A 224662-nucleotide genomic window follows, 5' to 3' on the forward strand; every position below is an offset into this window, starting at 1 on the left:
GGGGGAAGGTGCCGGGCGAGACCAAGACCGGGGCTGGAGCCGAGACCGAGACCGGCGCTGGGATCGAGGTTGAGGTGGCGATGGCGGAGATCGTCGCCCTGGCGCGGGCGATCGATCTGGCCGAAGCCGCGATCGCCGCTCGCCTCCCGATAGCCGAAGCGGGTAAAGGCCACCATCTGTTCGGGCGGCGGTCGATCGGAGCGTGGCTGGCGGCAGCTACCGGGTCACGCACCGCCCGTGCCGGAGAACGCGTCACACTCTCCCGGCAACTCCCGCGCCTGCCGCACACCGCCGGTCTGTTCACCTCGGGCCGCCTGTCGTTCGGGTATGCGGCGACGATCGCGTCCGCCACCCGGCATCTGGACGACGCCGAAACCGAACTGGCCGAGCCGATCCTGGTGGAGTTGGCACAAGCGTCGGCGTCGACGGTGGAGGACGTGGCCCGCGCCGGTCAGACCATCATCGAGACGATCGACCCGGGCGGGAGGCTGGCGCGGGCGGCGGCCAAGACCGAACGCCAGCACCTGACGATCTCCGACACCACCGATGGGATGGGCCGCGTCAGCGGGCTGCTCGACCCAGAACTGAAGATGCAGCTGAAAACCTGGCTGGAGCCTTTGGCGGTCAAAACCGACAGCACCGACCTGCGCAGCCGCCCCCGCCGCATGGCCGACGCCCTCGCCATCCGCCTATCGCAGGGCGGCAGGCGCACCGTAATGCACGTGACGGTGACCGAGCAGACCCTGACCGGCCAATCGGAGGAGCCGGCCTTTCTGGAGGACGGCACCCCGATCCCCGCCCAGGACGCGCGCAGGATGGCCTACACCGCCGAACTCCGCAGGGTGCTCCGCGACTCGGACGGCATCATGAAGGACTTCGGACGGGCACGCCGGTTGGCCTCAGCCGACCAGCGGGAAGCGATCCTGGCCATGTACCGGAGCTGCTGCCGCGAAGGGTGTGACGTCCCCGCCTACCTGGCCGAGATCGACCACATCGAACCCTGGTACCCGACCGGCCGCACGAACTTGGACAACCTGGCGCCGTTGTGTGCAGCGGACAACAAATGGAAGTCCCGCCACCCCGACCGGGTAGAAGTGATCGATCAAGGGGACGGGACCGTCTCGATGCGGTTCCACCGGTACTCCAAGCTCCGCCCCCGACGCTGGACCGACAGACAGTGACCAACCACCACTGAACAGCCATCCGTGACCGGCGGTCAGTGATCCGCGGTCGGTGATCCGCGAACGGCAAGCCGCGAGCCGTGATCGGCGAGGTTGATCGCGGCGGCCACCCGATGATCAGGCCCCTCACGTGGGCCAGCCTCGGGAGACCTCGCTGATCCCGGACTCGGCGCCGAGGGCTTTGACCAGGTCGCGGTAGCCGTTGCGGTTCGTGGTTCGTGCTTCGGTGCGTTGGTGGGGTGCGGCGCCGATCCGCGCAGTGGCCTCGGCTTCGATGAGTGCCTGGAGCATGGCTTGTCCGCCGATGTCCGGCGCGTGAAGCGCCGGCACGTGGATTTCTGGCACGCACAGTTCGGCATGTTGTCGGGCCGTCAGGTGGGCGGGGCCTAATCACTGGTGATCGATCGCTGCGCTGGGCTTTTGCCTGTTCGCGCATTGTCTGGGGCGGCCCGGGGCCGACGCGGGCGGAGCTCCGGCACGCTGACATCCGACGCGTGCAGCTCTGGCGCGTGGAATCCCAGTACGTGGAAGGGGCACGTCCCCTCGGGTGGTGTAACTCCAAGCTGATAACGCAAGTCCCGGATATGGGACGAGCCATCGCGATAGGTCAGCGAGTTCCCGACCAAAGGTTCTCGCGAAGGACACCACACGATGGCTCTGGACCAGTCTGCCCTGCTCGACCTGTTGGAGTCTTTGAAAGCCGCCGACGCCGACGACGTCATCCGCCAAGCACTCACGGAGCTCCGCTCGCCCCCGCTCCAGGCGCCGCGTGGATAGAGGGTGATCCCGTCCACGCTGCTCTTGCCCATCCTCGGGCAAGACGGGCAGGCAAAGGCGACGCGGACGCTCGCAGGTCGCACGGGTGTGCTCGGGAGCGCACGGGTTCGCGGGTGCGCGGGCGCATGGGTTTGTGGAGTCGCGCGGGTTCGTGCGGGTTTGCCCAGGTTCATCCGTCGGGACGATCGTCGATCGTGCTCTACTGGTGCCCTTCGCATCCGCATTTGCCGCCCTCATCGGAGGCTGCCGTGGCCCGGCTCTGTATCTGTCCTGGCGTCAACCCGGACGAGCCGGACGTGCCCGTCGTGACGCTCGTCGTCGACCCCGATGGCACACGGGGTGAGCACGCCGTCGCCCGGCTCGGCGACTACTGCTATGAGGGGAACGGCGTGTTCTTCCTACTGCGGACGGACGGCTGGGCCGAGCACACACTCGACGACAACCGCCTGGTGGTCGATATCGCCGTGTACCCGTTTGCGCTGGGGCAGATAGGTGTGGACTCGGCGGAATTCCCCGGCCGGTCGGCGATAGACCCCGAGGCGGCACTGGTGCTACGCGCGGAGGGGGCGGTGGACCCGGATCTGTACGCGCGTGCGGCACCCGCAACCGCCGTGTTCGTCGCAAGTCCGGAGCGCACGCTCGACGAGGTGCTGACCTGTGAGGACGACTGGCCGGTGCTGCTCGCTCTCCCGCCCGAGCTGTAGCCTCCTGCCCGAAGGGCCGTCGTCAGCTTCCCGTCCGAAGGGGGAGATCGTCAGCTTCCCATCCGAGGGGTGGAGGTTGTCGCCCGAGGCGTGAACTCGGCATGCTTGGCGGAGGCCCTCGCCCGGCCCAACTGTCCGTCCGCCCCGGGCGTCCGTATGCCGAAGGCCTCGACCCGCTTCCGGGTCGTGGCCAGGACGTACGGCACCGGGATCTCCGCCCGCACTTCGCCGCTGAAGCGGGATGGGAGCACCTCCTGGCCCTCCTCCTCCACGCGCGTTGTGAACGTGGTGGCGTTGTGCGCGTCGCGAACGGGACCTCGTGCGGGTCGTGAACGCGACGTCGGAGCCGGTGCGGGCCGGGGCCAGCGAGGTCGCGCAGCCGATGCCGGCTCGTTCCGGTGGCCAGCGCCGTCGGACGGCCTTTCGGGGGTGCCGTTCGCGGGGGCCGGGTGGCCGGCGCCGTCGAGTTGCGCACCTCGTCCCCGGTCGCGGGCGGCTTTCCCCCGCATCGTGGGGCCCGTCCGTCGCGTCGGCGGGGGATCTCACTGAGCGGGAGGCCGGGGGCTTTCGTACGACGGCTCTGTCACCTTGGGGGCAGAGAAGAGCGTCCCGCGCGGACCGGAGAACTACCACGCCCCAGCGGGGCACCGGCAGATGGGATTGAGGACTGTGACGCAGATCCGAGGGCTGGGCTACCTCAAGGTCCAGACACGGGACATCACGCGCTGGCGCGAGCTGGTGATCGACGGCCTCGGGTTCGCCGAGGGGAGCGGGCCCGACCCCGACGGCCTGTATCTGCGGATGGACGAGCGCCGGGCGCGGCTGATCGTGCTGCCCGGCGAGTCCGACCGGGTGCTCGCCGTCGGCTGGGAGGTGCGCGACCAGTTCGCGCTCGCCGCCGTCGGACGCGCGGTGGAGGCCGCGGGTGTCGCCGTCAAGGTGCTGTCGGAGGCGGAGGCCGCCGAGCGGGCCGCCGAGCAGGTCATCGCCTTCGAGGACCCGGCCGGTACGCCGGTCGAGGTCTTCTTCGGCCCCGTGCTCGACCACAGCCCGGTGATCACCGGGCTGGGCCAGCGGTTCGTCACCGGCCCGCAGGGGATGGGCCACGCGGTCCTGCCGACCACCGCGATGCAGGAGACCTTCTCCTTCTACACGGAGGTGCTCGGCTTCCTGCCGCGCGGCGCCATGAAGGTCGGCGGCGGCCAGGGCGGCGTGCCGGTGATGCGCATCCGCTTCATGGGCGTCAACCAGCGTCACCACAGCCTCGCCGTCTGCCCCGCGCCGCACGGCGAGGAGCCCGGCCTGATCCACCTCATGGTCGAGGTCGACACCCTCGACGCGGTCGGAAGGGCCCTGGACAAGGTACGCAAGCTGGGCTTCTCCATCTCGTCCACGCTGGGCCGGCACACGAACGACAAGATGGTGTCGTTCTACGTCCGCGCCCCCGGAGGCTGGGACATCGAGTACGGCTGCGACGGGATGCTCGTGGACGAGACGTACTACACCGCCGAGGAGATCACCGCCGACAGCTACTGGGGGCACGACTGGTCCGGCTCCGAGCCGCTCGCCGCCTTCATCCCGCGTTCCTGAGAGGCGGCCGATGGGATCCCTCCCCCCGGTCGAACCGGTCAAGGCGTCGTCCGTCGCCCGGTTCGACCATGAATGCGAGGTACTCGTCGTCGGGTTCGGCTGCGCCGGCGCCTCCGCCGCCTTCGAGGCCGCCGCGGCGGGCGCCGACGTCCTCGTGCTGGAACGCGCGAGCGGGCCGGGCGGCTCGTCCGCGCTGTCCGGCGGCGAGTTGTATCTCGGCGGCGGAACGAGCGTGCAGAAGGCGTGCGGTTTCGAGGACGACGCGGACAACATGTTCGCCTACCTCGCGGCGGCCCTCGGCCCGCACGCCGACGAGGAGAAGCTGCGGCCGTACTGCGACGGCAGCGTCGAGCATTTCGAGTGGTTCCTCGCGCGTGGCGTCACTTTCAACGAGTCGCTGTTCGACGCCCCGTCCTGGATGCCGCTGACCGCGGACGGGCTGATGTGGCTGGGCGAGAACGCCTGGCCGTACAACACGATCGCCCGGCCGGTGCCGCGCGGCCACCGGCCCGCCACCGAGGGCTTCGGCGGTTGGCTGATCATGGAGAAGCTGGTCGAGGCGGCGAAGGGCGCGGGCGCGGCCTGCCACACCGACACCGTCGCCACCGCCCTGGTGGTCGGCGACGAGGGACGTGTCGTCGGCGTGACCGCCCGCCGGTACGGCGAGACCGTGACCTACCGCGCGCGCAAGGGCGTCGTGCTCACGACCGGCGGCTTCGTCGACTCCGAGGAGATGCTCCGGCAGCACGCGCCGGTGCTTCTCGGGCACGGGAAGGTCAGCGCCGGGCTCGACGACGGCGGCGGCATCCGCATGGCGGCGGCGCTCGGCGCGGCCACCCGCCGCATGGCGGAGGCGGAGATCGCGCTGACCGCCCTGCCCGCGATGGTCACCCGGGGGATGCTCGTCAACGGGATCGGCCGGCGGTTCGTCAACGAGGACGTGTACCCGGGGCTGTTCAGCGTCGCCGCGGTCCGGCACCAGCCCGGACCGTACTGGGTGATCATCGACGAGGAGGGGTACGAGGACATCCCCGAGCGCGACCGGTGGGGCGTACGTCCCGAGATCGCCGCGGAGACCCTCGCCGAGTTGGAGGAGACGCTCGGGATGCCCGCCGGCGCGCTGGAGACCACGATCGGCGTCTACAACCGGCACGCCGAGCGCGGCGAGGACCCCTACTTCCACAAGGACGCCAAGTGGCTCCGGCCGCTGAGGGCGCCCTTCGCCGCGATCGATCCGCGGCTCGGGTTCGTCCCCGGCGACGGGGACACCGCCGTCCGGGGCACCGGCGCGGCCGGCTTCACCCTCGGCGGCCTGCACACCGCCGTGGACGGCGCCGTACTCGACCAGTCGGGCCGCCCGATCCCCGGCCTGTACGCGGCGGGCCGGGCCAGTTCCGGCATCCACGGCGAGGGCTACATCAGCGGCACCTCGCTCGGCGACGGCACGTTCTTCGGCCGCCGGGCCGGGCGCGCGGCGGCGGGGGAGGCGTGACGGGCCGATGAGCGCGACGCGGCGGACGCTGGAGGAACGCGTCGCGGACCAGGAACGGATCGCGGCGATCATGGCGCTCAAGTACCGGTACTGGCGCGCCTGCGACTCGAAGGATCCGGAGGCGTTCCGGGACTGCTTCGTCCGCGAGGGCGCGTCCATCCGGTTCGGCCGGATGGGCGACTACGACGACGCGGCGGGGCTGGTGGCGACCTTCGAGAAGATCGCGCTCCGCACGGTGCACGGCAGGCACGTGATCCTCGACATGCACCACGGCATCCACCCCGACATCACGCTGGTCTCGGAGACCGAGGCCGTCGGCCGGTGGACGCTGCGCTTCCGCCAGGTCAACCTGGCCGACAACACCGAGAAGATCGCCACCGTGGAGTACGACGACGCGTACGTCGTCGAGGACGGCCGGTGGAAGAAGTCGAAGTGCCACGCGCGGGAGCTCTGGTCGATCACCCGGCCGCTCCCCGAGGGCACCGTCGTCACGGAGGATTTCTGAGATGGGCACGGGCAGCGGGCCGGGCGCGGGGAAGGTCGCCGTCGTCACCGGCGCGAGCCGCGGCGTCGGCAAGGGCGTCGCCCTCGCCCTCGGCGACGAGGGCTGGACGGTGTACGTCACCGGCCGCGGCCCGATCGAGGAGAACGACCGTCTGCGACGCTCGGCCGACGAGGTGACGTCCCGGGGCGGCGCCGGCGTCGCGGTGGCCTGCGATCACCGCGACGACGCGCAGATCGCCGCCCTCTTCGACCGGGTGGACGCGGAGCGGGGCCGGATCGACCTCCTCGTCAACAACGTCTGGGCCGGGCCGGCCTACGACCGCGCCGCCGAGCCGTTCTGGCGGCGCCCGCTCAGCGACTGGGACAGCCTCATCACGGTGGGGCTGCGCGCCCACTACGTGGCGAGCGTGGCCGCGACCGCCCGGATGGTACGGCGCGGCAGCGGGCTGATCGTGAACATCTCGTCCTTCGGCACCCGCCGCCACCTGCACTCGGTGCTGTACGGCATGTCCAAGGCGGCGATCGACAAGATGACCGCCGACATGGCGGTGGAGCTGGCGGGTCACGAGGTCACGGTCCTCTCGCTGTGGCTCGGCCTCGTGCGGACCGAGCGGGTCCTGGCGAAGGGTGTCGAGACCATCGCCGGGTTCCCGATCGCCGAGGCGGAGACCCCCGAGTTCGAGGGGCGGGTGATCGCCGCGCTCGCCGCCGACCCGAAGGTGCGCGCCCGCAGCGGGCAGACACTCATCTCGGCGGAGACGGCGGCCGAGTACGGCGTGACCGAGCGGGACGGCCGGGTCCCGGCCTCACACCGGGCCGCGTTCGGCGGCGGCCCGGTGTTCCCCGTTCCGTGACCGCTCCGGGGGAGCGGCCCAATGCTCTCGGTCCGCTCGTGCACATCCCGCTGCTCCTTCCCGGGAGCTTCACTGCCTTCCAGCTCAACGAGGACGAAGCGATGGGATGAGCGCGGCGATGGCGTCGAGGATGCGGTCGAGCCCCTGCCGGAAACGCTCCTCGGGGGTGAGATGGGCGGTGCGGGAGTCGAGAACCGACCGGCTGAACAGGGGGAAGGTGCCGGATTCGACGACCTGGCGGACGTACGGTCCCATGTAGTCCCGCTTCCAGCGCTCGGAGTCCAGGCCGGTGCGGCGCGCCTCCTCCAGCCAGCTGATCTCGCGACGGACCGCACTGTGCAGATAGTCGTTCAGCATTGCGACCAGGCCGGTGATGTCGTCGATGTGGAGCCCGAGCCCGTCGAAGGCGCCCAGCGCGAACTCGTGCACGCGCAGCAGGTGGGGGCCCAGTGTCGGCCGGCTGGTGAGCAGCGCGATCAGCCATGGATGGCGTAGGCCCGTGGCACGGAGCTGCCGGGCCAGCAGCGTCAGGTCGTCCCGCCAGTCACCGGACGGGCCGCCGGGGAGTTCGACCTCGGCCATCGCCAGGTCGATCATGAGGTCGAAGAGGTCGTCGCGCCGGGGCACGTAGCGGTAGAGCGACATGGCACCGGTTCCCAGCTCGCCCGCGATCCGCCGCATGGTGGCGGCCTCCACTCCTTCGGCGTCGGCGATCTGGACGGCCGTCCGGGTGATCTGCTCGCGGCTGTAGCCGGGGCGCCGCCCCGGCCCGGAGCGTTCCTGCCGCTCCGGTCGCATCCAAATGCTGGTCGGTTCCGCGTCGGCCACCGGGTCCCCTCTCCTTATTTGCGTACATGGTACCTGAATAGCTATGGTCCAATTCACGTACGAAGTACGCGAATAGGAGGACGCATGGACCGAACTCTTCGCATGGGCGTGACCGGCGTGATGCTGGGCATGATCACAGCCCCGCTGGACGGCATGATGCTCGGACCCGCGCTACCGGCGATCATGAAAGATCTCGGCGGTCTGGAGTACTTCTCCTGGGTGGCGACGGCCTATCTGATCTGCATGGCCGCCTCGACGCCGATCTGGGGAAAACTCGGCGACCTGTACGGCCGCAAGACGGTGTACATGGCCGCGATCGTGATCTTCCTGCTGGGGTCCGGGCTGTCGGGGGCCGCGCAGGACATGATTCAGCTCGTCGGCTTCCGGATGGTGCAGGGGTTGGGCGCGGGCGGCCTGATGACCGGGGCTCTAGCGCTGATCGGCGAGCTGGTGCCGCCCCGGCACAGCGGCAGGCTCATGGGGCTGTTCGGGGTCATGATGCCGATCGCCTTCATCGCCGGGCCGTTGCTCGGTGGCCTGTTCGCCGAGCAGCTGGGCTGGCGGTGGGCGTTCTTCGTCAACCTTCCCATCGGCGCGGCCGCCTTGCTGCTCATCGGTGCCGCCGTGCGGCTGGAGCGGCGCCGGACCCGGGCGCGGATCGACTATCTCGGGGCGCTGCTGCTGACGGTGGCGCTGGTGGCGCTGAGTCTGGTCGCCAGCTGGGGCGGCACCCAGTACGCCTGGGGCTCGGCTCCGATCCTCGTCTTGGGTCTGATCGGGCTGGCGGCGCTGGCCGTCCTGCTCCTCGTGGAACGGCGCGCGGCCGAGCCGATCGTCCCGCTGCGACTGTTCGCCGACCGCAACTTCACCCTCGCCCAGGTCATCCGCTTCCTGGGCGGCGTCGGCATGGTGGTGGCGGCCACCTTTCTGCCCCAGTACATGCAGCTGGTCCACGGTGTCTCGCCGGTCGCCAGCGGCCTGCTGATCCTGCCCTCGATGCTCGGGATGGTCGCCGTGCTGATCGGCACCGGCCGGCTCATCAGCCGCACCGGCCGCTACCGGATCTACCCGATCCTCGGCGGCGCCACCGTGGCGGCCGGCATGCTCGTGCTGCTCATGCTGCGGCCCGGCACCAACCTGCCGCTCGCCTCCGGGCTGACGCTGATCGGCGGGCTCGGAGTGGGCCTGCTGATGCAGTCCACCACGATCATCACCATCAACAGCGCCGAGCCGCGCGACATGGGGGCGGCCAGCGGATCGGTCACTCTCTGGCACACCATGGGCGCCTCGCTGGGCGTGGCCGCGCTCGGCGCCCTGTACACCGCCCGGCTGAGAGATACCCTCATCGACCGCCTCGGCGCGGCAACCGGCGCCCGGATCGCCTCCGGCCAGCTGACGCGCGGCGCGCTCACCCAGCTCCCGCCCGCCGCGCGGGAGGCGGTTCACCTCGCCGTCTCCCGCGGCATTCACGCCATGGCCCTCGGCGCGGCCGCGCTGGGCGTTCTCGCCTTCGCGCTGGCCTGGTTCATCCGCGAGGTCCCGTTGCGCGACCGGACCCCGTCGGCCGAGCCCGCCACTGCGGCCGCGTGAGGCAGGCACCCATGCCGCACAGCGTGAAAGCCCAGCTCGTGATGGACGTCATCTGCGCACACTCCTATCTCGGCTACACCCGCTTCGTCCGGGCCGCGGACCGGCGACTCCGCCACTCTTGCCCGGCTGGCCGCTGAGGTCGGCGTCACCACCGGCGTTGTGCCTGCCGCCGCGGTGCGTACCCGGCTGGAGCAAGTGCGCCGCCTCGGCGTCACCGGCGTACCGGTCTTCCTCATCGAGAACCTGCCCCCGCTCACCGGATCCCCGACCGAGACCACACTGCTGGCGGCCCTGCGCCAGGCCGCCACCACGAAGGGAGAACACCGTGACCAATGACCCGCTCCGGCTGGCCGTCATCGTCGGCAGTATCCGCGACGGCCGCCTCGGCCCCACCGTGGCCGCCTGGTTCGCCGGCCAGGCCGCGTCCCGCCCGGACCTCGACGTTGATGTGATTGATCTGGCCGACGTGCCGATCGGGGCGGCGGCTCCGTCGATGTCAGCGCCGGAGCCGGTGCTGAAGGCGCTGGGTGAGCTGACGCCACGGCTGGCGGCCGCGGACGCGTTCGTGGTGGTGACACCCGAGTACAACCACAGCTACCCGGCCGCGCTGAAGAACGCGATCGACTGGCACAACCAGCAGTTTCATGCCAAGCCGGTGGCGTTCGTGTCCTACGGCGGCATCTCCGGAGGGCTGCGGGCGGTGGAGCACCTGCGCGCGGTATTCGCCGAGCTGCACGCCGTCACCACCCGCGACACCGTCAGCTTTCATGGCGCCTGGGAGTGCTTCGACGGCAACGGGCAGCCGAAGGACCCCGCCGGCCCGGCCGCGGCCGCCAAGACCCTGCTGGACCAAGTGAGCTGGTGGGCGCGGGTTCTGCGCGACGCCAAGGCCGCCACCCCCTACACCGCATGAACCAGAAAGGCATGATCATGAGGAGATTGGCCGAAAAGACGGCGTTGGTGACCGGCGCGAGCCGGGGCATCGGCCGCGCGATCGCCACCCGGCTGGCCCGCGAAGGCGCCCGGGTCGCCGTGCACTACGGCAGCAACCACGTTGCCGCCAAGGACACCGTCGCCGCCATCGAGGCGGCCGGCGGGCGGGCCTTCGCCGTCCGGGCCGAGCTGGGCGCGCCCGGCGACGCCGAAGCCCTGTGGACCGCCTTCGACGCGCACGCCGACGGGCTGGACATCCTGGTCAACAACGCGGGCATCCTCGGCGGCCAGAGCGAGATCGACGGCGTCACCCGGGACGGCTTCGAGCGCCTGTTCGCGGTCAACACCACCGCCCCGTTCTTCATCACCCAGCTCGCCCTGCCACGACTGCGCGACGGCGGGCGGATCATCACCGTGGGCACCATGCTGACCCGGGGAGCGGCCATGCCCAGGGCGATCGACTACGCCATGTCCAAGGCCGCACTCGACGTCCTCACCACCGCCCTGGCCAAGCAACTCGGGCCGCGCGGCATCACGGTCAACACCGTGGCCCCCGGCGTCATCGACACCGACATGCACCAAGGACGCCTGGTCGGCGAGGCCCTGGCCTGGCTGTCGTCCCAGACGCCTGTCGGTCGGCTGGGTACGCCTGCCGACGTGGCCGATACCGTCGCCTTCCTGGCCTCTGACGACAGCCGCTACATCACCGGACACCGCCTCGACGTCTCAGGCGGGACGACCATGTCCTAGCGCCAAGCGACCGAGCCGCGCAGGTCGAGCCCGCCGCCGACTGGAGGGCCACCCTGCCCGACGCGGCCCGTCTACCGGCGAAGAAACGGAAATCGCCGCTCTTTTCAAGATCTGGGTGGAACACTCCCAGGCATCCGGACACGTACGGATGTGAAGGAGCACCTGGCGAGAGGGAGCACAGTGGGCGGTCCAGAGGCGGGACAGCGCTTCGAGGAGATCTACCTGGCGTGCTACGCCGACCTGCTCGCCTACATCCGGCGGCGCGTCGACTCGCACGACGACGCCGCCGACGCGCTCGCCGAGACCTTCGCCACCGCGTGGCGCCGGTTGCCCGACGTCCCGGACGGCCACGCCGCGCGGCTCTGGCTGTACGGCGTGGCCAGGCGCGTGCTCGCCAACGGCCGCAGGACGGCGACGCGCCGGAGCGCCCTGGTCGAGCGGATGGGCGCGCAACTCGCCGGCTGGGCCGAGAGCGCGGCCCCGCCCGACGACGACCTCGACGCGGTCCGGGCGGCCTTCGGGCGGCTGTACGCGGACGACCGCGAGGTGCTGGCGCTGGTGACCTGGGAGGGCCTGACCTCCGACGAGGCCGCCGTCGTCCTCGGCTGCTCGCCCGGCGCCGCCCGCTCCCGGCTGCATCGGGCCCGCAAGCGCCTGGCGCGGGAGCTGTCCCGCGCGGGCGTCGACGTCGCGCGATATGGCGTGCGCGCCCTCGCGCTGGCGGGGAGGAAGGCATGACCGACGCCCGGATCGACCGCCTCGTCGAGCGGATCGCCCCCGACCCCGGGCCGGGGCTGACGCCGCTGGCCCGCGAGCTGCTCGACGAGATCACCTCGACCCCTCCGGTCGCCGCCCGGTCGTCCCGGTGGCGTCCGCGTCTCGTGTGGAGCCGTGGAATCTGGAGCGGTGGGGTACGGCCCCGGCCGGCGGGGGTGGCCGGGGCGATCGCCGTCCTGCTGGCCGCCACGGCCTGGCTCGGCTCCGCGCCCGCCTCCGCCGCGCTCGACATCGAGCGCGAAGGCGACCAGTACGTCGTCACGGTCAAGGACATGTTCGCCGAGCCCGCGATGTACGAGCGCGAGCTGCGTATCCGAGGCCTGAAGATCGAGCTGCGGGTCGTCCCGGTCTCGGCGAGCATGGTGGGAGAGGTCCTGGTCCTCGACGGCACGCCCACCTTGAGCGGCGTCACCCGCATCAAGGCGCCGGGCGAGTGCCGCCACCCTTTCAGCTTCTGCTCGATCGGCCTGCGCATCCCGGTGAAGTATCGGAAGCAGGTGGCCGTCTTCCTCGGTCGGCCGACTCGCCTGGGCGAGCGCTACGGCCTGATGACCCCGATCGACGTGCCGGGCGAGCCGCTCCACTGCGTGGACTACGTCAACAAGACCGTCGCCGACGTCGAGCCGATGCTCCGGGCGCGCGGCCTGAAGGCGACGTTCACCGCGTACGGCGTGAAGGGGCCGGTTCCCCGCGACTGGTACGTCTACGATGGGGTGCTGACCGCGCCGGGCGAGGTGCTCATGGCGGTCAACCGGGTGCCCAACCCCACGCCACGGCCGAAGAATGCCTTCTGCCCCGACAGCCGCTGACCGCTCCCGCGCTTCGCTGACGAGCCCCTCGCGGGGCCGCTGACAGCCTCCCCGGAGTGCGGACGCTCGCGTCCGCACTCCGTCTCGCCGTGCCGCCCGTGCCGCGCGGACTTTCCCTGGTTCCGCCGACGATCGGATTCGCCATGCCCACCGAACTACGCGGCGCGCCCATGCCGGCGCCCGCCCGGCCCGCCGCCGCTCGCCGGATACGCCGCCTGGTACGGGTCGGTCCACGGCCGGGTCGCGCTGAGCGGTGCCGACGGGGTGGCGCTGTGGGCGCGCACGACGACCTTCGCCGACTGCGCGGTCGTCCAGCCGCCACCGGAGCTGGCCCCGCTCTGCCCGAACGGCGCCGTCCAGGACGCCGCCTCGGAGTACGTGTGGGACCCGAAGGCCTCCATCGACCTGCTGCCCGGCGGCCGGTTCGCGCACAACGAGCAGGCGCGCGAGTTCGCGTTGCGCGCCATCGCCGTACGGCCGCGCGAGGTTCAGTCAGCCGGGTCGGACAGGACGTGCCGGAGGTAGAAGTCCGGCCTGGCCAGGTAGCGGCGCCAGTGGTCGACGAGCTGCAACCCCTCCCACTCGGCCGTGCGGATGCCGTCGTCGTCGAGCTCCAGGATCTGCGCCCCGGGCAGACCGGCCAGGACCGGCGAGTGGGTGGCGCAGATGATCTGGCCGCCGTCGCGGGCCACCTGGTCCATGAGGCCGATCAGCCGCAGGCACGAGGTGAACGACAACGCGGCCTCCGGCTCGTCCATCAGGTACAGCCCCGGCCCGGACACCATCCGGTCCAGGACCGTGAAGAAGCCCTCGCCGTGCGACTGCTCGGTCAGGTCGTCCTCCCAGAAGCCGTACCGGCCGGAGACGTTCTGCCCGAGGGTGAACAGCGTTTCGGCGCGGAAGAAGAACGCCCGGCGCCGGAGCCGGGGGCCGTGGAGCAGCCGCAGCCCGGCCGCGGTCAGGTCGGCGTCGATGACCCGGCCGAGTGGGGTGGCGGGGCCATGGCTGGCGTACTTCGTGCCCGCCTTTCCGCCGTGCGCGTTGATGCCGCACACGTCGGCGATCGCCTCGACGATCGTGGACTTCCCCGAGCCGTTCTCACCGACGAGGAACGCCACGGGGGCGGTGAGCCGGACGCCGCGTCCGGCCAGGTGCCGTACGGCGGGGAGCGTGAACGGCCACTCCGCGGGCACCCGGCCGGGAACGCGCAGGCGGCTGAGCAGCACGGGAGACCTCCTCCACGCGGGTGTCGCGGCCGATCCGCGGGCCGCGGCCGGGGCCGTGCCCCCCGCGAGCGGCGCTCCCATATCGGCGGCCGCCGCGACGAGGGCGCCGTACGCCCGAGGCTAGCCGCACACCCCCGGCCGCCGCAGGACCCCGCGCCCGTGTATCCGCGCGGGATTTGTTGGAGCCGCCGCCCTCTGGCTCCCAGAAGAGAGGGGTCATAGGCTGTTCTATGCGGGCTCTACGCATGAGGATGAAGATGACGGGGTGTAGGGCCGTGTTTCAGTAGGAGGTTCACGTGCTGATCCGTTTCCGGCTGGCCAATCACCGCTCCATCCGGGACGAGCATGAGCTGTCCCTGATCGCCACCGAGTTCGACGAGGGAACGGGCCGCGAGACCGGCCTCCGGCATCGTGGGCGGGATGTTCTGGTCCAGCCGGTGGCGGGCGTGTTCGGGGCCAACGCGTCGGGCAAGTCCAATCTGCTCGGTGGGTTCAGGCTGATGAGGGAAGCGGTGCGGGACTCCTTCGCGGACTGGGCGAAGGAGCCGCGGACGGTTCCCCGTCAGCCGTTCAAGCTCGACGCCGCGTCCCGGGAGGAGACGAGCCTGTTCGAAGTCGATCTCGTGCTGGGTCAGGACCGTGTCCGCTACACGTATGGCTTCGAACTGTCGGACGAGCGGGTGGAGGCGGAATGGCTTCATGCGTATCCGCATGGGCGGCGGAATGTCTGGTTCGATCGGGAGGCGGGGCGCCCGGATTCGGAGGGTGGAGAGTTCATCTTCAGGGGCGAGGGCTTCAAGGGGGAGCGGGAGTCCCTGGTGAGGCTGACCCGTCCGAACGCGCTGTTCCTGTCAGTGGGAGCCACACTCAACGATCCCCAGTTGTCGGCGATACACCGCTGGTTCCTTGACAATCTGTGGCTGATGACATCGGAACGCGATCTCGGCGCCCGAGTAGAACAAACCGGACATCTTCTCGCGGAGCCGGGGCAAGCGGAGACCTACCGGCCACGCATCGTGCGACTGATGCGATCGGCCGACCTGGGGATCACCCGCCTGGACACCGACCCTGAGACCGGCGAGATCAGGCTGTGGCATCGCACGCCGGATGGCGGGGAGACACCGCTGGAATTCCGTACCGAGGAGTCACTCGGCACACACGCCTGGTTCGCCTTCCTGGGACCCATGCTCACCGTGCTTGACAGGGGAGCCGTCCTTCTCGTGGACGAGCTGGACTCGAGCCTGCACCCGACGCTGGCCGCGGAGGTCGTGCGGGTCTTTCAAGATTCCGCGTCGAATCCACGTGGCGCGCAGCTGATCTTCACCACGCACGATGCGACCTTGTTGGGCAGCGCGGTACTCGACCGTCCCCTGAGCCGTGACCAAGTGCGGATCACCGCGAAGAAACGCTCCGGGGAGACGGAGTTGTACTCGTTGACGGAGGCCAAGCCGCGCAAGGAGGAGAACCTCGAGCGTGGCTATCTGCGGGGTCGCTACGGTGGGGTGCCGCGGGTCACCGCAGGAGAGATCGCCCGCGAGCTGTCCTGGCAGGAGGCGAAGGCGACGGCATGAGCAGACAGGCGGGGAAGGGGCAGGAACGGCCACGGCGGAAAAGGCGCGGGCATATGGAGGACGAGCGGCCCCTGACACCGCGGGCCGGCTCCCGTCATCGTGGGGCGCGCGTGGTCTATGTCGCCTGCGAAGGCGAATCAACGGAGCCGGACTATCTCCGATATCTGAATGAGGAGTTCGGAGACGGTGACGGGGGGCTGAGACGGCCTTTCCGGGTCCAACCCGTCTATCGCAAGAACGGGATGACTCCTTCCGAGGTGGTCGCGGCAGTACAGGAAGCGGCCTCTGAGGACGAGGCATGGGCGCTGTTCGACCGCGACCAGTGGGATGACATCCCGCAGGCGGTCGCGGCAGCGGCCGCGTCGGGCGTCGAGCTCGCCTTCTCACACCCGTCGTTCGATCTCTGGCTGTTGTTGCACTTCCAGCCGTTCGGAGGAGCGCAGAGCGGCAGCAGCAAGCTTGTGATCGAGAAGTTGCGGCAGGCCAAGGGCGCGACCGCTTTCAGGACCTACGACAAGAGAGACGACAAGGGCCTCGGGGGCGCTCGGCGCGATGCCTTGAGAGGGCGGGAGGGGAACGCGGTGACCCATGCCCGACGTCTTGTCGCCGCCTGCGCTCATGGTCGCTGCACCCCGGGGCGTGCGTGGACGGAGCCGGTCGGCCGTGACATCGAACAGTGGTCTCCCCAGGCGTGGGCGTCACGCTCGGGGCACACCCCTGAGTGCCCGATCTTGCATCGTGATCCGTCCACGGATGTGTGGCGCCTGCTCGTCACCCTGGGCATCCAAGGAACTGCGAACTGACGCCGACGCGGCCCCGGTGGGGAGGAGGCGTTTGGCGGCAGTGCGTCGGGGACGAGCAAGCGGCGACCGTCAGGGCGTTTCCGGGACGGTCGCCACCGGGCCGTAGTGGTCGTCCGGCACGGGGACGTGGCCGTTGAGCGCGGCCCGCGCGATGGTCTCCCGCAGCGCCTCGCACGCGGTGAAACGGCCGCCGTCCGGGCCGGCGCGCCGTTCCAGGCAGGTGTCCATGGCCTCGGTGTCCCACTGGATGCTGGTCTGCTGCCAGCTCGACTTGCGCACCTGAACCCGGGCGCCGCACTGGCGGCACCCCACCGGCACCATCGGCGCGTCCAGCAGCCGGTTGTCCTGCCGGACCGTCATGCCGGCCGGCTCTCGGCGGCCCTGCGGGCGATGTTCTCCTCGACCTCCTTGCGCCACGCCTCGACCGGGCGTGCGGTGTCCAGCTCGTGCTCGAAGCGCTCGACCATCTCCGGCGTGACGTCGGCGACGTCCACGTAGAACTGTTCGTACCAGCGGCGGAGCTGGTAGACCGGGCCGTCCTCCTCGCACAGCAGCGGGTTGTCGATCCTGGTCTTGTTCTTCCAGATCTGGATGTCCTGGTCGAAACCCTTGAGGATGAAGTCGCTCATCTTGCGCGCCATCGCGTCGGCGGCCTCACCCGGAAGCGCGTCCGTGCGCTGCACGATGATGCCCGAGTGCAGCACGAACGAGTTCGCGTCGATCGGGTAGTGCGCGTTGATCAGCACCGACTTGATGTCCAGGCCCTCGTAGTGGTACGTCAGGTCGTCGATCATGAACGACGGCCCGTGGTAGGACGCCACCGAGGTGTTGCCCAGCAGCTGCGGCTCGCCGTTCCTCGCCGGCGGGCGGGTGTCCGGGCGGCCCATGCCCTTCATGATCTGGGTCGCCGTGTGCCCCTCGAAGATGTTCTTGAAGTACGTCGGGAACGAGTAGTGGACGTAGAAGAAGTGCGCCATGTCGACGACGTTGTCCACGACCTCGCGGCAGTTCGTGTTGACGATCGTCTCGGACCAGACCCAGTCGGTCCAGTCGTCGCGCGTCGCCCCTTCGATGACCGGGATCGTCACGTCCGGGGGCGGCGGGTTGCCCTCCGGGTCGTTCCAGAGGAACAGCAGGCCGTCCTGCCGCATGGTGATCCAGGCGGCGGTACGGGCGCGCAGCGGTACCCGGCGCGAGTACGGGATGCTCTTGCACTTGCCGTCGCCGCCCCAGCGCCAGTCGTGGAACGGGCAGGCGATCTCGTTGCCCTTGACGGTGCCCTGGGACAGGTCGCCGCCCATGTGCCGGCAGTACGCGTCGAGGACGTTCACCTTGCCGTCGCCGCTCTGGAAGACCACGAGCTTCTGGCCGAAGGCGTTGACGGTGTGCGGTTTCCCGTCCGCGAACGTGCTGGACAACCCCAGGCAGTGCCATCCGCGGGCGAACCGTGCCGGCGCGGCCTCGGCCTCGATCGCGCGCACGTCGTCGTGTCGGGAATCCACTGCGGTCACTGTTGACCCCACCCTTCGGAACGCGGGTTCTCTCCATGGGAAAGGTAGGTCGCCCGGACCGGCGGCGGACGGGGAGTCCCAGTGGGCGGGATGCCCCGGGTCGTGGTCGCGAACCCGGAAGGACCATCATGGAGGCACTCATCACGAACACCCCATTCGATGAAAGTGACACGGAGACGCCCCCATGAGCAACGAGGTCCTGGAGTCGGTTCGCACGCTGCTGCCGTCCATCGCGGGACGGGCCCCGTCCACCGACGAGAACGGACGCGTCCCGGCGGAGAGCATCCGGGAACTCGTCAAGGCCGGCGTCTTCCGGATGCTGCAGCCGCGCAGGTACGGCGGCGCCGAGTGCGACCCGGTGCGGTTCTACGAGGTCGTGCGCGAGATCTCCGGCGTGTGCGGCTCGACCGGCTGGGTGGCCGCGGTGCTCGGCGTCCACCCCTGGCAGCTCGGCCTGTTCGCCGAGGCCGCCCAGGACGACGTCTGGGGCGCGGACCCCGACACGCTGGTGGCCTCGTCGTACGCGCCGGTGGGGCGGCTGACCCCGGTCGAGGGCGGCTACGAGCTGTCCGGGCGGTGGAAGTTCTCCTCCGGCTGCGAGCACGCGTCGTGGGCGCTGATCGGCGGCCTGATCGTGGGTGCCGAGGGGCGGCCGGTCGACTTCATGACCGTGCTGGTCCCGCGCGCGGACTACCGGATCGAGGAGGTCTGGGACGTCATCGGTCTGCGCGGCACCGCCAGCAACGACATCGTCGTCGAGCGCGCGTTCGTCCCGGAGTACCGGACGATGCGCAACTACGAGCAGGCGCAGCTGCGCGGCCCCGGGCAGAAGGTGAACACCGGCCCGCTGTACCGGATGCCCTTCGCGACCGTCTTCACCTCCGCGATCACGGGCGCGGTCGTCGGCGCGGTCGCGGGCTGCTACGCGTCCTACATCGCCGCGATGCGCGACCGGGTCCGGCTCAGCCTCGGCGGCGGCCGGTTCGCCGAGGACCAGTTCGCCCAGGTGGCGGTGGCCCGGGCCGCCTCGGAGATCGACGCGGCGATCCTGCAGATGGACCGTAACGTCCGCGAGGTCTACCAGCACGCCGTGGACGGCGTGGAGATCCCGATGGAGCTGCGGCTGCGGGCCCGCCGGGACCAGGTGCGCGCCACCGAGCGGGTGCTGGAGGCGATCGACATCCTGTTCAAGACCGCCGGGGGGATCTCGCTCCAGCGCGGCAACCCCATCGAGCGCGCCTGGCGGGACGCGCACGCCGGCAGCGTCCACGTGGCCAACGACGTCGAGCGCGCCCTGGCCATGTACGGCAAGGCCGAGTTCGGCCTCGCCGTCGAGGACAACATGATCTGAGATCGGCCCCTGACCGGCCCCTGACCGGGCCGCGGTCTGGTCAGGGGGCCGTCGCGAACCAGTCGGCGAACCCGCTCGGGTCGTGGCGGCCCACGTTCGCGTGCTCGAACATGCCCCACCCGACCGCCCCGCCGCAGGTGGCCCGCGCGACGTGGTCCACGGTGGCGAACGGCAGCCGGGAGGTGATCGCCGGGTCGTCGAGGTGGTACTTCGAGGTGCTCGTCCAGTCGCGGCCCCGCCACTGGCCGTGCGTCCAGTCCGGGTCGCCGCCGTACCCGGCGCCGACGCTCAGGGCGACCGACGTGAGGGTCTCGACCTCGACCACCACCGGCTCCCCGCCGGGCGTCGTCAGGTGCAGGCGCGCGGACTCCGGGTGCCGGGTCCCGCTCGCGTACGCGATCTCCACGCGGGGCCAGCCGAGCTGCTCCACCCGGCCGTCCGGGAAGACGCGGGTGGCGTGGTTCAGGGTGCGGGTCCCGTCGGCGGACTCCTGCGCGATGACGAGCAGGCCGAAGTCGTCGAACCGCAGCGGCGCGTACACCCACCAGTGGCCGGCGAGGGGCTCGTCGGCGAGCCGTCCGGCGGGGTCGGCGTCGCCGACGGGGCGGATGCCCCACGACCGGTCGCGGCTGCCGACCCAGACCTCGGGATCGGCCCGCAGCTCCTCGCCGGCCACGCTCAGCGTGCCCGACCAGCCGCCGACCTGCGCGAACCGGGTGGCGTCGAGGATCGCCTTCGGCCCCGACATGAGCATGTGCCGGTCTTCGAGGACCGCCGGGAACGCGCCCTCCCAGGTGAGGTCGAAGCACACGGAGCCGTCCGCGGGCTCGCACACCACCCGGACGCGGCGCAGCGGCTCCACGACCTCCACCCGGTAGCCGCCCACCCGCGCCTCCAGCGAGCGCTCGTCGAGGGCGTCGGAGAAGCGCACCGCCCACTGCTCGCCGCCGCGCCGCACGGTCGCGAACGCGTCGGTCACACCGAGGTTCGGGTACACGCCGAGCCCGGTGACCAGGAACACCTCACCCGTGCGGTCGTGGGCGTTGAAGTAGCACCGGTCGTAGAAGTTGCGGTCGGTGGCCGCGACCTGGGCCATCGACAGCGGCGACTGGTGGATCGGGTACTCGTCCAGAGGGACCGGTCTCATCCATCACTCCCAGGCGTAGGTTCCGGCGACGAGGTCGCGCAGGGCGGCGTGGTGCATGACGTACTCGTCGGGGGTCGGCGGCGCGGTCTCCTCGCCGAACCGGATGGCCCGGCGTCTGATCTGCGACATGACGATCGCGTGCCGCAGCGCGGCGTACGTCAGATAGAAGTCGAGGTCGCGGACCCGGTGGCCGGTGCGCCGCTCGTACTCCTCGACCACGTCCGAACGGCGGCAGAAGCCGGGCAGGCCCGGCGCCTCCAGCACCTCGGCGATGTCCTGGAAGAACCGGTGGAGGAAGACGAACCACCCGAGGTCCGTCTCGCGCGGCCCCAGCGCGGCCATCTCCCAGTCGAGCACGGCGACGGGGCGGGTCCCGCCGTACACGATGTTGCCGACCCGGGCGTCGCCCCACAGCAGCACCGGCGGGCCGGGGTCGGCCGGCCAGTTCTCCTCCAGCCAGGCGAACGCGTCCTCGATCACCGGGATGCGCACGCCGTCGTCGCGGCGGGTCCACTCGTAGTAGGCGCGCTCCCGCTCGACGTGGCCGCGCAGCGCGTCCTCGCCCGCCTCGGCGGCCAGATCGGGAAGCAGGCCGGCGGCCCCCGCCAGCCCGTGCACCCCGGCCAGTACCGCGACGCCCGAGTCCTGGACCTCGCGCCTCTCCCGCGCGGTCGCGTCGCGTAACCACCCGTCGAAGACGTACGGCGGGTTGTCGACGGGCACCCGGCCGTCCGCGCGGCTCATCACGAGGAACGGCACGCCGAGGACGTCGCCGGACTCCTCCAGCCAGTGGACCTCGGGGACCGGGACCTCGGTGTGCCGGGCCACCGCCCGCATCACCTCGAACTGGCGGCGGATGTCGTAGCCGGGGAAGACCGGGAAGGTGCTCGGCCGGGGCGCCAGCCGGGCGACCAGGGACGTCCGCCGCTCCTCGCCGGCGACCGTCCACTCGGCGTCGAACAGGACCGAGACGCTCGACATGCCGGAGTGGGCCGGCCGGGTCAGCCCGCTCAGCCGTACCGGGCCGTCGGCGCCGAGCCGTTCGGCCAGCCAGCCGGCCAGGGCGGCGCGCACCGCGTCGAGGTCCGTCGGATCGACGGTGATGACCCGGCGGGCCGCCTCCGGCACGTCGCCGGACGGTTCCGGGGGTGCGGACGGCCGCATGTCATCGGCCACGTCACCGGCCGTGTTTCCTGCCGTGTTTCCGGCCAGGTCACCGGTCACGTCGCCGGCCGTGTTTTCGGCCATATTTTCGGCCATGTCCCGCGCGGCCCGATAGGCGAAGACCATCGCCGACCCGATCGGCACCCCCGGGCCGGGGTAGACCCGCCCCGAGAAGGACGCGCTGGTGTTGCCTGCGGCGTACAGCCCGGCGATCGGGCGGCCCGCGCCGTCCAGCGCGCGGCCCTCCGTGTCGGTGCGCAGGCCGCCCTTGGTGCCGAGGTCGCTGAGGACCAGGCGCGCCGCGAAGTACGGCGGGCGGTCCACCGGGACCAGGCAGGGGTTCGGGCCCGCCCCCTCGGAGCGGCCGGCGAAGAACTGGTCGTAGGGGTCCTCACCTCGATTGAAGTCGGCGTCCACGCCGTCCCGGGCGAAGCCGTTGAACCGCTCGACCGTGGCGGCCAGCGCGGAGGCGGGCAGGCCCAGCTTCTCCGCCAGCTCGTCCAGCGAGCCGGCCTCGATCCAGGCCGAGCGGGGGAGGGACGGGATCGAGATGGCCGGGAGCGCGTCCGCGTGCCGCGAGTCGAAGACCAGGTACGCGGGCACCCGCTCGGGCGCGGCGGCCATCTCCCGCCCCATCCGGTCGTAGGGGAGCGACTCGTTGGCGAACCGGCGGCCGGTCGAGTCGACCACCAGCCCGCCGCGGAAGCCGAGCGTGAAGCAGCCGCGGCCGTTCTCGTCCGCCACGCCGGGGCACCACCACGCCTGGTCCATCAGCTCGGTGGCGGCCCCGGCGGCGACGGCGGCCAGGATGGGGTCGCCGGTGTTCGCCCCGGCGGGCGCCATCGACCACTCGGCCGCGCCGGGGACGCCGTGCTCGGCCCGCATCGCGCCGTTTCCCTCGAAGCCGCCCGCAGCCAGCAGCACCCCGCGCGCCGCGCGGATCCGCGCCGGGCCATCCGCGGTGTCGACCTCCACACCGGTCACCCGGCCGTCCTCGACGACGAGGCGGCGGAACCGGACGCCGGTGCGCACGGTGGCCTTCCCCGTGTTCGTCAGTGCGAGCAGCAGCCGGCCGATGAGCGCCCGGCCCTGGGCGAGCGCGGGGCCGGCGTGGCCGCGTCCGGTCCGGTCGCGGTCCACCGGCGGGCGCACCAAGGAGGCGAGCTCGCCCAGGCGCTCGGCGGGCAGGTCCAGCGGGACGAACGAGCGCCCGGCGTCCATGCGGCCGGGGACCGCGTAGTAGTCGGGGAAGGGACGCCACTCGAACTCGATCGCCGGGTCGCGCTCCAGAAACTCGGCGACCTCGGGGGCGGTGGCCAGGAACGCCTCCCGCCGGCCGTCGGCGTCCTCGCCCAGCAGGGCGCGCAGGTAGGCGCGCGCCGACTCGGTCGAGTCGCCGATGCCCGCCCGCTCCTGGACCCGGGTCCCCGGCAGCCAGACGGCGGCCCCGGCGTACGCGGAGGTGCCGCCGAGCAAGGAGGTCTTCTCCAGCACCACCGTGCGCAGGCCGTGCGACGCGGCGGTGAGCGCCCCGGTCATCGCCCCGGCGCCGGAGCCCGCGACCACCACGTCGTACTCGTCGTCCCACACCCCGGTACCGGCCATGCCGTCCGTCCTTCCGTGACCATCTCGCGCTGTCCGCCCAGGGAACCCCAGCGCCGCCGCCGCGTCGCGATGGCATCCCACTCACCGGTATGGACCAATTCACGGAGCCCCCTGGAGCCGTGTGTAATGTCTTGTCGAAACACCTGGGGGGAAGACCGTGCCGAGAATCGCCGAAGTCAGGCCGCCGGCCGAGCCGAGCTCGCCCGAGCAGCGCGCCCGGCATCTGCGCATCCTCCGGGCGGCCGCGCACTTCGGCGCGGACAAGGGCCTGGAGCGGGTCCAGATGCATGAGGTGGCGAAGGCCGCGGGCGTCGCGATCGGCACGCTGTACCGCTACTTCCCGTCGAAGACCCACCTGTTCACCGCGGTGATGGCCGAGCAGATCGACCGGTTCAACGAGACCGTCACCCGGCCCAAGCCCGGCGTGAGCCCCGAGGACGCGGTCGGCGACCTGCTGGTGAGCGCGAGCAGGCAGTTGCTGAGCCGGCCCGCGCTGGCGACCGCGATGCTCAACTCCGCCAACGCCGCCACCGCCGCGGCGGTCCCCGACGCGGGCCGGATCGACAGCACGTTCCGCGACATCGTGCTGCGGGCCCTCGGCATCGACGACCCCACCGCCCAGGACGTCACGCTCGTCCGGCTGCTCATGCAGTGCTGGTACGGCGTGCTGCAGTCGAGCCTCAACGGCCGGGCCTCGATCCCGGACATGGAGAGCGACATCCGGCTCGCCTCCCGGCTGCTGCTCGCCCCCCGCTCCAACGCCGCCGACGCCTGAGGGGGCGCCGCAAGGGCCTGTGCGTCCAATTCCTGCAGTCCTCGATCGGGTTGAACCCGCGCGAGCGTCTGCGGATCCAAGAATTGGAGCGAAATGCCCTTTGGCGCGGCATTTTGATGGCTCTTCACAGTTGAGGGTGTGGTCGCTGGTTGGATGGTGGCTGGCGCGTCGGTCCCGGGGTAGGTGTGGAGGTCTTCCGAGGATGGAGGTTCCTACGCCGCCCATCTGGAAGACCTCAACGTGCCTGACGCTACCTTCGGCTGCCCTGACCTGACCACGTTCTGCCGCCTGGATGAGCTCGGCCTGGTCGTGGTCGGCCAGCGTCTGGAGCCCGATCGCGCGGTCCTGGCGTGCCGGGTCCTGGAGGCCGATGACGGCACCGAGGGCTGGTGCCGACGCTGCGGGTGTGCAGGAAGACCCCGGGACACCGTCACGCGGGAGCTGGCGCACGAGCCGCTGGGCCGGCGACCGACCACCCTGCTGGTGACGATCCGCCGATACCGGTGCACCGGGTGTGGGCATGTGTGGCGCCAGGACACCAGCCGCGCGGCCGAGCCGTGGGCCAGGCTGTCGCGTCGTGGACTGGCCTGGGCGCTGGAGGCGATCGTGTGTCAGCACTTGAGCATCGCTCGCGTCACCCAAGGGCTTGGCGTCGCGTGGAACACCGCCAACGACGCGGTCCTGGCCGAGGGCCGACGGGTGCTGATCAACGATCCCGGCCGGTTGAACGGTGTGAAGGTCATCGGGGTCGATGAGCACGTGTGGCGCCACACCCGCCGCGGGGACAAGTACGTCACCGTGATCATCGACCTCACGCCGGTGCGCGCCGGTACGCATCCAGCGAGGCTGCTGGACATAATCCCGGGCCGCTCCAAGGCCGCGTTCAAGGCCTGACTTACCCAGCGCCCCCAGGCGTGGCGCGAGGCCGTGGAGGTCGTCGCGATGGACGGGTTCACCGGCTTCAAGACCGCCGCCGCTGAGGAGATCCCCGCCGCGGTCGCGGTGACGGACCCCTTCCACGTGGTGCGCCTTGCCGACGACGCCCTCAACGACTGCCGCCGCCGCGTTCAGCAGACCACCCGCGGCCGCCGCGGCCGTAAGAACGACCCGCTCTACCGTGCCCGGCGAACCCTGCACACCGGTGCCGACCTGCTCACCGACAAGCAGGCCGCCCGACTCACCGCCCTGTTCGCCATCGATGAGCACGTCGAGGTCGAGGCCACCTGGGGCATCTGCCAGCGGATGATCGCCGCCTACCGGCACCCCGACCCAGCCGCGGGCCGCGAGCTGATGGTCAAGCTGATCGAGTCGCTCAGCGCCGGCGTCCCCAGGCCGCTGGTCGAGATCGCCAAGCTCGGCCGCACCCTGAGCAAGCGAGCCGCTGACGTACTGGCCTACTTCGACCGGCCCGGCACCAGCAACGGTCCAACCGAAGCGATCAACGGCCGCCTGGAGCACCTGCGCGGCTCCACCCTCGGCTTCCGCAACCTCACCAACTACATCGCCCGATCCCTAGACAGGCGGATTCAGACCCCGACTACACCCTGTATTGGTGAAAAGCCGCTCTTCCTGGGGGTCGGCCAAAGATACGACGGAAACCGGCAACCAGTGATCTTGAGTTGAACTTGCCGCAGGTGAGGTGCTGGGGCGGATCGGCGTCGGCTGCCCAACCAGGGGCAGCGATGCGCAAACGCAGCCGGAGGCCCGATCTTGTGTCACCGTTCGCAGTGGACTTCTTCGCGTACCCGCTCAGATCGGTCAACGGCGCACCTGATAGCGCAGGTGAAGCACCCGGTTGCCCTGAATCACCACCTCAGGATCCTCCAACATGTGCTGCGCGTGGACCGACCCGAAGTAGCGCTTGCCGGACCCGAACACGACGGGTACGACGTCCATGCGCACCTCGTCGATCAGGCCTGCGGCAAGCACCTGGCCACCGACGTCGCCGGCGGCGACCTCGACCATGCGGTCACCCGCAAGCTCCTGCGCCTTGGCCACGGCTGCCTCGACGCCGTCGACGAAGTGAAACGGCGCCTCGGGGTCCCAGCCCTCGGGCTCCGGCCGGTGCGTCACGACGACCACGTGATCGATCCCGCCCGGAGGCTTCCCGTCCCAGCCGTCCGTCATGTCGAAGACGTGGCGGCCGACGACTGTCGCCCCGATCTGGTCCCAGTACGGCCGGGTGTAGTCGTAGGAGGTCTGCGACACCTTCACCTCGCCGCTCTCGTCCAACGGGACGTCACCGCTGGACAACCAGTCGAACAGCGGTCCGGGCTGGTCATTCTCGTCCGCGACGAAGCCGTCCACCGACACCGAGCTGTACATGACCACCTTGCCCACGGGGCTCTCCTCTGCTTTGGGGTGCCCCCAAATTAGCGTGTCGTGAGCTGTCGCTTCTTGTAAGAAATCAATCGGCCGGCAGCGGCCAGCTGTCCAGCACGTGGCCGGGATGTTCGCGCAGGAACCGCCGCCGGACTTCGACGTACCGGGTCGGCGTGAGCCCGGTGAACGCCCGGAACTCGTGGCCGAAGTGGGCCTGGTCGAAGTAGCCTGCGCCACCGGCGAGGTCGCCCCAGTCGATCGGTCCGGCGGGGTTGATCGCGAAAACGATGGCGGCGAAGCGGTAGGTGCGGGCCAGCCGCTTCGGCGTGACGCCGATGAGCTCCTTGAACCGCTGTGCCAGATGAGTGCTGCTGACACCGGCTGCCACCCTCAGGTCGCCGATCGCCACCGCCCCGCTGGTCGCCGCGATGACACTGCTCGTATGGCGGACCAGCCCCAGGCCGGCGGTCTCGCACAGCCGTCGCATTAGCTCCTCCTCGAGCAGCGTCAGCATCTCGTGCGGTCCGTCCGCCGTGGCCAGCCGGTCTCGCAGCTCAGCAATGGCGGGCCGGCCCCAAACCTGCTCTACCGTCACCGGCCGGTCACACAGCTCGGCCGCGGGCATCGGCAGGAACGGCGCCAGCCCCCACGGCTTGAAGTGCACGCCGACGGACCGGGTCCGGAGTGGGTAGCCGAACTCCAACGCGCGGGTGGGCATGGTGACCACGCAGCCGTCGGCGTACTCGGCCGTCTCGATGTCGGTGCCGGCGCGGATGCGGAACGGCGCCCCGAGGTTGACGATGAGCAACGCCGACGGCATCGGCGGCAGCGTCAGCCGGGCGTACGGCGGCGCACCCTCCAGGTAGTAAAGGTCGTCGATCAGCCCGTCCAGCGGCGGTCGCGGCACTCTGGACACGTACTCCACGCCCACAGCATCGCCGCCACCGTGTTCGCGATCAACCCCGCCGGCATCGCGCGCCGGGATGGTCCAGCCGCGCTGCCGCCAGCATCGAGCCGACGCCGATCCCGGACGAGCGCCCGGCCGCGGACATTTGCGTGGGTTACGCGTGCTGCGTGAGCGGTGGAGGATTCTCGGCCCACCAGTTGTCGCCCTGCATGGGGGAGGCGCTAAACCAGGATATTCGCGGTTGCTGTAGTCAGTAATTCCCTTGCCGGTGATGAGCCCGGATCCGCTGGCGCTGCCGGTGCGGAGTGATGACGATCGCCCACCGTATGGGCGCGCCGACCATGGCCAAGCGGTTCTTCGTCGACGGCGGGGGAGGGGAGTCCGAGGACTGGGTGCTCGCGGTGGTGGTTGCGTGCCGCAGGCGGAGTCCTTCGACTGCCGTGGGCTCACCGTGCGCGCCTGTCGGGCGGTCGGGATCATCTTCTCCGACGGCTGAGCCGTTCCGGCCGTCCTGATGACCGGGATCCGCTGTCAGGCGGCCCGCCGTACGGCTATCGTCCGAGGCTACCGGGCACGACTCGGAAGGGGAGCGGACGAATGACACGGAAGATCGCCGTCAGTGGTTCAGCGTCGGGCATCGGCAGGGCACTGGCCGGACTGCTGCGCGAGCAGGGCGACCAGGTGATCGGGATCGATCTGAAGGACGCCGACGTGTGCGCGGACCTCGGCACCCGGGACGGGCGGGCGCTGGCCGTGGAGTCGGTGCTGCGGCTGGCCGGCGGCGCGCTCGACGGCGTGGTCGCCTGCGCGGGTGTCGCCGGGGGCACCCCGCTGACGGTGCGGGTGAACTACTTCGGCGTCGTCGCCCTGCTGGAGGGGCTGCGTCCGGTGCTCGCCGCCGCCCCCGCGCCGCGCGCCGCCGTGGTGTGCTCGATCGCCGGCGGCATCCAGCCGGTGGACCCGGACGTGGTGGCGGCCTGCCTGGAAGGCGACGAGGACGCCGCGGTCGCGCTGGCGGAGCGGGCGATCGAGCGCGGGGCGGGGGCGCTGCTCTACCCGTCGTCCAAGTCGGCGCTGGCGCGGTGGCTGCGCCGCGTCGCGGTCACGCCCGGGTGGGCGGGCACGGGCATCTCGCTCAACGCGATCGCCCCGGGCATCGTGCTCACGCCGATGACGGCGCCGCTCTTCGCGGACGAGGCGATGCGCGCGGTCATGGCGACCGCCGTCCCCATGCCCCTCAACGGGCACGCCCGGCCCGAGGCGATCGGCGAGGCGTTGCGTTGGCTGATCAGCCCGGCGAACACCCACATGGCGGGGCAGGTCGTGTACGTGGACGGCGGAGCCGAGGCCACCGTGCGCGGCCCGGACGTCTACTGATACGGCAGCTGTAGATCGAGATCGTGAGGATGTGGTGATCGCGGGGGTGCTCGCGACATGAGAACGGCCACCAGCATTGTGATCGTTTGTGAGAACAGATCCAGACACGGCGGCCGCAAAGATCACCGTGATGCATGAACGCTGGCCGGCCTGTTTCGAGGAGTTGATGGCCCGGCTCGCCGGCTGCTTCCCCGTCGGGAAACCGGACGACCTGCCGGAACATGATCGAAGCAATGATGGTGGTCGAGGAGACGGCCAACTGCTGGACCCTCGGTGAGGCGGTCGGCAGAAACTCCCTACGCTGCGGTTACTTCTTTGCCGCGGCGGCGTTCGGGATCCCGGTCATGTCGAGTTCGGCGACGCTGTAGGCCGCGAAGTTCCGGTATGGGCCGCGGCCGTCGAAGTAGGGCGTGAGCTGCGCGTCGAGTTCCTCGACCGAGAAGACGCCGTCGGCGGCGGTGAACTTCCGCTCGACCGTCGGGGCGGCCATGAGCGCGACCATGTCGCCGTACACCACGAACACCTGGCCGTTGATCTCGGCGGCGGCGGGGGAGGCGAGGTAGCCGACGAACGTGCCCACCCGCTCGGGCGCCAGGACGTCCAGGCCGCCGGGGGCGTTCCCGCCGTCGGCGAACACGTGCGCGGTCATGCCGGTGCGGGCGCGCGGGCAGATCGCGTTGGCGCGCACGCCGTACCTCGACAGGCCCTGGGCGGTCGAGAGGGTCAGCGCGACGATGCCCGCCTTGGCCGCCGAGTAGTTCGGCTGGCCCGCCGAGCCGAAGAGGAACGCCTCGGACGAGGTGTTGATCACGCGGCCATAGACCGGCCCGCCCGCGGCCTTGCTCGTCTCGCGCCAGTACGCGGCCGCGGCGCGGGACACCGCCGCGTGCCCCTTGAGGTGGACGCGGACGACGTCGTCCCAGTCGGACTCGGTCAGGTTGAAGAGCATCTTGTCGCGGAGCACGCCCGCGTTGTTGACCAGGATGTCGAGGCCGCCGAACGCGTCCACCGCGGTGCGGACCAGGCGGTCGCCCAGGGCCCACTCGCTCACGTCGCCGGTCACCGCGACGGCCTTCCGCCCGAGCGCCTCGATCTCGGCCACGACCTCGTCGGCGGCCGGTCCCATGTCGTTCACGACGACGTTCGCGCCGCACGCGGCGAGCGCGAGCGCCTCGCTGCGGCCGAGTCCGGCACCCGCGCCGGTGACGACGGCGGTCCTGCCCTCCAGGCTGACGTTCGGGCTCATGTCCCTGCTCCTGTCCGATCACGATATGAGGGCATAAAACTAGTACGTATTCTAATTTCGGCCGAGGTGGCGTCCCACTCAGTGGAGGGAGATTGCCGGCCCCGACCTGTGGTTGCCACTCACCGGGACACGAACATTGTGGCGAACAAGAATTGATTCTAGTGTCGCCGCCAGGCCTGCCTGAAAGGGCCGGCGTGGACGGGAAACCACTGAATCGAGGAGAACCCCATGGCTGAGGCCGTCATCGTCGACGCCGCCCGCACGCCGGTCGGCAAGCGCCGGGGCGCCCTGTCCGGTCTGCACCCCGCCGATCTGCTCGGGCGCGTCCACAAGGGCCTGCTCGACCGTACGGGCGTCGCGCCCGGCCAGATCGGACAGGTGATCGGCGGCTGCGTCACCCAGGCGGGCGAGCAGTCGAACAACGTCACCCGTCAGGCGTGGCTGCACGCCGGTCTGCCGTACCAGACGGCGTGCACGACGATCGACTGCGCCTGCGGGTCCTCTCAGCAGGCCGTGCATCTGGTCGCGGGCCTGATCGCCTCCGGCGCGATCGACGCGGGCATCGGCTGCGGCGTCGAGTCGATGAGCCGCGTCTTCCTCGGGCAGGCGCGCACCCCCGAGACCGGCAGCCCCTACCCGGAGGACTGGTCCCTCGACCTGCCCGACCAGTTCACCGCCGCCGAGCGGATCGCGCGCCGCCGCGGCATCACCCGCGCCGACGTGGACGCCTTCGGCCTGGAGTCGCAGCGGCGCGCCGCCGCCGCGTGGGCCGAGGGACGGTTCGACGGGCAGATCATCCCGATCGAGGCGCCCGTGACGGGCCCGGACGGACCGACGGGGGAGACCGCCCTCGTCGCCCGCGACCAGGGGCTGCGCGAGACCAGCCCCGAGGCGCTGGCCAAGCTCGCCCCCGTGATCCCCGACGGCGTCCACACGGCCGGGAACTCCTCACAGATCAGCGACGGCGCCGCCGCCGTGCTGCTGATGAGCGCGGAGAAGGCGGCGGCGCTCGGCCTGCGGCCGCGGGCCCGGATCGTCGCCTCCGGCATGGTCGGCTCCGACCCGCACTACCACCTCGACGGCCCGGTGGAGGCGACCGCGCACGTGCTGCGTACGGCCGGGATGACGCTCTCCGACATCGACCTGGTCGAGATCAACGAGGCGTTCGCGTCGGTCGTGCTGTCCTGGGCGCGGGTCCACGAGGCCGACATGGACAAGGTCAACGTGAACGGCGGCGCCATCGCCCTCGGGCACGCGGTCGGCTCCACCGGCGCCCGCCTGATCACCCAGGCGCTGCACGAGCTCGAACGGACCGGACGGTCCACCGCGCTGATCACCATGTGCGCGGGCGGCGCCCACGCCACGGCGACCGTCATCGAACGGATCTGAGAGCCCCATGCGCATCGGACTCACCGACGAGCACCGTGCCCCGCCCGCGACCCCGTGCCCGCGCCTGTTAAGGGCTGCCGCCCCCGGACGAAGGAAGACCTGACATGAGCGAGAGGACGTTCGTCATCGGCGTCGGGATGACGAAGTTCGAGAAGATCGAAACCCGTGAATGGGAGTACCCCGACATGGTCGGGGAGGCGGTCGGCGCGGCCCTGGCCGACGCCGGAATCGGTTACGAGGCGGTGGAGCGCGCCGCCGCCGGCTACGTGTTCGGCACCTCGACCGCCGGTCAGCGCGCCCTCTACGACGTCGGCCTGACCGGCATCCCGATCGTCAACGTCAACAACAACTGCGCCACCGGCTCCTCCGCGCTGATGCTGGCGCGGGAGTGGGTGCAGGCCGGCCTCGCCGACGTCGCCCTCGCAGTCGGCTTCGAGAAGATGACCCGGGACGCGCTGAACCCGTCCGGCGCGATGCCCAAGGTGACGACCGTGGACCGGCATCTGGAGGTGCTCGTCTCCACCTACGGCTGGGCCGCCGCGCCGATGACCGCGCAGTTCTTCGGCAACGCCGCGCGCGAGCACATGGAGCGGCACGGCACGACCGCCGCGCAGATCGCCTCCGTCGCGGTCAAGAACCACCGGCACTCGGTGCACAACCCGTACGCGCAGTTCCAGAGCGCGTACACGCTGGAGCAGGTGCTCGGTGACAAGCCGATCCACGAGCCGCTCACCCGCTCACAGTGCTCGCCGACCTCCGACGGCGCCGCCGCCGCGGTCGTCGTCGGCGAACGGTACGTACGCGAGCACGGGCTGGAGGGCCGGGCGGTCGAGATCCTCGCCCAGGCCATGACCACCGACACCGAGGAGGCGTTCGCCACGCGCTCCCACATCGACGTCGTCGGCGCCCCGATGACCCGCGCGGCCGCCCGCCGGGTCTTTGCCCGGTCCGGGCTCGGCATCGGCGACGTCGACGTGATCGAGCTGCACGACTGCTTCTCGATCAACGAGATCCTCACCTACGAGGCGCTTGGCATGTGCCCCGAGGGCGAGGGCGGCACGCTCGCCGAGTCCGGCGCCACGACGTACGGGGGCCGATGGGTGGTCAATCCGTCCGGTGGCCTCATCTCCAAGGGGCACCCGCTGGGCGCGACCGGCCTGGCGCAGTGCGCGGAGCTGACCTGGCAGCTCCGCGGCGAGGCCGGCGCCCGCCAGGTGGACGGCGCGCGGATCGGCCTGCAACACAATCTCGGGCTCGGCGGCGCCTGCGTCGTCACCCTGTACGGCGCGGGCACGCTGGACGGTTCCGTCGCGGGTCCCGGCACGAGCGAGGAGGACTGAACCATGCCGATCGACGTCGACGAGGCGCTCGGCGCGCCGCCCTCCGTGCGGGAGATCGCGTGGACCAGCCGTGACGTGCTGCTCTACCACCTCAGCCTGGGGGCGGGCCGCGGCGCGGACCCCGAGCTGTCCTACACCTACGAGCGGGGTCTGCGCGTGCTGCCGACGTTCGCGCTGGTCGCCGGCCAGGGCGTCTCGGCCGGGGAGCGCCGTCCCGCCGCGCTGCACCTGCCCGGCATGCACATCGACCTGCGCCGGATCCTGCACGCCGGGCAGGGCCTCACCGCCCACCGGCCGCTGCCCGCCTCGGGTGCCGCCACCGTCACCTCCCGCGTGGCCCGCATCTGGGACAAGGGCAAGGCCGCGGTGATCGTCCTGGAGCAGTCGGCGGTCGCCCCCGACGGGGCGCCCCTGTGGACCACCACCATGCAGATCTGGGCGCGGGGCGAGGGCGGCTTCGGCGGCGACCCCGGCCCGGAGACCCCGTGGGCGGCGCCCGAGCGCGCGCCCGACCATGTGCTCGACACCCCGACCGGCGCCGGCCAGGCCCTGCTGTACCGGCTCAACGGCGACCTCAACCCGCTGCACGCCGACCCCGAATTCGCGCGGACGGCCGGCTTCGACCGGCCGATCCTGCACGGGCTCGCGTCCTACGGCATCGTCGCCAAGACGCTGGTGGACGGCGTCCTCGGCGGCGACGTGACCCGGCTGACGGGCCTGTCGGTCCGATTCGCCGGGACGCTGTTCCCCGGCGAGACGATCCGTACCACGGTGTGGCGCGAGGGCGACCGGCTCGTGCTGACCTCGACCTGCCCGGAACGCGACGGCGCGCCCGTGCTCACCCACGCGACCGCGGAGGTGGGCGGGTGAACGAGGGCCGGTCGGAGCTGACCGCCAGCGCGAACAACAAGGGCGTGGACGCCGCCGTCGCCGCGGCCCGCCGGGTCATCGCCTCGCTGCTGCACGCGGGCGACGGGTCGGACGCCGAGATGTCCGAGGTGGCGGAGCGGCTGAACGCCGTCGCCGACTACCTCGACGAACACGCCCCCGCCGTGCGGGAACGGATGGTGGACATGTGGCGGGGCGAGGGTGTGACCCGGCACGACCCGGTGACCGGCCCGGAGAACGCCGTCGCGCCCCCACTCGCGCTCACCGGCCAGGAGGACGGTTCGATCGAGGGCGTCGTCGTCCTGGGCATGCCGTACCAGGGGCCGCCCGGGTTCGTGCACGGCGGGATCTCGGCGCTGCTTCTGGACCACACGCTCGGCGTGGCGAACGACTGGGGCGGGCCGTCCGGCATGACCGCCGAGCTGACCCTGCGTTATCACCGGCCGACGCCGCTGTTCGAGCCGCTGACGGTCACCGGGCGGCAGGTCGCGGTGGACGGCCGCAAGATCCGCGCCGTCGGCACGATCTCGGCCGGCGGCGAGGTGTGCGTCAGCGCGGAGGGCCTGTTCGTCGCCAAGCGCGTCCCGCGCCCCCGCTGACAGGGGACGCGCGTCGCGAGAGAGCCCGGTCCGGTGTCACCGACCTGGGCTCTCCTCGTCGTACGACCACGGCGAGAGCACCGGATGATCATGCGTTGTATTCTCGGGCGATCTTTGATCTTTGAAAGGTTTGCCCCCATGAGGAAAGCGCTGTTCGTCGTCGCGGCGAACGTACTGATGCTCACGTTGTGCGGTACGGCCCAGGCCGCCTCGGCCAAGAGGGCCGACACGTATCCCGACTTCCGGCAGCTCGCGGCCCACGAGGCCGAGGGGAAGGACTTCCGCCGCGTACAGCGGTTTCCAGGCGGGGCGCGGGTGGCGCACATCGCCATCCACGGCGGCGCGATCGAGGCGCCCACCACCCAGCTCGCCGACGCGGCCGCGGGGAGCAAATACGCCTTCTACTCCTTTGAGGGGCTCAAGCCGTCCGGCAACAGGCAGCTCCACATCACCGCCACCCATTTCGACGAGCCCAAGGCCCTCAAGCTGGTGGCGGCGGTCGACTACACCGTCTCCTGGCACGCCGCCGCGGGTGCAAACGCGACGACGTACGTCGGCGGCCGGGACAAGGGGCTTGTCCGCAAGGTCAGCGCCGAACTGCGTGCGGCGGGGTTCACCGTCGCGACCTCGGTGCCCGGCGAGATCGCGGGTGTGAGCCCGCGGAACATCGCCAACAAGAACCGCAGGGGCATGGGCCTGCAGCTGGAGATCAGCCGCGGCCAGCGAGAGCGGTTCTTCGCCGGAGGGAAGCTCGGCCGCGCCTGGGTCGAGAACCCGGCCCACCGCACCGAGGCCTTCAACCGGTACGTCGCCGCGGTCAACCGCGCGCTGTCCTGACCCGAGGCGGCGAGGTCATCGCGAGCCCGGCGGCGGAGCGACGCGTCGGCGTCGTTCACCAGCGCGACCCGCGCAGCGCGGCGGCCACCTGCCTGGCCACCGCGGGGGAGGGGTCACCGAGCAGGGTGACGAACTCGTTCATCGGCGCGCTGAGGCGATGCAACGTTCGGACGGCCTCGGCCCGGACCCGGGGGCGGGGGTCGGCCAGGTATGGCCGGACGAGATCGGCGTCGGCGCGGCCGCCGCAGTCGGCGAGGCCGGCGATCAGGTTACGGGCCTCCGTGCCCGGCCGCCCGGCCAGGAGCCGGCGGTAGATGTGCGCCGGGTCCCCGCCCGCTCGCCTGACCGCCCATTGCGCGGTCAGGCGGGTCATCGAGGACGCGTCGCCCAGGAAGCGCGACCCGTGCTCCGGGCGTCCCAGCCGGACCAGGCCGGTGAGCGCGACGGCCCGAACCCGGGACGAACGGGTGGCCAGCAGGCGCTCCAGCAGGTCGGGCCGGTCCATGCGGTCGATCGCCTCCGCGCACCGGATCCGGGAGACGACGTCCACCTCGCCGAGGGCGGCGGCCATCAGATCAGACTCGCGCAAACGGCCCGCATCAAGCGAAATCTCGTAGGCGAACCTGCGGGCCCGCGGATCGGCGCAGCCCCGCATCGTGGCCAGCGTCTCGTCGTCCGCGCCCAGCAGCGCCGCACGGACCGCGGCCAGCGCGGAGGCGCCGCGCCGCCGGTCGCCGAGCCGCACTGCCACCGGGACGAGGGCGAGCAGGTCCGAGGTCGCGACATCGGTGAGCGCAGGAGCCAGCGCCTCCAGCGCCGCCGCCCTGACCTCCTCGACCCAGTCGGTCGCGCGGATCAGCAACACGGGTAGGAGCCGAGGATCGGTCCGCATAGCGGCGTCACGTACGGCCCGCTCGCGCCGGCGGCCGTCAGGTGAGCAGGCCCGCAGCGCGACGGCGAGCGGGTTGGCGGGCTCCCGAACGGCGGGGACCCTACTGCGTGGCACCGGGCCGCTGTAGCCATACCAGGAGTGGCGCAGCATGAGGTCGAGATCCAGCCACAGCGTGGGGCGGCCGGACACCAACGCGTCGAGGGCGCGTTCGGCGAGTTCGTCGTGCGTGACCACGTTGACGAGAGCCGCGCACAGGTCCTGGACCGCGTGCCGGTGACCGGCTTCCACTCTCGCCACGAGTCCGGGGACGACGTCCGCGAACGGCTTCGCCCGAGTAGGCGGCCAGATCCGTCGCGTCCTGAAGCCCTTCACACCGGTCATGATCTCAGGGTTCGATGTCGCGGCGGATCACTTTTCCGGTGGCGTTGCGGGGGAGGGGCTCGGTGGTGATGCGCCAGCGGGACGGCACCTTGAAGTACGCCAGCTCGTCCGCGGTGTAGGCGCGCAGCTCCTCCTCACCGACGGGCCGCTCGCCGTTCGTGACGACCACGGCCATGACCTCCTGGCCGAGGTCGGGATGGGAGACGCCGATCACGGCACACTCCAGCACGGCGGGGTGCTCCGCCAGGACGTTCTCGATCTCGGCGGGGTAGACGTTCTCGCCGCCGCGCAGGATCAGGTCCGAGCGGCGGGCGGTGAGGCGCAGCCGCCCCTGCTCCATCACGCCGATATCGCCGGTGTGCAGCCACCGGCCGGCCCGGATGGTCTGCTCGGTGGCCACCGGGTCCTTCCAGTAGCCGAGCATGGTGAACGGGCTGCGGACGCAGATCTCGCCCTCCTCGCCCTCGGGGAGCGGCTCGCCCAGCGGGTCGCGGATCTCCACCTGCACTGTGAGGACGGGACGGCCCAGCGTGCCGGGCGCCTCGGCGAGGTCGGCGGGCGTCGCGGCGGACACGGCGGTCGAGGTCTCGGTCAGGCCGTAGCTGTCGACCAGGGCGTTCTTCGCCGGAGGGAAGGCCGCGCGCAGCCGCTCCTTGAACGCGGGCGAGGACGGCGCGGAGGCGAGCGCGAAGGCGGTCAGCGAGGAGAGGTCGTATTCCGACAGGTCGCCGTGCTCGATCAGGCGGTGCGCCATCGTCGGCACCGCGCCCCAGTTCGTGACCCGCTCCTTCTCGATGAGGCGCAGCACCCGGTCCACGTCGAAGGCCCCCTGGTGCATCACCACGGCGCTGCCGGTCGCCAGGCGGGGCACGACGAGGTTGTGCAGGCTCGCGATGTGGAACAGCGGCAGGGCGAGCAGGTAGCGCCGGTCGGCGGGATCGGCCAGGTCGCCGAACGCGGCGGCCAGGGCGTCGTTCATCCGGTGGTACTCGATGACCGACGTCAGGTTGCGGTGCGAATGGACGGCTCCCTTCGGCCGCCCGGACGTGCCGCTGGTGTAGAGGATGACCGCGGGGTCGTCCTCGGCGACGTCGGCGGCGGGCAGGACGGCGCCGGGGTGGCGGCGGGTGAGCCGGGAGACGTCGTCCTCGATGGTCAGGACGGTGCCGCCGTCCTCGACCAGGGCGGCCCGCTTCGCGTCCGCGACGATCAGCGCGGGCTCGGTGTGGCCGATCGCGTACGCGACCTCGCGGCGTGACCACCAGGCGTTGTAGCCGACGGCGACGGCGCCGATCGTGACGCTCGCCCAGAAGGAGAGGATCCAGCCGGGGGAGTTGGCCGCGCTGATTGCGACCCGGTCGCCGGGGCGTACGCCGTACTCGTCCCGGAGGGCGGTGGCGAGAGAGGCGACCTGGGTGGCGTGTTCGGCGAAGCTCAGCCGCCCGTCCGCGGTGACGATGTAGTCGCGGTCGCCGAACCGGACGGACCGGGCCAGCACCTCTCCCAGGGACCTGGCGCGGTTCTTGTAGCCCCGCATGCGCGCGCCGAGGACGTCCTCCTCGACCAGTTCGAAATCCCCGCCGGGGCCGGTCAGCCGGGCCATCACGGCGAGGGCCGCCGCTCTCGGATCCGTCGACGTCGACATCAGTTCCCTCCCGTGCCGCCGGAACTCCGTCTTCCTGGCCGCCAATATTCGCGATCGCGGGTGCCGCGGAACGCGTCTTCCCGGTCACCGGGACCGGCGGTCGTCCGGCTCAGCGGCCCGGCGGGTACGGCGGGCGCCGCGGCGCGGCCACGCGCACCGCGAGGTCGGCGCCGCGGCCTTCCCGTTCAGCGGGATTCACCGGAGCCGGGGGACCCTCCGCTGGCTAACGTCGGCCGTGCTCCCCGAGACGGAGTGCGGACGGAGGACCCCTTGACTCACACGACGCCCAGGGCCCGCGAGGCGCCGGACGTGCTCGCTCCGGCGAAGCTCGGCCCGGTGGCCCTGCGCAACCGCGTCATCAAGGCCGCGACCTACGAGGGGTTGAGCCGCAAGGGCCTCGTCACCGACGAACTCATCGACTTCCACGTGCGCCACGCGGCGGGCGGCGTCGGGATGACCACGGTGGCCTACTGCGCGGTCGCGCCCGAGGGCCGGACCGACCGGCGCCAGATCCTGTGGACTGCGGAGGCGCTGCCCGGCCTGCGCAAGCTGACCGAGGCGGTGCACGCCGAGGGCGCCGCGGTCGCCGCGCAGATCGGCCACGCGGGCCCGGTCGCCAACCCCAAGTCCAACCGCCTGCCCGCGCTCGCGCCCAGCAGGCACTTCCACGCCACCACCGTGAGCTTCACCAAGGAGGCGACCCGGGACGACCTGACCCGGATCGTCGCGGCCCACGGCCACGCCGCGTCCATGGCCGTCGAGGCCGGGTTCGACGCCGTCGAGATCCACCTCGGGCACAACTACCTCGCCAGCTCGTTCCTCAGCCCCAAGCTCAACCACCGCAAGGACGAGTACGGCGGAAGCCTGGAGAACCGCGCCCGCCTCTCCCGGGACATCGCCCGGGCCGTGCGCGACGCCGTCGGCGACCGGATCGCCATCACCGCCAAGCTCAACATGGACGACGGCGTACCCGGCGGGTTCTGGCTCGACGAGGCGATCACGGTCGCCCGGTGGCTGGAGCAGGATGGCTCGCTCGACGCCCTCGAACTCACCGCGGGCAGCTCCCTGCTCAACCCCATGTACCTGTTCAAGGGCGACGCGCCGCTGCGGGAGTTCGCGGCGGTGATGAAGCAGCCGGTCAAGCTGGGCGTCCAGCTCGTCGGCAAGCGCTTCCTGCGCGCCTACCCCTACCGGGACGCGTACCTGCTCGACGACGCGCGGCAGATCCGCGCCGCCGTCACGATGCCGCTCATCCTGCTCGGCGGCATCACGAACAAGACGGTCATGGACCAGGCGATGGCGGAGGGCTTCCAGTTCGTCGCGATGGCGCGGGCGCTGCTGCGCGAGCCGGACCTGATCAACCGGATCGCGGCCGACGAGAGCGTCCGCTCCCTGTGCATCCACTGCAACAAGTGCATGACGGCGATCTACGGCGGCACCCACTGCGTGCTCACCGGCCCCCTGATCGCACAGCCGCCGGTACGGAAGCCGCGGGCCTGAGGAGGAGGAGAACGGAGAACCGTGCACCGAGAGACGATCGCCGACCTGCTGCTCGACCGGGTGGGGGACGACCGCCCGGGCCTGCGCACCCGGGAGCGCACCTGGACCTGGGACGAGGTGGTCCGCGAGAGCGCCGCCCGGGCCTCCCTGTTGCGTGAGCTGCGGATCGACGGCCCCTTCCACGTCGGGGTCCTGCTCGGCAACGTGCCCGAGTACGTCTTCTGGCTCGGCGCGGCGGCGCTCAGCGGCGCCGTGATCGTGGGCATCAACTCGACCCGGCGCGGCGCGTACCTGGAGGAGGAGGTCAGGCACACCGACCTGCGGCTCGTCGTCACCGACGAGGCCGGGCTGAAGCTGCTCGACGGCCTCGACATCGGCGTGGAGCGCGACCGCTTCCTCCTCGTGGACGGCGAGGACTACGCGGCCCGGGTGGCCGCGCACGCCTGCGAGCCGGAGCGCGACCCCGGCGTCACCGCCGCGACCCGGATGCTGCTGCTGTTCACCTCCGGCACCACCGGCGCGTCCAAGGCGGCGATCTGCTCCCAGGGCCGGCTGGCCGCGCTCGGCTACGCCAACTGCGCCAAGTACGGCGTGGCCGGGGACGACGTCACGTACTGCTGCATGCCGCTGTTCCACGGCAACGCCGTCATGGGCCTGTGGGCGCCCTCGCTTGCCGCGGGCGCGACCGTCACGCTCGTGCCCGCGTTCTCCGCGTCCGCGTTCCTGCCCGATGTCCGGTTCTACGGTGTCACGTTCTTCACGTACGTCGGCAAGGCGATCGCGTACATCCTGGCCACGCCCGAGCGTCCGGACGACGCGGACAACACGCTCGACCACGCCTTCGGCACGGAGGCCTCGCCCGAGGACCAGGCCGAGTTCCGGCGCCGCTTCGGCTGCCGGCTGATCGAGAGCTACGGGTCGAGCGAAGGCTCCGGCATGGTCACGCTCGCGCCCGAGGGGCCCGCGAGCGCGCTGGGCCGCCCCGCCCACGCCGGTGTCGTCGTCGTCGATCCGGAGACCAGGGAGCGGCGGCCGCGCGCGGTGCTCGACGAGCACGGCCGGGTCGTCAACGCCGAGGAGGCGATCGGCGAGATCGTCAACACGGAGGGCGCGGCGAAGTTCGAGGGCTACTACAAGAACGATGCGGCCAACGCCGAACGGGTCCGGCACGGCTGGTACTGGACCGGCGACCTCGGCTACATCGACGAGGCCGGCTACATCTACTTCGCCGGCCGTTCCGGCGACTGGATCCGGGTGGACGGCGAGAACATCTCCGCGCTGCTGACCGAGCGCGTCCTGCGCCGCCACCCGCGCGTCGTCGCCGCAGCCGTCTTCGGCGTGCCCGACCCGCGCTCCGGCGACCAGGTGATGGCCGCGATCGAGATCCCCGAGGGGACGGCCTTCGAGGACCTCGACCTGCCCGCGTTCCTCGCCCGGCAGGCGGACCTCGGCACCAAGGGCGCGCCGCGTTACGTCCGGGTGTCCCACGCGCTGCCGGCCACCGGCTCCAACAAGCTCCGCAAGAAGGAGATGCAGCACGACGGCTGGCGGACCGAGGACGCCGTGTACCGCTGGGCCGGCCGCGGCGCGCCGCGCTACACCCCGATGACCGCCGAGGACAAGGCCGCGTTGCGCGCGGAGTTCCACGCCAACGGACGGCAGCGCTTCCTGCCGTAGCCCCAGTACGGCCCAGCAACCCGAGTAGGAGAGCGGAACATGGATCTGCGCGAGACCGCCGCGCAACAAGAGCTGCGCATGGAGCTGCGAAGGTACTTCGCCGGCCTCATGCCGGAGGCCGAACGCCGCCGCGTCGGCGAGCAGGGCGTCGGAGGCGACCGCTTCCGCGAGGTGGTCAAGCGCCTCGGGGCCGACGGCTGGCTCGGCATCGGGTGGCCGGTCGAGTACGGCGGCCAGGGCCGCTCGATCGAGGAGCAGTACGTCTTCTTCGACGAGGTCCAGCGGGCCGGGCTGCCGTTCCCGTTCGTCACCGTCAACACGGTCGGCCCGACCCTGATGAGCCAGGGGTCGGAGGAGCAGAAGAGGCGCTTCCTGCCCGGCATCCTGTCCGGCGACATCGTCTTCGCGATCGGCTACACCGAGCCGGACGCCGGCACCGACCTCGCGTCCCTGACGACCCGCGCGGTCCGCGACGGCGACGAGTTCGTCGTGGACGGCAGCAAGATCTTCACCAGCGGCGCGAACACCGCCGACTACGTGTGGCTGGCCTGCCGTACCGACCCGGACGCGCCGAAACACAAGGGCATCTCCATCCTGATCGTGCCGACGGACGCGCCCGGGTTCTCGTGGAGCCCGATCCAGACCGTGGGCGGCATGATCGTGGCCGCCACCTACTACAGCGGCGTACGGGTGCCCGCGACCGACGTCGTCGGCGAGGTGAACGGCGGCTGGCGGCTGATCACCCACCAGCTCAACCACGAGCGGATCGGGCTCGCCGCGCTCGGCGGCCGCATGATCAGGCTCTGGGAGGACGTCCTCGCCTGGGCCAGGGAGAACGGGACCATCGAGCTGCCGTGGGTCCAGCGGGACTTCGCCCGCACCTACGCCAAGCTGGAGGCGATGCGCCTGCTCAACTGGAAGATGACCGGCGCGGTGGCACGCGGCTCCCTGTCCGGCGCGGAGGCCGGGGCCGCCAAGGCGTACGGCACCGAGACCCACATCGACGTGCAGCGCACCCTCACCGGCATCATCGGCGCGGCCGGGCGGATCCGGCCCGATTCACCCGGCGCGGCGCTGGCCGGCCAGATCGAGCAGCTCTCCCGCCAGGGCATCGTGAACACCTTCGGCGGCGGTGTGAACGAGATCCTCAGGGACATGGTCGCCACCCAGGGGCTCGGCCTGCCCCGGCTGGGGCGGGGCGTATGAGCGCGGCGTACGAGGACCGGCTGCGCGCGTTCGTCGGCCGCGAGATCCACCCGCTGCGGCCGGGCCAGGACCCGGTCAACGTGCCGATGATCCGGCACTGGGTCGAGGCCATGGAGGACGACAACCCGATCTACCTCGACGAGGAGGCCGCCCGCGCCACCGGCAGGGACGGCGTCGTCGCGCCCGCGTCCATGGCGCAGGCGTGGGTGATGCGCGGGTACGCCGCGACGGCGGCGGCGAAGGGCGGCGGCGGCCCCGCCGACGAGCTGACCGACCTGCTCGCCGAGGGCGGGTACACCTCGGTGGTGGCGACCGACTCGGAGTTCGAGTTCCACCGCGAGCTGGTGCCCGGCGACCACGTCGCCGCGCGGGAGGTGGTCGAGTCCATCTCGCCGGAGAAGGCCACCGCGCTGGGCGCGGGCCGCTTCATCACGTCGCTGCGGACGTACCACGACCAGGACGGCGAGATCGTGGCCGTGCAGCGCTGGCGCATCCTGCGCTTCCGCCCCAAGCCGAAGCCACAGAAGCCGCGGGAGCCGGAGGAGCGGCCCGAAGGCACCGCGGCGGAACGGCCCGAGGAGCGGGCGCCCCGGCCGCAGCCGGCGATCAACAGGGACAACGCGTTCTGGTTCGAGGCGGCCCGCGAGCGCCGGCTGCTGATCCAGCGCTGCGCCGCCTGCCGGACGCTGCGCCACCCGCCCGGCCCCTGCTGCCCGGAGTGCGGCTCGTTCGAGTGGGACACCGTGCGGGCGTCCGGCGACGCGCACGTCTACAGCTTCGTGGTCAACCACCACCCCCGCCATCCGGCGTTCGACTACCCGTTGATCGTCGCGGTCGTCGAACTGGCGGAGGGCACCCGGCTGATCACCAACCTGGTCGGCGTCACCCCGGAGGAGGTCGAGATCGACATGCCGGTCGTCCTCGACTGGGTGGACGCGGGCCCCGAGTCGTCGCTTCCGGTGTTCCGGCCGGTCGCCCAGGAAGGTCAGTGATGGACTTCACCCTTGACGAAGAGCTCGAAGCGATCCGCGACCTGGCCCGGAAGATCTTCACCGACCGCGCCACCCCCGAGCGGGCGCGCGAGGTGGAGCGCTCGCCCGAGCGCGTGGACGAGAGCCTGTGGGCCGAGCTGGCCAAGGCGGGACTGCTCGGCGTCTGCGCGCCGGAGGAGGCCGGGGGAGCCGGTCTCGGGCTCGGCGCGCTGTGCGTCCTGCTGGAGGAGCAGGGCCGCGCCGTGGCGCCCGTCCCGCTGTGGCCGGCCTCCGTCGCCGCGCTCACGGTCGCCGCGCACGGCACCGCCGAGCAGCGTGCGCGCCTGCTGCCCGGCGCCGTGGACGGCTCGTCGCGGCTCACCCTCGCCCTGGAGGAGTTCGGCCCGGACGAACCGGGCGCGCCGCGCTGTGCGGCGGTGCGCGACGGCGGGTCCGGCGGCTGGCGGCTGACCGGGGTCAAGGCGGTCGTCCCGTCGCCCTTCGGCGCCGCGCACGTCCTGGTCGCCGCCCAGGCTGACAGCGGAACCGGGCTGTTCCTGGTCGACCGCGACGCGGACGGCGTGACCTGGGAGGCGGCCGAGACCACGAGCCGCGACCTCGGCGGCACCATGACCCTGGACGGCGCGCCCGCGCAGGAGATCGGGTTCCCCGGATCCGGCGTCCTCGACTGGACGATCGAGCGCGCCTCGGTGGCGCTGGCCGCCGTCCAGCTCGGGGTCGCCCAGGGGGCGCTGCGGCTCGCGGCCGGCTACCTCGGCGAGCGCCGGCAGTTCGGCCGCCCGCTGGCCACGTTCCAGGCGGTGCAACACCAGCTCGCCGACTGCTACATCGACATCGAGGCCATGGGAGTCACCATGTGGCAGGCCGTCACCTCGCTGGAGGCGGGCGAGCCCGCCGCGGCCGCCGTGCTCGTCGCCAAATGGTGGGCGGGCGAGGCCGGGCTGAACGTCGTCCACCGCACCCAGCACCTGCACGGCGGCATCGGCGTGGACGTCGACTATCCCGTGCACCGGCACTTCCTGTGGGGCAAACAGATCTCCGGCACGCTGGGCGGCGCGAGCGCGGATCTCGCCCGCCTCGGCGCGGTGCTGGCGGCGGGGCCGGTGGCGTCATGACCGAGACCATCGCGAACGCCGCCGTGAATCACACCGTCCGGCAACTCGGCGGGCCCGGCCGCATGTACGACGAGGTGGCGGTCGGCGACCGGCTGCCCGAGCTGTCCATCCCGCTGACCCGGACCCTGATCGTGGCGACCGCGATCGCCGGCCGCGACTACCAGGACGTGCACCACGACCCCGAGCTGGCGGTCGAGCGCGGGTCCAGGGACATCTTCATGAACATCCTGACCAGCAACGGCCTGGTCGAACGGTTCGTCACCCGCTGGGCGGGCCCGGCCGCGGTCGTCGCCGCGATCCGGATCAGGCTCGGCGCGCCCAACTACCCGGGCGACACCATGGTGCTCACCGGCGAGGTCACCGCGAAGGACGACGCGGAAGGCCGGGTCGAGGTCTCCGTGCGCGGCGAGAACGCCCTCGGCGCGCACGTGACCGGCACCGTCGTCGTACGGCTCCCGAAGGGAGAGAACGCGTGAACGTCGCCCGCCCCCTCTCCGGCGCCGCGGCGATCGCGGGCATCGGCGCCACCGAGTTCTCCAAGAACTCCGGGCGCAGCGAGCTGCGGCTCGCCTGCGAGGCGGTGCTCGCCGCGGTCGCCGACGCCGGGCTGAAGCCGTCCGACGTGGACGGCCTGGTCACCTTCACCGCCGACACCAACAGCGAGATCCACGTCGCACGCAGCACCGGCATCGGCGAGCTGACGTTCTTCTCCCGCGTCGGGTACGGCGGCGGCGCCGCCTGCGGCACGCTCCAGCAGGCGGCGATGGCCGTCGCGACCGGCGCCGCCGAGGTCGTCGTCTGCTACCGCGCGTTCAACGAGCGCTCCGGCGAGCGGTACGGCCTCGGCCAGGCGGAGCGGCCGATGGACACCAGTGCCGACCGGGCCGCCTACGCCTGGATGACGCCGTACGGGCTGAACACCCCGGCGCAGTGGGTCGCGATGTTCGCCCGCCGCTACATGCACGAGTACGGCGCGACCAGCGAGGACTTCGGCCGGGTCGCGGTCGTGGACCGCCGGCACGCGGCGGTCAACCCGGCCGCGTGGTTCTACGGGCGGCCGATCACCCTGGAGGAGCACCAGGCGTCGCGCTGGATCGCCGAGCCGCTGCACCTGCTCGACTGCTGCCAGGAGACCGACGGCGGCCAGGCGCTGGTCGTGGTCTCCGCCGAGCGGGCCCGCGACCTGCCGCACCCGCCCGCGGTCGTCCGGGCCGCCGCGCAGGGGTCCGGCGCGGACCAGCACATGATGACCAGCTACTACCGGCCCTCGATCTCCGGCATCCCCGAGATGGGCCTGGTCGGGCGCCAGCTCTACCGGCAGAGCGGTCTGGGGCCGGACGACGTCGACGCGGCGATCCTGTACGACCACTTCACGCCGCTGGTGCTCCCGCAGCTTGAGGAGCTGGGCTTCTGCGGGACGGGAGAGGCCAAGGACTTCATCGCGGACGGCCACCTCGAACTGGGCGGGCGGCTGCCGTTCAACACGCACGGCGGGCAGCTCGGCGAGGCGTACCTGCACGGCATGAACGGTGTCGCCGAGGCGGTCCGGCTGGTCCGGGGCACCTCGGTGAACCAGCCGGACGACGTGCGCAACGTGATCGTGACCGCGGGCACGGGCGTGCCCACCAGCGGCCTGCTGCTGGGAGCGGACGGATGAGCGGCGGGGGAGAGGTCCCCGCCACGGCGGATGCGGGGGACGACGTGCCTCATCCGACGACGGCGGAGCGGGACGCGGGCGCGTGGGCGGGCCACGACCTGGGCGAGTGCACGGTCGCCTACGACGAGCGGGACGTGATCCTCTACGCGCTCGCCGTCGGCGCGGAGGCGACCGACCTGGACCTGGTGTTCGAGGAGCGGCTGCGGGTGCTGCCGACGTTCGCGCTGACGCAGGCGCAGTGGGCCCCGGACGCGCTGGGCGCGCTCGGCGCGTTCGACATCGCCACCGCGGTGCACGGCTCGCAGCGCCTCGTGGTGCGCGCGCCGCTGCCCGCGTCCGGCGAGCTGACGATGCGGGCCCGGGTCGCGGCCGTGTGGGACAAGGGCAGCGCCGCCGTCTTCGACGTCGAGGTGGAGAGCGCGTGCTTCCGGGCCACCTGGTCGCTCTTCGCGCCGGGACGTGGCGGGTTCGGCGGCGAGCGCGGCGCCTCCCGCCCGAAGCCGCAGGAGACACCCGCCGACCACGAGCTGCGGGTCCGCACCTCGCCCAACCAGGCGGCGCTGTACCGGCTGCTGGGCGACCGGCACCGCATGCACATCGACCCGGAGGCGGCGAAGGCGGCCGGGATGCCCCGGCCGTTCATGCACGGCCTGTGCACGCTCGCGGCGGTGACCCTGCCGCTGGCCGCGGCCGTGGGCGCGCACCCCGCCGACCTGATCGAGCTGGAGGGCCGCTTCGCCGCCCCCGTCTTCCCCGGCGACCGGTTGGACACGCGCGCCTGGGCGGACGGGGGCGACGGGGCGGCGGTGCTGTTCGAGGCCGCCGCCGACGGCAGGACGGCGATCTCCGGTGGCCACGCCCGCTTCCGCGAACGTTAGTGCGGCGGCGTTATCCCGGCGATCGTGGGCCCCTCCTCGCCCTCGATGAGCACCAGCTTGAGCGGGCGCTCAGCTCAGGCGGTAGGGATGATTCCGAGCTGCTGAAGGACCTTCACACCGTCGTCGAGCCCGAGTTCCTCGACGATGAGACCGTCCTGGATCTTGAGCACCGTCGTGCCGGTGAAGCGGAGCGTCTTGCCGGACGCCGCCGGCGCGGAGCCGATGGGAAGGTCGTCGAAGATGATCGGCCCGGTGTGCGTGCCGCCGCCCTCCCACTGGCCGACGACGTAGTCGCCCTCGGCGATGAGGTCCGCGGTGCCCCAGAAGTTGAGGTCCGGGAACGCGGTGCGGAACTTGGTCGCGAACTCGCGCACCTCGTCGCGACCGCGCATGGGCTTGTGCAGCGAGTACTCGAACCGGATGTCCGGAGCGGCGAGTTCGTCGATGATGTCGGGGTTGAAGGGGTTGCCCCAGAACTCCGTAAACCATTGGCCGACAATGGCCTTGTTCTTCTCGAGCGACATGGGTTCGTCCTTTCCGTCGGTGGCCGCCACCGGTCCGCCAGCAGGCGTGGTGACATGTCGAAGACGCCGGTCGAAGCCGATACGTGAGATTGGCGGTGAAGATTCACGGGCGAGGCGCCCTGAGCGCACTGCCACGCCACGTCACGGAACTGATCGACCAGCACCTGGCCTCTCCATCGGGGCTTCAGTCTGCGGGGGCGGACCATTCCACCAGCGGCGGGCGGATCGCCGCGCACAACGGCTGGCCACGGGAATCCGTCAGCCCCAGCCGAGCCACCAGCAGCCCGTTGTCCACCGCAGCGTCCAGCACATCGGCAGGAATGCCGTCGAACCACAGCTTCGCCCGCCGGAACATCGAGAACACCCCGGCGTCATCAACCGTCCCCCACGACAAGTACACGAATCGGCCACCCGGCCGGCCCTGCACAAACGGGCCCCGAAGATCCCACCCGGTCTCCCGATGGGTCGCGGTCACCTCCAACTCCCAGACCGCTGACGGGGCGTCTCCGCGGTGCAGATTGAGCAGTTCGTCACGGCGCTCCCGTCGCTGCACACCGACATGGATATTGCGGTACCCGGGGAACCCAGGTGCCTGCCCACATTCCCGCCCTGGAAGGGCCAACGCCTCGATACGGATCAGCACGCCAACATCATCCCCCGGACTCATCGCCTTCGGTCGTGGCCAGGGGTGCCATGCATGGTGCCGGTGGTGGTCGACTACGCCCACTCCACCGACTCGCTGCAGAAGGTCCTCACACGATCCGCGGCTTCGCGCCGAAGCGGGTGATCACGGTCTTCGGCTGCGGCGGCGACCGGGATCCCACCAAACGGGCGCCGATGGGGGAGATCGCCGGACGGCACTCCGATCTCGTGATCGTCACGGGCGACAACCCGCGCAGCGAGGACCCCGAGGCGATCATCGACGAGATCTGGCCGGGCCTGGCCGGCACCCCGGGCGAGCGGATCTCCTACCTGCTCGGAGCCGACCCGCCCAGCTGCCGCGCGGCCAGGTAGCGTGCCGGGATCTCGCCGCCGCCGTGGACGGCGATGTCCGCGCCGGTCACGTAGGACGCCAGGTCGCTGGCCAGGTAGAGGCAGGTGTCCGCCACGTCGCCGGGCACCGCCATGCGGCCCATCGGGATGACCTCGGCGACGGAGGCGCCCTCGTCCGGGCCGTAGATGTGGGCGGCGGCCTCGGTGCGGATCAGCCCGGTCGTGATGTGGTTGACCCGCACTCTGGGGGACCATTCGAGCGCCAGCGCGCGGGTCAGCACGAGCAGGCCCGCCTTGGCGGCGGAGTAGGCGGCGGTGCCGGGCTGCGGGTCGTGTGCGGACACGCTGCCGATGTTGATGATCGACCCGCCGGTCTTCTGCTCGCGCATCACCTTGTTGGCCGGCTGCGCCACATAGAACGGCGCGAGCAGGTTCAGGTCCACGACGCGCCGGACGAACCGGGGCGAGACGGTGGCGGCGTCCGCGTCCGGCGAGCCCCCGGCGTTGTTCACCAGGACGTCGAGCCGTCCGAACTCGGCCACGACGTCCTCCACCAGGGCCGCGGCGGCCGCGGCGTCCCGGATGTCCGCCGGGAGGAACCGGGCGGTCCGGCCGGCCGCGCCGGGCAGGACGTTCGGCTCGTTGCGCCCGCACACGGCCACCTCGGCGCCCGCGGCCAGGAACCGCTCCGCGATCACGAAGCCGATGCCCTTGGTCCCCCCGGTCACGAGTACGGTACGGCCGCTGAAGTCGATGGTCGCGTTCAACGTGGTCCTCTCGTTCACGGTGGAACCGGCCCACCGGAGGCTACGGGCGCGCAGCGCCCGGCGGGGGCTCCGTACCGGCCACCGGGACAGCCCGGGCGGCGGGCGCCGTACGGACGGATCATGGGCGTCGCGGCGTGTCCCCGTCGCGGTGTCTCCCCCCGGAGCCCGAGAGGCTCCCACCGAAGGCAGGCAGGATGATCGACAACGACATACTGACGATTCCGTCCGTCCTGGAGCGTGCCGCGCGTGACTTCCCCGACGTCGAGGCCGTGGTGGACGGCCCCGACCGGGTGACGTACACGCGGTTGCGGGACGGGGTGCGCGAGGCGGCGCGGGCGTTCGTCGCGCTCGGTGTCGAGCGCGGCGACCGGATCGCGATCTGGGCGCCGAACAGCCTGAAGTGGATCGTGACCGCCCTGGGCGCGCTCGCCGCCGGAGCCGTCGTCGTGCCGGTCAACACGCGCTACAAGGGAGAGGAGGCCCGGTGGCTGCTCCAGCGGAGCCGGGCCCGGATGCTCTTCGCGCAGGACGGGTTCCTCGGTAACGGCTACCTGGACATGCTCGGCGTGCCCGGGGACGACGGCGGCGTCCCCGGGCTGGCCGGCCTCACCACCGTGGTCACGTACGACGACGAGCCGCGGCCCGGCGCGACCTCCTGGGACGCCTTCCTCGCCGAGGCGGGCGGCGTCACCGACGCGCGGGCGGCGGAGCGGGCGGCGTCGGTCGCCCCGGGCGACATCGCGGACATCCTGTTCACCTCGGGGACGACCGGCCGGTCCAAGGGCGCGATATGCACCCACGAGCAGAACGTCCGCACCTACCGGTCGTGGTGCGACCGGACCGGCGTCCGGCACGGCGACCGCTACCTCATCGTCAACCCGTTCTTCCACTCCTTCGGCTACAAGGCGGGCGTGATCGCCTGCCTGCTCCGGGGCGCGACGATGGTGCTCCAGCCGGTCTTCGAGGCCGGCGAGACGATGCGGCTGGTCGAGGCCGAGCGGATCACCGTCCTGCCCGGGGCGCCGACCGTCTATGTCTCGCTGCTGGACGCGCCGGGGCGGTCCCGGTTCGACCTCTCCTCGCTCCGCCTCGCGGTGACCGGCGCGGCGGTGGTGCCGGTCGCGCTCGTGCGGCGGATGCGGGCGGAGCTGTTCCCCGAGGTCGTCACCGCGTATGGGCTGACCGAGTCGTGCGGCACCGTCACCTCCTGCTCACTGGACGACGACGACGCGACCGTGGCGAACACCGCCGGTCGCGTGATCGACGGCGTGGAGCTGCGCATCGTGGACCCGGAGGGCCGCGACGTCCCGGCGGGGGAGGACGGCGAGGTCCTCGTCCGCGGCTACAACGTGATGCTCGGCTACCTCGACGACGAGGAGGCGACCGCCGGCGCGATCAGGGACGGCTGGCTGGTGACCGGAGACCGCGGACGCCTGGACGAGCGCGGCAACCTGACCATCACCGGCCGCTCCAAGGACATGTTCGTGGTCGGCGGCTTCAACGTCTACCCCGCCGAGATCGAGCAGGTGCTCGCCCGGCACGAGGGGGTCGCCGAGGCGGCCGTGGTCGGCGTCCCCGACCGGCGGATGGGCGAGGTCGGCCGGGCCTACGTCGTGCCGCGCCCCGGCGCCGACCTCGCCCCCGACGCGCTCGTGGAGTACTGCCGGGGCCTGCTCGCGAACTTCAAGGTGCCCCGCGAGGTCATGATCGTGGACGGCCTGCCCAAGAACGCCGCGGGGAAGGTGCAGAAGGCCGAGCTCTCCCGCGCCTGATCCGAGCCTCAGGCCGCCTGTACGAGCACGGTGCACCAGATCTCGTTGGAGTCGCCGATGCCGCAGTCGGCGATCTCCCCGTCCCTGATCTTCGTCCAGACTCCCTTCGTCCGCCAGTGCCAGGTGCCGACACGCGTGAATCGCTCGTGGTAGCCCTCGCTGTTGAACGTGAAGGCGTCGACGTCGACGCCGGTGCCGTTGCCGCCCTTCGTCCCGTTGCCGAAGGCCTGCTGGTCGCATCGGGCTTGCTTGGAGTTGCTCCCGGTGCCGCCGTCCCAGTTCCACACGTTGCAGAGGCCCGAGCCGGCGCCGAGGTTGAGCGTGATGTGCATTGTCCGGCCGGTCCTGTTCTTCACCGCGCCGCAGAAGCGACCGGTGCACGTGCTGGCGGAGGCGGCCGGCGCCCCCACGACGGCCACCCCGGACGCCATGAGGACAACGGCGGCGGCCGCGCCGGCCGCCCGGGTCAGGCGAGACTTCGTCTTGCGCATGGCGGTTCCATCTCCTTTGAAGGGCATCGGTCCCCCGACATTGAGATGATCAGGCACGAGCACGGAGTACGAGAACCTGGAAGCTTCAAGGGTCCGGAGACGACGGGTCTGATGCGGGACGTCTCCGGCGCCGGGCCCGGCGGGGTCCCAGCGGGCGCCCTTGTCGGTGGCCGGGCCGTGGCGGAAGCCCTCCATCACGCAGACGCGGCCGGCCGGAGCGCCTCGGCGGAGCCGGACAGCCGGTCGCCGGGGTGGAGTGTCAGGTGGGCGGGTGCGGCCGGGCCGCGTCGACGAGGCGGGTGCCGAGCGCGTGGATGTGCTCGACGAGTTCGGGCGGTTCGTGCACCTGGAACGGGACGCCGAGTTGCGCGATCCACATGGCCAGTTCGTCAAGGGAGTTCGAACCGGCGGTGAGCTCGCAGGTGCCGTCGTCGGCCGGCTCGACCGCCGCCATCGTCGGCGGCATCCGGGCGGCGATGACGTCGGCCGGGGCGTGCACCGTGAACCGGCCGCGGTAGCGGTACGGGTCGACGGAGATCCGCTCGGAGACGTAGCGGACGAGGTCGGCACTGGGCGGCTCGCGGGGCGTGAAGCGCGGCCCGTTCGGGGTGTGCAGGCGCAGCCGGTCGACGCGGAACGTGCGCCAGTCGCCCCGGCCGGTGTCCCACGCCACCAGGTACCAGCGGCGACCCGAGTTCACCAGCCGGTACGGCTCGGCGGTGCGGCGGTCCTCGGTGCCGTTGTGGGAGCGGTAGTCGAACCGCAGGCTTTCCCGGTGGCGGACGGCCGCGGCGATCGCGGTGAGCACGGCCGGATCCACGGCCGCGGCCCGGCCCGCCAGCGGGACCGTGACCGACCGCAGGTCGCCGACGCGGTGCCGGAGCCGGGACGGGAGGACCTGCTCAAGCTTGGCGAGGGCGCGAACCGAGGTCTCCTGGATGCCCGCCACACCGGAGACGGCGGCGGTGCCGAGTCCGATGGCGACCGCGACCGCCTCGTCGTCGTCCAGCAGCAGCGGCGGGAGTCCGGTGCCGGCGCCGAGCCGGTAGCCGGGTGTGCCCGCGGCGGCGTGCACGACGTAGCCGAGTTCGCGTAGCCGGTCGATGTCGCGGCGGATCGTGCGGTGCGAGACCCCGAGCCGGTCGGCCAGCTCGGCGCCCGGCCAGTCCCTGGGGGTCTGCAGCAGCGACAGCAGTCGCAGCAGTCGCGCGGAGGTCTCCAGCATGATGCCGATCCTAGGACCGAACCTGTCCTAACCGATATCTACCGTGGCAGACATGAACAACGACCTGCGAATCACCCCGTTCCGGATCGACATCCCGCAGGCGCAGCTGGACGACCTGCACGGTCGGCTGGCGGCGGCCCGCTGGCCGGACGAGCTGCCCGGTGTGGGCTGGTCCTACGGGGTCCCCGTCGGCTACGCGAAGAAACTGGCCGAGTACTGGCGCACCACTTTCGACTGGCGGGCCGCCGAGGCGCGACTGAACGCCTTCGCGCAGTTCACGACCCCCGTCGACGGGCAGAACATCCACTTCCTGCACGTCCGCTCGCCCGAACCCGACGCGCTGCCGCTGATCATCACGCACGGCTGGCCGGGCTCGGTCGCCGAGTTCTTGAAGGTCATCGGCCCGCTCACCGACCCGGCGGCGCACGGTGGCGACCCGGCCGACGCCTTCCACGTCGTCGCCCCGTCGATCCCCGGGTTCGGCTTCTCCGGTCCCACCACCGAGACCGGCTGGGACCTGCAGCGGGTCGCGCGGGCGTGGGCGGAGCTGATGGACCGGCTCGGCTACCGGCGGTACGGCGCGCAGGGCGGCGACAGCGGCGCGGTCATCGCGCCGATGCTCGGCCGCGCCGCGCCGCAGAACGTCGCCGGCGTGCACGTCAACGGCGCGCTCGGGTTCCCGACCGGCGACCCGGCCGACTTCGAGGGGCTCACCCATGCGGAGCTCGCCCGCCTCGGCCAGTACCAGGATCAGGACCGGGCCGGTTACGCGATCATCCAGGCGACCCGGCCGCAGACCCTCGCGTTCGGGCTGCACGACTCGCCCGCGGCGCAGCTGGCGTGGATCGTGGAGAAGTTCAAGGAGTGGACCGACCCGGCCCGCGAACTGCCCGAGGACGCGGTGGACCTCGACCAGATGCTCACCGACGTGAGCATCTACTGGTTCACCCAGACCGCCGCCTCGGCCGCCCGTCTCTACAAGGAAGGGCAGAAGGGCTGGGGAGCGGTGGCCGAGTACTCCGCGCTGCCGCACGGCGTGGCCGTCTTCCCCGGCGACGCCGGGGTCCGGCGGATCGCCGAGCGCGAACACAACGTCGTGCACTGGTCGGAGTTCGGCCGCGGCGGCCACTTCGCCGCGATGGAGGCCCCCGACCTGCTCGTCGAGGACGTCAGGGCCTTCTTCCGCCCCCTCCGATGAGCTCCTGCCCCCCGGCGGCCACCGCCGCCGGGGCCCACGTCGGATCGACGTCAGAAGGTGAGCGCCGAATATCGCACTAATTATTCTCTTTTGGGATTGAATCTCCCATTAACGGAAAAAAGCTGTCCTAGTGTGGCGATGTCATGGCCCCTGTGCGCATATGGCAGCGATGCTCCATCAGAACCCGCTTGACGGTGATGACGACCGCCGTCATGGCGCTGATCTGCACTGTCATCGCGGCGCTCATCCTGGTGAACGTACGGGACAATGTCCGGGAATACTCCTCGAAGGACCTCGTCGCCAAGGCCGTGCAGATCAGTCAGGAGGTACGCCAGAAGGGCACGGTCTCCCACCTCCCCAAGGATCCGGACACCGCGATCCAGGTGTTCGACCCCTCCGGCGCTCTCGTCGCGGCGACACCGAACGTGGCGAACGCGCCACCGATGACGATGCTGATCTACCGCGCCGACAACATCGCGACCAGTGACATCTGCACCCTGCGGGCCTTCCCGGGCGAGTGCAAGATCGGCGTCTATTTTCCCTTCCACGTGTCCGACGGGATCTGGCGGCTCCATATGGTCGTCTCCGACGTCCCCTGGTACATCAGCCCCCGTTTGCTGGGCCTGCTCATCGGGGGCTGGCTCCTGCTGGTCGGGGTCACCGCCCTGGCCGCCTACCGGGCCGTGAGCAGCACGCTCGCACCGGTGGACGCGATGACGTCCAAGCTGGCCGAGATCACCGGTGGCGACCTGAGCCAGCGGGTGCCGGTGCCCTGGTTCCACGACGAGCTGCGCCGGCTCGCGGAACGGGCGAATCAGACGTTGGACCGGGCGGAGCGCGCGGTGGAACAGCAGCGCCGTTTCGCCTCCGATACGTCCCATGATCTGCGCACCCCCTTGACCGCCATGCACACCGAGCTCGATGAGGCGCTCCTCCATCCTGAGGAGACCGACTGGCCGCGCACCGCGCGTACGGTGCTGGGCAGCCTGGAACGGCTGCAGGTCATGGTCGCCAGCCTGCTGGACATCGCGCGCCTGGACGCGGGCGCTCCCAGGCGACGCGAACCCGTCGACCTGGCCGAGCTGGTGAAGTCCGAGCTGGTACGGCGGGCACGCAAGGTCACGGTGACCGAGCAGCTCACCCCCGGCGTGGTGGTCGACGGCGACCCGCTGCACCTGTCCCGGCTCCTGGGCAACCTTCTCGACAACGCGGAGCGCCACGCCGAGCGCAACGTGACGGTCGAGGTCGCTCGCGATGACGGATCAGCGGTGCTCGAAGTGGTGGACGACGGCGACGGCATCCCGCCCGATCAACGAGAGATCGTCTTCCAGCGTTTCGCCCGGCTGGACGCCTCACGGAGAAAGGACGCCGGGGGCACCGGCCTCGGCCTGCCGATCGCCCGGCAGATCGCGGAGAGCCACGGCGGCACGCTCACGATCGGCGACTCCCCGCGCGGTGCCAGGTTCGTGCTCCGTCTGCCGTTGCGCTCATGAAGCGCACGGCAGGCCGACGGTCCGGTGCCCGGCCCCACGCCCCGGGGTCTCACTGAGTGGAATGCCTTGCCGCACGCGCTGTTCCGGGAATCGTGCCAGGCGTGGGATAGTTCAGGGGGTGAAGCAAGCGGGGCGGGGAGTCGTGGCGGAGATGCGAATCGAGTGGCCGGACCCAGAGGGCCAGGAGATCGTGGAGCGTCTGTTCGCCGTGGCGGTCGCCCTGCGCGTGCACTTCGAGGAGACCGCCGCCGATGTCGGGCTCACCGTCCCACAGGCTCACACGCTGATCCACCTCCAGGAGCCCCAGCGCATGGGGGAGGTGGCCGCATATCTGCGCTGCGAGCCCTCCCACGTGACCGCGATCGCCGACTCCCTTGAGCGGTGCGGCCTCCTGCGGCGGGAACCGGACCCGGAGGATCGTAGGGCCAAACGGCTTCTCCTCACAAGTAGCGGACAGCAGCTCAGGGATCGCCTCGTGGCCCGCCTGTTCGAAAGTGCGCCGATCATCTCGGTGCTCGATGCCGACCAACGGATCGAGTTGCTGTCGCTCCTGCGTACGGCGCAGTCAGCGGCCGGTTCCGACATCCGGCACTGAACCTCCGAGGGCGGCCGAAGCGGTTCGCCCTCTCTTCGTCCCGTTTCTGCCGGCTCGATGCCGTCGGCAGCGCCACCGGCGGCTGAGCGCTGCCTGACAGCCGTCGCCTCACCGGCCCTGCGCGTCGTGCGCGTATCGCCGCTGATCGTTCCCGGTGGGGCCCTGTTGGCGCCCGAAATAACTTCTGATAGAAAACAGTTCATTCACTGAAGTAATCTCTGTGAGGAGACCATCACCATGTTCATCGCCGCCGCCGCCGCCGTCCTGTCCGTCCTGCTGGCCCTCGCCTTTGCCGGAGCCGGCTTCCCGAAGGTCTCCGGCAAGGGCGACATGGCGGCTCAGCTCGGCAGACTCGGGGTGCCCGCCGGGCTCATGCGCGTCATCGGCGCACTGGAGATCCTCGGAGCCGTCGGCCTGGTCGTCGGGCTGTGGATCGGAGTGCTCGGCGTCGCGGCCGCGGCCGGTCTGGCGCTCCTGATGGCCGGCGCCGTCGCCACTCACATCAAGGCTCGCGACACCGCCAAGAGCAGCTTGCCGTCGCTGGTTCTGCTGGTGCTCAGCGCGGTCGCGGCCGCTCTCGGCCTGGCCGCCCTCTAAAGGGCGAAGTCGGTTCGGGCCTGGTACGAAGGCCGCAAGACCGGACGGTGGCGGGACGTCAGGCGCTCACCTGCGGCAGCTCGACGGCGATCGTGAGGCCGCCCTCCTCGCGGGGTTCGGCGGCCACGGTGCCGCCGTGCGCCTCGGCGACCACCCGGACGATGGACAGCCCGAGCCCGCTGCCCCGGTCGGAGCGCAGCCGGTCGCCGTGCAACCGCCGGAACGGTTCGAAGATCGTCTCGATCTCGTACGGCGGTACGGGCAGGCCGGTGTTGGACACGACCAGCTCCACCCGGTCGGTCCGCCGCCGGGTGGACACCCACACCTCGCCGCCCGTGTGGTTGTGCCGGATCGCGTTCTCCACCAGGTTCTGCACGAGCCGCTCGACCAGGACGGTCTCGCCCGCGGTGGGCGCGGGGTCGAGCAGCCGGTGGACGGTCACGCCCTGCTCCTTGGCCTCGCCGGCGGCCAGGTCGAGCACGTGCTCGGCCACGTCGGCGAGGTCGAACGGCCGCCGGTCGAGCACCTCCCGCTCGCCCTCGGCCAGGGCGAGGAGGCCGTTGATCAGCCGTTCGTGCCGGGTGTTGACCACGAGCAGGGACTCGCCGAGCCGCTTGACGTCCTCGCTCGCGTCGGACCGCCGGACCGCCACGTCCACCAGCGTGCGGTTGATGGTGAGCGGCGTGCGCAACTCGTGCGAGGCGTTGGCGATGAACCGCCGCTGACCGTCGAACGAGCGGGACAACCGGGCGAGGACGATGTCGATGGTGTCGGCCAGCTCCTTGACCTCGTCGTCCGGCCCCGTGTGGGAGATGCGTTCGGTGAGGTCGTGGCTCTGGGCGACGCGCACCGCGCGCGCCGTGACCGACCGCACGGGGAGCATCGTCCATCCGGCGGCCCGCCAACCGACCGCCGCCGCCAGCCCGCCGCCCGCGAGGACCGCGACGCCGCCCCAGACCAGCACGTTCTTGATCGCGTCGGCCTGGTAGACACGCCTGACCTGCGCGACCCGCTGCCCGGCGATGTAGTACTCGTCGGTGCCGGGCCAGATGGTGCGCCCCGCGGCGTTGATGTGCCCCGGCTGCCGGAGTCCGTCGCGCGGTTCCAGGCTCTGCCGTACGACGAAGGCGAGCACCGCGACCAGGATGAGGCCGACGAGGACGAAGACTCCGCCGCACGCGAGGGCGAACCGGAGCCGGACGCTGCTCTTCACGGGATTCGGTACCCCGCTCCGGTGACGGTCTCGATGACCGGCGGGTCGCCGATCTTGCGGCGCAGCTTCATCATCGTGGTGCGCACCGTGTTGGTGAACGGGTCGATGTGCTCGTCCCACACCTTCTCCAGCAACGTCTCGGCGGAGACCACCGCCCCGCGGGCGCGCAGCAGCTCGGCCAGCAGGCCGAACTCCTTGCGCGCCAGCGGCACGTAGCGCCCGTCCCGGAACGCCTGCCGGTGCGCCCAGTCGAGGCGGATGCCCGCCCGCTCCAGGATCGGCGGATCGGCCGCCCGGACCCGGCGGCCCAGCGCGTGGACCCGGGCCACCAGCTCCTCGAACGCGAACGGTTTGGGGAGGTAGTCGTCGGCCCCGAGGGAGAGGCCCGCCACCCGGGAGCGCACGTCGGCCGACGCGGTGAGCATGAGGATGCGCACGGGCACGGCGTCGGCCACCACGGCCCGGCACACCTCGTCGCCGTGCATGCCCGGCAGGTCCCGGTCCAGGATCAGCACGTCGTAGTCGTTGACGCGGACCCGTTCCAGCGCCGCCTCCCCGTCGTAGGCGACGTCCACGGCGAGCGCCTCCCCGCGCAGCCCCTCCGCGATCGAGTCGGCGAGCATCCGCTCGTCCTCGGCGACCAATACCCGCAACGTGCCCCCTATGTCATGCGATGCCGTCGAGCTGTTCGTCGAAATGCCGTCGAATCGCGCCACCATGCCATCCACGCCATAACGCGGACATAACCAGATCAGGTGACGCCGAGTTTAGCGATCATCGGTTTCAGTTCTCCTCTGATGCCGGGAACCGCCCGGCCCTGGATCAGGGGGACCATCCATGCTCACGTCACCGGGTGGCGTCCAGACAGAACAGACCGAACCCGTCACGGAGGGCGTCACGGAGGGCGTCACGGAAAGCGGTGGCGCGCGCCACCGCCTGCGCCGGGCGCTCAGCTCGGGTCACAGCCTGTTCGTCGTCGTGATCACCCTGGCGGCGGCGCTGCGCGCCGTCGTGATGCTCGGCTACACCACCGCCCAGCTCTACTGGTACGACTCGTTCACCTACCTGGACACGGCCGTCCATCTGAAGCCCGGCGGCGCGTTCCATCCCGCCGGCTACTCGTTCTTCCTGCGGCTGCTCTGGCCGTTCCACAGCGTCTCGCTCGTGGTCGGGCTGCAGCACGTCATGGGGCTCGGCATGGGCCTGATGATCTATCTCCTGCTGCGCCGCCGCTCACTGCCCGCGTGGGGCGCGACGCTGGCCACGGTGCCCGTGCTGTTCAACCCGTCGTTCCTGCGGCTCGAACACTCCGTGCTCTCCGACACCCAGGTCACGTTCCTCGTCATCGCCGCGCTGACGGTCCTCATGTGGCGGGCGAAGCCCTCGGTGCGGTCCGCCGCCGTGGCCGGGGTGCTGCTCGCGGTGGCCGGGCTCACCCGGACGGCCGCGGCGCCGCTGCTCGCCCTGTTCGTGCTCTACCTGGTCCTGCAGCGGGTCGGATGGCGGCACGTGGTCGCGCTGGCCATCGCGGGGACGCTGCCGCTCGCCGCCTACGCGGGCTGGTATCAGCAGCACCACGGGCGCTTCGCGCTCAGCGGCTCGGACGGAGTGGCGCTGTGGGCACGCACCATGACGTTCGCCGACTGCTCGAAGATCAAGCCGCCGGCCGAGGAGGCGCGGCTCTGCCCGAACGGCACCGTCGTCGACGCCGCCGGTGAGTACGTGTGGGCCGCGGACGCCTCGCTCAACCGGCTGCCCGGCGACCGCTTCTCCCACAACGACCTGGCCAGGTCCTTCGCGCTGCGCGCCATCGCCGCCCAGCCGCTCGACTACCTGCGCGAGGTCGTCTCCGACGCGTCGCTCGCCTTCGCGTGGACGCCCGTGAGCCACCCGAAGCGGGTCGTCCCGGCGCTGTCGCTTCCGGTCGGCTCGTGGCCGCTGCCCTCGTTCCCGCTCATCCACCAGGTCCGGGTGGAGTACGACCCCGCCATCCGCGGGATGGCGTCCGTCGCGCCCTACGACGCGTTCTTCGCGGCCTACCGTTTCCCGAACGTCCTGCACGGCCCGCTGTTCGGCGTGGTCCTGCTGCTCGGCGGCCTCGGCGCGATCGGGCGGCGGCGTCCGGCGCTGCTCCCGTGGACGGCGGCGATGTTCCTGTTCGTCGGGCCGATCGCCGCGCTCGACTTCGACCATCGCTACATGCTGCCCGCGGTCCCGATCGCGTGCATCGCCGCGGCGCTGGGCGCGGCGAGCCTGTGGCGTGCCCGCCGCGGCCGCCGCGCGACCGCTCGGTGAAGCGCCGGTGACCAGTACACCCACTGGCCACGGGCCGGCCGTGCCCGGTGGCTGTACCCGGCATTCGTAACGAATTCGTGGTCGCGGACGATTGTTCTGGATGAGCGGCCAGGTATCCGATTGTGCGGGACGACCGCGGGGCGGACCTGGAGGTGGCGTGCTCGTAAGCGACGTCATGACGGCGTTCCCGGCCTACATACGGCTCGGCGCGACCATCCGGCGGGCGGCTGAGTTGGTCAGCGTGTCGGAGGTCGGTCAGTTGATGGTCCTGGACCACGACGGCCGGTTCGCCGGGTCACTGTCCGAGGAGGACCTGGTGCGGGCCATGCTCCCCGGCTTCGACGACGTGACCGCCGCCGGCGGCACGCTCGCCGACGCGTTCCGGGTTTTCCTGGAGCGGGGCCGCGCCCTCGCCGACCGCGTCATCGACCCTCTCGTCGTGCGCGACGCGGCGACGGTCCGGTCGATCGACGAACTCGCCCGGGCGGCGATCGTGATGGTCGACCGCGGGATTCGACGGCTTCCCGTGGTCGACGACGGGACCCTCGTGGGCACGTTGTCCCGGGCCGATCTGTGCCGTGCGGTGATCTACCATTCCTGAACTCCGGCTGATTCTCACCGATCGGCACACCCGGGAGACCGGCGAGCGGGTGTGTGCGCTGCCGGCCACTCTCGGCCGGGACAGCGGTGCGGCGGCGGTGGTGCTGGACGACGGCGCCGTCTCCCGGCGCCACGCGCGGCTGGAGATCGTCGACGACCATCTGGTGATCACCGATCTCGGCAGCTCCAACGGAACCTACGTGAACGACACCCGGGTGACGCGCCGGGTGCTCGTCCCCGGGGATCGAATGCGCATCGGCCGATACGAGCTGACGTGGACGTTCCTCGATCCGGAGGCGACGGCGCTCGTCGATCCGGACCAGCTGACCGTGCTGCGGCCGGTCGCGCCGCCGCGCGTCGCCGCACGACGCGTGGTGGAGGCCGCCGAGGCGCACAACCGGCAGGTCGGGCACGAACTCGACGGCTTCCTGTCGCTTGCGCACGGATTCCTGCCGGCCGAGCTGCCATTGCCGGCCTTCCCGGAATCGCACCGAGCCTGGGACGAGATGACCGACCGGCTCCCCGGCCTGTTCCGCGGGCTGTCGCTGCGCCGGGCGTTCGACGCGATGCCGGTGCTCGACGCCCGGCCCGAGGCGTTGCCCGACCGATACCTGCTACGCGCCTCGACGCTGCTCGGCGTTTTCGCCCACGCCTATCAGTACATGGCGATCGATCCGCCGGCCGCTCTGCCCGCGTCGCTGCTGCGACCGTGGACCACGGTCTCGCGTCGGCTGGGTAAGAAGATCCCGGCCGTCTCCTACATCGATCTGTTCTTCTACAACTGGCGGCTGCGCGATCCCGCCGGGCCACGGGCGCTGGACAACATGGACCTGCTCGTGCCGACCTGGAACAACGCGGCGGAGCGGGTGTTCTACCTGGTCACCACCGAATTCGCGATGGGGCTCACACCCGTGCTGGGCGCCATGCTGGATGCGCAGGAGGCCGTCGTCGCGGACGATCCGGCCGCCTTGGAGAGCGCGCTCCTGGTGATCCTCGACCGGCTGCGGCACGTCACCCAGGCCATCTATCCGAAGATCGATCCCAACCCCCGCGGCCGCGATCCGCTCGACCAGGTGCTGTGGGCCAAGACGGTCGGCACCGCGGGCGTCCCGATCTTCGACGGCGCACCCAGTCCGAGCGGCACCGCGCAACCGCAGATCCACGCGCTGGACGCGTTTCTCGAGCGCCGCGATTACGGCTCGCTGGTCGGGCGACAGAGCGTCTACCTCGCCGGATTCTTCCCGCGGCACTGGCGGGAGCTGGTGGCCGCGTTACGCGAGGTGTCGGTGCGCCAGTACGTCGAGGACACCCGCAACAGCGCTTTGCGCGGCATCTACAACGCCATGCTCGACGCCTATGTGGGCGACCGCGGCTGGATGGGTCTGCATCGCATCAAGGCGTACGGCTTCCTGGAGGTGGCGTTCAAGGTCGGCCGGCAGGTGACGACCGGCGCCCGTTTCACCGGACTGTTCAAGGACCGGACCTGGGACAAGGTGGACGGCGAGCTGGCCGTCGTCCGCGACGAGCGCCGCCCCCCGGTGGGTCCTCCGGTGGTCTTCGGGACCGCTCGTCGGGGCCGTGTCGTCACCGGAGCGTCCGGCGCCTGGACCTGCTACCTGGAGATCGACGTCACCGGGCAGGGCGTGCACCACTTGCCCGGTGACCGGGTCGGCGTGCTGGCCGAGAACGACGACGAGCTGGTGCGCCGCACCGTCGTCGCCCTGCAGGCGACCGGCGATGAGCTGGTACGGCTCACCCCGGAGTGGCGAGCGGCGGTGGCCTGCCGGGCAGGCTACAGCGAGGCCGACGTGCTGCCGCTGCGGACATTGCTGCGCTTCGCCCGGCTCCGGCCGGTCGGACGGGAGGTGGCGAAACGGCTGGTGAAACTGACGGCCGTGGGTTCGTGGCAGCGAGTGGTGGACGCCCGTATGGAAGACCAATGGGAGCTGTGGGACGTCCTGAACTTGTTGTACGCGGGCGGATACGACGTCACCCGGCTGTGGAAGGCCGATCCGCGCGAGGACGACGCGTTCTGCGCGGTGATTCCACCCGAGCCGTTCCGGCTGTACTCGATCGCCTCGGCGCCGCCGCCCGGCGAACCGGCCACCACGCTGCAGTTGGTGGTCGCCGGCCTCGACTACACCTCCGCCCGGACGCCGTGGTCGTACCCGCGGGAACGGCAAGGCACGGCATCGCATTTCCTGCGCCGGGCGAGCGTCGAGGGCCGGCATCGGTTGTCGCTGCAGATCGTCCCCACGCCCCGGTTCCGGCTGCCGGCCGATCCGGCCCGGCCCGTCGTCATGTTCGCGGCCGGCTCCGGGATCGCCCCGTTCCTGGGGTTCGTCGCGGCGCGCACCGGGTCGGGCGAGAATCGGCTCTATCTGGGGATCCGGACGCCGGAGGAATTCGTCGAACGCACAGACGTGGACGCGGCGGCGGCCGCGGGCCGGCTGAGACTCTCCGTCGCGTTCTCCCGCGCCGACGCCGCGATCGGATTCGACGGCCGGCGCCATGTCGTCCACACCGGACAGCGGCGCCGGGTGGACGACGTGATCCGCGCCGAGGCGGACGCGCTCTGGGAGCTGTTGCGGTCCACCGACGACGGCGGTCGCGGCGCGTTCGTCTACGTCTGCGGCAGCGCGCGGTTCGCCGTCTCCGTGCTCCAGGCGCTGACCGACATCGTGCCCGGAGACGGACGCGAATTCCTCCGCCAACTGGTGGCCGACGGACGTCTGGGCCAGGACGTCTTCACCACCTATCTGGGTCACGCGCAGCAGGGGCCCCGCTTCGAGGTGTCGGATCTGGCGCAGCACAACACCGCCGAGGCGGGCTACTGGATGGCGATCGGCGGCGCGGTGTTCGACGTCAGCGAATTCCTGCACCTGCACATCGGCGGGCCGCACATCATCCGTAATCACGTCGGGCTCGACGCGACCGCGGCGTATCGAAAAGTGCTGCACCACGCGCACGCCGAGATCGACGCCCAACTCGCGATGTACCAGATCGGCCATCTGCGCCGGCTGCAGTTCGGCGCGCGGTGGGGCGTGGTGCTCACCGAGGACGGTCTGCGCGCGCTGCCGCTGGAAGAACTGTTCCGGACCTGGGTGCGGTTCGTGTACCTGCTGGCCGGCATGGAGAACGCGTTGACCGCCGACTACGGATTCACGACGTCGGTCACCACTTCGGGCGAAGATCCACGGGAGCTGACGCCCTTCAAGGCGCAGTACGTCCTCGAGGCGCACCGGCGGTTCCTGGTGAGCTATCTGGACGGACTGGTGCACGAGGATCTACGGACCCTGTGGCAACTCACCGTCGGCTTCTGCGACCCGCATCTGGACATCCGCTCCTTCGACACCGATCTCGCCGCCATGTCCGCGCGGCCGGATGCCGGGCTGGCCCGGCATTCCGTATCCGCCGTCAAGGAGCTCCTGCTCGCCGGGGACGACTTCCGGCGGGTAACGGCGCTGTGCCGCATCTACGCGCACGTCGACGTCCAACTGCTGCGCGACCTGAAAACCGCTGTGCTGGCAGGAATTCGGGCGTTCGAGATCCATGAGGCCGACGTCGTCGAGCAGGCGGGAGCCACGCTGCTGAACGCGGTGCGCGAGGCGCTCGCTGCGGTCTCGGCCTACTACGAGCGCATTGCCGAGCAGACCCGTGGCCAGGGCGTCACCGCCGACGACCCGGCCGAGGAGAGGATCCCGGCCGACCGGGGCCTGCCCGGCCACGGTGGTCCACTACCGCTTCCCGATTGACGCTCGATCGCGACAAGGGATCAGCGGCGCCGGTCCACGGGCCCGTGTATCGCCGGTACGGTGACCGGCGCGGCCGTCGACCGTGGTGTGATCGGACTGCCGATGGCTCCCGGCCTCGGCGCCACTACGACCGACCAGCACGGACTACGGAGACAACTGACATGCGACTGCGCTGTGCCGTCCTCGACGACTTCCAAAACGCCGCCCTGGACTCGGCCGACTGGAGTTCGCTCGAGGACCGCGTCGAGGTCGTCATCTTCCGCGAGCACATCGCCGACGAGGACGAACTCGCTGCCCGCCTGGCCGACTTCGACATCGTGGTCACCCTGCGCGAGCGGGTCCTGTTCCCGGCCACGCTGCTGGACCGGCTGCCCCGGCTCAAGCTGCTCATCGCCTCCGGCATGCGTAACTCGGTCATCGACTACGCGGCCGCCGAGCACAACGGGGTGACGGTGTGCGGCACCGCCAGCTCCTCCACCCCGCCGGTGGAGCTGACCTGGGCTTTGCTGCTCGGCCTGGCCCGCAACCTCGTCACCGAGAACAACGTGCTGCGCGCGGGCGGCCCCTGGCAGTCCACCGTCGGCGCCGACCTGTGCGGCCGCCGGCTCGGCCTGCTGGGACTGGGCAAGATCGGCAGCCGGGTGGCCCAGGTGGGCCTGGCATTCGGGATGCAGGTCAGCGCCTGGAGCCAGAACCTGATCAAGGAGCGGGCCGACGAGGTGGGCGTGGAGCTCGCCGCCTCCAAGGAGGAGTTGCTGGCCGGCAGCGACTTCGTCTCCATCCACCTCAAGCTCAGCGACCGCACCCGCGGCCTGGTCGGCGTGGCGGAACTCGCCCTCCTGAAGCCGACCGCCTACCTGATCAACACCTCGCGAGCGGCCATCGTCGACCAGGACGCGCTGCTCGACGCGCTGCGCGCGGGCCGGATCGCCGGCGCCGGCCTCGACGTCTTCGACACCGAGCCCCTGCCCACCGGCCACCCGCTGCGCTCCGCGCCCCGGCTGCTCGCCACCCCGCACCTCGGCTACGTCTCGCAGGCCAACTACGCGACGTACTACAGCCACGCCGTCGAGGACATCCAGGCGTTCCTCGTCGGCGAACCGGTGCGCCGCCTCGGCTGACCGGATGCCCCGGCCGGTGCCAGTGGTGGCAGGGCCGTCTGCGGCAGAAGCGCGTACGTGGCCGACAATCCAGCGATAGGTGCAGCCGCGAAAGGCCGGCGGCGGTGCCGGGTCCGGTGCCGCCAGGGGTCAGGCGCCGTAGACGGGCTCGGGGCGGGCGGCCTCCTTCAACAGGCCGCTGATCTCCGGGCCCAGCTCGGCGGGGTCCCAGCGGACGCCCTTGTCGGTGGCCGGGCCATGGCGGAATCCCTCCATCACGCAGATCCGGCCGCCCTCGACCTCGAAGACGCGGCCGGTCACGTCCCTGGACTCGGCCGAGCCGAGCCAGGCGACCAGCGGGGAGACGTTCTCCGGGGCCATCGCGTCGAAGGCGCCCTCCTCCGGCGCGGCCATCGTGGCGGCGAAGACCTCCTCGGTCATCCGGGTGCGCGCCGCCGGGGCGATGGCGTTGACGGTCACGCCGTACCGGCCGAGCTCGGCGGCGGCGACCAGGGTGAGGCCGACGATGCCCGCCTTGGCGGCGGAGTAGTTGCCCTGGCCCACGCTGCCGAGCAGGCCGGCGCCGGACGAGGTGTTGATCACCCGGGCGTCGGGCCGCCGGCCCGCCTTGGACTCCGCCCGCCAGTGCAGGCCGGCGTGCTTGAGCGGCAGGAAGTGGCCCTTCAGATGGACCCGCATGACCGCGTCCCACTCCTCCTCGGAGAGGTTGACCAGCATGCGGTCGCGCAGGAACCCGGCGTTGTTGACCAGCACGTCCAGCCGTCCGAAGCGCTCCAGGGCGGTGGCGACCAGCGCGCGCGCCCCGGCGTCGGTCGCGATGTCGGAGGTCTCGGCCACGGCCTCGCCGCCGAGCGCGCGGATCTCCTCGACCACCTGCCGCGCCGGGCCGTCCGAGCCGCCGTCGCCGGACCGGCTCACGCCCAGGTCGTTGACGACGACCTTGGCGCCCTGCCGGGCGAACTCCAGGGCGTGCGCGCGGCCGAGGCCGCGCCCGGCGCCGGTCACGATGACGACGCGGTCCTTGCAGATCATCCTCAGCTCTCCCTTTTTCTGCCTGTCGTCCGCCTGCTCGCGGCGACGCCCGGGACGGCGAGCCGTGTCCGGGGACGGTCCCTTCTGCTACTTTCATTTCTAACAAATGTTTGGTGGAAAGGTAGCGCATGGGAATCTCCACCAGGAACCATGGCAACGGCATCGCCGAGGTGGTCGTTGACGCGCCGCCCGTCAACGCGCTGACCGTGCGCGGCTGGTTCGACCTCGCCGACGCCGTACGGAAGGCCGGGCGGGAGCCGGAGACCCGCGTCGTCGTGCTGCGCGCCGAGGGCCGCGGGTTCAACGCCGGCGTGGACATCAAGGAGATGCAGGCGACCAGCGGGTTCGACGCCCTGGTCGGCGCCAACCGGGGCTGCTACGCCTCGTTCTCCGCGGTGTACGAGTGCGAGGTGCCGGTCATCGCGGCCGTGCACGGTTTCTGCCTGGGCGGCGGGGTCGGCCTGGTGGGCAACGCCGACATCGTGGTCGCGTCCGAGGACGCGTACTTCGGGCTGCCCGAGGTGGACCGCGGCGCGCTCGGCGCGGCCACGCACCTCGCCCGGCTGGTCCCGCAGCACCTGATGCGGGCGATGGTGTACACCTGCCGGACCGTCACGGCGGCCGAGCTGCACGCGCACGGCTCGGTGCTGGAAGTGGTGCCGCGCGACCGGCTCAGGGACGCGGCCTTCGCGGTCGCGGCCCAGATCGCCGGCAAGGACCCGTACGTGATCCGCCGGGCCAAGGAGTCGCTGAACGGCATCGACCCGGTCGACGTCCACCGCAGCTACCGGTTCGAGCAGGGCTTCACCTTCGAGCTCAACCTCATGGGCGCCGGCGACCGCCACCGTGACGACTTCGTCTCCGAGGGAGGAGCGGTGAGCGACCGGTGAATACCACCAAGATCATGACGATCGGGGAGATCGTCGGGTCGCTGGAGAGCGGCATGACGATCGGCATCGGTGGCTGGGGCTCGCGGCGCAAGCCGATGGCCCTGGTCCGCGCGATCTACCGCTCCTCCCTCAAGGACCTGACGATCGTGTCGCTGGGCGGGGCCGACGTGGGCCTGCTGTGCGCCGCCGGCAAGGTCCGCAGGGTGGTCGCCCCCTTCGTGACGCTGGACTCCGTGCCGCTCGAACCGCACTTCAGGGTGGCCAGGCAGAGCGGCGCGGTCGAGTTCGCCGAGTACGACGAGGGCATGTTCATGTTCGGCCTGCTCGCCGCCGCGCACCGGCTGCCGTTCCTGCCCACCCGGGCCGGGCTCGGCTCGGACGTCCCGCGGGTCAACCCTGACCTGCGCACCGTCCGCTCGCCGTACGACGACGGGGAGGAGCTCCTCGCGGTGCCCGCGCTGACGCTCGACGCGGCGCTGATCCACATGGATCGGGCCGACACGCGGGGCAACGGCCAGTACCTCGGCCCCGACCCGTACATGGACGACCTGTTCGCCAAGGCGGCGGGCCGCTGCTACGTGAGCTGCGAGCGGCTGGTCGGCCCCGGCGAGCTGGACGGGCCACCGCAGACGCTGCTCGTCAGCCGGATGCACACGGCCGGAGTGGTGGAGACCCCGAACGGCGGCCACTTCACCGACTGCGCCCCCGACCGCGCGAGGGACGAGGCGTTCCAGCGGCACTACGCGACGTCGGCGGCCGACCCGGAGGCGTGGGCGGCGTTCGCCGAGCGGTTCCTGAGCGGGGACGAGGCGGCCTACCAGGAGGCGGTCCGCCGCTGGCGCGAGGAGCAGGAGGAGAGGGCACGATGAGCGCGACCCGTGCGGAGATCTGCGTGGCCGCCTGCGCCGAGGCGTGGCGCGGCGACGGCGAGGTCCTGGCCGCGGCGATGGGCACCTGCTCGATCCTGGGCGCCCGGCTGGCCCGGCTCACCTTCGAGCCGGGGCTGCTGACCACCGACGGCGGGGCGATGCTCACCGCCGAGCCGGTCCCGTTCGGCGCGCCGGCCGGGCCCGCCGAGGGCTGGATGCCGTTCCGCGACCACCTGTGGCTGGTGCAGAACGGCCGCCGCCACGTGATGATGGGCGCCTCCCAGATCGACCGGTTCGGCAACACCAACATCTCGGCCGTCGGCGCCTGGGATCGGCCGAAATCCCAGCTCCTCGGGGTACGCGGCGCCCCCGGCAACACGATCTGCAACCCGACGAGCTACTGGATCCCCAAGCACTCCACCCGGGTGTTCGTCCCCAAGGTGGACATGGTCAGCGGCGTCGGCTACGACCGCGCGGCCGAGCTCGGCCCGGTGGCGTCCCGTTTCCACGGCCTGCGCCGGGTGGTCACCGACCTCGGCGTGTTCGACTTCGGCACGCCGGACGGCGCGATGCGGCTCGTCTCCACCCATCCCGGCGTCACGGTCGAGGAGGTCGCCGCCGCCACCGGGTTCGATCTCGTGATCGACGGCGACGTGCCGGAGACCCGGCAGCCGACGGACGAGGAACTGCGGCTGATCCGCGAGGTGCTCGACCCGAGAAGCCTGCGCGACCGGGAGGTCCGGACGTGATCGAGCAGGTCCTGGACACCCCGCTGACCCGGCTCACCGGGGTACGCCACCCCGTCGTGCAGACCGGTATGGGCTGGGTGGCGGGCCCGCGGCTGGTGTCGGCGGTGGCGGACGCGGGCGGCCTCGGCATCCTCGCCTCGGCCACCATGACGCTCGATCAGCTCGCCTCGGCCATCGCGGAGGTCCGCTCGCGCACCGACGCGCCCTTCGGCGTGAACCTGCGCGCGGACGCCGCGGACGCGGGTGACCGCGTCGACCTGTTGATCAAGCACCGGGTGACGGTCGCCTCGTTCGCGCTCGCCCCCCGCCAGGAGCTGATCGCCAGGCTGAAGGACGCCGGGATCGTGGTGATCCCCTCCGTCGGGGCGCGGCGGCACGCGGAGAAGGTCGCCGCCTGGGGCGCCGACGCCGTCCTGGTCCAGGGCGGCGAGGGCGGCGGCCACACCGGAGCGGTCGCCACCACCCTGCTGCTGCCCCAGGTCGTGGACGCGGTCGACATCCCGGTGATCGCCGCCGGCGGCTTCTTCGACGGGCGCGGCCTGGCCGCCGCCCTCGCGTACGGCGCGGCCGGCGTGGCCATGGGCACCCGCTTCCTGCTCACCCGGGACAGCTCCGTCCCGGACGCGGTCAAGCGGACCTACCTCGGCACGTCGGACACCGTGGTCACCCGGCAGGTGGACGGCATGCCGCATCGGGTGCTGCGCACGCCGCTCGTCGACGCGCTGGAGCGGTCGGGGCGGGTGAGCGGGCTGGTCCGCGCGGTGCGCAACGCCGCGAGGTTCCGCCGCGTCTCCGGGATGTCCTGGCCCGGGATGATCCGCGACGGGCTGGCCATGAAACACGGCAAGGAGCTGACCTGGTCCCAGGTGCTGATGGCGGCCAACACGCCCATGCTGCTCAAGGCGGCCATGGTGGACGGACGCCCCGACCTCGGCGTGATGGCCTCCGGCCAGGTGGTGGCGCTCATCGACGACCTGCCCTCCTGCGAGGAGCTGATCGACGGGATCGTCACCCAGGCCGCGGGGGTCCTGCGGGGCCTCGGCGCCAACCTGGCCGGCTGAGCCGCCGCCGGCGATGGCCGGTGCGCCCCTGGGGCGTACCGGCCATTCTCAGGCGTGCCGTCGGGTCAGTACGGCAGCTGCTGCAGCGTCCAGCCGTTGCCGTCCGGGTCGGAGAAGGCGGCGTAGGAGACGGTGGGCTTGCCGGGCGCGCTGAGGTCCTCCACTTCGGCGATGTCCACCCCGCGCTCGACGAGCAGGGCGCGGGCGGCGTGGATGTCCTTCACCACCAGGTGCAGGGCCTTGACCGACCCCGGCGGGGTGTCGATCATGCCGGCCCCGAACGAGATGGAGCAGGCCGACCCCGGAGGCGTCACCTGTACGACGCGGAACGCGCCGTTGCTGAAGTCCACGTCGCAGACGAACCCCAGCTTCTCCGTGTAGAACTCCTTCGCGCGGTCCACGTCCGAGACGGGGATCGGCACCAGTTCGAGCTTGAAGTCCACGGCACGCCTTCCTGACTTCGATGATCGCGGGCGATCCCACCCTTCCACGGAATCTCGGCCTGTGCTCCCGAGACGCGGTGATTCACCCCGGCGGGCGCATACTGTCCGATCGGTCAGAACTGTCCGATCGGTCAGCTAAGGTGATCGCATGACTCGCTCCGCCACCACCATGCGCGCGGACATCCTGGAGTCGGCGGCGCGGCTGTTCGCCACGGTCGGCTTCCGCGGCACGTCGCTCCAGGACATCGCCTCGGATGTGGGCTGCTCCAAGGCGTCCCTGCTGTACCACTTCACCAACAAGGACGCGATCCTCACCGAGCTGTTGTCGCCGGTGGGGCGAGAGCTGGCCGAGCTGGAGGAGCGGCTCGCCGGGCTGGACGGCGACGAGGCCGCGCACGCGGCGGTCGCCGGGCTCGTCGAGTCGTCCCTGCGCTTCCGGCGCGAGATCACGATCCTCATGCAGGACCTGGACGCCATGACCGCCCGTCCCGAGCTGCCCGACATCAACGCCGTCATCGAGCGGCTGGTGGACGCGCTGACCGGCCGTTCCGGTGACCCGCGGGCCCGGGTCTGGGGCTGGATGGCGCTGCTGGGTGTCGCCCTGACGGGCGCCGGCGACCTCGCGGTGCCCGAGGAGACGCTGCGCGCGGAGCTGACCCGGGGCGCGCTGCGTACGCTCGGCCGCTCCATCGACTGACCCTTCGACGAAAGAGATCCCGCTTCCGATGTCAACCTTGCTGTACCGGCTGGGCCGGTTCTCCTTCCGCAGACGGGGGCGCGTGGCCGCCGTGTGGCTGCTGTTGCTGGCGCTGCTGGTAGGGGCGGTCGCCGCCTTCAGCGGGTCCACCACCGACAAGTTCGTCATGCCCGGCACCGAGTCGCAGCGGGCGCTGGACGCGCTGGCCAGGGAGTTCCCCCAGGCCGGCGGGGCCACCGGCAGCATCGTCGTCGCCGCCCCGCAGGGGAAGAAGCTGGACCCGGCGGCCGTCGCCCCCGTCGTGAAGGAGGCGGCCGCCGTCCCCGGCGTGGTCGCCGCCCTCGACCCGTTCCAGGTCGGCGCGGTCTCCGCCGACGGCCGCCACGCCCTGGTCCAGGTCCAGTTCGACCGGGGGCTCAATGACGTCACCGCGGCCCAGCGCGACGCGTACCTCAAGGCCGGCTCCTCGGTGACCGGGCTGCGGGTGGAGCACGGCGGCGAGATCATGACCACCGCGCCCGAAGTGGGCGGCTCCGAAGGGGTCGGCGTTCTGATCGCCGCAGTCGTGCTGGTCATCACCTTCGGCTCGCTGGTGGCCGCCGGCATGACGCTGCTGAACGCGCTGATCGGCGTCGGCGTCGGCATGGCCGGGCTCTTCGCGCTCAGCGGCGTCGTCGAGCTGACCTCGGTCACGCCGGTGCTGGCGCTGATGCTGGGCCTGGCCGTCGGCATCGACTACTCGCTGTTCATCACGTCCCGCTACCGCCAGTTCCTCGCGGAGGGCATGGAGCGGGACGAGGCCGCCGGGCTGGCGACCGGCACCGCCGGCTCGGCGGTCGTGTTCGCCGGAGCCACCGTCGTGATCGCGCTCGCCGGTCTGTCGGTCGTCGGCATCCCCTTCCTCACCGTCATGGGCCTGGCCGCCGCCGGCACCGTGGGGGTCGCCGTCCTGGTCGCCCTCACGCTGCTGCCCGCCTTCCTGTCGTACGCCGGGACCCGCGTGCTGCCACGTGGGCAGCGCGCGGGCCAGGAAGCGAGCCCGGCCCGGGAGGGCTTCGGCTACGCCTGGGGGCGGATTGTCACCCGGCTGCGTGTGCCGATCCTGCTGGCCGGGATCGTCGGCCTGGGCGCGCTCGCGCTGCCCGCCCAGGACCTGCGCCTGGCCCTGCCGGACGCCGGCACCGCCGCCCCCGGCTCACCGGCCCGCGAGGCGTACGACCTGACCAGCGAAGGGTTCGGCGAGGGCTTCAACGCCCGGCTGATCGCCGTGGTCACCGCGGCCGACGCCAAGGCGACCACCGCGGCCGCCGGACAGGCCGCCGCGCTGATCCAGCAGACCGAGGGCGTCCTGGCCGTGGCCCCGCCCCAGACCAACGCCGCAGGCACCACAGCGCTGCTGACCATCATCCCGAAGGCCGGACCCACCGACGCGGCCACCGAGGACGCCGTCCACGCCATCCGCGCCAAGGTCGCCGACATCAAGGGCGCGGAGATCGCGGTGACCGGTGCCACCGCCGTGGGCATCGACGTCTCCGACAAGCTCGCCGACGCCATGCCGGTGTACCTGCTGCTGGTGATCGGCCTGTCGGTGCTGCTGCTGATGCTGGTCTTCCGCTCGATCCTGGTGCCGGTCAAGGCGGCGCTGGGCTTCCTGCTCACCGTCGGCTCGACCTTCGGCGTCACGGTCGCGATCTTCCAGCAGGGGCATCTGGCCGACCTGGTCGGGCTGGACGTGCCGGGACCGCTGGTCAGCTTCCTGCCGATCCTGCTGATCGGCATCCTGTTCGGGCTGGCCATGGATTACCAGGTGTTCCTGGTCTCGCGGATGCGCGAGGACTACGTGCACGGCGACACGCCGCGCCAGGCCACGATCAACGGCATGGGACACAACGCCCGCGTCGTCACCGCCGCCGCGCTGATCATGACGGCCGTGTTCGGCGGGTTCGTGTTCATGGACGATCCGATCATCAAGTCCATGGGCTTCGCGCTGGCCGTCGGCGTGCTGGTGGACGCCTTCGTGGTCCGCATGACGCTGGTCCCGGCCGTGATGTCCATGTTCGGCGCCGCCGCCTGGTGGCTGCCCCGCCCCCTGGACCGGGCGCTGCCCAACCTCGATGTCGAGGGCGAAAGCCTGCGTCACCACCTCGCCGCGGCCGTCCCGGAAACGGTCGGCGCCGGTCGCTGATCCCTGACCGGCGGCGCGCGCCGTTTCCGGACCGGGCGACGGCCACGGACCTGATCGAAAGCGCCCGGACGCGACGGGCCACCGATCGCCGCACGCGATCGGGGGCCCGTCGGCGGGGGAGGAGTCAGGCCAGGGTGGCGAGCACCCGGGCGCGGTCGCCGAAGGGGGAGCCCCCATGGCTTGCCCGGCAGTTCGTCCGCTTGAGGGAGTGGTCGGCCAAGGGTGCGTGCGCCGCCTGGGTGGAGGTGAAGCGCAGGTTGTCCGATGATCTCAAGTGTCATCGGAGGCGGCGAGGACGGATTCCGCGACGGAGGTGCGTGCGTACAGCACTGTGCGGCCGGCCCGGTGGGCGGTGACGAAGCCGGCATTGCGCAGTGCCGCCAGGTTCTGGGAGACCCCGGCCATCGAGATCCCGGTGCGCTGAGCCAGCTCTGTCGTGGTGGCCGGAGCCTCCAGTTCGGTGAGCAACAGGGTCCGCGAACGGCCGAGCACGGCGACGACCGCTGCGGAACCGGTGGCGGTGCGGCGTTCCCACAGCGTGCCGACGCCGCGCGCTCGGTAGGCGAGCTGCGGCGGGTCCGGCGGCGCAACCCGCGTGGACAGGCCCGGCCCCTTGAAAGCCGAGGGAATCAGGAGCAGCCCTGCGCCCGCGGTCTCCCGGGAGAGGGTCCGCTGCCGACGGACCACCCGCAGCACGTTGTCGTCCCAGCTGACCAATGGATGCAGCTCGTTGAGGAGGTGGCCGGCCCCGTGTTCGGCGACCTGCCGGGCCCGGTGGAAGACGTCGGCATCAAGCACTGCGCGGACTCGTGCCCAGTAAGGAGCGAGTGCCAGCTCCCAGTAGGTCCCGATCTCCGCCGCGACCCGCACCAGGCGGGCTTGCGGGTCGGCGTACAGGGATCGTAGACGGGGGCCGATGCTGCCCTGATGGTGCCTGAGGTGGTCGAGGTCCCGGCGGACACGGTCGGCCGGCGCGGCCGCGATCGCGGCCAGCTCCTCCGCCGGCGTGGGGGCCGGCCCGGTGGGTGCCGGGTTGAGGAAGTCCGGGGCGTAGCCCGAGGGCGGGATCAGTTCGGCGAGCCACCCGCTGTCCAACCCGGCAGCCGCGACCCGTGGCCGCACCTGCTCCAGCCAGCGCCGGTGCACAGGGTCCGCGGCACCGGCCTTCAGCAGCCGGAAGCTGGTCCCGACCTGCCACATCGGTGAGACCGCGAACCGCATCTGCGCCAGATCGCTCGCTGAGAATGCCAGTTCCGCCAGGACGGTCGCCCCCAGGATTCACCTATACCTGAATCGATGGCGGCTACCTTACCGGGGGGAGATCATTCCGCAATGACCGCAGAGACGATATCCGCCGCCGCGTCAGGCACCTGGAAGCTGGGAGACCTGACGGTCAATCGGATCGGCTTCGGGGCGATGCGCCTGCCGCAAACCGGCGAGGCGCTCGTGGCCGACGCCGTCCCGCGCGACCGCGACCAGGCGATCAGCGTGCTGCGCCGGGCGGTCGAGCTCGGTGTGAACCACATCGACACCGCGGCGTTCTACTTCTCCCCGCTGCGCTCGGCCAACGAGCTGATCAACCGCGCCCTGGCCCCCTACCCGGATGATCTGGTCATCACAACCAAGGTGGGGCAGCCGCGCGACCCATCGGGTGCGTGGCTGCCCCACGCCACACCAGAGCAGTTGCGTGGACTGGTCGAGGAGAACCTGCGCCAGCTCGGCCGTGACCACCTGGACGTGGTGAACCTGCGCATCGTCGGGACCGGTTCGATCGCCGAGCGCTTCGGTGCGTTGGCCGAGTTGCGCGAGGCCGGACTCATCCGTCACCTGGGCGTCTCCAACGTCCACCCCCATCACCTCGCCGAGGCCCAGGCCATCGCGCCGGTGGTGTGCGTGCAGAACATGTACGGCCTCGGAGTGCGGCCCGACCAGGACACGTTCGTCCGCACCTGCGGTGAGCAAGATGTCGCCTTCGTGCCGTTCTACGCGATCGCCGCCTCCGGGCGCCAAGCCGGTGCGAGCGACCGTGACCACCCGCGGATCCTGGCCGTCGCGCGGGCACACGGGGTCGGCCCCGCCCAGGTCCGGATCGCCTGGACGCTGCATCGCGGCCCGCATGTGCTGGCCATTCCCGGCACCGGCGACCCGGACCACCTGGCGTCCAACGTGGCCGCCGGCGCCCTCCGCCTCTCCGAGGAGGAGCTTGCCCTCCTTGACTCCGTTCACCACCACAGTCTCTGAGCGGGTCACCGGTTGACGGGAGCGGGTCAGGCAGTTCCCTGACCTGGCCACGACAGCGGTGCCAGATCCCTGGGTGAGACGTTCGTCGACCTGTTCCAGAAGGCGCAGACGTCGATCATCCGCTACCTGGAAGCGCAGGTGACCGAGCAGCCCATCCGGAGGCTCGTCGCCATCAACGGGCCGGGGCGGGGGCCGGGGCGGGGGCGCGGCCCGGCCACCACACGAGCTACACCCGCCGTATCGGTGGCCGGTAGAAGGACGGCGGCAGAGGCTGCTTCTACGCACGCTCTCCTGTCCGTAGAAGCAGCCGCAGGTCAGTTCGCCGTTGCATCAGTCCGTCGGGTGGTCCGTCGCGGGGTTCGCGTTGAGGCGCTGGCACTCCTCATAGACGGCGAGCGCCTCAGCGGAAGCCTTCTCGTGACTCCAGCCCTGACTGCGGAGGACGTTGTAGTTGTTGTTGTAGATCTGATAGCACTCGGCCTGGGTGGCAGCCTGGGCGGGAACGGTGGCGGGGGCTACCCACGCGGCGGCCAGTAACGAGGCGATGACGAGGCGACGTGCGTGACGCATGACGATCCTTCCTCTTACTTGGTTCCCCAGCCGGGCGAATGGCACGCGGGACCGTTCGGGCCGGTGGTGCAGGGCTCCGGGGGCCCGACCGCCAGGGCCGGGAGGGACAGTGCCCCCACGAAAGCCGCGGCCAACAGCGCGACGGTGAATGCGGGACGAAGACGGGTCACATGGACTCCTGCGGTGAGGTCGCGGCGTACGCGAGGTGCGGGCCCTGCATCTGTGGCGGCCACCGGATGCCCCGATAATCTCCGATGCCGCACTGCCGATTGTCGGCCAGTGACAGCGATCCGAACTCCTCTCGGAGGGTGATCCTCTGCGGCCTAAGGGAGGATTCGTCTCCGGCCTAAGGGAGGACGGCACGCGAGGGAGGACGGCACGCGCCGCGACGCCTACGCCGCCCGTCGCGTTGGTGCTGCCCGCGGGCCGGTGCTTCGGCCGAGACGCGGGAGTGGCGAGCGAGGCTCGCGACGTTGGTGTGCCCGGAGAATGCCAGCAGCGTGGAGGTGTTCGCGCCCTCCTCGGCGGCGTGGGTCAACGCGCGGTGTCGGAGCGGGTGCAGGGTCCAGGGTTCGCCAGGGGTCGGTGGCGTGTCTGTATTGGTGGGGTACGTGTCATTGCTGACGCCCATCAGCCGCTTCACACTTGATCCATGAACGGGGCTGAGGTGCTGGTGGTGGTTTACGACGGTGTCCAGCTGCTGGATGTCGCGGGGCCGCTGGAGGCGTTCGACGGAGCGACCAGGGCCGTGCCGGGTTCATATCGGGTGCGGTTGGCCTCGCTTGGCGGCCGGGATGTGGTGACATCGTCCGGCGCGCGTTTGGGTGTCGAGACCGATCTGGCCCGGGTGGAGGGCGGGCTGGACACGCTGCTCGTGGCGGGTGGCTGGGGTTACGCCGACGCGGTCAGCGACCACGAGCTGGTCGATCAGGTGCGGCGGTTGTCTGCAGTGGCCCGCCGAACCGTCTCGGTGTGCACGGGTGCTTTCGTGCTGGCCGAGGCCGGCATTCTGGCCGGGCGGCGGGCCACGACGCACTGGGCGTATTGCGCCGAGCTGGCCGAGACCTACCCGGCGGTGACCGTGGAGCCGGATGCGATCTTCGTCCGCGACGAGGGAGTCGGCACGGCGGCTGGGGTCACTGCGGGGCTGGATCTGGCGCTCGCGCTTCTCGAGGAGGATCACGGGGCGGAGCTGGCTCGCAAGGTGGCCAGGTGGCTGGTGGTGTTCCTGCAGAGGCCAGGTGGGCAGTCGCAGTTCAGCATGTGGTCTCGAGCCTGCCCGCCGGGCGATGAGACGCTACGTCGGCTACTCGGAGAGATCACCGCTGATCCGGGGGCTGATTACTCGGTTGCTGCGCTGGCCGAGCGGCTGTCGGTGAGCGAGCGCCACGTCAGCCGCGTGTTCGCGCGGCAGGTCGGCATGACCCCGGGCCGGTATGTGGAGCGGGCCCGCGTCGAGGCGGCTCGGCTCCTGCTGGAGACCGGCGGCGACGGAGTGGAGAGCATCGCCCGGCGATGCGGCTTCGGGACCGCCGAGAGTATGCGCCGGGCGTTCATCAGGGAGATCGGCGTGCCGCCGAGCGCCTACCGCGACCGCTTCACCGGCACCACCGCGGTCTGACCGCACCGCGTCTTCCAGAACACCCGTACTCAGACGCGCACCGTCACCGATAAGGAGAATTCGCGATGAATGCGACCTTCGTGCTTTATGACCAGATGACCGCGCTCGACATCATCGGCCCCTACGAAGCACTGGCCGGTCACCCACAGGTGAGGCCCTACTTCGCCGCCGCGCGGGCTGGCAGCGTGCGCTGTGACAACGGGCTCACACTCCAGGCTGACGTCGGGTTCGACGATCTGCCGAGGCCCGATCTCATCGTCGTTCCCGGTAGTTCTCGCTGGCGCCGGGCTTTGGAGGACGAGGCCCTCATCGCCTGGCTGGCCGCCACCTGTCCCACAGCCGCGTGCACCGTGTCGGTCTGTTCGGGTTCCACGCTGCTGGCCAAGGCCGGCATTCTGGCCGGACGCCCAGCGACCACCCATTGGGCGGTGCGGGACGTCCTCGCCGCACACGGCGCCATCGTCAGCACCGAACGTGTGGTCATCGACAAGGACGTGATCACCTGTGCCGGGGTATCGGCCGGTATCGACATGGCCCTGACCCTCGCCGCTCGTCTGTGGGGCGAGCCGGCGGCCAAGACGATCCAACTCGCTCTCGAATACGACCCCCAGCCGCCGTTCGACAGCGGCTCACCAGACAAGGCAGCGCCCGAAATCATCGCCGCCGTACGAACCCTGCTCACTGGCGCGTGAAACACGTTCGGGGCGCCGCCACGGCCAACAGGCCCGCGCCAGAAAGGTAATCATGAAAGAGAAGATGCGTGCGATCAGCCAACGGTCACTGGGAGGCCCCCACATGCTGACCGAGGTCGAAGTCGATCGCCCCAAGCCCCGGCCGGTGGAAGTCCTGGTCCGCGTGCACGCCGTCGGGGTCAACCCAGCGGACTGGGAGGCGCGGGCTCATGGCTGGGGTGGGTCCAAGATCGAGCAGGAGCGGCGCAAGGACAAGCGTGCGCAGCTCCACCGCAACCCGCACCCGACCGGACCATCGTTGAACCCTTCGTGAAGGGTCCTCCCGGCCCGAGCCCGGCACTCCGCGGCGGACGGCTTCGCCGCGGCCACCATCGAGCTCCCCTGGAGCGGTGACCGGCCCCGTTCCGCCGCCGCCGAGCAGGGCACACCGGCGTCCCGCAGTTCGCAGGGGACGCCGCGGCCCGGTTCTTCATCCGGCATCTGAGCTGGCCGCCGACCAGCCCGCCGTCAGGTCAGGGCGGCGAGTACCCGGGCGCGGTGCGCCGAGGGGGAGCCCCACGCGGAGTGGAGGGCCCGAGCCTTCCTGATCCACAGGCTCGGGTCGTACTCGTCGGTGTAGCCGATCGCGCCGTGCACCTGGAGCGCGATCTTGGCCGCCGCGTACGCCGCCTCCGACGCGGCGACCTTCGCGGCGGACACGTCGCGAGGGAAGTCCGGTGAGCCGTGGGCCAGGGCCGCGCCGTGGACCAGCGGCCGGGCGTACTCCAGGCCGACGAGCGCGTCCGCGAGGTGGTGCTTGACCGCCTGGAACTCGCCGATCGGCCGTCCGAACTGCCGCCGCGCCCGGGCGTACTCGACCGAGGCGTCCAGCAGCGCGCGGCCCACGCCGACGAGTTGGGCGGCGGTCGCCAGGGCGCCCATGTCGCGGGCGGCCTCGGCCGCGGCGCGCACCGAGGGGCCGCGGGCGAGGAGCTCGCCGCCCTCGACGGGGAAGAGCCGGCGGGCCGGATCCAGGGAGACGCGCGCCGCGCCGGGGAGCGCCGCGCGCAGCTCGTCGCCGTCCACCGCCAGCACGAGCCCCGCCGCGTCCGCGTCCAGCGCGTACGGCACGGCCGGGGGCAGGGCCGCCGTCGCCACCGTGTTCCCCTCGGCGATGCACGCGAGCCACGCGTCCACCGTCTCGGGCGCGACGACGAGATCCTCGGGGGCCAGCCGGTCGAGCAGCGCGGCGACGGCGACACTCTCGGCGAGCGGCCCCGGTGCGGCGTGCCGTCCCAGCTCGTGGAAGGCGGTGACCATCTCGACGGGGAGTGGTCCCGCGCCGCCCGCCGACTCGGGCACGGCGACGGCGAGGACGCCCGCGTCGGCGAGTGAGCGCCACAGGGCCAGGCCGGGCCCGTGCGATCCGGCCGCCCACGCGCGGATCGCGGCCGGCGTGCCCGCCTCGGCCAGGAGCTTGTGCAGGGTCTCGCCGAACAGCCGCTGCTCGGCGTCGAGGATGAACTTCACGGCCGCCTCCCGATGGTCGTCACGGCGCCGCGCCCGCGGCAGGTGCGGGCGCCCCGGCTGTTGAAGCAGTCACAAGCGCAGTCACGTGTGCTTTCACGTGTGCTGCCTTGGTCGTGTCCCACCGGTCACCGCCCCGACCTGGGCAGGCCGAGGACGCGCTCGGCGATCACGTTGCGCTGGATCTCGTTGGTCCCGGCGTAGATCGGGCCGGCGAGGGAGAAGACGTAGCCCTCCAGCCACTCGCCGTCGAGCTCGCCGTCCGGGCCGAGCAGGTCGAGCGCGGTCTCGTGCAGCGCCACGTCCAGGTCCGACCAGAAGATCTTGTTGACGCTGGACTCGGCCCCGATGTCCTCGGTGCGCGAGACGGTCTCGAAACCCTTCAGCCGGTACGCCCGGGATTTGATCCACGCGTCGGCCACCCGGTCGCGCAGTGCCGTGTCGGACGGGTCGCCGCGCTCCTTCCAAAGCTCCACCAGCCGGTCGGCGGCGGCGAGGAACCGCCCGGGACTGCGCAGGGTGAGCCCGCGCTCGTTGCCGGTGGTGCTCATCGCGACCCGCCAGCCCTCGCCCGGCGCGCCGATCACGTCCCGGTCGGGCACGAAGACGTCGTCGAAGAACAGCTCGGCGAAGGCCGGCTTGCCGTCGATGCGTCCGATCGGGCGGCGGGTCACGCCCTCGGCGTCCAGCGGGAACATGAGGTACGTCAGGCCGCGGTGCCGTTCGGCCTCCGGGTCGGAGCGGAACGGGCCGAAGCCCCGGTCGGCGAAGGCGGCGCGGGAGCTCCACGTCTTCTGGCCGTTGAGCAGCCAGCCGCCGTCCACCCGGGTCGCGGTGGCGCGCAGCGACGCCAGGTCGCTGCCGGCGCCCGGCTCCGACCACGCCTGGGCCCAGATCACCTCGCCCGACGCCATCGTGGGCAGGATCCGGTCGAGCTGTTCGGGCGTGCCGTGGTTGAAGAGGGTCGGGGCGAGGAGGTTGATGCCGTTCTGGCTGACCCGGCCCGGGGCCCCGGCCGCGTAGTACTCCTCCTCGAAGACCAGCCACTCCAGCGGCGTCGCGTCCCGGCCGCCGTACCGGCTGGGCCAGGAGACGACGGACAGCCGCGCCGCGTGCAGCTCGCGCTCCCACGCGCGGTGCGCGGCGAAGCCCTCCTCGACCTCCAGCGAGGGCAGGGGAGCGGCGGGGACGTGCGCGCGCAGCCACTCCCGGACCTCGGTCCGGAACGGTTCGACGGACGACAGGTCAAGATCCATCGGCGGCGGCCTTCATGCTCCTGGGGTCCATGCCGGCCAGGGAGTCGGCCGAGGTCTCGGCGTTGTGCGCGTGCGCGAGGTGGTGCAGGCCGAACACCGAATCCATCCCGGCGCGCATCCCCTGCAGGTCCTCGGCCTGGTTCACCGCCTTCTTCGTCAGCGCGAGCCCGAGGCGCGGCATGGCGGCGATCCGCTCGGCCAGCGCGAACGTCTCGGCCTCCAGCTCCTCGCGGGCGACGACCCGGTTGACCATGCCCACCTCGTACGCCCGGCGGGCGGGCATCCGGTCCCCGGTGAAGAGGAACTCCTTGGCGATCCGCGGCGGCATCGCCCACGGGTGGGCGAAGTACTCGACGCCGGGGATGCCCATGCGCACCACCGGGTCGGCGAAGAACGCGTCGTCCGAGGCGACGATCAGGTCGCACACCCAGGCGAGCATGAGCCCGCCCGCGATGCAGGCGCCCTGCACCATGGCGATCGTCGGCTTGGGGATCTCGCGCCAGCGGCGGCACATGCCGAGGTACACCTCGGACTCGCGGGCGAAGCGGCTCTCGGCGCCCTCCTTGCCCACGTGGTCCCACCACAGGCTCGCCTTGCGCGTGAAGGAGACGTGCGCGTCGCGTTCGGGCGTGCCGATGTCGTGCCCGGCGGAGAAGTGCTTGCCCTCTCCGGCCAGCACGATCACCTTGACCTCGTCGTCGGCGACGGCGCGGTAGAAGGCCTCGTCGAGGGCGTAGGTCATCGCTGAGTTCTGCGCGTTGCGGTACTTCGGGCGGTTCATGGTGACCACCGCCACCGGCCCGCGCCGCTCGTAGCGGACTACGGTCATCGGCACCCCTCATTCTTTCTAACAATTGTTTGGTAGAGTAACTCATGTGACGCTCACTGAGGAGGGCCGGGGATGAAGCCGCCCTACGTTCCGGGCCACGGCCTGCTGCGCGACCGGGTGGCCGTGGTGACCGCGGCCGCCGGCACCGGCATCGGCGGCGCCTGCGCCCGCCGCATGCTGGAGGAGGGCGCCCGCGTGGTGATCAGCGACGCCCACGAGCGGCGGCTGTCGGAGACCCGGGCCGCCCTGGAGAAGGAGTTCGGCTCCGGCTCGGTGACCGCCGTCCCATGCGACGTGACCTCCGAGGAGCAGGTCCAGCGCCTGTTCTCCGAGGCCGAGGAGTGCTTCGGCCCACTCGACGTGGTGATCAACAACGCCGGTCTCGGCGGCACCGCCACGCTCGTCGAGATGACCGACGAGCAGTGGAACAGGGTGCTCGACGTGACGCTGAACGGCACCATGCGCTGCACCCGCGCCGCGCTCGTCCGGATGCGGCCGCGCGGGCGCGGCGTGATCGTGAACAACGCGTCCGTCATCGGGTGGCGGGCCCAGGAGGGCCAGGCGCACTACGCGGCGGCCAAGGCCGGCGTCATGGCGCTCACCCGGTGCGCCGCCGTCGAGGCCGCGCCGTACGGCGTGCGGATCAACGCGGTGGCCCCCTCGCTGGCCATGCACCCCTTCCTGGCCAAGGTCACCACCGAGGAACTGCTGGCCGAGCTCACCAAGCGCGAGGCCCTCGGCCGGTACGCCGAGCCGTGGGAGGTCGCCAACGTCATCGTCTTCCTCGCCAGCGACTACTCGTCGTACATGACCGGAGAGGTGGTCTCCGTGTCCAGCCAGCACCCCTGAGCGGGTCTGCCGCGCGAGCCCCGACCCCTACGGCACCGGAAAGGCCCACCGATCCATGAGCCCACGTCGCCGAGACTCCGACAGCACCGCGGCCGCGCGGGCCGAGCGGCGGGCCGAGCTGCTCGCCGCGGCGGCCGAGGTCTTCGCCTCCCGGGGATACGCCGTCACCACCGTGCGCGAGGTGGCCGACGCGGCCGGGATCCTCGGGGGAAGCCTCTACTACCACTTCGACTCCAAGGAGTCGATCGCCGACGAGATCCTGTCGGCGTTCCTCACCGACATGTGGGCGGCGTACGAGCAGGTGCTGGGCGCGGGGCTCGGCGCCGGCGCGACCTTCCGTGCGCTGGTCGGCGCGTCGTTCCAGACGATCCACCGGCACCGCCCCGCCGTCGTGATCTACCAGAACGAGTCCAAGCACCTGGCGGCGAACCCGCGCTTCTCGTACCTGCTGGACAACCAGCGGCGGTTCCGCGAGGTGTGGCTGTCGGTCCTCGACCGGGGCGTCCTGGACGGCGAGCTGCGCGCCGACCTCGACACCGGCCTCATCTACCGGTTCATCCGCGACACCGTCTGGGTGGCCGCGACCTGGTACCGCTGCGACGGCCCGCTGCCCGCCGAGGAGATCGCCAGGCAGTACGTCGCGATGGTCCTCGAAGGGATCCTTCAACCTAAGGAGTTGTGATGGCGGAGGCGTACATCGTCGAAGCGGTGCGCACCCCGGTCGGCAAGCGGGGCGGCGGCCTGTCCGGCGTGCACCCGGCCGACCTCGGCGCGCACGTGCTCACGGCGCTCATGGCCCGCTCGGGCGTGGACCCGTCGGCCGTGGAGGACGTGGTGTTCGGCTGCCTCGACGCCGTCGGCCCGCAGGCCGGCGACATCGCGCGCACCTGCTGGCTGGCCGCCGGGCTGCCGGAGGAGGTGCCCGGCGTCACCGTGGACCGCCAGTGCGGCTCGTCCCAGCAGGCGCTGCACTTCGCCGCCCAGGCCGTCATGTCCGGCACCTCCGACCTCGTGGTCGCGGGCGGCGTGCAGAACATGTCGCAGATCCCCATCGCGTTCGCCTCGCGCGGCGCGGCCGACTCGCTCGGCTTCACCGAAGGTCCGTACGTCGGCTCACTCGGCTGGCAGGCCCGGTACGGCAAGCAGGACGTCTCCCAGTTCCGCGGCGCCGAGATGATCGCCCGCGACTGGGACATCTCCCGCGAGGACATGGAGGCGTTCGCCTACCGGTCGCACCGGCGCGCGATCGCGGCCATCGACGAGGGCCGCTTCACCCGTGAGATCGAGCCGATCGAGGGCGTCAAGGACGACGAGGGCCCGCGGCGCGACACCAGCCTGGAGAAGATGGCCGGGCTGAAGACCCTGGAGGAGGGCGGGCGGCTCACCGCCGCGGTCGCCTCGCAGATCTCCGACGGCGCCGCCGCGCTGCTCATCGCCTCCGAGGAGGCGGTCCGGACGCACGGCCTGCGGCCACGCGCCCGCGTCCACCACCTCTCCGCGCGCGGAGAGGACCCCATCCGGATGCTGTCCGCGCCGATCCCCGCCACCGCGTACGCGCTGAAGAAGGCCGGGATGCGCATCGAGGACATGGACCTGGTCGAGATCAACGAGGCGTTCGCCTCGGTCGTGCTGGCCTGGCTCAAGGAGACGGACGCCGACCCCGGGCGGGTCAACGTCAACGGCGGCGCCATCGCCCTCGGCCACCCCCTCGGCGCCACCGGCGCCCGCCTCATGATCACCCTGCTGCACGAGCTGGAGCGCACCGGCGGCCGTTACGGCATGCAGACCATGTGCGAGGGCGGCGGCCAGGCCAACGTCACGATCATCGAGCGCCTCTGATCCGGCCCGGCCGCCGCGCCGCGCTCACCGGTGTCGCGGCGACTTGGGCGCGAGGGCGCTCGGCGGCCGGTAGAGGTACCACTGCTCGGTCGCCGTCGTGATCAGCGGGACCCGCCGCCAGGACGCCAGGAACCCGGCCGGGGTGTCTTTCTTGTTGCTGAGCACGCCGACCCAGTCCCCGCGGACGAGCGCGTGGTCGATCGGCGAGGGAAGGTTGTACCCGCCGTAGTTCGTGGTGATTCCGACCATGCCGCAGCCGGAGAGGTAGCCGACCTGGATCGCGGCGTGGCCGTACAGGAAGCACGGACGCGAGATGCCGAGGCCCTTCAGCGCCTCGGCGGCCAGGCTGTCGGGCTGCCGGGCGGCGCCCTCGATGTCGACGCGCTGGAGCAGCGTGCTGCCCTGGAGCACGAAGAACGCCAGCATCGCGGCGGCGACCAGCACCCGGCCGACCCGGACCCGGGCCACCGAGGCGAGGCCGCACGCCACGGGCAGGGCGAGCAGCGCGTACGCCGGCAGGAGGAAGCGCGGCGCGGCGTACCCGATGGTGACGATGTACGACAGCGCGAGAGCGGTCCCGGAGGCGGTCGCGATGAGCAGCGGCCGCCGCCGCGCCGGCTTGCGCACCGCCCACAGGCCGACCGCCGCCAGCACCGGGATGGCGGCGAACCACGCGACGTGGCCGAGCGGGATGTCGCCGCACGGGTGGCCGAAGCGGCACAGGACGGGGCCGTCCAGCGCCCGCAGGTGCTCGCCCAGGCTGAAGTGCAGCCCGGCCTCGTTCTTCGCGCCCGCCGCGGACAGCCGCGTGAGCGGGCCGCCGTAGCTCAGCGCCGCCTCGACCAGCCACTCGCCCCAGCCGACCACGAGCCCCACGACGATGGCCCCGACCTGGCGGAACCGCCGGGTCACCAGCCCGTACACCACGAGGGGGAGCGCCAGCCAGGACGCGTCCGTCGGGCGGACCAGCGAGGCGATCGCGAAGGCGATCGCCAGCCCCGCCAGCGCCCCCTTGCGCTTGGTCTGGCAGAACAGGGCGACGCCGCCGACCGCGCAGAACGCGACCCAGATGTTCGGCATCGCCTCGCTGCCGTAGAAGAGCGTCGTCCACAGCCCGGCGAAAAGCGCGGCCGCGGCGGGGACGGCGGCCCCCGGGCGCAGCCGCACCCAGGGCGCGTACGCGAGGAACAGGCCGAGCCCGGACAGCAGGCTGAGGTAGACGCGGATGGCGATGACCGACGAGGTGAACACGGTCACCGGCGCCACCAGGAGGGGCACGCCCCGGGCCCGCGGCGCGCTGAACCAGGCCGGAGGGATCCCCGGCGTGACCTGGCTGACGTAGATGCTTTCGTCCCAGCCCAGCCCGACCCGGATCGTCACCATGAGCTGGACCGCCGAGTAGCAGACGGCCACCGCGGCGAGCGCCAGGTACCAGCGGCGCGAGGCCGCCCAGGCCCGGATCCCCTTGCGGGGGGACAGATCCGGCGCCGGTGAGGAGCCGCCACCCCGTGTGGCGGTCTCCGTAAGCTGATTCATCGTATTTCTCCCCGTCACAGCCGGCTCAGGTTTCTCCCCTGGCTCGGCGAGTCATCTGCGCCAGATTAGTTAGCGATTCTTCAGTGACCGTTGAGCGTCAGGTAAAGGCCGGTTTAACTCCGCCGCCGGGGGTTACGAACCGGATTTTCCCGGCCGTCGTCCGGGATTCGTTCGCGCACGTCGTCCGGATTCTCGGAGGCGTCGGCGCCGCGCTCCGGGCGGTGGGGCTCTTTATCGGCGTGATCGCGACAGCTCCTGGGGAAAAGATGAAAATCCGGATAATTCCCCTGGCGTGGGCTTTTGGGGCAGGACGGGTATTCACCGGCATGACTCGGGGATTTCGACCGTCGAATTCGCGGGACGTCCCCGCTCGCGTTCCCAGAGCGGCGAGCCGCCAGGTCCGCCGTGGGTGGGCCGGCCGCGCACCGGCGCCCCGGGAACGCCGGGCGGCCGAGGAACGGTGGTGCCGAGTGAGCATGTGGGAGCCGAAGAACCTGCTCAGCCCGTGCCTGCTCCTGCTGCTCGGCGAGCGCCCCGACCACGGGTACGAGCTGGTCCGGAGGCTGCGGCCCCTCGGCATCGTCGACGGCGACACCAGCACCGTCTACCGCACCCTGCGCTCCCTGGAACGCCACGGATGCCTGTGCTCCGACTGGGCCCCCTCCGGCACGGGCCCGGCCCGTCGCGTCTACCGGATCACCGCCAAGGGGCGGACCGAACTGCTGAGCTGGCTGGGCACGCTGGAGGAGACGCGCAGGCGGCTCGACTACTACATGCGCCGGCTCGCGCCGCTGATCGAGAACCGCCACCCCCACCCCGACGGCGCTTGATCGCCACGCCCCGCCGGGAACCGACAGGGCGAGCCGGTAGAGCAGGACGCGTGGCGACCGCGTTCATGGGTGATCATGGAATCACAAGCCGGGGAACCCGGTAACCACGCTCACACAACGCTCGCGCGGGCTGGGGCGCCCTGAGGTGGCGGCCCGGGCACCGCTACATCCGCTTCAGTCTGAGGTAGCGGCGGATGTCCGGCCACTGCACCACGATGAGCGCAACCATGAGGCCGGCCAGGACCACGGCGGCCACCTTCAGCTTCTTCATCGGCGCGCACTCCCTTTCTCCTCCGGGATCTCTCCCGGACGTCCGTCAGGATCGGCTCCGCCCGCCGCGTCGGCGACCAGGTCGGCCGCCACCGACACGACCATGCGGGCCGCGTCGTCCACCGCCGTCCGCACCGGGGCGCTGAGCTCGACCAGGACGTCCTCGTCGGGCGTCCCCCTCAGCACCGCCGACGGCTCGCAGCACAGGACGAGGACGCGCGGGGGGATCCGGCCGAGTTCGCGGGCGAGGCGCAGCACCTGCACCGGGTCCATGCCGTGCGTCTCCACCGGCGTTCCGCCCTCGTCCGAGAGGCGGGGCTCCAGGAGGGTGAGCGTCCCCGGGCGCTCGCCGCGCGGCGCGGCGTCCACGAACAGCACGGCCGCGTAGTCCCGCTGCAACGCGTACGCGAGGTCCATGCCGCGGATCCCGAAGTCCACGATGTCCACCCCGGCGGGCAGCTCGGGCGGCCGGGACTGCGTCAGGCGCCGCACGACCTCGACGCCGAAGCCGTCGTCGCCGAGGAAGATGTTGCCGATCCCGGCGACGAGGACGCGGACCGGCCGGTCGCCGGCGGCGGCCTCCTCCTCGACCACCGGTTCCACCTCCTCGGCGGTGTAGAAGAAGCGGTGGCCGGGAAGCCGCGCCTCGCCGAGGTCGCGGCCCGGGTCGTCCTCCAGGGTGACCGCGAGGTGCGGCCGGCCCTCGTCGTCCTGCTCGACCGCCTCCACGACCGCGATCCGCCCGGCGAGCGCGAGATCGAAGATGTCCGCCCGGGAGGACCTCGGCCGCAGCCGCACCCGGCTGCCCGGGCCGACGGACACGCCGTCCACCTCCACCGTGCCGGGCCCCCGCCGCTCCATGCGCGCCCAGAAGTCCATGGTCATGTCCCCGGTCCCTCCTCGGCCATCGGCCGTACGGGCCGGACCGGGCGGATGTCGCGCAGGGTGCCGTGCAGCCGCATGAGCTGCTCCGGCGTCAGTGCGGCGCACCGGTCGAGGATCTCCCGGGCGCGGGGGTCGCCGTCGCGGATCTCGCGCCGCTCCTCGTCGGTCAGCGACAGCACGCTCAGGGTCAGCAGCTGGTCGATCTCGGTGGCGTCGAAGAGGTCGCCCGGGCTCTCCGGCGCGATCTCGGGGTTGTCGTACAGGATGATCGGCGCGGAGAGCATCGTGTCGCGCGTGCCGGAGGGGCCGACCAGGACCGGCCAGACGCCGACGTTGCGGCATCCCTCGGCGAGCGGCCGCAGCTCGTTCGGCGGGTCCGTGAGCGAGACGAAGCCCGCCCCGCCGTGCGCTCGCAGGACCGTGTGGCAGGACAGGAGCGTCCGCTTCAGCGCCTCCTCGCGGGAGTCGCCCTCCCATCCGCTCGTGTTGACCACCAGGACGGTGAGCCGGAAGACCCCGGGGGCCGGTTGCTCCGCGCGGATCTCCACCTCGCCGCGCACCTTGCGCCAGGCGCGCACGATCGCGCCGACCCGCCGCCCGGACGGCTCGGACAGCCACTCGACCTCGCGCCCGGCGGGGAAGTCGACCGGCTCGCGGTGGGGGCGCTCCATGAGCGCGCCGAAGGTCAGGCCGAGCACGTGGACCTCGCGTTCGGTCGCCTCCTCGTGGGCGACATGCCGCTGGTCGCCCGCGGTCAGCTCCGGGACCGTCTCCAGGCGCAGGTTGTGGCCGTCGTCCCGGGGCCGGGCGGGGTCGCACGTGAGGGCGTGCAGGAAGCGCACCTCCACGTCCACCGCGTCCTCGGGCGCCGCCTCCACCAGGCACTGCGTCTGCGCGTACCACGCGTCGCCGCCCTCGGAGCAGAACGCCCTGGGGTGGATGCCCCCGATGGTCCAGCGGTGCCGGTTCTTCAGCGCCGACCGGCGGTAGGGCCACAGCAGGTAGCCCTCGTACAGCACGGCCTGGGCGATCCTCCGCACGTCGTCCACGGCCCCCTCACCGCCCTTCCAGCAGGGCGGAGATCACGTCGTCCCAGCCGGTGAGCGTGTTGCGGACCCGGTAGGCGTAGAGCCGGTCGAAGACCGAGCGGTCCAGGCGCAGCCAGGCGCTGCCGGGGAAGTAGTGGTCCATGAGGTCCTTCCAGACGCGTACCGGCATGGTGAAATCGGCCTCGGTGTCCCACGGGACGCGGGCCGCCCGCAGGAGCCCGTCCTCCAGGTAGAAGATCGTCCCGCTGAAGAGGAACTCCAGCGGGACCTCCCCGCCCGGCAGGGCGTGCAGGTATTTGGTCGCGACCACGTCGAAGTCGTACGTGCAGGTCACCGGGATCTCGGCGGCGCAGCGGCCGTCGTGGAAGGCGGGGGCCCGCACCGTGGCGTGCGTCCACAGGAGGCCGCGCAGCGTGCGGCCCCAATCTCGCGACGGACCGAACAGCTCGGCGAGGCGTTCCCGCGCCTCGTCGTCGTAGGAGCGGCGCGCCGCCGCGATGCGGATCTGCGCGTGCAGATCGAGTGAACGGATCTCGGCGGGGCCCGTGCTGTCGAGTCGCGCGTGGAACCGCAGCGTGGGGACGGCCGCGAACTCGGCCACCTCCACGCCCTCGACCGTCACCCGCAGCGCGGGCGGGCAGGCCGTCGTCGTCATCGGATGCTCGCCTCCTCCTCAGGCCGGGGAGAGGTTCGGCATACGCGGGTCGATGGGGTCGTGCGCGCTCGGGTTGATCCCGGTGGATCGCGCCGCGGTCGAGCGGCCGTCGGGGAGGTGGCCCCGCTGGCGCTCGTAGTGCCCCGTCGCGTTGCCCTCGTTGACCCCCTGGAGATGCGAGGTGAAGTCCGGGCTGACCATGGCGCGCCCCGTCCTGATCGCCGCGGGCGCCCTGCCCTTCCCGGCTTTGGGCTTGACCTTGGTCGCGGTGTTCGACTTCGTCATGGCCGGGCTCCTTCCGGTCGGTTCCCGTCACGTGCGCCGCGGGCGTCCATGGTCGCTGCCCCGCGGCGCAGCTCGGCGAAGAAGGCGGCGATCTCGCGCCAGACGTCCGGCCCACCGGCCAGGCCCTTCCAGTGCGTCCGGATCAGGCCCACCAGCGCGTAGCAGTCGTCGATCGGCACGATCCAGTGGTCGCGCGCGTCGCCCGTACGGTCGACCAGCAGCGCCTCCACGTCGGGGGTCAGCCCGCCGAGCACGGGATTGGCCGCCTCCAGCCGGGCCCAGGTCGCGCGGGCCAGCGGCGACTCGACCGCGCCTCCCGGGCTGGGGTAGAGGAGCACCGCCCGCCGCGCGGCCGAGTCGTGAGAGAAGAACGCCATCCGGACGGGGATGCGCAGGGCGTCCCAGGCCGTGTCGTCCAGCGCGAAGCCGCGCAGGTGCCAGCGGCGGTCGGGGACGGCCCGGTACTGCCGGCCGCCCGCCCCGGGCCGGTCGAAGAGCGTCGCGCAGGGGCGGCACGCGCAGCGCAGCTCGCGGCTGGACAGGTCCACCAGGTGCCGGTGCCCGTCCGTGACCGGTGTCCCGCAAAGGTCGCACCGCTCGACGGCCGCCGTGGCGTCCGCGCCCCTGGCGTCCTGCGGCGTGTCCTGCGGAGTGGTGTTCTGGCGCCGGGTGAGATACCGGCGCAGGGCGTTCGTCGTGATCCGTCGTTCCATCGCGGCCGCCTCACGACGTCCCGGCGCCGGAACGGCCGCGCAGCAGGCTGTCCACGGGGATCACGGCCGCCGGAGGGGCCGCCTCCTCGATCTCGACCCGCACGATCTCGGGCGCGGCGTCGCGGATCGCCTCCTCCAGCGCGGCGCGGAGCGCGGGCACCGTGGAGCGGCAGCCGCCGCGGCGGCGCAGCCGGACCCGGGCCACCGGACCGTCGGGGGCCGCGCCCGTTTCGTCGTCCGCCGGGCCGCCGTCCGCCTCGACCGCGACCAGCTCGGCGCTCGCCCCGCCCAGGCGAGGGGCGGCCCGCTCCACCGCCTTCCGTACGCGGGTCTCGGTGTCCGACGGGTGCAGGCCGTGCAGCAGGAGCAGGTGCCCGACCAGCTCGTCCGCCGCCAGGGCGCTCCCCAGCGAAGCGCCGCCCGCGGTCACGGCCGCCGCCATGATCCGCGCCAGGCCCTCGCCGTACAGCTCCAGCAGCGGCTGGAGGAGCTCCGTTACGGTGGCGCGGGCCTGCGGGTCGGTCATCGACTCGACCCGCTGGAGCAGCTCCTCCACGCGGTGCGCGCGGTCGGCGGCCTCCTCGTCCGTCAGCGGGATGTGCGCTGCCATCAGTCCCACCTCAGCCCGACACACTCGTGCCAAGAGTGGGGGAGTGGACCTGCCTGAGCACCCTGCCCTCGCCGAGGTACATGTGCACGCCGCACGGCAGGCAGGGGTCGAAGCTGCGCACCGTGCGCATGATGTCGATGCCCTTGAAGTTCTCCGGGCCGTTCTCCTCGAAGATGTGCATCCCCTGCACCGCGTCCTCGTACGGACCGGGCGTCCCGTAGATGTCCCGCGGGCTGGCGTTCCACGGCGTCGGCGGGTACGGGTGGTAGTTGGCGATCTTGCCGTCGCGGATCACCATGTGGTGCGAAAGGACACCCCGGACGGCCTCGTGGAAGCCGCAGCCGAGCCCCTCCTCCGGGACGTCGAAGTCGGTGAAGACCTTGGTGCGCCCCGCCCTGACCTCGCCGAGGGCCTGCTCCACGAAGTGGACCGCCATCGCCGCCGCGTACGCGATGAAGTAGACGCGGGCGCGGTCCCGTTCGATGGTGTTGGACCACTTCGGGATCTTCCACTCGAACTGCATCTCGGGGAGCTGTCCGCTCTTGGGCAGGTTGATGATGACGCTGTGGCCGGTCGCCTTGACCGTTCCGGTGTCCACCAGGCCGGCGAGCGCCGTGGTCCAGAGGCGGGCGATGGGGCCGCCACCTGTGTCCAGCGCGAGGTGGTCGCCGGTGCGCGAGTCGTACCAGCGGGGGCTCATGACCCAGGAGTAGTTGCCGTTCTCCAGGTCGCGCTTCTGCGGCCGGGGCAGGGTCGTCTGGTTCCACGGGTGCCGCTGGTCCACCGGGTTGCCGAGCGGGTCGCGGGTGACGAACGTCTCCTCGTTCTCCCAGTCGTCGTAGTAGGAGCTGCCCAGCAGGATGCGGATGCCGAGGTTGATGTCGACCAGGTTGGTCGTCAGGAGCTGCCCGTCCAGAACGATGCCCGGGGTCACGAACATCGCGCGGCCCCAGTCGTTCATCGTGCGGTAGTCGTAGTCGACCACGCCGGGGTTCTGGAACGCGCCCCAGCAGCCGAGCATGATCCGCCGCCGCCCCACCTCCTCGTAGCCGGGCAGCGCCTCGTAGAAGAAGTCGAAGACGTCGTCGTTCATCGGGACGGCCTTCTTGATGAAGTCCAGCGCCCGCAGCAGCCGCACCAGGTAGTCGGTGAAGACCTGCGGCGTCGCGACCGTCCCCACGCCTCCGGGATAGATGGTGGACGGGTGGACGTGCCGCCCCTCCATCAGGCAGAACATCTCCCGGGTGAGCCGGCTCATCTGCAGCGCCTCGCGGTAGACCGCCCCGGTGAACGGGTTGAAGGCGCGCATGATGTCGGCGATCGTGCGATAGCCGTGGATGTGGCCGTGCGGCGCCTCGGCCGTCTCCGCCCGGCGCAGCAGGCCCGGGTTCGTCTCCTTGACCATCTGCTCGCAGAAGTCGACGAACACCAGGTTGTCCTGGAAGATCGTGTGGTCGAACATGTACTCGGCGGCTTCACCCAGATTGATGATCATCTCGCCGAGGGGTGGCGTCTTGATGCCGTACGCCATGTTCTGGGCGTAGACCGAGCAGGTGGCGTGGTTGTCGCCGCAGATGCCGCAGATCCGGCTGGTGATGAAGTGTGAGTCCCGCGGATCCTTGCCGCGCATGAACACGCTGTAGCCCCGGAACAGGGACGACGTGCTCTTGCACTCCACGACTTCCTTGTTGCTGAAGTCGATCTTGGTGTAGATGCCGAGGTTCCCGATGATCCTGGTGATCGGGTCCCAGGACATCTCCACCAGCGTCCGCTGCTCCTCGGCCGCCTTCTGCGATCGGATTGCCACCGTGTCGTTCCCCTCTTCTACCGTTGCGGCCAGCGCGGTGCGTATCCGCTGGTGAGCTTGGGCCGGTTGTGCCGCCAGCGGGGCTCCTCGTTGACGGCCGTGTTCGTGATCCCGCGCAGTCTGCGGATCATCCCCCCGTACACGCTGGACATCGCCGAGGAGACCTTGCCGCCGGGCGGCTCGTCCATGAACGGCATGAACTTGTCGGGGAACCCGGGCATGGTGCAGCCGATGCAGATGCCGCCCACGTTGGGGCAGCCGCCGATGCCGTCCATCCAGCCGCGCTTGGTGACGTTGCAGTTGACCACCGGGCCCCAGCACCCGATGCGCACCTGGCACTTGGGCGAGTTGTAGTCCTTGGCGAAGTCGCCCTGCTCGTAGTAGCCGGCCCGGTCGCAGCCCTCGTGGACCGTCTTGCCGAACAGCCACGTCGGCCGGAGCCGCTCGTCGAGCGGGATCATCGGCGCCAGGCCGGCGGCCTGGTAGAGCAGCCAGGTCAGGGTCTCCATGAAGTTGTCCGGCTGCACCGGGCAGCCGGGAACGTTCACGATGGGCAGCCCGCCCGCCGAGCGGAAGTCGGCCCCGAGGTAGTCGGTGAGCCCCATACAGCCGGTCGGGTTGCCCGCCATCGCGTGGATGCCGCCGTACGTGGCGCAGGTGCCCGCCGCGACGACCGCCCACGCCTTCGGCGCGAGCCGGTCGATCCACTCGTTGACCGTGATGGGGTCGCCGGTGACCGGGTCGTTGCCCATGGACGTCCAGTAACCCTCGCCATTGATCTTCTCGTTGGGGATCGAGCCCTCGACGACGAAGATGAACGCGCCGAGCTCGTCCCGCGCGGCGCGGTGGAAGGCCGCCATGAACTCGTCGCCCACCTGCGGGGCCAGCACCTTGTTGTGCAGGTGTACCTTCGGCAGGCCGGGGACGAGGCCGAGGACGACGTCCTCGATGCTGGGCAGCGACGCGGCGGTCACCGACACCGTGTCTCCGTCGCAGCTCATCCCCTCTGAGGTCCACAGGATGTGCACCTCGTCCAGCGCCGCGGTAACCGCTGGTGCGCTCATGGCCTACCCCCCTCTTGGCCACAGCGGGGCGTCACGCGCTGCGCATCAACGCGGTGTGCGCCGACGCCGTGTGCCTCAACGTCTATCAACCTCCGGCTGTCTTGGTAAGTGCGTCGCGCACCTAGTGCACCCCAGCTGACCTGCGGTTATTTGGCCGGTGGCGGCGGCCCCCGTTACCCGCGGAGGGGTTTGCCGGGAGGGGTGCGCCGGCGGCGCGACAGGGTTGATAGTTCGTCAGGATGTCCGGACAAACGTTTGACGCGGCATCGTTGGTCATTTACAACTGGAGGTCCGTGGGCAAGGAGTCGACATGTGTGTGGGTTCGCCGGGCCTGGGCCGCGCCGGAGCGTTCGTCACGTCCCCGAGGAGCGCGGAGTGACGGACGTGCTCACCATCGGCCGGGTCGGTGTGGACGTCTACCCGCTGCAGATCGGGGTGTCGCTGCGGGAGGTGGAGACCTTCGGCAAGTACCTCGGCGGCAGCCCGGTCAACGTGGCGGTGGCCGCCGCCCGGCTGGGCCGGTCGAGCGCCGTGATCACCCGCACTGGGGCCGACCCGTTCGGCCTGTTCGTCCACGACGCGCTGCGTGAGTACGGCGTGGACGACCGGTACGTCCTCCCGGTGCCCGGCCTGCCCACGCCCGTGACGTTCTGCGAGATCCGGCCGCCGGAGGACTTCCCGCTCTACTTCTACCGCTTCCCCAAGGCGCCGGACCTGGAGATCCTCCCGTCCGAACTCGACCTGAACGCCATCGCGCGGGTGCCCCTGTTCTGGGGGACCGTGACCGGCCTGTCCCAGGAGCCGTCCCGGAGCGCGCACTTCGCGGCCTGGCGCGCCCGGGGGCGGCGCCCGCACACGGTGCTCGACCTCGACTACCGGCCGATGTTCTGGCCGAGCGGGGAGGCCGCCGCCGAGCAGGTGCGCCGCGCCCTCCCGCACGTCACCGTCGCGGTCGGCAACGTCGACGAGGTCGAGGTGGCCACCGGTACGCGGGAGCCGTACGAGGCGGCGCGGGCGCTGCTGGACGCCGGGGCCGAACTGGCGATCGTCAAGCGCGGCTCGGCCGGCGTACTGGGCATGAGCAGGGGAGAGGCCGTGGAGGTGCCGCCGGTCCCGGTGGACGTCGTCAACGGGCTCGGCGCCGGCGACGCCTTCGGCGGGGCGCTCTGCCACGGCCTGCTCGCCGGCTGGCCGCTGGAGCGGATCCTGCGGTTCGCGAACGCGGCGGGCGCGATCGTCGCGGGACGGCTGGCCTGCGCGCCCGCGATGCCCACGGCCGGCGAGGTCGAGGCCGTCCTGTCAGGCGACTCTTCGAGGAGGGACGCGTCAGATGCGTGAGGAGGACCACCGCCGGCGGCCCGACGAGCGCGCGTGGCGGCCGGACCTGGTGGCCGACGCGGTCGGCCTGCTGGAAATATCGGGAGGAACGTCATCGTGAGACTCACCACGGCCCAGGCGCTGGTCCGCTTCCTGTCCCGGCAGTGGAGCGAGCGGGACGGCGTGGAGCGGCGGCTCATCGAGGGCTGCCTCGGCATCTTCGGCCACGGCAACGTCGCGGGAGTCGGCCAGGCGCTGGCCGAGCAGGGCGCCGGCGCCCGGTCGGCCCTGCCGTACTGTCCGGCGCGCAACGAGCAGGCGATGGTCCACACCGCCGTCGGCTACGCGCGGGCGGCGAACCGGCTGTCCACCTTCGCCTGCACCAGCTCGATCGGCCCCGGCGCGACCAACATGGTCACCGGCGCGGCGCTGGCCACGATCAACCGGATCCCGGTGCTGCTGCTGCCCGGCGACGTCTTCGCCACCCGGGTCTCCGCGCCGGTGCTCCAGCAACTGGAGGACCCACGCTTCTCCGACGTGACCGTCAACGACACGCTGCGTCCGGTCTCCCGCTTCTTCGACCGGATCAACCGTCCCGAGCAGCTGCCGTCGGCGCTGCTCGCCGCGATGCGGGTGCTCACCGACCCGGCCGAGACCGGCGCGGTCACGCTCGCCCTGCCCCAGGACGTGCAGGCCGAGGCGTACGACTGGCCGGAGGAGCTGTTCCGCGACCGCGTGTGGCACGTCGCGCGGCCGGTGCCCGAGCCCGCCGCGCTGGCGCGCGCCGTACGCGCGATCGAGTCCGCGCGGCGGCCGCTGATCGTCGCGGGCGGCGGGGTGAAGTACAGCGAGGCGTGCGAGGAGCTGCGGCGATTCGCCGAGAAGCACGGCATCCCGGTCGCCGAGACGCAGGCCGGCAAGGGCGCGTTGCCGTACGACCACCCGCTCGCGGCGGGCGCCGTCGGCCACACCGGCACCGCGGCGGCGAACGCGCTGGCCCGCGAGGCCGACCTGGTGATCGGCATCGGGACGCGGTACACCGACTTCACCACCGCCTCGCGCACGCTCTTCGGCGGCGCGCGGTTCCTCAACATCAACGTCGCCGCGTTCGACGCGGCCAAGAACGCGGGCGAGACGCTCGTCGCCGACGTGAAGGAGGCGCTGTTCGCCCTCGACGCGGCGGTCGGCAGGACGGTCGGCGCACCGGCCTGGCGGGCCGACCCCGAGTGGTCCGCGCGCGCGGCCCGCCTCGCCGGAGAATGGCGGGAGGAGATCGGCCGCGCCACCTCGGGCGGCGAGCTGACCCAGCCGGTGCTCCTCGGCGTCGTCAACGACGCGCTCAACGACCTGCCGGACGGCGGCGTGGTCGTGAACGCCGCCGGGTCGATGCCCGGCGACCTGCATCGGCTGTGGCGGCCGGGCGACCCCGACCAGTACCACGTCGAGTACGGCTACTCCTGCATGGGCTACGAGATCGCGGGCGGGCTGGGCGTGAAGCTGGCCAGGCCCGAGCGTGAGGTGGTCGTGCTGGTCGGCGACGGGTCCTACCTGATGATGGCCCAGGAGATCGCCACCGCCGTGCAGGAGGGCGTCAAGCTCGTCGTCGTCCTGGTCGACAACCACGGGTTCGCCTCCATCGGCGGCCTGTCGGAGTCGGTGGGCGCGCGGCGGCTCGGCACCGCGTACCGGCTGCGCGGTAGCTCCGGCGAGCTGGACGGCGGCCCGCTCCCCGTCGATCTGGCCGCCAACGCGGCCAGCCTCGGCGCCGACGTGCTGACCGCCAGGGACACCGGCGGCCTGCGCGCCGCGCTCGCCAAGGCGCTCGCGGCCAGGACCACCACGGTCGTGTACGTCGAGCCGGTCCCGGGGGAGGGGCCGCCGGCCCAGGCCTGGTGGGACGTCCCGGTCGCGGAGGTGTCGCGCGCCCCCGAGACGCGGGCGGCGCGGGAGCGGTACGAGGAGCGCAAGCGCGACCAGCGGCCCTACCTCTGACGGGGCGGACGCCGGACGATCCGCGTGGGACCCCGGCGATGTCGTGACGCTGTCGCGGGGCCCGATGCCGTCGTGCCTGAGGGTGCTGGTGAGGTCGCTTTGAGTAGTGTGCCCGATGTTGGCATGGTGTGTGTATCTTTGCCGGGTTAATTCACTTACCTCCGTCGAGGCTGGGCGATCTATCGGGTACTGCGTGATCAAGCGCATTTCTCCCACTTCCTCGCTCGGGGGTGCCCTGTGCCCGGCCAATCCATCTATGTCGAGCAAGATGAGAAGTTCCAGGGGAGTTCCCCACAGTGGTGGTACGAGCAGTTCTGGCATGAGGCCCGGCCCTCCCGGATCAAACGACGACGCTGGATCGCGGGCATCGGCGCCGTGGCCGGGCTCCTGTTGTCGGTCCGGTTCGGGCTCATGCCGGTGTTGACGGTCCCCCTCGGCGCCGCGGTCGCGGCCGGAGGCGACCTGCTCTTTGTCTGGTGGGACCACGAGTCCACCGCCGTGTGGCGGGGCAAACGGCGCGGCGAGATCCGCACCGGCAAGCTGCTCCGCCGCGCCCTGCGGCGACGCGGATACAACGTGCTGGACGGCCGTGCCGTACCGGGGGAGCCCTCGATCGACCACCTCGTGATCGGCCCCGGCGGGGTGTGGATCGTGGACAACGAGGCATGGGGCCCCGACATCTACATCGCCCGCTACGGCGACCGGCTGTTCTTCGACGAGAAGTACGGCAGCGCCTTCGCCAAGGGGCTGACCGACGCGGCGGCCGCCATGGCCGAGCGCCTGAGCCGCGAGTCCGGCATCGAGGTGACCGTCCAGCCGATCCTCGCGGTGCACGGCGGCAAGCTGTTCACACCCCATGGGCCGCGCGGGTTGGTGGTCGCCGAGGGGCTCGCCCTCGCCTATCCCCGGGTGGTGTCGCGGATCATCCTCGGCACGGGTGAGGCGAGCTACGACGAGAAAGACGTCGAACTGCTCACCCGCACCGCCGCCCGGATCCTGCGCCGCGTGTTCTGAGGCCTTCCGGCGCATTCTGGCGCCGCCCGTGAACGGCCCGGCCCGCGGAGGGAAACCCGTTGGCCGGGCTGGGGCGCGTGCCTAGTGCCCCTCCCGCCAATTTTTGCCCCGTCGCGTCGCCCAGGGCGGCACCTCGCTGCGTTGACGCCCCACCCACGAAAAGTCCTCGCAGGCTCGGACTTTCCGCGGGGCCCGGGATTGTCGGCCGTAGGCTCCGCTACGGCCTCCTCCTCCGCCTTGCGATGCACCACCCTGGATCACCGCTCCGTCCGGGCGAACCTTGCCGGTCACGGCACTGGAATGGCCGGTCATGATTCACGGAGTGAGCGCCCCGGATCTGCTCGGCGAGACGGAACTGCCTGACGGCCGCACGCTGGGATGGGCGCGGTGGGGGCCGCCGGAGGGCACCCCGGTGTTGTTCTTCTCCGGCGCGGCGATGGGGCGCGGCCTCGGGTTCGGCGCCGACGCGCTCGGCCGGCTCGGCGCGCGGCTGATCGCCGTTCCCGTGGACCTCTGGTACGGCGGGCACGACGCGAGCAGCGTCCACTCCCCGGACCACGGGGCCGAGCTGGCGCGCCGGATCCCCGCCTCGCGCAGGCACCTACTGCCCGAGGCGGGCGGCTCGCTGCTGTGGACCCACGCCGAGGAGATCCTCACGTCCCTGCTGGACGCGGTGCGTCGCTGACGGCGGAGCAACGGGTCACGGTGTATCCGGCGCCCCCCGGCGCCGGTGCGTCATGGGGCGGACGCGTCCGGCTCCCCGCCCGGCCCCGCGTCGGGGACGGTGGCGAGGCGGTCGAAGATCTCGATGGCGGCCTGCCGTACCTCGTCGGGCGTGATGCCGTCGAGCGCGACGCGTGCCTGGTCGATGTCGCGGGCGGTGGCGCAGCTGATCGCGACGGACGCGGCCGCGGCCTGGCGCAGCGACCCGGCCGGCGCGCTGTCCGCCATTTCCCTGGCGCTCATGGCGACGTCGAGATTGTCTTTGAGGTTCACGGCTCTCCTCACGGTCGTAGGCGGTTTAGGCCATTGTCGGGCACGCATGTGGCCGCCGGACGTCCAGGCGGCGGAAGTGCGACGCTCATCGCTTGCGCGACTCGGGCGCGGGCACGCCGATGACGAGCCGGCGAGCGGCGTCCCAGGCGGCGCGCAGCGCGCGGCCGACCTCGGGTGACTCCTGCCCTAGGAGACGGATCCACGCGCCGCGCTCCCCGGGCAGCACGCTGGCGCCGCCGCGCAGGCCGGCGCCGCCCGGCGTGATCAGCGGGGCGAGTGCGTGGTGCAGGGTGTCGGCCACCTCGGACGCAGGGACCGCGCCGGTCACGACGAACAGGGAGGCCATCACCCCGAAGTCGCCGAACACGGCGGGTCCGGTCACCCCGGCGTCGCCGGGCACCAGCCGTAGGGTGTCGGCGAAGATCGGCTCCCCCTCTGGACCGGCCACCTCCAGGTCGGCGCAGAAGGCCGCGTACGCGTGCCGCTCGCCATGCGCCAGACGGCCGGTGAGCAGCGTCTCGCCGATCACTACCGTGGCGGACGGATTCGCCGCGACCTCGATCCGCTGGTAGTAGCGGGAGTCCGCGTAAGGGATGGTCGCATCGGGGAGGTACTCCAGGTAGCTGTCTGCACCGGCGGTGAGGCGGAGGAGGTGTGTGGCATAGTCCTGCTCCATCCGGTAGATCTTGGTGGCCGCCTGGGTGGTCAGGTGGACGGCCGTCCCCGGCCCGCACACGACGTCCGTCCGGTAGCGGTCGGCCTGCAGGACACCTCCGCCGGACGACAGCAGCATGACGTAGGCCATGTCCGGCCGCAGCGGGTCGTAATAGTGCGGCCGCATGATCTGCAGCGGCGGCTTCTGGAAGTGCCCGGACAGCTCGGTACGCCGTACGGACCGGGTGAACGCCAGGTCCAGGACGCCCACCTTGCCGGGGCTTCCCACTGGAAGGGTGTCGGGGACTCGCGCGTACCGCGTCACGGCCTCCGGGACGCGGGGGAGCGTGTACCACTCGGGGGTCAGCCGATCGACGGGACGGGCAGGCGCGGGCTCCATCGGGATCGGGCGCTCCGGGTCCGCTACCGTGCCGATGGACATGTCACCGCCATGCGCTCCTCGACGAAGTCGGCGACCTCGGGAACACCGGTCCCGGTCAGGCAGTCGGTGAGGATGACCGGCCGCTCGCCGCGAACGTCGTGCGCCGCCCCCTCCATGACCGCCAGGTCCGCCCGTACATACCTCGCGATGTCGATCTTGTTGATGATGAGCAGGTCTGAGTCGGTGATGCCGGGGCCGCGCTTGCGCGGCATCTTGTCGCCCTCGGCCGTGTCCAGCACGAACACGAAGACATCGGTGAGCGCCGGGCTGAACGTCAGTGTGAGGTTGTCGCCGCCGCTCTCGTACAGGAGCACGTTGATGTCAGGGAAGCGGTCGAGCAGTTCGGCGCCCGCGGCGAGGTTCATCGTCGGGTCGTCGCGTACGGCCGTGTGTGGGCAGGCGCCGGTCTCCACGCCGACGACCCGCTCGGGTGCGAGGACCCCGGCGAGCACCCGGCGGACGTGCTGGGCGTCCTCCTGGGTGTAGATGTCGTTGGTGATGACTCCGGGCCGGTGGCCCCGCTCGATGAGGATCGGCACCAGCGCCTCGATCAGGGCGGTCTTGCCGGAGCCGACCGGCCCGCCGATGCCTACCTTGAACACGTTCTGCATGGATTCCTCCTTCTTCGTGTCGGTCATGTGGTGAAGAGGCGGGCCGGGGCCCGCTCGTGCGCGGCGGACGCGGCGTCGGCGGCCGGGCTGGAACTGTGGATGTCGTACGGGTAGCGCGCCGCGAGGGCCACCCGAGCCGCGTGCCCGATCTCGTCCCGCACGTCGTACAGGATCGACTGGGCCTGGCGGAAGTCGATCCTGGCGAGCCGTACGGCGGCGCTCGCCACGCCGGACGCGAAGGAGAAGAGGTCGCCGATGACGGCGTTCTCGGTGCTCACTCCGGAGGCGGCGTGCAGCGCGCCCACCACGACCGCGTGGTTGCCCGGCGTGGCCTTGGCGCGGATCAGATCTGACAGCTGTTCAGGCGCCTGCCCGCCGAAGACCACGCGAGCCGTTTCGAGCACCTGGCGCCCGGTCCTGACGGCGGCCGCGCGGATCTCACTGTTGAGTTTGACCGCGTGCAGTCGTCGGTCGGCCGCGATCAACGCGTCCCAGTCGCCGGAGGTGACGGCTCGGTGCGCGAGGACCAGCGCCCTGCCGTCGCCGGGCCCGGCCGAATGGCGTAGCAGGTCCACCAGGAAGGCGGTGACGTCCACCGGTCCTTCCTGGACGAGCTCCTCCAGGCCGTACGACAGCGTGTACCGGCCGCTCGGAAACGCCGAGTCGGTCAGCTGGAGCTGGGCCAGCAGCGGTCCCGGATTCGTACGCACACTCACGCCAGAAAGAACAGCTGGGTGAGCGGTAGCGTGCGGGCCGGTTCGATCGTGGCGTGCTCGCCGTCCACCGTGACCTTGTACGTCTCCGGGTCCACCCGGATCTCCGGCAGAGCGTTGTTGCGGATCATGTGCTGCTTGGTGATCGTACGGGTGTTCCGGACGGGGCGGATCATGCGCTCCAGGCCCAGCTTCTCCGGGACGCCCGCCGCGATGGCCGCCTGCGACATGAAGGTGACGTTCGTCGCGGGCAGGGCCCGGCCGAAGGCCGCGAACGTGGGCCGGAAGTAGACCGGCTGCGGAGTGGGAAGCGAGGCGTTCGGGTCGCCCATCTGGGACCAGACGATCATCCCGCCCTTGATCACGATGTACGGCTTGGCGGCGAAGGACGTCATCGGCCAGATCACGATGTCGGCGAGCTTGCCCTCCTCCAGGGAACCGATCGTCTCCGCCACGCCCGTGGTGCGGGCCGGGTTGATGGTGAGCTTCGCGATGTAGCGCAACACCCTGAAGTTGTCATTGCGCTCGGAGTCCTCCGGCAGCTTGCCGCGCCGTTCCTTGCAGAGGTGGGCGACCTGGAACGCCCGGGTGAAGGTTTCGCCGATCCGGCCCATCGCCTGGGAGTCGGACGAGACCATGCTGATCACGCCCAGGTCGTGCAGCACGGTCTCGGCGGCGATCGTCTCGGCGCGTACGCGACTATCGGCGAAGGCCACGTCCTCCGGCACGTCGTGGCTGAGGTGGTGGCAGACCATCACCATGTCGAGCAGTTCGTCGACGGAGTTCACCGTGTAGGGCAGCGTCGGGTTGGTCGACGAGGGCAGCACGTTCGGCTCGCCCGTGACGCGGAGCAGGTCGGGTGCGTGCCCGCCGCCCGCCCCCTCGCTGTGGAACGTGTGGATGGCGCGGCCGTTGAAGGCGCTGATCGTGTCCTCGACGTAGCCGCTCTCGTTGAGGCTGTCGGTGTGGATCGCGACCTGGATGTCGTACTCGTCGGCGACACGCAGGGAGGTGTCGATGACGGCCGGTGTCGTGCCCCAGTCCTCGTGGACCTTCAGCGCACACGCCCCGGCGAGGATCTGCTCGGTGAGCGGCCCGGGGAGACTGCTGTTCCCCTTGCCCATCAAGCCGATGTTGATCGGCAGTGCCTCGAACGACTTGAGCATGGCGCCGATGGCCCACGGTCCCGGCGTGCAGGTGGTCCCCCGGCTCCCGTCGGAGGGACCGACGCCGCCGCCGATCAGCGTGGTGAATCCGTTGCTGAGCGCGGCCTGGACCTGTTGCGGGGAGAGCAGGTGGACGTGGGAGTCCATCGCTCCCGGCGTGGCGATCATGTGCTCGCCGGAGAGCACCTCGGTACCCGGGCCGATGACGAGCCGCGGGTCGACGCCGTTCTGGGTATGTGGGTTTCCCGACTTGCCGATCCCGGCGATCAGGCCGTTCTTGATGCCGATGTCCCCCTTGACCACGCCGAGGATCGGGTCGATGACCACCACGTTGGTGATCACCATGTCGAGGGCGACGGCGGAGTTGGTCGCGGCCGGGGCCGAAGCCATGCCGTCCCTGACGGTCTTGCCGCCGCCGTACACGGCCTCGTCGCCGTAGAAGCCGACGTTGTGGTCCTTCTCCACCTCCACGACGAGGTTGGTGTCCGCGAGCCGGAACCGGTCGCCGACCGTGGGCCCGAACATGTCGGCGTACTGCCGGCGGCTCATGGTGGTCATCAGGACTCTCCCTTCTTGGCGGTCCGGGGCTTGGTCGCCCTCTTCGGTTTCCCCGGCGCCTCGGCGGCTTTCGCGGCCTTCGCGGGTTTCGCGGGTTTCGCGGGTTTGGCGGCCTTGGCCGGAATTCCCGGTCTCTCGGCCGGCGCCACCGCGACCGGTGTCATGCCCTCGCCGGTATCGATGAAGCCGAAGGCCCGCAGCTTCATCAGGGCGAGGGCGTGGGTCCGCTCCGAATGGATCCCGCCGTTGACCAGGCCGCTGAAGCCCATCAGGCGCATGCCGCCGCCGTACTCGACGAGCGGAACCTCGTGCGTGTCGCCCGGTTCGAGGCGGACCGCGGTGCCTGCCGGGAGGTCCAGGTGCATGCCGAAGGCTGCATCCCGGTCGAAGGCGAGCGCCCGGTTGGCCTCGAAGAAGTGATAGTGCGAGCAGACCTGGATCGCCCGATCCCCGGTGTTCCGCACGGTCAGGGTCGTCTTCCGGCGGCCCACGTTGATCTCGATGGGCTCGTCGGCGTACAGGTATCTCTCGCCGTGCGGCAGACGCTCGTGCGTGTCGGCTCGTTTCGTGGGTGCCATGGCTCGCCTCCCAGTTGTGCCTCTCAGTGGTGGTGGTCGTGCCGCGCGGACGGCGCGACGACGAGGCCGTCATCGTGGTGTTCATCCCACCGGTGCTCGGCGGCCGTGACCCGTTGCCCGATCAGTTCCTCCAGGGCGGCGGGGGAGAGCAGCGGACCCGAAGCGATCGTGCCCGGGGGTGTGGCGGGCTCGACGAACGATGCAGGGACGACGACCACCTGCCGGGCGCCGAGCAGGCGACATCGGGTCACGCCCTCGGCCACGTTCGGGTCCCCGCCGATCAGCGCGACCTCGACCCGGTGGCATCCGCTGTGCTCCCGGGCGAGCCGGGCCACCCGGAACAGCTCGGCGTCCTCGTCCGCCGTTGCCGCCGGCGCGACGATCAGGACCGCCCCCGCCTCGGGCTCCGGTACGGCGACCCGCCTGGCCGCGGCCCGGATCCACCCGACCAGGTGGTCCACCGTGGCGAGCGGGGGCGCGAGCAGTAGCTCACCCGGCTCGCGCTCCCGGCTGTTCCAGCGGAGCACCCGTGCGATGTCGGCGACGACCCCGGCGTCCCGCCCCAGGGTCATGGGGACGACGACGGCCGGCCCGCGAGTCAACGCGTGCAGCCCCGACCCGACGCCGGTCACCATCTCCCGGCAGAGCCCGCGCAGGGCGCCGCCGTACCCGCTCTCGTGCCCTCCGACGAGTACGACCTCGCGCCTCATCGTCACCGCGGCCGACCCCGCCGTTTCCGTCCGGACCGCCGTCACGCTCAGCCGCCGATGGGGTCGTGGCAGGAGACCAGCTTGGATCCGTCAGGGAAGGTCGCCTCGATCTGCATGAGCGGGAGCATCTCCCGCACCCCGTCCATCACGTCCGCGGAGCCGAGGACCTGCTTGCCCAGCTCCATGCAGTCGGCGACGCTCCTGCCGTCGCGCGCGGCCTCCAAGATGGCCGCGCTGACCATCGCGACCGCCTCGCTGTAATTCAGCTTCAGCCCGCGTGCCCTGCGCTTGGCGGCCAGGTCGGCCACGATGTAGATCAGCAGTTTGTCCAGCTCGCGCGGTGCGAGGTTCATGGGTTTCCCTTTCTCGCGTGCTTCCTCTTCCGCCCTCGTCATGTCCGGCGGAGCCGGGACAGCACAGGGATGGCGGCGAGGAACACCCAGGTGACGAGGACGAACGGCCAGGTGAGCGTGTGGCCGCCGAACGGCAGGAAGAAGTCGGTGATGGCCGCGGTCAGCGCCGTGGCCGAGGCCGCGCCGATCACCGCGAACAGGACGCCGAGCGGTGACAGGACGACGAAGACGCCGCAGAGCGCCATCGCCGTCAGGACGGCGTTGTAGCCGTACAGGCCGGCGGCGACGTCGGCGGCAGGTGCGCCCAGAGCCCAGGCGACGAACATGCCGAACAGGCTGGACAGGACCGCGGCGGCCGCGGCGACACGGCTCGCCATCAGCAGCCCGACCAGGAAGATGAGGCCGACGTACCACTTGTCCTGGAAAAAGACCTGACCGATCCCCCGGAACATGCCCTGCCAGACCTCGTTCCAGGACAGTGGGATGGCACCGCGCGTCGCCGACGGCGGCGGCGGGCCGATCCTGCCCTGCGCCACATGCCGGAAGGAGGAGGCGGCGAGCAGCATGACCGTGGTGATCACGCAGAACGGCGCGGTGAGTGTCGGCAGGCTGTACGGCGTCAGTACGCTGTTCATCGCCGACGTGAGCACGCTCCCGCCGATGCACCCGCCGATGGTCAGCAGCATGGTCACCCAGCTCGTCCCGAAGTACAGGACGAAGGCCACGCCGATGAGCGTGCCGGGAAAGCCTTCGAGGCCGAGCCTGACCCGGTCGGACGCGGCGCCGAACACGTACGCGGTGAGCGTGGCCACCCCCGAACCGAGCAGGCCGAACATCCCGTACTGCCAGCCGCCGACGAACAGGGCGACGATGAAAAGGATGCCGGCCCAGTAACTCGCCATGAAGTCGACCTGTCCGACGCCCCTGATCACGGGAAGCAGCGCGCTCAACGGCGGGCGTCGCATGGCCTCGACGAGCCGAGTTGGGGTCGCGGGTGTCAAAGAGTGGCCCCCCGGGAACGAGGACATGCCGTGGCGAGTGCGTGCTTTCTCGCAGGCTGTATTTCCTCGCAGCAGTGGCCGGACGCGCCCGGGACCATGAAGGGACCAGTTGCGGAGGAAGGCTTTGCTTTGCTCGTGCCTCGCCGATCCGCGCGGGAGGAAGGAACAGAAGGTGATCCTGCTCCGCTAAGCGAGGTTCCGTGATGCCGGTCGGACTCAACACAGGCGACTCCGCCTGGGTGCTGGTGAGCACCGCGATGGTGCTCCTGATGACCCCCGGCCTGGCGTTCTTCTACGGCGGCATGGTCCGCGCGAAGAACGTCTTCAGCATGGTCTTCATGAGCTTCGTCTCGATCAGCATCGTGACGATCATCTGGTTCGGCTACGGGTACGGCCTCGCGTTCGGCAAGGACGCGGGCGGGCTCGGGCTGATCGGCTGGGGCGACTTCCGCTTCGCGAACATCCTGCCGTCAGATCTCACCGGCAGGGTCCCGAAGTACGCCTACGCGCTCTTCCAGCTCACCTTCGCGATCATCACGGTGGCGCTGATCAGCGGCTCGGTCGCCGGACGCACCCGGGTCGGGCCGTGGATGGTCTTCTCCCTGCTGTGGTCGACCTTCGTCTACTCGCCGGTCGCGCACTGGGTGTTCGACCGTACGGGCTGGATCAACAAGATGGGGACGCTCGACTTCGCCGGTGGGCTGGTGGTCGAGCTCAACTCGGGCATGGCCGGGCTCGCGCTGGCGATCGCCCTGGGGCCGGGCATCCGCTACCGCCGCAGGGAACCGCCGGAACCGAGCAACATCCCGATGGTCATGATCGGTTTGGCCCTGCTGTGGTTCGGCTGGTTCGGCTTCAACGGCGGATCCGCGCTGGCGGACGGCAAGGTCGCGGTCAACGCCTTCGCGAACACGTTCATCGCAGGCTGCTCGGGGATGCTCACCTGGATGGCCGTCGAGTGGTTCAGGAAGCGGCGGCTCAGCAAGCTCGGCTCGGGCACCGGTGCCGTCGCCGGGCTGGTCGCCATCACGCCCTCATGCGCGTACGTGAACGTTGAGGGCGCCTTCGCGATCGGGATCTTCGCCGCGCTGCTCTGTTCGTTCGCGGTGCAGTGGAAGTTCGTGCTCGGGTACGACGACACGCTGGACGTGGTCGGGGTACACGGCGTCGGCGGCATCGTCGGCCTGCTCGCGCTCGGCTTCTTCTCGACCGGCTTCCTCGGTCGCGCCGGGCTGTTCTACGGCGGTGGGGGAGCGCTGCTCGGCAGGCAGGTCCTGGCGATCCTCGCGGTGATGTTCTACACCTTCGTCGTCACGTACCTGATCGGCAAGCTCGTAGACCGGACGCTGCGGCTGAAGGAGACGGAGGAGGAGCAGCTCGCCGGATCGGATCTCCAGTTCGGCACGGAGTGACGCTCACCGGGACCGGACGGCGGCGAGGTCGCCCCGGGGCACGGCGGCCGCGGGTCGTACTCGATCGCCAACTGCACCGCCTGGGCGGTCGCCGGATCGGTGGCCTCGGCCAGCAGGGTCAGCGCCATGTCGATCCCGGCCGATACGCCCGCCGCGGGCCGGGCGGGTGCGGCGAGCCGCCGGGCGGCGGATTTGTATCAGCGAGTTGCAACAAGCCGCCGATTGGGGCAGTCTTTGTGTCAACGGATTGATACAAAGGAGTAGGCATGGCGGCTGTGCTCGTCCTTCCCCTCACGGCGCTTCTCGTGCTCGTCGCCGTGCTTCTCGCGGTGCTGCTGTCGCTGAACCGGGTGGTACGCGTCCCGGCCGGCGGTGACGCGGCCGTGCTGCGCGCCACGTCGAGGCGGCTCCTGTGGCCCCGGCTGGCCGGGCTCGCCGCCGGAGTCGCGGCGTCCTGGGTCGTGTTCGCCTGGGACGGCCTCGGCCGGGGGCCGATGCTGGCGGCTCCCGTGCTGGGGGTGGGGCTCCTGGTCGGCACGCTGGCCGGCGAGCTGACCGTGCCGCGACCGCACGGTCCGGTCCGGGGGGCCTCGCTGGAGATCAGACGCGCCCGTGACTACCTGCCCGCATTCTCCGCGCCGCTGGCCGCGGTGCTGTCGCTGATCGCCGTCGTGCTGCTGACTGTCACCTCCGTCGCCGCCGCCGACGACGATCTCGGCCGGCCCGGGCGGGCGTTGGCGATGATCAGCGCCGACGGCACGGTGCGCAGCGCGGTGGGTCCGTGGCCCGGCTGGTTCTACGCGTGGCCGATGCTGGCCGTGCTGGCGGCGGCGTTCCTGCTCTCCGCTCTGGTCGTCCACCGGGTCGTCCAGCGCGGACGCCCCGGTCTCGACGCGGCGGCCAGAGCGGTGGACGACGCGCAGCGCGCCCACTCCGCTCGGGTCGTCACCGCGGCCTACGGCCTCTGCGTGGCCCTGCCGCTGGCCGGCGTCGCCGTCGTCGCCGCCGGTGCCCTCTTCCGGCAGAGCGACCTCGCCGGCTGGGCCGGGCCCGCCGGGTTCGCGGTGCTGGGGGTTGCCCTCATCGCCGTCGCCTCGGCCGTCTGGTACCTGGCTGAGCTGTTCTCCCGCCCCCGGATCAGGACGTCATGATCGAGGTCGACGTCACCAGTCCCTCGCCGCCGTACGAGCAGATCCGGGCACAGCTCGCTCAGCTGATCCGGTGCGGGGTGCTGGGCGCGGGCGCCCGGCTGCCGCCGGTCCGGCAGCTCGCCGCGGATCTCGGCCTGGCGACCGGCACGGTGGCGCGGGCGTACAAGGAGCTTGAGCAGGGCGGATACGTCACCGGAAAGCGTGGCGGCGGCACCCGTGTCCTGTCGCAACCCGAGCCCGGCCCGGCCCGGGAGGAGCTGATCAGGGAGCACGCCCGTGCCTACCTCGCCGAGGTGGTCCGGCTCGGCGGCACCGTCGAGGAAGCCGTCGCCGCTCTGACGAGACCGGCCGCCGAGTGATAGCCCTCGGGCACGCGCAGCCGGTCCCGCCGGATGGGCTTTCGCGCGGTTCGGCGCTGCCGGGGCCGCCGAGGGAAAGGCGACGACCGGCATGGCGGAACAGACGGTCAGCGACCGGATCCGGAGCGTCCGCGACGGAAGACGTCCCAGACGAGGAAGTACAGGGCGGCGGAGACGACCGCCCAGGCGCCGAGCCCGGCGAGCAGGGCGAGCGGCGTCGGGATCCGGGTCGCGAGCACCCAGACGCAGGCGGCGTACACGATCATGCCGGCCGCGCCGAGTATCGCGCCGCGCGCGTCCTGGGCAGCCGGCCTCCGGTTGTGCTCCTCATGCTGGATGAGCGTGAGCGTCGCCGCGAGGATGGCGGGGAAGGCCAGGAAGACCCCGCCGGTGACCTCGCCCCAGGCGCGGCCGATCAGCGCGGCGGCCACCGAGATCACCGCGCCGAAGACGAACCGCACCGCCATCTCACGCTTGGTGATCTTCTTCAGGTGTGCGGGCTCGACGCGGATCTTCATCGACGGGCTCATCCGACCACTGTGAGCAGCACTCGGCAGACGGTGGCCGTGGCGGCCCAGGCAGCGAGTGCGGCCACGGTGCCGACCGTCGCGCCCAGACGCGTGACCAGCGGGACGGCCGAGGCGCAGTAGGCCACCAGCGCGATCGCACCGGCGATCATCCCGAGGGCGGACTCCGCGACCGGCACGGCTCCATTGACCGCCATCGTGATGGTCATGCCGGCGAGCGCGATGGACGGGGCGGCGGAGAAGATCCCGGCGAACTGCTTGGGCATGACCAGCTCTCCGATCAGCGCGAACGCCATGACGAAGAGGCCGCCGCAGAGCCCCCGAGCGGCGAGCACCAGCACCTCGCCCAATCTCGCCTCCCACAGTCCGCCCGGCCGCCGGCCTCACCGTCCTCCGCCGGAACCGGCGCGGGGGAGGCACGCGGATACCACGCTCGCGCGCGGCGGACAGAAGATCCCGCCTTTGTAACACCCGTCCGGGCGATTCCGCCGGAGCCGTGCCGTACAGGTGACAGGCTTGGGCGGCCGATCACCGTTCCCGGACCCCGCCGCATGGCGGACGGCGTCAGGGGGCGAGCCGGGCCAGAGCTCCGGTGTAGATCTCGACGGCCTCCTCGATGCGCGAGATCACGCAGTACTCGTCGGTGACGTGGGCCTGCTCGGGCTCCCCGGGACCGCAGATCACGGCCGGCGTTCCGCCACCGGCGGCGACCAGGACGGACGCGTCGGTGAAGTAGCTGGCCGCGGGCCGGTCGCCCGGCGGCGTGGCCCCCGCCGCGAGCAGCGCCTGGACGAAGGCGTCGTCCGGGTCGGTCCACACGGCGGGCAGGTCGGTCAGCACCTCGAGGGAGGTCTCCTCGCCGAGGGCGCGCCCCAGCCGCTCGCGCAGCTCGGCGTGGTCCTGGCCGGCGACGGTGCGCAGGTCCACGGTCGCCTCGGCCAGGTCGGGGACGGAGTTCACGTTGATCCCGCCGCGTACCGTGCCGACGTTGGCGGTGGGGGCGCCCAGCCACGGGTGGGCGGGCACGCCGGGGTCGAACCGCTCCACCGCGCCGATCGCGCGGGCCAGCTTGTAGATCGCATTGTCCCCCAGATGCGGCATCGAGCCGTGCGCGGTGCGCCCGCGGGCGACCGCCTTGAGCCACAGCGCGCCCTTGTGCCCGAGCAGCGCCCGGTTGGCGGTCGGCTCGGCCACCAGCATCGCCCGCGCCTCGCCCACCATCCCGGTGGCGATCATGTCGATCGCGCCCTCGCACCCGGTCTCCTCGCCGGCGGTGAGGACGACCTCCAGGGCCGCCCGCGGGCCCGAGCCGCGCACGTGCCGTTCGGCGGCGACGACGAGCGCGGCCACCCCGGCCTTCATGTCGCTGGAACCGCGCCCGTAGAGGCGGTCGCCGTCCACCTCGGCGGCGTGCGGGTCATGCGCCCACGCCTGGCCGCCCAGCGGCACCGTGTCCAGGTGCCCGGTCAGGACGACCGGGACGCCGGCCCCCCAGCGGGCCACCAGTCCGGTGCGTCCCGGCGCGTACCGATGCTCCCGCACGTCGAAGCCCGCCGCCGACAGCCGCCGGGCGAGCGGCTCGGCGACCGCCGCCTCGCCGCCGCCGACCGAGTCGATCCTGATCAGGTCGCGGGCCAGCTCCACCGCCTCGTTCACGCGGTTCCCCTCCCCATTTCCGTTCCGTTCGCGCCGCCGGCGGCCACCGGTCGGCTGGTCTCCCGTACGACGAGCCGCGGGGCGATCGCGATGCGCTGGGCGGGCCTCGGGTCGCTCACCCGGACCTGCCCGAGCAGGCGCACCGCCTCGGCCGCCATCTCCTCGACCGGCTGCCGGACGGTGGTGAGCGGGGGGTCGCACATCGTGGCGTGGCCGACGTCGTCGAAGCCGACGACCGACATGTCGTCGGGCACCCGGACGCCGCCCGCCCGGAGCGCGCGCACCAGCCCCACGGCGATTTCGTCGTTGCCGCACACGACGGCGTCGGGCATGGTCGCGCCGTCGAGCAGCAGCAGGCGGCCCGCCTCGATGCCCCATTCGAGAGTGAACTCGCCGAGCAGCGGCGCCGTGGCGTTCACCCCGGCCCGGGCGGCGGCCCGCTCGAAGCCGGACAGGCGGGATCTGGCCGAGGAGTTCATCAGGCGGCTGCCCACGAACGTGACCGACCGCGCGCCGCCCGCGGCCACGTGCTCGACCGCCTGGGCCAGGGCGGAGTCGTCGTCCACGCCCACCCAGTCGGCTCCGCCGCCCTCGATGTGCCGGTCGACCTGGACCAGCGGGACGCGCCGGGCGGCGTTCAGCACCGCGGGTACGCTGGCCTCGATGTCACACGGGCTGATGATCAGGCCGTCCACCCGCCGGGCGAGCAGCGTCTCGAGCCGCCTGGCCTCGACGTCCGGCCGGTACTGCGACGCGCACAGGAGCAAATCGCGCCCGGTCTCCTGGAGCTGGTGCTCGACCGCCTCGACGATCGTGGTGAAGAACGGGTTGCCGATGCCAGGGACGATCATGCCGATCGTGCCCGTGGTCCGGTCACGCAGCGCCTTGGCGACCGCGTTCGGCTGGTATCCCAGCTCGGCGGCGGCGCGGGACACCCGCTCGGCGATCTCGGGGGTGACCTTGCGTCGCCCCGAGAGGGCGCGGGAGGCCGAGGCCACGGAGACGCCGGCCGCCCTGGCCACGTCGTGGATTGTCACGCCCATGGTGCCATCATTGTGTAATCGATTTCCCTGTCCTGTCGGGGACGGACGGCTTGTTGTCGATCTGTGATCATCATCACTGATGAGTTCAGCAGAACGATAGATCGTCGTGGGGCTTACGTCACCTTGACGCCCGTTTGTGCTGCTCGCTAGCATCCCAGAAATTGGTAATCGATTACCACACTCCCCACACTTTCACCTGCGGCTCCACTGGAGCGGCCCCCGAAAGGCTGTCTGATGGCACGATCCATTCGACTCACCCGCATCACCACGGCGACCGCAATCCTCGCGACCGGCCTGCTGGCCGCCGCGTGCGGTGGCACGGACGACTCCGGCTCCGCGGCCTCCGGCGGCGGTGACAAGCCGAAGGTCGGCCTCGTCCAGATCAACCAGCAGGCGATCTTCTTCAACGAGATGAACGCCGGCGCCGAGCAGGCGGCGAAGGAGGCGGGCGTCGATCTGACGATCTTCAACGCCAACGACGACCCCGCCAAGCAGAACGAGGCGATCGACAACTTCGTCCAGCAGCAGTTCGACGCCGTCGTCGTGGTCGCCATCGACGTCGAGGGCATCAAGCCCGCCGTCAAGATCGCCAAGGATGCCGGGCTGAAGGTCGTCGCGGTGGACGCCATCGTGGACTCCCCGTCCGTCGACACCCAGGTCGGCGTGGACAACGCGGACGCCGCCCAGAAGGCCGGCGCGTTCGTCAACGACTGGGCCAAGGCGCAGAACCTCTCCGAGCCCAAGATCGGCGTCGTCGGCGCGCTCAACTCGTTCATCCAGAACATCCGCAAGGACGACTTCGTCAAGACGGTCGAGGGCGCGGGCGCGAAGATCGTGCAGACGGTGGACGGCCAGAACAAGCAGGAGGCCGCCATGACGGCCGCCGAGAACCTGCTCACCTCCCGTTCCGACATGAACGTCGTCTACGCCACCGGCGAGCCGGCCCTCCTCGGCACCGTGGCCGCGGTCAAGTCGCAGAACGCGGCCGACCGGGTCAAGGTCTTCGGCTGGGACCTCACCAAGGAGGCGATCAGCGGCATCGACGCCGGGTTCGTCGCCGGTGTCGTCCAGCAGGACCCGAAGACCGAGGGCTACGAGGCGGTCAAGGAGGCCAAGGCCCTGGTCGGCGGCGCCCAGGCCAAGAAGACGATCGACGTGCCGGTGACGATCGTGACCAAGGACAACGTCGACCAGTACCGGGCCACCTTCAAGTGAGCGACGACACGGCACCGGCGACCGGACGGAAAGCAGAGGAGGTGAGACCCGTGGCCCCAGCGGACGGCGCCGCCGAGCGCACCGTCGACCGGGTGGTCATGCGCGACATCCGCAAGCGCTACGGAATGGTCGACGCGCTTCGCGGCGTGACGCTGCGCGTCGGCCCGGGTGAGGTGATCGGGCTCGTCGGCGACAACGCCGCCGGAAAGTCCACCCTGATGAAGGTGCTCGCGGGCGCGGTCGTGCCGGACTCCGGCGAGATCGTCTTCGACGGGCAGACGGTCTCGTTCGCCACGCCGCGCGACGCGCGCGAGCTGGGCATCGAGATGGTGTACCAGGACCTCGCCCTCTGCGACGACATCGACGTGGCCGGCAACCTGTTCCTCGGCCGCGAGCCCCGCAAGGCCGGCGGCCTGCTGCTCGACGTCGCGCGGATGCACAGGGACGCCCGTCAGCACCTGGACGCGCTGAACATCCGGATCCCGCTCACCGACATCCCGGTGGGCGGCCTGTCCGGAGGGCAGCGCCAGGCCGTGGCCATCGCCCGCGCGGTGACCTTCGGCCCCAAGCTGCTCATCCTCGACGAGCCCACGGCGGCGCTGGCCGTCGCCGAGGTCGAGACCGTGCTCGAACTGATCAAGACGGTCTCCGCGCAGGGCGTCTCGGTCATCCTGATCACGCACCGCCTGCAGGATCTGTTCCGGGTCTGCGACCGGCTCTGCGTGATGTACGAGGGCACCCTGCGGGCCGACCTCGACGCCCGGGCCACCAGCCTGGAGCGGCTCGTCTCCGAGATCGTCGCCCACGACCAGATCGACTCCGGCAAGAGCGACGCCGGAAAGGCCGACGGGCGGAAGGGGAACGACACGACCGAGGGAGCGCGACGGTGACCACGAGCGAGCCGACCACCACCGCAGGCAAGCCACCCGTCGTCAGCGAACGAGTCGTGACCACGCGCGCGGCCCGCGCCAACGCTCACATCGGCAAGCACGCGCAGACGATCGCGATCGGCGTCGTCCTGGTCCTCCTGCTGATCTTCTTCGCGTTCTCGGCGGACCGGTTCGCGACGACCGGCAACCTGCTCAACCTGCTGCGGCAGATCTCGCCGACGCTGATCGTCGCCATCGCGATGACGTTCGTGATCAGCACGTCCGGAATCGACCTGTCGGTCGGATCCACGGTCGCGCTGACGGGGTCGCTGCTGGCGATCGTGCTGCAGCACGGCTGGGACCCGACGCTGGCGCTCGTCGCCATCCTCGCGCTCGGCGCGCTGATCGGGTTCATCAACGGCTGGTTCTCGTCGTACCAGAACATCCCGCCGTTCATCGTCACCCTGGCCATGCTGTCGATCATGCGCGGCACCGCGCTGCGCGCCACCGAGGGGTACTCCACCCCGATCGACGGCGACCTGTGGATCGTCCAGCTCGGGCAGGGACGCGTCGCCGGGATCCCGGTGCCGGTCATCCTCGCCGTCGTGGTCGCGGCGGTCGGCTGGATCACCCTGACCCGTACGCCGTTCGGCCGGTACGTGATCGGCTTGGGCTCCAACGGCGAGTCGCTGCGCCGTACCGGCGTGAACACCCGCAAGGTCGGGCTGGCCGTCTACGTGCTGACCGGCCTGGCCGCGGCCCTGGCCGGCGTGCTGATCGCCACCCGGCTCAGCTCCGGCTCCTCGAACGCGGGGAGCGGCTTCGAGCTCGAAGTGATCACGGCCGTGGTGCTCGGCGGCACCAGCCTCTTCGGCGGCCGGGGCAGCATGCTCGGCACCATGCTGGGCGCGCTCACCCTCGGTGTCATCGCCAACGGCCTCGTGCTGCTGCATGTCTCGCCGTTCTACGTCCAGATCGTGCAGGGCGCGATCCTGCTGCTGGCCATCTTCGCCAACAGCAAGGTCTGGGCCAGATTCGGCGCGGTGCGCAAATGACCACGGGGGCGCGAGGCACCGGCGTCACCGTGACCACGGTGCTCGGCCCGGTGCCCGTCGAGGAGCTCGGCGTCACGCTCTGCCACGAGCACCTGCGCAACGACGGCGATCTGGCCTGGCACCCGGCGCCCGACGGCGACGCCGAGGGCGAGCTGATCGCCCGCGCGCCGGTGCGGATGGAGTTCCTCGGCCGGCTGCGTAACGACCCGTACCTCTCCCGCGACAACGTCTCCCTGGACGACACCGACGTCGCGATCGAGGAGGTGGCGCGGTTCGCCGCGCGCGGCGGGCGCAGCGTCCTCGAGGTCACCCCGGAGGGCCTCGGCCGCGCCCCGGCCGAGCTGGCCGCGATCGCCCGCGCCACCGGTCTCAACATCGTGATGGGCTGCGGCTTCTACTTGGAGCGCACCCATCCCGAGCGGGTCCGCGGCATGAGCGTCGCGGACATCGCCGCCGAGATCGAGCGCGACCTCACCGAGGGCGTGGACGGCGTGCGCGCGGGCGTCATCGGCGAGATCGGCGTCTCCCCGGACTTCACCACCGAGGAGGAGAAGGTCCTGCGCGCCGCCGCGCGGGCGCAGGCCCGCACGCGGGTGCCGCTGTCCGTGCACCTCCCCGGGTGGGTACGGCACGGCCACCGCGTGCTCGACGTCATCGCCGAGGAGGGCGGCCTGATCGAGGCCACCGTCCTGTCGCACCTCAACCCCAGCGGAGGGGACCGCGACTACCAGGTCGCGCTCGCCACCCGAGGCGCCTACCTCGGGTACGACATGTGCGGCATGGACTACCTCTACCCGGGCGAGGGCCAGTCCCCGTGCGACGAGGACAACGCCGCCGCGGTCGCGTGGCTGCACCGCGCCGGGCTGGGCCACCGGGTGCTGCTGTCCCAGGACGTGTTCCTCAAGACCATGCTGGTCCGCTACGGCGGCACCGGTTACGCGCACATCCTGACCCACTTCGTGCCGCGGTTGCACCGGCACGGGCTGACCCCCGCGGACACCACGCGGATGCTCGTGGACAACCCGCGCGACCTCTTCCTGGCCTTCGCGGCGCCAGGGAACCGCCACACTTCCGACACCATCGACACCCTCTAAGGAGACATCCTCATGACCCGCGTGCTTGTCGCCGGCGAATCGTGGGTGAGCGTTTCGACCCATTACAAGGGCTTCGACGCGTTCACCTCGACCACCTACCACACCGGTTTCGAGCCGCTGCGGGACGTCCTGGTCGCCGACGGCGTGGAGGTCGACCACCTTCCCGCGCACGACGTGCCCAAGCTGTTCCCCGGGACGCTCGACGCCCTGTCCGCGTACGACGTCATCGTGCTCTCCGACATCGGCGCCAACAGCATCCTGCTGCACCCCGACACCTGGCTGGCCTGCGGCAAGACCGTCAACCGGATCGAGCTGCTGGCGGAGTGGGTTGAGCAGGGCGGCGGCCTCGCGATGGCGGGCGGCTACCTGAGCTTCCAGGGCTTCGAGGCCAAGGCCGCCTACAGCGGCACCGCCGTCGAGCGGGTGCTGCCCGCCCGGATCTCCCGGTTCGACGACCGGGTGGAGACGCCGCAGGGCGTGCCCGGCGCCCTCGCCGACGGCTCGCACCCGATCACCGCCGGCCTTCCCGCGGAATGGCCCGCGCTGCTCGGGTACAACCGGTTCGAGGTGCCGGAGGACGCGACCCTCCTCGCCACGGTCGGCGGCGACCCGCTGCTCGCCGTACGCGAGGCCGGGGCCGGCCGTACGCTCGCCTGGGCGTCGGACATCGCGCCGCACTGGTGCCCGGACGAGTTCATGGCGTGGGACGGGTATGCCACCCTGTTCACCCGCGCCGTACGGTGGCTGGCCAAGGAGATCTGACGTGCCCATCCCGGTGATCCTGGACTGCGACCCCGGCCATGACGACGCCATGGCCATTCTGCTCGCGGTGGCGAATCCGGCGATCGACCTGCGCGCGGTGTCCACCGTCGCGGGCAACCAGACCGTCGAGAAGACGGCGCTCAACGCCCGGCGGATGCTCAGCCTGGCGGGGGTCACCGGGGTGCCCGTCGCGGCCGGCTGCGACCGGCCGCTGACCGGGACCCTGGAGATCGGCGACTACGTGCACGGGGAGAGCGGGCTGGACGGCCCGGCGTTCGGCGAGCCGGACGTGCCCCTCGACCCGCGGCACGGCGTCGCGCTCATCCACGACACGCTCGCGGCGGCGGACGAGCCCGTCACGATCGTGGCGATCGGGCCGCTGACCAACATCGCGACCCTGCTGCGGCGCCACCCCGAGGACCGGGAGCGGATCCGCGAGATCGTGATCATGGGTGGCTCGACCGAGCGGGGCAACCACACCCCGTACGCCGAGTTCAACATCGTCACCGACCCGGAGGCCGCCGCCGAGGTCCTCGGCAGCGGTGTCCCGACCACGTGGGTGGGGCTCAACGTCAGCCACCAGGCGCTGGTCACCACCGACGTGCTCGACCGCATCTCCACGCTCGGCACCCCGCTGGCCCGCGTCTGCGTGGAACTGCTCACCTTCTTCGGGTCGAGCTACCACCAGGCGTGGGGCTTCGAGGCGCCGCCGCTGCACGACCCGATCACCATCGCGTACCTGATCGACCCGCAGGTCATGACGTACGCGCGGGTGGGGCTGCGGATCGAGGTCGAGGGCAAGTACACCCGGGGCGCCACGGTCGCCGATCTGCACGGCCGGATGGACTGGGAGCCCAACGCGAACGTGGGCCTGGTCCTCGACCGCGACCGCTTCTGGGACCTGATGATCGGCGCGATCGAGACGCTGGGCGCCGCGAAGTAGCCCAGGACCTGTAGGGACGTCTTTCGGGGATCCTCCGGGATCACCCGGTGTGCCGAGAAGGCTCACGCCGAGAGAACCGGCCCGTCTCCCTTGCCGGGGGAGGCGGGCCGGCGTCTGCTTGACCCTGACCATGCGTAAGGCCCCGCACCATCGCCTACGCCGAAAACTTCGCGGGCTGGCCCAGCGCGAGCTCGTCCCGCCGGCGGCGACGCCATCAAGCCCGTGCTTCCGGGCGGCTCCCGAAATCGCGGAGAAACGCGTCCCGTTCCCACGTGGACAGCAGGCTCGAAGGGATCGTGAGGTCCCGCGCGGAATCCTGGCCGTGCGAGCCGGCGGCGGGCCGGTACCGATCGGTGTCCCTGTGCCAGCGGTACGAGCCGGCAGCCCAGCCCTGGATGGCCTGGGCATGCCGCAGGACGGCACGCTGAGTCTCAGGATCCGCATGCAGATCATGCAGCGCTTGCGGGAGGTCAGTCTCGACATTCGCTTCGAGTGTCCTGACCCGGCCCGTCAGGATGCGGTCGACGAAGGAGACCGCATCGTTGAGGGAGACACCGAGAAGTTCCTGGGCCACGTGCACGATGTTGTTCCTCGCGACGCCCTCGCGGACCTCCTTGGGATAGGACACGATGTCGTTGTGCAGATCGACCGTGTCCCGGAATGAGTCGATCAGCACAGTGAACGGCCGGGTGCCCCGGATGTCATCGGGGATCTCCCAACCGAGTGAGTGCTCCATCAGTAGTGCGCTGCACCCGGCCGCCCCGTAGTCGCGGCGCATCTCGGTCTGCTCGATGAGGTCGGGAGACCGGTGGCGTTCGAGGTTATCTGTCTCCCACAGCGATGCCTCCAGGAACTGCCGTACGGACCTGGTGTACAGCAGGCGCCACGGAATCGACGCCGAGGGCGCCGTGCGGCGCCACAGGTCGGCCAGCGCACGTTCCACGGGATGCTCGGGGGGTGGCACCAAGCCGGGTGTCATGATCGGCATGAATGCCATCAGCCGCTCGATACGTCGCAGGATCTGCTCCCGGTTGCCGAGAGCTTCACACCCGGCGTTGAAGACGTCGTCCAGGCACCAGATGAGGCTGTGCCAGCCAGACAACAGCTCCAGCCCCTCGGCACAGGCATGGGGATAGGTCCAGGCGGTGAACCGGGTGAAGTCCGCCCGGTCGAAGGTCTCCGCACTCCAGCCGCCGTGGTGTGAGTCGGTGCCCAGCGGCTCAAGCAGCCCCACAGCGCATGCCCAGGCGCGAACGCGCGGGCGGACGGCCTCCAGGTGCGGATTCACCCTGGCCCGGAACGGCATATAGAACACGGGGAGCTGGAAGGCGTCCGTCAACGCGGCCTCCTGGATGGCGCCGTCAGTTCGGGGTCACGCCCGCTGGAGAGCGGTGGGTTGCCGGCAGGCGGATCAAGGAGCGCGATATCGCCGGTGAGGCTACCCGGTGCGTCCGGTGGGTAAACAAGGCCGCTGGTTTCCAGCTTCGATCGGGTGGCGGGTCGTGGCGGCACATTCCCGGTCGGCCCGGAATCGTCTGATCGGACGAACGTCCGGCGGCGGGGCGGGCGGGCCGAGGCGCGGCCAAGGCTTACCGGGCCGGTAAGAAGCCCCGTCACGCGGACTCTCGCTGCGCGCCTTCCAGCCAGATCACGATCAGACCGCGATCCGGGCCACCGCTGATCAATAAACACGACAAGAGCTGCCTAAGAACGGAATGGCGGTGTTTGTCGTCTCACGGCGCCGGAGATCCACACGATGCGGAAATAGCCCCATCGAGGGTTATCCGGGGCAATCTTCGGCATGGATGGCGGAGATGCTCGAGCGTCTAGAGGAATCGATTCCTTTTCGGGGGAGAATCGCTATGTCCAAGTTCAAGAGTCTCGTCGGGCTGCTCGCCGTGGGCGCCGCGTTGACCGGTGGGGCGGTCGCGCTGGGCGCCGCTACCACCGTCACTGCGGCGAGCGCCGCCATCGTCCAGGCCGGCGGCTACATCCCCCCGCCGGCCCCGGTGGTGAAGCACGTAACGGTGGCGAAGCCGGTCACGGTGACGAAGCCGGTCACCGTGACGCCGTCGGTCAGCTTCCCCAGATGGGAGAGCAGCCGCAACCGCAACCACAACCGCAACCACAACCGCAACCACCAGCGGCAGCGCGGCGACCAGCGCCAGCAGCAGCGTCAGCGCCAGAACGTCATCAACAACATCCGGATCCGCCAGCCGGAGGTGCGGCGGGAGCGCGAGGTCAGGGAGGTCAGGGAGGACCGGGGCTTCGACTTCCCGGCCCAGGCCCCGTTCAACGGGTTCATCGGGGACGCAGGGCTGAACTAGTCGGTCTCACTTGCCGGCTCGTAGAGGAGCCGGCCTGCTGATCTACACCAGAGCGCCCCGCCACCCTTCGCCAGGGTGCGGGGCGCTCGACTGTGTGCGCGGCCCTGCCGCGGGGGCCGGCCTGTTCAGCCTCCACGGCATCACCAAGATCAAATAGGCCGTCCAAGCTATCGGTTCGTAAGCCCCGCTCAGCGGCCTCCATGGGGAGGCGCAAACCGGAGGCCGCCTTCCAAGTAGTCCGCTCGCCGTGCCGCCGCCGTCACGGCGAGCGGACTACGTTCCGTAGTGACAGTTCGCTACATGGCGACCGACCGTCACCGGAAACGACTGGGAAAGCGACCTCACCCATGACCGATGGCCCGCCCGATGTGCTGCTCTCCCGATTCGCGGAGAGTCCGTTGCGCATCGGCACCCGCACGTCCGCCCTGGCCCGGGTCCAGGCCGAGCACGTGGCCACGCTGATCGGCACGCACGTGCCGGGCATCCAGGCGGTGATCGTGCCCACCCAGGTCAGCGCCGACCTGTGGCCCGGTGACCTCGCCGAACTCGGCGGCAAAGGCGCGTTCAGCAAGGAGATCGACCGCGCACTCGTGTCCGGCCAGATCGACGTGGCCGTCCACTGCATGAAGGACGTCCCCGGAGACGTCCCCCTCGCCGAAGGCACCTCCTTCGGCGCCTACCTGCCCCGCGACGACGTCCACGACATCGTCGTGACCCGTGACGGCACCCCGCTCGCCGAGATACCCGCAGGATCCCTGATCGGCACCAGCTCGGTACGCCGTCGCGCCCAGCTCGCCATGTACCGGCCCGATCTACGCACCGAACGCATCCGCGGCAACATCGACACCCGCCTGGCCAAGCTCGAAGAGAACGACAGCCGCTACGCCGCACTGATCCTCGCCCGCGCCGGCCTGAAGCGACTCGGCATCCTCGGCCGGCATCACCACGAGGTCCTGCCCGTGAAGTTCCACCCCTCCGACGCCGGTGTCGTCTCCATGGTGCCCGCGGTCGGCGCCGGGGTCATCGGCGTCCAGGCCCGCCAGGCGGACACAGCCGTCATGCGGCTGCTGGACGAACTCAACGACGACGCGACCGCGCGGCACATCCTGGCCGAGCGGACGATGCTGCACCTGCTCCGCGGCCACTGCAACAGCCCCATCGCCGGATACGCCTCCACCACGGCCGACGGTGCGCTCTCGCTGTTCGGCATGGTGTTCAACCGCGACGGCTCGCAGTTCGTCCGCTCGCACGCCTGGGGCGGGGCCGACGACCCGGCCGCCCTCGGCTCCCGCGTGGCCGCCGACCTGCTCCATCAGGGCGCCGGCCGCCTGATCGCCGCCACCCGCAAATGACCACGCAACCGGCAGCGGACGGATGCGGCCCCCGCCTCCGGTGACTGTTCCAGATCGAGCCCCGGTCCTCGATGGCGGCCGTCCGCGCCGCGCTGGCATGAGCGGATGTGTCAGAGGCCGAACATCGGGCGGCAGGCTGCCATCCCGTCAACCCTTACCGGGGGCCGGTTCTGCTGAGTCCACTTCTGTCTGGTGAGCCGTAGACGGTCGGATACGACGGCCTCGTCACCGCGGGCGTCAACCGAGACGCCGTCGTGCTCGTAGCCGAGCTTGCGGGACACGCGCTGAGAGGCGTGGTTGTCCTGGAACACTTCGGTGCGTGCGGCACGCGCGCCGAGGTGATCGAAGGCCAGGGTGAGCAGGCCGGTCCGAGCCTCGGTTCCGTAGCCCTTGCCGTGGTGTTCGATGCCCAGCCACGAGGACGTTGTGACCTCCCGAACGACTGGGAAATCGCGTGCTCGAAGCGTGACCGCGCCAAGAGGTTGGCCGCTGTGGAAGACCCCGAGTCCGAGCTGCCACGCTGCCACGTCCCATTCTGCGAGCTGGCTCCAGTGTCCCTGGAGCACAGACCGTGCTCGATCCTCGGGACCGCCTTCGGTCCATGGAGTCAAGAACGGGCGCTCGTCTGCCCGGTGCACGCCCTTGGCTGCGAGATCTGCGAGTGCCGCCAGCTCTTCCCCGCGCGGCAGGCGGAGTTCAAGTCGTGGGGTGAAGATGGTCAGTCCGTATTGGGGCCACAGGTCGGCAAGCACGGGCCGGATCATTACGGCTCAGTCCGCGCCGCGCAACTCGATTACCGCCGAGATCAGAATTGCCATCGCCATGTCAGCGCGTCGCCATCGGGTGCGACATTGCCCCGTTGAGCCGCAGTGCTGAGAACCGCGCCGGCCAGGTCGGGCGCAGGCTGCCAAGGCGCCAGAAGGGGGCGCGGCCGGTCGTCTGACCCGGCGGGCGCCCCCTTCTTTTCCGCCCCTGAGGGTTTGGATCCCGCGGATCTCGAACTCCATCGCGCTCCCCAAGCTGGGGTGCTGCGACGACCGCTAGAACGGCAGTCAGGCGACGGGATGCCATCGTGCGTGTGGCCTCAATCCTCGGCCGGCCCCGGTCCATGGGTGAGCCGTACTGGCCGCGGCCGATCGGTATGCGAACCCGGCCGTGCCCGGCGGCCGTCTATACGATGGGGCCGGTCCAGTACCCGAAGGTCGCGCGGTAGACCGCGTACACCTCGCTGTCGAAGTACGGCGAGACGCTGGTGTCGTAGCGGTTGTCGCCGTCGGTGTCGGAAACGCCGATGGTGATGCCGTTGAGATAACCCGCGCCGTTCTCGCTGTCGCCGTAGTCGAGCAACCATGAGGAGCCGAGGGATCCTTCACCGGGGAAGGGCGAGTCGACGCCGATGAACCGGTCGGCGGGGAGGTCGGAGAGTGTCATGGCGAATGTCGGCCCGGTAGACCGTTCGAGGACCTGACCTGTGTAGGGCGGCTGCGTTCCGTCCGGGTTGGGGCCGGCCGGGTAGCCGAAGACGTCGGTGGATGAGCCCGTCGTCCGGTTGTAGGCGAAGCCCTGCCCGCCGACGTTGTCGACCAGGTTCCCGATGCTGGTCAGTGCGCCGGTGGATGACGAGATGACGCCCTTGTATACATTCACGAAGGCGAAATCGCGGTCGTAATCGGTGTACGCGTCGAAGTCGTCGTGGACGAAGGCATACTTTCCGACGTACAGGCTCCATGGGGTCGCGCCCTCCGAGTAACCCGGAACGAAGACCCATTTGTCCAGAGTGACGGCACTGCTCTGGGTGTCGTATACGCAGTGACCTGCTGTGGCGACGACGTTGTGGAAGGACGAGGTCATGGCGGTGCCCGTACACCAATGCGGCTGACCGTCAGCGCCGATGAAGAACACCTTTCCCCAGGTTGTGGGCGTTTCCCCGTCAGGCGGGACCTGGCTTGGCAGAGGAGGGACCTGGCCGGGCTCGCCGTCCGGGACGATGGGAGTGGACACGCGCTCTCCGTGAACCACGGTCTGCACGGCGTAGGGCGTGGCGTTCTTCAGGTTGGCGCCCCCATCGGCGAGCCAAAACGTCGCTGCCTCCTGAGCGGACGACGCGGTCGAGGCCAGAGAGGTCCTCACCGGGCTCGCGGCCTGAGCCGGCGCGGCAACGACGGTGGATCCCAGCAGACCTAAGCCGACACCTAACGCGACCAGTGCGCGCCTCATAATCGATCTCCCTGTCCAGTCGTGGGGCGTCCTTCACGGGCCCCGTCAGCATGGAAAATCGGCCCGGATGATCAGCGCGACCGGGCAGGAGGATGATCTTACCCATTGTCGAATATCTTGTGAAGAATCCACTTTTGTGGATGCGAATCTGCATATTGCGCAGGCTGTCCAGATACGCGACTGGGGTCCGGTGAGCGGCGCAGGGCGGGTCTATTCGATGGAATAGGCGAGGCGGGTCTCGTCGTCGAGCGGATCCTCGACGAGATTCCGGTGGGCGTCGCCCTGGACGCCGCCTGCGGCACCGGCCGAGTCGCGACGTTGCTGGCCAAGCGCGGCCACCGGGTCCTCGGCGTGGACGGCTCGCGAGATACCGCCACTCGATCGGCGACTACCTGCGCGCGGGCCTGTCGGCCGGATTACAGGTACGCCGATGCGAGGAGCCCCGGCCGCCTCCCTGGATGGCGCGAGGACACCGAACTCGGTGCCTTACGGCCGGGCGGGTGCTTCCACGTTGTCACGCACGAGGCCCATCGGCGCACACCTTGAGGATCGTCCCGGACCGGGTGTCCGCTGTATGTTCGAAAGCCTGCCGATCTTCGCCGGCCGGGGCCGTCCCGCATCGGGACGGGCGCGGTGCGAACACCGGGGACGCCGTCGCGAGCGGCTCGTCCACAAGGTGAGGCTCGGGCATCGGGCCGCCGGTGGCGATGCGGCAGACTGATCTGTAGGTCTTGTGAGTGTTCTGTAGTGACCGGCCAACACGCGGGCCAGCGTGGCGGCCCGCGTGAAGGCCGGTGTGCCGGCCCGAGCGGGCCGACATTGAAGGAGCGTGAGAAGCCCATGGCCCATGAGCGTGCGGGACTGCCCGCCCGGCCGTCCGATCTCGTCGACGTGGCCCGTCTCGTCACCGCGTACTACGCGCTGCGCCCGGACCCCGAGCAGGTGGGGCAGCGGGTGGCCTTCGGGACGTCGGGGCACCGCGGTTCGGCGCTGAACACGGCGTTCAACGAGGACCACATCCTCGCCACCAGTCAGGCGATCTGCGAGTTCAGGGCGATGAAGGGCGTGGACGGGCCGCTGTTCCTGGGCGCCGACACGCACGCCCTGTCCGAGCCCGCCCGGGTGTCCGCGCTTGAGGTGTTCGCCGCCAACGGCGTGACCGTGCTGATCGACAGCAGGGACGGCTACACGCCGACCCCGGCCGTCTCGCACGCCATCTTGACCCACAACCGCGGCCGCACGTCCGGCCTGGCGGACGGCGTCGTGGTGACGCCGTCGCACAACCCGCCGGCCGATGGCGGCTTCAAGTACAACCCGCCGAACGGCGGCCCGGCCGACACCGACGCCACCGGGTGGATCCAGGACCGGGCCAACGCGCTGATCGCGAGCGGGCTGAAGGAGGTCAGGCGCGTGCCGTACGCGCGGGCCCTGGCCGCCGAGACGACCGGCCGGTACGACTTCCTGTCCGCGTACGTGGACGACCTCGGCTCCGTGCTCGACCTGGACGCGATCAGGAACGCGGGCGTGCGGATCGGCGCCGACCCGCTCGGCGGCGCGTCCGTGGCCTACTGGGGAGAGATCGCCGAGCGGCACCGGCTGGACCTGACCGTGGTGAACCCGCTGGTCGACCCGACCTGGCGGTTCATGACGCTCGACTGGGACGGCAAGATCCGGATGGACTGCTCGTCGCCGCACGCGATGGCGTCCCTGATCGCGAACCGGGGCGCGTACGACGTGTCCACCGGCAACGACGCCGACGCCGACCGGCACGGCATCGTGACCCCCGACGCCGGGCTGATGAACCCCAACCACTTCCTGGCCGCCGCGATCTCCTACCTGTACGGCCACCGGCCCGGCTGGCAGGCGGCGGCCGGGGTCGGCAAGACGCTGGTCAGCAGCAGCATGATCGACCGGGTGGCGGCCGACCTGAACCGGCGGCTGGTCGAGGTCCCGGTCGGGTTCAAATGGTTCGTCCCCGGGCTGCTCGACGGCTCCCTGGGCTTCGGCGGCGAGGAGAGCGCGGGCGCGTCGTTCCTCCGCCGGGACGGCTCGGTGTGGACGACCGACAAGGACGGCATCATCATGGCCCTGCTCGCCGCCGAGATGCTCGCCGTCACCGGCCGCTCGCCCAGCATGCTGTACGGCGACCTGGTCGCCGGCTTCGGCAATCCGGCGTACGCGCGGGTGGACGCGCCGGCCACCCGCGAGGAGAAGGCGGTGCTGTCGAAGCTCTCCGCCGACCAGGTCACCGCCGACTCCCTGGCCGGCGAGTCGATCACCGAGGTGCTGACGACCGCGCCGGGGAACGGCGCGGCGATCGGCGGGCTGAAGGTCTGCACCGCCAACGCGTGGTTCGCGGCGCGTCCCTCGGGCACCGAGGACGTGTACAAGATCTACGCTGAGTCGTTCCACGGCCCCGAGCACCTCGCCCAGGTGCAGGAGGAGGCCCGCGAGCTCGTCAGCGACGCCCTGCGCGCCTGAACACCTGCGCCCGGCGGCTTAAGACGGTTCGGCCTGGGCCAGTGACGCGGCCACGGCGGCGCGCAGCTCCCGCAGCCGGTGCGCGGGCAGTTCGAGAGGGGTGACGTCGGCCGACCAGGGGGCGACGGCGGCCACGATCGAGCGGGCCTGCTTCTTGGTCGGGCCGCCGGGCAGCTTGGTCAGCGCCTCGCGCCAGGTGTTGGCCAGCTTGCCGTGCGCGTGGTCCAGGATCCGGCGCAGGATGATCTCGACGCGCTCCTCCTCCACGACGGCCGCGCTCGCCTGCCTGGCCGGGACCTCCTCCGGCAGCGGTCGCCGCGTCGCGTCCACGACGTTTCCGCGCGCGCGGACGGCGTAGACGGGCGCGAGCGGTTCGGACAGCGCGGAGAGATCGTCCGGGGGCGCGCCGAGGTAGGCACGCACATGCGGCCCCCGCGCGGCCAGCAGCAGCCGGGGCAGTGCGGCCTCCAACCCGGCCGGTACGGCGATCGCCACGCGCTCGGTGGCCGCCGCGTACGGCTTGGCCAGCCACGTGGCCAGCTTGGCCCGAGGGGTCCGGGGGAGCAGGTCTCTGGGCCACTCGCCGACGAGGAGCCCGGGGGCGAACTCCGCGAGCGCGGCGGCGTCCGCGCCGCTCGCCGCGGCCTGGGATTCCACCGACTGCGGGCCGTGCGTGTAGATCGCGGAGGCGAAGCGCTCGGTCCGCGCCGCCACGGCGGGCAGGGTCTTGGTCGTCGGGCGCAGGACGTACATGTCGGCGGCCGAGCCGATGGCCTCTGCCCCGAAATATCGGTTGAAATCCGGATACATTGCCTCGTAGGCGAGGTTGAGGTCGTGGAGGGTGCTCTGGACCTTCAACGCCAGCATCGGCGTCCGCTCGCTCGCGCCGTACGCGAGAAGGATCCGGCCCTGCTCCACGTCCCGCAGCCCCTCGCAGGCGCGGGCGACGAAGAGGCCGATGCCCTCCGGCGTGTACGGCGGGTCGGTGACCGCCAGGTCCGCGTACCCGTGCACCGACGGCGGCAGGCCGAGACGCAGATCCGCCCAGCGGGTGCGCACGTCGAGGCCGAGCCGCTCGGCCTGCTCGCCGATGTAGCCGAGGATGCGCTCGTCGATGTCCACGACGGTCACCTCGACGTCCGGACGGAGCAGCGCCACCGCGAGCGAGGTCAGGTCGTGGTCGCCCACGCACAGGAGCCGCGCCCCCGGCAACCAGAACCGCGCGTCCAGCAGCAGCGCCCGGCGCACGACCGTCTCCGGCGTCGCCGCGACGTGGTCCAGCGCCTGCACCGCGCGCGGCGCGCCCGCGACGAGCCCCTCCATCCGCGCGAGCAGGTCCGCGTGCCGGGAGAGCAGGTGCCCGACCGGGTCGGCGGGCAGTCCGCCCACAGGCAGGCCGGGGCCCGTCGCGTCCGGCGCGGGGCCGGGAACGCGGGGCGCTTCCGCGGCGGGAGCGGCGAGGGGATCCTCCCCGAGCAGCTCCCGGCAGGCGCGGGCCTCCGCGCCGGTCAGCCGGAACCGGTCGCCGGCGTGCTCGACCGCGATCTCGCGCAGCAGCGCCTCGACGCCCCGCCTGGAGGTGGCGGTCACCCGGACCAGATCGGCCCGCGTCCACCACCCGCCCTCGCACAGCAGGGCCAACGCCAGGCGGTAGCGCCGCGCGTCCACTCCCGTCAGCAGTGCGCGCAAAGCGTCGCGCCCCGCGTCCTGATCACCGCGATCCGCGTTCCGGTATGTCCCCTGATCCACCTGGTCACCCTATCGACGGCGCCGGGGGCGGCCGTCCCCGTCCGCCCGCTCGCTTCCCGGCTGGAACAAACAGACAGACGATCTATCCTGGGTTCATGACGGACGTACTGGTCGGCCAGGGCTGCGTGGGGGCTTGTGAAGCGGGGGCCGTACGAATCCGGTACGAACAGCAACGCAAGGTTCCCCGGCCGCCGCGCGAGCTCGGCGAGCTCCCCTCGGCCGGGCTCATCGGCGATGCCGAGCTCCAGGAGAAGAAGGCGGAGCCACCGGCGCGCCGGTGAGCACGCTTCCCCCGTCCTGGCCGCCAACCTGGGCGTCCAGGGGATGTATCGCCTGTTCTCGGGCGACGCCGCTTGTTAAGGTGACGGCGGCGCATGGGGGCGGCTCGTCCGGCAGCGACTGCGCCCGGCGACATTTCGGAGGCATACAGTGACGCACGTCCAGAGTCGCCGGTCGACATTCACGCCGGCGGCCATCCGTCCCGCACGACGCCGGCTCCCGGAGGCCGCGTGAGCCGAGCGCAGCCCCTGATGGCGATGCTGCCCTTCCTGATGATGGGCATCATCGCCACCGCCGACATCCTCGCCGGGTCCCAGTACGTGTTCCTGTCGCTGCTGGCCATCGGCCCGGCGTTCGCGAGCCTGGTGGGCGGCATCCGCCGTACGGTGCTGATCGGCCTCGTCGCGCTGGTGCTCTCGCTGCTCCTCGCCGCCTACAACGACCTGCTGCGCGCCCCCGAGAGCGACCTGAGCGTCGTCTCGATCTGCGGAGTGACCGCCGCCAGCATCCTCGCCACGGCCGGGCGGCAGCGCCGCGAGCGCGAACTGGCCAACGTGCGCTCGGTCGCCGAGGTCGCCCAGCGCGTGCTGCTGCGTCCGGTGCCCCGGCGGGCGGGCCACCTGCGCGCCGCCGTCTCCTACACGTCCGCGACGGCCGAGGCCCGCATCGGAGGCGACCTGTACGAGATCGTCACCGGCCCGAGCGGAGTCCGGGTCATCGTCGGCGACGTCCAGGGCAAAGGGCTGGAGGCGGTGGAGACCGCGGCCCTCGTCCTCGGCGCGTTCCGCGAGGCGGCGCACGACGAGCCGGACCTCCTCGGCGTCAGCGCCCGAGTGGAGAAGGCGCTCAACCGGCGGCTGACCGGTGAGGACTTCGTCACCGCGATCCTCGCCGAGGCCCATCCGGACGGGACGCTGACCCTGCTCAACTACGGGCATCCGGCCCCGCTGATCCTGCGGGCCGACGGCGAGGTCGCGTTCGTCGAGCCGGACGTCTGCGCGCCACCGCTCGGCCTCGCCGTGCTGGCGGTGGACGGGCCGTCCCCCTACGAGATCCCGTTCGGGGCGGGCGACCAGGTCCTCCTCTACACGGACGGGGTCATCGAGGCACGTGACCGCGCCCGCCGCTTCTACCCGCTCGCCGAGCGCGCCCACCTGCTCAAGGAGGACGATCCCGAGGCGGCCCTGGAGGCGTTGCGGCTCGACCTCGTCGCGCACGTGGACGCCCCGCTGCACGACGACGCCGCCATGCTGCTGCTGCGCTGCCGCCGAGTGTGACCGGGCCGGATCCCGGGGGCCGTGAGCGTTCGCCGTCCTGGGATCCCCGCTTCCACCGGCGCCCCGGTCTTGATAGGTTGCCCCGGGGTGAGCCGGGAAGTCTGGTCGGCAGTGCCGTCACCGACCCTGGAGTGCCCCCATGCGAGCTCGTGATCTCGCCGTCGACTTCCCGACGGTCACCCTCGACACACCGATGATGGAGGCCGCGCGGTTACTCGCGGACCAGGATCTCCCCGGCCTGATCGTGGTCGGCGAAGGCGGTCTCCCACGCACGGTCCTTCCGGGGACGCAGGTGCTGCGGCTGGCCGTGCCCCGCTACTGCCAGGACGACCCCGCCCTCGCCCGCGTCGTGGACGAGGCGCACGCCGACGTGTTCGTCCGCTCGCTCGCCGGCCGTACCGTCCGGGAGTGCCTGCCGGAGGACCCGCGTGAGCTGCCGGTGACCGACCCCGACGCCACGGTGCTGGAGATCGCCGCGCTCATGGCGCGGACGCGCAGCCCGCTGGTCGCGGTCGTCGACGGCGGACGGTTGTGCGGAGCGGTCACCCTGCAGGCCCTGCTCGACCGGGTGCTCGCCTCATGACCGTCACCGCCTGGCTGTCGGTGGTGGCGTTCGTCTGCACGTACGCGCTGATCGCGACGGAGCGGGTGCACCGTGTGGCGGCGGCGCTCGGCGGCGCCGGGCTCATGCTGCTGATCCACGCCACCGCCGCTCCCTCGGCGTTCTTCTCCGAGCACACCGGGATCGACTGGAACGTCATCTTCCTGCTGTTCGGCATGATGGTCATCGTCGGCGTGCTCAAGCAGACGGGCGTTTTCGAATACCTGGCGATCTGGGCCGCGAAGCGGGCGCGGGGCCGCCCGTTCCGGCTGCTGGTGCTGCTCGTGGTGATCACCGCGGGTGCGTCCGCGCTGCTGGACAACGTCACGACCGTGCTGCTGATCGCCCCGGTGACGTTCCTCGTCTGCGAGCGGCTCGCGCTCAACGTCGTGCCGTTCCTCATCGCCGAGGCCATGGCGTCCAACATCGGCGGCACGGCCACGCTCGTCGGCGACCCGCCCAACATCATCATCGCCAGCCGGGGCGGGCTCACGTTCAACGACTTCCTCGTTCACCTGGCCCCCCTCATCGTCGTCCTGATGGTCGTGTTCATCGGTCTGTGCCGGGTGATGTTCCGGAAGGAGTTCCGCTACGACCCCGACCGGGCCGCGGAGATCATGGCGTTGAACGAGCGGGAGGCGATCGCCGACCGCAGGCTGCTGTGGCAGAGCCTCGCGGTGCTCGCCGTGGTGATGGCGGCGTTCGTGCTGCATCCGGTGCTGCACTACGAGCCCTCCGTGGTGGCGCTCCTGGGCGCCGGGGTGCTGGTCGCCGCCACCCGGGTCACCACCGAGGAGGCGATCCGCGAGGTCGAGTGGCCGACCCTGGTGTTCTTCGCCGGGCTGTTCGTCATGGTCGGCGCGCTCGTCAAGACCGGCGTCATCGGCAAGATCTCCGAGGCGGCGGTCGGCGCCACCCAGGGCCATCTCGGGTTCGCGACCATGCTGCTGCTGTGGGCCTCCGCGGCGCTGTCGGCCGTCGTGGACAACATCCCGTACGTCGCGACGATGAGCCCGATCGTGGCCGACCTCGTGCAGGCCAACGGCGGGAACGACGTGGCGCAGGTGCTGTGGTGGGCCCTGGCGCTCGGCGCCGACCTCGGCGGCAACGCGACCGCCGTGGGCGCCGCCGCCAACGTCGTCGTCCTCGGCATCGCCGCCCGCAACCGTACGCCGATCAGCTTCTGGCAGTTCACCAAGTACGGGTTGGTCGTCACCCTGGTCACCGTCGCGATCTCCACGCCCTACCTGTGGTTCCGCTATCTCATGTGAGGCGCGGCGGATGGTGATCTTCGGGGAGCGGTGGGGAGACCGGCGGGTCCCCGTGGGACGATGAAAGCGAAATGGACGCGATTACTCCCTTCCGACTGGCACGCACCACGGCCTTCGCCGTGGTGTGCGTCGTGCTGGGCGTGATCGCGCACCTGTTCGGCGGTGGGTCGCTCTCGGGGCCGAGGGTCGCCGCCGCGCTCGCGCTCGCGTTCGCCGCCGCCCTTCCCTGGACCGGGAGGGAGCGCGGCCTCGCCGTGATCCTTCCTCTCCTCGGCGGCCTCCAGGTGGCCCTGCACCTGCTGTTCAGCCTGCGGTACGCCGCGCCCGTCACGGACGGGTTCGGGGACGCGACGCCGCTTGTCGAGACGGGCGGGCACCTCCACTCCGGGCTGGTGCCGGGCCTCGGCATGCTGATCACCCACGGGTGGGCCGTCGGCCTGACGGCGCTGTGGCTCGCGCGCGGCGAGGCCATGCTGTGGTCGCTGCTGCGGCGGCTCGCCGCCCGGCTGTGCCTCCTCCTGGACGTCCTGCTCGTCCCGGCCCCTGCTCCCTTCCACGCCTGCCGTTCCACCGAGCCGGAGATCCTCCGCGCCCGGGAGTTGCGGCACGCGGTCAGCCGGCGCGGGCCGCCCGCGCTCCCGGCCGCCGCGCGCTGACGCGCCGCACCGCACTTTCCGTACGGGATTCGCCGGACGGCGGCTCTCGTGAGCCCGATTTCTGGGACCGACGGCGGATCGGACCGGGTGCGCACCTGTGCCCCGCACCGGCCGTGCCGCCGCATCGCCCGGACGGCCCGACTCGCGAACGGCCGGTCCGGCCCGTCCGCGCCGGGTCCCTGGCACGCCCGGCTCGCGGGATCCGTCCGTGTGAACCGCTCCCGGCGTTCGCCGATGTGCCGGCCCGGTCCGGCGCGTCGTGACCGCTCTGCCGCCCCGCCGGCGTACGCGTCGACCGCGGCCGACGCGCTGAGCGGCCCGTCCATCCGAATCGAAGACTGCCGCGATCCCGCCCTGCCGCGGATCGCTCCCAACGACAACCACCACCGACCGGTACGGCACAGCCGCGGATCACCCGGCACGCCGTACCCGGCCGAAGAAAGGCAACCGGACATGTTCCTTCGTCGCATCGCACCCGCCGCCGTCCTCATCGCCGTGGTCAGCGCCTGCGGCTCCCAGCCCGCGGCCCAGCCGGACACCCAGGCCGTGGCCCAGACCGCTCCCGCGGCCACCCCGGCGCCGTCTGGCCAGGCCGCGATCTCCGTGACCGACCCGTGGGTGAAGAGCACCGAGTCCGGCATGACCGCGGCCTTCGGCACCCTGGTCAACAACGGCGACACCGAGGTGACCGTGCTGTCCGCGACCTCCCCGCTCTCGCCCGACGTCGAGCTGCACGAGGTCGTCGACTCCGGCGGCAAGATGGTCATGCGGCCCAAGGAGGGCGGCTTCACGATCCCGGCCCACGGCACGCACCAGCTCGAACCGGGCGCCGACCACATCATGATGATGGGCGTCACCAAGCCGGTGAAGCCCGGCGACCAGATCTCCTTCACGCTCACCTTCAAGGACGGCGGGACGCTGGAGTTCACCGGGATCGGCAAGGACTTCGCCGGCGGCAAGGAGAACTACCAGCCCGGCATGGACCACGACGGCCACGGCGGGGATGACGGCGACCACGGCGCGAGCGGTGAGACCGGCAAGGACCACGGCTGATCGACATGCGTGAACCCCGATTGAGCCGGAGGGGACTGCTCGCGGGAGGCGCCGCCACCGCGGTCGGCGCCCTCGCCGCGTGCGCGCCCTCCGGAACCCCCACGGCCGCCACCGCGGCGGCGACCGCCGTCCCCGTCTCCGCGGGCACGGCGGTGGAGCCCTTCCACGGCACGCACCAGAGCGGCGTCGCGACGAGCCCGCAGACGTACGCCGCCTTCCTCGGCCTGGACCTGCGCAAGGGTACGGGCAAGGAGGCGATCGGCCGCCTGATGCGGCTGCTCACCGACGACGCCCGCCGCCTCACCGAGGGACGGCCGGCCCTGGCCGACGTCGAACCGGAGCTCGCGTTCAACCCGGCCCGGCTGACTGTCACGTTCGGGTTCGGCCCCGGGCTGTTCACGGCGGCCGGGGTCGAGCACCTGCGGCCCAAGACGGTGGCGGCACTGCCCGCGTTCTCCATCGACAAGCTGGAGAAACAGTGGAGCGACGGCGACCTGCTGGTGCAGATCTGCGCCGACGACGGCGTCACGCTCTCCCACGCCCTCCGCATGATCGTGAAGGACGCGCGGGCGTTCGCCAAGGTGCGCTGGACCCAGCGGGGGTTCCGCAGGAGCCCGCAGGTCCAGGAGCCCGGCACGACGCAGCGCAACCTCATGGGCCAGCTCGACGGGACCGTCAACCCGGCGCCGGGGACGGCGGACTTCGACCGCGCGGTCTGGATCAGCGACGGCCCCGAGTGGCTGCGCGGCGGCACGACCCTCGTGCTGCGGCGCATCCACATGGACCTGGAGACCTGGGACGCCGCGGACCGGGTCGCCAGAGAGTTCAGCGTGGGACGCCGTCTCGACAACGGGGCGCCCATCACCGGCAACGCCGAACACGACGAACCGGACTTCGAGAAGCTCGGCCCCGCCGGGTTCCCCGTCATCTCCGAGTACGCCCACATCAGGCGGGCGCGCGTCCAGGACCCGGGCCAGCGGATCTTCCGGCGGCCGTACAACTACGACGAAGGCGTCACCGCGGACGGCAAATCCTCCTCCGGGCTGCTGTTCGCGTCGTACCAGGCCGACATCGACCGCCAGTTCGTCCCCGTGCAGCGGAACCTCGCGGAGGCCGACCTGCTGAACGCGTGGACGGTGCCGATCGGCTCCGCCGTCTTCGCGATCCCGCCCGGCTGCGCCCCCAACGGCTGGGTCGGAGACACGCTGCTCGGCTGACGCCGTCCGTCCCCCTACCGGGACGTTTCGGCCGCTGACGAAACGTCCCGGGCCTAGCGTCGAGGGCATGGCAGCAGCGACGTCGCCCCGGTTCGAGGGCGGGCAGTGGGTCATCAGCCGGTACGCGGACGCGTGCGCGGTGCTCTCCGACGACCGCTTCGCGGTCCCGGAGGCGCCGCCCGGCGGGACGGGCATCGAGACCGGCATCGAGACCGGCATGGGGTGGCTGCGCGGCGCGGTCAGCCGCTTCGCCAACGGCCGCAGGCACGCCGAGGGCCGCCGCGCCGCCGTCGCGGCGCTCGCGCCGCTCGATCCCGTACGCCTGCGCGAGGCGGCCCGGCGGCGGGCGGGCACGGCGCTGCGGGACGGCGTGCCGTTCGACGCGGTCGCCAGGCGGATCCCCGTGGCCGTGCTGGCGGACGTGCTGTGCGGTGACTCGGGGAGCGATCCGGACGAGGTGGCCGACCTCGTCGGCGTGATCGCCGACGCGTACTTCCCCGGGACCGGGCCGGACGCCCCGGCGGACGCGGCCCTGGACCGGCTGCTGTGTCTGATTGCGCTCGCTCCGCTCGCGCGGCTCGGGGCGCCTTCAGTCGATGTCTTCCCTCGTCGCTCGGAGTCGCTCGTCCCTCGCTCCCCACTCGCTCCTCGGTCCAGACACCGCCGAGCCCCTCGCGGAGTCGCTCGTTCCTCGGTCCAGACACCGCCGCGCCCCTCGCGGGTGAGTGGGTGGCGCTGGCTTGCGCCGGGACGCCCCGAGGCCGGAACGCTCGCCACCACGGTCATGCTGCTGGTCCAGGCGTGCGACTCCACCGCCGGACTGATCCGCAACGCCGCCCGGCACCTGACCGGCCGGCCCGATCCGGCCACGATCGACGAGCTGCTGGAGGAGACGCTGCGGCTCGACCCGCCGCTGAAGGTGCTGCGCCGGGTGACCACGGAGCGGGTGACGCTGGGTGACGTCGTCGTCGAGGCCGGCACGGCGGTCGTGATCGACGTGCCCGCCGCCGGCCGGGACGCCGCGGTGCCCTCCACGAGGCCTCCGGGCGCGGCTCATCTCACCTTCGGGCACGGGCTCCGCCCCTGCCCCGGCGACCGGCTCGCCCTTTCCCTGGCCGCCGGCGTCCTGGAGGCCGTCGCGGACAGTCGCCATACCGCGGGGACGCCGGGGGCGCGGGCCTTCGCCCTGTTCCGGGAGATGCACCACGGACCGGCTCCCCTGGTGCTGCCGAACGCGTGGGACTACGCGTCGGCGGCGGCGCTGGCCCGGGCCGGGTTCACGGCGGTGGGGACGACGAGTCTCGGCGTGGCGGCCGTCGCCGGAAAGCCGGACGGCGAGGGGGCCACCAGGGACGAGACGGTCGCCCTGGCCCGGCGGCTGGCACGGCTGCCCTGCCTGGTGAGCGTGGACATCGAAGGCGGGTTCGGCGGCACGCCCGGCCAGGTGGCGGACCTGGCGGCGGAGCTGGCCGCGTTCGGCGTGGTCGGGGTGAACCTGGAGGACGGACGGCCCGGCGGCCGCCTCGCCCCGCTCGCCGCCGTCCAGGAGGCGGTGGCGGCGATCAAGGAACGGGTGCCCGGCATGTTCGTCAACGCCCGTACGGACACGTTCTGGCTCGCCACGACCTTGACGGGAGACGAGGCCGGGACGGCGGAGGACCGGCTTCGGCCGGGGGAGCGGACGGCGGGGGAGGAGTCCCGGCTCCGGCCGGAGGATCGGGTCGCGGGGAAGGAGCCGAGCGGGGCCGAGATGCTGGACGAGGCCCTGCGCAGGTGCCGAGCGTACGCGGAGGCGGGGGCCGACGGCGTCTTCGTGCCCGGCGTCGCCGAGGCGGAGCACATCCGGGCGCTCGCCGGCGGAACGGGAGTACCGCTCAACGTCCTGTTCCTGCCGGCCGGGCCCACCGTGGCCGGGCTGGCCGAGCTGGGCGTACGGCGGATCAGTTGCGGCTCCCTGCTGTACCGGGCGGCGCTGGGCGCGGCCGTCACGACCGCGCTCGCCGTCGCGGAGGGCGGCCCGGTGGCCACCGGCCTCCCCGGCTACGCGGAAGTCCAGGCGCTCCTGAAGGGGTGACCGGCCGCGAGCGCGCTCGACGGCCGGAAGCCCGTCCTCCCCGGCCGTCTCTGCGCCGGGCGGTGCGGCGAGATCACCGGGCCAGCGCGTCGCCGACCCATTCGCGCAGCTCCGACGGCGGCGCCGCGCCCCTCTGCCGGCTGACGACCTGCCCCTGCTTCATCACGACGAGGGTCGGGATGGCATGGACGCCGAAGCGCTCGGACAGCCGGTGCGCCTGGTCCACGTTCACCTTCACGAGCTTGAGCCGTCCGGCGAAATCCTCCGCGAGCCGTTCGAGCGCCGGGGTCACCATGCCGCACGGCGCGCACCACCCGGCCCAGAAGTCGACCACGACGGGGATCTGCGCGGCTTCGGCGATCTCGGCGAAGTCGTCGTCCCCCGCGTCGGTGACCCAGGGCAGGGGCTCGTGGCAGTGGCCGCAGCGCGGGACCCCCGAGGAGGCGCTGGGCAGCCGGTTCTTCCGCTCGCAGTGCACGCACTGCACCACGCCCGATTCCGTGACCTGGGAGGACATTCGCCGTGCCTCCGGATGCTCGTGCCTACTGGTCCAGTCCGCCTACCCGCCACCGAAACGGATAAACCGTGCCTCTTCGCCGGGCCGGCGTGGTCACTTCGACAGGTAGAGCGTCTTCCAGGTCCCCGCGTAGAGGCAGGTGAGGGACGGCTGCTTCTTCTTGCCCTCGGCGCAGACCTTGAGCTCGACCTGGTAGACGTCCCGCCGGGTGAACGAGAACGCCAGCGGCCTCCCGTACGTGCAGTCGCGGAAGCTGCGGTGGACGAAGGGCAGGCCGCCCTCCGCGTCGCGGTACGTGATGCGGAAGACCGCCCAGCCGCAGGTCGCGGACGACCTGGTCAGGTCGTGCACCTTGCCGGAGATCCGGACGAGGTCGGCCGTGGGGATGTCCGCGTGGTCCTCGCCCTCGGCCTGCAGGGTGCCGACCGCCTTCGCCTTGCCGCCCGGGGCGGTGTACGGCCCCCACGAGGTGCCGGACGCGGCCTGGGCGGCGAGCGGCACGCCGACGAGGAAGGCGGTGGTCAGGGCCAGACCGGTGAGAGTGCGGGTGAGCTTCATGGGAGAGGTCCTTTCGTGCTGCGGTTGCCCGCAGTCTGGAACGGACCGCTTTCAATTCTCTTGATCCCTCACTGCACGCCGGTGTCCGGCGGCCGTCGATCACGCCCCCATATCGTGGACGACGTTGTCGAGACGCTCCGCCAGCAGGTCGAGCTGCTGATCGGTGATCGTGTCCCCGTGCAGCTGCGCGGTCAGGTCCCTGCGGCGGATGATGACCAGCCTCTGGTGCGCGTCGTCGATCTCCGCGGCCGGGAGGACCACGCAGTCGCCGCGGACGAACACCAGCGCCGCGTCCGGATCCGGCGCCTCGATCAGCTGCCGGACGCACTCCCGATCGATGAAGGCCATGGCGATCCTCCCTCTCCGTCCCCGGCGCCGCCCGGAGGCGGCCGTCCTGCCTGCCAGCGGTCTGCTACCCGGCCGTGCCGGGCGAAACTCGCCGGAGGAGAATGGCCGGGAGGGCCCTGGGTAGGCGACGCCGGGAGGAACCCGGGAGAGCCTCCTGGGAAGGACGCCTCGGTGGTGAAGAGGTGACCAGGATGCGCGGACATGCGGGCACCGGCCGCGCGGAGCCGTACGAGCCCTACGACGAGCAGGACCTGCTCGGCCAGTACCTGAGCCAGATCGGCAGGACGCCACTGCTCAGCGCCCAGGACGAGGTGAACCTCGCCCGGCGCATCGAGGCGGGGCTGTACGCGCGGCATCTGCTTGAGGAGATGGGCGCCGGTGATCCGGAAGATCGAGGGGACGAGGGCTCGCGGGTCCCCGGCCAGAGACGTGCCGAGGGCGAGCGGGCCCGGCTGGAGGAGCTGCGGGAGGTCGTCCAGGACGGCGAGGCCGCCAAGGACCACATGCTCCGCGCCAACCTCCGGCTGGTCGTCGCCGCGGCGAAGAAGTACGGCCATCGCGGCTGGCCGCTCCTGGACGTGATCCAGGAGGGCAATCTGGGCCTGATCAGGGCGGTCGAGAAGTTCGACTACGCCAAGGGCTTCAAGTTCTCGACGTACGCCATGTGGTGGATACGCCAGGCCATCGAACGCGGCCTGGCCGACAAGAGCCGGACGGTGCGGCTGCCGGTGCACATCCTCGAACAGCTCTCCAAGGTGACCAGGGCCGAGCGCCACCTCGAACGCCATCTGGGGCACGAGCCCACCGAGGAGGAGATCGCCGCGGCGTCCGGGCAGTCCGTCGAGGCGCTCGCCGAGCTGCGCCGCCTCGCCCACGACACGGTCAGCCTCGACATGGTGGTGGGTGATGACGGCGAGACCAGGATGGGCGACCTGATCGCCGACGCCGAGGTGGTCCCCGTCTCGGAGGTGCTGGAGTGCCGGGTGCTGGCCGAGCAGCTCCGCTCCCTCGTCGACACGCTGCCGGACCGCGAGGCGTACATCGTCACCCTCCGGTACGGCCTCGGCGACGGGAAGACGCACACCTACCAGGAGATCGGCGACCGGCTCGGGCTCACCCGCGAGCGGATCCGCCAGCTCGAACGGCAGGCCCTGCGGTCGCTCCGCCAGCCGGAGCACATCGAGCCGCTCCTGTCCTGGACGGGCTGAGCGCGGGGTGCCCGCGCCGCCGTCCGCACGCGTCACCGTGGTGGTCGCCACCCGCGACCGACGCGCCGGCCTCGCCCGCTCGCTGCCCCGCCACGAGGCGCACGTGATCCTCGTGGACAACGGCTCGACGGACGGCTCCCCCCGGTTCGTACGGGAGCGGTTCCCGCGGGTCGAGGTGGTCGAGGCGGGGCGGAACCTGGGCGCCCCGGCGAGGAACGTCGGCGTGCTGCGGGCGCGCACCCCCTACGTCGCCTTCGCCGGCGACGACTCCTGGTGGGCTCCCGGCGCGCTCGACCGGGCGGCCGCGATCATGGACGCCCATCCGCGCCTCGCCGTACTGGCTGGGCGGGTCCTGGTGGGGGAGGACGGGCGTCTTGACCCCATTTGTGGAGAAATGGCGGCCGGGCGCCTCGGCCTGGAGCCCGACCTGCCCGGGCCGAGCGTCCTCGGCTTCCTGGCCCGCGGCGCGGTCGTGCGCCGCGACGCCTATCTCGCGGCCGGAGGATTCGACGACGTCGTCTTCTTCGTCGGGGAAGAGGAGCGCCTGGCGGTCGACCTGGCCGCCGCCGGATGGGGCCTCGCCTACGTCGAGGACGTCGTCGCCCACCATCACCCGTCCCCGTCCGGGGACCCGCGTGGCCGGCAGGCGCTCGCCGTACGGAACGCGCTGCTCACCGCCGTGCTGCGCCGTCCCTGGCGGGTGGTCGCCATCGGGGCGCTGGCCGCCCTGCGCGCGGGCCCGGCCGGGCGGAGAGGCCTGCGGGACGCCGCCCGCACGCTGCCGTCGGCGCTGCCGCTGCGCCGCCGCCTCCCACCGCCCGTGGAGGCGGCGCGGAGCCTGCTCGACCCGTGACCGGTCACCTGACGTCCCGCCGCAGCGGATGATCGCGTGGGACCTCGACCAGCATGATCCGCACGCCGTCCGGGTCCTCGATCCACATCTCGACGAGCCCCCACGGCTCCGTACGTGGCGGCCGTAACACGGTGACGCCCGCATCCCGCAGCCGGACGTGCTCCGCGCGTACGTCCCGCACCTGGAACCAGAGCTCCACGGGGGCCCGGTCCGCCTCGGCGGAAGCGGAGCGGCGGCCGGACACTTCAAGGAGGCCCTGCCCGAGGAAGAAGACGACGCCCCGGGCCTCCGGCGGCCCGAACTCGCGATAGACGGCCAGCCCCAGCACCTCGCCGTAGAAGCGATGGCTCGCCTCGAGGTCGCGGGGGCGGATCAGCACCCGGCTGCTCAGCACTTCCATGCGACCCATCGTTCCCGTGGGCACCGCCTGCCACAGCTCCGGCCCTGTTGCGGGGTCCCCGGTTTCGTCCCAGGCCAGAAGGCTGGTTTGCTTGGACCGCCACATCCACCGATACCTGAGGATCAACCATGCGCAGCGTCGAACCGGAGGTCTTCCTCGTCGCCAGGCCCGAGCTGGACTACGACGAGCTCGCCCGTTACCTGCGGGAGATCGGAGGCGAGACCTGGCTGGATCGGCTGGAGCGGGGCGAGTTCGACGCGCAGAACCTCGCCGAGTTCGCCGGACGTCTGTGCTACCGGTCCTTCGAGCCGGGCCTCAACCCCAACGTCACCCGCATCAGGAAGGACCAGGACTCCTACCTGCGCAACATCCTCGCCAGCGCGCACGGCTCGGTCCTGGAGCACATCAGCTTCAGCTTCGTGCTGCACAACGTCAGCCGGGTGTTCACCCACGAGCTGGTACGGCACCGTCCCGGCGTCGCCATCTCGCAGGAGTCCCTCCGCTACGTCCGGCTGTCGGAGATCCCGTTCTGGTTCCCCGAGTGGGCCAAGGAGGACCCCGAGCTGATGAAGCGCGCCACGGCCCTGCTCGACCAGCTCGAAGAGTTCCAGACGTGGATGGGCGAGCACTTCCACCTGGACGACGAGGGGGTGCCCTTCCACGACAAGAAGCACCGCACCTCGTTCATGCGCCGGTTCGCGCCCGAGGGCGTCGCCACCGGCCTCGTCTGGACCGCCAACGTCCGCACCCTGCGCCACACGATCGAGGCGCGTACGGCCGCCGGGGCGGAGGAGGAGATCCGCCTCATCTTCGGCCGCATCGGCGAGATCATGAAGGAGGAGGCCCCCGCCCTGTTCGGCGACTACGTCGTCGAGGACGGCGCCTGGGTCCCCGGCTGGCGGAAGGTCTGACCCACTCCCGGAAGGACGCCCGGAAGGGCGGCACATCCCCACACGGCCGGCCGTGTGGGGATGTGGGGCCGTGAGGTCGCGCTCTGACTGTTGGCCCGGATCGCTCTTTTCCCGCGATCCGGGCCAACCGGCTATGTCAGCCTATGTTCTTGATCTGGCCGTTCTGGATGCTCCACCTCAGGTTGGAGGAGGGGTTGGTGCAGTCGCGCCAGAGATAGACGGGCGCCTTGATCTTCGAGTTGTCTCCGCCGCTGTCGAGGCAGTAGCCCGTGGCGACGTTCTTGATCTGGCCGTTCTGGATGCTCCACCTCAGGTTCGGGGAGGGGTTGGTGCAGTCGCGCCAGAGGTAGGCGGGCACCTTCATCTGGGAGGTGTCTCCGCCGCTGTCGAGACAGTAGCCCGTGGCGACGTTCTTGATCTGGCCGTTCTGGATGACCCACCTCAGGTTCGGGGAGGGGTTGGTGCAGTCGCCCCAGAGGTAGGCGGGCACCTTCATCTGGAAGCCGGCTCTGCTGCTGCTGTCCAGGCAGAAGCCGGTGGCCACCCGTCCCGCGTGTGCGGCGGCCTGCCCGGTCGAGGTTGCGGCCAGGGCGGTGCCACCGGCGGCCGTCAGCGCGAAAGCGGTCAGCGCTGCGAGAGTGGCAGCCCTGGAGCGTCGGACGGTCGTGGGTACGGCTAGTCGCATGAAGTCTCCGATCTTCGGTTGCCGGTGAGACGGTATGTCTACGCCGCCTCGGTTAATTACTTACAGCACATAAATGAATGCGGAGAGTAATGACACGGACCGTATTCGTAGTGTGATGACTTCGTGATGCCAACGAGCGCCGCGATCGCGCCAAATGCGTCCATAGCTCGCATCGGCTCTGAGATATGCGAACAACTGATGAAACCCGGCAACTCGGAGATCTGGCTGGACTACCAGGCACAACGTCGGTTACGGGGGCCGAACACATGGTGCGGCGTCGTCCGCGCCCGCCGCCGTGGAGAGCTGATCAGGGCCGCCGCCTGCGGGTCACGGAGCGTGATGCGGTCGTGGGCGGACAGCCGCGCGGGGCGGGTCCCGCCGAAACCTTGGACATGGGATCGGCGGGACCGGCTACTTCCGGTGCCGGGTTGCGGAGCGAGCTCCTCTACCCGGCTCCTCTGCGCGCTTCTCGGCGCCGTGTCGCCGCTACCGCTGCGGCCGGGCGCAGGCGGCGGACGGGCTGAAGATCCAGCACCCCGATCTGGCCGGCGTCGGCACCCAGGAGACCGGCGCGACCCGGGCGGGGGCGATCCGGGTGGGCGGCGGCGCGAAGGCCCAACGCGGCGCCGCCGACGGCGTCACCCCCACGAGCCCGGCTGACGGCTGGTCACTCGTACGGCCGCGCCACGGGGCGAGGCTCCAGCACGACGCGTCCGTCACGGAACGGCAGGACTCGGCGAACGAGATGGCCAGCGGCGGCAGCGGCACCAGGCGCGGGTGCGACTCGGGCACGTGCGTCTCGATGACCGGCAGGGTGAGCGTATCTCCGGTGGTGTCCCCCGTCCTGCCTTCGAGGTCGCCCGCGGGGTCGGGGGACGCGGTCGGCTCATCCTTCGCCGGGTTCGCCGTGGCGGCCGGAATCGGCAGCGTGGGCCGGGGCGCGCCGGAGGGGGTGACCGTCGGCTTCGGCCCGCCGCCTGAGCCGCCCGGCTTGTCGGCGCTCGGCGAGGGCGTCGGGCTCGGGACGGTGCTCTTCGACGGGCTCGGGCTCGGACTTGTGGTCGGACTTGTGGTCGGGCTCGGCTGCGGTGAGGAACCGGGCGATCCGCTCGCCGCGGGGGAGGGCGTCGCCGCGGGTGTCTCGCTGGGGGCGGGGGTCGTGCCCGTCGTGGGGGTCACGGCCGGGGTGGGCTTCCCGCCGTCTTCTCCGGTCGGCGTGACGGTGGGAGTGGAGGCGGGAGTGGAGGTGGGCTCGACGGTGGGCGTGGCCGCCGGGGTCGCCGGGTCCGTCTCACGGGTGGAGCCGCCCGACGCCTTCGGCGTGGATTGGGCCACCGTGGTGCGGGTGTCCTGGTCGGTGCTCTTCAACGCGCGGGAGGTGCGTCCCGTCGCGGCCCCGCCGGAGCTCCCCGTCGAGGAGGTGCCGCTGCCCGCGGAGCCTGATTCTCCGGACGTGCCCGTGCTCCTCGTCGAGTCTGTGCTCGAGGTGGACGATCTTGAGCCCGTGCCGGACGTACCCGACCTCGTGCCGGACGTCCCTGAGCTCGTGCCGGTTGAGGCGGTGTCGCTCGCGGCCGAACGGACGCTGTCGGAGGAAGCGCCGCCGGAGGAACCGGTGTCGGTGGCCGAGACATCGGTCGTGGTGTCGGAGCCGGACGCGCGGGTGCGCCGCACGGAGCCGTCGGCCGTCGAGGCGGAGTCTCCCGAGGCCGATGCGGGGTCTCCCGGTGCGACCGTGCCGGGCGCACGGGAGTCCGAACCGCCGGACGCGCTCGATCCGGACCCGCCCGACCCGGTGGCGGCCGAGTCGCTGACGGAGGAGTTCCGCGTGCCGGAGCGCGTACTCGACGAGTCCGACGCGCCCGGGTCGGCGGCGGCGGAACCGCCGGAAGAGCCGCCGGAAGAGCCGCCGGAGGCGTCGGGGGGCGCGTCGACGGGCACAGAGACGTCCACGGTGGGATCGGCACCCGCCGCGAAGGGTTGCGCGACGATCGCGCCCGTCGTCGCGGACACGCTGACCAGGAGGAGATTCGAGAGCAAACCGGCACGCCGGGAGGAGTTACGAGGGGACATGGGGGATTCCTCGTTCTAGGCGGTTTTAAGGGGTTTCCAGCCGGCGGCGGCGAACTCGGGGGTACCCGGGAGGGCCGCCTGCGGCACGGTGGGAGGCGTGGGATCGGGGATGTTGACCCAATCGCCCTGGTTCTCGCCGCGCACGCCGGGATACCAGACCATGAGCAGGGTCATCGCGTACGGACTGGAGTACGTCGGGCCGTTGTCATCGCCGCCGGTCGTGGCCGTGACCTGCACGAGCACGGACACCTCGACCTGCTCCTGGGCGCGCGGCCGCCACTGCACCCCGATCGTCTGCGTGCGGAGCGAGGCGCCCTCGGGCAGCTTGCCCTCCTTGGGCAGGCCGAGCGTCTCGCGCCATCCGCTGACGGCGGCACGGGCGCCGTCGCTCGCGGCCTTGCGCTGCTCCGGAGGCGCGTACAGCATCGCGGCCTGCTCGGCCTGCGCGCCGTCCAGCGTCCAGGCCGCCTCCAGGGCCGCCGCCGCGGCGGAGACCGCGCCCAGCTCCGTGTGGGGGAACCCGATGGGATAGCCGCCGTTCCCCTCGTACGCCATGGGTTGCGCCAGCGCGACCGACGACGGCGCCGGGCTCGGCGTGGGGGTGGTGGACGCCGCCCCCACGACCCGCCACATCCCGACGATGAGGACGATCGCCACCACGACGACGACCGCTACGACGACGACCAGGGCGGTGCGGATCCGGCGCGGCGGCCGGAGGTCCCAGTCGAGGGCGGGATCCTCGACGACCGGCGGCACTAGTGTCCCGTCCGATCCGGCCGCAGGCCGAAAGAGTGCCCCACGGCGGCCGCGAGCCGCAGGTAGGCGCCGCGGGTGGTGGGCCGCAGCCGCAGCAGGTCCACCTCCGCGCCCTCCTTGAGATGCGGGTCGTACGGCACGCGGATCACGGTCCGGCAGCGCGCCCGGAAGTGGCGCTCAAGCAGGTCGAGGTCGACGTCGGACTTGCTCTCCACCGAATTGAGCACGACGATCGCGCTCTTGACCAGGTCCGCGTACCCGTGGGCGGTGAGCCAGTCGAGGGTCGCGGCGGCGGAGTTCGCCCCGTCCACCGCCGGCAGGCTGACCAGCACGATCTGGTCGGCCAGTTCGAGGGTGGCGCGCATCGCCCCGTGGAGCAGCCCCGTCCCGCAGTCGGTGATGCAGATCGAGTAGTAGCGCTCGATCAGCCCGGCCACCTTCCGGTAGTCGTCCGCGTTGAACGCCTCGCTCACCGCCGGATCGGTGTCGGAGGCCAGCACCTCAAGCCGGGCCGGGGACTGCGACGTGAACGCCCGCGCGTCCGCGTACCGCATGATGTGGTCCGCCTCGGCGAGCAGCGTCCGGATGGTCGCGGCCGTCTCGGACTTGACCTTGAGGCCGAGCGTCCCCCGGTCCGGGTTCGCGTCGATGGCGATCACCCGGTCCCCGCGCAGCGAGGCCAGCGTGTTGCCGAGCGCGGCCGTCGTCGTGGTCTTGCCGACACCGCCCTTGAGGCTCATGACGGCGATGCGGTGGTGGCCGCTCGCCACGGGCGTCTGCGCCTGCGCGATCAGCGTGCGCCGCTCACGCTCCGCCGCGGACTCCGACGGGATGTACCTGCGGCCGGAGAGACGCCACACGATCCGCCGCCACCCGCCGGACGGCTCGGGACGGCGGTTGGTGAGCAGATGTTCCGCCGTGAGCGGGACCGTCTCGGGAACGTGCTCGGCCGGGGCGTCGGCCGAGGTATGGATCTCTGTCAAGGCACGGTCCTTTCGAACGTGAACAGTCAGCAGGTGCGCCAGCGCACCGTCGTGGTGATCGACTCGGACGGGCCGTGGACGGTGAGCGGCGCGGTCACCGCCTCCGGATCGCCGCACCAGTAACGGACCCGCAGCGCGCGCACGCTGACGACGCCGCTTCCGCCGCGCTTCAGGGTGCCCTTGGCGGGCGTCACCACCAGCCCGGGGGCCGAGATCCGCCAGCTGATCGATCCCTCGGCGCCCTCCGAGACGGTGAGCGTCATCGTGCCCCGGCCGAACTCGTCGAGCGTCACGGTCGCCGGTATCCGCAGCGGCCCGTTGCCCAGGCTCTTGTCGTCCTCGGGGCCGGGGTCGTCGAAGATCCCCTGGGCGCTCGGATCGCTCCGCGCCGTCTCGACCGCGACGGACTGGAGGGAGCGCGCGGGCGCCTCGCCGTCGAGCGCCGGGCCGAGGATCTTGATCCCTGTCACGGTGCCGGCGGCCCCGGCGAGGACGATGACCGCGATCTTCAGTGACGTGTTCCTGGCGATCGGCCGTTCCCGGGACAGCACCGGAACCGGCCGGGTCGGCTCGTCCGAGAGCGGCCGGCGCCGCGCGCCGCCCGGCCTCCGGTCCCTCGTCCGGCCGGGCCGCTCGTCCTCCGGCTCGGTCAGTACGGCCGGCAGCGGACCGGTGAGTTCGGCCGGCAGGGCGGAGGGCAGCGGCGCGGACAGGGGCAGCGCGGACGACCCGGCCGCCGGGACGGAAGACGGCACGGAGGACGGCGCGGACGCCGGTGTGGGTGACGGTGGGGACGCGGGTGACGTTGTGGGCCGCGATTTGGGCGGCGGCGTGGCGGGTCGCGCGGGCTTCGGAGGCGTCCCCGCCGGGCCGGTCGGCGGCGTGCCGGGGGTGGCCGGGGGCGCCGCCGGAGTGATGGGGATCGGCTGGGTCGCGGCCGTCGTCTCCGCCGCTCGCGCCAGGACCTCGCGGGCCCACGCCTGCGTCCGCAGCGCGTTGTACAGGGGTGTGTCGTACCCGGGTCCGTCCGATTCCGCCGCGGCGGGCTCCGGCGCGGACGGCAGCGGCAGGGGGGAGTCGCCGGAACCGTCCGCGTTCACCTCCGCATCGGCGTCGCCGGTGCCGGTCTCGGCTGTGCCCGCTGCCGCGCCCGCCGTGCCGTCCGTGGCCTGGCCGGGTTCGTCGGCGGAAACCTCGGCCGCGTCCCGATAGGGGTGGCGGCGGCTCGGAGCGGTACGGCGGCCCGCGTGCGGGGCACCGCCTCCGGGAGGGCGGTCGCCGTGATCCGTGATGTCGCCGCCGTGCGGTTGGTCCCCGGCGGCGTGGTGATCGTCTCGTTCCGAAGCGGACGCTCGGGGCGCCGCGTGGGTGTCACCGCCGTCGGCCACGCCGCCGGTCATGTCGTCGATCACCCAGACGATGACCTCGGTCGCCGAGCCGTCCGGAAGGTCGCGCGTGTCGGCGGGCCGGTCCGGAGCGGGGTGGTCGGGCGTGGCGGGATCCGCGGCCGCGTCCCCGGTGCGGGCGGCGGCGTCCTCGCCGGGAGCGGGCGCGTCCGCCGGACCGGTGGCCGACTTCTCGTGCCGCCCGCCGAGCACGATCGGAGGCAGAGGAGCGCCGAGATCGCCCGGAGCCGCGTGCAACGACCAGGGAGCATCGTCGCCCGACGGAGGCGCGTAGGGCGGCGGGAACGTGTCGCTCGTCCCCGCTCCCGGAAAGACGGAGGGACGGCGCGGCCGGGGAACCTGGACCTCGTGCCCGCCGGGCTCTCCGGACCCCGAGCCCGAACCCGAGCCGAACCGCTCCAGCCCGGACGAAGCCCAGGAGTCAACGGCGGAAGCCGACTTATGGCTAGAAAAACCCCAGGGGGGAGCAGAGTCGGAAGGGGGAGAGGACGGGGCCCCCTCCAGGAGCCTCCTCGACTCGTCCGTAAGACGCTGGAGCGCCGGATGCGAGGTCATCTGCGGGACGGTGTAGCGGATGTTGATCGGCCGCTTGCACACCGCGCAGCCGACGATGTGCGCGGTCAGCGCCAGGCGCCCGTCGGCGAACTCCTCCGGCGCCGGCGCGGCCGGCGGATCGGGAAACAGCACGTCCAGCAGCGGAGCGAGCTCGCGGCAGGCCGGCCGGCCGTGGCTGAGCGCGTCCATCGCGCTCACCATGATCTCGACCAGGTCCTGGGTGCGCGTGGTGAGCCGCCCGGCGTCCTCCACGGACAGATCCAGCACGTGCGCGACGTCCGGGAGCGCCAGCTCGTGCCGGTACATCAGCCGGAGCGCCTCGGTGCCCAGCGGATCGGCGAGCGTCCAGGCGCGCTCGACGGACCGGGGGTCGGGAACCCCCGGCCCCAGCGCCGGCTCCGGCGTGTACCCCGCCCGATGTCCGGGGTCGGCGTGGCAGCGCTGCCGTACCGACCCGAGCAGCCAGGCGGCGGGGGAGACGCCGTCGGGCGGCTCCCCCTGCGCCCGGCACGCGGCCAGGACGGCGGCGACCACCTCCGGCGCCCTGGCCGGTCCGACCAGGCCCGCGGCGTAGTCCAGCAGGTGCGCGCCGTGGTCGTCGACCCATCGGGGCATGGTCATCAGCCGGTGTACCCGGAGGCGTCCGGCTCGACCTGGCCCGGCGCCCCGGCGGACGTGGGCTGGGCCGAGGGGTTCGTGACCACGAGTTCCAGGTTGCGTTCCGGCAGGCCGGTGAACTTGGTCCAGTTGCTCACCTCACCGGGGGTCGGGTCGGCGTACAGCCAGCGGACGAACGCCGGAAGCGCGCACGAGTCGCGGGGGATGCCGCGCCGGGACAGCTCGCTCCTGGAGTAGTCGTGGCAGGGCGGCGTGCCCGGGGGCGCGATGTTGAGGTCCCAGACGCCGTTCTCGTCCGTGTAGCTCATGCCCTCGTCCAGGCCGAGGGCCTGGGACGCCCGCTGCAGCAGCTCCGGGTCCTGGAGGACGGGGAGAGCGTCCTCCATGCCGGGCGCGTACGCGTTCCCGCCGACGGCACCCGCACTGTCTCCTGCGCTCGCGCCGTCTCCGGAACCGGCACCCGAGCTGTCTCCGGCACCTGCGCCGGCGCCCGCGTCGGTCCCGGTGACCGTTCCGTCCGCCGCACCGCCGTCCGGTCGGCCCGCGGTGCCGGAGACGCCCTCCGTCCCGCTGCCCTCGACGGATCTTCCCGCGGATCCGCCCCGTTCAGAGCGGTACCGACTGCGCTCTCCGTCCCCGTGGCCGCTCCTGTGGCGGGTCCCGTGTCCGGTGCCGTCACCTGTGCCTCCGGTGCCGGTGCCGGTGCCGGTGCCGGTGCCGGTCGTGATGTCCGAGCCGGCGCCCGTGCCGCCGGTCGCGTCACCGGTGCCGCTCGCGCCGGTGGTGCCCGTGCCGGTGGTGCCCGTGCCGCCGGTGGCCGCCCCACCCGCCGCACCCGTCCCTGCTCCGGCGCCGGTACCCGTTCCTGTCCCGGCCCCGGCCCCGGTTCCCGTACCAGCGCCCGTTCCTGTCCCGGCTCCGGTTCCTGTCCCGGCACCCGCCCCGGTCCCCGTTCCCGTACCGCCGGCACCGGCGGCGGGCGGGGTCGGCGGGGCCGTGTTCTGCTGGGGCGCGAGCTCCAGCCCGGCCGGGCTCACGATCATGCGGTCGCCGTTCGGCCGCAGCATGAGCCAGTTGCCGTCCGGCAGCACCTTGACGTCGGTGGCCCACGGGCCCGGCATGACCCGGATCAGCTTGTTGTCCGGCCCGAAGATCGCCCGGCTGCCGTCGCTCCGCTCCATCAGCTTGGCGCCGTCCTGAGTCGTGCCGATGACCTTTCCCCACTGGACGGCGGCCGGAGAGGGGATGGCCGACGGCGAGGCGGCGGCCACGGCGCCCTTGGCGGGCGAGGGCGTCACGGCGGGGGTGGCCGACGTCGTCACGCCCGGCGTCGCCGTCACGGTGACGAAGCTCTGTACCGGGGCCGGGCTCGCCGTCGCGCCGATCGTCTCGGTGGTCGCCGGGGGGACGGTGGCCGCCGGCGCCTTGGTCGGCTCCGGCGCCTTGATGGGCGCGACCACTACGGGGGGCTTCCCGGCCGCCTTGGCGGTGGGCTGGGGCGTCGCTCCGGTGCCGCCCGCTCCAGTCTTGGGAGTGCTCTTCGTGTCCTTCGGTGTGCTCTGCGGTTCGCTCGTGGGGGTGCTCTTCGGCTCCGGTTCCCCCGTCGTCTTTGGATTGGCCGGTTGACGCAGTGCGGCGAACTGGCTCGCCGCGAGCACCGGCAGCGAGGCGCAGCCCTGCGCCGCCGCGTCCACGGCGTGGCCGTCCGTCGTCGTGCCGAGGCAGACTCGCTGCTTTCCGGAGCCGGCCGTGATCGTGCTGCCCGCGTCGGTCCCGGTGAGCGAGGTGGCCAGCCCGGCGCCGGTGGCCGCCAGGGTGGTCCAGGCGTCCACCCCGTTGTCCAGCTGGTAGGTGCCCGCGGTCAGCCGGGCCGCGCTCAGGTCGGTGGGGTGGGAGTTCGTGGCGATGACGGTGCCCACAGCGGTACCGGCCCCGAACACGCCGATCGCGACGCTCGCGGTGATCACCGTCGCGCGTGAGGGTGTCGACATGGATCCACCTCTTCCTCTATTGGTGGTGACGTCAGGCGCCGTCGGTCTCCAACACTTCGCTCCACTCGCCGAGCACCCGAACGGGATCGGTCGATCCGGCGGGCGGCACGTAGGCGGCGTACATCCGTCCGTACGTCGCGCTCACCCAGCGGCCGAATGCCTTGTGCGAGGTGCGCACAGCGGCCGCTCCCTTCAGGGAGACCTTCGCGCCCAGGCGCCGGGCGGTCCGGGTCTCGGCCGAGCGGGCCGCGTACCAGATGAGCGCGCCGCCGTCGGCGGTCTGCAACGAGTGGATGGCGCCCTCCGGTTCGTACGACAGGGTGAGCCCCCAGCCGGCCTGCACGAGTTGCTCGCGCTCCCGCTGCCAGAACAGCGCGGCCTCACTGGTCCACGCTCCCTGGGCGAAGCGCTGGTCGGGCTGGGCCTTCTCGAGGCTGGCCAGGTGCGCGCGGACGATCTGGCGCGGGGTCCCGACCAGGCCGCTCGCGTTCTCCGGCAGGCTGACGGCGTAGCCCGCGGAGTCGGTGGCGACGGCGGGCAGCTCCGCCGCGTTGACCCGGGCGTCGACGGCCGCGGCGACGAGTCGCCACCCGCTGCCGGTCGTGGTCATCAGGCTGCTGATGCGGGCCACCTCAGGCTCGTACGACACCGCGACGAACCAGTCGGCCAGGCCGTCGATGTGGCGGGGCACCCACACCCGCGTGTTCGGCCACATGCCCGACGCGACCTTGGTGCCCTCCATCCGCGCGGTCGAGATGCTGGCCTTGGTCATCTCCATCGCGAGGCCCTGCTCCTGCTTCCCGATCGCGGCCTCGTCCATGCCGGCCTGCGCGGACGATATCCCGTGCTGGTAGCGGTCGAAGATCTCACCCGCCTTCTTGACGGTGAGCTGCGGAGACGCGGACTTCGCGGCGGCCTTGGCCGTCGAACGCTTGGAGCCGGACGGGGAGGGTGTCGGCGGCGCGGACGACGCCGCGCCGTCCCAGCCCGCGGCGGCGTGCTGGGGAGGGGACGACGGCGGCGTGCTTCCCTCGCGGGTCACGAGGACGGCGATTCCGAGCCCGGCGAGGGTCGCCACGGCCACGCCGATCGGAACGATCTTTCGCCAACGGGAATCTGAAAGAGTCTCGGGTTCCCACTCCATTGGGGGGCCGATGGCCTCCCACTCGTCATCGGCATGCACATCATTGCGGCGTGGCTGCCTGTCTGGGAAATCTGATGCATACCGAGACACAGCCCAAGATATTAGACTGACACTGATTCGTTGGGAAGGTAAATGAAGGCGGCAAATACCCTACGGGAATAAGTAACCGAAAAGTCGGACTCCGGTAGGTCCGAAACCCGAGAACCCTGCTCTACGAGCACCGGCGGTTCTCTAGAGATTAACTCCACGTTCGGCCGGTTTTGTCGCTACAGATGTGTCCGTATTTTGAGATAGTACGCCCTGTTATGTCAGGCTCGTGACCGAGCCGACGTGCGCGATCTCTAGGCGGTACGCGCCCCCCGGGCCGGCCGCGTACCCGCGCTGAATCCCGGGCCTGATCGACGTCAAGAGGGAAACGCGCCCTGTTTTGGAGGGGGGCGGGCGACTCCGGCTAATCGCGATACATTTCCGATGCAATTGCAAATGCCCGCGCATGTGCCGCGATTATCAAACCAGCGCCGGGAGGACGTGCACCTGAGCGCCCGAGGGGAGGGCGCACTCCAGGCCGCCGAGGCCGTCCGCGTTCGCGCCGCACACGTACAGCGTGATGTGCCTCTTGAGGTGCCCGTCCTCGTCGCGCAGCCGCTCCTCCAGCGACGGGTGCGCCCGGCGGAGCGTGTCGAGCGCCCCGCCGAGCGTCGGGAAGCCGTGGTCGGAGGCGGCCACGGCGAACACCCGTACCTCGACCTGGCCGTTCACCCAGCGCCGCAGAGGCGGCGGCAGGACGAACGTCACCAGGGTGACCCGCTTCGCCACTCAGAGCACCGCGACGCGGACGGTCAGCACGTCCGGCAGGTGCTTGGCGATCAGCGTCCAGGACTCGCCGTGGTCGCGCGAGCCGTACACCTCGCCGTCACGGGTGCCGAAGAAGACGCCCGCCTCGCCGGCGCACATCGCGTCGCGCAGCACGGCGGAGTGGACCGGCTCGTCGGGGAGGCCGTGCGTGAACCCCTTCCAGGTGGCTCCCGCGTCCTCGCTGCGGAACACCTGGTAGCGGTGGTCCAGGGGAGTGCGGTCCATGTCCGCCCGCAGCGGGAACGCGTACACGGTGTCCGGCCGCGTCGGGTCGACGACGATCGGGAAGCCGAAGTCCGACGGCAGATCGCCGCCGATGTCCCGCCAGGACCCGCCGAAGTCGTCCGACCGGTAGACGCCGAAATGGTGCTGCAGGAACAGCCGGTCGGGACGCTCCGGATGGGCGGCGACCTTGTGCACGCACTGCCCGAACTCGGGGTACTGCGCGCCCTCCGGGAAGAACGGCGCCCGGATGTTCTTGTTGGCCGGCTCCCAGGAGGCCCCGCCGTCGAAGCTGCGGAAGAACCCGACGGCTGAGGCGGCGATCGCGATCCGCTCCGGATCGACCGGATGCGGGATGATCGTGTGCAGGCAGAGGCCGCCGCCCCCGGCCTGCCACGTCGGCCGGGACGGATGGTTCCACAAGCCCTCGACCAGCGAGAAGGTGGCGCCGCGGTCCTCCGAGCGGAACAGCGCGGCGGGCTCGGCCCCGGCCCAGACCACGCCGGGCTCGGTCGGTGACGGTTGAAGCTGCCAGACCTTCGCCAGCGTCGCGCCCGTGTGCTCCGGGAACGCGACCGGTGGCCGGTCGGCCTCCCCCCACGTCTCGCCCAGGTCGTCGGACCACATCACCGACGGCCCGAAGTGGCCGTATTCGATCCCGGCGAGCAGCCGGGGAGCGGGGCCGCGTGTGTCGATCGCGACGGACGGGACGCCGACCGTGGTGAAGCGGACCGGTTCCACTTCGAACGGTCCGCCGTTCCTCGAACGGGCGAGGAACAGTCCCTTGCGGGTCCCTACTGCGAGCAGCGCGTCCAATGGATGTCTCCTTTGCGCGAAGTGGCGTGACGGCCCGGCCTGCCCGGCGCCCGCCTGCGGACTGACATGAACGCAGCGACGCGAAATCAGCCGTTAAGCGCAACCTCGTGTCACTTAAGTGCCTTTGTGTGCTTTATGTCCCTTATGGCGCAGTTGGTGCATTACGTGCGCGTACCGACGTGCCGTACCGTCCGCTCGCGGGGCGGCCCCCGTTTCACGGCTCGGCGAGACGGCCCGGCGAGACGGCTCGCGTGTGCGGCCCTGCGCGTGCGGGCGGCGGTCCCGCGCCCGTCCGGACCGCCTCTCGCGAGGCCGGCCCTTCCGGAACGCGTTCGTCCGGCTCCGCGCCGTGCACGGCTATCGCCATCGTGCCAGGCGCCACCGACAGATTCGGGCCATCGCGAGATCCGGGCGTCGCGGGTGTCTCTCCGAGCCCTGATATCCGCAAGATCCACTCTGAACTGGGGTAACGCCGTCGATGCGCGAGATATGCGACAAAAGCGAAATCAGGTACGCCATTATGGGCGTGCAAGAATGCGAGATCCGTTGGAGAGACCATGCGCCGTCCACTCATTGGCATCACCGCCTACCTCGAGGCCGCCCGGTGGGGGGCCTGGGTGCGTGAGGCGGTGCTGTCCCCGCACGCGTACGCGCGAGCGGTGGAGAAGGCGGCCGGGGCCCCCGTCGTGCTGCCGCCGATGAGCCCGTACGCGGCGGCGGACTACGTGCGCGGCCTCGACGGCCTCATCCTCGCGGGCGGCGCGCCGGTCGACCCCGCGCTGTACGGCGAGGCCCGCGACCCGCGGGCCGAGGAGCCGCAGGCGCACCGGGACCGCTTCGAGATGGCGCTGGCCGAGGCCGCGATCAAGGGCAACCTGCCGTTCCTCGCGGTGTCCCGGGGGATGCACCTGGTCAACGTCGTCCAGGGCGGGACGCTCATCCCCTGGCTGCCCGAATCCGTGGCGCACGACCGCCACGCGACGCCGCGGCACGCCGTCAGCGTGAGCGTCTCCAGCGCGCTGGGCAAGGCCATCGGCGACCACGCCGAGGTGACCGGGCCGCATCAGCAGGCGCTCAGGCGGCTCGGGACCGGCCTGCTCGCCGTGGCGTGGGGCGAGGACCAGATCGTCGAGGGGATCGAGCTCCAGGGCCACAGGTTCGGTGTCGGCGTCCAGTGGCACCCCGAGCGCGACGCGGACAACCGGCTCATCGAGGCGCTGGTCGACGCCTCCCGCCCCTGACCCGATCTTCCGGGACGGCCCCGCCCGTCCTCCGGAGCGCGACAGGAAGCGGGCGAACCCGGAACCGCGACGTCGGCGAGGCAGGCACCTTACGGGACCGGACGAGGAGACGGCGTCCGCCTTCGGGATGAGCCCGGCGCGGGCCCACAGGAGGAGTCCCACCGCGGAAGGGACCGGCCGCAACCCCGTAGGCGGAGCCGGCGGTCAGGGAACGGCACGCGGACACGGCCGGCCGCAGAGGCACTGTTACTGTGCGGCCATGGCGTTGCACCCTCAGGCCGCTGCCTATCTGAAGCTCTTTCCCGCCGACCTCAACGTCGATCTGGCCGCCCTGACGCTGCCGGAGATCGTCCGGATGCGTGGCGTCGACGGCATGGCCGAGCAGCGCGGCCGGCCCGCCGACCTGCCTGACGTCCGCGACCACGAGGTGGACGGGGTGCGGGTGCGCGTCTACCGGCCGGAGCCGGGCGACCGCCCCCTCCCCGTGGTGGTCTACTTCCACGGCGGAGGCTGGGTTTTCGGCAGCGTGAACCGCAACGACGCGCTCGGCCGCGACCTGGCGCGGCGCTGCGGCGCCGTCGTCGCGTCGGTGGACTACCGGCTGGCGCCGGAGCATCCCTTCCCGGTGGCGGCCGACGACGCCTTCACGGTCGTGCAGGACGTCTTCGCCCGTCCCGAGTTCTACACCGGCGACGCGGGCCGGGTGGCGGTGATCGGCGACAGCGCGGGAGGCAACCTCGCGGCGGTCGCCGCTTGGCGGGCGCGCGACGCCGGACTCACCCTGTCCCACCAGGTGCTGCTCTACCCGATCACCGACGTGGCGATGGACACGCCCAGCTACCGGGCGTGCGCTTGCGGATTCGGGCTGGACGCGGTCGAGATGGCCTGGTTCGTCGAGCAGTACGCCCGGGACGCCGACCCGCTCGACCCGCGGCTCGCGCCGCTGCGGCTGGCCGACAAATCGGGGCTGGCCCCGGCCACCGTGATCACCGCGGAGTACGATCCGCTGTGCGACGAGGGCGCCGCCTACGCCCGGGAGTTGTCCGCCGCGGGTGTGTCCGTCGAGTACCGCTGCTATCCCGGGATGCTGCACGGTTTCTTCGGGGTCCCCGGCTTCTTCGACGACGCCGAGGACGCGCGCGACTACGTGGCCGCCCGGCTCAAGGAGGCGTTCGCCTGACTCCGGCTGCCGGGGGGAGCCCAACCGGTCGGCCGTACGGCTCACCGAGGGGCGGCTGCCGGGGGGACACGGGGCGCGAGACCGCCCCGCCGGGCTGCGGCGCGGAAAGCACAGGACGCCGTGGTCACCCCTGACCTTGGGCCTGGGACACTCGCGGCCGCCGGGCGTGGAAGACGAACGCGGGCGGCAGATTGCGCCACACCGTTCGCCCGGGGACGACCTCCTCGAACGTCCGGGCCAGGCTGCGCCGGAACCGAACCGCCGGGCCGAGCATCCGGGCGTGCACGTACGAGAAGGTGGTGAACGCGCCGTGCGGGCCGAGCGAGTCCACGACGGCCCGCAGCAGTACGGCCTGCTTCGACGGTGAGAAGGCGGCCCAGGGCAGCCCGCTCACGATCACGTCGGCCTCCGCCAGGCCGCGGTCGGCGAGGAGGCTCGGCAGCCGGGCGGCGTCCTCCACCAGCACCTCCAGGCCGGGGTGCCTGGCCCGCAGATGGTCCGCCAGACGCGGGTTGATCTCTAACGCGATGTGCCGGCCGCGGCCGCCCAGCCGCCGCTGGATCTCGGCCGTGAAGGGGCCGGTGCCCGGTCCGAGCTCGACCACCACGGGGTCTCCGCGTTCGGGGACCGGGACCGCCACCGCGGACGAGAGCCGCCGCGAGCTGGGCGCTATCGCGCCGACCATGGTCGGGGACCTGAAGAACTCGCCCAGGAAGAGCGTTGATTCGTTCGCCATGTCCATCGACACTAGGGCGGCGGGGGCGACTTGATCATCCACCGACGAGCCCATTCGAGCGGCCACTTGGAGGAGGGCGGCCGTCCTCCCTGAGGATGACGGCCCGCGGGCGCCGCCTCGATACGGTTCACCCATGCGATGGCGCGGCGGCTACCTCCTGGACCTCTCCCTCGCCGTCTCCGGAGTCGTGCTCAACGTGCTCGTGGCCACCTCCTCCTTGGGTGGCCCGTCCGCGCCGCCGTGGGTGGTGGTGCTTCTCGCGCTGCTCGGCGGGCTCCCGCTGGCGTTGCTGCGCAGGTGGCCGGGCGCCGCGGCGCTCTGCCTCATCGTCCTGCTCGCCGTCTACGACCAGATCGAGGCCTCGACCGTCGACGCCGTGCAGATCCTGCTCCCGGTCGCCGTGGGCGTGCTGGCCCGGCTGCGCGAGTGGCGGTGGACGGTTCCCGTGGCCGTCCTGGCCGCTTTCGCCACCGGGCTGAACCTCGCCGACCCCGGCCTCGCCTTCACCCGCGGCGCGTGGTTCTACACCGTCGGCATCGTCGCCGTCCCCGTGCTCATCGGCCGCTACCTGCGCGGTACGGCGCTGCGCCGTCCCGACGAGGACCACGCCCCGCTGCTCGACCTGCTGATGGCGGGCGGCGGCCTCGCCCTCGCCGTCCTGGGGAGCTGGCCGAACTGGTCCAGCGGCGCGCTCCCCGCCTGGGCGGTCGGCCTCATGGTGGTGCTGTCGGGCCTGGCCCTCGGCGTGGTCCGCCGCCTCCCCGGAGCGGTGCTGCTGCTGGAGAGCGTCCTGGTGATCGTCTCCGACCAGTACGTCGGAGAGGTCGGCACCACCCTGCAGATCCTGCTGTTCGTCGCCCTCGGCGTGTTCGCGACCCGGGCGAGATGGGCGTGGGTGCTCGCCGGATACCTGCTCACCTGCGCGGCGTCCGTGATCACGGTCGTCGACGACAGTACGGAGATCACGGTTTGGCGGGCGATCGCCCTCATCGCGATGGTGGCCGCGCCGGTCGCCATCGGCCGCTACATCCGGGGCCGGCAGGCCGCCGCGCGCCAGGCCGCCGAGCTCGCCGCCGCGCGGAACCGGGCCGGCCGGCTGGCCGAACGGGAGCGGATCGCCCGGGACGTCCACGACATCGTGGCCCACCACGTCGGCGCGATGGTGCTCCGCGCCAGCGCCGCGCTGTACGCGGGGGCGGACGGCCCGGCGGAGGAGGCGCTCACCGACATCCGCGCCACCGGGCACCGCGTGCTCGAGGACCTGCGCGGCCTGCTCGACGTGCTCAGGGACCCCGGCAAGGACGACATCCCCTCCGCCGACCCCGAGGACGTCGTACGGGACGCGGTGGCGCGGATGACGGCGGCCGGGCTGCGGGTCGAGCTCGACATCGCGCCCGAGGCGGAGGGGGCGCCGCTCGTCGTCCGCGCCTCCGCCGCGCGGATCGTCCAGGAGGGGCTGACGAACGTGCTCAAGCACGCGGGACCGGGCACGGAGGCCCGCGTCAAGGTAGGGATCAGGGGACACGAGCTGGCGGTGGAGATCAGGAACGGCCCCGGCGCCGCCGCCTCCCGGGAGCTGCCGTCGACCGGGCAGGGCATCAACGGCATGCGGGAGCGGGCCGGCGCGCTCGGCGGGCGCCTGACGGCGGGCCCGGCCGAGGACGGCGGCTGGCGGCTGGCCGCCGCGCTCCCCGTGCGTACGGGAACGGCGAGGAGCCGCGAGTGACCACGCGCGCGACGGTGGAGGATACGGCCGTGACGGGAGAGCCGACCATGACGAGGGTGGGGAGGGGACGCCGGTGATCCGGGCTCTGGTGGCCGACGATCAGGCCCTGGTACGCGCCGGGGTCCGGATGATGCTGGAGGCCGCGGGAGACACGGAGATCTGCGGCGAGGCCGCGGACGGGGCGCAGGCCGTGCATCTGGCCGAGCGGCTCCTGCCGGACGTGATCCTCATGGACCTGCGGATGCCGCGCGTGGACGGCCTGGAGGCGACCCGGCGGATCCTCGCCGCCCGGCCGTCGGCCCGGATCGTCGTGCTCACCACGTTCGCCGAGGACGACAACGTCTACGGCGCGCTGAGAGCCGGGGCGCTCGGCTTCCTCGTGAAGGACGACACCCCCGAGCGGATCGTCGACGCCGTACGGCGCGCCGCGCAGGGGGAGCCGCTGCTGGCCCCGTCCGTGCTGCGCCGGGTGGTGGAGCGCGCGCTCGCCGCCGAGCGGGAGGCGGTGTCCCTCCCGCGCGGGCTGACCGAACGCGAGGTGCAGGTCCTCACCCTCGTGGGCATGGGCCTGTCCAACGCCGAGATCGGCGAGCGGCTGCGGGTGGGGGTGACGACGGTCAAGAGCCACGTCGCCGCCGTTATGGAGAAGCTGGAGCTGCGCAACCGCACCCAGGCCGCCGTGGTGGCGCACCGGCTCGGACTGGTGGACGCCGGTTTCCGCCCCGTACCGCCCTCGCCGGCCGGCCCCGGAAAGGACGCCTGAGAGAACGGCCGAGCCGCCGAACGCGGCGCGCACCGCCCGCCGGGCGGCATCCGGACGCGATGTAAGGTCTGACCGTGGAGTCTGCCGAGGATCGGATCTTTACCCTGCCCAACCTGCTGAGCTTCCTGAGGTTGCTCGGCGTTCCCGTGTTCCTGTGGCTCGTGCTGGGGCCACAGGCGGACGCCTGGGCCATCCTCCTGCTCATCGCGGCGGGGATCAGCGACTGGCTCGACGGGAAGCTCGCCCGGGCGTGGAACCAGACGAGCAAGCTCGGCCGGCTGATCGATCCTCTCGCGGACCGGCTCTACATCCTCGCCACCCTCGCCGGGCTGGTCCTGCGCGAGGTGATCCCGTGGTGGCTGGCGGCCCTGGTCATCGGACGAGACGTTTTCCTGCTCTTCACCGTGCCCATCCTGCGCCGCCACGGCTACGGCCCGGCCCTGCCCGTACATTTCCTCGGTAAGGCCGCGACCGCCTGCCTCATGTACGCATTCCCCCTGCTGTTCCTCGCGTCCCATGAGGGGTGGTACGCGGAGATCACGGGCATCTTCGGCTGGGCGTTCGCCCTCTGGGGGACTGGTCTGTACTGGTGGGCCGGGGTGTTGTATGTGGTACAGGTCCGCCAGCTGACAAGGGGGTGAGCCCGTGAAGGCCGTCGTCATGGCGGGCGGGGAGGGAACGCGGCTCCGGCCGATGACCGCCAATCAACCCAAACCCCTGCTCCCCATCATCAACCGGCCCATCATGGAGCACGTACTCCGGCTGCTGAAGAAACACGGCTTCATCGACACCGTGGTGACCGTGCAGTTCCTGGCCGCGCTCATCCGCAACTACTTCGGCGACGGCGACGAGCTCGGCATGCGCCTCCACTACGCCACCGAGGAGATCCCGCTCGGCACCGCGGGCAGCGTGAAGAACGCCGCCGACCGGCTCCGCGACGAGCGCTTCCTCGTCATCTCCGGCGACGCCCTGACCGACATCGACCTGACCGACATGCTCAGGTTCCACGAGGAGAACGGCGCACTCGTCACCATCGGCCTCAAGCGGGTGCCGAACCCCCTGGAGTTCGGCATCATCATCGTGGACGAGCACGGCCGGATCCAGCGGTTCCTGGAGAAGCCCACCTGGGGCCAGGTGTTCTCCGACACGGTCAACACCGGCATCTACATCATGGAGCCCGAGGTCCTCGACGAGGTCCAGGCCGGGCGGTCGGTCGACTGGTCCTCCGACGTCTTCCCCCGGCTGCTCGAACGCGGCCTCCCGCTCTTCGGGTACGTGGCCGAGGGCTACTGGGAGGACGTCGGCACGCACGAGAGCTACCTCAAGGCCCAGGCCGACGTCCTCGAGGGCAAGGTCAGGGTCGACTTCGACGCCTTCGAGCTCGCGCCGGGCGTCTGGACGGCCGAGGGCGCCTCGGTCGATCCCGACGCGGTGCTCAAGGGTCCTCTCTACATCGGCGACTACGCCAAGGTGGAGGCCGGCGCGGAGCTGCGGGAGTACACCGTGCTCGGCAGCAACGCGGTGGTCAAAGAGGGGGCGTTCCTCCACCGGGCGGTCGTCCACGACAACGTCTACGTCGGCCCGGCCGCCCACCTGCGCGGATGCGTGATCGGCAAGAACACCGACGTGATGACCGGCGCGAGGATCGAGGAGAACGCGGTCGTCGGCGACGAGTGCGTGATCGAGTCCGAGGCGTACGTCTCCTCCGGGGTGAAGATCTACCCGTTCAAGACCGTCGAGGCCGGCGCCGTCGTCAACACCAGCGTGATCTGGGAGTCGCGCGGCCAGCGCAGCCTGTTCGGCCCGCGCGGCGTCTCCGGCCTGGTCAACGTCGAGATCACCCCCGAGCTGTGCGTACGGCTTGCCAGCGCGTACGCCACGATGGTCAGCAAGGGCGACACCGTCGTCACCTCACGCGACGCCTCCCGCGCGGCCCGCGCCTTCAAGCGGGCGGTCATCGGCGCGCTGAACTCGAGCGCCATCAACGTGGTCGACCTCGAGGCGTGCGCGCTGCCCGTCGCCCGCTTCCACACCTCCCGGGAGAGCGTCAAGGGCGGCATCGCGCTGCGCACGAGCGCGGGCGACCCGCAGAGCGTCGACATCGTCTTCATGGACGACACCGGCGCCGACCTCTCGCAGGGCGCCCAGCGCAAGCTGGAGCGCATCTTCTCCCGGCAGGAGTACCGCCGGGCCTTCCCCGGCGAGATCGCCGAGCTGACCTTCCCGGCCCGCGCGGTGGACACCTACACCCGCGAGCTGCTGCGCTGCGTCGACGTGAACGGCGTCAAGGACGCCGAGATGAAGGTGGTCGTGGACTGCGCCGGGGGCACGTCGTCCCTGGTCCTGCCCAGTCTGCTGGGCCGGGTCGGGGTGGACGTCCTCACCGTGAACAACCGCCTCGACGACGCCTCGCCGACCGAGACCTTCGCCGAGCGGCGCCGCGACCTGCAGCGCCTGGCCGAGCTGGTCGCCTCCTCGCGGGCCGCCTTCGGCGTACGGTTCGACCCGGTGGGAGAGCGGATCTCCCTGGTCGACGAGATGGGCCAGCTCATCAACGAGGAGCGGGCGCTGCTCGTGGTTCTCGACCTGGTGGCGGCCGAGCGCAGGGGCGGCCGGGTCGCCCTGCCGGTCACGACTACCAGGGTGGCGGAGATGGTCTGCCGGTTCCACGGGGTGCAGGTGGAGTGGACGCCCACCAGCCTGGACGCGCTGACCACGGCGGCGACGCACACCGACATGATCTTCGCGGGCGATGGGCGCGGCGGGTTCATCGTCCCCGAGTTCGGCCCGACCCTGGACGGGCTGGCGGTGTTCCTGAAGCTGCTCGGGCTGGTCGCGCGCACCCGCCTGTCGCTCAGCCAGATCGACGCCCGCATTCCGGAGGCGAAACTGCTGCGGCGGACCATCCCCACGCCGTGGGCGCACAAGGGCACGGTCATGCGGTCGGTGGTGGAGGCCGCCGAGGGGCTGCACGTCGACACCACCGACGGCGTGCGGGTCGTGGGCGAGGACGGGAGCTGGGCCCTGGTCCTGCCCGACCCCTCGCAGGCGGTCACCCACCTGTGGGCCGAGGGCGGCGACGTGGACACCGCGCAGGCCCTACTGGAACGATGGGCCCGCGTCGTGGAACACGCGGCCGGAGCACAGTAACAATCTCCCCGATCATGCACAAATCTTGGGAGCGGTGACGTTCGGGAACACGGGAAACGGTGTGGCGGGATGGACCTTGAGCGGTGCTGGGCTGTAGCGTTGGTCAGTCCGTGTCGAGCACGCTTTCTTGACCTTTGTGCGTGATCAGCGTAAGTTGCGGCATTCGCCGTCTGAGCAAGTCATAAGAGAGGCCGAGCCGTTCGATGCCCAGCGTCTACTGCACGCAGTGCGGTCATGCCAACCCCGAGGATGCCCGTTTCTGTTCCAGATGCGGTTCCCCGCTGAGCGCTCCGGCGCCGGCCGCTTTCGACACCACCTCGACGATCTCGCTGGAGGCGGTGGACTACGAGTCGGGGCAGACCCTGCTGCCCGACAGGGCGGCCATCGAGCAGCTTCCGCCGGGCACCGCGCTCCTGGTCGTCATGCGAGGCCCCAACGCGGGAAGCCGCTTTCTGCTGGACAGTGATCTCACCACGGCGGGTCGCCACCCGGAGAGCGACATTTTCCTGGACGATGTGACGGTGTCCAGAAGGCACGTGGAGTTCTACCGGCGCGGCGGCCAGTTCACCGTCCGCGACGTCGGCAGCCTCAACGGGACGTACGTCAACCGTGAGCGCATAGAGGAGTTCCCCCTGACGGGGGGCGACGAGGTGCAGATCGGCAAGTTCCGGTTGGTGTTCTTCATGCGCGGCCTTGGGGGCCAGTGATCTCTGAGGGAGGGGCGGGTAAGTCATGAGCGCGCAGGCGGTACGGGCGTTCATGAGCATCGGGGAGGTGCTCGCGCTGCTGCAGGGCGAGTTCCCTGACGTGACGATCTCCAAGATTCGTTTCCTGGAGGGCGAGGGGCTCATCGAGCCGCAGCGAAGTCCCTCGGGGTACCGCAAGTTCAACCACGCGGATGTCGAGCGGCTCCGCTACATCCTCACCGCGCAGCGTGACCACTACCTCCCGCTCCGCGTGATCAAGGAAAACCTCGACGAGCAGGCCGCCCGCCCGCGGGCGTTGCCTCAGGAGACCCCGCCGGTGCGGCTCAGCCGCGAGGATCTGCTCCGGGCCGCCGAGATCGACGAGGACACCCTCGCCGAGCTGGAGAGCTTCGGCCTGGTGGCCTCCGTGGCCCGCTGGTACGACGCGGACGCCCTGGAGATCGCCCGCAACGTGGGATCACTGGCCAGGTTCGGCCTGCACGCCCGCCACCTGCGCATGGTCCGGGCCGCGGCCGAGCGCGAGGCGAGCCTGGTCGAGCAGGTCGTGGCCCCGCTGCTGCGCCGCCGCGCACCGGGCGCGATCGGACAGGCCGAGGAGACCGGCCGGGAAATATCCGGACTTCTCCTCGAATTGCACACTGTGTTGCTTCGTGGCAGTGTTCGCCGCGTTCTGGGGCAGTGACCGGGCCGACCCGCAGCGGGTGTTACGTTGAAGGCCTGGTGATATGCCGCGCCACTTTGAGACGGAGTCGCCCGTGTTGCAGATGGAGGTCGTGGGGGTTCGCGTTGAGATGCCCACCAACCAGCCGATCGTCCTCCTGAAGGAGACGAACGGCGATCGGTACCTGCCGATCTGGATCGGCATGACCGAGGCGACGGCCATCGCGCTCGCCCAGGCGGAGGAGCCGCCACCGCGCCCGCTCACTCATGATCTGTTCCGTGACGTGCTGGAGGCGCTGGGGGTGCGCCTGCAAACGGTCAACATCGTCGCGCTACGCGACCAGATCTTCTTCGCCGATCTGGTGTTCTCGAACGGGGTGGAGGTGAGCGCCCGGCCCTCGGACTCGATCGCGCTCGCGCTCCGCACCGGAGCGACGATCTACGCCAGTGAGGAGGTCCTCAGGGAGGCCGGCGTGAGCATGCCGGACGACCAGGAGGACGAGGTGGAGAAGTTCCGGGAGTTCCTCGACAACATCACGCCCGAGGACTTCGGACGTGCTGGGTAGGGGTTGATTTCGGGAATTTAACGCTTCACGACGCGCCGTGCGGGGTCGTTGACTGAGAATGTCCCCGGTCCTACGGTGCAAGGGAATCCACGGTTGTAATTCATGAACCCCCAGATCAGACCGTGGGATGAGAGAAAGCCGGAGGTCCGCAGTGGCGGTCAGCAGCGGCGAGGGTAAAGCGGCCGACCAGCATGATCCGGCCCGTCAGTCAGCGCGAGAGCGCGCCGGTGAGCAGGGACTGCTGTTCGACGAGCGGCCGATGAGGCTCCCCGACGACGTCGGGTACCGCGGTCCCACCGCCTGCGCGGCGGCCGGCATCACCTACCGTCAGCTCGACTACTGGGCCCGGACGGAGCTGGTCCTGCCGACCATAAGAGCCGCGCACGGATCCGGCTCGCAGCGCCTGTACAGCTTTCGCGACATCCTCGTGCTCAAGGTCGTCAAACGCCTCCTGGACACCGGCGTCTCGCTCCAGCAGATCCGCACCGCCGTCCAGCATCTCCGGGACAGGGGAGTCAACGACCTCGCCCAGATCACTCTGATGAGCGACGGTGTCAGCGTGTACGAGTGCACGTCGCCCGACGAGGTCATCGACCTGCTCCAGGGCGGTCAGGGAGTGTTCGGCATCGCTCTCGGGCGCGTCTGGCGGGAAGTCGAGGGATCGCTGGCCGAGCTGCCGGGCGAGCGGGCCGAGTCCGGCTCGGGTTCGGAGGCCGACCATCCGGCCGACGAGCTGGCCCAGCGCAGGAAGTCCCGCAAGACCGGCTGAGAGCCGCGAGCGAGAGCCCCGCGCCGCCCCCGAAACCGGAGAAGACCAGCGAAAACGGCTGTGACCGGTGATATGGCGGCGGATCGGGTGAAAATCCACGAGACCGGGTGAATGCCCCGCCTCGGGGTAAGCGGTAGAGTGACGAAAGCCGACGACCCCGTGCGGGAGAGACCTCTTTAGCAGAGGCGCCGAAGGAGCAACCCTCCCCGGAATCTCTCAGGCATCCCGTACCGCGCGGGAGAGGCAACTCTGGAAAGCAGCACGTCCACCAGGCGTGCTCACCGACGGTGCAAGCCCTCCGGGGTGAAGCTCTCAGGTCGTTGTCCCGCCGCCGGTCGGCTGGTCGCGATGACAGAGGGGGAGACCTGGCGCACGCGTGCGCCCCCGAGGTCTCGATCCGCCGCAGGAGGCTTGCACATGACCGACCGGTCACCACTTCGCGATCTTTCCGGCCCGCCCTTCGCGGCCCGTCACATCGGCCCCTCGGACGCCGAGCAGGCGCGCATGCTGGAGGCCGTCGGATACGCCTCCGTGGCCGACCTGGTGGCCGTCGCCGTACCCGAGGCGATCCGGACCACGACGCCGCTCGCGCTGCCCGAGGCGGCGAGCGAGACGCGCGCGCTGGCCGAGCTGCGGGCGATCGCGGGCCGCAACCGCGTGCTCACCTCGATGATCGGCCTCGGCTACCACGACACGATCACGCCGGGCGTCATCCTGCGCAACGTGCTGGAGAACCCGGGCTGGTACACCGCGTACACGCCGTACCAGCCGGAGATCTCGCAGGGCCGGCTGGAGGCGCTGCTCAACTTCCAGACCGCGATCACCGACCTGACCGGCCTCGACGTGGCCGGGGCCTCGCTCCTGGACGAGGGCACGGCCGCCGCCGAGGCGATGACCCTGGCCCGCCGGGCCAGCAAGGTCAAGAGCGACGTCTTCGTGGTCGACACCGACGCGCTGCCGCAGACCAAGGCGGTCCTCGCGACCCGGGCCGAGCCGCTCGGCATCACCCTCGTCGAGGCGGACCTCGCCGCCCCCGGCGTCGCGCTGCCCGAGTGCTTCGGCGTGCTGGTGCAGTACCCCGGGGCGAGCGGGCGGGTGGCGAGCTTCCGCGCGCTGGCCGAGCGGGCGCACGCGGCGGGCGCGCAGGTGGTCGCCGCCGCCGACCTGCTCGCGCTGACGCTGCTGGCGTCGCCCGGCGAGCTGGGCGCGGACATCGCCGTCGGCTCCTCCCAGCGGTTCGGCGTCCCCCTCGGCTTCGGCGGCCCGCACGCCGCCTACATGGCCGTACGCGAGGGCCTCCAGCGGCAGATGCCCGGACGCCTGGTCGGCGTCTCCGTCGACGCGGACGGGCGGCCCGCCTACCGGCTCGCGCTGCAGACCCGCGAGCAGCACATCCGCAGGGAGAAGGCGACCAGCAACATCTGCACCGCGCAGGTCCTGCTCGCCGTCATGGCCTCCCTGTACGCCGTCTACCACGGTCCGGACGGCCTGCGGCGGATCGCCCAGCGCGTCCACCGCCACGCGGCCGTGCTCGCCGCCGGGCTGCGTCAGGGCGGCGTCGAGGTCGCGCACGAGGAGTTCTTCGACACCGTCGTGGCCCGCGTCCCCGGGCGTGCCGCCCAGGTCGTCGCCGCCGCCGAGGCGGCGGGCGTCAACCTCCGGCTCGTGGACGCCGACCACGTCGCGGTCGCCTGCGACGAGAAGACCGCGGCCGAGCACCTGGAGATCGTGTGGGCCGCCTTCGGCGTGCCCGGCTCCGCCGACGGCGCCGTGATCGACGACCTGGACCGGGTGACCCCGGACGCGCTGCCGGCCGACCTCGCCCGGACCAGTGACTTCCTGACCCACCCGGTGTTCCACTCGTACCGGTCCGAGACGGCGATGCTGCGTTACCTGCGCCGGCTCCAGGACAAGGACGTCGCCCTCGACCGCTCGATGATCCCGCTCGGCTCCTGCACGATGAAGCTGAACGCGACCACCGAGATGGAGCCGATCACCTGGCCGGAGTTCGCCGGCATCCACCCCTTCGTCCCGGGCGAGCAGGCGGCGGGCTACGTCGAGCTGATCGAGACCCTCGAGGGCTGGCTCGCCGAGGTCACCGGCTACGACGCGGTGTCGATCCAGCCGAACGCGGGCTCCCAGGGCGAGTTCGCCGGGCTGCTCGCCATCCGCGCCTACCACCACGGGCGCGGCGAGGGCGGCCGGGACATCTGCCTGATCCCGTCGTCCGCGCACGGCACCAACGCGGCCAGCGCGGTCATGGCCGGGATGCGGGTCGTCGTCGTCGCCTGCGACGACAACGGCAACGTCGACCTCACCGACCTGGCCGCCAAGATCGACAAGCACCGCGACGCGCTCGCCGCGATCATGGTGACGTACCCGTCCACCCACGGGGTGTACGAGGAGACGATCGTCGAGATCTGCGCGCGGGTCCACGAGGCCGGGGGACAGGTCTACGTCGACGGCGCCAACCTCAACGCCCTCGTCGGCCTGGCCAGGCTCGGCGAGTTCGGCGCGGACGTCAGCCACCTCAACCTGCACAAGACGTTCTGCATCCCGCACGGCGGCGGCGGGCCGGGTGTCGGGCCGGTGGCGGTCAAGGCCCACCTCGCCCCCTACCTCCCCGGCCGGGGCTCGGGCGACGTCTCCGCCGCGCCGTACGGCTCCGCGGGCATCCTGCCGATCTCCTGGGCGTACATCAGGATGATGGGCGGCGAGGGGCTGCGCCAGGCGACCGAGCAGGCGATCCTCTCGGCGAACTACCTGGCCCGGCGGCTCGCCCCGCACTACCCGGTGCTGTACACCGGGCGGGACGGCCTCGTCGCGCACGAGTGCATCGTCGACCTGCGGCAGATCACCAAGGAGACCGGCGTCACCGTGGACGACGTCGCCAAGCGGCTGATCGACTACGGGTTCCACGCGCCGACGATGTCGTTCCCGGTCGCGGGCACGCTGATGATCGAGCCCACCGAGAGCGAGGACCTGGCCGAGCTGGACCGCTTCGTCGAGGCCATGGTCGCGATCCGCGGCGAGATCGCCCGCGTCGCGTCCGGGGAGTACGACCCGACGGACAACCCGCTGCGGAACGCGCCGCACACGGCCGCCTGCCTGGTCGCCGACGAGTGGCCGCACCCCTACTCGCGCACGGTCGCGGCCTACCCCGTGTCCGCGCTGCGGGAGAACAAGTACTGGTCGCCGGTCCGCCGCATCGACCAGGCGTACGGGGACCGCAACCTCGTCTGCTCCTGCCCTCCCCTGGAGGCGTACGAGGACTGAGCGGAGTGAGCGCGGGGAGGACCGCGGGCCCGGAACGGAAGCGGGCCGTCATCATGCGGATGTCCTCCCCGCGCGGGCCCGCCGGTCGTTAGGATCTTGCCGATCCCCGATTTTGGAGGGCCCGGCATGACGGCCATCGACCCCGGACGGCAGATCGACCGCGCACGCGGGCTGGCCGAGGCGGGCGATCTCGACGCCGCCGCCGCGATCTTCGCGGAGGTCGCGGCCGACGGAGACGCGCCCGACCGGCAGGAGGGTGCGGCGGGGCTCTCCGACGTCGCCGAGCGGATGGCCGAGCGGCTGCTGGAGGACGGCGAGCCGGGGCAGGCCGCCGACCTCCTGCTGCGCGCCCTGTCCGTGCCCGGCGTCGCCGAGCCCGCCCGGTTGCGGATCCTGCTCGGCCTCGCCCACCTGGACATGGCCTGCGGCGAGTTCGCCGGAGCGGTCGAGGAGGGCGACGGCGTCGACGCCGGCACCGGGGCGCTCGCCATCGAGCTGCTCGCCCGCGTCCTGCCGCTGCGCGGCCGGGACGGCGACGCCGAGACCGTCTGGCGGTACGGCCTGGCCCACCCCGACACGGCGCTGGCCGAGGAGGTGCGGCTCCGCCTCAGCAGGGACGTGCGCCCCTCGGTAACCTGACCCCGGTGGAGCTACAGACACCGCACGGCCCGGGACGGGCCGAGGTGGACGAGGCGGCCGACCCGCGGCTGCTGCTCGTCCTCACGCACGGCTCGTCCGGGGGAGTGGACGCGCCCGACCTGCTCGCCGTACGCGACGCCGTCCTGGCCATCGGCGGGACGGTCGCCCGGGTGACCCAGCCGTTCCGGCTCAGAGGCGCCCGCGCGCCGGGCTCGGCGGCGCGGCAGGACGAGGCGTGGATCGCGATGATCGAGGAGTTGCGGGCCCGCCATCCGGAGCTGCCTCTCGTGCAGGGCGGGCGGAGCAACGGCGCGCGGGTCGCCTGCCGTACCGCCCGGGCGGTGGGGGCGGACGCGGTGGTCGCGCTGGCGTTCCCGCTGCACCCGCCGGGCAAGCCGGAACGCTCCAGAGCGGATGAGCTGCGGCAGGCGGGTATAGACGTTCTGGTGATCAACGGGGATCGCGACCCGTTCGGAGTGCCCGAGGAGTCCGACGCGGCACGGCTCGTGGTGCTGCCGGGTGAGGGGCACGATCTGAAGAAGGATCCCGCCCGGGTGGGCGAGGAGGTGGCCCGGTGGCTGCTGGCGCGGCTGCGGGCCTGAGCCGGATCAGGCGGCGAAAAGGTACCTGAGCCCGTCGCCGGACGGGGCGACGGGAAGGGGCCCGGCTGGACGGACCAGCCGGGTGACCCGGCCACGATGCCGATCAGGCGGCGCTGGAGGCCAGGTCGGTCGGGCGGTGCGGGGCGATGGCGACACCGTCGGGCAGCAGCTCGCCGGTGTCCTCGAAGAGGACGACGCCGTTGCACAGCAGGCTCCACCCCTGCTCAGGGTGGGCCGCTACGGTGCGGGCCGCTTCGCGGTCCTTCGCATCCGCGCTCGGACAGGACGGGCTATGAGGGCACATCGCCGGGGCTCCGTGTCTTATCGTTCGCCCGCACGTGGGCGGCGGGCGTCTGGGGTTGGTGTGTGACTGACAGCACATTGGTGCCAACACCAGTGTGCCGCTCGCTCGCCACGTGGCGACATAGTCCGTTAGGACGGTTTCGGCCGGTCCTGGGGAGAGGGCCGGGGGCGCCCGCGCGGATTCCGCTCACCACGTTGTGAGCTATTCCACAAGATTGCCTCAGGGAAGATAACGGTCCAAGCTCGACACGCCGTCCGTCTGATAACCGGCAGATTACGGTTCTCCGCGCCGTCTCCGCGCCGCCCCCACGTCATCTCCACGTCGTTTCGCGGCGTCGCCCGGAGGCCGGATCCCGACCCCGCTGTTCAGGCGGCCGGGCCTCGCGCGGCGACGTCGTGGCCCATCTGTACGGGGAGCGGGCCCGCGTGAAGTTTCCGTAAAGAAAGCGTTGACCATCAGGGTCGGATGTAAGTAACTTCCAGTCAACGCGGTGACCTTGGCGGACATTTTCCTACATGTCAGGGGTGGGTGACGTCACGTCGAGGACCGGAAACCCGTACGACGGCGCCCTGTTCGTCCTGTTCGTGGCGTGGGCCGGACCTCGAGCCACGTGGTGAACCCGACCCTCGGTGAGAACGAACGGAACTGCGGGCCGAAGGGAAGTCTCATGAAGAGAAGGTGGATCGCCGGGGCGATCGGGGTGCTCGCGGTGGCACTGGCGGCGTGCGCGCCCGGCGGCGGCGCGTCCGACCAGGGCGACAAGGCGGGCGCCGACAAGGTCACCCTCAGCCTGTGGTCGTGGCGGGTGGAGGACGTCAAGGCGTACGAGAAGATCCTCGCCAAGTTCGAGGAGTCGCACCCGAAGATCCACGTCGAGTTCAAGCCGTTCCAGGCCACCGAGTACAACAACATCCTGGCGACGGGCCTGTCCAGCAGCGGCGGTCCCGACGTCGCCCAGCTCCGGGCGTACGGCGGGCTCCAGCCGCTGGTCGAGGCGGACCAGCTCCTCCCGCTGGACGGCAAGGTGGAGGCGCTGTCCGGCTTCGACGCCAAACTGCTGGAGGGCTCCAAGGGCCACACGGACGGCAAGATCTACGGTGTGCCGTTCGCGTACCAGACACTTCAGGTGCTCTACAACAAGAAGCTCTTCAGTGACAACGGCATCGAGGTGCCCGCCACCTGGGACGACATGATCGCGGCGGCCAAGAAGCTGAAGGCCGCCGGGATCACGCCGTTCGCCGTCGCGGCCGGTCCCGACGCCACCTGGACGCTGCCGATCACCCATGAGATCTTCGGCAACGCCCGCTACGGCAGCACCGCCTTCCGGGACGCGCTGGTCAAGGGTGAGAAGAAGTTCACCGACCCCGACTTCACGGCGTCCGTCAAGCTGATCAAGGACCTGGAGCCGTACTTCCCCAAGGACGTGGTGGCCGTCAAGATCCCCGACGTCCAGGCGCTGTTCGTCACCGGGAAGGCCGCGATGTACCCGACGGGCACCTTCGACCTGGCGCCCGTGCTCGCGGCCGACCCGAGCCTGGAGCTCGGCATCTTCCAGGTGCCGCCGCCGCCCGGCTCCCCGGTGACCACACCGGTCACGCCGGGCTGGGCCGACGGCTCGTTCGGCGTCAACGCCAAGTCGGCCCACCAGGCCGAGGCGCTCGAACTGGTCAAGTGGATGGCGACGCCGGAGTTCGGACAGCTCTACGCGACCGAGCTGAAGCAGCTCTCCGCGGTCCCCGGGGTCACGCCGTCGGACCCGCTGCTGGCCGAGATGGCCAAGAACTACGCCGGCAACGGCGCGCCGTACACGCTGCTCGTGAACTTCCGGTACGGCCAGCCGAACGGTGACGCGGTCTTCCGGGACGAGGTGCAGAAGATGCTCACGGGCCAGACCGACCCCGAGGCGGTCGCCGCGAGTGTGCAGAAGGGCGTCGAGCAGTGGTTCAAGCCAGGGAACTGAGCGTTCCCCGACGTCGCGCGGCACGTACCGGCGCCCGCCGCCGGTACGCGCCGCGCTGGCGGGTGCTGGCCGTCTTCCTGCTGCCCGCGCTCCTGCTCTACTCGGTCTTCATCGTCTATCCGCTGGTGAGCGCGCTCGACTACAGCTTCTTCGAGTGGCGCGGGATCCGGCAGACGGGGTTCGCCGGACTCGGCAACTACCGGGACCTGCTCAGCGTCTACCCGTACGACCAGCAGCTGTGGCGGGCGTTCGGGCACAACGCGCTGTTCTTCGGCGGGACCATGCTGATCCAGAACACGGTCGGGCTGCTCTTCGCCCTCCTGCTGTTCCGGTACGGACGGGGCAAGCGGTTCCTGCAGGCCGCGTTCACCACGCCGTACCTGGTGGACCCGCTGGTCGTCGGCTACCTCTGGAGCCTGCTGCTCAACCCGACGTTCGGCCCGGTCAACGCGCTCCTCGATGCGGTCGGGCTGGACTCGTGGGCGTTGCCCTGGCTGGGTGACACGCGTACGGCGCTGCCGATCGTCATCCTGGTCAACGCGTGGCAGTGGGTGGGCTTCCCCATGCTGATGTTCTCCGCCGCGCTCGCCGGGATCCCGGCCGAGTACCACGAGGCGGCCCGGGTCGACGGCGCGTCGGCGTGGCAGGCGTTCCGGCGGGTGACGCTGCCGCTGCTCACCCCGGCGATCGGCGTGGTGAGCGTGCTGACGTTCATCGGCAACTTCAACGCCTTCGGGCTGGTCTACGCGATGGCCGGTTCGTCCGGATCTCCGGCGGGTTCGACCGATGTGCTCGGTCTGCTGTTCTACCGGGTCGGGTTCGTGGAGGGCGGCGTGGAGGCGATCGGGCGGTCGTCGGCGCTCGCCGTGCTGATGTTCGTGTTCATCTTCGGGGTGTCGCTGCTGGCCACCTCGTACTTCCGCCGCCGCGAAAGGAGGCTGGTGTGACGTCCGCGCGCCGGGCTCCGGGGCGGGTCGCCGTCCACCTGCTGCTGTGGGGGTACGCGGTCGTCGCGCTGCTGCCGCTGGTGGTCATGCTGCTCAATTCGCTGCGGCCGACCGGCGAGATCTTCACCGCGCCGCTGCGGCTGCCGACGTCGCCCACGCTGCACAGTTACCTCAAGGTGTGGACGGACGCGTCGTTCAGCACGTACTTCCTGAACTCGCTGATCGTCACCGGCGGCGCGGTGCTGATCGGCACCGCGGTGTCCGCGCTGGCGGCCTACCCGCTGGCCCGCCACGACTTCTTCGGCAGCCGGTTCCTCGGCGCGTACTTCCTGGCCGGGCTGATGCTGCCGATCCGGCTGGGCCTGGTGCCGATCTTCTACCTCATGGACTCCATGGGGTTGATCGACTCGCTGCTCGGGCTCACGCTGCTGTACGCCGCGTCCGGGGTGCCGTTCTGCGTCTTCGTGCTGTCGGCGTTCTATCGTTCCCTGCCCGGGGAGCTGGACGAGGCAGCCCGGCTCGACGGGGCCGGCGAGTTCCGGATCTTCGGGCAGATCATGCTTCCGCTGGTGCGGCCCGCGCTGGCGTCGGTGACGCTGTTCCAGTTCGTGCCGCTGTGGCATGAGTTCCTCTACCCGCTGGTGCTGCTGCGCTCCGACGAGAAGTTCACCATCCCACGCGGGCTGTCGCAGTTCTTCGGCGAGTACACGACCGACTGGTCGGCGCTGTTCGCCGGGCTGGTCCTCGCCACGGCGCCGCTGTTCGTGCTGTTCGTCCTGGCGACCAAGCAGATCATCGCCGGGTTGACCGCCGGCATGAGCAAGTAGGCACGCATCGTACGTTCCGGAGACCTATGGGGAGGCGGCGTGGACGCCGGCGACGACTACTCGAGCGGCATCCTGGTGCGGTTACGCGGCGCGATCCCGTCCTTGCGGCCCGCCGAGCAGCGGGTCGCGCGCGCGGTGCTGGCCGACCCTCAGGGCGTCGCCGACCTGTCCATCGGCGTACTCGCCCGCAAGTGCGGCACCTCGGAGACCACGGTGCTGCGGTTCTGCCGGGCCATCGGGTTGCGCGGCTACACCGAGCTGCGGCTCGCGCTCGCCCGCGAGATGGCGCTGGAGGCGTCGCGGGACGGCGGCGCCCGCCCGCTCGGCGGCGACATCACCGCCGACGATCCACTTGAGGAGATCGTCGCCAAGATCGGCTACAGCGACTCCCGCGCGGTGGCGGATACCGCCGAGCACCTCGACGTCGCCGCGCTGGGGCGTGCGGTCGACGCGATCATCGCGGCCCGCCGGGTCGATCTCTACGGCGCGGGGGCGAGCGGCTACGTCGCGGACGACCTGCGTCAGAAGCTGCACCGGATCGGGCTGACGGCGTTCGCCTGGCGGGACTTCCACAGCGCGCTCACCTCGGCGGCGCTGCTGGGCGAGGCCGACGTTGCGATCGGCATCTCGCACACGGGCGCCACGGTCGACGTCCTGGAGGCGCTGCGGATCGCCGCCGACCACGGGGCGACCACGATCGCGATCACGAACTTCCACCCGTCGCCGATCACCGAGCTGGCCGACATCGTGCTGAAGACCGCGGCCCGGGAGACCCCGTTCCGCTTCGGCGCGATGGGTAGCCGGATCGCCCAGCTCACCGTCGTCGACTGCCTCTTCGTCGGAGTGGCCGCCCAGCGCACGTACGACGAGACCCTGACCGCCCTGGAGGACACCTACCGCGCGATCGGCAGCCGCCGGCGCAAGGGGGCGCGGCCGTACTCCTGAAGCTCCTGAGGTCGTCGCTCAGGTGGCACACGGACAAGCTCAGGAGACCGATGGCCGTCAGCCTGGACGGTGCCCGGTGGCCTGGAGGCCGGAGAGGAGGGCGTCCAGGCCCCGCTCGAACTCCTCCTCGCCCTGGGCGGTCTTCGCGTCCCGCACGGTCGCGTCGGGGTCGGCCCAGCCGGACTGCTGCACCTCGACGGCCACGCTGCCGAAGACGTACGCCCGCAGCGCCCGCACGGCGTCCGCCGCGCCCGCGAGCCCGGCCTCGGCGAGTTGCTCCGTCTGGTCCCTGATCGAGATCAGCGCGGTGCCCTGGGGTGGCTTGGTGAGCGCGAGCGACAGCACGCCGGGGTGCTCCAGCAGCGCGGCGCGGCCGGACCGGGCCCAGGCGCGGGCGCGGTCCTGCCAGCTTCCCTCGGCCTCCACCCGCACGGTCGTCACGTGCTCGGCCAGGGCGTCCATCAGCGCCTCCTTGCCGCGGGGGAGGTGATGGTAGATCGCCATGGCCTCCACCTGGAGCGCGTCGCCGAGGCGGCGCATGGTCAGCCGGCGCAGCCCCTGCCCGTCGGCGATGTGCAGCGCGGCGTCGATGATGCGTTCGAGGGAGAGCGGGACCGGCGGTCGCTTGGCAGGCATGTCGATCATGCTGCCACAGGTGACCTTACTGCGTAAAGGACGTTGCCCGGCCCGGATGTGAGGGTCGCGGCGAAACGGCGTACGCTACGGCCAGCGATATCTGCCTGATTTGGAAGGACCTTCGATGGCGTTTTTCCGTCCGCGTGTGAGCCGGGAGGCGGAGGTCAGGTACCACGCCGACCAGGAGGTCGGAAAGGGATACCACGACCTGCTGGAGAAGGCGAGGGAGGCCGAGCGCGCCCTGAGGGAGAAGCAGGCCGCCGAGGCCTCCACCGAGGAGCTGCGCGAGGCCGGCCTCGCCCTGGACCGCGCGCTCACCGACGCCCTGCGTGCGGCGGAGGCCGTGCAGCGCGCGACCTTCGGCGTGAAGTCGTACGACGACCGCATCCGCCGCAGGAAGGGCAAGGCCACGCCCAAGGGTGCCATGTGGACCGCCGAGGTGAACCGCCTGCGCACGCTGCGGGAGGCCCACCGGCTCACCGGCATCGTCCGGGTGCCGCGCGCGTCCGTCGCGGCCCGCTGAGGCCGCCGCCGGTTGAAAGACGGCCCGCGCCCCTTCGGGGGCGCGGGCCGTCTCGTTTCGTGTGGCGTCCGCGGCGTGCGAGCCGCCGCCCTTGTCTCAGCCGTGTGACGGAGACGGGCTCCCTCGACCCCCGTCGGCCGATGTGCTCGGCGGCGATGGATACGCCGTACCAGGCAAATTGTCGGTCGCTCATGCGAGCATGACGCCTTTGTTCGCCGCAACGGAGGACGGAATGCTCAGGTCACTGCCCCCGGCGGCCAGGACGTTGTTGTGGGTGCGGATCCTCAACCAGCTCGGCGCCTACGCGCTGTCCTTCCTGGCGGTGCTGGCCGGACCGGATCTCGCCGTGGTGGCACTGGCGGTTTTCGGCGTCACGGCACTTCTGTCTCGCTGGGCCGGAGCGCTCCTGCTCGATCGCTGGCCGCCCGGCCGCGTCCTTGCCGTGGGGCTCGCCGCCACCGGCCTGTCGCTGATCGCTCTGGCTCTCGCCCAGACTCCGGCGCAGGTGCTGATCACGATCGCGCTGGTCGGGTTCGCCTTCGAGATCTACGAGCCCGCGACGCAGGAGCTGCTGGCGCGGGCGAGCTCCGGCGAGCGACGGCATGCGACCTATGCGCTGTTGGGCGTGGCGGTGACCGCGGCCGGAGCGGCCGCGGGGCTGCTCGCCGCCGTCTTGCTCCCGCTTGGCGTGCGCTGGCTGGTGATCGCCGACGCGCTCACCTGCCTGGCGGCGTCCGCAGTGGCCGGGGTGTTCCTGCCGCGCGAAGGCACGCGCGTCGCGCGACGCGTCACCCCGGACGCGCGCTGGCGCCCGCCCGCTGCGTTGGTACGCCTCACCGTGGCGAGCCTCGCGTTCGCGGTCGGCTACCTGGCGGTGATGATGTACCTGCCCCTGGCGCTGTTGGAGCGGGGCGTGCCCGCGTGGGTTCCCGGGCTCACGTTGGCGGGCGCGGCCGTCCTGGCCCCGTTCGCCCTTTGGGTGACCAAACGGCTGCTGACAGGGCGCGCTCATGGGGTGATTCTCAGTGTCGGCACGTTACTGCTGGGATTGCTTGCGATCGTCATGGCCATCACCGCGAACCCGCAGCTCACCATCGCGGCCTACCTGGCCTGCACCGCGGTGAACGGCGTGCTGCTCGGCCGTTGGCAGTCGATGATCGCCGATGCCGCCCCGGAGCGGGAACGATCTCGCTGGTTCGCCTTTCAAGGGTCGTCTTGGGGCGTGGCTCAACCCGCCGTCCCACCGCTGGCCGCGCTGGCTGGCGGGGTCGTCGGCGCGGCGGGGGCCGGCGCCTTCCTCACCGCGGGCGTGGCGTTCCTTCTCGTGCCGTTCGTCTTGCGGCGCGTCACGACCTGACGATCTCGCGCGCCACGTGGCCCATCCCTATGTGGACATCGCTCACAGGAGTGCGTTGCTCTACTCGTTCGCGACACTGCTGATCGCGGTGTTCGTCGAGCTGAGCGGCTGGCCTTCGGTGGTGAATCTCGCCGCGGCAGGCGTTGTGATTCTGTTCTTCGTCGTGGCGATCGCGTCCTACGTCTATCACGGCCGGCGCCGGGACACCGACAACCAGTTCCGCCATCCCGTCCGCGGCACGGCCGCCTTCATGTCCGCACTGATCGTCGGCGAGATCGGCGGCGTCGCGGTCCTGCTGGCCGGATTCGTCCAGGCGCAACTGTTGTGAGCCACCAGGCGGCAATCTGAGATCTCCCGCCTCCCCGCGCGGCTCTGTCAGCGGTCATGGAAAAACGGCCCGCGCCCCTTCGCGGGGCGCGGACCGTCTCGTCTTGTGTGTCGTCCGCGGCGTGTGGACGGGCCGCCTAGCTGGCCCAGTCGAGCAGCGGACGGGTGTTGCTCGGGTGGCGGAGCTTGGACAGCGACTCCTTCTCGAGCTGGCGGATCCGCTCCCGGGTGAGGCCCAGGAACTTGCCGATCTCGTCGAGGGTGTGCGGCTTGCCGTCCGCCAGGCCGAACCGGAGCGCCATGATCTTCGCCTCGCGCGGCGTCAGGTTCCCGAGCACGCCCTTGAGCTGCTCGGCCAGGAGCTGCCGGTCCACGACCTCGGACGCCTCGGGGGAGTCCACGTCCTCGATCAGGTCGCCGATGCGGGTCTCGCCGTCCTCGCCGATCGTGGAGTCGAGGCTGATCGGCTGCCTGCTCGTCCGCAGCAGCTCCTCGATCTGGTCGGGCGTCTTGTCCAGCTCGACCGCCAGCTCCTCGGGGGAGGGCTCCCGGCCGAGACGCTGGTGCATGTCGCGCTCCACGCGGGACAGCTTGGACAGCATCTCCAGCACGTGGACGGGCAGCCGGATCGTCCGGGCCGAGTCGGCGAAGCCGCGCTGGATCGCCTGCCGGATCCACCACATGGCGTACGTGGAGAACTTGTAGCCCTTGGTGTAGTCGAACTTCTCGACCGCGCGGATCAGGCCGAGGTTGCCCTCCTGGACGACGTCGAGCAGGGCCATGCCGCGGTCGGTGTACTTCTTGGCCACCGACACGACGAGGCGCAGGTTGGCCTCCAGCATGTGGTCCTTGGCGCGCCTGCCGTCCTCGATGACCCACTCGAGGTCGTCGCGGACCTCGGGGCGCAGGACCTCGCCGTTCTCCAGCGCGGTCTCCAGCTTGTGCTCCGCGTACAGGCCGGCCTCGATGCGCTTGGCCAGCTCGACCTCCTGCGCTGCGGTCAGCAGGGTGCGCCGGCCGATCGACTTGAGGTACGTATGGACGGAGTCGCCCATGACGGAGGAGTTGTCGTCGAGGTCGATCGGGGTGCTGTCGTCGGACGACTCCTCCGCCCCGGCCTTCTCGCCGGTCGACTCCTCATCCTCGTCATCGTCGAGGGCGAGGTCGGCCGACGATTCGTCGGCGCCCGCGGCGGACTTGCGCTTCGCGGACTTGCGTGGCCTGGCGGGCTTCGCGGCCTTGGCGGTCGCGGCCTTGGCGGAGGCGCGGGACCCCTTCTTCGCCGGCTCGGACTCCGTCAGCTCTACGCCGGCCTCGCTGAGCTCGCGCAGGATGCTGCGGGCCTCGGTGGGCGCGACGCCGGCCTGGCCGAACGCCTCGCGAAGCTCCGAGAGGGAAAGGTGACCGTTCGTGCGGCCCCGGTCCACGAGCTGGTCCAGAGTCGTCATCGGGGTCGCCACACGCTCGGGCGAGGTCGCCACGGCGGTCGGGGGCATGAGGACACCTCCTCCTGACGGAGAACGTCGTACTGGGTGGCAATGAGCGGGGCGCGGCGGTTGTGGCGGCGCTGCGCGCCTGTATCAATAACGTCCGCGAGCCGAGTTTGTTCCCCCAGTACGCGGGGAGGTCAGTCCGACGGGGTGACGACGCTGATGCTGACCTGGGGCATCGGCATGGGCTCGGCGCCCTGGAACCGCTCGGTCGTCCAGTGGTCGGCGGTCGCGCCCGGATCCACGCTGAGGTGCCGTTCCACCACGTCGGGGAGGACGTCGACGAGTTCCTCGGGCAGTGTGCCCGTCTCCTCGACGGCCGGGGCCACCGGTTGACGGGTCGGCGCGGGGTCCGTCTTCTTCTGGGCTTCCTTGGCACGGGCCTGGTCGGCCTGCTCCTTGACCGCCTGCTCAAGGCGTCCCGCCGAGGCGGTGGTGGCCACGGAGACCCCGCCCACCACGATGGCGGTGACGACACCCGCGGAGATCAGCATCCTGCGATCCGGCTTCATATGGACGTCCTCCCTCAAATGTGACGCGCGGAGGTCATTTTTGGTTTCGCAGGGCGACCATATCCGGTTTTCCGTTGGGCAACAGCGGGATCTGCTGCACCTTTTGCACCATTCGTGGGGCGGCGTAGGCGGGCAGCCGCTCCTTGGCGTACGCACGGAGATCCTCCAGCGTCGCCGGGCCGACGACGACCGCGACGACGACCTCGCCCCACTCAGGGTCGGGCCGGCCGACCACCACGACGTCGCGGACGCCCGGGTGCCCGGCGAGGACGCGCGCGACCGCCCCGGCGACCACCTTCTGCCCGCCGGTGTTGATGACGTCGTCGGCCCGGCCGAGGACCGTGAGCCGCCCGTCCTCGATCGACCCGAGGTCGGAGGTGACGAACCAGCCGCCCTCGAACTCGGCGCCCCCGGAACCGGAGCCGTCGCGCCGTGGGCGATATCCGGAGAACAGCACCGGGCCGGTGATCATGACCCGTCCGTCAGCCCGGATTTTGAGATCTACATTGTCAAGGGCGACGCCGTCGTACACGCACCCGCCGCTGGTCTCGCTCATGCCGTACGTCGTGACGACGCGGGCGCCACGGGCCCGCGCCTCGTCGAGCAGGCCGGGGGGCGCGGCGGCCCCGCCGAGCAGGATGGTCCGGAACGCCGAAACGTCCAGGCCCAGGTCGAGGAGCCGCCTGAGCTGGGTCGGCACCAGGGACACGTGCTCGGCCCCGCTCGCCGCCACGTCCTCGGGGGAGAAACGCGGATGGATGATCGGCTCGGCCCCGCTCAACAGCGACCTGACCAGCACCTGCGCGCCCGAAATGTGCGACGGGGGGAGGCAGCACAGCCACCGCTCGCCCGGGGCGGCCCCGACCCGTTCCAGCGACGCCCGCGCCGACGAGGTGAGGGCGCGCGCCGTCAGCTCGACCCCCTTCGAGGCGCCGGTCGAGCCGGATGTGGCGATGATCACCGCGGCGCGCGTCGGCGCCCCGCCCGGCTCCCGCCGTACGCCCTCGGGGGTCACGACGTGGGTGGGGCGCAGCGAGGCGAGCGCGGCCGAGAGCGCAGGACGCGGCAGGCCGGGGGAGAGCGGCAGCACCGCGGGGCCGTCCCCGGACAGGGCGCGCTCGATCGCGGCGAACAGTGCCGGACCCGGGGGCAGAAGCAGCGCGTGCAGCTCCCTGTCGTCGGGTCCGTGTTCGTGGGCCTTGTGTTCGCGACTGCTGGGCACGGTCGTAAGGTTAGTCCCGGCAGACGGAACCGCCGGTGAACGGGCGGTTCGTGGAGTGAGGAGCGAGTGTGACGAGCGGCGTCGACTGGAAGCGGTCAGGCGAGTACGAGGACATCATCTACGAGACCGCCGAGGGCATCGCGAAGATCACGATCAACCGGCCGGAGCGGCACAACGCGTTCCGCCCGACGACGCTCTTCGAGCTGCGGGACGCGTTCAACGTCGCCCAGGAGGACACCTCCGTCGGTGTGATCATTTTCACTGGTGCCGGCGACCGGGCATTCTGCTCGGGCGGCGACCAGAAGATCCGCGGTGACGACGGCTACGTCGACGACAAGACGCACGGCATCGGCCGGCTGAACGTCCTGGACCTGCAGGTTCAGATCCGGCGCTGCCCCAAGCCGGTCATCGCGATGGTCGCGGGCTACGCCATCGGCGGCGGCCACGTGCTGCATGTCTGCTGCGATCTCACGATCGCCGCGGACAACGCGCAGTTCGGGCAGACCGGCCCCAAGGTGGGCTCGTTCGACGGCGGGTACGGCTCGTGGCTGCTGGCCGAGACGGTCGGCCTCAAGCGGGCGCGCGAGATCTGGTACCTCTGCCGCCAGTACGACGCCGAGACCGCCCTCCAGTGGGGCCTGGTCAACGCGGTCGTGCCGCTGGAGCGCCTGGAGGAGGAGACCGTCCAGTGGGCGCGCGAGCTGCTGGAGAAGTCCCCGCTCGCGCTGCGCATGCTCAAGGGCGCGCTCAACGCGGTCACCGACGGCGCGGCCGGCATGCAGCAGTTCGCCGGCGACGCGACGCTCCTCTACTACATGAGCGAGGAGGCCCAGGAGGGCCGCGACGCGTTCAAGGAGAAGCGCACCCCGGACTTCGCGAAGTTCCCGCGCCGTCCGTAGTGCACATCTTCCGCATCCCGATGGCCCTGCGGTTCCGGGGGCAGACCGTCCGCGAGGGCGTGCTGATCCACGGACCCGCGGGGTGGGGGGAGTTCTCGCCCTTCCCCGAGTACGGCCCCGCCGAATGCGCCCGCTGGCTGGCCTGCGCGCGCGAGGCCGCCTTCGACGGCTGGCCGGCGCCGCTGCGCGACTCCGTCCCGGTGAACGCCACCGTGCCCGCCGTCGGCCCGGAGAAGGCCGCCGAGATCGTACGGCTGTCGCAGTGCGGCACCGCGAAGGTCAAGGTCGCCGAGCGCGGCCAGGACTTCGCCGAGGACATGGCGCGGGTCGAGGCGGTCCGCGACGCGATCGGCCCAGGAGGACGGGTCCGGGTGGACGTCAACGGCGCGTGGGACGTCGACTCCGCCGTCCGGCGGCTCAAGGAGCTCGACCGGTTCGACCTGGAGTACGCCGAGCAGCCGTGCGCCACGCTCGACGAGCTCGCCGCCGTCCGGCGCCGGGTGGACGTGCCGATCGCCGCCGACGAGTCGATCCGCCGCGCGGAGGACCCGCTGAAGGTCCGCGCCGCGGAGGCGGCCGACATCGCGGTGATCAAGGTGCAGCCTCTTGGCGGCGTGCGCGACGCGCTGCGCGTCGCCGAGGCGTGCGGGCTGCCCGTGGTCGTGTCGAGCGCCGTCGAGACGTCGGTCGGCCTGGCGGCCGGTCTCGCTCTCGCTGCCGCGTTGCCCGAATTGCCGTACGCTTGCGGACTCGGGACGATGCCTTTGCTGAGCGGCGACGTCGTCACGGACTCCCTCGTCCCCGTCGGCGGGGCGATAGCCGTACGACGTCCAGAGGTGGATCAGCGCGCCCTCGCGGCGTACGAGATCGAGTCGCCCGCCTGGAGACGACGGATGGAGGAGGCCGCCGGAACGGCCGGAGAGGGGCGGCAGTGAATCCCGCCACCGCGCTTGCCACGGTGCTGGTCGACGAGCTGGTGCGCTGCGGGGTGACCGACGTCGTCCTCGCCCCGGGGTCCCGGTCGACGCCGCTGGCCCTGGCCGTGCACGAAGAGCCGCGGGTACGGCTGCACGTGCGGATCGACGAGCGGTCGGCCGCGTTCCTCGCGCTCGGCCTGGCCAAGCGGTCGGAGCGGCCGGTCGCGATCATCTGCACGTCCGGCACCGCCGCGGCGAACTTCCACCCCGCCGTCATCGAGGCGTCGGAGTCGGGCGTGCCGCTGCTGGTGCTCACCGCCGACCGGCCGCCCGAGCTGCGCGGCACCGGGGCCAACCAGACGATCGACCAGGTCAAGATGTACGGCTCCGCGGTCCGCTGGTTCGCCGAGGTCGGCGTGCCCGAGGACCGGCCGGGCCAGGCGGCCTACTGGCGTTCGCTGGCCTGCCGCGCCTACCAGCGGGCCGCGGGCCCGCCGGACCCGGGCCCCGTCCACCTCAACGTGGCCTTCCGCGAGCCGCTGGTCCCCGACGGCGACGGCTCCTGGTGCGAGTCGCTCGACGGCGACGCGGGCGGCGCGTGGATCAGGGCCAGGGTGGCGCCCCCGGCGTCCGCGCTGCACATCCCGCCGACCCGGCGCGGCGTGCTCGTGGTCGGCGACGGCGCGGCCAACGTCCGCCGGTACGTCGCGGCGGCCGGGATGGCGGGCTGGCCGGTGCTCTCCGAGCCGAACGGCGGCGGCCGCTACGGCGACCACGCCATCTCGACCTACCACTTCCTGCTCGGCATCCCCGAGTTCGCCCAGGCGCACCGGCCCGACGTCGTGGTCACGCTGGGGCGTCCCGGGCTGTCGCGGCCGCTGCTGTCGTGGATCAGGCGGGCCGAGGAGCACATCGTGGTCGCCTCGGACCTCACCCGCTGGCCGGACCCGACGCGGTCGGCGACCCAGGTCGCGCAGGCGGTGGAGATCCCGGTCACCTCGGGGGACGACTCCTGGCTGCGCTCGTGGCGGCACGCCGAGCACGTCGCCAGACACGCGATCGACTCCGTCCTGGACGGCTCCGGCCTCACCGAGCCGAGGCTGGCCCGCGACCTGGTCGAGATCCTGCCGAACGGCTCGCTGCTGTTCTGCGGCTCCTCGATGCCGATCAGGGACCTCGACCAGGCCATGCGGCCGCGTCGCGGGCTGCGGCTGATGGCGAGCCGCGGCGCGTCCGGCATCGACGGGCTGGTGTCCACCGCCATCGGCGCCGCCCTGGCGCACAACGGCCCCTCGTACGCGCTGATCGGCGACCTGACGCTGCTGCACGACCAGAACGGGCTGATCCTCGGCCCCCAGGAGCCGCGGCCCGACCTGTGCCTGATCGTGGTCAACAACGACGGCGGCGGGATCTTCTCACTGCTGCCGCAGGCCACCCTGGGCGACCCCTTCGAGCGGATCTTCGGGACGTCCCACGGCGTCGATCTGGAGTATCTCGCCGCCTCGACCGGCCTGCCGTACACGCGGGTCGAGGACCTCGACGACCTGCCGAGGGCGATCAAGGGGGACGGCATGCGCATGGTCGAGGTGCGCACCCGGCGGGACGGCAACGCCGCCATACACGCTGCCATGGGTGAGGCCGTACGCTCAGCGATGATCGTGGGTGCTACCGGAGACTGACCCGGGATGGTCCTTCGGATGGATGTGGCATTGCCGGGGCGGCGGCAGAATGGACCGTGCCTACCCCGCCCCGATCCTGAGGAGTGACATGCACATCGAGGAGTGGCTGCAGACGATTCCAGCCGTCTGGGTCTACATCCTCGTCGGCGCGATCATCGGGCTGGAGAGCCTGGGCATCCCGCTTCCGGGCGAGATCGTCCTGGTCAGCGCGGCGCTGCTGTCGTCCAAGGGCGTGGTCAGCCCCGTGGTGGTGGGCATCTGCGCCAGCGCCGGCGCGATCGTCGGCGACTCGATCGGCTACTACATCGGGTGGAAGGGCGGCCGGCCGCTGTTCGACCGGCTCGGCCGCAGGTTCCCCAAACACTTCGGACCGCCCCACATCGCCAAGGCCGAGCGGCTCTTCGACCGCTGGGGCATGTGGGCGGTCTTCTTCGGCCGCTTCGTGGCCCTGCTGCGGATCCTCGCCGGGCCGCTCGCGGGTGCGCTGCGGATGCCGTACTGGCGGTTCCTGATCGCGAACGTGCTCGGCGGCATCGTGTGGGCGGGCGGCACGACGACCGCCATCTACTACCTCGGCGTCGTGGCCGACAAGTGGCTGAAGGGCTTCTCCTGGATCGGCCTCGTGGCCGCTCTGCTCTTCGGCCTGGGCACCACGGTGTGGCTCAAGCGGAAGGTCCGGGCGGACGAGGACGAGCCGGAGTCGGTCAGCGCTCGATGAGCGTGACCTCCAGGGAGTAGTGCGAGGCCCGGTAGAGGTGGGAGCCGTGTTCGACGGCCCGCCCCTGGTCGTCGTACGTCGTGCGGACCATGGTCAGCAGGGGCGCGCCGCGCCGCTCGTCCAGCAGCCGCGCCTCGGCGGGGCTGGCCGCCCGGGCGCCGATCCGCTGGTTCGCCACCCGCATCCTGACCCCGGCGGCGCGCAGCAGCTCGTACAGGCCGCGCTCCTGCAGGGACGTGGCGGACAGGTCGGCGATGCCGATCGGCAGCCAGTTGCTGAGCAGGGCGAGCGGCTCACCTCCCGCGTAGCGGAGCCGTTCGATCCGGAGCACCTCGGTGCCCTCGGGGACCGCGAGGACGGTCGCCACGTTCTCGTCGGCGGGCGCGGTCTCGATCGCGAGCACCTGGGTGGCCGGCTCCTTGCCGGAGCGCCGCAGGTCGTCGTACAGGCTGGTCAGCTCGACCGATCGCTTGACCTGGCCGTGGACCACCTGGGTGCCGACGCCGCGCTTGCGGACGAGCAGGCCCTTGTCCACGAGGTACTGGATCGCCTGCCGGATGGTGGGGCGGGAGAGTCCGAGCCGGTCCGCGAGCTGGATCTCGTTGTCGAGCCGGGACCCGGGGGCGAGGACGCCGCGGCGGATCGCTTCCGAGATCTGCTCGGCGACCTGAAAATACAGGGGGACGGGGCTCGACCGGTCCAGGTCGATGTCCAGACGCTCGGAAGTCACACGTCGAGATTAGCGGACGTCATAATGTCCTGACGAAGTAGTGCGCGTCGACGGGCGGCCCCGGGTGGCCCCGCCGGGTGTGCCGTTCCCGCCGGTCTGGGACGATCATGCGTGGCGCGGGTTTCTCAGTGGTGGGGTGTAGAACTACTCGGGTGACCGTTCGACTGACCTGGGCCCAGGTGCTCGCCTGGCGGCTGGAGCGCCAGCTCGTCGAGCCCGCCGCCGGATCCGGACCCGTGATGATCGCCCGCAGGTTGTGCGGGGTGCAGGCACAGGTGGCCTCCTCGGCCGAACTGGCGATGGCGGTGCGCTCCGCCGACCCCCGGCCCGGCGCGGTGGACGAGGCGCTGTGGGAGGAGCGCGCGCTCGTCAAGACCTGGCTGATGCGCGGCACCCTGCATCTGGCCCCCGCGGACGAGCTGCCCGTGTACTGCGCGGCGCTCGGCGCCCTGCGGTTCTGGGAGAGGGGGGCCTGGCAGCGGGGGCACGGGGTCACCGCCGCCGACGTCGAGGCGATCATCGGCGCGGTTCCCGAGGCGCTGAAGGGGCGCTGTCTCACCCGGGAGGAGCTGGTCGAGGCGGTGATCGAGGTGAGCGGAGTCGCCCATCTGCGGCAGGCGCTCACCTCCGGCTGGGGCGCGCTGCTCAAGCCGCTGAGCTTCCTGGGGGAGCTGTGTTACGGCCCGCCCCGGGACGGGCGGGTGACCTTCGCCCGGCCCGCGGACCGGCTGGCCGGCTGGCCGGGGGCGCTGCCGTCCACGGAGGAGGGCGGCCGGGCGCTGCTGCGCGCGTTCCTGGGCGCGCACGGACCGGCCACGCCGGAGATGTTCGACACCTGGCTGATGCGGAGCGCGGTGCGCAAGGCGGCGCTGCGCGGCTGGTTCCGTGACCTCGGCCCCGAGCTCGCCGAGGTCGAGGTCGACGGAGCGCCGATGACGGCGCTCGCCGAGCACGTGGACGCGCTCGCCGCGGCCCGGCCGTCCGAGGGCGTGCACCTGCTGCCCGGGTTCGATCAGTACGTGCTGGGGGCTCCCCGCGATCTGGAGGCGCTGCTGCCGGCGGCCGTCCGGCCCAAGGTGAGTCGCGCGGCGGGGTGGATCTCGCCGGTCGTGGTGCACCGGGGGAGAGTGGCCGGGGTCTGGGAGGCCAAGGACGGGCGGCTCGCCGTCGAGCTCGCCGAGCCGGTGCCGGAGACGCCGCTCCAGGCCGCGGCGGAGCGGATCGCCGCGCTGCTCGGCCGTCCGGCGGAGCTGGTCATCGGATAGCTCGTCGTGGCATAGCTCGTCGTCGGGCGGGGGAGCGAGGTTCGTCGCGCCGCCGCCCGTCGGCGTCGATCACGACCAGGCGGTGGCGGATCGTCCCCGTTTCGATCATGCGTAGCAGGGCGGGCCCGTCCGCCGCCCTGGCGATGTCGCGCGCCGTGGTGCGCGCGTAGCCGCGCTCCCGCACGTGGCGCTTGGCACCGTCGATCAGCGTGTCTCGCTCTTCCATGCCTTCACCCTCTTCCATGCCGCCACCCTATCCAAACACTCGTCACAAACATTTGTTTTGTACGATTGATTAAAACATGTGTATGGTCGGCGGCATGACGCAAGCAACCGCAACGGCCACGGCCGCGAGCGACTTCAGCCGTCTGTCCAGACGTGTCCGGCAGGCCGGACTACTCGACCGGCGCCCGCGTTACTACCTGACACGGCTCAGCGTGGTCGCGGGTCTCTACCTCGCGGGTCTGGCGGCGTTCTTCTGGCTCGGCGACTCCTGGCTTCAGGTGCCGCTCGCCGCCTACTTCGCGATCGTCTTCGCCCAGGTCGCCCTCGTACTGCACGATCTGGCACATCGGCAGATCTTCCCCCTCAGGCAGCCGAGCGAGATCCTCGGACGGCTCGCGGGCAACCTCGGCATCGGCCTCGGCTACGGCTGGTGGATGAACAAGCACACCCGCCACCACGCCAACCCCAACCACGAGGACCTCGATCCGGACGTCGTGCCCGACATCCTGGTGTGGTCACAGGAGCAGGCGCGCGACAGCAGCGGGCCGGCCCGGCTCATCGGCGGCCGGCAGGCGTACCTGTTCTATCCGCTGCTCCTGCTGGAAGGGCTCAACCTGCATGTCGCCGGCGTGCGCGCGCTGCGACAGCCCTGGATGAAGCACCGCTTCCTGGAAGGCGCGCTGCTGCTCGCCCACTTCGCCCTCTACCTGGGCGTGCTGGCCTGGACCCTGTCACCCGGCAAGGCGCTGGCCTTCGCCGCCGTGCACCAAGGCCTGTTCGGCCTCTACATGGGCTGCGTCTTCGCGCCCGGCCACAAGGGCATGCCGACGCTCACCGGGGAGGCCACGCTCGACTTCCTGCGCCGGCAGGTGCTGACCACCCGCAACGTGCGTGGCGGCCGGTTCGTCGACATCGCGATGGGCGGTCTCAATTACCAGATCGAACACCACCTGTTCCCCAACATGCCCACCCCCAACCTCCGCCGGGCGCGGCCGATCGTGCGGGCCTACTGCCGGCAGCTGCGCCTGCCGTACCACGAAGTCGGTTTCGTGACCTCGCACGTGGAGGGCCTGCGGCACCTGCACCACGCGGGCGCCCCCCTCAGGAAGAAAGGCCGCTCATGAAAGCCGGACGCAAGCAGTGGATCGGACTCGCCGTACTCGTCCTGCCGGTCTTGCTGATCTCCGTGGATCTGCACGTGCTGTCGTACGCGCTGCCGTTCATCAGCGCCAGTCTGGCGCCGAGCAGTTCCCAGCTGCTGTGGATCATCGACATCTACCCGTTCATCCTGGCCGGGCTCCTGCTGCCGATGGGCACTCTGGGCGACAGGATCGGACGGCGCCGGCTGCTGATGGCCGGGGCGGCCGCGTTCGGCGCCGCCTCCGCGATCGCCGCCTTCTCGGCCGACGCCGGCACACTCATCGCCACCCGGGCCCTGCTCGGCATCGGTGGTGCCACGCTGATGCCCTCGACGCTCTCGCTGATTCGCAACATGTTCCACGACGACGGCCAGCGCCGCGTCGCCATCTCCATCTGGACCGCGGCCTTCGCCGGCGGCGCCATGCTGGGGCCGCTGATGGGCGGCGCGCTGCTGGAGCATTTCTGGTGGGGTTCGGTGTTCCTGGTCAACCTGCCGGTGATGGCGCTGCTGCTGGTCCTGGCCCCGCTGCTGCTGCCGGAGTCGCGTGATCCGCGTCCGGGCCGGTTCGACGTGCTCAGCGTGGCGCTGTCGCTGGCGGCGATCCTGCCGGCCATCTACGGCGTGCAGCACCTCGCCGAGGACGGCTTCGGCCCGCTGCCGGTGCTGGCAATCGCGGCCGGCCTGGCGCTGGGGGTCGCGTTCGTGCGCCGCCAGCGCGTGCTGCCCGAGCCGATGCTGGACGTGCGGTTGTTCGGCAGCCGCGCGTTCAGCGCCGCCATCGGCGCCAACACCCTCGGCGTCTTCGCCATGGTCGGCTCCAGTCTCTTCACCACCCAGTACCTGCAGATGGTCATGGGCGCCCGGCCGTTCGTCGCCGGCCTGTACGCCCTGCCCTCGGCCGGCATGGCCACGCTCACCGCGGCGCTGGCCCCCGTTCTGGTACGGAAGGTCCGTCCGGGGCTGGTGGTCGGCGCCGGGCTGCTCATCGGCGCCAGCGGGTTCGCACTGCTGGCCAGGCTGGACGCCGGCGGTCAGGCCGTGCCGCTGATCGTCGGGATCATGCTGATGGCCGGGGGCATCGCGCTCGCCCTGACAGTCTCCTCCGACCTGATCATCGCAGCCGCGCCGCCGGAGCGGGCGGGTTCGGTGGCCGGGCTGTCGCAGGTGGCCACCGAGTTCGGCGGCGCGCTCGGCATCTGTCTGCTGGGCAGCATCGGCGCCGCCGTCTACCGCGACCACCTCGCCGGCGCCGGCGCCCCCGCACCGGCACTCGACACCCTCGGCGCCGCCTTGGACGTGGCGGGTCGCCTGCCGCGACCCGCAGGTGACGCCCTGGCCGCCGCGGCCCGTGACGCCTTCACCCAGGGCCAGCACTACGCCATGATCACGGCAGCCGCGGGCCTGTACCTGATGGCGGTGCTGGCGCCGATCCTGCTGCGGTCCGTACGGCGTGCCGACCAGCCGGAACGGCGTAGTGGTCAGCACGCGATGCGGTGACCCGCCTCAGGCGGTGGCCGCCTCGGCGACCGCCCGGATGCCGCGGGCAAGGTCCTGGGGGGTCGGGGCGTTGTCCGGATCGATGCTCCACCGCACCAGCAGGCCGATGAGCAGAGTCAACAACACCTGACTCCCTTCTTTGTCCTCCTGCGGCAGTCGCTTGCCCAGCTCGTGCTGGGCACGTGACTGCCCTTCGGCCAACCGGGCCCGCACCTCGGGAAGGTGGGCCGCCTGCGCCAGCGTGTCCACGTTGGCTCGCCACAGCGCCGGGTTGGTCTGGAAGGAGTCGATCAGCTCGCTCCAGAACGCCGTGAACCACTCCCGGGAATCGTCGGGGAGGGCCTTGAGGATCTCCTCGATCGCCTCTCCGGTCGTCTCGATCATCGCCTGGGTGAGGAGAGCGTCCTTGGAGCGGAAGTGGTAGTTGATCGCGGCGAGGTTGCTGCCGGAGACGGCGACGATGTCACGCACCGTCGTGCGCGCGTAGCCACGCTCGGCCAGGCACTGTTTGGTCGCGGCCAGCAGATCCTCGGGGACTCCCATGCGGGGATCCTACCAGCGTGGCAAACGCTCGTTTCAAACATATGACTGGAGTCATGGTGGGGGCGGAACGAATCTACAACGTAAAGGCGCTGGGCCGGTCGCGAGCCGGACTGACTAGGCTGGCCTCGTGCCCTCCTATCTCACGATCACCGACCCCCTGGAACACGAAACCGAGGTCCGCCGCTCGCGGTTCATCTGCGCGCTCGCCCCGGTCGGTACGGAGGCGGAGGCCAGGGCGTTCATCGCCGAGCGCAGGAGGTTGTACGGCGACGCCACCCACAACTGCACGGCGTACGTACTGGGGGACCGGGTGCAGAAGGCCGACGACGACGGGGAGCCGGGCGGCACGGCCGGGACCCCGATGCTGGAGGTGCTGAACCGGCGCGGCTTCGCCGACGTCGTGGCCGTGGTCACGCGGTTTTTCGGCGGTGTCCTGCTGGGCGCGGGCGGCCTGGTCAGGGCGTACGGCGGCGCGGTGGGCGAGACGCTCGACCGGGCGGTGAGCGTGCGCATGGTGCCGGCGACGATCATGTCGGTGGTGATCGACCACGCGCACGCCGGGCGGCTGGAGAACGACCTGCGCGTCTCGCCGTACCCGGTGCGGGCGGTGGACTACGGGGCGGATGTGACCTTCGAGGTGGCGGTCGCAGACGACGCGCTGGACGGCTTCGCCGGCTGGCTCGCGGGCGTGACGGCGGGCCGCGCCATCGCCCTCCCGGGGGAGGGGGTCCACCTCAGGGAGGACGCGGCGGTCAGCTCTCCAGGGCGTAGCGCATGACGCGGAACTTCGCCTGGGCCTCGGCCAGCTCGGCGACCGGGTCGGAGTCGCCCATGATGCCGCACCCGGCGAACAGCCGGGCGCTGTTGCCCGTGATCTGCCCGCAGCGCAGGGCGATGCCCCACTCGCCGTCGCCCCTGGCGTCGATCCAGCCGACCGGCCCGGCGTAGCCCGCCCGGTCCATGCCCTCCAGCTCGCGGATGACTTCGAGGGCGGTGCCGGTGGGAGTGCCGCCGACCGCCGCGGTCGGGTGCATCGCCGCGACCACGTCGAGCACGGACGCGCCGTCCGACAGCCGGCCGGTCACCCGGCTGGCCAGGTGCTGCACGTTGGGGAGCACGAGCAGCTCGGGCTCGTCGGGCACGTCGAGCGCCGAGCACAGCGGGGCGAGCGCCTCCCGGACCGAGCTGACCGCGCACACGTGCTCGTACCGGTCCTTGGAGGAGGCGAACAGGGCCGCGCCGCGGGCCAGGTCGTCCGCCTCGTCCTCGCCGCGCGGGGTGGTGCCCGCGAGGACGAGTGACTCGATGGCGTTGCCCCGGTGGCGTACCAGCAGCTCGGGGGTGGCGCCGGTGAAGCCGTCGACCGAGAACGTGTAGCACTCGGGATAGCGGGTGGACAGCCGGGACAGCAGGAAGCGGACGTCGATGTCGTTCTCGGCGACGGCGGTCAGGTCGCGGGCCAGGACGACCTTGTCGAGCCGGCCGTCGTTGATCTGCCGCACGGCCTGCGCCACGGCGTGCTGCCATTCGAGCGCCGTGAGGGAGCCGTCACCGTACCGGATGCGGCCGGGCGGCGTCGGCGGCGTCCTGAGGCCGGGCCGGTGGCCGGCGTCGTGATCGTCCTCGCCGATCGTGGTGAGCCAGGCGCGGCCGCCCCTTCGGGCGAGCACCACGCGCGGGACGACGAGCCTCGACCCGGGAGCGTCGGCCTCGAAGGTGAACGACCCGAACGCGACGGGCCCCGATCCGGGCACCTCCACGTCGTCGTCGATGCGCGCGTCCGCGAAGAGCGCCGACATCCAGTCGCGGGCCCAGCGGAACCGGTCCGGGCCCGGCGGCACGGTCGCGCGGGCGGCCTCGCCCCAGCCCACGAGTCCCTCCCCGTGCCGGATCCAGGCGTACGGCGCGGTGTCGGGAAGGCAGGAGACGAGATCTCCTGGATCGCCGACGGGGACCGTGCGCACCACGAGGGGGCGGATGAGAGCGACACTCACTTGCACCACTTTACGCAGAATCTGAACATGTTCGACAGGAGCCCCCCTGGTCCGCCCCCTGTCAAGCGGTGATAGGAACTTGGTCACAGAAGGCACGGCTTCCTGTGAGGTGGTGGAGCACGCGCGGCGGCGCTTCCTACCTTTGGCCGCATGAAGATCGCGTCCATTCTCGCCGCCGCGGCCCTGCTGCCGCCGAGCGCGGCCCACGCCCCGACCGCCCCCATGGTGATGGCGGCGCTGGGCGACTCGATCAGCTCCGGGTTCAACGCCTGCGGCTGGTACGTCACCTGCCCGTCGCGCTCGTGGTCCACAGGGGACAGCGCCGACGTGAACAGCCACTACATGCGGCTGCGGAAGCTCGTCCCGGAGATCGACGGTCACAACGTCAATCTCGCCGTCCCGGGCGCGACCAGCGCCGACCTCGCCGGTCAGGCGCGCGCGGCGGTCGCGCAGGGCGCGCGCTACGTCACGGTCCTGATCGGCGCGCAGGACGCCTGCACGGCCACGGAGAAGGAGATGACGCCCGTGGACGTCTTCGGGCGGCGCGTGGCGGAGGCCCTCGCCGTGCTCCGGCCGACCGGCGCGCGGGTCTTCGTCGGCAGCATCCCAGACCTGCGGCGACTGTGGTCGCTGGGCAGGACGAGCCTGCTCGCGCGGGGCTTCTGGGCGATCGGGCACGTCTGCCAGAGCATGCTGGCCGATCCCACGTCGACCGCGCTGAAGGACCGGCTGCGCCGGCAACGGGTGCGCGCCCGGGTCATCGCCTACAACGACCGCCTGGAGAAGGCGTGCCTGGCGTACGGCGCGGCCTGCCGTTACGACGGCGGGGCGGTGTTCTCCTTCCCGTACACGCTGCGGCACGTGAGCGGATGGGACTACTTCCACCCGAACGGCGAGGGGCAGCGGGACCTGGCCAAGGTGACGTTCGAGGCGGCGTTCCCGGCGGGCGCCGCCGACCTGGGGCTGCCCGGAGCCGGGGCAGTCTGAGCGCGACGGCGCCATTCGACCGCCGGCTCCGCCGCGCCCGGCCCGGGCCCCCTCCCGCGGCGGGCGCCCCTTCCGCTCGCCCGCCCGCCGGGCCGCCCCCTGGGAAGCCTCAGAGCCAGCCGTTGTGCCGGGCCTGCCGGGCCGCCTCGATCCGGTTGCGGGTGCCGGTCTTGCCGATCGCCGAGGACAGGTAGTTGCGTACCGTGCTCTCGGACAGGTGCAGGCGGGCGGCGACGTCCGCGACCGTGGAGCCGTCCGCGGCGGCGGCGAGCACGTCGCGCTCCCGGTCGGTGAGGGGACTCGGGCCGGTGCTCAGCGCCGCGGCCGCGAGGGCCGGGTCGATGACCCGCTCGCCCGCGAGGACCCGGCGGATCGCCGCGGCCAGCTCCTCGACCGGCCCGTCCTTCACGAGGAAGCCGTACGCGCCGGCCTCCATCGCGCGCCGCAGGTAGCCGGGGCGTCCGAACGTCGTGAGGATCAGCACCCGGCAGTGCGGGAGGCGGTCGCGCAGCTCGGCGGCGGCGTCGAGGCCGCTGCGGCCCGGCATCTCGATGTCCAGGAGCGCGACGTCCGGCCGCGCGCGCAGCGCGGCGGGTACGACGTCGTCGCCGTCGGACACCTGGGCGACGACCTCGATGTCGTCTTCGAGGCCGAGCAGCAGGGCGAGCGCGCCGCGCATCATGCCCTGGTCCTCGGCCAGCAGGACTTTGATCATGTGTCCAACATCACCTGGAGCCGGAATCCGCCGGACGGTGCGGAGCCGGCGGACAGCCGCCCGCCAGCGGCCCGCACCCTCTCGCGCAGGCCCGCCAGGCCGTTCCCCTGCCGGGCTCCCGGTTCCCTGCCGGGGTCGGGGGAGCCGCCGCCGTCGTCGCCGATCCGCAGCTCAATGCCGCCGTCCGTTCCCTGCTCCAGTTCGATCTCGCACCGGGTCGCCCCGCTGTGCCTGATCACGTTCGTCATCCCTTCTCGTACGGCCCAGCCGAGCAGCGCGTCCACCTCGGGCGGGAGGTCGACGGACGCCGTCCGGATCGTGAGGCCGATCCCCGCGTCGGCGAGCGCCGTGCGCGCGGAGTCCAGTTCGGCGGCCAGGCCGCGCCCCCGGTAACCGGTGACGGCGGCCCGGACCTCGGTGAGCGCCTGGCGCCCGATCCGTTCGATGTCGGCGGCCTGCTCCACCGCCGCGTCGACGTCCCTGGGCGCGAGCCGGCGTACGGCCTCGGCCTTGACGACGACGACCGACAGGGTGTGCCCGAGGAGGTCGTGCAGGTCGCGGGAGAAGCGCAGCCGCTCCTCGGTCACCGCCGCCCGGGCGAGCTCCTCCCGGGTGCGCTGGAGCTCCCGGATGGCCTCCCAGAGGCGGATGATCACCGCGGGGACGAGGCCGGCGCAGAGGACGCCCCACACGAGGCTCAGGATGGCGGTGAGATCGCTGTCCCGCCATCCCATGATGGCGGCGGAGACCGCGCAGAGCGCGAACAGCAGGGGCGGCATCTTCCGCCCTCTGACGGTCACGCCGAGCGCGATCGCCAGCATGACCAGCGGATACAACCAGTTGTCGCCGAACCCGGCCGCGCTCGCGCACACGGTGAGGGCGAGCAGGGGCAGCCAGAGGCGCAGCGCCCGGCGGCGGTCGGCGAAGGCGAAGCGGATCGTGACCAGGTAGAGCGCGCCGCTGAGGGCCGCCGCCGTCCAGGCCAGCCACAGTGGGTGCGACCGTCCCTGGGTGATGTCCCAGACGGGACCGCCGGTCAGGAGGACCCAGAAGATCATGCCCTTGGCGTCCGGGCCGCGTTCGCCCTCGCCGAGCGGGTTCAGCCAGGGCTCGCCACCCGATGCCACCTTTGTCATCGTTTTTCGCTCTTTAGGCCGTCTTGCCCGCACGGCGGTAACCGTACATCGCGTAGAGGCCGAAGACGATCAGCCAGCCCACCAGGACGGCTGTCTGGCGCAGGCCGGGCGGCTCGCCGGCGGCGGCGTGCCACGAGAGGGCGGCGTAGCTGTTCGACGGTGTCCACTCCGCGATCGCGCGCAGCCAGCCGGGGAAGTTCGCGGTGGGGAGCCACAGGCCGCCGACGATGGACAGGCCCAGCATGGTGGCCAGGTTGGCCATGGCGGCGGTCTGGCCGCTGAGACGGTAGCCGTTGCCCAGCCCGAGCAGGGAGAACGGCACGGTCCCGACCCAGAGCAGCGCGACGATCTGCGCCCACTGGGCCGCGGTGAGCGTGACGTGGTTGACCAGGACGCCGGTCAGCAGGACCGCGGCGATGCTCGGGACGACGCCCAGCACCCCGGTGACCACCTTGCCCGCGACGACCTGCGCGGGCGTCAGCGGCGTGAGCCGGAGCTGGCGCAGCCAGCCCGCCGCGCGGTCCTCGGCGATGCCGCTCCCGTTGTTGAACGCGCTGCCCAGCGCGCCGTACGCGGCCATGCTCACCATCGTGAAGAGCGCGGCGTCGTGCTTGTCGCCGGGGGCGATCCCGAGGTTGGTGAAGAGCAGATACATCACGACGGGCATGATCACGCCGAAGACGATGTAGCCGCCGTCCCGCAGAGACCGGATGAGTTCGAGGCGGATGTAGCCGGACATCACGCGTTCTCCTTGAGAAGAGCCGCGCCGGAGGGGGCCGCGGCGGTGGTGAGGGCGACGAACGCGTCTTCCAGGTCGGCCGGCGTGACCTCGATGTCCCGCACGGCTCCCGCCCGGGCGAGGGCGACCACGGTGGCGTCCGCGTCGGTGCTGCGCAGGGTGGCGCGGTCGCCGTTGATCTCCAGCCCGGTCACGCCGGGGAGCCGGCCCAGCCAGGCGGCCTCGCCGGAGACGGTCACGCGGACGGTCGTGGCCGCCACGAGGCGCTTGATCTCGGTGCTGGTGCCGTCCGCCGCCACCCGGCCGCGGTTGATCACGATGACGCGGTCGGCCTGCTCGTCGGCCTCGTCGAGGTAGTGCGTGGAGAACAGGATGGTCCTGCCCCGCTCGGCGAAGCCGCGCATGCTCGCCCACAGCTCCCGCCGGGCCTCGACGTCCAGGGCGGCGGTCGGCTCGTCGAGGACGATCAGCTCGGGGTCGCCCGCGATCGCCATCGCGAACCTCACCCGCTGCGCCTGGCCGCCGGAGAGCCGGTCCACCCGCCGGTCGGCCAGCGCGGTGAGCTGGGCGAGAGCGAGGATCCGGTCGAGCGGGAGCGGTTCGCGATAGGTCCGGGAGACGAAGGTGAGCAGTTCACGCACGGTGACTCTCGCGATGATGCCGCCCTCCTGCGGCATGGCGCCGACCCTGCCCTGCCGTACGGCCCGCTCGGGGGCGCCGCCGAAGAGCGACGCCGTACCCGAGTCGGGTGGGAGCAGCCCGAGGAGCATGCCGATGGCGGTGGACTTGCCCGCGCCGTTGGGGCCGAGAAGCGCCACGGTCTGGCCCCGGGGGATGGAGAGCGTCAGGCCGTCCGCGGCCCGGGTGACGCCGAACGTCTTGGTGACGTCCGTTAGGGATGCTGCGATTTCCATGATCGAAACGGTACGGAGGCGCGGCTCGCGACCGTAGATCGAAGCATCCCGGGTTGGGCGGGACAAATGTCACTGGGCGCGTACGGAGCGGCCGTGACGCGACTCCCCGGTGGTCAGGGGCTGGGCGTGAGTTCGGCGAGCAGCGCCGCCGTGTCGGCCGGGCGGGAGAGCATCGGCCAGTGGCCGGTGGGCAGCTCGCGCAGCTCCCACTCCGGCCCCGCGAGCGGGGCGAAGAGCGGATGCCCGTCGGCGATCAGCGCCTTGACCTGGGCGAGCGGGAAGGACGAGCTGATCAGGGTCTTGGGCAGCCGGTCGAACGCGCCGGTGAGCCGGATCGGTGCGGTGATCGTGCCGAGCGGCTGGTCGGTCGCGCGGGAGCGCATCAGCTCGCGCTCCGCGGGTCCGAGCCCGGCGAGGCTCGCCCCGGACGCCTCCAGGTCCTCCCATGCCGGGAGGGGGTAGCGCCAGCCGTCCCGCACCCTGGCCTCGGCGAACTCGCGCCCGGCCATGTCGATCGGGGCGACCCCGTCCGGCACGGGACCGCTCTCCAGGTAGACCACCCGGGCGATCCGGTCCGGCACCCGGTCGGCCGCGCCGGTGACCGCCGCGCCGCCGAGGCTGTGCCCGACGAGCACCACGTCGCGCAGATCCTCGTACGTGATCAGGTTGACGATGTCGTCGATGTGCGTGTCGAGGGTCAACTCCGGAGCGGCGAGATGTGAGCGGTCGGCGAGGCCGGTGAGCGTCACGGGATAGGCGGCGTGGCCGTCCTCGCGCAGGTGGGAGGTAACGCCCTGCCACGCCCACGCGCCGAGCCAGAGACCGGGGACCAGTACGTATGTCGTCATGGCGCGACGCTATCGGCGAATCAGGGCAGAATCGGTCCTGTTATGTCAGCGAATCGCATTTTGGCGCTCCTCGAACTGTTGCAGGACCGTCCCGGCCTGACCGGGCCGCAGCTCGCCGCCCGGCTGGAGGTGGACGAGCGCACGGTCCGCCGCTACGCCGTACGGCTCGGCGACCTCGGCGTCCCGGTCGAGGCGGAGCGGGGGCGGTACGGCGGCTATCGGCTGCGCCCGGGATACCGGTTGCCGCCGCTGATGTTCGGCGACGACGAGGCGGCGGCCGTCGTGCTCGGCCTGTTGGCGGGACGCCGTACCGGCCTGTCGGTGGGGGAGGCCGCGACCGAGAGCGCGCTGGCGAACATCCGACGGGTGCTGCCCGAGGCGCTGCGCGAGCGGGTGCGGGCGATCGAGGAGACGGTGGACGTGACCTCACGCGCGGCGGACGCGCCCCGCCCCGACGCGACGGCGCTGCTCGCGCTCGCCGACGCGGTGCGGCGCGGCCGGCGGGTGCGGGTCGCCTACCGGTCGTTCCGGGGGAGCGAGAGCGAGCGGGAACTCGACCCCTACGGGCTGGTCTTCCACTCCGGCCGCTGGTACGTGACCGGGCACGACCATCGCAGCGGGGAGGTGCGGACCTTCCGCGTGGATCGGGTGGCGCGGGCGGAGGTCACCGGGGTGGGATTCCGCGCTCCGGCCGGGTTCGACCCGGTGGCGCACGTCGTGGAGTCGCTGGCGGGTGTGCCGTACGAGCATGAGGTCGAGGTGGTGCTGGCGACGAGCCTGGAGGAGGCGCGCCGCCGCATCCCCCCGACCGTGGCCAGGCTCGCCCGGGCGGACGACACGGCCGACGACGGCGGGGGAGTGCGGATGATCGCGCGGGTGGAGCGGCTGGACGGGATGGCCCTGATGCTGGCCGGGCTCGGCTGGCGTTTCACCGTTGTCCGCCCGGAGGGGCTGCGCGACGAGGTGCGCGCCCTCGCGCGGCGGCTGCTCGCCGACGCGTAGCCGGGAACCCGGACGGTCAGGCCGGGTACGGAGGCTGGTTCTCGGGGGGAACGCCGCCCCCCTTGCCGCCGCCCCTCTTGCCCTTGTCCGTGCCGTGCGGCCGCCCCTTGCGCGCCCTTCCGACCCCGGACCGCGCCTTGCTCTCCGCCGCGTCCTGCGTGGCGCCCCCGCGACCGGAGCGGCGTGCCTCGGGCTGCTGTGGCTGACCCATCGTTCCTCCCTCGCTGCTGTTGTCTCCACGCCGTGGAGCACGGATCCCCCTGCCCTCCGATGGGAACGCCATGCGTCGGGAGGAGGCGTGGAGAACACGACCCCTGGCCCGCTGGTGAGGGCGCGATCCGGCTCACTCACCAGCGGCCACCAGGCGCCGAGTCCGCCCGGACAGCGGAGCCGGCAGCTCCCGTCAGGCGTGGGCGACGGCCGGCCGGGCGGCCGCCTGCTCGCCTTCCGCGACCGTCTTCAGCCGCATCAGGTCCTCCCGGAGCTTGTGGACCGGGTCCACGCCGAGCAGCTTGGCCACGGCGTGGCCGATCGCGCCGACCGCCGGGTTGTAGGCCATCTGCACCTGCACGCGGGTGCGGCCCTCGCCCTCGGGCGTGAGCCGCAACGCGCCCACGTGCGCGAAGAGCTGCCCGTCGGGCGTCTTCCAGGCGATCTCGCGGTTCTCCTCGCGCCGGGTCTCCACGGCGTCGAAGCGGACGCACGTCCCGGCGGGGCCCGCGATCACCCAGTGGGACCGGCCGTCGCCCAGCAGGCGGACCTCGAGGACGTCCGGCATGATCTCCTGGTAGATCCGGTAGTCGCTCACCAGCGGCCAGATGTTCTCCGGGGAGGCCGCGATGGAGATCGCGTCCTGCAGGTCGATCGCGCGCCGTCCCGAGCTGATCCCGGTGATCCGCCGTAGGGGCAGGTTGGTCACCACACGCAGGGCGAGGATCGTGCAGGCGGTGCGCGCCGCCCACGAGAGCGGTCGCGGAAGCCTGCCGGTCAGTCCCCACACCAGGGCCGTGCAGCAGGCGACGAACAGGCGCCCGCTCGGCGACCACCGCTGCTGCAGCAGTTCGGGCACCGGCCTCCTCGGCCGGGACGGGCCCTGCAGCCCCGGCGTGGCCCCGGCCTCGACGTGCGTCCTCCACCGGAGGTCGACCCGCCGGACACCCGGGACCCGCCGCACCGCGCGCCGGGCCCGCTGCTCCTCGGCGCTCAGGATGTCCCCGGTCAGTGCCACGACGCCGCCGTCCACGTGGACCTCCACCGCGTGCGGATGCGAGACGTAGCGGCCGAGCTCCGCCCGTACGCGTTCGTACAGGATCCGGTCGTCCACGGCGGATCTCGCGCGCAGGCGATGCCGGGCGCCCGCGACCGCGCCGCGCCCCCGTTTCGGCAGATCGCTGGAGAGGACGGCGACGCCCTTGTACATCTTGTGCGTGGCGTGCGCGGCCTTGTCGCGCACCCGCGCCCGGCGGGTACGGCCCCGGTCGGGATCGCAGAGGTACTGGATCACCGCGCCGGCGCAGACGCCCGCGCCGGCTGTGCCGAGGGTCCGGCGCAACGGTGATCGCTCCACGAGCACGATGTCGGCGTAGCGGTCTCGTTGAGGCTGAGCGGAAGTACGCATAACGACCATGCCTCCCTCGCTGTGCTGAGCCTCCTTCACTTGCTCGTCGCCCCTCTACCCGGCCGGTCGCCGACGATTCACCGGGCCCGCCGGGTCCGCGCCGCTTCGGCGTGGGGGCCTACTCGCCTGCGGGGATCGTCTCCGGGTCCCGATCGGCCGGTGTCGCGGCTTCCTCGCGGCACAGGCCGTGCAGCAATTCCTCCCAGCGCGAGCCGATGACGTCCAGGTCGTAGCGGGCCGCCTTCTCCAGGGCGTTGGCGCCGAAGGTGCGGCGCAGCTCCTCGTCCTCGATGAGGGTGCAGATCGCGTCGGCCATCGCGTGGATCTTCTCGGGTTTGACGAGTAAGCCGTCGTGTTCGTGGGTGATGAGCTCGGCGGGGCCGGTCGGGCAGTCGTAGCTCACCACCGGGAGGCCCTTGCTCATCGCCTCGAGGATGACCATCGGCAGGCCCTCGCGGCGCGAGCTGAGCACGTAGATCGACGCCTTGGCCAGCTCGGGGCCGACGTCGGGGACCGACCCCATGAGCAGCACCTTCCCGGTCAGCTCCCGCTTGTCGATCGACGCCTGGAGTTTCTCGCGGCGCGGGCCGTCGCCGAAGATGCGCAGCGTCCAGTCGGGGTAGCGGGCCGCGACGTGCGCCCACGCGCGGATCAGCAGGTCGTAGCCCTTGGTGTGGGTGAGCCGGCCGACCGCGATGACGGTCTTCGCGGTGAGAGGGGAGCGGTCGCCCGTCAGCCTCGTCACCGCGTTCGGCATCTGGGCGAGCAGCCGCGGCCGTGTCTTGAGCGCCCGCTCGTACGCCCGGAGGTCGGTCTGGGTCAGGGTGACGACCGCGTCGAGCCGGCTGTACCGGCGGACGATCTGTTTGCGCAGCTCAGGGCCGTGGCCGCCGAGATTGCCGTGCTCCTGCGCGATCGTGGTGATCTCCGGAGGGGCGGCCAGCGACATGATCAGGTTCAGGCCGGGGCGGGTCCCGATGAGCACGCCGCGCCGCCGCCCCCGGATGTAACGGATGAGCTTGAGATCGGTGCGCAGCGTGAACCAGTGGTGGGCGGCCTCCTCCTGCGGGATCAGCCTGCTGGGGAAGCGGGACAGCAGCCCCTTGCGGCGCGGGAGCCGGTCGTCCAGGTAGCGGATCCGCACGCCGGGCGGTACGGGGAAGAAGGGCTCCTCGCGTTCCCGGACCACGCTCACGATCTCGACGTCGTGTTCTCTGGCGAGGTAGCCGGCGAGGTTGAACACGGTGCGGATGGTGCCGCCCATTCCATTTGCATGCAAAAGGAGGATGCGTACCTCATGGGCGTTTCGTGGCTCCGCGCGCCGAGCGCGACTTTTGTCGCGTGCTGAACGCAATTTGACCGCAGACCGCCGCAATAGCCCCGTAAAAGACAAAATAAGTCCCCGTCCTATATCAATGTTTACCCCTATTTACTAGGACGAAGAAGGACGTAATAGCGTTGTAGTGATCTGCGTCACATTAGATGCCAGATGGTCGTGCGCTTGTACGGAACGTCTTCCAGGACGGCGGGGACCAGGTGGACGCCGACCGGCCGAAAGAGGCGCCGCGGCAGGTAGGAGCAGGCGCGTTCCGGGGCGCCCACCAACACGGTCCGCCCCGCCGCCTCGCGCCCGTCCGGGGTCTCCCTCGCCGCACCCGTGCCCGCCGTATCCCGGTCCGGAGCCTGATCGTCCGGGGCGGGCCGTGCCCGGAGCAGGAAGGGCGTCACCCGCTCGGCGAGTGCCGCGTCGTAGAAGGCGTCGCCGACCAGCACCACGTCCTCCCTCGGCGTCGTCGCGAGGATGTCTCCCCGGCGGACGGTCACGGCCGCCCCGTTGGCGCGGGCGTTGAGCGCGATCGCCGCCGCGGCGTGCGGATCGATGTCGTTGGCGACCACCGCCGCCGCGCCCGCCACGGCTGCGGCGACGGCGACCAGGCCCGACCCCGAGGCGAGGTCCAGCACGGTGCGGCCCCGCACCAGTTCCGGGTGGTCGAGCACGTGGCGGGCCAGCGCCTGGCCGCCCGCCCACGCGTACGCCCAGTACGGCAGGTCGCCGGTGCGCTCCCAGAGCCCGAACACCGTGTCCTGCTCCTCGGCCGGCGCGAGGTGCAGCCGGATCTCCGGCACGTACGGCACGGCCGCCAGTCGTGTGTGCGCCCGTACCAGCTGCTCCATGCCCAAGCCTTCCCGCCGCGTCGCCGAGACCACCGGTGCGGCCCTCGCCCCGGTGCCTCGACACCGCACCGGAAAGCGGGAGCGCGGACGGTCGCGGACAGGATCCCATCGAAAGGTCGTCCGGGGGGACGCATCACGTCACGCGGGCCGCGTGAGGCGATGCGGCGGGGCCGGACCGTTCAGGGCCGGTGCCCAGGGGCCGGCTCATGACCGGGGAGGTCAGAGCAGGGAAAGCTGCTCCGGCGCCGCGGGAGGCGGCGGCCGGCGGACCGTGCGCGCCGCCCGGCCGGTGGAGCGCCCCACGCCGTATCGCCGCGCCAGCTCGGCCACCTCGCGCCCGATCCGCTCCTGGTACGCCTTCGGAGCGTAGGCGCCCCTGCCGTACAGCTCCTGGTAGCGCGGGACGAGACGCGGGTGCTCGCGGGAGAGCCAGGCGAGGAACCACTCCCGGGCGCCGGGGCGCAGGTGCAGCACGATCGGCGCGACGTGGGTCGCCCCGGCCGCCGCGATCTCGCGTACGGCCGCGTCCAGCGCGCTCGGCGCGTCGGTGAGGTAAGGGAGGATCGGGGCCATCAGTACGCCACACGGAACGCCGCGGCCGTTGAGCGTGGCGCAGACCTCCAGCCGCTTGCGCGGCGCGGGCGTCCCCGGCTCGACCGAGCGCCACACGTCCCTGTCGAGGAAGCCGGCCGACACGGCCGTGCTCACCTCGGTCACCTCGGCGGCCTCGGCGAGCAGGTCGAGGTCGCGCAGGATCAGCGACCCCTTGGTGAGGATGGAGAAGGGGTTGGCGGCGTCCCTGAGTGCGGTGATGATGCCGGGCATCAGCGCGTATCGCCCCTCGGCCCGCTGGTAGCAGTCGACGTTGGTCCCCATCGCGATGGACTGGCCGCGCCACCGGGGCGCGGCCAGTTCCTTGCGGACCAGGTCGGGCGCGTTGACCTTCACCACGATCTTCGAGTCGAAGTCGTGGCCGGCGTCCAGGTCGAGGTACTCGTGCGACCGGCGGGCGAAGCAGTAGACGCACGCGTGGCTGCACCCCCGGTAGGGGTTGATGGTCCACTCGAACGGCACCTGGCTCGCCCCGGGCACCCGGTTGACGATCGAGCGGGCGTGGACCTCGTAGAACGTGATGCCGCGGAACTCCGGGGTGTCGAACGTCCTGGCCACCGCGCCACGGGCGAACAGCGGCACGGCAGGCTCGCCCTGGCCGGTGTCGTCCAGCCGCAGGTTGTCCCAGCGCATGACTCGATTAGAACAAGGTTTCGAGGCGGTTCGCAACTCGGGGCGCCGGTCCGCGGGCTCCCGTGTCCGGCGAACATCACGATCGGTCGGTGATCGGATGGGCGGCACAAGACGCTGCAATCAGGTTCAACGGGCACTTCCGGCCGCAAAAGTTACGCGGAGTTACTTCTTCTCTGGTGCCGTTGACACGCGCCGCCCGCGACGCCAACGGATCGCAAATACCCGACCAGGAAACGGCTAACGATCTTCATCGTTGGGCAGAACGTCCGCACACACCTTGCATTACCGGGAGGTGCGCCACTATGGCCTGGTCGCAGGATGAAGAGCGGATGCTGGCGTTGATCGAACAGCACCTCACCGATGAGGATCCGCGGCTCGCCGCCCGGCTTGATTCGTTCAACGAGCGGGTCGAGCGCCGGCAGCGGGGACGCCGGCGTGATGACCACGTGCGACGGCGAGGCATGCCGCGGCGGTCGACGATCATCATCGTGGTGAGCTGGTTGCTGATCGCCACTTTGATCGCCACCTTGCTCATCATGGCGTTGCACAACGACGCCGCCGCCTTTCCCGCCTGAGCCGCCCGGCACGCCCGCCGCCTCGCCGAACGCCGGACCCGTCACGCCCGTGGCCTGACCGGTTCCCTCCGGAGCCGGGTTCGGCCGTGAGGTCAGCGTGCGGCCTCGGGTGACCCGCGCATGGTGAAGTTATCGAAGCCCACCTTGAGCGTCGCCGCGCTCTTCTCGCCGACCCGGGCCATGATGCCGACCAGGCCCCTCGGCAGTGGCCGGGCGTCGACCACCGACGCGGCCCGGGACCCGTTGACCCACATGGTCAGCTCGACGCCCTCCTGGGTCGTCCGGCACCTGGCCTGGAGGCTGGTCGGCTCGCCCTGCTTCGCCGCGTCCGTCCCGTTCGCCGGGGACTGGTCGCCGCCGGCGTCGTCCGCGACCTTCGCGTCCGTCTGCGCCCGGGCGGTCAGGTCACCGCCCGCGTCCTCCACGACCTTCCTGATCCGCGCCTGCCCGGCGGTGTCGAGGAGGAACTCATACCGGGTGACCTTGCTTCCCTGCGGATCCTGCCGGCAGTACAGGCCGTACTCGCCGGTGCCGCCCGTCACACCCCTGACCGTGGTCTCCACGCCCAGCAGGTAGTCATCGGGGACGGTCGGCGTCGGCGTCTCATCGGGCGAGGGGCTCTGCGGCTCGGCGGTGAAGGGGATCGGGGCGTTCTCCCACAGGTCGCTCTGGTCTTCGCCGTAGGGGTCCAAGGCGTAGAAGCCGCCCGGCGCGTAGCCCTGCCGGTGGTACTTCTCACCGGTGTAGGTGCTGCCCCAGCCGGTGCCGCTCCGGCTGAAGTCGTCCTGGTAGAGCAGCTGCAGGTCGGTCGGCGGTCCGCCGGGGGCAAGCACCGCGTACAGGGTGACGCCGGCCGCGACGACGAGCGCGGCGGCGCCCGCGCCGATCATCAGCCGGGTGCGGTGGGCCGAGGAGGACGGCCGCGTGACGTCGGCGCCGGGCCGCGGGCCGGTCGGGGCCTCCGCCCCGAGCGCGGCCGGCGGGGACCAGGACGGCGCCCGCCCGTCCGGCGTGGAGGGCCACGGCGCCTGCGCCGTGTACGCGGTCGTGTGTTGCGGCGCGGCGGGGACGGTCGCGGTCTGCTGCCAGGTCGTCTGCACCGAGTGCGCGGTCTGCTCCGGCGCGGCGGCCCGGCCCACCATCTGGTCGAGGAGCTGCTGCGAGGTCGGCCGCCACCCGGGGTCCTTCGCCAGCGCGTGGGCGACCAGGTCGCGCAGCGCCGGCTCCAGCCCGTCGAGCTCCGGCTCGTTGTTGAGCACCTGGTACAGCACGGCGTGGAGGGTCTCGCCGTGGAACGGCGCCCGGCCGGTGGCGGCGAAGGCGACGAGGCAGCCCCAGGAGAAGACGTCGCAGGCCGGGGTGATCGGCTCGCCGCGCAGCACCTCGGGGGACATGTAGCGCGGGGTGCCGATCAGCTCGCCCGTGCCGGTGATCCCGCCGAGCGTGTCGCGGGCGCGGGCGATGCCGAAGTCGATCACGCGCGGGCCGACGGGGGAGAGCAGCACGTTCGACGGCTTGAGATCGCGGTGGATCACCCCGGCGCCGTGGATGGCCGCCAGCGCGGTCGCCACGCCCACGGCGAGGGCGTCCAGGCTGGAGCCGCGCAGCGGCCCGGACGACTGTACGGCCTCCTCCAGATTGGGGCCGGGGACGAACTCGGTGACGACGTAGAGCTGGTCGCCGTCGAGCGCGGCCTCGATCACCGCGGCGGTGCAGAACCGGCGGACCCGGGACGCGGCGTCGGCCTCGCGGCGGAAGCGCATCCTGAACTGCTCGTGCCGGCTGAACTCGGGGTTGATCACCTTGATGGCGACCCGTTGGCCGTCCGGGGACTCGCCGAGGTAGACCGTGCCCATGCCGCCCGCGCCCAGGCGCCCGAGCAGGCGATATGCGCCGATGTGAGGGGGGTCTCCCGGAGTGAGGTCGTTCACCACGCCATCCAACCGCGTACCGTCATATTTCGCACATTCAGCGGCAAAGCCTACAGAGATCTCCGCGGAGGCCGGGACCTGCGGCGAACGCTCCCCGGTTAGCCGAGGCCCTTGAGGAAGGCGGCGGCGATCGGCGCGGCGACCTTCCCGCCGCCGCCCCCGCCCTCGACGACGACGGCGAAGGCCACGTCGCCGCGGTAGCCCATGAACCAGGCGTGGGAGTCCAGCTTCTCGCCGGTGCCGAACTCGGCCGTCCCGGTCTTGCCCGCCGTACCGGCGGGGAGGCCCGCTGAGCGTGCCGTGCCCTTGCTCACGACGGCCTTCATCATCGAGCGCAACTGCTCGGCGACGCCGTCCGGCAGCTTCTTCGGCGTGACCTTCTGCTTGAGGTCGGGCACCAGGGTCGGCGGACGCCAGGTGCCGTCCGCCACCGCGGCGGCGACCGTCGCGACGACCAGCGGGCTCGCGGTGATCCGGGCCTGGCCGAAGGCCTCCGCGGCCAGCTCCGCGTCACTGCTCGCCTTGGGCATGCTCGCCTTGGTGACGGGGACGCCGATGTTGAGCGGCTGGTTGAAGCCGAGGTCGGAGGCGATGTCGTAGAGCTTCTGCGCGCCGAGCTTGGCCGCCGCCAGCGGGGCGAAGGTCGTGTTGCACGAGTGCGCGTAAGAGTCGAGGAACGACAACGCGCCGAACGCCTCGTGGTCGGAGTTGCGGATCTTCAGGCCGCCGACGCTGGCGGTCTCGGGGCAGGTGACCCGCGCCGACGGGGTCAGGCCCTCCGCCAGCAGGGCGGCGGCGGTGATGGTCTTGAACGTGGAGCCGGGCGGGTAGCGGCCGTCCAGCGCCCGGTTGAAGCCGCCCACGTTGTTGACGACCGCGAGGATCTCGCCGCTGGACGGCCGTACGGCGACGAGCGAGGTGGGCTTCTTCACGTCGCGTACGGCGTCGGCGGCCGCGCGCTGGACCCGCAGGTCGAGGCTGGTCGTGATGTCGTGCCCCGGTGCGCCCTTGATCGTCTTCAGCGTCTTGTCGCCGCCCCGGATCTCGGTGGTCGGCGTGCCGGCCAGCCGCCGCTGGAACGCCTCCTGCAGGCCGCCGCGTCCGATGGCGTCGCCGGTCTTGTACGCCGAGCCCAGGGCCTTGACGTCCTTGGCCGCCGCCTTGTCGAGGTAGCCGACGAGCTGCGCGACCGACCCGCCCACGTCGCCGCCGTCGATCCGGTTCCCGGCCACGTCGGTGATCTTGCCTCGGGCCGGCCAGGTCGTCTTGAGGGACAGATGGTTCGTGCCGGTCAGCTCGGGATGCGCGGCGCGCGGGGTCCAGGCGACCTTCCAGTAGTGGTCTTTGACCACGAGGTCGATCGTCCCGTCGTAGGCCCACTCGCCGACGTCCTTCAGCGTGGCCGTCGCGCGGTACGCGGCGGTGGCCCGGTCGTCTCCGGACGGGGTGACCGCGCCGAGGGCGACGGCGACCGCGGTCGCGCCGAGGTTCTTGGTGAGCTCGGCGTAGGCCGCGTCGAAGCCGGGCGCCTGCGCGGTCAGCTCCGCCTTCATCGCGGTCAGGTCGCCCCGGGACCAGGCGTCGGCGAACCGCCGCGCGGTCTCCTGCGGGGTGCCCCTGGTGTGCAGGACGTAGTAGGCGCCGCCCGCCGCGCCCCCGGCCAAAACCACCGCGACGGCGGTTGAGATCGCGATCGTACGTCCTCGGGGCATGCGCCGCCTCCCAGCCTCGAAACCGGCACAGAGCCTATCGCGGTCAAATCGCCATACATGACTCGGTCAAGAAGAGTTTTTGACGCTGGCCGCGTATTTGTTGACGTACTCCTGGCCGGACAGGTCGCGGACGCCGGCCATGATCTCGTCGGTGACCCGGCGCCGATCGCGGGCGCTGCCCGGGTCGCCGGTGTAGACGATCGGGGCGCCGAGCCGTACCCCGATGCGGGTGAGCCGTGGCACGGTGGCCCCCGGGGGCAGCACGCGGTCGAGGCCCTTCATGGCGACCGGGATGACCGGGGCGCCGGTGGTGAGCGCGAGCCAGGCCACGCCGATCTTGCCCTTGTAGAGACGGCCGTCGGGGGAGCGGGTGCCCTCGGGATAGATGCCGAAGAGCTCGCCCTCCTTGAGCACCTGCGCGGCGGCGTCCAGCATGGCCTGCGCGGCGCCGGCGCTCTCCCGGTCGATGGCCAGGTTGCCCGTGGTGCGCATGAACATCGCCGTCACCGGGTTGCCGGTGAAGTACTCGTTCTTGGCGACGAACGTCACCTTTCGCGGCAGCAGCGCCGGGAGGAAGAACGAGTCGAGGATGGACAGGTGGTTGGACGCGAGGATCGCGGGTCCGGTCTCGGGCACGTGCTCCCTGCCCTCGATCACCGGGCGCCACAGCAGCCGCACGGTGGGCGCGGTGACAATCTTGGCGATGCGGTAGAGCACGGGTACTCCTTCGGATCTCCGCCGGTCCTGCCTGCGTGGGCGACGACGCGATCAACCCTAAGCCCGCGCGGGGTGTGACCGCCGTGCGCGTCGCGTCCCAAGGTTCGGTACGGCTTGGCCTGATCGTCGTTTTGGGTAGCGAAAACCCCCGCGAGAGCGGGTCTCGCGGGGGTTTTCCACGTTTAAGCCGATGTGGTGGTCGCCTCCTCGGCGAGAGGCACAACACGGCTCCAGCCGAACGGTATTCCGTGAAGGCGGTAATTGCGGCCCGGGGGACACATCCACATCGGCAGTACTAAGCCTATAGGACGACCGGCCGTGGTCATTCCGGCTCCCCGGATTCACAGCCTCCCCACAGTCGGTTCGTTATGTGATGCTATATCCGTTTTGTCGGGATTTTTCGTATGAGAAGTGGAGGCCGGTCGGTGGAGCGCGTTCCCGCGGCGTGAGCCCCCGAGTCGCCCTGCTGCGGGCGGAGGGGGAACGACCGGGCCGCCGGCCTGATCCGGGTCGGGCTCAGCGGGCTGGAACGGCGAAGGGCCGCCCCCCATCACATGGAGCGGCCCTTCGTCTTGGAAGAGAGAACGCACCTGTGTGACGCCCCACTCCCGCGGAGGGTTCACACGGCGCTCCAGGGTCTCGGCTCCGCGCCCCCGGCCGTCCCACAGGCCGGCCCGTCCGGTGCTCACGTGCCTCTCGGGTCGCCGTCCGGCGCCAGGGGGCGCGGCCGCCGGTACGGTGAACAGGTGATCGAGACCGAGCGGCTGGTGCTGCGGCGCTGGCGGGAGTCAGACCGTGAGCCGTTCGCGGCGTTGAACGCGGACCCCGAGGTGATGGAGTACTTCCCGTCCACCCTGACGAGGGAGCGGAGCGACGCGCTCGCCGACCGCCTGGAGGCGGAGTTCGAGGAGCGCGGCTTCGGCCTGTGGGCCGTCGAGCTGTCGGGGGAGTTCATCGGCTTCACCGGCCTGTCCGTACCGCGGTTCACCGCGCATTTCACGCCCTGCGTGGAGGTCGGCTGGCGGCTGGCCCGCTCCGCCTGGGGCCACGGCTACGCGAGCGAGGCGGCGCGCGCCGCCCTCGACCACGGCTTCGAGACGGTCGGCCTGCGGGAGATCACCTCGTTCACCGCCGTCGTGAACACCCGCTCCCGCCGGGTGATGGAACGCATCGGGATGCGACACGACCCGGACGGCGATTTCGACCACCCGGCCCTCGCGCAGGACAGCCCGCTGCGCCGGCACGTCCTCTATCGGATCGGCGCCGACGACCCGCGGTGACGGCCCGGCCCTCTCCTTCCGTGCGGCCGCAGGAGCCGGGGCGAGCCGTCGGCCTCCCGGCTTCGGTCCGGGCTCCGACGCACGGACGGGTACCTCTATGCGGTTCTCCGTTCGGGGACCGGGGCAGGTTCTGCGCGGCGGTAACTACACATCATCACGCCGGAGCCCGATGTCGCCGCATGGGTCAGCTGTAGTCCGAGCGGGGTGTCACCGCTGAAGAGTCTCTTCCCGCCGCCGACCACGATGGGATAGGTCAACAGCACGAACTCGTCGATCAGTTCTTCGCGTAGCAGGACGGGGATCAGGCTGCTGCTGCCCCAGACACTGATCTGGTTGTGCCGCTCCTTCAGCCGAAGGACCTGCTTGGCCACATCATCCCCACTGAGCACCGTCGTGTTGGTCCACTGTGCCGTCCGCAGGGTCCGTGACACGACGTACTTGGGCTGGCTGTTCAGCTTGGCGGTTCTTGGATCCGATGGATCGGCTCCGGGCCAGTAGCCGGCGAACAGTTGATAGGTCCGTCGGCCGAGCAGGAGCGCGTCCGCGCTCAACACCGACTCAGCGGTCCGCCGGTCGACCATCGGATCTGCGTACGGCCCCGTCCAGCCACCAAGCTCGAACCCGCCGTCACGGTCCTCGTCCTGAAGGCCAGGCGCCTGGATCACGCCATCGAGTGTGACGAACGCCGTCACAACGATCTTCCCCATATGGGCCCCTTCAGGGTCGTGGTGGTGTGTCATCGGCCGGCGCCGAAGGCGGCCAGGACAGGGGCGGGCGTCCGTTCCGCGAACCGCCGCCGGAAGTCGAGCACGCCGACCCAGGTCGGCCGCAGGGCGATGCGCACCATGCGTAGCCCGGGTTGATCGATCGCCTGGATGTAGGCGGCGCCGGCTTCCTCGCCCATCATCCTGCGCTGCATCGTCGCGTATTCGGGGAGAACGCCCTCGACCTCGGTCAGCGTGACCTGCCCGCGAAGCATGAGTACCTGCGGGGGAGCGTCGGTGGTGTCGATGCACGTGGCGACGTCGGGGCGGGCACGCAGGTCCCGGATCTTGTAGGTGCCGGCGAACGCGGCGATGACCAGTTCGTCGCCGGTCCACAGGAAGTTGACCGGGATCAGCCGTGGCGTCCCGTCTTTTCCGGTGTAGGCCAGGCGCGTCACAAGGGACGTGGTGAGCAGGTGCTGCGCCGTGGGCGTGTCCAGCAGCCGTGGGTCACCTTGCGGCAGGTCTGCACCTTCGTTGTCGAGGAGGCTCATGACGCTCAACGTAAAGGGGCTAGTCCTAAAAAACAAGTAGAGGTCCTAATTAAGGATTGGTGCCCTAAGATGGAGACATGAGCCGTAGCTATGGCGATCTGTGTGGTGTGGCCCGCGGGCTGGACGTCGTCGGGGAACGGTGGGCGCTGCTGGTGGTTCGCGACCTCCTGCTCGGTCCCAAACGCTTCAGCGACCTGCTCGGCGGCCTGCCCGGCGTGAGTCCCAACGTGCTGAGCCAGCGGCTGCGCGAGCTTGCCGAGCACGGTGTCATCCAGCGCCGCGACCTCGGGCCACCGGCCCGAGTCCACCTTTACGAGCTCACCGAATGGGGCCGCGGCCTCGAACCCGTCCTGCTCGCGCTCGGCCGATGGGGAAGCCACGCATCACCCCCGCCTGAAGGCGTGTTCGGCATCGACTCCCTGTTGCTGGGCATCAAGGCGGGCTTCGACCCGGCACGAGCCGCCGAACTGCGCGGCGTCTATGAATTTCGCGTCGGCGCCGACACCTACGTCGCCGAAGTCGCCGACAACGCGGTAAAGGTCGGCCGCCGGTCGGCAACCGGACCGCCCGACGCCGCTCTCACCACGGACGTGGACACCCTCCGTGCCGTGTGCGATCACCGGATGACCGTCCACGACGCCACCCGCTCCGGCCTCGCGCGCCTCGACGGCGAAGAAGACGCCCAGAAGCGCCTCCTCGACCTCCTCCTGACGCCATTCCGGCCCATCCGTTAGAAGGTCCTCGGCGCCTTCCCGAACGGGTGCCGCCAGGCTGCGCTGAGGTGCGGGCGGGTGCCCACGTCGAGGCGGAGCCGTCCGCACGGGTGGATGGGTGCGGCTCTCCCGGAGTGAGCGGCTCCTCGATGCAGATCTCGTGGGGATATTGGGGAGTTCATGATTCGGCGAGGAACTTCGGGAGGGGTTGGGGCGTCATCCATAACATGAGCGACGAGACGCAGATCAATCGGTTCCGGCACCTGCCGGAGCGGCCGGACCCGGCAACGTGGCAGTCTGATCTGGATGAGAGGCCGTTGCCGCAGGTAGTCGCCGAGCCGGCGGAGGTGGAAGACACCGGCCTGCGCTGGGTGGCGCCCGAGCTCGAAGCGACACGGCAAATCAGCGATGCGATCGTACGGCGCCGCGGTTCCCGTGACTGAACGGAACATGTGAACGACCGCCGAAGTGCGTTCCACATGATCGTCATGCGATGGTCTCGCTAGGCACTTGTCGTCGGCGGGCTGATCTTGGATGGTGACGCCCCGAGATCTCGGTTGAGCACAGCTCGTGCTCATCCGAGCTGGGCGATAGCGCCTTGACAGATCTACGTCGTAGAGGCCGGTGACGTGGATACTTAGCCTCGATGGAGAGTCCGGCTCCGATCGGACAGCCGGCAAGTAGAGGCGGGTCTTCTTCGGGTCGCGTTCGACGATGTGAGAGCGGCGGCGTTTGTCATCGGCATACCCCGGGGGGTACATTACGGGCATGGAGTTGAACCAGGCCATGGTCGGCGACGCGGTGACGCGTCTGCGGCGCGCGCACGGTCAGTTGGCCGGTGTGATCGCGATGATCGAGGCGGGGGAGGACTGCGCGAAAGTGCTGACCCAGCTCGCCGCGGTCTCCAAGGCCCTCGACCGGGCCGGGTTCAAGCTGGTCGCGACCGGCCTGCGGCACTGCCAGGCCGCCCAGGAGCGTGGCGAGCAGGCTCCGATGAGCATGGCCGAACTCGAGAAGCTGTTCTTGGCGCTGGCGTAAACGGCGCCGTACGCACGCACCCCCCTGGGTAATTACCGCTGTTCAATGCTGCCGTCCAGGCCGCTTTATGTGCTGAATATACCCCCAGGGGTATAGGGAAAGCGAGGTAACCGATGACCACGAACGCTGCATCCTCCACTGTCGACGTGACCACGGCGCGTGCGCTGATCGAGTCCAATTCCGACGTGCTCGTCGTCGACGTGCGGACTCCTGCGGAGTTCGAGACCGCGCACATCAACGGCGCGATCAACCTGCCGCTCGATCAGGTCGACGCCCACCTGCGCCAGATCGTCGCCGACGCGGGCGGGACGATGCTGCTGATCTGCCAGTCGGGCAACCGCGCCACCCAGGCGCAGAAGAAGCTCTGCGAGGCCGGGCTGCCCGGCACGGCCGTGCTGTCGGGCGGGATGAACTCCTGGGTCGCCTCCGGCGCGCCCGTCGTCCGGGGCAGGCAGAAGTGGAGCCTTGAGCGTCAGGTGCGGCTCGTCGCGGGCGGCATCGTGCTGACGTCCATCGTGGCCGACCTGTGGCTGCCCGGCGCGCGGTACGTGGGCGCCTTCGTCGGTGCGGGTCTGGTGTTCGCCGCCGTGAGCGACACCTGCGCGATGGGCATGCTGCTCGCCCGACTGCCCTACAACCGCGGCAGGGCCGACGCCGCCGAGGCGATGGCCTGCATCGCCCGGCCCGCCCGCGCCCGGAACTGACCTCTTCTCCTTCGTTCCGTACGGCGGGGCCGTCTGTCTCATGCATACCCCCCCGGGTATAGAGGAAAGGCAATGCAATGCTCATCGTGACCCTTGCCGTCGCTGTGGTGGTCGGCCTGACGCTCGGGTTGTTCGGCGGCGGTGGGTCGATCCTCACCGTGCCGATGCTCGTCTACGTCGCGGGCGTCCCGGCCAAAACGGCGATCGCCATGTCCCTGTTCGTGGTGGGCGTGACGAGTGCGGTCAGCGCCATCGGGCATGCCCGGGCCGGACGGATCCGATGGAAGACCGGGCTGATCTTCGGCGCCGCGGGCATGGCCGGCGCTTACGGCGGCGGCCTGCTCGGGCCGCATCTGCCCGAGGCGCTGCTGATGGCCGCGTTCGCGCTGATGATGGCCGCCACTGCGATCGCGATGATCCGCGGCCGCAAGACGCCGTCACATGACCCCGCCCGCACGGACCTGCCGATCGCGCACGTGGTCGTCGAGGGTGTGGTCGTCGGTGTCGTCACCGGGCTGGTCGGCGCGGGCGGTGGGTTCCTGGTGGTCCCCACGCTGGTGCTGCTCGGCGGCCTGCCCATGAGCGTCGCTGTCGGCACCTCGCTGATCGTCATCGCGATGAAGTCGTTCGCCGGTCTCGCCGGATACCTGCAAAGCGTCCCCATCGATTGGCCGATCGCGCTCTACGTCACCGCCGCCGCGGTCGTCGGAGGCGTCATCGGCGGGCAGCTCGCCGGGCGGATCCAGGCGGACCGGCTGCGCAAGGCGTTCGGCTGGTTCGTGCTCGTGATGGGTGTCTTCGTGCTGAGCCGGCAGGTGCCGCCGGAGCTGCTCCACTCGGCGTGGGGGCGGGCCGTACTGGCCGCCGCCGCCCTGGTGGCCGTGGCCGTCGCCGCGTACCTGCTCTTCGTGCGCCGGGGGCGGCGGCAGAGGGGCGGGGCGACGGGCGTGCCGCAGCTGTCGCAGACCGACCGCCGCTGATCAACGCGGCGATCCGAAAGGGAGTGAGCAGTCATGACCGTGGAACTGACCACGGACAACTGGAACACGATGGTCACCTCCGACGGCATCGTGCTCGTGGATTTCTGGGCCGCCTGGTGTGGGCCGTGCCGTCGCTTCGCGCCGGTGTTCGAGGCGGTGGCGGCCCGCAACCCGGACCTCGTGTTCGGCAAGGTGGACACGGAGGCCGAGCAGGAGCTGGCGACGGCGTTCCGCATCACCTCGATCCCGACCCTGGTCGCGATCCGGGACGGCCTCGTGGTCTTCGCCCAGCCCGGGGCGCTGTCCGAGGCGATGCTCGATGACCTGGTCGCCCGGGTCCGGGCGCTCGGCATGGCGGAGGTCCGCCGCCATCTCACCCGTCAGCCGGCGCAGGGCTGAGGGCACCGTTGTGCGCGGAACATACCCCCCGGGGTATTCGGCAATACAGTGGAAGGAAATGAAATGATCTTCACTCAGTACTACCTGGACTGCCTGTCCCAGGCGTCGTACCTGATCGGCGACGAGACCACCGGTCGCGCCGTGGTCGTGGACCCCAGGCGCGACGTCTCTGAGTACGTCACCGACGCCGAGGCGCAGGGGCTGCGGATCGAAGGCGTGATCAACACCCACTTCCACGCCGACTTCGTCGCCGGCCACCTGGAGCTGGCCGCCCGCACCGGCGCCTGGATCGGCTACGGCAGCCGCGCCGATGCCGAGTACCCCATTCGCAGGCTCGCAGAAGGTGAGCGCATCGAGCTGGGCGAGGTCGTGCTGGAGATCCTCGAAACGCCGGGCCACACCCCCGAGTCGATCAGCGTCCTGGTGTACGAGCACGCCGGCGACGCCGTGCCGTACGGGGTGCTCACCGGCGACGCGCTGTTCATCGGCGATGTGGGCCGCCCCGACCTGCTCGCCTCGTTCGGCGTCACCGCCGACGAGCTGGGCCGGATGCTCTACGACAGCGTCCAGCGCAAGCTGATGGCGCTCGACGACGCAGTGCGGGTCTTCCCCGCCCACGGCGCCGGCTCGGCCTGCGGCAAGAACCTGTCCACCGACAGGTGGTCGACGATCGGGCAGCAGCGCGTGGGCAACTACGCCTGCGCGCCGATGAGCGAGGACGAGTTCCTGGCCATCGTCACCGAGGGGCAGCCGTCCGCGCCCGGCTACTTCGCCTTCGACGCCGAGCTCAACCGCAAGAACCGGGGACTGCTCGACGCCGACGCGCACGCCCGTCCGCTGGCGGCGGCGGAGTTCCTGGCCGCGCGGGCCGCCGGAGCGGTCGTCGTCGACGCCAGGGACGCCCAGGAGTTCGCGCTCGCGCACCTGCGGGGCTCTGTCAACGTCGCCGCCGACGGGCGCTTCGCCGAGCGGGTCGGCATGGTCGTCAAGCCCGGCAGCGAGATCATCGTGGTCGCGCCGCAGGGGCGGGAGGACGAGGTCGTCACCCGGCTGGCCAGGATCGGCTTCGACACGGTCACCGGACATCTGCGCGACCCGGAGGCCGTCTTCCTCGCCACGCCCGACGAGGTCGCCCACTCCTCCAGGGTTACCGTCGCCGAGCTGAGCGAGGTTCTCGGAGGGGCCGAGCCCCCCGTGCTCATCGACGTGCGCAACGCCGGGGAGGTCGCCGAAGGCGCCATCGAGCACTCGATCAACATCCCGCTGGCCGAGCTCGCCGCGCGGCTCGCGGAGGTCCCGGCCGACCACCCGGTCGTGGTCTACTGCGCGGGCGGCGCCCGCTCGGCCATCGCGGCCAGCCTGCTCACGCACCACGGGCGCGCGACGGTGTCGGACCTGCTCGGCGGGTACGGCGCCTGGCAGCGCGCGGTCACGCCCGCCGAGGCATAGGCCGGCACGGGTACGCCCCGGGGGGACGGCACACGACGTCCCCCCGGGGCCCTCGCTCCCGGTGTCAGCGCAGCGGTTTGGCGGTGGGCATGGACAGTCGGTCCACCGCCTCCCTGCGGCGGCGTTCCGGCCGTCTGTCATAGCGGGCGGTCGTGGCGGGTGAGGCGTGGCCGACCAGCGCCTGGGTGGTGGCGAGGTCCACGCCGGCGTCGAGCAGCTCGCCGATGAAGGTGCGCCGGAAGTCGTGCGGGGTCCGCTTGGCGGCGCCCGCGTCGGACAGGCGGCGGGCGACGATGTCGGACACCGCCTGCCCGCTCATCCGCGTACGGCGGAGCCGGCCCGCCTTGTTGATCGCGCAGAACAGCGGGCCCGCGTCTTCGCCGCGTACCGAGAGCCACAGCTCAAGCCGGGCGACGGCGGGGGCGGTGAGGTAGGCGAACCGCTCCTTGTCGCCCTTCCCGCGTACACGGAGCGATCGGGCGGCGGAGTCGAAGTCGGCCAGGGTCAGCCCGGCGAGCTCCGCCCGGCGGCAGCCGGTGGAGTACAGCACGGCGAGGATGGCGCCGTCGCGCAGCCCGGTGGGGGAGTCGTCGCCGTCGCAGGCGGCGAGCGCGGCGCCCAGGACCTCGGGAGGGACGTGCCGGCCCGCGGGCACCCGGGTGTGCTTGAAGGCGGGCAGGTCCGCGGCGCGCTGGTAGTCCTCGCTGGTCATCAGACCGAGCCGCCACGCCTCCTTGAGCACGCGCCGCAGCGCCACCAGGTGCTTGTTGACGTGGGAGGGAGACCAGTCCTGCTCGCGCATCGCCGTACGGAGGCGGACGGTGTGCTCGTAGCGGAGGCGCTCCCACGGCTGGCCCGCCCCGGTGGCGTCGGGGTCGCCGGTGATGAGGCGGGCGATCCGGTCGAGGCAGCCGCGCATGGTCCGCTTCGACTCGGCGCTGGGGAGGGAGTCCAGGTAGGCGTGGTACGGATCCGCCTGGGGCCGGGCGAGAGCGCCGGATTCCGGCACGGCTGGGACGTTCATCACCGGAGATCCTATAATAAATCTACAATGTAAAGGCGCCGGGGTGTTCGAAAATCACCCTCCCCCCCTGAAAACCCGCCCCGAAGGGGAGGCCGCTCGAATCGGCGGGCTCGCGACGGGAAAAAGCCTCCTCCTTCGGCCCTCGATGGAGGAGCCTTGCGGGGCTTTCTGGAGCGCGCGGCGAGCCGTGCGGGGCGCGCCGGCCGCTGGGCCCGGGCTAGCGTGATGGGGGTTTCCGAGCCGGATCTTCGCGGGGAAGGGGATGATCGCCATCAAGCGCACGGTGATCGAGGGGCGGGTCGTGGGCGCCGACGTCGGCCGCGCCGTGGACGCGAGGTATGGGCACTTCACCGCCATGCAGGTGCGGGATCGGAGGGTGCGCGGTCTCGACCTGCACCTGGACCGGCTGGAGGAGGCCAACCGGGAGCTGTTCGGCGGCGGGCTGGGGCGGGAGCGGCTGCTCGGCTCGATCGAGGCGGTCCTCGGGGACGACGTCCGCGAGGCGAGTGTCCGGGTGTACGTCCTGCTGGAGGGGGAGAGTCCGCTGGTGTTCGCCACGGCGCGGCCGCCGGCCGAGATGGCCGGTCCGCCGCGGAGCGTCCGGTCGGTCGTCTACCAGCGCTTCCTCCCTCACATCAAGCATGTCGGGGGCTTCCCGCAGCAGCACCTCAGGCTGCGGGTGGGGGCCGAAGGGTACGACGAGGCGCTGCTCACCACGGCCGACGGCGTGATCTCGGAGGGGGCGATCACGAACGTGGGATGCTTCGACGGCGAGACCGTGGTGTGGCCGGAGGCGCCGATGCTGCGCGGCATCACGATGGCGCTGCTGGAGCGGGCGATGGAGCGCGAGGGGGTGCGCCAGGAGCGCCGTGTGCTCCGGGTCGGTGACCTGCCGGAGTACGACGCGGTCTTCCTTTCCAACTCCCAGGGGGTGGTCGCGGTCGGCCGGGCGGACGAGGTGGAGCTGAAGGCGGACCCGTCGGCGGTGCGGCGGCTGCGCGAGCTGTACGAGAGCCTTCCCTGGGATCGGATCTGATTCCAGGGGTGGCGCGTGGGAGGGGGTGGCGCCGGTCGTGGGGCACCGGGGGCCGGGACGTGCGCGGTGGGTCTCAGGCTTCCAGCGTGCTCTGTTCGATGCTCTCCGTGCGCGCGTGGAGGATCTGCTCGTTGATCTCCAGGTTGTTGATCAGTCTCAGGGTGGCCACGAGGGTGTTGCCGAGCAGTCCGCCGGCGACTTCGCCGTACTCGATCTGGCAGAGGACGTCGACGGCGGGGTCGTCGGTGATGGCGCGACGGTGGCCGCGCCACGCGGTCTCGGCGCACATCTCGGCGGCGGCCAGCAGGGGCGCGACGGCGTGGCTCTTGGCGTGGGGGACGGTGAGCGTGAGGAGTTCGCGTTCGACCCGCCTGAGCCGTACGCCTTCGGATTCGCCGCCGAACAGGAGGGCGTGGAGCACGTCCTTGGCCTGGCACAGCAGCGCCTCGCCCTGAGAGGAGCGGCAGGACGCGGGGATCAGGTCGGCTCCCTTGGGGGGCGGGTTGCGCAGGTAGCCCGCGGCCTCCAGGACGTCGCGTTTGAGCGCGGCGTAGCGCTGGAGGTATCGGGGGAGGGACTCCTCGTCGAGGTGGAGGAGGCGGATGCGGGCGGCCCGTTCGGTGCGCTCCTCCTCGGTCTCGCGTACGAGGCGTTCGTGACGGGCCTGGCGCGGGATGGCGGGCGCGTCGGGTCGTTCGGTTGCATTCGTGCCGGCGGGTAGGTCGGTGGTGGAGAGGTCGGCGGTGTCGTCGAAGTGGGCGAGCGCCAGGATCTGTTCGACCAGCCATTCGGTGGGCTGGGCGCGCAGGTGGTCCCGGAGGCGCTCGCGCAGCTCGTCCGCCAGCTCGCTGCGGATCTGGGTGACGATCTGGGCGATCTCTGACAATCGTTCTCCCTGGTGGTGTGGTCGGAGCGCGGCCATTGTGCCAGCCGGGGCGCTCGAGATCCGGAAGTCGCGGATCTGGGGCTCTCGCCTTCCCTGGCGTCCTTTGCCGACGCGGCCCGACGCGAGCATCTCCTCTCACTCGTCATAGGCGGGCTCCGGTGTCGCCCGATGACGCGCCCGGAATGATCCGGGGGAGACGCTCGTCCGCGCCGTACGTGGGTCGGCGATCAGGAAGCCCGCGGGTTCGGACCGGTGCCGCGTGCCGCGGTTTCGGGTTCGCCCGGGGCATGGCGGGCGGGCAGGCGGAGCGCGAGCAGGGCGATGTCGTCCTCGTTGTCCTGCGGGCGGGCGCGCGCGATGAGCTGGTCGCAGAAGACGCCGAGTGGTCGGCGGGCGAGCGAGGCGGCGTGGCGGGCGAGGTCGGCCATCCCGCGGTCGATGGGCTCGTGCGGCGACTCGATGAGGCCGTCGGTGTAGAGGACGAGGGTGGCCCGGGGCGGGAGGGGGGTGATGGCGTTGGGGCGTCCGGTGGGCATGCCGATGCCGAGCATGAGGCCCTGTCCGCCGTCCAGGAAGGAGACCTTGCCGTCGTCGGTGACCAGCAGGGGCGGCGGGTGGCCGGCGCTGGTCCAGTGCAGCCGCCAGGGGCCGCCTTCGGGGCCTTCGACGCGGGCGAACACCAGCGTGGCCAGGGTGGCGGTGGTGATGTGGGGAAGCGCCCAGTCCAGCCGGTCCACGACGAAGCTGGGCGGCCCTCCGTAGTACTCCCAGGCGTACGCGCGGAGGATGTTGCGGAGCTGGGACATCTGGGCGGCGGCGGTGAGGTCGTGGCCGATCACGTCGCCGATGACGAGGGCGGTGACGCCGTCGGGGAGGATGAACAGGTCGTACCAGTCGCCGCCGACTTCGGAGGCGTGCGGCGCGGCGAGGTAGCGGGCGGTCATCTGCAGGTCGTCGATCTCGAGCATCGGCGGGAGCAGGTGGCGTTGCATGGTTTCGACTGAGCGGCGTTCCCGCTCGTATAGGCGGGCGTTGTCGACGGCGAGTCCGGCGCGGCGGCCGATGTCGTCGACGAGGGAGAGTTCGGTGGGGCCGAACGTCCGGGCGTCGGCGGCCCGTCCGACTGTCAGGGCGCCGAGAACCTGGTGCAGGTGGCCTCGCAGGGGGGCGATGACGGCGGAGTGCATGCCGGTGGAGGTGAAGAGGTCGCGTTGCACGGCGGCGATGCCGGAGTCGGGGAGGGTGTCGTACGTTTCGGGTTCGACGAGCATGGTCGGTGCTCCGAGCAGCACCTGGGACAGGGGTTGCCGGGAGTGTTCGGCCACGGGGGGCAGGGGGCCTTCGAGGTCCGTGACGTTGACGATGGCGCCGTTCTCGTGGTGGACGACGGTTACGCGGCGTAGTTCGTCGTTGTCGTCGAGGAGGTCGACGATGGCCCAGTCGGCGAGGCGTGGGACGACGAGCCGGACGAGCCGGCGCAGGGATTCGTCCATGTCGAGGGTCGAGGTGAGAGCGACGGTGGTTTCGGCGACGAGGGCGAGGCGGTCGGTGAGGTCGACGAGTTCGGTGTGGTGGGAGCGGTCCGGCTCCTCGTCGGAGGTTCGGGGGGAGAAGACGACGATGTTGCCGGCGGGTTCGTCGTCGATGGCGTAGGCGCTGCTGACGCAGCGGACGGGGAGGAGGCTGCCGTCGCCTCTGGCGAACCACTCGCTGTCCGCATGGGTGGTGCCGCCGGCGAGGAACGCCCGGAGCAGGCGGCATTCGGACCGTTGGGCGAGGGTGCCGTCGGCGGTGCGATGGAGCTGGTCGTGGGCGTCGTGGCCGACGAGGTCGGCGGCGGTTCGGCGGAGCAGTTGCTCGCCGCGGGGGTTGATGTAGACGAGGCGTGCCTGTCTGTCGAGTACGTAGACGCCGGCGTCGAGGGAGGGCAGGATCCGCTGGAGCAGCAGGTCGCGCTCGTCGGGGTTCAGTGGAAGGCGGAAGGGCGGGGTGGTGCCATTCGCGTTCGGCGGGTTCGCCTGGTTCGGCTCGGGTGCGGTCCGGCCCGGCTCGCCGGTGCCGTGCGGATGCGCCCCGTGTGGCTCGTCGTGTCGCGGGCCCGGGGGGCGGGGTTCCTCCCGTGGCGGACCTTCGTGGCGCGCCGGGTGTGCCATGGCTGTGTCTCCTCTCGGCGAGGACGTCACCGTGCCGTTGTGGCCCTTCTCCCATCATCGACCCCGCGGGTGAGCGCGTTGCGTCGCCCCGGCGGCCCGCATCAGGGCGACGTGTCCGCTGTTCCGGCGGCCAGATTCGAAGGCGGCCGGAGCCTGGGAGTCGCGGCGGCTCTCGATGTCGGTCAGGTCGTGTGTTCCTTGATCCTTCTCGGTGGCAACGGCGGAGGCGGACAGAAGCGTCGCAGCGGCGAGGCTGCCCCAGAGGGCGGCCGAGCCGCGGGAGGCGAGAGCGGTGATGACCGCCGGGGAGACGGCGAGGCCGAAGCCCGTGGAGAGCTGGAAGCGGGCGAGGGCGCGTCCCAGGAGATGGGCCGGGGCGAGGGCGGTGACGAGCGCGGTGGCGCTGCCGGCATAGATGATCTCGCCGATGGTGCAGACCACGGACACCGTGGCGACGGCCGGGGCACTCCAGCCGTGTCCCAGTGAGGTGGCCGCGAGGAAGCCGAGGTAGGACGCGGCGAGTACCACGCCGGGAGCCGATACGCCCCCGGAGAGCACGGAAAGTCACTGCCACGTCAACAGCACTGACAACACACGACAGTTGAGCACGAGAGCCCTCTGTCATCTGTCAGTCGCGGCTCCCGCGCTCCGGCTCGGACTCATTTGATGAAAACCGCCCGCGCAATCTCATCGGGGGCGGCGCTCGCCTCCGCGACCAGTTCCCCGTCGGCGGACCAGATGCCCGAACGGCCGGACGTGCGATCGAAGCCGCCACCGGTCGGACCTGCGAAGGCCGCCGTGGCGACCCATACACCGTGGTCGGCGGCGACCCGGCGGGCTCGCTCGCCGTGGACCTTAGCCTCGTGATCGGCGTGGACAACCCCAGCCACGTACCCGTCGATGCCCAGCGCGGCCGTCTTCGCGGCATGCTCGGGGATACCCGTGTCGCGGCAGACGGCAAGCCCTAGCCGCCACCCGTCCACTTCGATCACGGCGGGCTCCCCAGACACAAAATGAGCAGCCTCGCTGCCGTGAAGGTACACCTTCCCATAAGCCACGCGCGCGCCGTCTCCCTCCACAGCCAGGATGCCGATGCGCGGACCCGGCACAGGCGCGCCGACCAGGGCAAGCGTCCCGGTCTCGGCACAGGCGGCGACGATCGGAGCCAGCCGTTCATCGTCCGGAACGACTGGCACCGCGTCCAGCTCGTATCCCGTCAGCGACATCTCGGGGAAGACCACCACCCGCGCGTCCGCCGCCCGAACGGCCTCCGCGTGAGCCACCGCGTTGGCCGTCACGTCGTAAGCCGTGCACCTCGGCTGCGCCGCCGCGATGCTCAACGCCTGCTCCACCCCGAACTCCCCTCATCGAATCGCACGATCAGCCTACAGAGCAGCCACACAGCGAGCCGTTGCGCACCTGCCGCAGAAGCCTGCCGTCGTTCCACCAGCACATCACCGCTTGCCCGGACTCAACGCTCCCCAGCCCCGTCACCCAAAGTCACTGTTCGAGGCTGCCGGTGGACCAATACACGACAGTTGAATACGCGAGCCCACCAGTATCCCCTTATCATTAGTGAGGTGGCTAACTCAACGGTGTCCCGGTCGGCTGACAAGCGGCGGAGGTTGACGGCCGCGGCGGCCGACGTCCTCCATCGGCAGGGTGTGGAGCGCACCACCATCGCCGACATCGCCGCCGCGGCCGATGTGCCGGTGGGCAACGTGTACTACTACTTCAAGACCAAGGACGAGCTGGTCCAGGCCGCGCTGGCCGAGCACGCCGCTCACCTGGCTGAGCTGACCGGCGAGCTCGACCGGCAGCCCGACCCCCTCCACCGCCTCAAGGCTCTGGTCGCCGCCTGGGTGGAGCAGCGTGACGTCGCGGTCCGTTTCGGCTGCCCTACCGGCACCCTGGCCGCTGAACTGGACAAACGTGCCGAGGGAGGGCTCGATGAGGAGGCGGGCAAGGTCATCGGTCTTCTGCTGGGCTGGGTGGAGCGCCAGTTCCGGGAGCTGGGTCTGCCTGACGCGGACGGCCTGGCGCTCACCCTGGTCGCCGGCTACCAGGGCATGTCCCTGCTGGCCAGCGCCCTGCGCGACCCGGACGTCATGATCCGTGAAGGAGCCCGGCTCACCCGCTGGCTCGACTCCCTGTCGCAGGGCGGCGCCTCCTGAGCACGTTCAGCGGGACGGGGACACCAGGCCCGCGTCGTAGGCCGCGATGACCAGCTGTACTCGGTCGCGGGCGCCCAGCTTGGTGAGCAGGCTGGCCACGTGTACTTTGGCGGTGCCGGGGCTGATGTGCAGCCGAGTGGCGATCTCGGCGTTGGACAGGCCGCTTCCGACCAGGGTCAGCACCTCGTGTTCCCGTCCGGTGACGCTTGTGAGCCGGCGCGGCTGAGGAGCGGGGGCGGGGCGGCGGGTGAAGTCCTCGATGAGGCGGCGGGTGACGCTGGGCGCGATCAGGGCGTCTCCGGCGGCGACGACGTGGACGGCGGACAGGATGTCCTCCAGCGCCATGTCCTTGACCAGGAATCCGCTCGCTCCGGCGCGCAGGGAGGCGTAGACGTCGTCGTCGAACGTGGTGAGCATGATCACGCGGGTGTTCGGGGACTCGGCGGTGATGGTCTGGGTGGCTTCGATGCCGTCC

The 224662-nt window shown here is 71.5% G+C and carries 224 protein-coding genes, 2 pseudogenes and 2 riboswitches (1 of these 228 cut by a window edge); of the genes and pseudogenes, 127 read left to right on the plus strand and 99 right to left on the minus strand.

What is annotated here, in order from left to right; all coding sequences use genetic code 11:
• On the plus strand, positions 1–1181 hold a 1181-nt coding region (locus AWQ71_RS15055), incomplete at its 5' end, for an HNH endonuclease signature motif containing protein (RefSeq protein WP_067133198.1).
• Between the two features lie 168 nt (positions 1182–1349).
• Here the strand turns inward: AWQ71_RS15055 and AWQ71_RS43820 are convergent.
• Positions 1350–1478 (minus strand): annotated as a pseudogene (locus AWQ71_RS43820) (transposase); the annotation flags it as partial.
• Positions 1479–1832: 354 nt separating this feature from the next.
• On the opposite strand from AWQ71_RS43820, the gene AWQ71_RS44395 reads away from it, so the two are divergent.
• The 6 genes from AWQ71_RS44395 to AWQ71_RS15085 all read left to right on the plus strand — a co-directional run bounded on the left by AWQ71_RS44395 (position 1833) and on the right by AWQ71_RS15085 (position 7102).
• A complete protein-coding gene (locus AWQ71_RS44395; RefSeq protein ID WP_281196193.1) occupies positions 1833–1958 on the plus strand; it encodes a hypothetical protein in 126 nt (41 codons plus the stop codon).
• A 248-nt stretch (positions 1959–2206) separates the two neighbouring features.
• Positions 2207–2662 (plus strand): hypothetical protein, encoded by a 456-nt coding sequence (locus AWQ71_RS15060; protein WP_067133201.1) that lies wholly within the window; start codon positions 2207–2209, stop codon positions 2660–2662.
• Positions 2663–3331: 669 nt separating this feature from the next.
• Positions 3332–4252: a VOC family protein gene (locus AWQ71_RS15070; protein ID WP_067133206.1), complete on the plus strand. Its 921-nt coding sequence runs from the start codon at positions 3332–3334 to the stop codon at positions 4250–4252.
• 10 nt (positions 4253–4262) lie between these two features.
• Positions 4263–5744 carry an FAD-dependent oxidoreductase gene (locus AWQ71_RS15075; protein ID WP_067133209.1) on the plus strand — a complete coding sequence of 494 codons (1482 nt, stop codon included), beginning with the start codon at positions 4263–4265 and terminating at the stop codon, positions 5742–5744.
• Between the two features lie 7 nt (positions 5745–5751).
• Entirely contained in the window at positions 5752–6249 is a 498-nt protein-coding gene (locus tag AWQ71_RS15080) for a nuclear transport factor 2 family protein (RefSeq protein ID WP_067133212.1), read from the plus strand.
• Between the two features lies 1 nt (position 6250).
• The gene (locus AWQ71_RS15085; protein WP_067133214.1) at positions 6251–7102 is read left to right on the plus strand and encodes an SDR family NAD(P)-dependent oxidoreductase; all 852 of its coding nucleotides are present in this window, start codon (positions 6251–6253) and stop codon (positions 7100–7102) included.
• Between the two features lie 84 nt (positions 7103–7186).
• Here the strand turns inward: AWQ71_RS15085 and AWQ71_RS15090 are convergent, their stop codons facing one another.
• On the minus strand, positions 7187–7930 hold the full coding sequence (locus tag AWQ71_RS15090; protein WP_067133217.1) for a TetR/AcrR family transcriptional regulator: 744 nt from the start codon (positions 7928–7930) through the stop codon (positions 7187–7189).
• Positions 7931–8014: 84 nt separating this feature from the next.
• On the opposite strand from AWQ71_RS15090, the gene AWQ71_RS15095 reads away from it, so the two are divergent.
• From AWQ71_RS15095 to AWQ71_RS15120, 7 genes are all read left to right on the plus strand, one after another.
• Positions 8015–9520, plus strand: a complete 1506-nt coding sequence (locus tag AWQ71_RS15095; RefSeq protein WP_067133220.1) for an MDR family MFS transporter — start codon at positions 8015–8017, stop codon at positions 9518–9520.
• Between the two features lie 159 nt (positions 9521–9679).
• Positions 9680–9856 (plus strand): hypothetical protein, encoded by a 177-nt coding sequence (locus tag AWQ71_RS41620; protein ID WP_157570362.1) that lies wholly within the window; start codon positions 9680–9682, stop codon positions 9854–9856.
• Positions 9846–10433, plus strand: a complete 588-nt coding sequence (locus AWQ71_RS15100; RefSeq protein ID WP_067133223.1) for an NADPH-dependent FMN reductase — start codon at positions 9846–9848, stop codon at positions 10431–10433. The genes AWQ71_RS41620 and AWQ71_RS15100 overlap by 11 nt, the downstream gene beginning before the upstream one ends.
• Positions 10434–10450: 17 nt before the next feature.
• Entirely contained in the window at positions 10451–11203 is a 753-nt protein-coding gene (locus tag AWQ71_RS15105) for an SDR family NAD(P)-dependent oxidoreductase (RefSeq protein WP_067133803.1), read from the plus strand.
• Between the two features lie 180 nt (positions 11204–11383).
• Positions 11384–11941 (plus strand): RNA polymerase sigma factor, encoded by a 558-nt coding sequence (locus AWQ71_RS15110; protein ID WP_067133226.1) that lies wholly within the window; start codon positions 11384–11386, stop codon positions 11939–11941.
• Complete coding sequence (locus AWQ71_RS15115; RefSeq protein ID WP_067133229.1) at positions 11938–12789, plus strand: hypothetical protein; 852 nt, start codon at positions 11938–11940, stop codon at positions 12787–12789. The genes AWQ71_RS15110 and AWQ71_RS15115 overlap by 4 nt, the downstream gene beginning before the upstream one ends.
• Before the next feature lie 264 nt (positions 12790–13053).
• Positions 13054–13314 carry a hypothetical protein gene (locus AWQ71_RS15120; RefSeq protein WP_067133232.1) on the plus strand — a complete coding sequence of 87 codons (261 nt, stop codon included), beginning with the start codon at positions 13054–13056 and terminating at the stop codon, positions 13312–13314.
• Here AWQ71_RS15120 and AWQ71_RS15125 read toward each other — a convergent pair.
• Positions 13278–14015 (minus strand): AAA family ATPase, encoded by a 738-nt coding sequence (locus AWQ71_RS15125; protein WP_067133235.1) that lies wholly within the window; start codon positions 14013–14015, stop codon positions 13278–13280. The two genes, AWQ71_RS15120 and AWQ71_RS15125, sit on opposite strands and share 37 nt — an antisense overlap.
• Positions 14016–14311: 296 nt before the next feature.
• Between AWQ71_RS15125 and AWQ71_RS15130 the strand changes: the two genes are divergently transcribed.
• Positions 14312–15586 (plus strand): AAA family ATPase, encoded by a 1275-nt coding sequence (locus AWQ71_RS15130; protein WP_067133238.1) that lies wholly within the window; start codon positions 14312–14314, stop codon positions 15584–15586.
• A gap of 53 nt (positions 15587–15639) precedes the next feature.
• Positions 15640–16389, plus strand: a complete 750-nt coding sequence (locus AWQ71_RS15135) for an RloB family protein (RefSeq protein WP_067133241.1) — start codon at positions 15640–15642, stop codon at positions 16387–16389.
• Positions 16390–16458: 69 nt separating this feature from the next.
• Here the strand turns inward: AWQ71_RS15135 and AWQ71_RS15140 are convergent, their stop codons facing one another.
• Both AWQ71_RS15140 and AWQ71_RS15145 read right to left on the minus strand, forming a co-directional pair.
• Positions 16459–16749, minus strand: coding sequence for a hypothetical protein (locus AWQ71_RS15140; protein ID WP_067133243.1), 291 nt, complete (start codon positions 16747–16749; stop codon positions 16459–16461).
• Positions 16746–17891 (minus strand): 3-ketosteroid-9-alpha-monooxygenase, oxygenase component, encoded by a 1146-nt coding sequence (locus AWQ71_RS15145; RefSeq protein ID WP_067133806.1) that lies wholly within the window; start codon positions 17889–17891, stop codon positions 16746–16748. The genes AWQ71_RS15140 and AWQ71_RS15145 overlap by 4 nt, the downstream gene beginning before the upstream one ends.
• 193 nt (positions 17892–18084) lie before the next feature.
• Here AWQ71_RS15145 and hsaA point away from each other — a divergent pair, with 193 nt between their 5' ends.
• Positions 18085–19251: a 3-hydroxy-9,10-secoandrosta-1,3,5(10)-triene-9,17-dione monooxygenase oxygenase subunit gene (gene hsaA, locus AWQ71_RS15150; RefSeq protein ID WP_067133246.1), complete on the plus strand. Its 1167-nt coding sequence runs from the start codon at positions 18085–18087 to the stop codon at positions 19249–19251.
• A gap of 40 nt (positions 19252–19291) precedes the next feature.
• Here the strand turns inward: hsaA and AWQ71_RS15155 are convergent, their stop codons facing one another.
• Both AWQ71_RS15155 and AWQ71_RS43825 read right to left on the minus strand, forming a co-directional pair.
• Positions 19292–20398, minus strand: coding sequence for an Rv3169 family protein (locus AWQ71_RS15155; RefSeq protein WP_067133249.1), 1107 nt, complete (start codon positions 20396–20398; stop codon positions 19292–19294).
• Positions 20399–20401: 3 nt separating this feature from the next.
• Entirely contained in the window at positions 20402–23167 is a 2766-nt protein-coding gene (locus AWQ71_RS43825; RefSeq protein WP_245658299.1) for an FAD-binding protein, read from the minus strand.
• Between the two features lie 157 nt (positions 23168–23324).
• Here AWQ71_RS43825 and AWQ71_RS15165 point away from each other — a divergent pair, with 157 nt between their 5' ends.
• Positions 23325–23942: a TetR/AcrR family transcriptional regulator gene (locus AWQ71_RS15165; RefSeq protein WP_067133252.1), complete on the plus strand. Its 618-nt coding sequence runs from the start codon at positions 23325–23327 to the stop codon at positions 23940–23942.
• A 240-nt stretch (positions 23943–24182) separates the two neighbouring features.
• Positions 24183–25554, plus strand: a pseudogene (locus AWQ71_RS15170) (ISL3 family transposase).
• 146 nt (positions 25555–25700) lie between these two features.
• On the opposite strand, the gene AWQ71_RS15175 reads toward AWQ71_RS15170, so the two are convergent.
• Together AWQ71_RS15175 and AWQ71_RS15180 are read right to left on the minus strand one after the other, a co-directional pair.
• Positions 25701–26282 (minus strand): dihydrofolate reductase family protein, encoded by a 582-nt coding sequence (locus tag AWQ71_RS15175; RefSeq protein WP_067133255.1) that lies wholly within the window; start codon positions 26280–26282, stop codon positions 25701–25703.
• A 67-nt stretch (positions 26283–26349) separates the two neighbouring features.
• Entirely contained in the window at positions 26350–27189 is an 840-nt protein-coding gene (locus AWQ71_RS15180) for a helix-turn-helix domain-containing protein (RefSeq protein WP_218001793.1), read from the minus strand.
• 579 nt (positions 27190–27768) lie between these two features.
• Between AWQ71_RS15180 and AWQ71_RS15185 the strand changes: the two genes are divergently transcribed.
• On the plus strand, positions 27769–28548 hold the full coding sequence (locus tag AWQ71_RS15185; protein ID WP_067133258.1) for an SDR family oxidoreductase: 780 nt from the start codon (positions 27769–27771) through the stop codon (positions 28546–28548).
• Between the two features lie 307 nt (positions 28549–28855).
• Here AWQ71_RS15185 and AWQ71_RS15190 read toward each other — a convergent pair whose 3' ends face one another.
• Positions 28856–29794 (minus strand): 3-oxoacyl-ACP reductase, encoded by a 939-nt coding sequence (locus AWQ71_RS15190; protein WP_067133260.1) that lies wholly within the window; start codon positions 29792–29794, stop codon positions 28856–28858.
• A 228-nt stretch (positions 29795–30022) separates the two neighbouring features.
• On the opposite strand from AWQ71_RS15190, the gene AWQ71_RS15195 reads away from it, so the two are divergent.
• The 5 genes from AWQ71_RS15195 (at position 30023) to AWQ71_RS15215 (ending at position 34847) form a co-directional block, all read left to right on the plus strand.
• Entirely contained in the window at positions 30023–31183 is a 1161-nt protein-coding gene (locus tag AWQ71_RS15195) for a steroid 3-ketoacyl-CoA thiolase (RefSeq protein WP_067133263.1), read from the plus strand.
• A 104-nt stretch (positions 31184–31287) separates the two neighbouring features.
• Entirely contained in the window at positions 31288–32523 is a 1236-nt protein-coding gene (locus AWQ71_RS15200) for a lipid-transfer protein (RefSeq protein ID WP_067133266.1), read from the plus strand.
• A 3-nt stretch (positions 32524–32526) separates the two neighbouring features.
• Entirely contained in the window at positions 32527–33393 is an 867-nt protein-coding gene (locus AWQ71_RS15205) for a MaoC/PaaZ C-terminal domain-containing protein (RefSeq protein ID WP_067133269.1), read from the plus strand.
• The gene (locus AWQ71_RS15210; RefSeq protein ID WP_067133272.1) at positions 33390–34010 is read left to right on the plus strand and encodes a PaaI family thioesterase; all 621 of its coding nucleotides are present in this window, start codon (positions 33390–33392) and stop codon (positions 34008–34010) included. The genes AWQ71_RS15205 and AWQ71_RS15210 overlap by 4 nt, the downstream gene beginning before the upstream one ends.
• Positions 34011–34148: 138 nt before the next feature.
• Positions 34149–34847 carry a poly-gamma-glutamate hydrolase family protein gene (locus AWQ71_RS15215; RefSeq protein ID WP_067133274.1) on the plus strand — a complete coding sequence of 233 codons (699 nt, stop codon included), beginning with the start codon at positions 34149–34151 and terminating at the stop codon, positions 34845–34847.
• Between the two features lie 55 nt (positions 34848–34902).
• On the opposite strand, the gene AWQ71_RS15220 is transcribed toward AWQ71_RS15215, so the two are convergent.
• Together AWQ71_RS15220 and casG are read right to left on the minus strand one after the other, a co-directional pair.
• Positions 34903–36120: a HEAT repeat domain-containing protein gene (locus AWQ71_RS15220; protein WP_067133277.1), complete on the minus strand. Its 1218-nt coding sequence runs from the start codon at positions 36118–36120 to the stop codon at positions 34903–34905.
• Between the two features lie 4 nt (positions 36121–36124).
• Positions 36125–37765, minus strand: a complete 1641-nt coding sequence (gene casG, locus AWQ71_RS15225) for a steroid-24-oyl-CoA synthetase (protein ID WP_067133279.1) — start codon at positions 37763–37765, stop codon at positions 36125–36127.
• A gap of 270 nt (positions 37766–38035) precedes the next feature.
• Between casG and AWQ71_RS15230 the strand changes: the two genes are divergently transcribed.
• The 8 genes from AWQ71_RS15230 to AWQ71_RS15265 are packed head-to-tail and all read left to right on the plus strand — an operon-like array spanning position 38036 to position 46790.
• Positions 38036–39265, plus strand: coding sequence for an NADH:flavin oxidoreductase (locus AWQ71_RS15230; RefSeq protein ID WP_067133281.1), 1230 nt, complete (start codon positions 38036–38038; stop codon positions 39263–39265).
• Positions 39266–39286: 21 nt separating this feature from the next.
• Complete coding sequence (gene casI / locus AWQ71_RS15235; RefSeq protein ID WP_067133283.1) at positions 39287–40942, plus strand: steroid-22-oyl-CoA synthetase; 1656 nt, start codon at positions 39287–39289, stop codon at positions 40940–40942.
• 39 nt (positions 40943–40981) lie between these two features.
• The gene (locus AWQ71_RS15240; RefSeq protein WP_067133286.1) at positions 40982–42148 is read left to right on the plus strand and encodes an acyl-CoA dehydrogenase family protein; all 1167 of its coding nucleotides are present in this window, start codon (positions 40982–40984) and stop codon (positions 42146–42148) included.
• Positions 42145–43140, plus strand: a complete 996-nt coding sequence (locus AWQ71_RS15245; protein WP_067133288.1) for a bifunctional MaoC family dehydratase N-terminal/OB-fold nucleic acid binding domain-containing protein — start codon at positions 42145–42147, stop codon at positions 43138–43140. The genes AWQ71_RS15240 and AWQ71_RS15245 overlap by 4 nt, the downstream gene beginning before the upstream one ends.
• A complete protein-coding gene (locus AWQ71_RS15250; protein ID WP_067133291.1) occupies positions 43140–44255 on the plus strand; it encodes an acyl-CoA dehydrogenase family protein in 1116 nt (371 codons plus the stop codon). The genes AWQ71_RS15245 and AWQ71_RS15250 overlap by 1 nt, the downstream gene beginning before the upstream one ends.
• Entirely contained in the window at positions 44252–44731 is a 480-nt protein-coding gene (locus tag AWQ71_RS15255; RefSeq protein ID WP_084258908.1) for a MaoC family dehydratase, read from the plus strand. Before AWQ71_RS15250 ends, AWQ71_RS15255 begins: the two co-directional genes overlap by 4 nt.
• Complete coding sequence (locus tag AWQ71_RS15260) at positions 44728–45912, plus strand: lipid-transfer protein (RefSeq protein WP_067133294.1); 1185 nt, start codon at positions 44728–44730, stop codon at positions 45910–45912. Before AWQ71_RS15255 ends, AWQ71_RS15260 begins: the two co-directional genes overlap by 4 nt.
• Complete coding sequence (locus AWQ71_RS15265; RefSeq protein ID WP_084258909.1) at positions 45909–46790, plus strand: MaoC/PaaZ C-terminal domain-containing protein; 882 nt, start codon at positions 45909–45911, stop codon at positions 46788–46790. The genes AWQ71_RS15260 and AWQ71_RS15265 overlap by 4 nt, the downstream gene beginning before the upstream one ends.
• 74 nt (positions 46791–46864) lie before the next feature.
• Here the strand turns inward: AWQ71_RS15265 and AWQ71_RS15270 are convergent, their stop codons facing one another.
• Both AWQ71_RS15270 and AWQ71_RS15275 read right to left on the minus strand, forming a co-directional pair.
• Positions 46865–47314 (minus strand): ester cyclase, encoded by a 450-nt coding sequence (locus AWQ71_RS15270; protein WP_067133297.1) that lies wholly within the window; start codon positions 47312–47314, stop codon positions 46865–46867.
• 184 nt (positions 47315–47498) lie between these two features.
• A complete protein-coding gene (locus AWQ71_RS15275) occupies positions 47499–47957 on the minus strand; it encodes a DUF5990 family protein (protein ID WP_067133300.1) in 459 nt (152 codons plus the stop codon).
• A gap of 140 nt (positions 47958–48097) precedes the next feature.
• On the opposite strand from AWQ71_RS15275, the gene AWQ71_RS43830 reads away from it, so the two are divergent.
• Positions 48098–48328 (plus strand): glutamate ligase domain-containing protein, encoded by a 231-nt coding sequence (locus AWQ71_RS43830; protein ID WP_067133302.1) that lies wholly within the window; start codon positions 48098–48100, stop codon positions 48326–48328.
• Here the strand turns inward: AWQ71_RS43830 and AWQ71_RS15285 are convergent.
• Entirely contained in the window at positions 48283–49092 is an 810-nt protein-coding gene (locus tag AWQ71_RS15285; RefSeq protein WP_067133304.1) for an SDR family oxidoreductase, read from the minus strand. The two genes, AWQ71_RS43830 and AWQ71_RS15285, sit on opposite strands and share 46 nt — an antisense overlap.
• 176 nt (positions 49093–49268) lie before the next feature.
• On the opposite strand from AWQ71_RS15285, the gene AWQ71_RS15290 reads away from it, so the two are divergent.
• Positions 49269–50846, plus strand: coding sequence for a FadD3 family acyl-CoA ligase (locus tag AWQ71_RS15290; RefSeq protein WP_067133307.1), 1578 nt, complete (start codon positions 49269–49271; stop codon positions 50844–50846).
• Between the two features lie 8 nt (positions 50847–50854).
• On the opposite strand, the gene AWQ71_RS15295 is transcribed toward AWQ71_RS15290, so the two are convergent.
• Both AWQ71_RS15295 and AWQ71_RS15300 read right to left on the minus strand, forming a co-directional pair.
• On the minus strand, positions 50855–51337 hold the full coding sequence (locus AWQ71_RS15295; RefSeq protein WP_067133310.1) for a hypothetical protein: 483 nt from the start codon (positions 51335–51337) through the stop codon (positions 50855–50857).
• 259 nt (positions 51338–51596) lie between these two features.
• On the minus strand, positions 51597–52562 hold the full coding sequence (locus AWQ71_RS15300; protein WP_067133313.1) for a helix-turn-helix transcriptional regulator: 966 nt from the start codon (positions 52560–52562) through the stop codon (positions 51597–51599).
• 52 nt (positions 52563–52614) lie between these two features.
• Between AWQ71_RS15300 and AWQ71_RS15305 the strand changes: the two genes are divergently transcribed.
• The 4 genes from AWQ71_RS15305 to AWQ71_RS15320 all read left to right on the plus strand — a co-directional run bounded on the left by AWQ71_RS15305 (position 52615) and on the right by AWQ71_RS15320 (position 56445).
• Positions 52615–53760 carry an epoxide hydrolase family protein gene (locus AWQ71_RS15305; protein WP_067133316.1) on the plus strand — a complete coding sequence of 382 codons (1146 nt, stop codon included), beginning with the start codon at positions 52615–52617 and terminating at the stop codon, positions 53758–53760.
• Positions 53761–53957: 197 nt separating this feature from the next.
• Positions 53958–55253 carry a sensor histidine kinase gene (locus AWQ71_RS15310; protein ID WP_084258910.1) on the plus strand — a complete coding sequence of 432 codons (1296 nt, stop codon included), beginning with the start codon at positions 53958–53960 and terminating at the stop codon, positions 55251–55253.
• A 151-nt stretch (positions 55254–55404) separates the two neighbouring features.
• The gene (locus tag AWQ71_RS15315; protein WP_067133817.1) at positions 55405–55848 is read left to right on the plus strand and encodes a MarR family winged helix-turn-helix transcriptional regulator; all 444 of its coding nucleotides are present in this window, start codon (positions 55405–55407) and stop codon (positions 55846–55848) included.
• Positions 55849–56085: 237 nt separating this feature from the next.
• Positions 56086–56445, plus strand: coding sequence for a DoxX family protein (locus tag AWQ71_RS15320; RefSeq protein WP_067133322.1), 360 nt, complete (start codon positions 56086–56088; stop codon positions 56443–56445).
• A gap of 58 nt (positions 56446–56503) precedes the next feature.
• Here AWQ71_RS15320 and AWQ71_RS15325 read toward each other — a convergent pair whose 3' ends face one another.
• The gene (locus AWQ71_RS15325) at positions 56504–57658 is read right to left on the minus strand and encodes a sensor histidine kinase (protein ID WP_067133325.1); all 1155 of its coding nucleotides are present in this window, start codon (positions 57656–57658) and stop codon (positions 56504–56506) included.
• Complete coding sequence (locus AWQ71_RS15330) at positions 57655–58311, minus strand: response regulator transcription factor (protein WP_067133328.1); 657 nt, start codon at positions 58309–58311, stop codon at positions 57655–57657. The genes AWQ71_RS15325 and AWQ71_RS15330 overlap by 4 nt, the downstream gene beginning before the upstream one ends.
• Before the next feature lie 184 nt (positions 58312–58495).
• Here AWQ71_RS15330 and AWQ71_RS15335 point away from each other — a divergent pair, with 184 nt between their 5' ends.
• The 4 genes from AWQ71_RS15335 to AWQ71_RS15350 all read left to right on the plus strand — a co-directional run bounded on the left by AWQ71_RS15335 (position 58496) and on the right by AWQ71_RS15350 (position 65429).
• Entirely contained in the window at positions 58496–59953 is a 1458-nt protein-coding gene (locus AWQ71_RS15335) for a putative glycosyltransferase family protein (protein ID WP_245658300.1), read from the plus strand.
• A gap of 157 nt (positions 59954–60110) precedes the next feature.
• On the plus strand, positions 60111–60554 hold the full coding sequence (locus AWQ71_RS15340) for a CBS domain-containing protein (RefSeq protein WP_067133331.1): 444 nt from the start codon (positions 60111–60113) through the stop codon (positions 60552–60554).
• Between the two features lie 49 nt (positions 60555–60603).
• Positions 60604–64308, plus strand: coding sequence for an FHA domain-containing protein (locus tag AWQ71_RS15345; protein WP_067133334.1), 3705 nt, complete (start codon positions 60604–60606; stop codon positions 64306–64308).
• A 161-nt stretch (positions 64309–64469) separates the two neighbouring features.
• Positions 64470–65429 carry a D-2-hydroxyacid dehydrogenase family protein gene (locus AWQ71_RS15350; protein WP_067133337.1) on the plus strand — a complete coding sequence of 320 codons (960 nt, stop codon included), beginning with the start codon at positions 64470–64472 and terminating at the stop codon, positions 65427–65429.
• 129 nt (positions 65430–65558) lie between these two features.
• Here AWQ71_RS15350 and AWQ71_RS15355 read toward each other — a convergent pair whose 3' ends face one another.
• Complete coding sequence (locus tag AWQ71_RS15355; RefSeq protein ID WP_067133340.1) at positions 65559–66461, minus strand: SDR family oxidoreductase; 903 nt, start codon at positions 66459–66461, stop codon at positions 65559–65561.
• A gap of 128 nt (positions 66462–66589) precedes the next feature.
• Here AWQ71_RS15355 and AWQ71_RS15360 point away from each other — a divergent pair, with 128 nt between their 5' ends.
• Genes AWQ71_RS15360 through AWQ71_RS15375 form a run of 4 tightly spaced genes read left to right on the plus strand, consistent with a single transcriptional unit; the run spans position 66590 to position 70030 of the window.
• On the plus strand, positions 66590–67351 hold the full coding sequence (locus tag AWQ71_RS15360; protein WP_067133343.1) for an enoyl-CoA hydratase family protein: 762 nt from the start codon (positions 66590–66592) through the stop codon (positions 67349–67351).
• A 14-nt stretch (positions 67352–67365) separates the two neighbouring features.
• A complete protein-coding gene (locus AWQ71_RS15365) occupies positions 67366–68220 on the plus strand; it encodes a CoA transferase subunit A (protein WP_067133823.1) in 855 nt (284 codons plus the stop codon).
• A complete protein-coding gene (locus AWQ71_RS15370) occupies positions 68217–68969 on the plus strand; it encodes a CoA-transferase subunit beta (RefSeq protein WP_067133345.1) in 753 nt (250 codons plus the stop codon). Before AWQ71_RS15365 ends, AWQ71_RS15370 begins: the two co-directional genes overlap by 4 nt.
• On the plus strand, positions 68969–70030 hold the full coding sequence (locus tag AWQ71_RS15375; protein WP_218001812.1) for an NAD(P)H-dependent flavin oxidoreductase: 1062 nt from the start codon (positions 68969–68971) through the stop codon (positions 70028–70030). Before AWQ71_RS15370 ends, AWQ71_RS15375 begins: the two co-directional genes overlap by 1 nt.
• A 65-nt stretch (positions 70031–70095) precedes the next feature.
• Here AWQ71_RS15375 and AWQ71_RS15380 read toward each other — a convergent pair whose 3' ends face one another.
• On the minus strand, positions 70096–70473 hold the full coding sequence (locus AWQ71_RS15380; protein WP_067133347.1) for a VOC family protein: 378 nt from the start codon (positions 70471–70473) through the stop codon (positions 70096–70098).
• 148 nt (positions 70474–70621) lie between these two features.
• On the opposite strand from AWQ71_RS15380, the gene AWQ71_RS15385 reads away from it, so the two are divergent.
• Both AWQ71_RS15385 and AWQ71_RS15390 read left to right on the plus strand, forming a co-directional pair.
• Positions 70622–71170: a TetR/AcrR family transcriptional regulator gene (locus AWQ71_RS15385; RefSeq protein ID WP_067133350.1), complete on the plus strand. Its 549-nt coding sequence runs from the start codon at positions 70622–70624 to the stop codon at positions 71168–71170.
• A 28-nt stretch (positions 71171–71198) separates the two neighbouring features.
• The gene (locus AWQ71_RS15390) at positions 71199–73355 is read left to right on the plus strand and encodes an MMPL family transporter (RefSeq protein WP_067133353.1); all 2157 of its coding nucleotides are present in this window, start codon (positions 71199–71201) and stop codon (positions 73353–73355) included.
• 124 nt (positions 73356–73479) lie between these two features.
• Here AWQ71_RS15390 and AWQ71_RS41625 read toward each other — a convergent pair whose 3' ends face one another.
• Positions 73480–73629, minus strand: coding sequence for a hypothetical protein (locus tag AWQ71_RS41625; protein ID WP_157570366.1), 150 nt, complete (start codon positions 73627–73629; stop codon positions 73480–73482).
• Positions 73626–74576: an ArsR/SmtB family transcription factor gene (locus AWQ71_RS15395; protein WP_174550709.1), complete on the minus strand. Its 951-nt coding sequence runs from the start codon at positions 74574–74576 to the stop codon at positions 73626–73628. Before AWQ71_RS15395 ends, AWQ71_RS41625 begins: the two co-directional genes overlap by 4 nt.
• A 111-nt stretch (positions 74577–74687) precedes the next feature.
• Between AWQ71_RS15395 and AWQ71_RS15400 the strand changes: the two genes are divergently transcribed.
• Positions 74688–75596, plus strand: coding sequence for an oxidoreductase (locus AWQ71_RS15400; protein ID WP_067133358.1), 909 nt, complete (start codon positions 74688–74690; stop codon positions 75594–75596).
• 330 nt (positions 75597–75926) lie between these two features.
• On the opposite strand, the gene AWQ71_RS15405 is transcribed toward AWQ71_RS15400, so the two are convergent.
• Complete coding sequence (locus AWQ71_RS15405; protein WP_067133361.1) at positions 75927–76166, minus strand: hypothetical protein; 240 nt, start codon at positions 76164–76166, stop codon at positions 75927–75929.
• Positions 76167–76818: 652 nt separating this feature from the next.
• Between AWQ71_RS15405 and AWQ71_RS15410 the strand changes: the two genes are divergently transcribed.
• From AWQ71_RS15410 to AWQ71_RS43265, 3 genes are all read left to right on the plus strand, one after another.
• Complete coding sequence (locus AWQ71_RS15410; protein WP_067133364.1) at positions 76819–77787, plus strand: GlxA family transcriptional regulator; 969 nt, start codon at positions 76819–76821, stop codon at positions 77785–77787.
• 65 nt (positions 77788–77852) lie between these two features.
• Positions 77853–78479 carry a DJ-1/PfpI family protein gene (locus AWQ71_RS15415; RefSeq protein ID WP_067133367.1) on the plus strand — a complete coding sequence of 209 codons (627 nt, stop codon included), beginning with the start codon at positions 77853–77855 and terminating at the stop codon, positions 78477–78479.
• A 103-nt stretch (positions 78480–78582) separates the two neighbouring features.
• On the plus strand, positions 78583–78792 hold the full coding sequence (locus AWQ71_RS43265) for a hypothetical protein (RefSeq protein WP_218001795.1): 210 nt from the start codon (positions 78583–78585) through the stop codon (positions 78790–78792).
• A gap of 194 nt (positions 78793–78986) precedes the next feature.
• On the opposite strand, the gene AWQ71_RS15425 is transcribed toward AWQ71_RS43265, so the two are convergent.
• The 3 genes from AWQ71_RS15425 to AWQ71_RS15435 all read right to left on the minus strand — a co-directional run bounded on the left by AWQ71_RS15425 (position 78987) and on the right by AWQ71_RS15435 (position 82070).
• The gene (locus AWQ71_RS15425) at positions 78987–79988 is read right to left on the minus strand and encodes an acyl-CoA dehydrogenase family protein (protein WP_067133373.1); all 1002 of its coding nucleotides are present in this window, start codon (positions 79986–79988) and stop codon (positions 78987–78989) included.
• 125 nt (positions 79989–80113) lie between these two features.
• The gene (locus tag AWQ71_RS15430) at positions 80114–81241 is read right to left on the minus strand and encodes an acyl-CoA dehydrogenase family protein (RefSeq protein ID WP_067133375.1); all 1128 of its coding nucleotides are present in this window, start codon (positions 81239–81241) and stop codon (positions 80114–80116) included.
• Positions 81231–82070: an enoyl-CoA hydratase gene (locus AWQ71_RS15435; RefSeq protein ID WP_067133377.1), complete on the minus strand. Its 840-nt coding sequence runs from the start codon at positions 82068–82070 to the stop codon at positions 81231–81233. Before AWQ71_RS15435 ends, AWQ71_RS15430 begins: the two co-directional genes overlap by 11 nt.
• Before the next feature lie 72 nt (positions 82071–82142).
• On the opposite strand from AWQ71_RS15435, the gene AWQ71_RS15440 reads away from it, so the two are divergent.
• Genes AWQ71_RS15440 through AWQ71_RS15450 form a run of 3 tightly spaced genes read left to right on the plus strand, consistent with a single transcriptional unit; the run spans position 82143 to position 84758 of the window.
• Complete coding sequence (locus AWQ71_RS15440) at positions 82143–82919, plus strand: SDR family oxidoreductase (RefSeq protein WP_067133380.1); 777 nt, start codon at positions 82143–82145, stop codon at positions 82917–82919.
• 55 nt (positions 82920–82974) lie between these two features.
• On the plus strand, positions 82975–83601 hold the full coding sequence (locus AWQ71_RS15445; protein WP_067133383.1) for a TetR/AcrR family transcriptional regulator: 627 nt from the start codon (positions 82975–82977) through the stop codon (positions 83599–83601).
• On the plus strand, positions 83601–84758 hold the full coding sequence (locus AWQ71_RS15450) for an acetyl-CoA C-acetyltransferase (RefSeq protein ID WP_067133386.1): 1158 nt from the start codon (positions 83601–83603) through the stop codon (positions 84756–84758). The genes AWQ71_RS15445 and AWQ71_RS15450 overlap by 1 nt, the downstream gene beginning before the upstream one ends.
• Positions 84759–84782: 24 nt before the next feature.
• Here the strand turns inward: AWQ71_RS15450 and AWQ71_RS15455 are convergent, their stop codons facing one another.
• Positions 84783–86294 carry a hypothetical protein gene (locus AWQ71_RS15455; protein ID WP_067133389.1) on the minus strand — a complete coding sequence of 504 codons (1512 nt, stop codon included), beginning with the start codon at positions 86292–86294 and terminating at the stop codon, positions 84783–84785.
• Between the two features lie 476 nt (positions 86295–86770).
• On the opposite strand from AWQ71_RS15455, the gene AWQ71_RS42650 reads away from it, so the two are divergent.
• Positions 86771–87124, plus strand: coding sequence for a PadR family transcriptional regulator (locus AWQ71_RS42650; protein WP_245658313.1), 354 nt, complete (start codon positions 86771–86773; stop codon positions 87122–87124).
• 163 nt (positions 87125–87287) lie between these two features.
• Here AWQ71_RS42650 and AWQ71_RS44880 read toward each other — a convergent pair whose 3' ends face one another.
• Genes AWQ71_RS44880 through AWQ71_RS15500 form a run of 9 tightly spaced genes read right to left on the minus strand, consistent with a single transcriptional unit; the run spans position 87288 to position 94462 of the window.
• Positions 87288–87395 (minus strand): DUF6893 family small protein, encoded by a 108-nt coding sequence (locus tag AWQ71_RS44880; protein WP_387414193.1) that lies wholly within the window; start codon positions 87393–87395, stop codon positions 87288–87290.
• The gene (locus AWQ71_RS15465; RefSeq protein ID WP_245658301.1) at positions 87392–88279 is read right to left on the minus strand and encodes a hydrogenase maturation protease; all 888 of its coding nucleotides are present in this window, start codon (positions 88277–88279) and stop codon (positions 87392–87394) included. The genes AWQ71_RS44880 and AWQ71_RS15465 overlap by 4 nt, the downstream gene beginning before the upstream one ends.
• Complete coding sequence (locus AWQ71_RS15470) at positions 88276–89328, minus strand: hypothetical protein (RefSeq protein ID WP_067133398.1); 1053 nt, start codon at positions 89326–89328, stop codon at positions 88276–88278. The genes AWQ71_RS15465 and AWQ71_RS15470 overlap by 4 nt, the downstream gene beginning before the upstream one ends.
• 7 nt (positions 89329–89335) lie before the next feature.
• A complete protein-coding gene (locus tag AWQ71_RS15475) occupies positions 89336–89983 on the minus strand; it encodes a DUF6084 family protein (RefSeq protein WP_067133400.1) in 648 nt (215 codons plus the stop codon).
• Positions 89984–90001: 18 nt separating this feature from the next.
• Positions 90002–90268, minus strand: coding sequence for a hypothetical protein (locus AWQ71_RS15480; protein ID WP_067133403.1), 267 nt, complete (start codon positions 90266–90268; stop codon positions 90002–90004).
• The gene (locus tag AWQ71_RS15485) at positions 90265–90981 is read right to left on the minus strand and encodes a DUF5947 family protein (protein WP_174550710.1); all 717 of its coding nucleotides are present in this window, start codon (positions 90979–90981) and stop codon (positions 90265–90267) included. Before AWQ71_RS15485 ends, AWQ71_RS15480 begins: the two co-directional genes overlap by 4 nt.
• Before the next feature lie 10 nt (positions 90982–90991).
• Positions 90992–91591, minus strand: a complete 600-nt coding sequence (locus tag AWQ71_RS15490; RefSeq protein WP_067133829.1) for a NifU-related iron-sulfur-binding protein — start codon at positions 91589–91591, stop codon at positions 90992–90994.
• Positions 91592–91601: 10 nt separating this feature from the next.
• Complete coding sequence (locus tag AWQ71_RS15495; RefSeq protein ID WP_245658302.1) at positions 91602–93398, minus strand: nickel-dependent hydrogenase large subunit; 1797 nt, start codon at positions 93396–93398, stop codon at positions 91602–91604.
• A 17-nt stretch (positions 93399–93415) separates the two neighbouring features.
• Positions 93416–94462: an NADH-quinone oxidoreductase subunit B family protein gene (locus AWQ71_RS15500; RefSeq protein ID WP_067133406.1), complete on the minus strand. Its 1047-nt coding sequence runs from the start codon at positions 94460–94462 to the stop codon at positions 93416–93418.
• 375 nt (positions 94463–94837) lie between these two features.
• On the opposite strand from AWQ71_RS15500, the gene iolC reads away from it, so the two are divergent.
• The 4 genes from iolC to AWQ71_RS15520 all read left to right on the plus strand — a co-directional run bounded on the left by iolC (position 94838) and on the right by AWQ71_RS15520 (position 99470).
• Positions 94838–95800: a 5-dehydro-2-deoxygluconokinase gene (gene iolC / locus AWQ71_RS15505; protein ID WP_067133409.1), complete on the plus strand. Its 963-nt coding sequence runs from the start codon at positions 94838–94840 to the stop codon at positions 95798–95800.
• Between the two features lie 96 nt (positions 95801–95896).
• On the plus strand, positions 95897–97771 hold the full coding sequence (gene iolD, locus AWQ71_RS15510) for a 3D-(3,5/4)-trihydroxycyclohexane-1,2-dione acylhydrolase (decyclizing) (RefSeq protein ID WP_067133412.1): 1875 nt from the start codon (positions 95897–95899) through the stop codon (positions 97769–97771).
• Positions 97772–98008: 237 nt separating this feature from the next.
• Complete coding sequence (locus AWQ71_RS15515; RefSeq protein WP_067133415.1) at positions 98009–98785, plus strand: nuclease-related domain-containing protein; 777 nt, start codon at positions 98009–98011, stop codon at positions 98783–98785.
• A gap of 322 nt (positions 98786–99107) precedes the next feature.
• The gene (locus AWQ71_RS15520) at positions 99108–99470 is read left to right on the plus strand and encodes an alpha/beta fold hydrolase (protein ID WP_067133417.1); all 363 of its coding nucleotides are present in this window, start codon (positions 99108–99110) and stop codon (positions 99468–99470) included.
• A 50-nt stretch (positions 99471–99520) separates the two neighbouring features.
• On the opposite strand, the gene AWQ71_RS15525 is transcribed toward AWQ71_RS15520, so the two are convergent.
• The 9 genes from AWQ71_RS15525 to AWQ71_RS15565 form a co-directional block, all read right to left on the minus strand.
• The gene (locus tag AWQ71_RS15525) at positions 99521–99781 is read right to left on the minus strand and encodes a hypothetical protein (RefSeq protein WP_067133419.1); all 261 of its coding nucleotides are present in this window, start codon (positions 99779–99781) and stop codon (positions 99521–99523) included.
• 85 nt (positions 99782–99866) lie between these two features.
• Entirely contained in the window at positions 99867–100877 is a 1011-nt protein-coding gene (locus AWQ71_RS15530) for an urease accessory protein UreD (RefSeq protein WP_245658303.1), read from the minus strand.
• Entirely contained in the window at positions 100859–101515 is a 657-nt protein-coding gene (gene ureG / locus AWQ71_RS15535; protein ID WP_245658304.1) for an urease accessory protein UreG, read from the minus strand. The genes AWQ71_RS15530 and ureG overlap by 19 nt, the downstream gene beginning before the upstream one ends.
• Positions 101512–102204: an urease accessory protein UreF gene (locus AWQ71_RS15540; protein ID WP_067133422.1), complete on the minus strand. Its 693-nt coding sequence runs from the start codon at positions 102202–102204 to the stop codon at positions 101512–101514. The genes ureG and AWQ71_RS15540 overlap by 4 nt, the downstream gene beginning before the upstream one ends.
• Positions 102201–103925, minus strand: coding sequence for an urease subunit alpha (gene ureC / locus AWQ71_RS15545; protein WP_067133425.1), 1725 nt, complete (start codon positions 103923–103925; stop codon positions 102201–102203). The genes AWQ71_RS15540 and ureC overlap by 4 nt, the downstream gene beginning before the upstream one ends.
• Entirely contained in the window at positions 103925–104503 is a 579-nt protein-coding gene (locus AWQ71_RS44885; protein ID WP_084258917.1) for an urease subunit beta, read from the minus strand. Before AWQ71_RS44885 ends, ureC begins: the two co-directional genes overlap by 1 nt.
• A gap of 23 nt (positions 104504–104526) precedes the next feature.
• Positions 104527–105219 (minus strand): sirohydrochlorin chelatase, encoded by a 693-nt coding sequence (locus AWQ71_RS15555; RefSeq protein WP_157570368.1) that lies wholly within the window; start codon positions 105217–105219, stop codon positions 104527–104529.
• Positions 105220–105260: 41 nt separating this feature from the next.
• Positions 105261–105566, minus strand: a complete 306-nt coding sequence (locus AWQ71_RS15560; protein WP_067133430.1) for an urease subunit gamma — start codon at positions 105564–105566, stop codon at positions 105261–105263.
• Positions 105567–105604: 38 nt separating this feature from the next.
• On the minus strand, positions 105605–106531 hold the full coding sequence (locus AWQ71_RS15565; protein ID WP_169806572.1) for an urea transporter: 927 nt from the start codon (positions 106529–106531) through the stop codon (positions 105605–105607).
• A 239-nt stretch (positions 106532–106770) separates the two neighbouring features.
• Between AWQ71_RS15565 and AWQ71_RS15570 the strand changes: the two genes are divergently transcribed.
• The 3 genes from AWQ71_RS15570 (at position 106771) to AWQ71_RS15580 (ending at position 109489) form a co-directional block, all read left to right on the plus strand.
• On the plus strand, positions 106771–107979 hold the full coding sequence (locus tag AWQ71_RS15570) for an ammonium transporter (protein WP_067133841.1): 1209 nt from the start codon (positions 106771–106773) through the stop codon (positions 107977–107979).
• A gap of 266 nt (positions 107980–108245) precedes the next feature.
• Positions 108246–109130, plus strand: a complete 885-nt coding sequence (locus tag AWQ71_RS15575; RefSeq protein WP_067133434.1) for a hypothetical protein — start codon at positions 108246–108248, stop codon at positions 109128–109130.
• Positions 109127–109489, plus strand: a complete 363-nt coding sequence (locus tag AWQ71_RS15580; RefSeq protein ID WP_067133437.1) for a GntR family transcriptional regulator — start codon at positions 109127–109129, stop codon at positions 109487–109489. The genes AWQ71_RS15575 and AWQ71_RS15580 overlap by 4 nt, the downstream gene beginning before the upstream one ends.
• Before the next feature lie 107 nt (positions 109490–109596).
• On the opposite strand, the gene AWQ71_RS15585 is transcribed toward AWQ71_RS15580, so the two are convergent.
• The 4 genes from AWQ71_RS15585 to AWQ71_RS15600 form a co-directional block, all read right to left on the minus strand.
• Entirely contained in the window at positions 109597–110019 is a 423-nt protein-coding gene (locus tag AWQ71_RS15585) for a DUF3147 family protein (protein WP_084258918.1), read from the minus strand.
• Positions 110016–110366 (minus strand): hypothetical protein, encoded by a 351-nt coding sequence (locus AWQ71_RS15590; RefSeq protein WP_067133444.1) that lies wholly within the window; start codon positions 110364–110366, stop codon positions 110016–110018. Before AWQ71_RS15590 ends, AWQ71_RS15585 begins: the two co-directional genes overlap by 4 nt.
• Before the next feature lie 214 nt (positions 110367–110580).
• The gene (locus tag AWQ71_RS15595; protein WP_067133447.1) at positions 110581–111672 is read right to left on the minus strand and encodes a M20 family metallopeptidase; all 1092 of its coding nucleotides are present in this window, start codon (positions 111670–111672) and stop codon (positions 110581–110583) included.
• A complete protein-coding gene (locus AWQ71_RS15600; RefSeq protein WP_067133450.1) occupies positions 111669–112715 on the minus strand; it encodes a LacI family DNA-binding transcriptional regulator in 1047 nt (348 codons plus the stop codon). Before AWQ71_RS15600 ends, AWQ71_RS15595 begins: the two co-directional genes overlap by 4 nt.
• A 234-nt stretch (positions 112716–112949) precedes the next feature.
• On the opposite strand from AWQ71_RS15600, the gene AWQ71_RS15605 reads away from it, so the two are divergent.
• The 6 genes from AWQ71_RS15605 to AWQ71_RS15630 are packed head-to-tail and all read left to right on the plus strand — an operon-like array spanning position 112950 to position 118653.
• Positions 112950–113930 (plus strand): substrate-binding domain-containing protein, encoded by a 981-nt coding sequence (locus tag AWQ71_RS15605; RefSeq protein WP_084258919.1) that lies wholly within the window; start codon positions 112950–112952, stop codon positions 113928–113930.
• 50 nt (positions 113931–113980) lie between these two features.
• Positions 113981–114820, plus strand: coding sequence for an ATP-binding cassette domain-containing protein (locus tag AWQ71_RS15610; RefSeq protein WP_245658305.1), 840 nt, complete (start codon positions 113981–113983; stop codon positions 114818–114820).
• A complete protein-coding gene (locus AWQ71_RS15615) occupies positions 114817–115854 on the plus strand; it encodes an ABC transporter permease (protein ID WP_218001796.1) in 1038 nt (345 codons plus the stop codon). Before AWQ71_RS15610 ends, AWQ71_RS15615 begins: the two co-directional genes overlap by 4 nt.
• Complete coding sequence (locus AWQ71_RS15620; protein WP_067133452.1) at positions 115851–116948, plus strand: phosphotriesterase family protein; 1098 nt, start codon at positions 115851–115853, stop codon at positions 116946–116948. The genes AWQ71_RS15615 and AWQ71_RS15620 overlap by 4 nt, the downstream gene beginning before the upstream one ends.
• A 12-nt stretch (positions 116949–116960) precedes the next feature.
• On the plus strand, positions 116961–117710 hold the full coding sequence (locus AWQ71_RS15625) for a glutamine amidotransferase (RefSeq protein ID WP_067133455.1): 750 nt from the start codon (positions 116961–116963) through the stop codon (positions 117708–117710).
• A gap of 1 nt (position 117711) precedes the next feature.
• Positions 117712–118653 carry a nucleoside hydrolase gene (locus tag AWQ71_RS15630; RefSeq protein WP_084258920.1) on the plus strand — a complete coding sequence of 314 codons (942 nt, stop codon included), beginning with the start codon at positions 117712–117714 and terminating at the stop codon, positions 118651–118653.
• Between the two features lie 214 nt (positions 118654–118867).
• Here the strand turns inward: AWQ71_RS15630 and AWQ71_RS15635 are convergent, their stop codons facing one another.
• Complete coding sequence (locus tag AWQ71_RS15635; RefSeq protein ID WP_218001797.1) at positions 118868–119992, minus strand: terpene synthase family protein; 1125 nt, start codon at positions 119990–119992, stop codon at positions 118868–118870.
• A gap of 523 nt (positions 119993–120515) precedes the next feature.
• Here AWQ71_RS15635 and AWQ71_RS15640 point away from each other — a divergent pair.
• Both AWQ71_RS15640 and hemC read left to right on the plus strand, forming a co-directional pair.
• Complete coding sequence (locus tag AWQ71_RS15640) at positions 120516–120980, plus strand: hypothetical protein (RefSeq protein WP_067133458.1); 465 nt, start codon at positions 120516–120518, stop codon at positions 120978–120980.
• Positions 120981–121327: 347 nt separating this feature from the next.
• Positions 121328–122332 carry a hydroxymethylbilane synthase gene (gene hemC / locus AWQ71_RS15645; protein ID WP_067133461.1) on the plus strand — a complete coding sequence of 335 codons (1005 nt, stop codon included), beginning with the start codon at positions 121328–121330 and terminating at the stop codon, positions 122330–122332.
• A 110-nt stretch (positions 122333–122442) separates the two neighbouring features.
• Here hemC and AWQ71_RS15650 read toward each other — a convergent pair whose 3' ends face one another.
• The 3 genes from AWQ71_RS15650 to AWQ71_RS44400 form a co-directional block, all read right to left on the minus strand.
• On the minus strand, positions 122443–123084 hold the full coding sequence (locus AWQ71_RS15650) for a GNAT family N-acetyltransferase (RefSeq protein WP_084258942.1): 642 nt from the start codon (positions 123082–123084) through the stop codon (positions 122443–122445).
• 418 nt (positions 123085–123502) lie between these two features.
• The gene (locus AWQ71_RS15655) at positions 123503–124549 is read right to left on the minus strand and encodes a trypsin-like serine peptidase (RefSeq protein ID WP_067133466.1); all 1047 of its coding nucleotides are present in this window, start codon (positions 124547–124549) and stop codon (positions 123503–123505) included.
• A 210-nt stretch (positions 124550–124759) separates the two neighbouring features.
• On the minus strand, positions 124760–124888 hold the full coding sequence (locus tag AWQ71_RS44400; RefSeq protein WP_281196194.1) for a hypothetical protein: 129 nt from the start codon (positions 124886–124888) through the stop codon (positions 124760–124762).
• On the opposite strand from AWQ71_RS44400, the gene AWQ71_RS43840 reads away from it, so the two are divergent.
• Together AWQ71_RS43840 and pgm are read left to right on the plus strand one after the other, a co-directional pair.
• Positions 124868–125095, plus strand: a complete 228-nt coding sequence (locus AWQ71_RS43840) for a hypothetical protein (RefSeq protein WP_245658314.1) — start codon at positions 124868–124870, stop codon at positions 125093–125095. The two genes, AWQ71_RS44400 and AWQ71_RS43840, sit on opposite strands and share 21 nt — an antisense overlap.
• Before the next feature lie 294 nt (positions 125096–125389).
• The gene (gene pgm / locus AWQ71_RS15660) at positions 125390–127030 is read left to right on the plus strand and encodes a phosphoglucomutase (alpha-D-glucose-1,6-bisphosphate-dependent) (RefSeq protein WP_067133469.1); all 1641 of its coding nucleotides are present in this window, start codon (positions 125390–125392) and stop codon (positions 127028–127030) included.
• An 18-nt stretch (positions 127031–127048) separates the two neighbouring features.
• On the opposite strand, the gene AWQ71_RS15665 is transcribed toward pgm, so the two are convergent.
• A complete protein-coding gene (locus tag AWQ71_RS15665) occupies positions 127049–128779 on the minus strand; it encodes a bis-aminopropyl spermidine synthase family protein (RefSeq protein WP_084258922.1) in 1731 nt (576 codons plus the stop codon).
• 95 nt (positions 128780–128874) lie between these two features.
• On the opposite strand from AWQ71_RS15665, the gene AWQ71_RS15670 reads away from it, so the two are divergent.
• The 8 genes from AWQ71_RS15670 to AWQ71_RS41640 all read left to right on the plus strand — a co-directional run bounded on the left by AWQ71_RS15670 (position 128875) and on the right by AWQ71_RS41640 (position 137207).
• Positions 128875–129060 carry a hypothetical protein gene (locus tag AWQ71_RS15670; protein WP_067133475.1) on the plus strand — a complete coding sequence of 62 codons (186 nt, stop codon included), beginning with the start codon at positions 128875–128877 and terminating at the stop codon, positions 129058–129060.
• Between the two features lie 228 nt (positions 129061–129288).
• Positions 129289–130335 (plus strand): PP2C family protein-serine/threonine phosphatase, encoded by a 1047-nt coding sequence (locus tag AWQ71_RS15675; RefSeq protein WP_245658306.1) that lies wholly within the window; start codon positions 129289–129291, stop codon positions 130333–130335.
• 139 nt (positions 130336–130474) lie between these two features.
• Positions 130475–130918: a CBS domain-containing protein gene (locus tag AWQ71_RS15680; protein ID WP_067133481.1), complete on the plus strand. Its 444-nt coding sequence runs from the start codon at positions 130475–130477 to the stop codon at positions 130916–130918.
• On the plus strand, positions 130915–132207 hold the full coding sequence (locus AWQ71_RS15685) for an ArsB/NhaD family transporter (RefSeq protein WP_067133484.1): 1293 nt from the start codon (positions 130915–130917) through the stop codon (positions 132205–132207). The genes AWQ71_RS15680 and AWQ71_RS15685 overlap by 4 nt, the downstream gene beginning before the upstream one ends.
• Positions 132208–132278: 71 nt before the next feature.
• Positions 132279–132863, plus strand: a complete 585-nt coding sequence (locus AWQ71_RS15690) for a hypothetical protein (RefSeq protein ID WP_067133486.1) — start codon at positions 132279–132281, stop codon at positions 132861–132863.
• A gap of 453 nt (positions 132864–133316) precedes the next feature.
• Positions 133317–133916: a copper chaperone PCu(A)C gene (locus AWQ71_RS15695; RefSeq protein WP_067133855.1), complete on the plus strand. Its 600-nt coding sequence runs from the start codon at positions 133317–133319 to the stop codon at positions 133914–133916.
• A 5-nt stretch (positions 133917–133921) separates the two neighbouring features.
• On the plus strand, positions 133922–135133 hold the full coding sequence (locus tag AWQ71_RS15700; protein ID WP_067133489.1) for a Dyp-type peroxidase: 1212 nt from the start codon (positions 133922–133924) through the stop codon (positions 135131–135133).
• 67 nt (positions 135134–135200) lie between these two features.
• Complete coding sequence (locus tag AWQ71_RS41640) at positions 135201–137207, plus strand: cytochrome P450 (RefSeq protein WP_157570369.1); 2007 nt, start codon at positions 135201–135203, stop codon at positions 137205–137207.
• Positions 137208–137280: 73 nt separating this feature from the next.
• Here the strand turns inward: AWQ71_RS41640 and trxA (AWQ71_RS15710) are convergent, their stop codons facing one another.
• The 3 genes from trxA (AWQ71_RS15710) to AWQ71_RS15720 form a co-directional block, all read right to left on the minus strand.
• Positions 137281–137724 (minus strand): thioredoxin, encoded by a 444-nt coding sequence (gene trxA, locus AWQ71_RS15710; RefSeq protein ID WP_067133492.1) that lies wholly within the window; start codon positions 137722–137724, stop codon positions 137281–137283.
• 93 nt (positions 137725–137817) lie between these two features.
• On the minus strand, positions 137818–138282 hold the full coding sequence (locus tag AWQ71_RS15715; RefSeq protein WP_067133495.1) for a hypothetical protein: 465 nt from the start codon (positions 138280–138282) through the stop codon (positions 137818–137820).
• Between the two features lie 99 nt (positions 138283–138381).
• On the minus strand, positions 138382–138630 hold the full coding sequence (locus AWQ71_RS15720) for a hypothetical protein (RefSeq protein WP_067133498.1): 249 nt from the start codon (positions 138628–138630) through the stop codon (positions 138382–138384).
• 191 nt (positions 138631–138821) lie between these two features.
• On the opposite strand from AWQ71_RS15720, the gene AWQ71_RS15725 reads away from it, so the two are divergent.
• Positions 138822–139838, plus strand: a complete 1017-nt coding sequence (locus tag AWQ71_RS15725) for a sigma-70 family RNA polymerase sigma factor (RefSeq protein ID WP_067133500.1) — start codon at positions 138822–138824, stop codon at positions 139836–139838.
• A gap of 7 nt (positions 139839–139845) precedes the next feature.
• Positions 139846–140691, plus strand: coding sequence for a glycosyltransferase family 2 protein (locus AWQ71_RS15730; RefSeq protein WP_067133503.1), 846 nt, complete (start codon positions 139846–139848; stop codon positions 140689–140691).
• A 4-nt stretch (positions 140692–140695) separates the two neighbouring features.
• Here AWQ71_RS15730 and AWQ71_RS15735 read toward each other — a convergent pair whose 3' ends face one another.
• Positions 140696–141091 carry a VOC family protein gene (locus AWQ71_RS15735; protein WP_067133506.1) on the minus strand — a complete coding sequence of 132 codons (396 nt, stop codon included), beginning with the start codon at positions 141089–141091 and terminating at the stop codon, positions 140696–140698.
• A 128-nt stretch (positions 141092–141219) separates the two neighbouring features.
• Here AWQ71_RS15735 and thyX point away from each other — a divergent pair, with 128 nt between their 5' ends.
• Positions 141220–142002 carry an FAD-dependent thymidylate synthase gene (gene thyX, locus AWQ71_RS15740; RefSeq protein ID WP_067133509.1) on the plus strand — a complete coding sequence of 261 codons (783 nt, stop codon included), beginning with the start codon at positions 141220–141222 and terminating at the stop codon, positions 142000–142002.
• A 136-nt stretch (positions 142003–142138) separates the two neighbouring features.
• Here thyX and AWQ71_RS15745 read toward each other — a convergent pair whose 3' ends face one another.
• Complete coding sequence (locus tag AWQ71_RS15745) at positions 142139–142687, minus strand: RICIN domain-containing protein (RefSeq protein ID WP_084258923.1); 549 nt, start codon at positions 142685–142687, stop codon at positions 142139–142141.
• Between the two features lie 486 nt (positions 142688–143173).
• Positions 143174–143479, minus strand: coding sequence for a hypothetical protein (locus AWQ71_RS41645; RefSeq protein ID WP_157570370.1), 306 nt, complete (start codon positions 143477–143479; stop codon positions 143174–143176).
• A 22-nt stretch (positions 143480–143501) separates the two neighbouring features.
• Here AWQ71_RS41645 and AWQ71_RS15750 point away from each other — a divergent pair, with 22 nt between their 5' ends.
• Positions 143502–144779, plus strand: coding sequence for a hypothetical protein (locus AWQ71_RS15750; protein ID WP_157570371.1), 1278 nt, complete (start codon positions 143502–143504; stop codon positions 144777–144779).
• On the opposite strand, the gene AWQ71_RS15755 is transcribed toward AWQ71_RS15750, so the two are convergent.
• The 7 genes from AWQ71_RS15755 to AWQ71_RS15785 form a co-directional block, all read right to left on the minus strand.
• Positions 144776–145516, minus strand: coding sequence for a hypothetical protein (locus tag AWQ71_RS15755; RefSeq protein ID WP_067133516.1), 741 nt, complete (start codon positions 145514–145516; stop codon positions 144776–144778). The two genes, AWQ71_RS15750 and AWQ71_RS15755, sit on opposite strands and share 4 nt — an antisense overlap.
• Positions 145516–146499 (minus strand): MinD/ParA family ATP-binding protein, encoded by a 984-nt coding sequence (locus AWQ71_RS15760; protein WP_067133520.1) that lies wholly within the window; start codon positions 146497–146499, stop codon positions 145516–145518. Before AWQ71_RS15760 ends, AWQ71_RS15755 begins: the two co-directional genes overlap by 1 nt.
• Positions 146500–146525: 26 nt before the next feature.
• Positions 146526–149075 (minus strand): hypothetical protein, encoded by a 2550-nt coding sequence (locus AWQ71_RS15765; RefSeq protein ID WP_157570372.1) that lies wholly within the window; start codon positions 149073–149075, stop codon positions 146526–146528.
• A gap of 5 nt (positions 149076–149080) precedes the next feature.
• On the minus strand, positions 149081–151069 hold the full coding sequence (locus tag AWQ71_RS15770) for a hypothetical protein (protein WP_067133526.1): 1989 nt from the start codon (positions 151067–151069) through the stop codon (positions 149081–149083).
• A gap of 31 nt (positions 151070–151100) precedes the next feature.
• Positions 151101–152153: a DUF8094 domain-containing protein gene (locus AWQ71_RS15775; RefSeq protein WP_067133529.1), complete on the minus strand. Its 1053-nt coding sequence runs from the start codon at positions 152151–152153 to the stop codon at positions 151101–151103.
• 567 nt (positions 152154–152720) lie between these two features.
• A complete protein-coding gene (locus tag AWQ71_RS15780) occupies positions 152721–153029 on the minus strand; it encodes a ubiquitin family protein (RefSeq protein WP_084258924.1) in 309 nt (102 codons plus the stop codon).
• Entirely contained in the window at positions 153030–154106 is a 1077-nt protein-coding gene (locus tag AWQ71_RS15785) for a WD40/YVTN/BNR-like repeat-containing protein (RefSeq protein ID WP_067133531.1), read from the minus strand. It lies immediately after the preceding gene.
• Positions 154107–154663: 557 nt separating this feature from the next.
• Between AWQ71_RS15785 and AWQ71_RS15790 the strand changes: the two genes are divergently transcribed.
• Complete coding sequence (locus tag AWQ71_RS15790) at positions 154664–155347, plus strand: gamma-glutamyl-gamma-aminobutyrate hydrolase family protein (RefSeq protein WP_067133534.1); 684 nt, start codon at positions 154664–154666, stop codon at positions 155345–155347.
• A gap of 259 nt (positions 155348–155606) precedes the next feature.
• The gene (locus AWQ71_RS15795; RefSeq protein WP_067133537.1) at positions 155607–156527 is read left to right on the plus strand and encodes an alpha/beta hydrolase; all 921 of its coding nucleotides are present in this window, start codon (positions 155607–155609) and stop codon (positions 156525–156527) included.
• A 124-nt stretch (positions 156528–156651) separates the two neighbouring features.
• Here the strand turns inward: AWQ71_RS15795 and AWQ71_RS15800 are convergent, their stop codons facing one another.
• Positions 156652–157263, minus strand: a complete 612-nt coding sequence (locus AWQ71_RS15800) for a class I SAM-dependent methyltransferase (protein ID WP_067133862.1) — start codon at positions 157261–157263, stop codon at positions 156652–156654.
• Between the two features lie 133 nt (positions 157264–157396).
• Here AWQ71_RS15800 and AWQ71_RS15805 point away from each other — a divergent pair, with 133 nt between their 5' ends.
• From AWQ71_RS15805 to AWQ71_RS15855, 11 genes are all read left to right on the plus strand, one after another.
• Complete coding sequence (locus tag AWQ71_RS15805) at positions 157397–158989, plus strand: ATP-binding protein (protein ID WP_084258925.1); 1593 nt, start codon at positions 157397–157399, stop codon at positions 158987–158989.
• Between the two features lie 73 nt (positions 158990–159062).
• The gene (locus AWQ71_RS15810; RefSeq protein ID WP_067133540.1) at positions 159063–159752 is read left to right on the plus strand and encodes a response regulator; all 690 of its coding nucleotides are present in this window, start codon (positions 159063–159065) and stop codon (positions 159750–159752) included.
• Between the two features lie 74 nt (positions 159753–159826).
• The gene (gene clsA, locus AWQ71_RS15815; protein ID WP_245658307.1) at positions 159827–160393 is read left to right on the plus strand and encodes a cardiolipin synthase ClsA; all 567 of its coding nucleotides are present in this window, start codon (positions 159827–159829) and stop codon (positions 160391–160393) included.
• A gap of 4 nt (positions 160394–160397) precedes the next feature.
• Positions 160398–162902, plus strand: a complete 2505-nt coding sequence (locus AWQ71_RS15820) for a mannose-1-phosphate guanyltransferase (protein ID WP_067133546.1) — start codon at positions 160398–160400, stop codon at positions 162900–162902.
• Positions 162903–163105: 203 nt separating this feature from the next.
• A complete protein-coding gene (locus tag AWQ71_RS15825) occupies positions 163106–163609 on the plus strand; it encodes a double zinc ribbon and FHA domain-containing protein (RefSeq protein WP_067133549.1) in 504 nt (167 codons plus the stop codon).
• Positions 163610–163634: 25 nt separating this feature from the next.
• A complete protein-coding gene (gene ftsR / locus AWQ71_RS15830) occupies positions 163635–164291 on the plus strand; it encodes a transcriptional regulator FtsR (protein ID WP_067133552.1) in 657 nt (218 codons plus the stop codon).
• Positions 164292–164364: 73 nt separating this feature from the next.
• The gene (locus AWQ71_RS15835) at positions 164365–164835 is read left to right on the plus strand and encodes a bifunctional nuclease family protein (RefSeq protein WP_157570373.1); all 471 of its coding nucleotides are present in this window, start codon (positions 164365–164367) and stop codon (positions 164833–164835) included.
• Positions 164836–164986: 151 nt separating this feature from the next.
• Entirely contained in the window at positions 164987–165604 is a 618-nt protein-coding gene (locus tag AWQ71_RS15840) for a MerR family transcriptional regulator (RefSeq protein WP_067133555.1), read from the plus strand.
• A 152-nt stretch (positions 165605–165756) separates the two neighbouring features.
• A riboswitch (glycine riboswitch) is annotated at positions 165757–165847 on the plus strand.
• A riboswitch (glycine riboswitch) is annotated at positions 165848–165969 on the plus strand.
• A gap of 52 nt (positions 165970–166021) precedes the next feature.
• Complete coding sequence (gcvP, locus tag AWQ71_RS15845) at positions 166022–168880, plus strand: aminomethyl-transferring glycine dehydrogenase (protein WP_067133558.1); 2859 nt, start codon at positions 166022–166024, stop codon at positions 168878–168880.
• A gap of 126 nt (positions 168881–169006) precedes the next feature.
• Positions 169007–169519 carry a hypothetical protein gene (locus AWQ71_RS15850; protein ID WP_067133560.1) on the plus strand — a complete coding sequence of 171 codons (513 nt, stop codon included), beginning with the start codon at positions 169007–169009 and terminating at the stop codon, positions 169517–169519.
• 5 nt (positions 169520–169524) lie between these two features.
• Positions 169525–170121, plus strand: a complete 597-nt coding sequence (locus tag AWQ71_RS15855) for an alpha/beta hydrolase family protein (protein WP_067133563.1) — start codon at positions 169525–169527, stop codon at positions 170119–170121.
• A gap of 103 nt (positions 170122–170224) precedes the next feature.
• Here the strand turns inward: AWQ71_RS15855 and AWQ71_RS15860 are convergent, their stop codons facing one another.
• The gene (locus AWQ71_RS15860; protein ID WP_067133568.1) at positions 170225–170425 is read right to left on the minus strand and encodes a DUF5999 family protein; all 201 of its coding nucleotides are present in this window, start codon (positions 170423–170425) and stop codon (positions 170225–170227) included.
• Between the two features lie 667 nt (positions 170426–171092).
• On the opposite strand from AWQ71_RS15860, the gene AWQ71_RS15865 reads away from it, so the two are divergent.
• The 4 genes from AWQ71_RS15865 to AWQ71_RS15880 are packed head-to-tail and all read left to right on the plus strand — an operon-like array spanning position 171093 to position 175104.
• The gene (locus tag AWQ71_RS15865; RefSeq protein ID WP_067133570.1) at positions 171093–172385 is read left to right on the plus strand and encodes an extracellular solute-binding protein; all 1293 of its coding nucleotides are present in this window, start codon (positions 171093–171095) and stop codon (positions 172383–172385) included.
• Entirely contained in the window at positions 172364–173332 is a 969-nt protein-coding gene (locus AWQ71_RS15870; RefSeq protein WP_245658308.1) for a carbohydrate ABC transporter permease, read from the plus strand. The genes AWQ71_RS15865 and AWQ71_RS15870 overlap by 22 nt, the downstream gene beginning before the upstream one ends.
• Entirely contained in the window at positions 173329–174159 is an 831-nt protein-coding gene (locus AWQ71_RS15875; RefSeq protein ID WP_067133576.1) for a carbohydrate ABC transporter permease, read from the plus strand. The genes AWQ71_RS15870 and AWQ71_RS15875 overlap by 4 nt, the downstream gene beginning before the upstream one ends.
• 39 nt (positions 174160–174198) lie before the next feature.
• Entirely contained in the window at positions 174199–175104 is a 906-nt protein-coding gene (locus AWQ71_RS15880; protein WP_067133579.1) for a MurR/RpiR family transcriptional regulator, read from the plus strand.
• A 57-nt stretch (positions 175105–175161) separates the two neighbouring features.
• Here AWQ71_RS15880 and AWQ71_RS15885 read toward each other — a convergent pair whose 3' ends face one another.
• Positions 175162–175740, minus strand: coding sequence for a TetR/AcrR family transcriptional regulator C-terminal domain-containing protein (locus AWQ71_RS15885; RefSeq protein WP_067133871.1), 579 nt, complete (start codon positions 175738–175740; stop codon positions 175162–175164).
• Positions 175741–175864: 124 nt separating this feature from the next.
• On the opposite strand from AWQ71_RS15885, the gene AWQ71_RS15890 reads away from it, so the two are divergent.
• The 3 genes from AWQ71_RS15890 (at position 175865) to AWQ71_RS15895 (ending at position 177948) form a co-directional block, all read left to right on the plus strand.
• Entirely contained in the window at positions 175865–176263 is a 399-nt protein-coding gene (locus tag AWQ71_RS15890; RefSeq protein WP_067133582.1) for a hypothetical protein, read from the plus strand.
• Between the two features lie 232 nt (positions 176264–176495).
• Positions 176496–177620: an MFS transporter gene (locus AWQ71_RS41650; protein WP_218001802.1), complete on the plus strand. Its 1125-nt coding sequence runs from the start codon at positions 176496–176498 to the stop codon at positions 177618–177620.
• 55 nt (positions 177621–177675) lie between these two features.
• Complete coding sequence (locus AWQ71_RS15895) at positions 177676–177948, plus strand: hypothetical protein (protein WP_218001804.1); 273 nt, start codon at positions 177676–177678, stop codon at positions 177946–177948.
• Between the two features lie 136 nt (positions 177949–178084).
• Here AWQ71_RS15895 and AWQ71_RS15900 read toward each other — a convergent pair whose 3' ends face one another.
• The 3 genes from AWQ71_RS15900 to AWQ71_RS15910 form a co-directional block, all read right to left on the minus strand.
• Positions 178085–179443 carry an RNA polymerase sigma factor gene (locus tag AWQ71_RS15900; protein ID WP_067133585.1) on the minus strand — a complete coding sequence of 453 codons (1359 nt, stop codon included), beginning with the start codon at positions 179441–179443 and terminating at the stop codon, positions 178085–178087.
• A 131-nt stretch (positions 179444–179574) separates the two neighbouring features.
• Positions 179575–179949 (minus strand): hypothetical protein, encoded by a 375-nt coding sequence (locus AWQ71_RS15905; protein ID WP_067133587.1) that lies wholly within the window; start codon positions 179947–179949, stop codon positions 179575–179577.
• 34 nt (positions 179950–179983) lie between these two features.
• On the minus strand, positions 179984–181171 hold the full coding sequence (locus AWQ71_RS15910) for an AMP-binding protein (protein WP_067133592.1): 1188 nt from the start codon (positions 181169–181171) through the stop codon (positions 179984–179986).
• 68 nt (positions 181172–181239) lie between these two features.
• Here AWQ71_RS15910 and menB point away from each other — a divergent pair, with 68 nt between their 5' ends.
• The 4 genes from menB (at position 181240) to AWQ71_RS15930 (ending at position 185384) form a co-directional block, all read left to right on the plus strand.
• A complete protein-coding gene (gene menB, locus AWQ71_RS15915; RefSeq protein ID WP_067133594.1) occupies positions 181240–182070 on the plus strand; it encodes a 1,4-dihydroxy-2-naphthoyl-CoA synthase in 831 nt (276 codons plus the stop codon).
• Positions 182070–183005 carry an o-succinylbenzoate synthase gene (locus tag AWQ71_RS15920; RefSeq protein ID WP_084258926.1) on the plus strand — a complete coding sequence of 312 codons (936 nt, stop codon included), beginning with the start codon at positions 182070–182072 and terminating at the stop codon, positions 183003–183005. The genes menB and AWQ71_RS15920 overlap by 1 nt, the downstream gene beginning before the upstream one ends.
• A complete protein-coding gene (menD, locus tag AWQ71_RS15925) occupies positions 183002–184666 on the plus strand; it encodes a 2-succinyl-5-enolpyruvyl-6-hydroxy-3-cyclohexene-1-carboxylic-acid synthase (protein WP_067133597.1) in 1665 nt (554 codons plus the stop codon). The genes AWQ71_RS15920 and menD overlap by 4 nt, the downstream gene beginning before the upstream one ends.
• A gap of 88 nt (positions 184667–184754) precedes the next feature.
• Complete coding sequence (locus tag AWQ71_RS15930) at positions 184755–185384, plus strand: DedA family protein (RefSeq protein ID WP_067133877.1); 630 nt, start codon at positions 184755–184757, stop codon at positions 185382–185384.
• Here the strand turns inward: AWQ71_RS15930 and AWQ71_RS15935 are convergent.
• Positions 185371–186114 (minus strand): GntR family transcriptional regulator, encoded by a 744-nt coding sequence (locus AWQ71_RS15935; protein WP_067133600.1) that lies wholly within the window; start codon positions 186112–186114, stop codon positions 185371–185373. The two genes, AWQ71_RS15930 and AWQ71_RS15935, sit on opposite strands and share 14 nt — an antisense overlap.
• A gap of 152 nt (positions 186115–186266) precedes the next feature.
• On the opposite strand from AWQ71_RS15935, the gene AWQ71_RS15940 reads away from it, so the two are divergent.
• Positions 186267–187379, plus strand: a complete 1113-nt coding sequence (locus tag AWQ71_RS15940; RefSeq protein ID WP_084258927.1) for a winged helix DNA-binding domain-containing protein — start codon at positions 186267–186269, stop codon at positions 187377–187379.
• Here the strand turns inward: AWQ71_RS15940 and AWQ71_RS44645 are convergent.
• Entirely contained in the window at positions 187369–187605 is a 237-nt protein-coding gene (locus tag AWQ71_RS44645) for a TetR family transcriptional regulator (RefSeq protein ID WP_157570375.1), read from the minus strand. The genes AWQ71_RS15940 and AWQ71_RS44645 overlap by 11 nt on opposite strands.
• Positions 187606–187699: 94 nt before the next feature.
• Between AWQ71_RS44645 and AWQ71_RS15945 the strand changes: the two genes are divergently transcribed.
• Both AWQ71_RS15945 and AWQ71_RS15950 read left to right on the plus strand, forming a co-directional pair.
• A complete protein-coding gene (locus tag AWQ71_RS15945) occupies positions 187700–188728 on the plus strand; it encodes a fatty acid desaturase family protein (RefSeq protein ID WP_067133880.1) in 1029 nt (342 codons plus the stop codon).
• Positions 188725–190242, plus strand: a complete 1518-nt coding sequence (locus tag AWQ71_RS15950) for an MFS transporter (RefSeq protein WP_067133606.1) — start codon at positions 188725–188727, stop codon at positions 190240–190242. The genes AWQ71_RS15945 and AWQ71_RS15950 overlap by 4 nt, the downstream gene beginning before the upstream one ends.
• Positions 190243–190248: 6 nt before the next feature.
• Here AWQ71_RS15950 and AWQ71_RS15955 read toward each other — a convergent pair whose 3' ends face one another.
• Positions 190249–190785: a TetR/AcrR family transcriptional regulator gene (locus AWQ71_RS15955; protein ID WP_067133610.1), complete on the minus strand. Its 537-nt coding sequence runs from the start codon at positions 190783–190785 to the stop codon at positions 190249–190251.
• 127 nt (positions 190786–190912) lie between these two features.
• On the opposite strand from AWQ71_RS15955, the gene AWQ71_RS15960 reads away from it, so the two are divergent.
• Positions 190913–191563 (plus strand): IMPACT family protein, encoded by a 651-nt coding sequence (locus AWQ71_RS15960; RefSeq protein ID WP_067133613.1) that lies wholly within the window; start codon positions 190913–190915, stop codon positions 191561–191563.
• Here AWQ71_RS15960 and AWQ71_RS15965 read toward each other — a convergent pair.
• Positions 191538–192785 (minus strand): isochorismate synthase, encoded by a 1248-nt coding sequence (locus tag AWQ71_RS15965; protein ID WP_174550715.1) that lies wholly within the window; start codon positions 192783–192785, stop codon positions 191538–191540. The genes AWQ71_RS15960 and AWQ71_RS15965 overlap by 26 nt on opposite strands.
• 144 nt (positions 192786–192929) lie before the next feature.
• Here AWQ71_RS15965 and AWQ71_RS15970 point away from each other — a divergent pair, with 144 nt between their 5' ends.
• On the plus strand, positions 192930–193766 hold the full coding sequence (locus AWQ71_RS15970) for an SGNH/GDSL hydrolase family protein (protein ID WP_067133619.1): 837 nt from the start codon (positions 192930–192932) through the stop codon (positions 193764–193766).
• A 109-nt stretch (positions 193767–193875) separates the two neighbouring features.
• Here the strand turns inward: AWQ71_RS15970 and AWQ71_RS15975 are convergent, their stop codons facing one another.
• The 5 genes from AWQ71_RS15975 to AWQ71_RS15995 all read right to left on the minus strand — a co-directional run bounded on the left by AWQ71_RS15975 (position 193876) and on the right by AWQ71_RS15995 (position 198118).
• Positions 193876–194481: a response regulator transcription factor gene (locus AWQ71_RS15975; RefSeq protein ID WP_067133622.1), complete on the minus strand. Its 606-nt coding sequence runs from the start codon at positions 194479–194481 to the stop codon at positions 193876–193878.
• Complete coding sequence (locus AWQ71_RS15980; RefSeq protein ID WP_067133625.1) at positions 194478–195617, minus strand: sensor histidine kinase; 1140 nt, start codon at positions 195615–195617, stop codon at positions 194478–194480. The genes AWQ71_RS15975 and AWQ71_RS15980 overlap by 4 nt, the downstream gene beginning before the upstream one ends.
• Positions 195618–195630: 13 nt before the next feature.
• On the minus strand, positions 195631–196356 hold the full coding sequence (locus tag AWQ71_RS15985; protein ID WP_067133628.1) for an ABC transporter permease: 726 nt from the start codon (positions 196354–196356) through the stop codon (positions 195631–195633).
• Complete coding sequence (locus AWQ71_RS15990; RefSeq protein WP_067133630.1) at positions 196356–197270, minus strand: ABC transporter ATP-binding protein; 915 nt, start codon at positions 197268–197270, stop codon at positions 196356–196358. The genes AWQ71_RS15985 and AWQ71_RS15990 overlap by 1 nt, the downstream gene beginning before the upstream one ends.
• 113 nt (positions 197271–197383) lie before the next feature.
• The gene (locus AWQ71_RS15995) at positions 197384–198118 is read right to left on the minus strand and encodes an alpha/beta fold hydrolase (RefSeq protein ID WP_067133633.1); all 735 of its coding nucleotides are present in this window, start codon (positions 198116–198118) and stop codon (positions 197384–197386) included.
• Positions 198119–198160: 42 nt separating this feature from the next.
• Between AWQ71_RS15995 and AWQ71_RS16000 the strand changes: the two genes are divergently transcribed.
• On the plus strand, positions 198161–199120 hold the full coding sequence (locus AWQ71_RS16000; RefSeq protein WP_067133636.1) for a helix-turn-helix transcriptional regulator: 960 nt from the start codon (positions 198161–198163) through the stop codon (positions 199118–199120).
• Between the two features lie 16 nt (positions 199121–199136).
• Here AWQ71_RS16000 and AWQ71_RS40235 read toward each other — a convergent pair whose 3' ends face one another.
• The 5 genes from AWQ71_RS40235 to AWQ71_RS16020 form a co-directional block, all read right to left on the minus strand.
• Entirely contained in the window at positions 199137–199331 is a 195-nt protein-coding gene (locus AWQ71_RS40235) for a hypothetical protein (protein WP_084258929.1), read from the minus strand.
• Positions 199332–199523: 192 nt separating this feature from the next.
• Positions 199524–200738 (minus strand): SRPBCC family protein, encoded by a 1215-nt coding sequence (locus AWQ71_RS16005; RefSeq protein ID WP_169806575.1) that lies wholly within the window; start codon positions 200736–200738, stop codon positions 199524–199526.
• A gap of 118 nt (positions 200739–200856) precedes the next feature.
• Positions 200857–202002 carry a glycosyltransferase family 4 protein gene (locus AWQ71_RS16010; RefSeq protein WP_067133642.1) on the minus strand — a complete coding sequence of 382 codons (1146 nt, stop codon included), beginning with the start codon at positions 202000–202002 and terminating at the stop codon, positions 200857–200859.
• A 209-nt stretch (positions 202003–202211) separates the two neighbouring features.
• Positions 202212–202913: a class I SAM-dependent methyltransferase gene (locus AWQ71_RS16015; protein WP_067133645.1), complete on the minus strand. Its 702-nt coding sequence runs from the start codon at positions 202911–202913 to the stop codon at positions 202212–202214.
• A gap of 219 nt (positions 202914–203132) precedes the next feature.
• Positions 203133–204158 carry an Rv2578c family radical SAM protein gene (locus AWQ71_RS16020; protein WP_067133649.1) on the minus strand — a complete coding sequence of 342 codons (1026 nt, stop codon included), beginning with the start codon at positions 204156–204158 and terminating at the stop codon, positions 203133–203135.
• Between the two features lie 302 nt (positions 204159–204460).
• Here AWQ71_RS16020 and AWQ71_RS16025 point away from each other — a divergent pair, with 302 nt between their 5' ends.
• Positions 204461–204733: a DUF3040 domain-containing protein gene (locus AWQ71_RS16025; protein ID WP_067133652.1), complete on the plus strand. Its 273-nt coding sequence runs from the start codon at positions 204461–204463 to the stop codon at positions 204731–204733.
• Between the two features lie 92 nt (positions 204734–204825).
• Here AWQ71_RS16025 and AWQ71_RS16030 read toward each other — a convergent pair whose 3' ends face one another.
• From AWQ71_RS16030 to AWQ71_RS16040, 3 genes are all read right to left on the minus strand, one after another.
• Complete coding sequence (locus AWQ71_RS16030) at positions 204826–206664, minus strand: serine/threonine-protein kinase (RefSeq protein ID WP_245658309.1); 1839 nt, start codon at positions 206662–206664, stop codon at positions 204826–204828.
• Positions 206665–206762: 98 nt separating this feature from the next.
• Positions 206763–208376: a penicillin-binding transpeptidase domain-containing protein gene (locus AWQ71_RS16035; RefSeq protein WP_067133657.1), complete on the minus strand. Its 1614-nt coding sequence runs from the start codon at positions 208374–208376 to the stop codon at positions 206763–206765.
• A gap of 66 nt (positions 208377–208442) precedes the next feature.
• Entirely contained in the window at positions 208443–209093 is a 651-nt protein-coding gene (locus AWQ71_RS16040; RefSeq protein WP_067133660.1) for a lysophospholipid acyltransferase family protein, read from the minus strand.
• Positions 209094–209839: 746 nt separating this feature from the next.
• Here AWQ71_RS16040 and AWQ71_RS16045 point away from each other — a divergent pair.
• Positions 209840–210373: a GNAT family N-acetyltransferase gene (locus AWQ71_RS16045; protein WP_245658310.1), complete on the plus strand. Its 534-nt coding sequence runs from the start codon at positions 209840–209842 to the stop codon at positions 210371–210373.
• A 95-nt stretch (positions 210374–210468) separates the two neighbouring features.
• Here the strand turns inward: AWQ71_RS16045 and AWQ71_RS16050 are convergent, their stop codons facing one another.
• Entirely contained in the window at positions 210469–211080 is a 612-nt protein-coding gene (locus tag AWQ71_RS16050; protein WP_084258931.1) for a dihydrofolate reductase family protein, read from the minus strand.
• A 29-nt stretch (positions 211081–211109) separates the two neighbouring features.
• Positions 211110–211631, minus strand: coding sequence for a pyridoxamine 5'-phosphate oxidase family protein (locus AWQ71_RS16055; RefSeq protein WP_067133666.1), 522 nt, complete (start codon positions 211629–211631; stop codon positions 211110–211112).
• A 77-nt stretch (positions 211632–211708) separates the two neighbouring features.
• Between AWQ71_RS16055 and AWQ71_RS16060 the strand changes: the two genes are divergently transcribed.
• The 7 genes from AWQ71_RS16060 to AWQ71_RS16090 all read left to right on the plus strand — a co-directional run bounded on the left by AWQ71_RS16060 (position 211709) and on the right by AWQ71_RS16090 (position 216914).
• A complete protein-coding gene (locus tag AWQ71_RS16060; RefSeq protein WP_067133669.1) occupies positions 211709–212365 on the plus strand; it encodes a winged helix-turn-helix transcriptional regulator in 657 nt (218 codons plus the stop codon).
• Between the two features lie 206 nt (positions 212366–212571).
• Positions 212572–212787: a hypothetical protein gene (locus tag AWQ71_RS16065; RefSeq protein WP_067133672.1), complete on the plus strand. Its 216-nt coding sequence runs from the start codon at positions 212572–212574 to the stop codon at positions 212785–212787.
• Between the two features lie 325 nt (positions 212788–213112).
• Positions 213113–213382: a metal-sensitive transcriptional regulator gene (locus tag AWQ71_RS16070; protein WP_067133675.1), complete on the plus strand. Its 270-nt coding sequence runs from the start codon at positions 213113–213115 to the stop codon at positions 213380–213382.
• A gap of 113 nt (positions 213383–213495) precedes the next feature.
• On the plus strand, positions 213496–214086 hold the full coding sequence (locus AWQ71_RS16075) for a rhodanese-like domain-containing protein (protein ID WP_067133678.1): 591 nt from the start codon (positions 213496–213498) through the stop codon (positions 214084–214086).
• A gap of 77 nt (positions 214087–214163) precedes the next feature.
• The gene (locus AWQ71_RS16080; RefSeq protein ID WP_067133681.1) at positions 214164–215066 is read left to right on the plus strand and encodes a sulfite exporter TauE/SafE family protein; all 903 of its coding nucleotides are present in this window, start codon (positions 214164–214166) and stop codon (positions 215064–215066) included.
• A gap of 33 nt (positions 215067–215099) precedes the next feature.
• A complete protein-coding gene (gene trxA, locus AWQ71_RS16085; protein ID WP_067133684.1) occupies positions 215100–215465 on the plus strand; it encodes a thioredoxin in 366 nt (121 codons plus the stop codon).
• Positions 215466–215528: 63 nt separating this feature from the next.
• Positions 215529–216914 carry an MBL fold metallo-hydrolase gene (locus tag AWQ71_RS16090; RefSeq protein ID WP_067133687.1) on the plus strand — a complete coding sequence of 462 codons (1386 nt, stop codon included), beginning with the start codon at positions 215529–215531 and terminating at the stop codon, positions 216912–216914.
• 64 nt (positions 216915–216978) lie between these two features.
• Here AWQ71_RS16090 and AWQ71_RS16095 read toward each other — a convergent pair whose 3' ends face one another.
• On the minus strand, positions 216979–217938 hold the full coding sequence (locus AWQ71_RS16095) for a tyrosine-type recombinase/integrase (RefSeq protein WP_067133689.1): 960 nt from the start codon (positions 217936–217938) through the stop codon (positions 216979–216981).
• Positions 217939–218200: 262 nt separating this feature from the next.
• Here AWQ71_RS16095 and AWQ71_RS16100 point away from each other — a divergent pair, with 262 nt between their 5' ends.
• Positions 218201–218974, plus strand: coding sequence for an aminotransferase class IV (locus tag AWQ71_RS16100; RefSeq protein WP_067133692.1), 774 nt, complete (start codon positions 218201–218203; stop codon positions 218972–218974).
• A 73-nt stretch (positions 218975–219047) separates the two neighbouring features.
• On the opposite strand, the gene AWQ71_RS16105 is transcribed toward AWQ71_RS16100, so the two are convergent.
• The 4 genes from AWQ71_RS16105 to AWQ71_RS16120 form a co-directional block, all read right to left on the minus strand.
• Positions 219048–219860 (minus strand): hypothetical protein, encoded by an 813-nt coding sequence (locus tag AWQ71_RS16105; protein WP_067133694.1) that lies wholly within the window; start codon positions 219858–219860, stop codon positions 219048–219050.
• A gap of 227 nt (positions 219861–220087) precedes the next feature.
• The gene (locus tag AWQ71_RS16110; protein WP_067133698.1) at positions 220088–222013 is read right to left on the minus strand and encodes a SpoIIE family protein phosphatase; all 1926 of its coding nucleotides are present in this window, start codon (positions 222011–222013) and stop codon (positions 220088–220090) included.
• 54 nt (positions 222014–222067) lie between these two features.
• Entirely contained in the window at positions 222068–222541 is a 474-nt protein-coding gene (locus AWQ71_RS16115; protein ID WP_218001805.1) for an MFS transporter, read from the minus strand.
• 131 nt (positions 222542–222672) lie between these two features.
• Positions 222673–223365, minus strand: a complete 693-nt coding sequence (locus AWQ71_RS16120; RefSeq protein ID WP_067133705.1) for a carbon-nitrogen hydrolase family protein — start codon at positions 223363–223365, stop codon at positions 222673–222675.
• A 228-nt stretch (positions 223366–223593) separates the two neighbouring features.
• Here AWQ71_RS16120 and AWQ71_RS16125 point away from each other — a divergent pair, with 228 nt between their 5' ends.
• Positions 223594–224187 carry a TetR/AcrR family transcriptional regulator gene (locus AWQ71_RS16125; protein WP_218001807.1) on the plus strand — a complete coding sequence of 198 codons (594 nt, stop codon included), beginning with the start codon at positions 223594–223596 and terminating at the stop codon, positions 224185–224187.
• 6 nt (positions 224188–224193) lie between these two features.
• Here AWQ71_RS16125 and AWQ71_RS16130 read toward each other — a convergent pair whose 3' ends face one another.
• A protein-coding gene (locus AWQ71_RS16130; protein WP_067133708.1) for a response regulator crosses the window boundary here: on the minus strand, positions 224194–224662 show its 3' portion. Its footprint extends 182 nt past the window's final position; 469 of the gene's 651 nt are visible here — the last part of the coding sequence; the start codon falls outside the window, past its right edge; it ends in the stop codon at positions 224194–224196.

It is taken from the genome of Microtetraspora malaysiensis, from assembly GCF_001528665.1.
GTDB lineage: Bacteria > Actinomycetota > Actinomycetes > Streptosporangiales > Streptosporangiaceae > Microtetraspora_A > Microtetraspora_A malaysiensis.

Coding starts and splice junctions, on each gene's coding strand:
- AWQ71_RS15530 (WP_245658303.1), bottom strand. CDS start 100,877: ATGTCCATCGGCACGGTAGCGGACCCGGAGCGCCCGATCCCGATGGAG.
- AWQ71_RS15080 (WP_067133212.1), top strand. CDS start 5,752: ATGAGCGCGACGCGGCGGACGCTGGAGGAACGCGTCGCGGACCAGGAA.
- AWQ71_RS44395 (WP_281196193.1), top strand. CDS start 1,833: ATGGCTCTGGACCAGTCTGCCCTGCTCGACCTGTTGGAGTCTTTGAAA.
- AWQ71_RS15995 (WP_067133633.1), bottom strand. CDS start 198,118: ATGACGACATACGTACTGGTCCCCGGTCTCTGGCTCGGCGCGTGGGCG.
- AWQ71_RS15335 (WP_245658300.1), top strand. CDS start 58,496: ATGCTCACGTCACCGGGTGGCGTCCAGACAGAACAGACCGAACCCGTC.
- AWQ71_RS16065 (WP_067133672.1), top strand. CDS start 212,572: ATGAGCGACGAGACGCAGATCAATCGGTTCCGGCACCTGCCGGAGCGG.
- AWQ71_RS16060 (WP_067133669.1), top strand. CDS start 211,709: ATGAGCCGTAGCTATGGCGATCTGTGTGGTGTGGCCCGCGGGCTGGAC.
- AWQ71_RS15215 (WP_067133274.1), top strand. CDS start 34,149: ATGAGGAAAGCGCTGTTCGTCGTCGCGGCGAACGTACTGATGCTCACG.
- AWQ71_RS15975 (WP_067133622.1), bottom strand. CDS start 194,481: ATGATCAAAGTCCTGCTGGCCGAGGACCAGGGCATGATGCGCGGCGCG.
- AWQ71_RS15850 (WP_067133560.1), top strand. CDS start 169,007: ATGACGGCCATCGACCCCGGACGGCAGATCGACCGCGCACGCGGGCTG.
- AWQ71_RS15220 (WP_067133277.1), bottom strand. CDS start 36,120: ATGACCGGTGTGAAGGGCTTCAGGACGCGACGGATCTGGCCGCCTACT.
- AWQ71_RS16075 (WP_067133678.1), top strand. CDS start 213,496: ATGACCACGAACGCTGCATCCTCCACTGTCGACGTGACCACGGCGCGT.
- AWQ71_RS43825 (WP_245658299.1), bottom strand. CDS start 23,167: ATGGCCGGTACCGGGGTGTGGGACGACGAGTACGACGTGGTGGTCGCG.
- AWQ71_RS15440 (WP_067133380.1), top strand. CDS start 82,143: ATGAAGCCGCCCTACGTTCCGGGCCACGGCCTGCTGCGCGACCGGGTG.
- AWQ71_RS15200 (WP_067133266.1), top strand. CDS start 31,288: ATGAGCGAGAGGACGTTCGTCATCGGCGTCGGGATGACGAAGTTCGAG.
- trxA (WP_067133684.1), top strand. CDS start 215,100: ATGACCGTGGAACTGACCACGGACAACTGGAACACGATGGTCACCTCC.
- AWQ71_RS15690 (WP_067133486.1), top strand. CDS start 132,279: ATGGACGCGATTACTCCCTTCCGACTGGCACGCACCACGGCCTTCGCC.
- AWQ71_RS15670 (WP_067133475.1), top strand. CDS start 128,875: ATGACGGACGTACTGGTCGGCCAGGGCTGCGTGGGGGCTTGTGAAGCG.
- AWQ71_RS15725 (WP_067133500.1), top strand. CDS start 138,822: ATGCGCGGACATGCGGGCACCGGCCGCGCGGAGCCGTACGAGCCCTAC.
- AWQ71_RS15980 (WP_067133625.1), bottom strand. CDS start 195,617: ATGACAAAGGTGGCATCGGGTGGCGAGCCCTGGCTGAACCCGCTCGGC.
- AWQ71_RS15585 (WP_084258918.1), bottom strand. CDS start 110,019: ATGAGCCCGTCGATGAAGATCCGCGTCGAGCCCGCACACCTGAAGAAG.
- AWQ71_RS15415 (WP_067133367.1), top strand. CDS start 77,853: ATGAATGCGACCTTCGTGCTTTATGACCAGATGACCGCGCTCGACATC.
- AWQ71_RS15135 (WP_067133241.1), top strand. CDS start 15,640: ATGGAGGACGAGCGGCCCCTGACACCGCGGGCCGGCTCCCGTCATCGT.
- AWQ71_RS16090 (WP_067133687.1), top strand. CDS start 215,529: ATGATCTTCACTCAGTACTACCTGGACTGCCTGTCCCAGGCGTCGTAC.
- AWQ71_RS15270 (WP_067133297.1), bottom strand. CDS start 47,314: ATGTCGCTCGAGAAGAACAAGGCCATTGTCGGCCAATGGTTTACGGAG.
- AWQ71_RS15115 (WP_067133229.1), top strand. CDS start 11,938: ATGACCGACGCCCGGATCGACCGCCTCGTCGAGCGGATCGCCCCCGAC.
- AWQ71_RS15410 (WP_067133364.1), top strand. CDS start 76,819: ATGAACGGGGCTGAGGTGCTGGTGGTGGTTTACGACGGTGTCCAGCTG.
- AWQ71_RS15485 (WP_174550710.1), bottom strand. CDS start 90,981: ATGGAACGACGGATCACGACGAACGCCCTGCGCCGGTATCTCACCCGG.
- AWQ71_RS16010 (WP_067133642.1), bottom strand. CDS start 202,002: ATGGGCGGCACCATCCGCACCGTGTTCAACCTCGCCGGCTACCTCGCC.
- AWQ71_RS43265 (WP_218001795.1), top strand. CDS start 78,583: ATGCTGACCGAGGTCGAAGTCGATCGCCCCAAGCCCCGGCCGGTGGAA.
- AWQ71_RS16025 (WP_067133652.1), top strand. CDS start 204,461: ATGGCCTGGTCGCAGGATGAAGAGCGGATGCTGGCGTTGATCGAACAG.
- AWQ71_RS15075 (WP_067133209.1), top strand. CDS start 4,263: ATGGGATCCCTCCCCCCGGTCGAACCGGTCAAGGCGTCGTCCGTCGCC.
- AWQ71_RS15770 (WP_067133526.1), bottom strand. CDS start 151,069: ATGTCGACACCCTCACGCGCGACGGTGATCACCGCGAGCGTCGCGATC.
- AWQ71_RS15255 (WP_084258908.1), top strand. CDS start 44,252: ATGACCGAGACCATCGCGAACGCCGCCGTGAATCACACCGTCCGGCAA.
- AWQ71_RS15095 (WP_067133220.1), top strand. CDS start 8,015: ATGGACCGAACTCTTCGCATGGGCGTGACCGGCGTGATGCTGGGCATG.
- AWQ71_RS15700 (WP_067133489.1), top strand. CDS start 133,922: ATGCGTGAACCCCGATTGAGCCGGAGGGGACTGCTCGCGGGAGGCGCC.
- AWQ71_RS15805 (WP_084258925.1), top strand. CDS start 157,397: ATGCGATGGCGCGGCGGCTACCTCCTGGACCTCTCCCTCGCCGTCTCC.
- AWQ71_RS15600 (WP_067133450.1), bottom strand. CDS start 112,715: ATGGGCGTGACAATCCACGACGTGGCCAGGGCGGCCGGCGTCTCCGTG.
- AWQ71_RS40235 (WP_084258929.1), bottom strand. CDS start 199,331: ATGGGTCAGCCACAGCAGCCCGAGGCACGCCGCTCCGGTCGCGGGGGC.
- AWQ71_RS15240 (WP_067133286.1), top strand. CDS start 40,982: ATGGATCTGCGCGAGACCGCCGCGCAACAAGAGCTGCGCATGGAGCTG.
- AWQ71_RS15865 (WP_067133570.1), top strand. CDS start 171,093: ATGAAGAGAAGGTGGATCGCCGGGGCGATCGGGGTGCTCGCGGTGGCA.
- AWQ71_RS41650 (WP_218001802.1), top strand. CDS start 176,496: ATGCTCAGGTCACTGCCCCCGGCGGCCAGGACGTTGTTGTGGGTGCGG.
- AWQ71_RS16005 (WP_169806575.1), bottom strand. CDS start 200,738: ATGCGTACTTCCGCTCAGCCTCAACGAGACCGCTACGCCGACATCGTG.
- AWQ71_RS15295 (WP_067133310.1), bottom strand. CDS start 51,337: ATGCGCAAGACGAAGTCTCGCCTGACCCGGGCGGCCGGCGCGGCCGCC.
- AWQ71_RS15385 (WP_067133350.1), top strand. CDS start 70,622: ATGACTCGCTCCGCCACCACCATGCGCGCGGACATCCTGGAGTCGGCG.
- AWQ71_RS15480 (WP_067133403.1), bottom strand. CDS start 90,268: ATGACGAAGTCGAACACCGCGACCAAGGTCAAGCCCAAAGCCGGGAAG.
- AWQ71_RS15950 (WP_067133606.1), top strand. CDS start 188,725: ATGAAAGCCGGACGCAAGCAGTGGATCGGACTCGCCGTACTCGTCCTG.
- ftsR (WP_067133552.1), top strand. CDS start 163,635: ATGAGCGCGCAGGCGGTACGGGCGTTCATGAGCATCGGGGAGGTGCTC.
- AWQ71_RS15155 (WP_067133249.1), bottom strand. CDS start 20,398: ATGAGACCGGTCCCTCTGGACGAGTACCCGATCCACCAGTCGCCGCTG.
- pgm (WP_067133469.1), top strand. CDS start 125,390: ATGGCCCATGAGCGTGCGGGACTGCCCGCCCGGCCGTCCGATCTCGTC.
- AWQ71_RS15205 (WP_067133269.1), top strand. CDS start 32,527: ATGCCGATCGACGTCGACGAGGCGCTCGGCGCGCCGCCCTCCGTGCGG.
- AWQ71_RS15985 (WP_067133628.1), bottom strand. CDS start 196,356: ATGTCCGGCTACATCCGCCTCGAACTCATCCGGTCTCTGCGGGACGGC.
- AWQ71_RS15475 (WP_067133400.1), bottom strand. CDS start 89,983: ATGACGACGACGGCCTGCCCGCCCGCGCTGCGGGTGACGGTCGAGGGC.
- AWQ71_RS15800 (WP_067133862.1), bottom strand. CDS start 157,263: ATGGCGAACGAATCAACGCTCTTCCTGGGCGAGTTCTTCAGGTCCCCG.
- AWQ71_RS15105 (WP_067133803.1), top strand. CDS start 10,451: ATGAGGAGATTGGCCGAAAAGACGGCGTTGGTGACCGGCGCGAGCCGG.
- ureC (WP_067133425.1), bottom strand. CDS start 103,925: ATGACCACCATGAGCCGCCGGCAGTACGCCGACATGTTCGGGCCCACG.
- AWQ71_RS15575 (WP_067133434.1), top strand. CDS start 108,246: ATGGCGGCTGTGCTCGTCCTTCCCCTCACGGCGCTTCTCGTGCTCGTC.
- AWQ71_RS15955 (WP_067133610.1), bottom strand. CDS start 190,785: ATGGGAGTCCCCGAGGATCTGCTGGCCGCGACCAAACAGTGCCTGGCC.
- hemC (WP_067133461.1), top strand. CDS start 121,328: ATGACCGATGGCCCGCCCGATGTGCTGCTCTCCCGATTCGCGGAGAGT.
- AWQ71_RS15570 (WP_067133841.1), top strand. CDS start 106,771: ATGCCGGTCGGACTCAACACAGGCGACTCCGCCTGGGTGCTGGTGAGC.
- AWQ71_RS15490 (WP_067133829.1), bottom strand. CDS start 91,591: ATGGCAGCGCACATCCCGCTGACGGACGAGGAGGCCGCCGACCGCGCG.
- AWQ71_RS41640 (WP_157570369.1), top strand. CDS start 135,201: ATGGCAGCAGCGACGTCGCCCCGGTTCGAGGGCGGGCAGTGGGTCATC.
- AWQ71_RS15905 (WP_067133587.1), bottom strand. CDS start 179,949: ATGAAGCCGGATCGCAGGATGCTGATCTCCGCGGGTGTCGTCACCGCC.
- AWQ71_RS15190 (WP_067133260.1), bottom strand. CDS start 29,794: ATGAGCCCGAACGTCAGCCTGGAGGGCAGGACCGCCGTCGTCACCGGC.
- AWQ71_RS15825 (WP_067133549.1), top strand. CDS start 163,106: ATGCCCAGCGTCTACTGCACGCAGTGCGGTCATGCCAACCCCGAGGAT.
- ureG (WP_245658304.1), bottom strand. CDS start 101,515: ATGACCGACACGAAGAAGGAGGAATCCATGCAGAACGTGTTCAAGGTA.
- AWQ71_RS15085 (WP_067133214.1), top strand. CDS start 6,251: ATGGGCACGGGCAGCGGGCCGGGCGCGGGGAAGGTCGCCGTCGTCACC.
- AWQ71_RS15305 (WP_067133316.1), top strand. CDS start 52,615: ATGAACAACGACCTGCGAATCACCCCGTTCCGGATCGACATCCCGCAG.
- AWQ71_RS15500 (WP_067133406.1), bottom strand. CDS start 94,462: ATGAGCGCACCAGCGGTTACCGCGGCGCTGGACGAGGTGCACATCCTG.
- AWQ71_RS44880 (WP_387414193.1), bottom strand. CDS start 87,395: ATGAAGAAGCTGAAGGTGGCCGCCGTGGTCCTGGCCGGCCTCATGGTT.
- AWQ71_RS15445 (WP_067133383.1), top strand. CDS start 82,975: ATGAGCCCACGTCGCCGAGACTCCGACAGCACCGCGGCCGCGCGGGCC.
- AWQ71_RS15390 (WP_067133353.1), top strand. CDS start 71,199: ATGTCAACCTTGCTGTACCGGCTGGGCCGGTTCTCCTTCCGCAGACGG.
- AWQ71_RS16095 (WP_067133689.1), bottom strand. CDS start 217,938: ATGAACGTCCCAGCCGTGCCGGAATCCGGCGCTCTCGCCCGGCCCCAG.
- AWQ71_RS15970 (WP_067133619.1), top strand. CDS start 192,930: ATGAAGATCGCGTCCATTCTCGCCGCCGCGGCCCTGCTGCCGCCGAGC.
- AWQ71_RS15185 (WP_067133258.1), top strand. CDS start 27,769: ATGACACGGAAGATCGCCGTCAGTGGTTCAGCGTCGGGCATCGGCAGG.
- AWQ71_RS15430 (WP_067133375.1), bottom strand. CDS start 81,241: ATGGATCTTGACCTGTCGTCCGTCGAACCGTTCCGGACCGAGGTCCGG.
- AWQ71_RS15300 (WP_067133313.1), bottom strand. CDS start 52,562: ATGCTGGAGACCTCCGCGCGACTGCTGCGACTGCTGTCGCTGCTGCAG.
- AWQ71_RS42650 (WP_245658313.1), top strand. CDS start 86,771: ATGTGGGAGCCGAAGAACCTGCTCAGCCCGTGCCTGCTCCTGCTGCTC.
- AWQ71_RS15370 (WP_067133345.1), top strand. CDS start 68,217: ATGAGCGCGACCCGTGCGGAGATCTGCGTGGCCGCCTGCGCCGAGGCG.
- AWQ71_RS44645 (WP_157570375.1), bottom strand. CDS start 187,605: ATGGAAGAGCGAGACACGCTGATCGACGGTGCCAAGCGCCACGTGCGG.
- AWQ71_RS15655 (WP_067133466.1), bottom strand. CDS start 124,549: ATGAGGCGCGCACTGGTCGCGTTAGGTGTCGGCTTAGGTCTGCTGGGA.
- AWQ71_RS15860 (WP_067133568.1), bottom strand. CDS start 170,425: ATGTGCCCTCATAGCCCGTCCTGTCCGAGCGCGGATGCGAAGGACCGC.
- AWQ71_RS15290 (WP_067133307.1), top strand. CDS start 49,269: ATGATCGACAACGACATACTGACGATTCCGTCCGTCCTGGAGCGTGCC.
- AWQ71_RS15720 (WP_067133498.1), bottom strand. CDS start 138,630: ATGGCCTTCATCGATCGGGAGTGCGTCCGGCAGCTGATCGAGGCGCCG.
- AWQ71_RS16015 (WP_067133645.1), bottom strand. CDS start 202,913: ATGGAGCAGCTGGTACGGGCGCACACACGACTGGCGGCCGTGCCGTAC.
- AWQ71_RS16100 (WP_067133692.1), top strand. CDS start 218,201: ATGATCGCCATCAAGCGCACGGTGATCGAGGGGCGGGTCGTGGGCGCC.
- AWQ71_RS15695 (WP_067133855.1), top strand. CDS start 133,317: ATGTTCCTTCGTCGCATCGCACCCGCCGCCGTCCTCATCGCCGTGGTC.
- AWQ71_RS16035 (WP_067133657.1), bottom strand. CDS start 208,376: ATGCCCCGAGGACGTACGATCGCGATCTCAACCGCCGTCGCGGTGGTT.
- AWQ71_RS15245 (WP_067133288.1), top strand. CDS start 42,145: ATGAGCGCGGCGTACGAGGACCGGCTGCGCGCGTTCGTCGGCCGCGAG.
- AWQ71_RS15580 (WP_067133437.1), top strand. CDS start 109,127: ATGATCGAGGTCGACGTCACCAGTCCCTCGCCGCCGTACGAGCAGATC.
- AWQ71_RS15765 (WP_157570372.1), bottom strand. CDS start 149,075: ATGCCCCGATGGGTCGACGACCACGGCGCGCACCTGCTGGACTACGCC.
- AWQ71_RS44885 (WP_084258917.1), bottom strand. CDS start 104,503: ATGGCACCCACGAAACGAGCCGACACGCACGAGCGTCTGCCGCACGGC.
- AWQ71_RS16080 (WP_067133681.1), top strand. CDS start 214,164: ATGCTCATCGTGACCCTTGCCGTCGCTGTGGTGGTCGGCCTGACGCTC.
- AWQ71_RS15400 (WP_067133358.1), top strand. CDS start 74,688: ATGACCGCAGAGACGATATCCGCCGCCGCGTCAGGCACCTGGAAGCTG.
- AWQ71_RS16070 (WP_067133675.1), top strand. CDS start 213,113: ATGGAGTTGAACCAGGCCATGGTCGGCGACGCGGTGACGCGTCTGCGG.
- hsaA (WP_067133246.1), top strand. CDS start 18,085: ATGAGCAACGAGGTCCTGGAGTCGGTTCGCACGCTGCTGCCGTCCATC.
- AWQ71_RS15365 (WP_067133823.1), top strand. CDS start 67,366: ATGACGATCGGGGAGATCGTCGGGTCGCTGGAGAGCGGCATGACGATC.
- AWQ71_RS15315 (WP_067133817.1), top strand. CDS start 55,405: ATGCGAATCGAGTGGCCGGACCCAGAGGGCCAGGAGATCGTGGAGCGT.
- AWQ71_RS15455 (WP_067133389.1), bottom strand. CDS start 86,294: ATGAATCAGCTTACGGAGACCGCCACACGGGGTGGCGGCTCCTCACCG.
- AWQ71_RS16020 (WP_067133649.1), bottom strand. CDS start 204,158: ATGCGCTGGGACAACCTGCGGCTGGACGACACCGGCCAGGGCGAGCCT.
- casG (WP_067133279.1), bottom strand. CDS start 37,765: ATGTCGACGTCGACGGATCCGAGAGCGGCGGCCCTCGCCGTGATGGCC.
- trxA (WP_067133492.1), bottom strand. CDS start 137,724: ATGTCCTCCCAGGTCACGGAATCGGGCGTGGTGCAGTGCGTGCACTGC.
- gcvP (WP_067133558.1), top strand. CDS start 166,022: ATGACCGACCGGTCACCACTTCGCGATCTTTCCGGCCCGCCCTTCGCG.
- AWQ71_RS16000 (WP_067133636.1), top strand. CDS start 198,161: ATGTCAGCGAATCGCATTTTGGCGCTCCTCGAACTGTTGCAGGACCGT.
- AWQ71_RS15795 (WP_067133537.1), top strand. CDS start 155,607: ATGGCGTTGCACCCTCAGGCCGCTGCCTATCTGAAGCTCTTTCCCGCC.
- AWQ71_RS15890 (WP_067133582.1), top strand. CDS start 175,865: ATGGCGTTTTTCCGTCCGCGTGTGAGCCGGGAGGCGGAGGTCAGGTAC.
- AWQ71_RS15405 (WP_067133361.1), bottom strand. CDS start 76,166: ATGCGTCACGCACGTCGCCTCGTCATCGCCTCGTTACTGGCCGCCGCG.
- AWQ71_RS15350 (WP_067133337.1), top strand. CDS start 64,470: ATGCGACTGCGCTGTGCCGTCCTCGACGACTTCCAAAACGCCGCCCTG.
- AWQ71_RS15435 (WP_067133377.1), bottom strand. CDS start 82,070: ATGACCGTAGTCCGCTACGAGCGGCGCGGGCCGGTGGCGGTGGTCACC.
- AWQ71_RS15450 (WP_067133386.1), top strand. CDS start 83,601: ATGGCGGAGGCGTACATCGTCGAAGCGGTGCGCACCCCGGTCGGCAAG.
- AWQ71_RS16050 (WP_084258931.1), bottom strand. CDS start 211,080: ATGGGGAAGATCGTTGTGACGGCGTTCGTCACACTCGATGGCGTGATC.
- AWQ71_RS15355 (WP_067133340.1), bottom strand. CDS start 66,461: ATGATCTGCAAGGACCGCGTCGTCATCGTGACCGGCGCCGGGCGCGGC.
- AWQ71_RS15790 (WP_067133534.1), top strand. CDS start 154,664: ATGCGCCGTCCACTCATTGGCATCACCGCCTACCTCGAGGCCGCCCGG.
- AWQ71_RS15320 (WP_067133322.1), top strand. CDS start 56,086: ATGTTCATCGCCGCCGCCGCCGCCGTCCTGTCCGTCCTGCTGGCCCTC.
- AWQ71_RS15620 (WP_067133452.1), top strand. CDS start 115,851: ATGACCACGGGGGCGCGAGGCACCGGCGTCACCGTGACCACGGTGCTC.
- AWQ71_RS15900 (WP_067133585.1), bottom strand. CDS start 179,443: ATGCCCCCGACCGCCGTGGCGACCTCGCCCGAGCGTGTGGCGACCCCG.
- thyX (WP_067133509.1), top strand. CDS start 141,220: ATGCGCAGCGTCGAACCGGAGGTCTTCCTCGTCGCCAGGCCCGAGCTG.
- AWQ71_RS15250 (WP_067133291.1), top strand. CDS start 43,140: ATGGACTTCACCCTTGACGAAGAGCTCGAAGCGATCCGCGACCTGGCC.
- AWQ71_RS15140 (WP_067133243.1), bottom strand. CDS start 16,749: ATGACGGTCCGGCAGGACAACCGGCTGCTGGACGCGCCGATGGTGCCG.
- AWQ71_RS15745 (WP_084258923.1), bottom strand. CDS start 142,687: ATGCGACTAGCCGTACCCACGACCGTCCGACGCTCCAGGGCTGCCACT.
- AWQ71_RS15195 (WP_067133263.1), top strand. CDS start 30,023: ATGGCTGAGGCCGTCATCGTCGACGCCGCCCGCACGCCGGTCGGCAAG.
- AWQ71_RS15560 (WP_067133430.1), bottom strand. CDS start 105,566: ATGAACCTCGCACCGCGCGAGCTGGACAAACTGCTGATCTACATCGTG.
- AWQ71_RS15360 (WP_067133343.1), top strand. CDS start 66,590: ATGGGAATCTCCACCAGGAACCATGGCAACGGCATCGCCGAGGTGGTC.
- AWQ71_RS15605 (WP_084258919.1), top strand. CDS start 112,950: ATGGCACGATCCATTCGACTCACCCGCATCACCACGGCGACCGCAATC.
- AWQ71_RS15265 (WP_084258909.1), top strand. CDS start 45,909: ATGAGCGGCGGGGGAGAGGTCCCCGCCACGGCGGATGCGGGGGACGAC.
- AWQ71_RS16110 (WP_067133698.1), bottom strand. CDS start 222,013: ATGGCACACCCGGCGCGCCACGAAGGTCCGCCACGGGAGGAACCCCGC.
- AWQ71_RS15930 (WP_067133877.1), top strand. CDS start 184,755: ATGCACATCGAGGAGTGGCTGCAGACGATTCCAGCCGTCTGGGTCTAC.
- AWQ71_RS15715 (WP_067133495.1), bottom strand. CDS start 138,282: ATGAAGCTCACCCGCACTCTCACCGGTCTGGCCCTGACCACCGCCTTC.
- AWQ71_RS15640 (WP_067133458.1), top strand. CDS start 120,516: ATGTCCAAGTTCAAGAGTCTCGTCGGGCTGCTCGCCGTGGGCGCCGCG.
- AWQ71_RS15395 (WP_174550709.1), bottom strand. CDS start 74,576: ATGCGGTTCGCGGTCTCACCGATGTGGCAGGTCGGGACCAGCTTCCGG.
- AWQ71_RS15565 (WP_169806572.1), bottom strand. CDS start 106,531: ATGCGACGCCCGCCGTTGAGCGCGCTGCTTCCCGTGATCAGGGGCGTC.
- AWQ71_RS15465 (WP_245658301.1), bottom strand. CDS start 88,279: ATGACCATGGACTTCTGGGCGCGCATGGAGCGGCGGGGGCCCGGCACG.
- AWQ71_RS15990 (WP_067133630.1), bottom strand. CDS start 197,270: ATGGAAATCGCAGCATCCCTAACGGACGTCACCAAGACGTTCGGCGTC.
- AWQ71_RS15625 (WP_067133455.1), top strand. CDS start 116,961: ATGACCCGCGTGCTTGTCGCCGGCGAATCGTGGGTGAGCGTTTCGACC.
- AWQ71_RS16055 (WP_067133666.1), bottom strand. CDS start 211,631: ATGAGCCTCCTCGACAACGAAGGTGCAGACCTGCCGCAAGGTGACCCA.
- AWQ71_RS15885 (WP_067133871.1), bottom strand. CDS start 175,740: ATGCCTGCCAAGCGACCGCCGGTCCCGCTCTCCCTCGAACGCATCATC.
- AWQ71_RS15310 (WP_084258910.1), top strand. CDS start 53,958: ATGACGACCGCCGTCATGGCGCTGATCTGCACTGTCATCGCGGCGCTC.
- AWQ71_RS15735 (WP_067133506.1), bottom strand. CDS start 141,091: ATGGAAGTGCTGAGCAGCCGGGTGCTGATCCGCCCCCGCGACCTCGAG.
- AWQ71_RS15945 (WP_067133880.1), top strand. CDS start 187,700: ATGACGCAAGCAACCGCAACGGCCACGGCCGCGAGCGACTTCAGCCGT.
- AWQ71_RS15685 (WP_067133484.1), top strand. CDS start 130,915: ATGACCGTCACCGCCTGGCTGTCGGTGGTGGCGTTCGTCTGCACGTAC.
- AWQ71_RS15680 (WP_067133481.1), top strand. CDS start 130,475: ATGCGAGCTCGTGATCTCGCCGTCGACTTCCCGACGGTCACCCTCGAC.